The organism is Agromyces binzhouensis, assembly GCF_042672355.1.
In the GTDB taxonomy this organism is placed as follows: Bacteria; Actinomycetota; Actinomycetes; order Actinomycetales; family Microbacteriaceae; genus Agromyces; species Agromyces binzhouensis.
Window position 1 is genome coordinate 55,041 of the sequence record NZ_JBHXVJ010000005.1, and the last position, 227,950, is coordinate 282,990.

A 227,950-nucleotide genomic window follows, 5' to 3' on the forward strand; every position below is an offset into this window, starting at 1 on the left:
CCGGCTCCCAGGTGATCCCGGGCTTCGCCGAGGCGCTCATCGGCCAGCAGGTCGGCTCGCAGGTCGGCGTCGTGATCGCCCCGGAGGACGGCTACGGCGACGCCGAGCAGGCCGGCATCCCCGCCGGATCGACGCTGTTCTTCGTCATCGACATCCTCGGCGTGGTGTGAGGCCGGGCGGCCGCCGTGCCGCCGCGGGCGCTTCAGTATGATCGCTGACGTGGCGTCATCCAAGCCCGCGGGGGAGTCTCGGATACCGGTCGAGGACCGGCTGTTCAGCCTCGTCCTCGCGCTGCTCGCGACCGAGACCGGACTGCTGAAGTCCGAGATCCTGTCGACGGTGCGCGGCTACGCCGAGCGGTACGACCCGCGCGGCGGGAACGCGAACCTCGAGCGCCAGTTCGAGCGCGACAAGGACGACATCCGCGACCTCGGAATCCCGCTCGAGACGGTCGAGTCCCCGGATCGTCCCGGCGACAACCAGGCGCTGCGGTACCGCATCCCGAAGGGCGAGTACGACCTGCCCGTCGACGTGCGGTTCACCCCCGACGAACTCGCGCTCCTCGGCCTCGCGGCCGAGGTGTGGCGCGAGGCCTCGCTCTCGGCCGACTCGCAGCGCGCGCTCACGAAGCTCCGCTCGCTCGGCATCGAGCCGCGCGAACCCGTGATCGGCTACGCGCCGCGGCTGCGGGTGCGGGATGCCGCGTTCGAACCGCTCCGGCAGGCGCTCGACCGGCGGCAGCGCGTCCGCTTCCACTACCTCAAGCCGGGCGAGCAGGCGCCTCGCCTGCGCACCGTCGAGCCCTACGCGGTGGTCCTCCACGAGGGCCGCTGGCACCTCCACGGGCGCGACGTCGACGTGGCGGCGCCGCGGACGTTCCTCCTCTCGCGGATCGTCGGCGACGTGAAGGCGCTGACCGGCGCGCCGTTCGACGCGCCGCCCGCCGACGTGCAGGATCGCGTGCTCGCCGACCTCCAGGCGCTGCGGCTCGCCAACACCGCCGACCTCGTCGTGAGCGCCGGGTCCGATGCGGAGGTGCGGCTCGGCAAGCGCGCGGTGGAGGTCGACGACGACGCCGGGGTCATCCGCCTGCACTACACCGATGAGGTCGTCTTCGCCGACGAGCTGGCCTCCTACGGACCGGAGGTGCGCGTCATCGCGCCCGATACGCTGCGCGACGCCGTGCGGAGCCGACTCGCGACGGTCGCCGCCGCGCACCGCACGGGAGGCGCCGCATGAGCGCTCGCCCGCCGCGGCGGCCCGCGGGGCTCCGCGCGCCCGACAAGCTCGTCTTCCTGCTCTCGCTCGTGCCGTACCTGCTCGAGCAGCGTGTCGTGGACGTCGCCGACGCGGCCGCGCACTTCGGCGTCGGCGAGCAGGAGATCCGGGACGCGGTGATGCTCATCGCGACGTCCGGGCTGCCCGGTGCGACCGGGACCTACCAGCCGAACGACCTCTTCGACATCGACTGGGACGCGTTCGAGGACGACGACGTCATCGTCATCGTCCATCACGTCGCGATCGACGACGCCCCGAAGCTCTCCGCTCGCGAGGCCGCAGCGCTCATCGCCGGGCTCCGCTATCTCTCGGCGGCGCCCGAGAACGCCGACAGCGCATCGCTCGCCGCGCTCACCGAGAAGCTCCGAGCGGGCGCCTCGGGCGAGCCGAGTCGCATCGCGGTCGCCGAGGAGGCCGTCGACGAGACCCTCGCCGAGGTGCGGCGGGCCGTGGCATCCGGCCGCCGGCTCGAGTTCGACTACCTGAACGCGCGCGGGGAGCACCGTCGCCGTCGGGTCGACCCCCTTCGGATCGCCTCGCTCGGCGCCGACTGGTACCTCCAGGCCTACGACCAGCACCGCGAGGACGTCCGCAACTTCCGCATCGACAGGATGAGCGGGCTCAGCATCACCGACGAGCCGATCGGCGACCACACGGGTCGGGTCATCCCGGAGACGCTCTTCCAGGCGTCGCCGGACGATCTCGAGATCGTCGTGGACGTCGCGCCGGAGAGCCTGCCGCTGCTCGCCGACTACCTCGCCGACTCCACGTCGACCGAGGTCGACGGACGCCTGCGCGTGACCCTGCGGCTCGCGCACGTGCACGGCCTGAAGCGCCTCGTCACGGGGCTGCCCGGGCTCGTGACGGTCGTCGCCCCGAAGGAGGCGCGCGAGGTCGTCGCCGCATGGGCCGAGGCGGGGCTCGCGGCCTATCCGGACGACCTGTCCGATCGTGACCCGATCGAAGCAGAGGTGTGAGGGTCGCCCCTCTCGCGAGCAGGTAGACTGGCCGCACCATCCCGCCAGAATGGACGAGCATCTATGTTTGGAAACGCCTTCACCGGTTGGCACGCGCTGATCATCCTCTTGGTGATCCTGCTGCTGTTCGGTGCGCCGAAGCTTCCCGCGCTCGCGCGGAGCCTGGGCCAGTCGATGAAGATCCTCAAGAACGAGGTCCGCTCCGACGGTGACGAGACCGACGCCGACGCCAAGGACGGCGCTGCGGCGAGCACCGAGGCCCCGGCCTCGTCGACCACGTCGGCGCCCGCGTCGACGACGACGCCCGCACAGGTCGAGCAGCCGAAGCGCGCGGACTCCGGCCCGAGCGCCTGAGCCGTATGACCGCGGTGAAGGATCGCGGGGAGAAGAACCGCGAGAAGCGGATGTCGCTCGGCGCGCACCTCGTCGAGTTGCGCAAGCGCCTCTTCCGTTCGGCGATCGCCATCGTCATCGGCATGGTCGCGGGCTGGTGGCTGACGGACGCGTTCGTGTGGCAGGCGATCCAGGAGCCGGTCAACCTCGTCGTCGAAGCCCAGCAGGGCACGGACGCGGCGTCGACGGGCATCATCTTCCCGACGATCTCCAGTGCATTCGACCTGCGCCTGCAGATCGCGTTCACCCTCGGCATCGTGATCTCCGCACCGGTCTGGCTCTACCAGATCTTCGCGTTCCTGGTCCCGGGCCTGAACACGCGCGAGCGCAAGTACACCTTCGCGTTCTTCGCGACGGCGATCCCGCTCTTCTTCGCGGGCTGCGCAGCCGGCTGGTTCGTGCTTCCCAACATCGTGAAGCTCATGACCGGGTTCGTGCCCGAGGGCGCCGAGACGCTGCTGACGGCGAAGGAGTACATCGACTTCGTGCTGAAGCTCGTCGTCGCCATCGGCATCGCGTTCGTCGTGCCGGTGTTCATCGTGCTCCTGAACTTCGCCGGGATCCTGAGTGCGGCCGCGATCATCAAGTCGTGGCGCATCGCGATCCTCGTGATCGTGCTCTTCACGGCGTTCGCGACGCCGTCGGCCGACATCGTCTCGATGTTCATGCTCGCGATCCCGATGATCGGGTTGTACTTCGCGGCGTACGGGCTGGCATACCTGCACGACCGTCGCGTCGCCAAGCGCAATCAGTTGGAGTTCGGCGACGCTGTCTAGGCTGGAGGGGTGATGAGCCTCTCGCCGGCGGAACGCTACGCACTCTCCCGGCAGCAGCGCCGGCAGCCCAGGCTGCAGGAGTTCGCAGCGAACCTCTCGTTCGACCTCGACCCGTTCCAACGCGCCGCGTGCGCGTCGCTCGACGAGGGCCGGAGCGTCCTGGTCGCCGCGCCCACCGGCGCGGGCAAGACCGCGATCGCCGAGTTCGCGGTGCACCTCGCGATGCACGCGGACGACGAGAAGGTCTTCTACACGACGCCCATCAAGGCGCTGTCGAACCAGAAGTACCAGGAGTTCGTCGAGGCATGGGGCTCGAGGAACGTGGGCCTGCTCACGGGTGACACCAATATCAACGCCGGCGCCCGGATCGTGGTGATGACCACCGAGGTCCTCCGCAACATGCTCTACGCCTCCTCGCCACTGCTCGAGCGGCTCTCGTTCGTGGTCATGGACGAGGTGCACTACCTGGCCGACCGGTTCCGCGGCGCGGTGTGGGAGGAGGTCATCATCCACCTCCCCGAGCACGTGCGGCTCGTGTCGCTCAGCGCGACCGTGTCGAACGCGGAGGAGTTCGGCGACTGGCTGCAGGCGGTCCGCGGCGACACGGACGTCATCGTCTCGGAGCAGCGGCCCGTGCCGCTCGAGCAGCACGTCCTCGTGGGCTCGAAGCTCATCGACCTGTTCGATTCGTCCGGTCAGGCGGCCACGCATCGCGTGAACCCCGAGCTGCAGCGGCTGGCGCGCGCCGGCGGCCGATCGATCGGCGGCCGTTCGCAGCGCGGCCGTCGTGGCAGCGACCGCGGCCGCTACCACAAGCCGGCCCCCGGCGGAGGGCGCGCGGAGCGTTCAGCGGTCGTGGAGCTGCTGAGCGGCAAGCACCTGCTTCCGGCCATCTTCTTCATCTTCTCCCGGGCCGGGTGCGACCAGGCGGTGCGCCAGGTGCTGCGCAGCGGCATCCGTCTCACCGACACCGAGGAACGCGCGGAGATCCGCGCGATCGTCGAGGAACGGGCGCGGATGCTGCGCGACGACGACCTCGCCGTGCTCGGCTACTGGGAGTGGATCGAGGGGCTGCAGCGCGGCGTCGCCGCGCACCATGCCGGCATGCTCCCGACGTTCAAGGAGATCGTCGAGGACCTCTTCCAGCGCAAGCTCCTGAAGGCCGTGTTCGCGACCGAGACGCTCGCCCTCGGCGTGAACATGCCCGCCCGATCGGTGGTGCTCGAGAAGCTCGAGAAGTTCAACGGCGAGGCCCGTGTGCCGATCACCCCGGGGGAGTACACCCAGCTGACCGGGCGGGCGGGGCGCCGCGGGATCGACATCGAGGGGCACTCGGTGATCCAGTGGGTCGACGGCCTGGATCCCGAGGCGGTGGCCTCGCTCGCGTCCCGTCGGAGCTATCCGTTGAACTCGAGCTTCACGCCGACGTACAACATGGCCGTGAACCTCGTGGACCAGTTCGGTCGCGAGCGCACCCGGCAGATCCTCGAGCTCTCGTTCGCGCAGTTCCAGGCCGATCGCGCCGTGGTCGACCTCGCCCGCACCCTCCGCAAGCAGGAGGAGTCGATGGCCGGCTTCGAGGAGGCGATGCGCTGCCACCTCGGCGACTTCGCCGAGTACGCCGGGATCCGCCGCCGGATCGGCGACCTCGAGCGGCAGTCCTCGAAGGGCAATCCGACGCACGCGCAGCGCGAGCGGTTCCAACGGGAGCTCGGCGCCGAGCGCAAGCGACTGCGCGCACATCCGTGCCACGGGTGCGCGGAGCGCGAGCAGCACGCGCGGTGGGCCGAGCGATGGTGGCGCCTGAAGCGCGATCACGACGATCTCTCGCGCCAGATCCGCACCCGCACGGGCCAGGTCGCGAAGCGGTTCGACCGCGTCGCGGAGGTGCTGGAGGAGCTCGGCTACCTCGAGCGCGACGGCGCGGGCGGCCTGGCCTCGACGGCGGCCGGCCGGAGGCTCAAGCGCATCTACGGCGAGCGGGACCTGCTCGTCGCCGAAGCGCTCCGACGCGGGCTCTGGGACGGCCTCGACGTTCCGTCGGTCGCCGCGATGGCGGCCGCGCTCGTCTACGAACCGCGGCGCGACGACCGCGGGGTGCAGTACCGGATGCCGAAGGGCGGCTTCCGCGAGGCATTCGACCGGACGCTCGACGCGTGGAGCGAACTCGACGACGTCGAGCGCGACCATCGGCTGCCGGGAAGCGAACAGCCCTCGCCCGCCCTGGCGACGGCGATGCACGCCTGGGCGCGTGGAGCCGGACTCGCCCAGGTGCTCGCGGACACCGAGCTCGCCGCCGGCGACTTCGTGCGGCTGTCCAAGCAGGTCGTCGACCTGCTCGACCAGGTGTCGATCGTGGCCGACGCCGAGCTCGGCGCGACGGCGCGCGCGGCGATCGACGCCGTCCGTCGGGGAGTCGTCGCCTACGGGGCGGCGGCATGAGCGTCGACCCCGCCGCGACCGCGGCACGGGAGCGTTCGACCGAGGGCCGCGCGACGGTCGCGCCGGATGGAGTCCGCGGTGCGGACGCCGCAGCCGGCGCCGATCGCGGCCCGCTCCCGATCCTGCCCCTGTGGGCCGCCCTCATCGTGTCCGCGCTCGGCGGGTTCGTCTACGACCTCGGCTTCCCGGGCGCGAGCGTCTGGCCGCTCGCCTTCGTCGGGATCGCGATGGCGCTCGTCCCGCTCGTCGGGCGTTCGCTGCTCTCGTCGTTCCATGTCGGTCTCGCCTTCGGCCTCGCGTTCTACCTCTCGCACGTCTCCTGGACCTCGCTCTACCTCGGTCCGATCCCGTGGCTCGCGCTGTCGATCCTCGAATCGCTCTTCGTGGCCGGCGGGGCGGTGCTCATCACGCTCGCCTACCGCTGGGTGCCCCTCGCGGGCCGATCTCGCTGGCTTCGGCTCATCGCGCTCCCGGCGCTCGTGGCCGGCCTCTGGATCCTCCGCGAGACCGTGACCGGCACATTCCCGTACAGCGGCTTCCCATGGGGCCGGGCCGCGCTCAGCCAGTCCGAGAGTCCTTTCGCACCGGTCGTCTCGTGGATCGGATCCTCCGGCCTGGGATTCGTGATGGTCGCGCTGACGGCCGGCGTCATCGAGTGGGTGCGCGCGCGCGGATGGCGCGACCTCCGCACCGCCGTCCCCGTGGTGGTGGTGCTCGCCATCGCCGTCGCGGTCCCGGCGTTCCCGACGACACCGACCGGCGACCTCCGCGTCGCGAGCGTACAGGGCAACGGACCGGCGGGCTACTTCGACCCGCGCGAGCAGGGCGACGTGCTCCGCTCGCAGCTCGACGCGACCGAGGCGGTGCTCGGCGACGACGTCGACGTGCTGCTCTGGCCGGAGGGCGGATCCGACATCGACCCGACGCGCAGCCCGTCCGTCGCGCGCATCTTCGATGGGCTCTCCAAGGAGCTCGACGCTCCCGTCATCCTGAACACGGTGACCGTCGAGGGCGAGGAGGGCGACGAGCGCTTCTACAACACCTCGCTGCTCTGGGAAGCGGGGGAGGGTCCCGTCGACCGGTTCGCCAAGCGCAACCCGGTGCCCTTCGGCGAGTACATTCCCGACCGGTGGTTCTACGACGCGCTGGTCCCCGAGCTCACCGGCCTCATCCAGCGCGGGTACTCACCGGGAACCGAACCGCCGGTCTTCGACCTCGGCGACACCGTCACCGGACTGGCCATCTGCTTCGACGTCATCTACGACGAGCTGATCTGGGAGGGTGCGCGTGACGGCGCGGAGCTCTACATGCTCCAGACGAACAACGCCGACTTCCGCGGGACCGACGAGAACCAGCAGCAGCTCGCGATCGCGCGCCTGCGGGCGATCGAGACCGGCCGCTCGGTCGTGAACATCTCCACGGTGGGCACCAGCCAGGTGATCGACCCGGCCGGACGCACCATCGACGCCCTGCCCGCATACGAGGCCGGCGCGATGGTGACCGACGTCGAACTCCGGACGGGGCTCACGCCGTCGGTCGTGCTCGGCGGGGTCGTCCCGCTCCTGCTCGCACTCGGCTCGCTCGCGGGCCTCGCGTGGGCCGGGGTCGCGGCGCAGCGGAACGCCCGGCGCCGGACGAGGTCCGATGCCGGGCGTGCGGGTGCGCTGGACGCCTAGGCGCCGATCTTCTGCTGGCCGCGACGGGCCCGCAGGTACTGCAGTCGCTCCTCGAGGATCTCCTCGAGCTCGGCACGCGTGCGGCGCTCGAGCAGCATGTCCCAGTGCGTGCGGGCGACCTTCTCGCCCGATCGGTCGATCTCGACGGGCTTGGAGTCGACGAGGAGCACGGCGGAGTTGCCGCAGTGACGGCACTCCCACTCCTCGGGAAGCTCGGCCTCGGTCGAGAAGGTCATCACGGTGTCACGACCGCACGTCTCGCAGCGGTACGTGTAGTCGGCTCGGTCGGCGAAGATCACGCCGTCCTCGCTCTGCAGGCTCTGGGCGCCGATACGCATGCCTCGAAGGCTCCGGTCCGCCATGGCGTACTCCTCTCGATCGTCAATCAGGTATAGACGATCAAGCTGGGCATCTTCTTCCCGCAGGCTGAGGTTTTGCCGGGGAACGCTCAGATTCCCGCGATGACGCGCAGCGCGAGGTCGGCTCGATCGGTCACGAGCCCGTCGACCCCGAGGTCGAGCAGGCGTCGCATGTCGCCCTCGTCGTTCACCGTCCACACGTGCACCTCGAGGCCGGCGGCGTGCGCCGTCTCGATGAGCGCGGGGGAGAGGATCCGGAGCCGCCCGACGCGCTCGGGGATCTGCAGGGCGCGAGCACCCGCGACGCCGCGGCGCATCGCGCCCGAACTGCGCGTGCGGGATGCCGCGACCGCGCGGAGCACGGACGTGCGACCGGCCGACGTGACCGACCCGGGAACCGCGGCGGCGAGCCGACGCCGCCGCGCGTCGGAGAATGCGGTGAGCAGGACCCGACCTTCGGCCCCGGCACGACGGACCGCATCGACGGTCGGCGCGACCGCGGCATCCGTCTTCACGTCGACGTTGAGGCGCGCCTCGGGGAACGCGTGCAGCAGCTCGTCGAGCGTGGCGAATCCGTGCCCGCCGCCGAGGTCGACCCCTCGGAGTGCGTCGAGCGAGAGGTCGGACACCGACTCGCGGCGACCGGCGACACGTCGCAGCGTGGGATCGTGCGCCAGCACGGCCGCACCCTCGGCGCTCGGGTGGATGTCGGTCTCGAGGTACTGCGCGCCGGCCCGCACCGCGGCCTCGAACGCGGCGAGGGTGTTCTCGGGGGCCTCGAGCGCGAGCCCGCGGTGCGCCAGGACGCGCGGTGCGGGCGGCTCGAACCAGCCGCCGGTCACGCGGGTCAGCCGGGGAAGCTCGGGCCCGACGTCCCACGGGGCGCATCGGGACCCGCGCTGCCGCTCGCATCGGCGGCGCCGTTCGGCGTGAACGCGTGCCCGATGCCCTTCAGCGCCTCGGTGAGCTCGCTCGGGATGATCCAGAGCTTGTTCGACGCGCCCTCCGCGAGCTGCGGCAGCATCTGGAGGTACTGGTAGCCGAGCAGCTTGGGGTCGGGATCGCCCTTGTGGATGGCGTCGAACACCGTGAGGATCGCCTCCGCCTCGCCCTGCGCTCGGAGCACCGCGGCCTTCGCGTCACCCTCGGCCTTGAGGATGGCGGCCTGCCGGGAACCCTCGGCCTCGAGGATCGCGGACTGCTTGGTGCCCTCGGCGGTGAGGATCGCGGCGCGACGATCGCGCTCGGCGCGCATCTGCTTCTCCATCGAGTCCTGGATCGAGAGGGGCGGGTCGATCGCCTTCAGCTCGACGCGGGACACGCGGATGCCCCACTTGCCCGTCGCCTCGTCGAGCACGATGCGGAGCTGGCCGTTGATGTTGTCGCGGCTCGTGAGCGCCTCTTCGAGGTTCAGCCCGCCGACGACGTTTCGCAGGGTGGTCGTCGTCAGCTGCTCGACGGCGCCGAGGTAGTTGTTGATCTCGTAGGTCGCGGCGCGCGCATCGGTCACCTGGAAGTAGACGACGGTGTCGATCGAGACGACGAGGTTGTCCTCGGTGATCACCGGCTGCGGCGGGAAGGAGACGACCTGCTCGCGCATGTCGACGAGCGGAAGCAGTCGGTCGATGAACGGGATGAGGATGTTGAGGCCGGGCGTGAGCGTCTTGTGGTACCTGCCGAGCCGCTCGACGACTCCCGCGTACGCCTGCGGGATGATGCGGATCGACTTCGCGATCACCACGATCGCGAAGATCGCGATCGCGACGACGACGATCAGGGCGATGATGGGTCCGACGTCGTTCACGCCTGGGTGCTCCTCTCCATGGGGACGACGACCGCCGTCGCCCCGTCGATGCCCGTGACGAGCACGTGCTCGCCCACGGCGACATCCGCCTGCTCGGTCACCGGTGAGAGCCGGGCCGTCCAGACGTCCCCGTTCTCGAGGCGGACCTGGCCGCCCGCGGGCCCGACCGTGCGCACCACGGTGCCGGAGGCGCCGATCAGCGCGTCGACGTTGCTCCTCGCCGGGTCGGCGCCTCGGCGGAGCATCCGCAGCAGTGGTGGCCGGAGCGTCAGGATGAGTGCGACGGCGACGACCGCCGCCACGATGAACTGCGCCCACCAGGGGATGCCGGTGAGCCCCGAGAGCAGGCCGGCGACGCTTCCGAGGGCGAGCATCAGGAAGGTCATCTCGAGGGTGAAGACCTCGATCGTGGCGAACACGAGGATCAGGACCAGCCAGGCGATCCACGCGTACTGAGTCAGAACATCCAAGTCGGTCTCCTTAGGCCCCCGTCTGTCAACCTAGCAGCGCATGAGGGGGCGATGGGGGAGTTGGTAGTCTCGGTGCGGCGCGCAGCGCGCCCGCGACATCCGCACCACTCGAGGAGCCCCAACGTGACCAACCCGCTCGCCCCCGGATCGCTCGACGGCCGCGTCGCCCTCGTCACGGGCTCGTCCCGCGGCATCGGCGCGGACACCGCACGCTACCTCGCCGAGGCCGGCGCGGCGGTCGTCATCAACTACCGCAGCAAGGCTCCGCGCGCCGAGAAGATCGTGAACGAGATCACGGCGGCAGGCGGCCGTGCGATCGCCGTCGGCGCCGACCTGACGGATGCGGCGTCGGTGCAGGCCATGTTCGAGCGCGCCGTCGCCGAGCTCGGCCCCGTCGACCTGCTCGTCCTCAACGCCTCGGGCGGCATGGAGAGCGGCATGGGCGAGGACTACGCGATGCGGCTGAACCGCGACGCGCAGGTGAACGTCGTCGACAACGCGCTCCCGCACCTCGCGGAGGGCGCCCGGATCGTGTTCGTGACGAGCCACCAGGCGCACTTCATCCGCACGACGCCGACGATGCCGGAGTACGAGCCCGTCGCCCTCTCCAAGCGCGCCGGCGAGGACGCCCTGCGGGCGAAGCTCCCGGAGTTCGACGAGCAGGGCGTCGAGTTCGTGGTCGTCTCCGGCGACATGATCGAGGGCACGATCACCGCCACGCTGCTCGAGCGTGCGAACCCGGGCGCCATCGCCGCCCGCAAGGAGGACGCGGGCAAGCTGTACAACGTCGCCGAGTTCGCCGCCGAGGTCGCCTCGGCCGCCGTCGAGCCGATCCCGGCCGAGCACACCCGCTACGTGGGGGACGTCTCGGGGTTCGCGCCCGAGGGCTGATCCGGCGCACGCGGCGCAGGCACGCCGCATGACGAGGGCGGGACCGGTCTGGCCGGTCCCGCCCTCGCGGCGTCTGATCGGATCAGCCCGTCACGACGACAGCTGCATTCCGCGCCCGAACGTGAACGCGCGCACGATCTGCACGATGCCGAGGATGATGAGCGCGATGCCCGTCACGACGAACAGCACGACCACGCCCCAGAGCGGCGAGAAGAGCAGCACGATCCCCGCGACGATGCTCAGGAGGCCGAAGAAGATGCTCCACCCCTTCGATGACGAGCTGCCGGACTGTGCGAGCGCGACCACGCCCTCGATGATCCAGAGGATGCCGACGAGGATGCCGACGAAGATGCCGATGACGACGGCGCTCTCGGTCGGGTTGGCGAACATGACGATCGCGCCGAACAGGAACAGGACGCCGAGGATGATGTCCAGGGCCCTGGCGCCGCCCGAGATCGACCTCGAGAAGATGCCGATGCCGACGTATGCGAGCCCTGCGATCAGGAAGTAGATCGCGAGCATCACCGTCAGGACGACGGCCGAGTCCTTCGGCCAGAACGTGATGAAGACGCCCATGATCAGTGCGATGACCCCCGTCACGCCGAGGGCGATGCGGATCGAGTTCACCGCCGACTTCGTGAGTTCGGCCGAATCGAACGCGAACGCCGCGAACATGCTGTTGGACTGCGGGGAGGACATTGCGACTCCTTCCGGCGCGCCCCTACTGGCGCGCTCGCGTTCAGGCTATTCCCAGCGGCGTGCTCGGCGGTGGAGCCGTTGGTCCCGATCTCCGGCGTGTCGTGCCGAAGGCCCACGCGGCGTTCAGGACCGTCGCGCCTCGATCCACCCGTCGATGCGCTCCCACTGGTCCATGAGCCAGTCCGTCCGCGCATCGTGGTCGTCGGGGATGTCGGCGCGCGGGACGTTCCAGACCTGCATCGTGATCGTCTTGTCGGTCGGCAGTTCGCGCCAGACGTCGGCGACCGTCCTGATGCGGTCGAGGCCGGTGTGCGCGACGAGGAACACGTCGGCGTGCGGCGCCGCGTCGAGCGCGGCGAACAGCCCCGCCGGCCGCGGCGCCATGACGTTCATGAGTCGGGCGGCGCGCTCGGCCGTCGACGTGAGACCGGCCGCCCGCAATCGGTCGATGGCCCGCGCGCGGCGCTCCGGCGTGAAGTTGCCGCCTTCGGGGAAGATCACGAGCGCGTCGCGCTCCTCCATGTCGTTCGCGAGCTCGCCGATGCGGTCCGTCAGCGGGACGGCCGGCGTGGAGCGTCGTCCCGGCGGGCCTGCCCTGCCCACCTCGCCGGCGACGGGCGGCGGCGCGATGAAGCGGTTCGGCAGGCGGTTGAGGACCACGTCGACGGCCGGATCCCACTGCATGGTGTCCTTCAGCACGATGCGCGGGGACCGGTCGAACCAGTTGAGGACGGCGTGGATGAGGATGAACGAATCGCCGGGCCCCGCATGGCGGCTCGCGATGACCCGCGGCTGGTCGTCGTCGTGGAACCCCTCGGGCACGCGGACGTCGATGTCGAGGCGGAGCACCCAGTGCGCGTTCCAGAACAGCACGCCGAGCATACGCGCGACGAACCGGTAGTGCGCGTGCTGGAAGCCGTGCGAGTGGATGCGCCACCCGAACCCGGAGGCGATCCACAGCGCGAACAGCACGACGACCGCCGCGGCATCCCACAGCAGGTAGATCGCGACCATGAGGAGCAGTCGCGGGGTCCGCAGCCTCGGCTCCAGGAAGATCGACGCGATCAGCGCGATCGTCAGCCACGCCGGCAGCAGGGCGACCACGACGAGGGCCAGCACGATCACGAGCGGCGCGAGGATGCCGCGGCGCACCCACTTCGGCGGCAGGCGCATCAGTCCGCGGCCCGGTCCGCCGCGCCGCCGCCGCGCTCGGCCTCGCGGTCCAGGTACGCGGATGCCGCGCCGTGCGCGGTCGCCATCCGCCGGCGGAGTGCGGTGGGGGAGAGGTTGCGCGAGATGCGGTTCTCCTTCGCGGAGGAGGTGCCGGTCGGGAGCACGTGCAGTCGCGTCCCCTCGGCGAGGGCCGCGGTGTCGCGGGCGAAGCGATGCCTGCGGGAGATCTCGAACGCGACGCGGGCGTTGTCGAACTGGTTCCGTGGCGGGGTCAGCGCGTGTTCGATCCGGCCCACCTGCATCACGTAGATGTCCGTCGCCCCGGCGTCGGCGGCCTGGCCGACCGGGATCGAGTTCACGATGCCACCGTCGACGAAGTGCTCGTCGCCGATCCGCACCGCCGGGAACAGGCCGGGCAGCGCCGCGGAGGCCAGTACCGCCGGCACCAGGGGACCGGAGGCGAACCAGTGCTCGGCCGCGCGTTCGACGCTCGCGGCGCAGCAGCGGAACTCCACGTCGAGGTCCTCGAACTCGGTGGCGCCGGCGAGCCCGTGCGTGAGCATCCGGCGGAGCGGCTCGGACGACATCACGTGCGCCCGCCCGAACCGCAGGCCGACGCCGGTCGTGATCGCACGAGCCTCCCTCGACGTCCAGGCGTGCTCGAGCCGTTCGAGGCTCCGGTCGACGTCGGCGGCGATGATCGCCCCGTTGATCGCGCCGATCGACGTGCCGACGACGAGGTCGGGGCGGATGCCGCGTTCGAGCACCGCACGGAGCATGCCGACCTGCACGGCGCCGAGCACCCCGCCGCCCCCGAGGACGAACGCGACCTTGCCGGAGTCCATGGCGCCATTCTGGCACCAGCCGTGCACGGCTGGACTTCGCACCCGCGAGGTGGCAGCATCGCGCTCGTGAGCGCTCGACCCACCGGCCCGGACGTGCTGCGAGACCTCGCGGTGCTGCGCCGCGTTCGCGACCGCATCGATCGCGAGTACGCGAAGCCGCTGGACGTGGAGGCGCTGGCGCGCGGGGCGAACATGTCCTCGGGTCACCTGAGCCGTCGGTTCAGGGCGGCGTTCGGCGAGACGCCCTACTCCTACGTGATGACGCGTCGCATCGAACGGGCGATGGCCCTGCTCCGTCGCGGCGACCTCTCCGTGACGGAGGTGTGCTTCGAGGTGGGCTGCTCGTCGCTCGGCACCTTCAGCACGCGGTTCACCGAGCTCGTCGGCGTGCCGCCGAGCGTCTATCGGGAGCGGCACGCGGGAGCGACCCTCGGCATGATCCCGTGCGTGGCGAAGCAGGTGACGAAGCCGGTCAGGAATCGAGAAGCCGCCGTCGGCGGCCGTCGATAGCGTGACCTCCATGAGCATCACCATCCACTCCAGCTTCCTCCCGCACATCGACCCGGAGGCCTCGCTCGCCTTCTACCGCGACGTGCTCGGCTTCGAGGTGCGCAACGACGTCGGCTACGAGGGCATGCGATGGATCACCGTCGGCCCCGCCGGCCAGCCCGACACCGCGATCGTGCTCCACCCGCCGGGTGTCGGGCCGGGCATGACCGACGACGACCGGAACGCGTTGCTCGAGATCATCGCGAAGGGCAGCTACTTCGGCGTGAATCTCGCGTCGACCGACCTCGACGCGACGTTCGCCGCGCTGGAGGCCGCCGGCGCCGAGGTCGTGCAGGAACCCGTCGACCAGCCGTACGGGCTGCGCGACTGCGCCTTCCGCGACCCGGCGGGCAACATGATCCGGATCCAGCAGGTCGGCTGACACGCCGCCGCACCCCGACGCGTCCGGCGTCGGGGACCCCGCGGTGCTTGGATCGGAACGACCGTCATGGAGGAACGATGACCACGACCCCGAACGTCGCCCGCGCGGCATCCGCCCTGCCCGCCGCGGACGCCCACGACCGGATCCGGGTGCAGGGCGCCCGCGAGAACAACCTGAAGGATGTCTCGGTCGAGCTGCCGAAGCGCCGACTGACGGTGTTCACGGGCGTCTCCGGCTCGGGCAAGAGCTCGCTCGTGTTCGACACGATCGCCGCCGAGTCGCGTCGGCTCATCGACGAGACGTACAGCGCGTTCGTGCAGGGCTTCATGCCGTCGGTCCCGCGCCCCGACGTCGACGTGCTCGAGGGCCTGACGACCGCGATCATCGTGGACCAGGAGCGGCTCGGCGCCAACCCGCGCTCGACGGTGGGCACCGTCACGGATGCGAACGCGATGCTGCGGATCCTGTTCAGCCGTCTCGGCGAACCGCACATCGGCGGGCCGACCGCGTTCTCGTTCAACATCCCGACGCAGAAGGCCAGCGGGGTCATGACCTCGGCGACGGGCGACAAGACCATCGTGCGCGACGTCGTGTACCTCGGCGGCATGTGCCCGCGCTGCGAGGGGCGCGGCTCCGTCTCCGACCTCGACCTCTCGCAGGTGATCGATGAGAGTCGGTCGCTGAACGAGGGTGCGATCACGGTGCCGGGCTACACCGCCGACGGCTGGATGGTCCGCGGGTTCGCGGAATCGGGGTTCTACGACCCCGACACGCCGATCTCCGAGTTCACGGAGGAGGAACGGCATGCGCTGCTCTACAGCGAGCCGAGGAAGGTGCGGATCCAGAACATCAACATGACCTACGAGGGGCTGATCCCCAAGATCACGAAGTCGATGCTCTCGAAGGACCTCGACGCCCTCCAGCCCCACATCCGTGCGTTCGTCGAGCGCGTGGCGACCTTCGCCGCCTGCCCGGAGTGCGACGGCACGCGCCTGACCGAGGCCGCGCGATCGTCGCGGATCGACGGCGTGAGCATCGCCGATGCGTGCCGCATGCAGGTGACCGACCTCGCGGCATGGGTCCGCGGACTCGACCGACCCGATGCCGGTCCGCTGCTCGACGCCCTCGGGGCGAACCTCGACGCCTTCGTCACGCTGGGGCTCGGCTACCTGAGCCTCGAACGGCCCTCGGGCACGCTCTCGGGCGGCGAGGCCCAGCGCATCAAGATGCTGCGGCACCTCGGGTCGTCGCTGACGGATGTCACCTACGTCTTCGACGAGCCCACGATCGGCCTGCACCCGCACGACATCCAGCGCATGAACACCCTGCTCCTGCAGTTGCGCGACAAGGGCAACACCGTGCTCGTCGTCGAGCACAAGCCCGAGACCATCGCCATCGCCGACCACGTCGTCGACCTGGGCCCGGGGGCAGGGGTCGACGGCGGCGAGATCGGCTTCGAGGGCACGGTCGAGGGCCTGAAGGCGAGCGGGACCGTCACGGGCCGGCACCTGGACGATCGCGCGCGGATCAAGCCCGACGTTCGCACGCCGACGGGCGCCATCGAGGTGCGCGGCGCCGACGAGAACAACCTCGAGAGCGTGGATGTCGACATCCCGACAGGGGTGCTCACGGTCGTGACCGGGGTCGCCGGCTCGGGCAAGAGCTCGCTCATCCACGGGTCCGTCTCCCCGCGCGACGGAATCGTCTCGATCGACCAGGGCGCCATCAAGGGGTCGCGTCGCAGCAGCCCGGCGACGTACACCGGCCTGCTCGAGCCGATCCGCAAGGCGTTCGCGAAGGCCAACGGAGTGAAGCCGGCGTTCTTCAGCGCGAACTCCGAAGGCGCGTGCCCGACGTGCAAGGGGGCCGGCGTCATCATCACCGAACTCGGGTTCATGGACACGATCGAGACGCCGTGCGAGGACTGCGGCGGCAAGCGCTTCCAAGCGGGCGTGCTGCAGTACACGCTCGGCGGCCTGGACATCACCGAGGTGCTCGACCTTCCGGTCGCGAGGGCGCGCGAGTTCTTCTCGTCGGGGGAGGCGAGGATCCCGGCCGCTGCGGCGATCCTGGGTCGCCTCGAGGACGTCGGACTCGGCTACCTCAGCCTCGGACAGCCGCTGTCGACGCTGTCCGGCGGCGAGCGGCAGCGCGTGAAGCTCGCGATCGCGATGGGGGAGACGGGCGACGTGTACGTCCTCGACGAGCCGACGACCGGCCTCCACCTGGCGGACGTCGACAACCTGCTGCGATTGCTCGACGGCCTGGTCGACTCCGGCAAGACCGTCATCGTCATCGAGCACCACCAGGCGGTCATGGCGCACGCGGACTGGATCATCGACCTCGGCCCGGGCGCCGGTCACGACGGCGGCCGCGTGGTCTTCGAAGGCACCCCTGCCGAACTCGTCGCGCGTCGCGCGACGCTCACGGGGGAGCACCTTGCCGACTATGTCGGCGCCTGATACCCCACGGGGTATTCGAAGGGAACGGGGGACAGGGATGTGCCTGCATTCGGCCTACGAGTCCGGGGGAGCGATCTACTCGCGCGATCTCGCACCTGTGCCTGCGCGGACGCCGACGAGCGTCCGCACGCGGGATTCCATCGCGATTCCGGCGGTCGGAGTCGCATCGAACGACACGAAGGGAGCCGATGATGGCTGAGGCGAAGCGCACGCCCGCACGCGACGAGGATCCGGGCGGGTTCACCGACGAGGAGCGCGCCGCGATGAAGGAGCGCGCCAAGGAGGTGCGCCGCGGCAAGAAGAAGGACGGCGCCGCCGACCTGCTCGAGAAGATCGCCGAGTTGGAGGGCTCCGACCGTGCGATGGCGGAACGGCTGCACGAGCTCATCACCGAGCATGCTCCCGAGCTCGCACCGCGCACCTACTACGGAATGCCCGCCTGGGCGAAGGACGGCAAGGTCCTGTGCTTCTTCCAGCCGGCCCTGAAGTTCAAGACGCGCTACGCGACGTTCGGCTTCAACGACAACGCGCTGCTCGACGACGGCGAGCTGTGGCCGACGTCGTATGCGCTGGCGGAGCTGACGGCTGCGGGTGAACGGCGCATCGTGGAGCTGGTGACGAAGGCGATCGCCTGAGCCGTTCGGGCCGAGGAACACGGCCAAGCCGAGCGATTCGTAGAGTCTGGGCGATGCGCCGATAATGCACATTATGTCGGAATTGCAGATCCGATCCACCCCGTGGCGCCCGACCTCGACTCCCCTGGCGCTGTCGTGCGTTCGATCCGTCCGGGCTGATCGCGTGCACGTCACATGCGCGTAAGCGACGAAGCTGAGTGGTCACGCTCCGGATGAATCGTGATCACCCGCGAGCTGGGTGCGCTGTTCGAACCACCCGGGTGCCCGCGGGACGGACGTATCGTGAACTGACTTCACGATGCGTCCGATTCATCGTGTCGTTGCGCGCGGCCAGTCGAGCCACGCAGAACGAGCGGTCGCTGGGCGGCGACCGCTCCCCCAGGGACTGGGCCGAACGATCAGGTGCGCTCGTTGCGCCTGAGCTTCTCGACCCGTTCGTCGCTCGCCGGCATGCCGAATTCGTTGAGCGGTCCGCTCATCGCCGGCTCCGGCAGTCGGACATCGGTCGGGCATTCGAGCAGGACATTCGACGTCGACTCGTCGATGTGGTGTTCGAACATCGGGTGTCCGCAGAGCGGACACGGCTTCTCCCCCGACTGACTGCGGTCGTCGGGCTCTTCCGGGGCCATCCGCGGCGATTCGAACGCTGGGGTCATGACCCGATCCACCCGGTCGAAGAACCGGGTGAACGCGTTCCCATCGCCGTGGCCCGCTTCTTCGCGTGCCATGGCGCCGATGGTACTCCCGCACTCGCGCTCGGTGCGAGGGGAATATGGAGAGCGCGACTATCCGATGGATGCCGTGGCACCCTCCGGTGGGGTCGCAGGCGGTTCCGGGCACATGGAGGCGGCCCAGGATCAGCCGGAGTTCAGTGCTCGCCGAATCCGCTCGACGCGAGTTCGGCGAGTGCGTCCACGGCTCCAGCGCCGGCGGGGTCATCGGTCGCGATCTCGACCTCGTCGCCCTTCACGAGCCCCAGGGCCATGATCGCGAGCAGGCTCTTGGCGTCGATCCCGTTCACGGTGACGCGCTGCGGGAACATGCTGGCGAGCTTCACGAGTTCGGCAGCAGGGCGCGCATGCAGCCCGTCCGAGTTCGTGAGGGTGATCCGCCTGCTGATGCGCTCGCGTGACCCCGTGTCGGTAGGGACCGCGTCCGATTCCGGCTTGGCCGCCTCCCGGACGGTCGCAGCCCCTCCGCCGGCCGATTCCGCCGCCTGCACGACCGCCTCCAGCCGGTCGCCCGACTCCGCGGCGACGGATGCCGCGACCGTTCCCTCCACGAGCGGCGCGTCCGCGATGCGGACCCGCTCCCGCACGTCGTCGTCGAGGAAGTCCATCGCGGTCTCGGCCGTCAGGATCGCCGACCCGAGGTCGCAGAGGACGACGACGCCGGCGCCGGCATCCGCCGCGCCGATCGCCGTCGTCACGCGATCGAAGCTCGTCCCGATCCGGCCGTCGTCGGTTCCTCCGGCCGGTTCGATGCGGACGTTCGGGGCCATCTGGTGTGCGAGTTCGACCACCCCCGCGGCCAGCTGCTCGGAGTGCGAGACGACGACGATCCCGATGCGTTCCCCATCCGCCATCTCAGGCACTGGTCCCGTTCGACGCGGCTGCGGCCGCCGCCTCGAGGAGGTACGCCGTCGATTGTGCGCCGGGGTCGCGATGACCGGCCGAGCGTTCGCCCAGGTAGCTGGCCCGACCCTTGCGCGCGACCAGCGGTTCGGTCGCGACGGCGCCCGACGCCGCGGCATCCGCCGCAGCCCGGAGCGTCGCGGCGGCGCTCGCGCCGCCGTCGGCCGCACTCCGTGCCGCGTCGACCGCAGGCGTCCAGGCGTCGACCATGGTCTTGTCGCCGGACTCGGCCTTCCCGCGCGCCACGATGCCGTCGCGGGACGCCTCGAGGAACGACACGACGCCGGACGCGTCGATCGACGACTCCCCCGCGATCGCGACGGATCCCTTCAGGTACGCCGTCCCGTAGAGCGGTCCCGCCGCGCCGCCGACCGTCGAGATCAGTGTCGTCGCGACCATCTTCAGCACGTCCGCCGGCGTCGATCCGGCGGGCAGGTCGTCGAGCTTGGGGAGCACGGCCTGGAAGCCGCGATCCATGTTCTCCCCGTGGTCGCCGTCTCCGATCTCACGGTCGAGCGTGATCAGCTCGATCCGGTGTTCGGCCATCGAGTCCGCGCTGCGCCTGACCCAGTCCACCGCCCAGGTGATGTCCAATCCCACCGCGGCCGCCCCTATCGGCCCCACCGGAGCGCCGCCGTGTGCACGGGGGCGTCCCAGAGCCCGATCATCTCGTCGTCGAGCTTGAGGATCGTGATCGAGAACCCCTGCATCTCGAGCGAGGTGATGTAGTTGCCCACCAGTGAGCGCTCGATCGAGATGCCCTTCTCGGCGAGCACCTCGGCTGCCCGCCGGTACGCGATGTACAGCTCGATCTGCGGGGTCCCGCCCATTCCGTTCACGAACAGGAGCACGCGGTCCCCCGACGCGTACGGGAGGTCCTCGATGATCGGCGTGATCAGTCGATCGACGATCGCGTCGGCCGGTTCGAGCTTGATGCGCTCGCGTCCCGGCTCGCCGTGGATTCCGATGCCGATCTCGACCTCGTCCTCGGCGAGCGTGAAGCTCGGCTCGCCGGCGTGCGGGACGATGCAGGGCGTGAGCGCCATGCCCATCGAACGCACGTTGGCGTTGACGCGCTCCGCGATCTCCGCGACCTGCTCCAGGCTGTCGCCGCGATCGGCGGAGGCGCCCGCGATCTTCTCGACGAGCACGGTGCCGCCGACGCCGCGGCGGCCCGCCGTGTAGAGGGAGTCCTTGACCGCGACGTCGTCGTTCGTCACGACGGCCCGGACCTCGATGCCGTCCGCGGCCGCGAGATCGGCTGCGGTCTCGAAGTTCAGCACGTCGCCCGTGTAGTTCTTCACGATGTGGAGCACGCCCTTGCCGCCGTCGACGGCCTTCGTCGCCGCGAGGATCGGATCGGGCGTGGGCGAGGTGAACACCGCGCCGGGCACCGCCGCGTCGAGCATGCCCGGGCCGACGAACCCCGCGTGCAGTGGCTCGTGTCCGCTCCCCCCGCCGGACACGAGGCCGACCTTGCCCGCGACCGGCGCGTCGGCGCGCACGACGTGGATGGGATCCGTCTCGACCCTCACGAGGTCGGCGTGCGCGAGGCCGAAGCCTGCGACTGACTCGTCGACAACGTGCTTGGGATCGTTGATGATCTTCTTCACGAAAACGTCCCTTCCCCTCGGCCGCACTCGCCCGGCCCGTCGCCTGTCGACGTTGACGCGGCACTCCCCCGCAAAACTACTCCGGCGGGCCCCGCCGATGAAAGGGCTATCCGAGGATTGCCGCGCGCCCTTCCGCGCGTCTCGACCACACGAGTAGGGTGGGCGCTGATCCGCCCTGGGGCGCGGCCCTCGGGCACGGCGAAAGGATGGAAGGTCAACGTGGACAATCTCGGAGTGCTGTTCCTCTCCGAACTCGTCGGCACGGCGATGCTCGTGCTGCTCGGTTGCGGAGTCGTGGCGAACGTCGCCCTCGTCAAGACGAAGGGCTACAACGGCGGGTTCCTGTTGGTGAACATCGGCTGGGGCCTCGCGGTCTTCTCCGGTGTCGTCGTGGCCTACGCCTCGGGCGCGCACATCAACCCCGCCGTCACCCTCGGCCTGGTCGCCAACGGCGCGACCGAGTTCGGAAACCCCGCATTCGGCTCGACGGTCCCGGTGGACGCGTTGTCGGTGCTCACCTACATCGGAGCGCAGCTGATCGGCGCCATCCTCGGTGCGATCATCGTGTGGCTGGCCTACAAGCAGCACTTCGACGAGGAGCCCCAGGCAGCGAACAAGCTCGGGGTGTTCTCGACGGGTCCGGCGATCCGGTCGTACGGCTGGAACCTGGTGACCGAGATCATCGGCACCTTCGTGCTCGTGTTCGTCGTCATCGGCTTCGGCCGCAACGGCGACGCCTCCGGCCTGGCCGCGCTCGGCGCGCTGCCCGTGGCCCTGCTGGTCATCGGTATCGGCGCCTCCCTCGGTGGCCCGACCGGCTACGCGATCAACCCGGCCCGTGACCTCGGGCCGCGCATCGCGCACGCCATCCTCCCGATCGCCGGCAAGGGCAGCAGCGACTGGTCGTACTCCTGGGTCCCGGTCGTCGGCCCCATCATCGGCGGCGTACTCGCCGGATGGGCCGCGCTCGTCGCCCTCCCCATCCTGGGCTGATCACCGAGGGGCCGGTCGAACGACCGGCCCCTCGTCCGTCCGCACCACGTGACCCCGCCCGTGGCCGCGCGTGACGGACGCATCCACCACTGCGACAGAGAGGACGCATGGACATGGCTGACTACATCCTGGCGATCGACCAGGGCACGACGAGTTCGCGAGCGATCATCTTCGACAAGAAGGGTTCGATCGTCTCGAGCGGGCAGCTCGAGCACGAGCAGATCTTCCCGAAGGCGGGCTGGGTCGAGCACGACCCGATGGAGATCTGGAGGAACACGCGGGAGGTGATCGGCCAGGCGCTCGGCAAGGCCGACCTGACCCGCCACGACATCGCCGCGGTGGGCATCACGAACCAGCGCGAGACCGCGGTGGTCTGGGACCGCAACACCGGTGAGCCGGTCTACAACGCGATCGTCTGGCAGGACACGCGCACGCAGCCCATCGTCGACCGCCTCGCGGCCGACGGCGGCGTCGAGCGTTTCAAGCAGGACGTCGGCCTGCCGCTGGCGACCTACTTCTCGGGCACGAAGATCGTGTGGATCCTCGAGAACGTCGAGGGTGCCCGCGAGAAGGCCGAGGCCGGCGACCTGATGTTCGGCACCACGGACTGCTGGGTCCTCTGGAACCTGACCGGCGGCGTCGACGGCGGCGTGCACGCGACGGATGTCACCAACGCGAGCCGCACGATGTTCATGGACCTCGAGTCGCTGTCCTGGCGCGACGACATCCTCGAGGCGTTCGGCGTGCCCGGCTCGATGATGCCGGAGATCCGCTCCTCCTCGGAGGTGTACGGCACGGTCGAGTCCTCCAGCCTGCTCCGCGAGGTCCCGGTCGCGGGCATCCTCGGCGACCAGCAGGCGGCGACCTTCGGCCAGGCGGCGTTCGATGCCGGCGAGTCGAAGAACACCTACGGCACCGGCAACTTCCTGATCTTCAACACCGACACCGAGATCGTCCACTCGAAGAACGGGCTGCTGACCACCCTCGGGTACAAGCTCGGCGACCAGCCGGCGCACTACGCGCTCGAGGGTGCCATCGCGGTCACCGGGTCGCTGGTGCAGTGGCTGCGCGACAACCTCGGGATGATCTCGAGCGCCCCCGAGATCGAGGAACTGGCCAAGTCGGTCGAGGACAACGGCGGCGCCTACTTCGTGCCGGCGTTCTCGGGGCTCTTCGCCCCGTACTGGCGTCCCGACGCCCGCGGCGCGCTCGTGGGCCTGACCCGCTACGTGAACAAGGGGCACATCGCGCGGGCCGCCCTCGAGGCCACCGCGTTCCAGACACGCGAGGTGCTCGACGCGGTCAACGCGGACTCGGGCGTGGACCTGACCGAGCTCAAGGTCGACGGCGGCATGATCGCGAACAACACGCTCATGCAGTTCCAGGCCGACATCCTCGGCGTCCCCGTCGTCCGCCCCGTCGTCGCCGAGACGACCGCACTCGGCGCCGCCTACGCCGCCGGACTCGCGGTCGGCTTCTGGTCCGACCTCGACGAGCTCCGCGCGAACTGGCAGGAGGACCACCGCTGGGAGCCGAAGATGGACCCCGACGAGCGGGCGCGCCAGCTGCGGCTCTGGAAGAAGGCCGTCACCAAGACCTTCGACTGGGTCGACGACGACGTCAACTGACGGCCATGTGATCGACCGACGGGGTCTCGCTTCGGCGAGGCCCCGTCGCTCGCGTCTAGCGTCGGGTGGCGGCGACCCACTCCTCGAGCTTCCGCGCGGCCGCCCCGCTGTCGATCGCGCCCTCGGCGACGGCCATCTTCTCGTGGAACCGCTCCAGGATGGTCCGCTGGACCTGGCTCGGATCGTTCGCGAGCTCGTAGGCGACGAGCCCCGCCGCCGCGTTGAGCACGACGATGTCCCGGATCGGGCCTCGCGCACCGCCGAGGACCTCGTGCACGATCGCGGCATTGTGCTGCGCGTCTCCGCCCTGCAGCTGGTCGATGCTCGCCCGCGGGATGCCGAGCTCGCGCGGGTCCAGGTCGTGCTCCTTCACGGTTCCGCGGGACACCTCCCAGATGTGGCTGTGCCCCGTCGTCGTGAGCTCGTCGAGCCCGTCGTCGCCGCGGAACACGAGCGCCGTCGCCCCGCGGGTCTGGAAGACGCCCACGATGAGCGGCACGCGGTCGAGGTGGGCGACGCCGACGGCGGATGCCTCCGGCCGAGCCGGATTGCAGAGCGGCCCGAGGAAGTTGAACACCGTGGGCACGCCGAGCTGGGCGCGGACCGGGCCGGCGTGCTTGAAGCCGGGGTGGAACGCCGCGGCGAACGCGAACGTGATCCCCGTCTCGTCGAGCACCTCGGCGACGCGGTGCGCGGGCAGCGTGAGGTCGATGCCGAGCGCGCCCAGGACGTCGGAGGACCCGGACGCCGAGCTCGCAGCCCGGTTGCCGTGCTTGACGACGGGGACCCCGGCCGCGGCCGACACGACCGACGCCATCGTCGAGACGTTGACGGTGCCGAAGCGGTCTCCGCCGGTGCCGACGATGTCGAGCGCCATGGAGTCGACCGGGAGCTGCACGGCGTGCTCGAGGATCGCGTCGCGGAAGCCGACGATCTCGTCGACGGTCTCCCCCTTCACGCGGAGCGCGATGAGGAACGCGGCGAGCTGCGCGTCGGTCGCGACGCCCGTCATGACCTGCTCCATGCACCATGCGGCATCCGACACGCTGAGGTCCTCGCCGGCGAGCAGCGAGTTCAGGACGTCCGGCCAGGTCTGCATGGAGGGCATGGAGTCGATCCTATCGGCGCGATTCGAGGCGTTTTCACGGCATTCGGCCAGCGGAATCCGCGGCTCGCAGGCGAGGATGTCCGACATCCGGACCCGCCCCGTCCGAAAACACGTCCGAGGATCAGCCATAATGGTGAACGTGACGAGCACCTCAATGACGTTTCAGACGAGTGCGCCTGCGATCAAGCGGCCGAACACCGTCGCGGTCGGTACCATCGTGTGGCTTGGCAGCGAGGTCATGTTCTTCGCAGGCCTCTTCGCGATCTACTTCACGCTGCGTTCGACGTCCCCTGAACTGTGGGACTTCGAAGCCGGCCGGCTGAACGTCCCGTTCGCACTCGTCAACACGCTCATCCTCGTGGCGTCCTCGTTCACGTGCCAGTTCGGCGTCTTCGCCGCCGAGCGCATGCAGCCGTACCGCACGAGCTGGAAGCTGCGCGACTGGGGCATGGTCGAGTGGTTCTTCGTCACCTACGTGATGGGTGCCATCTTCGTCGCCGGGCAGTCGCTCGAGTACGCCCAGCTCGTCGCAGAGGGCATCGCCCTCGACTCGAACGCGTACGGCTCGGCGTTCTACCTCACGACCGGTTTCCACGCGCTGCACGTCACGGGCGGCCTCATCGCCTTCCTCCTCGTGATCGGCCGGGTCTTCGCGGTCAAGAACTTCGGCCACAAGGAGGCCACCAGCGCGATCGTCGTGTCGTACTACTGGCACTTCGTCGACGTGGTCTGGATCGGCCTCTTCCTCGTCATCTACGTCCTCAAGTAGCCCGACCCAGGAGCGCCGACCCCGCAATGCCCGTGAACAGGAAGAGATCAATGAACCGCTCGAAGCGACGCACCGGCCGCCGGCATCCGCTCGCCACCGCCGCGCTGCTCGCGCTCGGCCTCGTGTTCACCGGAGGCGCGTACGCCGCCTTCAGCACCACGACCGCACAGGCTGAGCCCTCCCCCACGTCGCAGGAGACGATCGAGGAGGGTGGCAAGCTCTTCCAGGCCAACTGCGCCACCTGCCACGGCCTCGAAGCCCAGGGTACGAACGAGGGACCGAGCCTCATCGGCGTCGGCGCCGCGGCGGTCGACTTCCAGGTCGGCACCGGCCGCATGCCGATGCAGATGCAGGGCCCGCAGGCCGAGCAGAAGCCCGTGCAGTTCACCGACGAGCAGGTCAAGCAGCTCTCCTACTTCGTCGCGTCGCTCGGCCCCGGCCCCGACATCCCCGCCGACAGCCTCGTCAACGGCGGCGGCGATGCGGCGAACGGCGCCGAGCTGTTCCGCATCAACTGCGCGATGTGCCACAACGTGGCCGGCGCCGGCGGCGCGCTCACCGAGGGCAAGTTCGCTCCCCCGCTGACGGATGTCTCGGGCGTGCACATCTACGAGGCCATGGTCACCGGCCCGCAGAACATGCCGGTGTTCAACGACCTGAACATCTCGCCCGAGGACAAGCGCGACATCATCACCTACCTGCAGTACGTGCAGGACAACCGTTCGCCCGGCGGCTTCGAGCTCGGCTCGCTCGGTCCGGTCGCGGAGGGTCTGTTCATCTGGATCTTCGGTCTCGGCGCCATCGTCGCGATCACCGTGTGGATCACGGCGAAGTCCAACTAGGGCCCGCACCGAAGAAGCGAAGAAGGAGAACCATGGCACAGGACGACCACAGCGGCACCGAACTCGCCGCTGCCGACTCGTCGCACGCCGAGACCGTCCCCGCCGTGAAGACGGGCACCGCCCTCATCCAGTCCGACGCGTTCGAGAACCCCGGCTTCCCGCCGCACCGTCCGCGCGTCACGGATGAGGACCCGAAGAAGGAGAAGCGTGCGCAGCGCACGGTGTACACGCTCTTCTACCTGTCGATCCTCGGCAGCATCTGGGCGATCGCGGCGTACATGCTCTTCCCGATGGAGGGCAACGACGTCGGCGACGTCCGCCTGAACAACATGTTCATCGGCCTCGGTGCGGCCCTCGCACTGCTCGGCATCGGCTTCGGTGCCGTGCACTGGGCAAAGGCCGTCATGACCGACGTCGAGCTCGCCGACGAGCGCCACAAGGTCGGCGGCAACGTGGTCGCCCGCGAGGGTGCGGTGAAGGTGTTCCAGGACGCGGACCGCGAGTCCGGCTTCACGCGCCGCGCGGCCATCAGGAACAGCCTCATCGGTGCCCTCCTGGTCTTCCCGCTGCCCGCTGTCGTCCTCTTCCGCGGTCTCGCGCCTCAGGACGAGAACCCGGTCGAACTCCTCAGCCACACGATGTGGAAGGCCGGCACCCGGCTCACGCTCGACCCGTCGGGCGTTCCGATCAGGGCCGCCGACGTGACCATCGGCAGCGCCTTCCACGTGATCCCCGAGGGGCTCAGCGAGATGCACCACGGCAGGCTCGAGGAGAAGGCCAAGGCCGCCGTGCTGCTCATGCGCCTCAACCCCGACGAGCTCAACGAGCTCCCGGACCGTGCCTCGTGGTCGTATGACGGAATCGTCGCGTACTCGAAGATCTGCACGCACGTCGGCTGTCCCGTCGCCCTCTACGAGCAGCACACGCACCACCTGCTCTGCCCGTGCCACCAGTCGCAGTTCGACGTGGCCAACCACTGCGAGGTCATCTTCGGCCCGGCCGCACGGCCGTTGCCGCAGCTGCCGATCATGGTCGACGACGAGGGCTACCTCGTCGCGCAGAGCGATTTCACCGAACCCGTGGGCCCGAGCTTCTGGGAGCGTCATTGAGCACCGCAACCACACGCGCGCCGCAGCGTCGTACCTTCACGGCGGCCGCCTCGAACTACATCGATGAGCGCACGAGCGTCTCGACGTTCGTCAAGGAGCTCGGCCGAAAGGCCTTCCCCGACCACTGGTCGTTCCTGCTCGGCGAGGTCGCGCTCTTCAGCTTCCTCGTCATCCTGATCACCGGCACGTTCCTGACGTTCTTCTTCCAGGCCTCGATGGCCGAGGTCGAGTACGAGGGCTCGTACGTGCCGCTGAAGGGCGTCGAGATGTCGGTGGCGATGGCCTCCACGCTCGACATCTCGTTCGACATCCGCGGCGGACTCTTCGTCCGGCAGATGCACCACTGGGCCGCGCTGATGTTCGTGGCAGCCATCGGCCTGCACATGCTGCGCATCTTCTTCACGGGTGCGTTCCGCAAGCCGCGCGAGCTCAACTGGGTCATCGGCTTCGTGATGTTCATCCTCGCCATGGGTGAGGGCTTCACAGGGTACTCCCTCCCCGACGACCTGCTCTCGGGCAACGGCCTCCGGATCATCGACGGCATGATCAAGGGCATCCCGCTCATCGGCACCTGGACCTCGTTCCTGCTCTTCGGCGGCGAGTTCCCGGGCACCGACATCGTCGGGCGTCTCTACTCACTGCACATCCTGCTGCTGCCGGTCATCCTGCTCGCGCTCATCGCGCTGCACCTGATGTTCGTCGTCGTGCACAAGCACACGCAGTACGCGGCCCCGGGTCGCACGCAGCAGAACGCGGTCGGCCCGCCCATCCTCCCGATCTACGCCGCGAAGGCCGGCGGGTTCTTCTTCCTGGTGTTCGGCGTGCTCGCGCTCATCGCATCGCTGTTCACGATCAACCCGATCTGGAACTACGGTCCGTACGACCCGTCGCCCGTCTCCGCCGGTACCCAGCCCGACTGGTACATCGGCTTCGCGGACGGCGCGCTGCGCCTCATCCCGCCGGGCTGGGAGTTCGTGCTCTTCGACCGCACCTGGTCGTTCAACATCCTCGTCCCCCTGGTCGGACTGGGTCTGTTCATCGCGACGGTGCTGATCTACCCGTTCATCGAGGCGTGGGTCACGGGCGACAAGCGCGAGCACCACATCGTCGACCGTCCCCGCAACGCTCCGACCCGCACCGCGATCGGCGCGGCCGGCGTGACGTTCTACGCCGTGCTCTGGGCGGCCGCGAGCTCCGACATCATCGCCACCCACTTCATGCTGACGATGGAGGGCGTGATCCACTCCCTCCAGGCGCTCCTCATCGTCGGCCCGTTCATCGCGTACTTCGTCGCGAAGCGCGTCTGCATCGCACTGCAGAAGAAGGACCGCGAGATCGTGCTGCACGGGTACGAGTCCGGGCGCATCGTGAAGCTCCCCGGCGGCGAGTTCATCGAGGTCCACCAGCCTCTGGACGAGTACGACCGCTGGAAGCTCGTGAGCTACGAGTCGTACGAACCGCTGATGATCCGCCCCAACGCGCGAGGCAAGATCACCGTCGGCCAGCGACTGCGTGCCGGAATGTCACGCTGGTTCTTCGAGGACCGCATCGCGCCGGTCACCAAGGGCGAGCTCGAGGCCGCGCACCACGAGCACCACTGATCACCGCATCACCTGAGTTCGGGCACCGGACCATGTCGATCGATTCGACCTGGCTCCGGTGCCCGAACTGCTTCTCCGCGCTCGACGAGGTCGCCGACCGCGTCTACGGGTGCGAGAACGGCCACCGCTTCGACCGTTCGAAGTACGGGTACCTGACGCTGCTGCCCCCCAGGGCGCCCCGAACGGTGGGCGACGACCGCGCGATGCTCGACGCACGTGCCGCGCTGCTGGGCAGCGGGGCCTACACGCCGATCACTGAAGCCGTCGTGGCGACCCTCACCGGGGATCAGGAGACGGGCGGACCGTCCCCATCGCTGCGTGTCGCCGATCTCGGCTGCGGGACGGGCTACTACTCCGAGCAGCTCAGCCGAGCTGTACCCGAGGCGGCATTCCTGGTCGCCGACCGATCGCCGGACGCCGTCAGGATGGCACTCCGGGCCGTTCCCGCCGCCACCGGCGTGGTCCTCGACGTCTGGCGCCCGCTCCCGATCCGCGATGCGGCGGTCGACGTCATCCTCGACGTGTTCGCGCCACGGAATCCGTCGGAGTTCGCGAGGATCCTCCGCCCGGGAGGACGACTGATCGTGGTCGTGCCGACGACTCGGCACCTGCGCGAGCTCCGCGCGGACGGCCTGCTGCTCGACATCCCGCCGGAGAAGGATGCCGCGGTCGCGGCGCAGTTGGGCACGGCCGGGTTCGACCTCGCGGCGAGTGACCGGGTCCAGCATCTCGTCGAGGCGGGCCCGGACGTCCGAGCGCTCCTCGCCGGCATGGGGCCGTCAGCACATCACACCGCGGCGCTCGCATCCGCGGACGACGCGCCGGCCGCGCGATCCGTGACGGTTTCCGTCGACGTCCTCGTGTTCGAACGAATCGACCCCTGACACCGCCAGCTCGACTGCCGGTCCAGGTGCATACTGGGCGCATGGACGACTGCTGCGGCCGCGGACAGGCACGGTACGGTGACGTCTTCGATGAGCGATTCGCCGGCGATCTCGAGCGTCGGTACCGGCGCCGAGGCCTCACGCGCGCGGAGCGCCGCGTCGCGGACCAGGTCGAAGGCTCCGGTGTCGCCGGAACGTCGGTCCTCGAAGTCGGCGGCGGAATCGGCGCGATCCAGCTCGAGCTGCTCGGGCACGGCGCAACGCGGTCGACCAACCTCGAGCTGTCGGCCGCATACGAGGACCGCGCTCGAGCGCTGCTCGATGAAGCAGGGCGTGCGGCCGACGTGCGTCGCATCGTCGGGATCGACCTCGCGATCGACGGCGCAGACGTTCCCGTCGCAGATCATGTCGTCCTGCACCGGGTCGTGTGCTGCTACCCCGACGCCGTACGACTGCTCGCCGCCTCGGCCGCGCACGCGCGACGTACGGTCGTGTTCAGTCACCCGCCGCGCACGTGGGTGACGCGGGCGTTCGTCGGCATGGCGAATCTCATGATGCGCATGCGGGGCGAGGAGTACCGCGGCTACGTGCACTCCCCCGTCGCGATGTACGACGCGCTGCGGCGAGCTGGGTTCACGATCGACTCGGTCGCACGGGCCGGCTGGTGGCGCATCGCGAGCGCACATCGCGCCTGAACGACGACGTCCCCGGTGCTTCGGCACCGGGGACGTCGTGGAGACCGTGCGCGGTCAGCGGGCGAAGTTCCCGCGGTAGTACTCGTAGACCCAGCCGACCAGGCTGACCAGCGCGGGGCCGATCGCGAGGAAGGAGATCCACACGCCGACGGCGAGCCCGAGGAACGCGAGCGCGGCGGAGCCGGCGAGCAGGATCGGCCACCAGCTCCACGGGCTGAAGAAGCCGAGCTCGGCATCGCCGTCGTCGATGTTCGCGTCGAGGCGGTCCTCGGGGAGTTCGCCGCCCTGCTCCTTGTGGACGCGACCCAGGTAGAACGCGATGAACGCGCTGAGCACGCCGCTGAGCGAGATCGCCACGAGGCCCACCCACTCGACGCCCGGCTCACGTTCGTCGATCGCCGTCCAGAAGATGTAGACCGCAGCCGAGAGGGCGAAGAAGCCGGTCAGAACCCAGAACAGGATGACATTGGCGCGCATCTACTTGACTTCCTTGGTCTCTGCGTCGATGACGGGGGCGTGCGGCGCATCCTTCGCCGGTCCGATGCCGACCGGGATGCCCGCCTCGGGGTGGTTCAGGTCGAACGCGGGACGCTCGGAGCGGATCCGCGGGATCGACGTGAAGTTGTGGCGCGGCGGCGGGCAGCTCGTCGCCCACTCGAGCGATCCGCCGTACCCCCACGGGTCGTTCACGGTCACCTTGGGGGCGCGGCGCGCCGTGATGTAGACGTTCAGGAAGAAGGGGATGAGGGAGATCGCGAGGATGAACGCGCCGATGGTCGACAGCTGGTTCATCCAGGTGATGTTGTCCTCCGGCAGGTACGAGTAGTACCGACGCGGCATCGCCACGACGCCCAGCCAGTGCTGGATCAGGAAGGTCGTGTGGAAGCCGATGAACAGCAGCCAGAAGTGCCACTTGCCGAGCGTCTCGTTCAGCATCTTGCCGGTCCACTTCGGCCACCAGAAGTAGAAGCCGGCGAACATCGCGAAGACGACGGTGCCGAAGACCACGTAGTGGAAGTGGGCGACGACGAAGTACGTGTCGGACACGTGGAAGTCGAGCGGCGGCGACGCCAGGATGACGCCGGTGAGCCCACCGAAGACGAACGTGATGAGGAAGCCGAGCGACCAGATCAGCGGCGTCTCGAAGGTGATCGATCCGCGCCACATCGTTCCGATCCAGTTGAAGATCTTCACGCCGGTCGGCACGGCGATCAGCATCGTCATGAGTGCGAACCACGGCAGGAGCACCGATCCGGTGACGTACATGTGGTGCGCCCACACCGTGACCGAGAGCGCCGCGATCGCGATGGTCGCGTAGATCAGTGTCTTGTAGCCGAAGATCGGCTTCCGGCTGAACACCGGGAAGATCTCGGAGACGATGCCGAAGAACGGCAGGGCGATGATGTAGACCTCTGGATGGCCGAAGAACCAGAACAGGTGCTGCCACAGGATCACTCCCCCGTTCTCGGGGTCGTAGATGTGGGCGTTGAACACGCGGTCCGCGGCGGCCGCGAGGATCGCAGCGGCGAGGACGGGGAAGGCCATCAGCACGAGGATCGAGGTCACGAGCGTGTTCCACGTGAAGATCGGCATTCGGAACATCGTCATGCCGGGCGCACGCATGGTGACGATCGTCGTGATGAAGTTCACCGCGCCGAGGATCGTGCCGAAGCCCGAGAGGCCGAGGCCCAGCATCCAGAGATTGCCGCCGACGCCTGGCGAGAACGTCGTCGACGCGAGTGGTTGATAGGCGAACCATCCGAACGACGCGGCGCCCTGGGGCGTGAAGAATCCGGCGACGGCCATCAGCGAGCCGAAGTTGAACGCCCAGTAGGCGAACGCGTTCAGCCGCGGGAACGCGACGTCGGGGGCGCCGATCTGGAGCGGCATCAGGACGTTCGCGAAGCCCGCGAACAGCGGGGTCGCGAACATCAGCAGCATGATCGTGCCGTGCATCGTGAACAGCTGGTTGTACTGCTCACGGGTCTGGATGACCTCGAGGCCGGGCTCGAAGAGCTGCGCGCGGATGATGAGTGCCATCACGCCGCCGATGCAGAAGTAGATGAACGAGGTGATCAGGTAGAGGTACCCGATGACCTTGTGGTCGGTGGACGTGATCCACTTGACGAGGACGTTCCCCTTGCGCTCGACCTTGGCGGCGCCGAACGGCTGCGACGACGCCGCAGGGCGAGCCGGTGCAGTGGTGGTGCTCATTCGCCTTCGTGCTCCTCAATCAGTTCGGGCGCGCCCGTGCCGGGCAGGTTCTGGTTCCGGTCGTACTCGGTCGAGAGCTGGCCCTCGTAGCCGGAGTCGCGGAGTTCCTCGATGTAGTCGTCGTACTCGGCCTGTGAGACCACCTCGACGTTGAACAGCATGAGCGAGTGGTACTCGCCGCACAGCTCGGCGCACTTGCCGGCGTAGGTGCCCTCGCGCTCGGGGACGAAGGACATGTAGTTGGTCTTGCCGGGGAACATGTCCTTCTTGTACAGGAAGTCGACGACCCAGAAGGAGTGGATCACGTCGCGCGACTCGAGCGCGATCTCCACGTTGGCCCCGACGGGGAGCACCAGCGTGGGCAGCTCGTCCTGCTTGACCGATCCGGCGGGCCCCTCATCGTCGAGCTGGGCCTGGATGCCCGGGGTGTAGACGTCCTCGTTGACGTAGTTGAAGTCCCACGCCCACTGCTTCGCGATCGCCTCGATCTTGACGTCGACGTCGTCTTCGGCGAAGCGGGCCTCGATCACCTGCTGGTCACGGGCGGTGAAGGCGAAGAAGCCGAGCACCAGGATCAGCGGGACGACGGTGTAGAACACCTCGATCGGCATGTTGTAGCGCAGCTGGACCGGGAGGCCGGTCTGACCCTTGCGACGGCGGTAGGCCACCACGGCCCAGATCGTCAGTCCCCACGTCACGACACCGACCACGAGCAGCACGATCCACGACGTCACCCACAGGCCCGAGACGCGCTCGGTGTGGTTCGTCGCGGGCGCCTCGCCCTCGATGAAGCCGGGGAGGAATCCGTTCAGCTGAGCCTGCGTGCATCCGGCGAGGACGAGGCTGAGCGTCGCTGCGATCGGAACAGCAGCCCATCGGAGACGGCGATTGTGGCGCACCGGTGACCTTTCGGGAGATTCGAAGGCGCCTCTCAGCGAGGCGCATTGATCAGCAATAGCCTACTCCGAGTCGGCGGCTCGCTCGTGCACCCTCAGCGCGCGTTCAGCCGGATGTGCATCGGAATCCCGGTCCGACGGGCGGAAACGCGATGAGGGAGACCGCCGTGGCGGTCTCCCTCATCGCGTGGTTCGGTGCGGCTCAGTGGAACGAGTCGCCGCAGGCGCAGCTGTCCTGCGCGTTCGGGTTGTCGATCGTGAAGCCCTGCTTCTGGATCGTGTCCTCGAAGTCGATCGTCGATCCGTCGAGGTACGGGACGCTCATCTTGTCGACGACGACCTCGACGCCCTCGAAGTCCACGACCGCGTCGCCGTCGAGCAGGCGCTCGTCGAAGTACAGCTGGTAGATCAGGCCGGAGCATCCGCCGGGCTGGACGGCCACCCGCAGACGCAGGTCGTCGCGACCCTCCTGCGACAGGAGGCTGCGCACCTTGTCGGCAGCCGGATCGCTCAGCTTCACGCCGTGGACGGCGTCGGTGATCGTGTCGCTCATATCGCTCCTCGATGAAGTACGGTCACGGCGATTGTACCCGCGCAGGATGCGGGTTCGCCCGGAGACGGCAGGAGGACGGGGTCGTCACTCCCCGTCCCGCGCCTGGAGCCGGGCCAGCAGCGCGGCCTCGGCGAGCACCGCGCGGCGGAAGACGCCGAGGTGCAGCGACTCGTTCGGGCTGTGTGCGCGGGAGTCGGGATCCTCCACGCCGGTGACCAGGATCTGCGCCCGCGGGAACTCCTCGACGAGTTCTGCGATGAAGGGGATGGAGCCGCCCACGCCGATGTCGACGGGGTCGACGCCCCATGCCTCGGCCATCGCCGACTTGGCCTCGGCGACGGCCCAGCCCGTCGTGTCGACGAGGAACGGCTGGCCCGTGTCGACGTCGTCGATCTCGACGCGGGCGCCGAACGGCGCGTTCGCGAGCAGGTGGGCGCGGAGGGCGTCGAGCGCCGCTCCCGCGTCCTGTCCGGGCGCGATGCGCGCGCTCACGCGGACCGCCACGCGAGGGATGAGGGTGTTGGACGCGTTGGCCACGGTCGGCGCGTCGATGCCCGTGACGGTGATCGAGGGCTGCGCCCAGATGCGGGAGAGGATCGTGCCCCGCCCGATCGGCGTCACTCCGTCGAGGAGTCCGGTCTCCGCGCGGAGCTGCGCCTCGTCGTACGGGGGCGTGTCGAGCTCGGTGGACGTGAGGCCGGCGACCGCGACCGCGCCGTCCTCGTCGTGCAGCGTCGCGAGGAGTCGGATGGCGGCGAGCATCGCGTCGGGCACCGCACCGCCGAACATCCCCGAATGCGAGGCGTGCGCGAGCGTCGAGACCGTCAGCCGGAAGGTCACGTTGCCGCGGAGCGCGACCGTGAGCGCGGGAGTGTCGACATCCCAGTTGTTCGAGTCGGCGACGACGATCGCGTCGGCCTCGAGCAGCTCCCGGTTCTCGCGGAGGAAGGCGGAGAAGGATCGGGAGCCGAATTCCTCCTCGCCCTCGATGAAGAGCGCGATGCCGAGGTCGAGATCGTCGCCGAGGACGTCCACGAGGGCGCGGATCGCGGCGACGTGGGCCATGACGCCGGCCTTGTCGTCGGCCGCGCCGCGGCCGTAGAGGCGGTCGCCGCGGAGCGTCGGCTCGAACGGCGTCGAGTCCCAGTCCTCGTCGCGTCCGGGCGGCTGGACGTCGTGGTGCGCGTAGAGGAGCACGGTCGGGCGGCCGTTCCGGGCGGCCCGACGCGCGATGACCGCGGGCTGGCCGAGTTCGTCGCCGTCGCCGATCGGCGCGCGCCGGATGTCCACGACCTCGAAGATCCCGAGGCCGCGGACGAGTTCCGCCACCGCGTCCGCGCTCCGCGCCACGTGCTCGGGGTCGAAGGCCGCCCACGACACCGAGGGGATCCGCACGAGGTCCGTGAGATCGGCGACGGTCGACGGGAAGCCCGCCTCGACCGCGGCACGGAGGCGTTCCACCACCGAGGCGACGTCGGCGTCGGGGTGCGGGCCGGAAGAAGGAACGGGTCGGGTCTGGCTCATGCGGCTAATCTTAAGAGGAACCGATTCGACGAGGACTCCCCCGTGGCCAAGCACCCCAAGACCGAGACGCCCGCCTCCGCACCCGACGACGCCGCACCCGCGACGCCGAAGGTCGGGAAGGGCGCACCCACTCCGACGCGTGCCGAGCGCGAGGCCGCGAACCGGCGCCCGCTCGTGCCGAACGACCGCAAGGAGGCCGCCCGACAGGCGCGTGCCAAGGCCGCCGAGGCTCGCGAACGCGCCCGACTCGGCATGGCAGCCGGCGACGAGCGGTACCTGCCGGCGCGCGACCGCGGCCCGCAGAAGCGCTACGTGCGCGACTACGTCGACGCGCGATTCAGCATCGGCGAGATCCTCATCCCCGTCATGTTCGCCGTGATCGTGCTGACGTTCGTCCCGAGCTACGAGGTCCAGACCATCGGGATCTTCGCCCTCTGGGGCTTCTTCCTGGTCTCCGTGGTCGACGTGATCATCCTCGGGTACACGCTGCAGCGGAAGCTCGCCGCGAAGTTCGGGGCGTCGAAGGTCGAGCGCTTCCGGTGGTACGCGGCGATGCGCGCCCTGCAGCTGCGCCCGCTCCGCCTGCCGAAGCCGCAGGTCAAGCGCGGCCAGTACCCGTCCTGAACCCCGCGACGACGGATGGCGCGGCCTCGCACCGGGCCATCCGTCGGGTTCAGTCCCGGCGGTACGAGCCGAGGCGGATGAGCGGGATCCGCGTCTCCTCGTCGGTCAGCGAGCCGTGCTGGCCGACCATCTCCTCGCCCCGGCGGTCGGCCTCGCGCCGGTCGTAGTAGGCGATGCCCGAACGTGCCGCGACGAGCACGTCGGCGATGCGGTCGAGGTTGCGCTGGTCGACGTCGCCGTAGAGTCCCGCGGCGATCGCCTCGTCGCGCGAGACGACCCAGGCGCGCTCCCCCTCGGCGTCCCGCCACCGGTCGACGACTGCCGCGCGGGCGGCCTCGTCGAGGTCGGGCTCGAGCACGAGGCCGAGGCATCGCGGCTCACCGGCGACCTGGCGGACGCCCTCGACGAGCCCGGGCGTCGCGTCGATGAACACGTGCCGGTGCGGGGGCACGTCGAGCACGCCGTGGTCGGCGGTGACCAGCAGGCCCGTGCCGCGGGGCATCCGTCGTTCGAACTCGGCGACCTCTGCGTCGAGCGCCTCGAGCGCTGAGAGCCAGCGATCGGACTCCCACCCGTGGGCGTGTGCGATCTGGTCGAGCTCCGAGACGTAGACGTAGACGAGTGCCGGACCCTCGCGGAGCACGCGGAGCGCCTCGGCGAACCGGTCGGGGATCTTCGCGCCGGCGTGGTACTCCGCCCCGCGCAGCACCGCGCGCGTGAAGCCCGACGTCGCGTAGCGGGTGCCGCCGACCGCGACCGCGCGCACGCCGCGCTCCGCGGCGCGATCGAACACGGTCGCGTGCGGCTGCCACGTCTCGGGGACCATCAGGTCGTCCCATCCGCTCAGCTGGTTGACGACGCGGTCGTGCGCGCGATCCGGGACCCGGTAGCCCATCAGCCCGTGCGCGCCGGGCATGAGTCCGGTCGCGAAGCTCGCGATGGCGGCCGCGGTGGTCGACGGGAAGACCGTGCGGATCACGTCGCGCTTGGCCATCGCGCCGGAGAGGAAGCGGGCGTGGCCCGCGCGAGCGCGGAGGTTGCCGGCTCCGAGCCCGTCGACGAGGACGACCACGGCCGAGTCGACGGCCGGGAGGTCGAACGGGCCGGCGCCCCCGCCGATCGAGGCGAGGGCGGCGGGCAGCACCCCGGTGAGCCGCGGGGCTCCGTCGGCGGGCACCGGTAGCATTGCTGGCATCGCGCCCAGTCTGGCACAGGCCGGGCGCGGCCCCGTTCCCCGCGCGTGCCCGTGCACGCCCTGCGCAGAGACGACGAATGACCCCAGCCAAGAGCGAACCCGCCTCATCACCGATCGCCGAGCGGATCGACGAGATCGACGTCGCAGAAGAGATGCAGGGGTCCTTCCTCGAGTACGCCTACTCCGTCATCTACTCGCGCGCGCTCCCCGACGCGCGCGACGGCCTGAAGCCCGTGCAGCGCCGCATCCTCTACATGATGAGCGACATGGGGCTGCGCCCCGATCGGGGGCACGTCAAGTCGGCGCGCGTCGTCGGCGAGGTCATGGGCAAGCTCCACCCGCACGGCGACAGCGCGATCTACGACGCGCTCGTGCGCCTGGCCCAGGCGTTCACGCTCCGCGTTCCGCTCGTCGACGGTCACGGCAACTTCGGCTCGCTCGACGACGGCCCCGCCGCCGCGCGCTACACCGAGGCGCGCATGGCGCCCGCCGCCGTGTCGATGACCGAGCACCTCGACGAGGACGTCGTCGACTTCGTCCCCAACTACGACAACTCGCACCAGCAGCCCGAGGTGCTGCCCGCCGCGATCCCCAACCTGCTCGTCAACGGCGCGAGCGGCATCGCGGTCGGCATGGCGACGAACATGGCGCCGCACAACCTCGTCGAGGTCGTCGCCGCCGCCCGCCATCTCCTGCTGAGCCCGGAGGCGACGCTCGACGAGCTCATGGAGTTCGTCCCGGGGCCGGACTTCCCGTCCGGCGGGACGATCGTCGGTCTCTCGGGAGTGCGCGACGCCTACGCGACCGGCCGCGGATCGTTCAAGACCCGTGCGAAGGTGTCCGTCGAGCAGCTCACGCCGCGCAAGGCCGGCCTCGTCGTCACCGAGCTGCCCTACCTCGTCGGCCCGGAGAAGGTCATCGAGAAGATCAAGGACGGCGTCAACGCGAAGAAGATCACCGGCATCTCGGACGTCGCCGACCTCACCGACCGCACGAAGGGGCTGCGCCTCGTCATCGGCGTGAAGACCGGCTTCAACCCCCAGGCCGTGCTCGAGCAGCTCTACCGGATGACGCCGCTCGAGGACTCCTTCAACATCAACAACGTCGCGCTCGTCGACGGGCAGCCGCAGACGCTCGGCCTCCGCGAACTGCTCGACGTCTACCTCGCCCACCGGATCCGGGTGATCACCCGGCGCTCGGAGTACCGCCTCGCACGTCGCCGCGAGCGGCTCCACCTCGTCGAGGGACTGCTCATCGCGATCCTCGACATCGACGAGGTGATCCAGGTCATCCGGTCGAGCGACGACGCCGAGGCCGCCCGGTCGCGTCTCGAGGAGGTGTTCGACCTCAGCCGGCTCCAGGCCGAGTACATCCTCGAGCTCCGCCTGCGTCGCCTCACGAAGTTCTCGCGCATCGAGCTCGAGGCCGAGCGCGACCAGCTGCTCGCCGAGATCGTCGCGCTCGAGGAGCTGCTCGCGAGCGACGCGCGCATCCGTGCGCAGGTCGCCGAGGAGCTCGACCGCGCCGCCGAGCTGTTCGGCACGCCGCGCCGCACGATGCTCACCGAGGCGCGCGTGCAACCGAAGACGCGCAAGGCTGTGGACCCCGCGACGCTCGAGCACGCCGACGTGCCCTGCCGGGTCATCCTCGGCTCGACCGGCCGGATCGCACGGGTCGACGCGCCCGAGGGCGAGGCATCCGTGACCCTCACTCCCCCGAGCCGTCGCTCCAAGCACGACGCCGTGCGCTCCGAGGTCGCGACCACCAGCCGCACCGAGATCGGCGCCGTCACGTCCAAGGGCCGTCTGATCCGCTTCTCGCCGATGGACCTGCCCGCACTGCCGCCGAACTCGGTGCAACTGGGTGCGGGCGTGCGCGTCGCCGACTACCTCGCCCTCCCCGACCGCACCGAGCAGGTGCTCGCCGTCGTCTCGCTCGACTCGCAGCAGCCGATCGTGCTGGGCACCGAGCAGGGCATCGTGAAGCGCGTCTCACCCGGCAACTACCCGAACCGACCCGACTTCGAGGTGATCGCGCTGAAGCCCGGCGACCGGGTCGTCGGCGCATCGCAGGGCGGCGACGACGACGAACTGGTGTTCGTCACCAGCGACGCGCAACTGCTCCACTTCCCCGCGTCGGCCGTCCGCCCGCAGGGCTGCCCGGCCGGCGGCATGGCCGGCGTGAAGCTCGACGCCGCGGCACGCGTGATCTCCTTCACGGTGCTCCCGAACGCCGACGTCGAATCCGCCGTCGTCGTGACGGTGGCGGCGTCCGCCGACACGCTGCTCGGCGCCGACCCCGGTGCCGCGAAGGTCTCGGACTTCGCCGAGTTCCCCGGCAAGGGTCGCGCGACCGGCGGCGTTCGCGCGCACCGCTTCCTCAAGGGGCAGGACGCGCTCTCGGTCGCTTGGGTCGGCCCGGGCCCCGCGCGGGCCCTCGGCACGGACGGCTCGCTGCGCGTGCTTCCGGAAGGCGGCGCGAAGCGCGACGGCTCGGGCCAGACGCTCGATGCCGTCGTCCAGGTGATCGGGCGCGCGATCCGCTGACCTTCCGCCGATCGGCACCGAAACCGGCGGCCCGTCGCACGAGTGTGCGACGGGCCGTCGGCGTCAGCCGGTCGTGGCGGGCGCGATCGCCCACCGAGTCAGCTCAGGCGTCGATGCGATCGCGCGTGAGCGCGGCCGCGCTGTCGACGATGAACTCCTTGCGCGGCGCGACCTCGTTGCCCATGAGGAGTTCGAACACGCGGCCGGCGTTCTCGGCATCGGCCACGCCGACACGTCGGAGGGTGCGGTGCCGGCGATCCATGGTCGTCGACGCGAGCTGGTCGGCATCCATCTCGCCGAGGCCCTTGTACCGCTGGATCGGGTCCTGGTAGCGCTTGCCCTGCTTGCGGAGCGTCGCGAGCACGCCCGCGAGCTCCTTCTCGGAGTAGGTGTAGATCACGTCGTTCGGCTTCGACCCGGGGTTCATCACCACGACGCGGTGGAGCGGCGGCACCGCGGCGAACACGCGGCCGTCCTCGATCATCGGCCGCATGTAGCGGAAGAAGAGCGTGAGCAGCAGCGTGCGGATGTGCGCGCCGTCGACGTCGGCGTCGCTCATGATGATGACCTTGCCGTATCGGGCGGCGGAGAGGTCGAAGGTGCGCCCGGAGCCGGCCCCGATGACCTGGATGATCGACGCGCACTCGGCGTTGCCGAGCATGTCGGCGATGCTCGCCTTCTGCACGTTCAGGATCTTGCCCCGGATGGGCAGCAGCGCCTGGTGCTCGCTGTCGCGGGCGAGCTTGGCCGTCCCGAGGGCCGAGTCGCCCTCGACGATGAACAGCTCGCTCTGCGCGACATCCGTCGACCGGCAGTCGACCAGCTTCGCGGGCAGCGACGAGGTCTCGAGCGCGTTCTTCCTCCGCTGGGTCTCCTTGTGCGTTCGCGCCGAGATGCGCGCCTTCATCTCGGAGACGACCTTCTCGAGCACCAACGCGGTCTGCGCCTTGTCGTCGCGCTTGGTCGACGCGAAGCGCTCGCCGAGCGCCTTCTGCACGACGGATGCCACGATCGAGCGCACCGCGGGCGTGCCGAGCACCTCCTTGGTCTGGCCCTCGAACTGCGGCTCCGGGAGGCGAACCGTGAGCACTGCGGTGAGGCCCGCGAGCACGTCGTCCTTGTCGAGCTTGTCGTTGCCGACCTTCAGCCGGCGGGCGTTCTGCTCGACCTGCTGGCGGATGAACTTCAGCAGCCCCTGCTCGAAGCCCGCCTGGTGCGTGCCGCCCTTGGGCGTCGCGATGATGTTGACGAAGCTGCGCATGACGGTGTCGTAGCCCGTGCCCCACCGGAGGGCGATGTCGACGTGGCAGTGGCGCTCGACGTCGGTCGGGATCATCGCGCCGTGGTCGCTCAGCACGGGCACCGTCTCGGTGAACCGCCCGTCGCCCGTCAGCCGCCAGATGTCGGTCACCGGCCCGTCGACGGCGAGGTGCTCGGCGAACTCCGAGATGCCGCCATCGAAGTGGAACCGGTGGGTCTCGGGCTCCTCGCCGCGTTCGTCGGACACGGTGATCGCCAGGCCGGGCACGAGGAAGGCGGTCTGCCGGGCGCGGTTCAGGAGGTCCTCGAGTTGGAAGCTCGCACCGCGCGTGAAGATCTGCGGGTCGGCCCAGTACCGCACCCGCGTGCCCGTCACCGCCTTCGCGACACGCCCGACCTTCCGCAGCTCGCTCGACTGCTCGAACGGATGGAAGGGCGCGGTCGGGGACCGCGTGCCGTTGTCGTCGAAGGTGCCGGGCTCGCCGCGGTGGAAGGACATCGCCCAGGTCGCGCCCCCGCGGTCGACCTCGACGTCGAGCCGTTCCGACAACGCGTTCACGACCGACGCGCCGACGCCGTGCAGGCCGCCCGATGCGGAGTACGAGCCTGAGCCGAACTTGCCGCCCGCGTGCAGCTTGGTGAACACGACCTCGACGCCGGTGAGCCCGGTCTTCGGCTCGACGTCGACCGGGATCCCGCGGGCGCGGTCGCGCACCTCGACGCTGTCGTCGGGGTGGAGCACCACCTCGATCTCGGTACCGTGGCCGCCGAGCGCCTCGTCGACCGAGTTGTCGATGATCTCCCAGAGGCAGTGCATGAGGCCGCGCGAATCGGTCGAACCGATGTACATGCCCGGTCGCTTGCGGACCGCCTCGAGGCCCTCGAGGACGGAGAGATGACGGGCGGAATAGTCGGAGCTCACGTCGCACAAGCCTAGTGAGGGCCACCCCCGTTCCCGGCTCAGGCGCTTCGCGCTGAGCGAAATGCGGGGTCCTGCGGGACCGTCGCGCCCGGAGTCGTGTTTTCATTGAGGGACGGAAACGGCTCGTGAACTACGGAGGAGGCGCCATGAACCAGTACACCGACACCGCCGGTGCGGTCGACGAAGTCGACGCCCCGCACGAGCTGACTGCGCTCGACCGCTGCGACGCCTGCGGCGCGCAGGCCTACATCCGCGTGGTCGTCGCCAGCGGCGAACTCCTGTTCTGCGCCCACCACGGCCGCAAGCACGAGGAGAAGCTCTCGCAGATCGCCCACAGCTGGCACGACGAGTCGAGCCGGCTCCTCTCCGACACGCGCAACTGACGCGGTCCCACGACGAAGTCGAACGCCCCCGGAGGAATCCGGGGGCGTTCGTCGTCGTGGCGTTCGGGGCGTGTCAGGCGTCGGCGGATGCCGCGACTCCCGCTGCGCGCAGCTGGAGCTTCCGGGCGGCCTCCGCGAACCGGTCGACCTCGACCGACCGCTCCCCCGGCACGTACTGCGTCCCGGCGCGCGCGCACGCGCGTTCGAGCATCGCGTCGGCCAGCCGGGGGTTCTTCGCCAGGACGGGCCCGTGCAGGTGCGTGCCGATCACGTCGCCCATCCGCACGCCCTCCTGGCCGGAGCCACGGCCGTTGCCCGACCCGGCCTGGACTCGCCCGATGGGCGAGGCCTCGGCGCCGATGTAGTCGCGTGCGTGGTTCTCGAAGCCCACGAGGAGCCCCAGCCCGCCCGAGGCCTTCACCACGAGGTCGCCGGCCACGCGGCCGTCGCGCGGCACCGCACGCCCGGCGAGGATGCCGAGACCTTCGATGCTGCGGCCGTCGGCGAGCTCGACCCCCCAGCTCAGCAGCTCCCAGCCGGTGCCGACCGCGAGGATCGGCACCCCCTCGGTGCCCCAGCGACGGAGCTGGTCGTGGAGCCCGAGCAGGACGTCCCGGCTGCGCTCGAGTGACGCGTCGCTGCCCGAACCGAGGACCACGGCGTCGACTCGCTCGGGGAGGTCCGCGGGATCCTCGACCGCGACGACGCGTGCGTCGAGGCCGGCCCACCGCGCGCGTGCGGCGAGCACGGCGGCGTTCTCGGCGTCGCCGTTGGTGTTCTGCAGCGAGGGCAGCAGCGAGACGATCGTGAGGGTCATTCCGCTCCCGTGAGTCCGAGGTGGGCGCGCGTGCGCCGCATGGCGTCGGCAGAGAAGACGATCGTCTTCACTCCGCTCGTCGGCGCCGGGCCGGCGAGGAAGTCGTCGAGCGCGCGCCCGAGGTCGTGCTCGACCCGGTCGATCTCGACGCCGTCGTACGCCAGCATCAGGGCGGCCTCGTCGGCCTTGGACCCGCTGACGATCGAGACGCGGCCCAAGGAGGAGGCGTCCGTCGGCCAGAAGTACGACGGATCCCGCACGTCGGATCCGATCGCGAAGAGGATCCGGTCGGTGCCCGGGGCGATGCTGTCGACGTTCAACTGGTAGCTCGCGGGGTTCTGGACGAGGACGAAGTCGACCTCCTGCCCGCGGACCGTGACCCGCTCGCCGCGCCCGAAGACGGCGGGGATGGCGCTGAGGGCGCGCGCCGCGACCTCGGGATCGAACTGCTCGCCGAGGACGGCACGTGCGGTCGCGTACGCCGCGGCGGCGTCGATGGCATAGTGCGTGCCACGGGCGGGCAGGCCGATCGCGACGTCGCGACCGGCGTCCGCGAGCACGGCGGATGCTCCGTCGACGGAGGCCACGACGACGCCGTCGGCCGGGTCGAGCCGCTCGGAGCTGGTCTCGGTGTGGCCGAGTCCGCGCGGTGCGGCGGCGAGGACTGTCGGCGAGACGCCGAATCGGCGGACCGCGACGCCGTCGCGGAGCCCGCCGGCGATCCGCTCGAGGTAGGCGTCGTCGGCGTTCACGACGACGCAGCCGTCGGCGCGGGCCGCGATCTTCGCCAGCATGCCGGCGACCATCTCCGAGTCGTGGAACCGGTCGATCTGGTCGACCATCACGTTCGTCAGCGTCACGACCTGAGCGTCGACGCCCTCCATCACCCGGGCCCCGTGGCCCTCGTCCATCTCGAGCACGGCGACGTCGCCGGGCACGTGCCCGCGCCAGTCCGCCTGCTCCAGGAGGGCGGAGGTGAGGCCCTGGCTGATGTTCGCCGTCGAGGGATTCGTGAAGACCGCCTCGCCGTGCGCGCGCAGGATCGCCACGAGCATCTTGGTCGTGGTCGACTTGCCGCTCGACCCGGTGACGACGACGAGGCCGCGCGGGAATCCGGAGAGCGTGGTGCCCAGGTAGCGGGGCGCGATCGTGTTGACGACGAGGCCGGGCACCGCCGAACCGCCGCCCGGCTTGCGCAGCCGGGCGGCGATCCTGGTGAGCCGGCCGACGAGGATCGCCGGCGCGTACTTCACTGGCGGCCTACTCGAGGTAGTCGCGCAGCGACTGGGACCGGGACGGGTGACGCAGCTTCGCCATCGTCTTCGACTCGATCTGGCGGATGCGCTCACGCGTCACGCCGAAGGTGTCGCCGATCTGGTCGAGCGTCTTCGGCATGCCGTCGCCGAGGCCGAAGCGCATGCGGATGACGCCGGCCTCGCGCTCGCTCAGGGAGTCGAGCAGCGACTCCAGCTGCTTCTGCAGCATGGTGAAGCCGACCGCATCGGCCGGGACGACCGCCTCGGTGTCCTCGATCAGGTCGCCGAACTCGCTGTCGCCGTCCTCGCCGAGCGGGGTGTGCAGCGAGATCGGCTCGCGGCCGTACTTCTGGACCTCGATGACCTTCTCCGGGGTCATGTCGAGTTCCTTCGACAGCTCTTCCGGCGTGGGCTCGCGGCCGAGGTCCTGCAGCATCTGGCGCTGGACGCGAGCCAGCTTGTTGATGACCTCGACCATGTGCACCGGGATGCGGATGGTCCGGGCCTGGTCGGCCATGGCGCGCGTGATCGCCTGGCGGATCCACCACGTCGCGTAGGTCGAGAACTTGAAGCCCTTGGTGTAGTCGAACTTCTCGACCGCGCGGATGAGGCCGAGGTTGCCCTCCTGGATGAGGTCGAGGAACTGCATGCCGCGGCCGGTGTAGCGCTTGGCGAGCGAGACGACCAGTCGGAGGTTCGCGCCGAGCAGGTGGCTCTTCGCGCGCTGGCCGTCGCGGGCGACCCACTGCAGCTCGCGACCGAGCTGCGAGCGCTTCTCGGCGTCCGACATGTGCGAGAGCTTCTCCTCGGCGAAGAGCCCCGCCTCGATGCGCATGGCCAGCTCGACCTCTTCGGCCGCGTTCAGGAGCGCGACCTTGCCGATCTGCTTCAGGTAGTCCTTGACCGGGTCGGCCGTCGCGCCGGTGATCGTCGACGAGTAGACGGGGATCTCGTCCTCGTCGTCGGATGCCCGGAGCACGATCGCGCCCGTCGGGTGGGGCTCGACGGGTGCGGGCTTGGCCTCCTCGTCGTCGCCGGACTCCTCCGTCGACTCCTCGCCGGACGCGGCCTCGTCGGTCGCGTCCTCGACGGCGACCTCCGCTGCGTCCTCGTCGAGCTCGTCCTCGTCGGAGCCCTTCGCCGCGCCCTTGGCGCCCTTCGCCTTGCCGCCCTTGGCGGTCGACGTGCGAGGGCTCTTCGACGCGGTCGTGGCGCGCTTGCCGGTGGTCTCGCCCTCGGCCGCGGGGGTCTTGGACGCGGCGCCCTTGGACGCCGCGGTCTTGGTCGTCGGTGCCTTCGTCGACTTCGACGTCGACGTCCGCTTGGTCGTACCGGTGGCGCGGGGCGCCTCGGCCGACTCGTCGGTCGTCGCCGTGGTGGTCTTGGCTGCCATGTGTACTGAACCTCTTCCTCACCGTCGCGCGGCGCGTGGCCCCTGGGCGGGCCTGCCGGGATGTCTGACTGCGTCGCGACCCGGGTGATTTCGGACACGATGAGGACCCATGTCAAGTCCGCGGCTGATGCGACGGCAGTCGCACGGCGGACCAGAACGGGTCCTTCCCCCCATTATACAGGCCGAGACGCGTCGACCGACCGCGACCGCGCGGGGTTTCGGGGCGCACTCCGACCTGCACCATGTTCCAACGTCCGCACGGACGCCCGCATTCCCCGGTGGCCCCCTCCGGGCGGCCGCCGGCGGGCGGGACCTCAGCCCTCCTCGGCGTCGCGGTTGCGTCGCCGGGCGAGGAACTTCTCCAGCTCGGCGCCGATCTCGTCGGCCGACGGGAGCTCGCCGTCCTCGTCGGTGAGGGGCGACCGCAGGGTGGTGCCCTCCATGTAGTCGTCGTGGCGCTCCTCGAGCGTGTGCACGAGCTTCGCGAGCTCGCCGTTCTCGGCGACCTGCTCGTCGATCCGTGCCGTGAACTCGCGGCCCTGCTCGCGGAGCGAGTCCGTGGGGAAGATGCGGCCCGTCGAGGCGCTCACCGCCTCGAGTGCCGTGACCGCGGCCGACGGGAACTCCGCATCCGACAGGTAGTGCGGCACCAGCAAGACGAACCCCGTCGTCGGGTGGCCCAGCGTCTGCAGCCGGTACTCGACGAGGTGCAGCGCGTTGGCCGGCACCTGCGTCGTCGGCCGCCACACCGACATCGCCTCGATGAGATCGGTCCGGTTCCCGCTCACGGTGACGCCGATCGGCCTCGTGTGCGGCACCGGCATGGGGATCGAGTTGATCCACGTGGTCGACGCCACCTCGAACCGCTCGATCAGCTGGAGCACCGCGGCACCGAAGCGCTCCCACTGGAAGTCCGGCTCGAAGCCGGTGAGGAGCAGGAACGGCTGGCCGAGCTCGTCACGGGCCAGGTCGAGCGAGAGCCTCGGGGGCCGGTAGTCGGTGAGGTGGTCGCTCTCGAAGAGGATCACCGGCCTCCTGGCCCGGTAGTCCAGCAGCTCGTCGGCGTCGAACGTGGCCACGACCTCGCTGTCGAGGTTCGTGAGGAGGTACGCGGTCGTCTGCGCGACCGCCGATCCCGCGTCGGCGAACCCCGTGAGACCGGCGACGAGCGGGAGGCCGAGGGGCACCTCGACGTCGGCGTTGAGCTCGTAGAGGGAGCGGGGATCGCGCATACGACAAGGGTACCGACGGCCCGACCGCGTCCGGCCGTGCGCGCACCGCTGCGACCATGCCGAGAGCGAACACCGGATGCGGGAAGGATCGGGCGACGACCTACGATCGAAGCCATGTCCGTTCCCTCGATCGAGCTCATCGCATCCCCCGCCGCCACGACCGACGCCGATGCCGTCGTCCTGCCCGTCCGACGCACCGGCGACGGCCCGGTACCGGTCGTCGACGGCGGTTTCGAGTGGGTCGGCGCCGCCCTCGCACGGCTCGGCGCGAAGGGCGGACTCGACGAGGTGACGAAGCTGACGTCGCCCGACGGCGACGGCATCGTGGTGGCGACCGGCGTCGGCGAGACGACGGATGCCGCGTCGCTGCGTCACGCGGGAGGCGCCGCGCTCCGCGCCCTCGCCACCGCATCGTCCGTCTCCCTCGCCGGAGACGGGCTCGACGCCGCGCTCGCCGAGGCGTTCGCCGAAGGCGCCGCACTCGGCGCCTACACCTTCACCGAGTACCGCGAGGGCCCGACCGGTCCCGGCCGGTTGACGCTGCACACCGAGCACGACGCCGCGGCCGTCCGGCTCGACCGGGTCCGCAGCGTGGTCGCCGCGGTGGCGCGGACGAAGGACCTCGTGAACACCGCGCCGAACGACCTGCCGCCGACCGCGCTCGCCGACCTCGCGTCGCAGGCCGCGGAATCGGCCGGCGTCGAGGTCCGGGTCTACGACGAGGCCGCGCTCGCCGAGGGCGGCTTCAACGGCATCCTCGCGGTCGGCGGGGGCTCCTCGCGCCCGCCACGGCTCGTCCGCCTCGAGTACGCCCCGGCCGGGGCATCCGCTCATCTCGCCCTGGTCGGCAAGGGCATCACGTTCGACTCGGGCGGGCTGTCGCTGAAGCCCGGCGCCTCGATGGTCGGCATGAAGTCCGACATGGCCGGCGCCGCCGCCGTGCTCTCCGCGATCGTCGCGCTCGCCGAGCTCGAGGTGCCCGTGCGGGTCACCGGATGGCTCTGCCTCGCCGAGAACATGCCGTCGGGCACCGCGGCTCGACCGAACGACGTGATCCGGATGAAGGGCGGCACCACCGTCGAGGTGCTGAACACCGACGCGGAGGGGCGCCTCGTGATGGCCGACGCGCTCGCGGCCGCGAGCGAGGAGCAGCCGGACGCCATCGTCGACGTCGCGACGCTCACCGGCGCCCAGGTGGTGGCACTCGGCAACCGCATCACGGGACTGATGGGCGAGGACGAGCTCGTCGGAGACCTGCGCGCCGCGGCCGAGGCCGCAGGCGAGCCGATGTGGCCGATGCCGCTGCCGGAGGACCTGCTGCCGCTGCTGAAGTCGGACGTCGCGGACCTCGCCAACACGAAGCTCGGCACCGTCGTGCCCGGCATGCTCCTCGCCGGCGTCTTCCTGCAGCAGTTCGTCGGCCGACGCGACGGCGAGGACGCACCCCGGATCCCGTGGGCGCACCTCGACATCGCCGGGCCGTCGTACAACACCGCGGCGCCCTGGGGATTCACCGGCGCCGGAGGCACCGGAGCCGCCGTGCGCACGCTCATCGCGCTGGGCGAGCGGGCCGCCGCCAAGTAGTACAGTCGTCTGGGGCGATCCTCGCCCCAGACGTTCCCCGGCCACGAACCGGGTGACTCGCGCCGCAGATCCGATGCGCAAGGGAGATTCCGTTTGTCCGAGCAGAACTTTGACCTCGTCATCCTCGGAGGCGGCAGCGGAGGGTACGCAGCGGCGCTGCGCGCCGTCCAGCTCGGCCTCAGCGTGGCCCTCGTCGAGAAGGACAAGCTCGGCGGCACCTGCCTGCACCGGGGTTGCATCCCGACGAAGGCGCTCCTGCACGCCGCAGAGGTCGCCGACAACTCGCGCGAGTCGGAGAAGTTCGGCGTCCGGTCGAGCTTCGAGGGCATCGACATCCCGGCCGTGACGCGATACCGCGAGGGCATCGTGGCGAGCAAGTTCAAGGGTCTCCAGGGGCTGATCAAGGCACGCGGCATCACCGTGTTCGAGGGCGAGGGCCGACTCGAGGGTGCGAAGACCGTCGTCGTCGGCGATGACCGCCTCACCGGCGAGAACGTCGTCCTTGCCACGGGTTCGTACTCGCGCTCGCTGCCGGGCCTCGAGATCGCCGGCCGCGTGATCACGAGCGAGCAGGCGCTGGAGCTCGACTTCGTGCCCAAGAAGGTCGCGATCCTCGGCGGCGGCGTCATCGGCGTCGAGTTCGCGAGCGTCTGGCGCTCCTTCGGCTCCGAGGTCACGATCATCGAGGCGCTCCCCCACCTCGTCCCGAACGAGGAGGAGTCGATCTCCAAGCAGCTCGAGCGCGCCTTCCGCAAGCGCGGCATCGACTACAAGCTCGGCGTGCGCTTCCAGGGCGTCACCCAGCACGACGACGGCGTCGTCGTGACCCTCGAGAACGGCGACACGGTCGAGGCCGAGCTCCTGCTCGTCGCCGTCGGTCGTGGCCCGGTCACCCAGAACCTCGGGTATGAAGAGGCGGGTGTCACCGTCGACCGCGGCTTCGTCATCACGAACGAGCGCCTCGAGACGAGCGTCCCCGGCGTCTACGCCGTGGGCGACATCGTCCCCGGCCTCCAGCTCGCCCACCGCGGCTTCCAGCAGGGCATCTTCGTCGCCGAGGAGATCGCGGGCCTGAACCCGATCATCGTCGAGGACGTCAACATCCCGAAGGTGACCTACAGCGAGCCCGAGGTCGCCTCGGTCGGCTACACCGAGGCGCGCGCCGCCGACAAGTTCGGCGCCGACCAGGTGTCCTCGTACGAGTACAACCTGGCGGGCAACGGCAAGAGCCACATCCTCGAGACGAGCGGATCCATCAAGGTCGTCCGCGTGAACGACGGCCCCGTGGTCGGCGTGCACATGATCGGCGCCCGAGTCGGCGAGCTGATCGGCGAGGCCCAGCTCGCGGTGAACTGGGAGGCCTACCCCGAGGACATCGCTCCGCTGATCCACGCGCACCCGACCCAGAACGAGGCGCTCGGCGAGGCGTTCCTCAAGCTCGCGGGCAAGCCGCTCCACGCGCTCTGATCCCGTCGCGCGGAAACACGACTGCAATAAGCTAGAACGCGTCACACGCTGTGAAGGAGACAAGCGAATGAGCGAATCCGTCAGCCTCCCGGCACTCGGCGAGAGTGTCACCGAGGGCACGGTCACCCGCTGGCTGAAGAACGTGGGAGATCGAGTCGAGGTCGACGAGCCGCTGCTCGAGGTTTCGACCGACAAGGTCGACACCGAGATTCCATCGCCCGTCGCGGGCGTCATCGAGGCGATCCTCGTCCAGGAGGACGAGACGGTCGAGGTCGGCACCGCGCTCGTCACGATCGGCGACGGCTCCGGGGGCGGAGATGCTGCGCCGGCCGAGGAACCGCAGGCCGAGGCCGCGCCCGCCCCGGCAGAGGAGGCTCCGGCCGCCCCTGCTCCTGCTGAGCAGGCCCCGGCCGCGCAGGAGGCGCCCGCTCCGCAGGAGGCGCCCGCTCCGCAGGAGGCGCCCGCTCCGCAGCAGGCACAGACCGCTCCGGCACCGGCACAGGAGGCTCCGGCCGCCCCGGCTCAGGAGGCGCCTGCTCAGCCGCAGGCTCCGGCTCAGGAGGCTCCGGCCGCTCCGGCTCCGGCTCAGGAGGCGCCTGCTCAGCCGCAGGCTCCGGCTCAGGAGGCTCCGGCCGCTCCGGCACCCGCGCAGCAGGCTCCGGCCGCGCAGCAGGCTCCGGCTCAGGAGGCGCCCGCTCCGCAGCAGGGCGGATCGCACGCCGGCACGTCCGGCTACGTGACCCCGATCGTCCGCAAGCTCGCGAACGAGCAGGGCGTCGACCTCGCCTCCGTCACGGGCACGGGGGTCGGCGGTCGCATCCGCAAGCAGGACGTGCTCTCCGCGGGCTCCCCCGCCACGGCCACCGAGGCGCCGGCCGCCAAGGCCGAGCGCCAGCCGCTCGAGACCTCCCCGCTGCGCGGCACCACCCAGCCGATGACGCGTCTGCGCAAGGTCGTCGCCGAGCGCGCGGTCGTCTCGATGCAGTCGACCGCACAGCTCACCTCGGTCGTCGAGGTCGACGTCACGCGCGTGGCACGCCTTCGCGACCGCGTGAAGGGCACGTTCCAGGAGAAGACCGGCACCAAGCTGTCGTTCCTGCCGTTCTTCGCCCTCGCCGCGGTCGAGGCGCTCCGCGCCTACCCGATCATCAACTCGACGGTCGACGGTGACGCCATCGTCTACCCGGAGCGCGAGAACCTGAGCATCGCGGTCGACACCGAGCGCGGCCTGCTCACACCGGTCGTGCGCGACGCGGGCGAGCTCGACATCGCCGGACTCGCCGGGCAGATCGCCGACCTGGCCGAGCGCACCCGCAACAACCAGCTCAAGCCCGACGAGCTCGCCGGCGGCACGTTCACGCTGACCAACACCGGGTCGCGCGGCGCGCTGTTCGACACGCCGGTCGTGTTCCTCCCGCAGACCGCGATCCTCGGCACCGGCGTCGTCGTCAAGCGCCCGGTCGTGATCTCGGATGACGGCTCCGACGCGATCGCGATCCGCTCGATGGTCTACCTCGCGCTGTCGTACGACCACCGGATCATCGACGGTGCCGATGCGGCGCGCTTCCTCACGGCGGTCAAGGCCCGCCTGGAGGAGGGCGACTTCGAGGGCGACCTCGGGATCTAGTCGAACCACTCCCGCAGACGCCAACCGGCCTCGCTCCGCATCATCAGGAGCGAGGCCGGTTCGCGTTCGCCGAACGCGGGCACGCTGAGCACGACCGCGTCCCCGAGCTCGGCGGTGACCGAGATCGCGGACAGGTCCGCCGATCCCGGGACGATCGGCTCACCCGACGCCATCGCGGCCAGGTCGAGGGCCTCGATGGGCGCGCCGGGCTGTGCGTACGACGCCACGCACGCCAGGTCACGACCGGCGAGGCATCCCTGCCGGATCTCGAGCAGCACGGAGGCGGCCTCGACCGGGTCGGTCGCGTCGGATCCGGCTCCCCCGCCATCGCCCGCTCCTGCACTCTCCACGCCATCCGAGGCGCCGCCGGAAGCGCCGGCCGCCGCTCCCGCGGCCGGTGCGGGGGGCGGCGCCGTCGGCGCAGTGGATGCCACGGCCGACGCCGATCTCGCGGCAGCCGGATCGCCGTCGCCTCCGGCGGCGGGCGGTACTGCGGTGAGGAGGAGGACGAGCGCCCCCGTGCCGGCGAATCCCCCCGTCGCGAGCGCCGCCCGGCGGCGTCGGGCCCAGTCCCGGATCCGCCGGCGCGCGGCCCCGCCGACACCCCCGTCGAGCGTCTCCCCCAGCGCGTCGGCGATCCCCGGCAGCTGCGCCAGTTCGGCGAGGCGACGTGCCGCGCTGCGACTGGGCCCGTCGTCGGTCGGGTCCTCCGGTTCGCCGTGGTGCGACGACAGCGGTTCGGGCGGGATCCGATGCGGTGGTGGGATCGTCGGATCGATCGCGACCGGGTCCGCTCCGGCCACCACCCGCGGCACCCGTGACGGCAGCGTTCCGGCGACCGCTGGCCGCGCCGGGACGACGAGCGGTATCGGTTCGGCGACGGCGAACAGCGCCCGCTCGATCGCCTCGTGGTCGGGCGCGAACGGACGACCGAGCAGCATCGCCCGCGCGAGCTCGACCGGCGGCCCGAATCGTGGCGGCGCATTCGATGCGGCGGCGACCGTCTCCATCAGCGCCAGCAGCGCGGCGTGCGCGCGACGACCGCGCTCGACGCGTTCGGTGGCGGGCACGCGCGCGTCGGTCCGCTCGAGGGCGCCGAGGCCGATCAGGCGCGGGCGGCCCGCCTCGTCCACGAGCACGTCGGACGCTGCGAATCGGGTGTGCACGAGCCCGCGGCGTCCGAGGTCCCGCGCGGCGACGACGAGCGGCGCGAGCACGGTGACCGCCTGGCCGGGCAAGAGGTTCGCGCCGTCGAGCATCGATGCGAGCGATCGTCCCCCGATGCGTTCGACGACGAGGCACGCACGGCCGTCGGGAAACGCGGCGACGTCGAGGAGCCGCGGCACGGTGCCCGTCGGATCCTGCTCCATCGCCTGGATCTCGGTCGCGATCGCATCATCGTCTGCGGTGCGATCGTAGACGCGGACGACGACGAGCGCGGGTTCGGGGTCGGGTGCATCGGCGGAACCGCTCGGCGCCTGTCGGGCGACCGCGAGGTGCACGTCGGCGCGCTCGCCTGACGCGAGCCTGCGAAGGAGCCGGTATCCCCCGAGCACCGCGTCCGCGACGATCGGACGCTCGACGCTCGAGGGTTCGGGATGGGAACGTCGGGTGCGTCGGCCGGCGGAGCGGGCCTCGCGTCGCGAACGATGGACCATGACGACAGAGCATGCCGCGAAGCCCCTGCACGGAGCACGACGCGCGACCCCCTGTGCCCCGTACCCGAGACCACCGGCCGGTGGAGGACGAGATGCCGCCTAGACTGAAACCATGCTCGACTACGTCGACACGGGGCTAAGCGCCAACTCCGTGCCGTACAGCGAGGGCCTCTCCCTCCAGCGCGCCGTCCATCAGGCGGTGGTCTCCGGTCAGCGACCGGACACCGTCATCCTCCTCGAACACGAGCCGGTGTACACCGCCGGCAAGCGGACCTCGCCCGAGGAACGTCCGACCGACGGAACACCCGTGGTCGACGTCGATCGCGGCGGCAAGATCACCTGGCACGGCCCCGGCCAGCTGGTCGGATATCCGATCCTGCGCCTCATCGAGCCGATCGACGTCGTCGGATACGTCCGACGGCTGGAGGGCGTGCTGATCGACGTCCTCGCCGAGTTCGGCATCGACGGCACGCGCGTCGACGGTCGGTCGGGCGTGTGGATCGTGCGCGACGGCGTCGAGGAGAAGATCGCCGCGATCGGCATCCGCGTCGCCGAGGGCGTCACCATGCACGGCTTCGCCCTGAACTGCTCGAACTCGCTCGAGCCGTACCGGAAGATCATCGCGTGCGGCATCCGCGACGCCGGGGTCACCACCATGTCGCGCGTGCTCGACCGCACGGTCACGCCCGCCGACGTCGCCGACGTCGTGCGCGCACGGCTCGACGCCGAGTTCGCACGGGCGGTGGCCGCATGAGCGCCGACCCCGGCGGGCGGCGCATGCTGCGCCTGGAGGTCCGCAACGCCGAGACCCCGATCGAGCGCAAGCCCGAATGGATCAAGACCCGCGCCAAGATGGGCCCCGAGTACCGGCAGCTCCAGCAGCTCGTCAAGGGCGAGGACCTGCACACGGTCTGCCAGGAGGCGGGCTGCCCGAACATCTACGAGTGCTGGGAGGACCGCGAGGCGACCTTCCTCATCGGCGGTTCGCAGTGCACGCGACGCTGCGACTTCTGCCAGATCGACACGGGCAAGCCCGCGGACTACGACGTGGACGAGCCGCGTCGCGTCGCCGAGTCGGTGGTGCGGATGCAGCTGCGCTACTCGACGGTGACGGGCGTCGCGCGCGACGACCTGCCCGACGAGGGCGCATGGCTCTACGCCGAGACGATCCGCCAGATCCACGCCCAGTCCCCGGGCACCGGCGTGGAGATCCTCGTGCCCGACTTCTCCGGGAACCCGGAACTGCTCGGCGAGGTCTTCTCGGCGCGCCCCGAGGTGTTCGCGCACAACGTCGAGACGGTCCCGCGCATCTTCAAGCGCATCCGCCCGGCCTTCCGGTACGAACGATCCCTCGACGTGATCACGCAGGGGCGCGACGCGGGCCTCATCACGAAGTCGAACCTGATCCTCGGCATGGGCGAGGAGCGCGCCGAGGTCTCGCAGGCGCTCCGCGACCTGCACGACGCCGGCACCGACATCATCACGATCACGCAGTACCTCCGGCCGAGCCCACGGCACCTCCCGGTCGCGCGCTGGGTGCGTCCGGAGGAGTTCGTCGAGCTCAAGGCGGAGGCCGAGGAGATCGGCTTCCTGGGCGTGCTCGCCGGACCGCTCGTGCGCTCGTCCTATCGCGCCGGGCGCCTGTGGGCCCAGTCGATGCAGGCGAAGGGCCGCGAGCTGCCCAGGGAACTCGCGCATCTCGCCGACGCCTCGCTGGGGTTCGCGCAGGCGGTGGGCTGAACCACTCGGTTCGTTCCGCGACGAGGCGCCCCTCGGACCGCCGATCGCGGTGCGAGGGGCGCCTCGACCGCCGGTATCCTTGACGCATGGCACGCACCAAGGACGCCGGGTCCGCTCCCAAGCCCCAGAAGGAGCCCGGCCGCATGAAGCAGATGTGGCAGGTCTTCCAGATGACCCGCCGCTACGACTCCAGCGCCCAGTGGCTCATGCTCCTCGGCTTCCTGGCACCCGTCGCCGTCGGCCTCGGCCTCGCGCTGTGGCTGAGCGGCGGCAACGGCTTCACGATCGCGCTGTGGGTCATCGCGGGCGTGCTCGCCGGCCTGCTCATCGCGCTGGTGATCCTCGGCCGGCGTGCGGAGCGCGCCGCGTACTCGCAGATCGACGGACAGCCCGGTGCGGTCGGTGCGGTGCTCCGAAGCGGTCTCCGCGGCAACTGGGTCGGCAACGAGATGCCGGTGGCCGTGAACGGCAAGACCCAGGACGCCGTCTACCGTGCGGTCGGTCGTGGCGGTGTCGTGCTGATCAGCGAGGGACCGCGGTCGCGCACCGAGCGCATGCTCGCCGACGAGAAGCGCAAGGTGGAGCGCGTGCTGCCGAACGTTCCCGTGCGAACGCTCTCGGTGGGCCACGAGGAGGGTTCGGTCGAACTGCACCGGCTCGCCGCGACGCTCCGGAAGTCGAAGCGCACCCTGACCAAGCCCGAGGTCCTCGCGGTCACCAATCGGCTGAACTCGCTCCAGGCGTCGCTGCCGATCCCGAAGGGCGTCGACCCGATGCGCGTGCGCCCGCAGCGCGGTCGCATGCGCTGAGCTGCGACGACAGCATGCGGCATCCGTTCACCTGAGCGGATGCCGCAGCCGTCTGCGGCACGGGACCGGTCAGGCGCGGATCAGGACGGTGCCGGCGACCTTGTCGTGGAAACCGCGCTGGTCGGAGTCCCAGACGAGCGCGGGGACGACGACGACGAGCAGGAGCGTGCGCACGATCGGTCGCCACGGGCCGATCCACCCGCCGCGGACCGGCACGACGCGCATGCCGAGCAGGCGGTGTCCGACGCTGCCGCCGATCGTCGGGATGAAGAGCACCTGCATCAGCGCGAAGATGCCGAGCGTCGCCCACGATTGCGCCGTCGACGCGTACGGGCCGACCAGCAGCGCGATGACGTTCGCGATGAGCCAGTCGACCATGATGGCAGCGATCCGGCGGCCGATTCGCCCGACGGATCCGGTCCCCTCCTCCGGAAGCCCGAGCCGTTCGCCCGGATAGGTGCTGGGTGGGATGTCGCCTGTGGGGTTCACGGGGTCTGGCACCGGACGAGTCTACCGATCGCGCACCGTGTAACACGGTCGAAACATCGGCGTCACGGCAGGGAAACCCCACCCGGATAGCGTCGCAACCGGTCGAACGACTGCGTCCTCGCCATCTACTGCCCTTGGAGCACCGTCACATGTTCAGTGATTCTTCCGAAGTCCTCAAGTTCATCAAGGAGACGGACGTCAAGTTCCTCGACATCCGTTTCACCGATCTCCCGGGTGTGCAGCAGCACTTCAACATCCCGGCCTCCACCGTCGACGAGGACTTCTTCACCGTCGGCCAGCTCTTCGACGGCTCCTCGATCCGCGGCTTCGCGTCGATCCACGAGTCCGACATGCAGCTGATCCCCGACGTCTCGACGGCCTACGTCGACCCCTTCCGCGCCGAGCGGACGCTGATCATGGTCTTCGACATCTACAACCCGCGCAACGGCGAGATCTACGGCAAGGACCCGCGCCAGGTCGCCAAGAAGGCCGAGAAGTACCTCGCCTCCACCGGCATCGCCGACACCGCGTTCTTCGCCCCCGAAGCGGAGTTCTACATCTTCGACGACGTCCGCTACGAGGTGAAGCAGAACGCGAGCTTCTACTCGGTCGACTCCAGCGAGGGCGCCTGGAACTCCGGCCGCGCCGAGGAGGGCGGCAACCTCGCCAACAAGACGGCGTACAAGGGCGGATACTTCCCGGTCTCCCCGGTCGACCAGCACGCCGACCTCCGCGACGACATCGTCCTGAAGCTCATCGAGGCCGGCCTCGAGGTCGAGCGCTCGCACCACGAGGTCGGCACCGCCGGCCAGGGTGAGATCAACTACAAGTTCGACACGATGGTCCACGCTGCGGACGACATCCTGAAGTTCAAGTACATCGTCAAGAACACCGCGAACGAGTGGGGCAAGACGGCGACCTTCATGCCGAAGCCGCTCTTCGGCGACAACGGCTCGGGCATGCACACCCACCAGTCGCTGTGGAACGACGGAAAGCCGCTGTTCTACGACGAGGCCGGCTACGGCGGGCTCTCCGACGTGGCGCGCTGGTACATCGGCGGCATCCTCCGCCACGCCCCCGCGCTGCTCGCCTTCACGAACCCGACGGTGAACTCGTACCACCGCCTCGTGCCGGGCTTCGAGGCGCCGGTCAACCTCGTGTACTCGGCGGGCAACCGCTCGGCTGCGATCCGCATCCCGATCACGGGCACGAACCCCAAGGCCAAGCGCATCGAGTTCCGCGCGCCGGATGCCTCGGGCAACCCCTACCTCGCCTTCGCCGCGCAGCTCATGGCCGGCCTCGACGGCATCAAGAACCGCATCGAGCCGCACGAGCCCGTCGACAAGGACCTCTACGAGCTCCCGCCCGAGGAGGCCAAGGCGATCCCGCAGGTGCCGGGTTCGCTCGACGCCGTGCTCGACGCGCTCGAGGCAGACCACGACTTCCTCCTCGAGGGCGGCGTGTTCACCAAGGAGCTCATCGAGACCTGGATCGACTACAAGCGCGAAAAGGAACTCAAGCCGCTGGCCCAGCGCCCGCACCCGTTCGAGTTCGAGCTGTACTTCGGCGTCTAGACTCTCTCCCCCCATCCCCCCAGAGAGCCGAGGGCCCGTGTCGCGTTCTGCGACACGGGCCCTCGTGTGCTCGGCGGGCGAGGACGTCCCTGGTGCGGCGCGTCTCTCGCCGACACGAAGCGAGTGAGCGGGGTCGGCCCTCAGCCGACCGTGGGCTCCCGACGCTCCTGCGCGCCGTAGAACCCGCGCTCGAAGACCGCCCGTGCGCGACGGGTGACGGCGAGGTAGTCGTGCTCGAGTGCGGTGGCGGACCTCGGCGCGTAGCCCATGATGCGGGCGACGCCGTCGAGCTGGGTGCGCTCGACCGGCAGCACGTCGGTGGTCCTGTCCAGCCAGAGCGTGAGCGCGGACCTCGCACGTGACGCGAACATCCAGGCGACGCGCAGGATCTCCGCGTCGGACCGCTCGATGAATCGGGCCTCCACGGCGGATGCCAACGCGTCGAGCGTGGACGTGGTCCGGAGCGACGGGACCTCGGACGCGTGCTCCAGTTGGATCAACTGCACGAACCACTCGACGTCGCTCAACGAACCGCGCCCGAGCTTCAGGTGCCGCGTCGGGTCGGCGCCCTGCGGCAGGCGCTCGTTCTCGACGCGTGCCTTGATGCGCTTGACCTCGCGCACCTCCTGCTCGGCGATCGTCGTCGGGTAGCGGACGGTGTCCGCGAGCTCGGTGAACGCCTCGATGAGCGCCTGGTCTCCGGCGACGCCGCGCGCACGCAGCAGCGCCTGGGCCTCCCAGGTGAGCGACCAGCGGGCGTAGTACGCCCGGTACGCCTCGAGCGAGCGTGCCATCACCCCGTTCCGGCCCTCGGGCCGAAGGCCCGCGTCGAGTTCGAACGGCAGCCGCGCGTCCTCGCTCGTCCGGACGAGCTCCGAGACGATCTTCAGCGCACGGGTGTGCGCGGCATCCGGCTCGGCGGTCGTCGGGCGGTAGACGTAGAGGATGTCGGTGTCGGAGCCGATCCCGAGCTCGCGGCCCCCGAACCGACCCATGCCGACCACGGCGAACTCGATGCCGTCGTCGCCGCGTCGGATCGCGCGGAGCAGCGACTGCAGGTGGGCCTCGGCGACGTCGCTCAGGCCGTGGCCGAGCTCCTCGACCGTGCAGACGTCGAGGATGGCGGCGAGCGCGAGCCTCAGCACCTCGCGACGGCGCATCGCGCGGATCACCTTCGCCGCGGCCTCCAGTTCGCCGTGGCGGGCGAGGACGGCATCGCCTTCCTCCCGCAGCGCTGCGAGCGGACGCGGCCGGAGCTCTTCGAGGTCCTCGAGCCACGCCACCGCTTCGGGGATGTGCTCGAGCAGTTCGCCGGCGAAGCGCGATCCGGAGAGGACGCGGGTCAGTCGCAGCGCGGCATCCGACGAGTCGCGGAGCAGGCGGAGGTACCAGTGCGTGGTGCCGAGCGCGTCGCTGATCCGACGGAAGGCGAGCAGGCCGTAGTCGGGGTCGGCCCCGCCCGCGAACCACGAGATCAGCACGGGCATGAGGTGGCGCTGGATCGTCGCGCGCCGTGACACGCCCGCGGTGAGCGCGGCGATGTGCGCCAGTGCTCCGCGCGGGTCGGTGAAGCCGATGGCGGCGAGTCGCGCCTCGGCCTGCGCGCTCGTGAGCTCGAGCCCCTCGGCGGGCAGGGCGGCGACCGCCGACAGGAGGGGCCGGTAGAACAGGCGCTCGTGCAGTCCGCGGACGCGACGCCGCGTGGCCTGCCAGGTCTCGGTGATCTCGCCGGCCGTGCGTCCGAGCCCGGACGCGCGTGCGAGGGCCCGCCGCTCCGCGTCCTCGCGAGGCATCAGGTGCGTGCGGCGGAGCCGCGCGAGCTGGAGCCGGTGCTCGAGGACGCGCAGCACCCGGTAGTCGCGGGAGAACTCGGCGGCCTCCTCACGGCCGACGTACCCGTGCTCGGCGAGTGCCGCGAGAGCCGGCAGCGTCCCGGCCTGGCGGATGGCCTCGTCGGTCGCACCGTGGACCAGCTGCAGCAACTGCACGGTGAACTCGATGTCGCGGAGGCCACCGGGGCCGAGCTTCAGCTGGACGTCGACCTCGTCGGACGGGATGTGGTCGGTCACGCGCTCCCGCATGCGCTGGACCGACTCGACGAAGCCCTCACGCGACGAGCTCGACCAGACCTTCGGGGCGACGCCCGCGGCATATCTCGCTCCGAGGTCGGGATCGCCGGCGAGCGGGCGCGCCTTGAGCAGGGCCTGGAACTCCCAGCTCTTCGCCCATCGATCGTAGTACTGCAGGTGCGAGTCGAGGGTGCGCACGAGCGCGCCGTCCTTGCCCTCGGGGCGCAGGTTCGGGTCGACCTCCCAGAGCGGCGGCTCGATCCCGGGTTCGCCGATCGCGCGCATCGTCGCCATGGCGAGCCTCGTCGCGATCTCCAGCGCGCGCGGAGTCGTCGCGGCCTCCTCGTCGGCGGACTCGGCGACGAAGATGACGTCGACGTCGCTCACGTAGTTGAGCTCCCGGGCGCCGGCCTTGCCCATGCCGATGACGGCGAGGCGCGTCGCCTCGACCTGCGCCGCGGGGAAGCGTCCGGGCGCGGCCGGCTCCCCGTCGCCGCGAGCGGCGAGCCTCCGGGACAGGTGCAGTGCGGCCTCGATCGCACCCCCGGCCAGGTCCGCGAGGCCCGAGGCGACGACGTCCAGCGCGTCGACGGCGTCCGCACGCGTGAGGTCCCAGATCGCGACACCGGCGAGCATGCGCCGGTATCCGACGCGCAGCGCACGGGCTCCCGCATCGGCCAGGTGCGCCGGCGACGCGTCGACGGATGCCACGGCCTCGACCAGCTCGGCCGCGGCCTCGGCCTCCGACGGCGGCGCAACCGGTCGCTGGTGCAGCAGTGCCAGCTCGTCGATGTTCCGGAGGAAGAACTCGGCGAACCCGCGCGAGGCGCCGAGGAGGCGCGCGGCGCGGTCGAGCGCCGCGGCATCGCGGAGCACGGCGCGAACCGGCTCGGGAGCACGCTCGTGGAGCCGTCGGAGTTCCTCCAGCGCCTGGTCGGGGTCGGCGGCCGCGCCGAGCGCGTCGACGAGTTCCTCCGGCTCGACGCCGGCCGCCTCGGCGAGCTCGACGGACTCGGCCGCCGCGAGGTCGAGGTCGTCGAAGCCGGCGCGCGCCAGCGAACCGAGGGTCGGGGCGGTGCGCGTCATCCGGTGCCGACCGTCAGAGGATCTCGAGGTTGCGGACCAGCTCGAACGGCGTGACCTGGGTGCGGTAGTCGCGCCACTCGGCGCGCTTGTTCGCGAGCACGTAGTTGAAGACGTGCTCGCCGAGGGTGTCGGCGACGAGCTCGGAGGTCTCCATGTACTCGATGGCGTGGTCGAGGCTCGCCGGCAGCGGCCGGTACCCGAGCGCACGGCGCTCGCTGTCGGTCAGGGCCCATACGTCGTCCTCGGCCTCGGAGGGCAGCTCGTACCCCTCCTCGATGCCCTTGAGGCCCGCGGCGAGCAGCAGCGAGAACGCCAGGTACGGGTTCGCGGCCGAGTCGATCGCGCGGTACTCGACGCGCGCGCTCTGCCCCTTGTTCGGCTTGTAGAGCGGCACGCGCACGAGCGCCGAGCGGTTGTTGTGGCCCCAGCAGATGAAGCTCGGGGCCTCGTCGCCGCCCCAGAGCCGCTTGTAGGAGTTCACGAACTGGTTCGTGACCGCCGAGATCTCGTTCGCGTGGCGGAGGAGGCCCGCGATGAACTGTCGGCCGATCTTCGACAGCTGGTACTGCGCACCGGGCTCGTAGAACGCGTTCGCGTCGCCCTCGAAGAGCGACAGGTGCGTGTGCATGCCCGAACCGGGCTTGTCGGAGAACGGCTTCGGCATGAACGTCGCGTAGACGCCCTGCTCGATCGCCACCTCCTTCACGACCGTGCGGAACGTCATGATGTTGTCGGCCGTCGTGAGCGCGTCGGCGTAGCGGAGGTCGATCTCGTTCTGTCCCGGACCGGCCTCGTGGTGGCTGAACTCGACCGAGATGCCGAGGTCCTCCAGCATCCGGACGGATCGGCGTCGGAAGTCGTGCGCCGTGCCGCCGGGGACGTTGTCGAAGTACCCCGCCGAGTCGACGGGCTGCGGGCCCTCGGGGCCGTACTTCGACGACTTGAGGAGGTAGAACTCGATCTCGGGGTGCGTGTAGAAGGTGAACCCGGCGTCGGCGGCGCGAGCGAGCGTGCGCTTCAGGACGTTCCGCGGGTCGGCGACCGCCGGCTCGCCGTCGGGCGTGGTGATGTCGCAGAACATGCGCGCCGTGGGGTCGATGTCGCCCCGCCACGGCAGCGTCTGGAAGGTGGTCGGGTCGGGGTACGCGAGCAGGTCGGATTCGAAGGTCCGGCTGAGCCCCTCGATCGCCGAGCCGTCGAAGCCGATGCCCTCGGTGAACGCTCCCTCGACCTCGGCCGGCGCGATCGCGACCGACTTCAGCGTGCCGACGACGTCGGTGAACCAGAGCCTGACGAACTTGACTCCTCGTTCCTCGATGGTCCGGAGAACGAAGTCGCGCTGCTTGTCCATGCACACCCTTCCTCGATGCTCTCAGCGTAGTCGGTCGGGCCCTGGCCTCCCGCCCGGATGACGGCGGTGCTGTGCGAGACTGGCGCCATGTCCGACCACGCATCCGACGGCGCAGCGAACCCCTCCGAGGCCCCCGTGGCCGAGAACCCCTACGGCGGCGCCTCGAGCGCCACGGGCGGCCCGAAGCGAGTCCGCACGCGGCACTTCCAGAACGCCAAGCGCGACGGCATCAAGATCACCGGCCTCACCAGCTACGACCAGCTCACCGCACGCATCTTCGACGAGGCCGGCATCGACTTCCTGCTGGTCGGCGACTCGGCCGGGAACAACGTGCTCGGCTACGAGACGACCCTTCCCGTCACCGTCGACGAGCTCATCCCGCTCACGCGCGCCGTCGCCGGCGCGGTCGAGCGCTCGTTCGTCATCGCCGACATGCCCTTCGGCTCGTACGAGAACGGGCCCGACGAGGCGCTGCACACCGCCATCCGCTTCATGAAGGAGGCGGGCGCGCACGCGGTCAAGCTCGAGGGCGGCGAACGCAGCCAGAAGCAGATCCGCCGCATCGTCGGTGCGGGCATCCCCGTGATGGCGCACATCGGGTACACGCCGCAGAGCGAGCACGGCCTGGGCGGCCACATCATCCAGGGTCGCGGCGAGGGCGTGAAGCAGCTGCTCGCCGACGCCCGGGCCATCCAGGACGCCGGGGCGTTCGCCGTCGTCCTCGAGATGGTGCCGGCGGACGCGGCGCGGCAGGTCACCGAACTGCTCCACATCCCGACGATCTCGGTCGGCGGCGGCCCGCACTGCGACGGGCAGCTGCTCGTGTGGACCGACTGGGCCGGGCTGACCACGGGCCGGATCCCCCGGTTCGTCAAGCAGTACGCGAACCTCGCGGGCGTGCTCGGCGATGCCGCCCGGGAATGGCGCGCGGATGTCGCCTCAGGCGCCTACCCGACGGAGGAGCACTCGTACTGACGGCCCGACCGGCCGTGCGGGCCGCTCACTCCTCGGCGGCCTCCTCCTCGGCCCACTTCGCGCTGTTGGCGCGGAGGATCTCGAGGGCCTGCTCGGCCTCGGCGCGCGTCTCGAACGGGCCGACGCGCTCGACGGCCGGCGAGACCAACCCCTCCTCGACCTCACCCGTGTTGAGGTTGTACCAGAACTGATGCTCGACGTCCCTCGACATAGGCTGATCCTATGCCCAAGGACCAAGCCGGCCACCTGATCCCCGGCCGACTCTCACCGACGCGCCCCGTGCCGGCGGCGATCGCCCGGCCCGAGTACGTGGGCCGCACGGCGCCCTCGCCGAACACGGGCGGCGACCGGTACTCCCCCGACGAGGTCGAGCGGATCCGCGCAGCAGGGCGGCTCGCGGCCGGCGCGATCGAGGCCGCCGCCGCGGCCATCCGTCCCGGGGTGACGACCGACGAGCTCGACCGGATCGCGCACGAGTACGTCGTCTCCCGCGGCGCCTACCCGTCGACGCTCGGCTACCGCGGGTACCCGAAGTCCTCGTGCACGTCGGTGAACGAGGTGATCTGCCACGGCATCCCCGACGACACCGTGCTCGACGACGGCGACCTCGTCAACATCGACGTGACGGCCTACCTCGACGGCATGCACGGCGACACGAACGCCACCTTCGTGGTCGGCGAGGCCGACGAGGAGGTGCGACTGCTCGTCGACCGCACGCGCGAGGCGCTGGCCCGCGGCATCCGCGCCGTCGCCCCAGGCCGGCAGGTGAACGTCATCGGCCGGGCGATCGAGTCGTACGCGAAGCGGTTCGGCTACGGCGTGGTGCGCGACTACACGGGGCACGGCGTCGGGCGGGCGTTCCACACGGGGCTCGTGATCCCGCACTTCGACGACCCGGCCGCGACCGCCGTGCTGGAGGCCGGAATGGTGTTCACGATCGAGCCGATGCTGACGCTCGGGACGACCGAGTGGGACGTGTGGGCGGACGACTGGACCGTGGTCACGCGCGACCGGTCGCTGACCGCGCAGTTCGAGCACACGCTCGTCGTCACCGAGCGCGGGGCGGAGATCCTGACGCTCCCCTGACCCGGCGCCGGGCGATCGCGTCGTCACGGGCTCGCGCCGGCCGCGCGGTATCGTGTCGCCATGGCGACTGAGCGGGCGATCGGCATCGACATCGGAGGCACCGGCATCAAGGGCGCGGTGGTCGATCTCGGCACCGGCGAGCTCGTGACCGAGCGCATCAAGGTCAAGACCCCGGCCGGCGGTCGTCCGGCCGACATCCTGCAGGCGACGGGCGAGCTCCTCTCCCAGGTCGCCGACCTCGGGCACACGGCCCTCCCCCTCGGCGTGTGCTTCCCGGCCATCGTCAAGCACGGCCGCACGCTGTCGGCGGCGAACGTCTCCGACGAGTGGATCGGCCTCGAGGCGGAACGGATGTTCGAGCAGGAACTGCGCAGCGAGATCCACTTCATCAACGATGCGGATGCCGCCGGCTACGCCGAGGCGCGGTTCGGCGCCGCGAAGGACGAGGACGGCCTCGTCATCCTGACCACGCTGGGCACCGGGATCGGCTCGGCGCTCATCTTCGACGGCGTGGTGGTGCCGAACTCCGAACTCGGTCACCTCGAGGTCGACGGCCACGACGCCGAGTCGCGTGCGGCGTACTCCGCCATGGAGCGCGACCAGCTCTCCTGGCAGCAGTGGGCCGAGCGCCTCCAGCGGTACTACTCGCACGTGGAGTTCCTGTTCTCCCCCGACCTGTTCGTCGTCGGCGGAGGGGTGTCCAAGCACCATGAGGAGTTCCTGCCGCTGCTCGACCTGAAGACGCCCATCGTGCCGGCCGTGCACCGCAACAACGCCGGCATCCTCGGCGCCGCCGCGCTCGCGGCGAGGTTCTGAGGCGCGCGCGGGCCGGGGCGGGCTGAGGCGAGCGGGCCGGCTGATACGCCGGGTTCTGTTCACCGGGCGCTTGCGCGACACCGGCTGGACGGCCATCTCTCTCGGAGCTGCGTCACCGCAGCCCTCCAGCGGCCTACCCGGGGACGGGACGGGCAGCCCCATGGTCCCCTGTCTGACCTTGCTCCGGACGAGGTTTACCGAGCCGACCGCGTCACCGCGGCCGCTGGTGGGCTCTTACCCCACCGTTTCACCCTTACCGCGGGCCGAGGCCCGTGGCGGTCTGCTTTCTGTGGCACTGTCTCGCGGGTTGCCCCGGGTGGGCGTTACCCACCGTCCTGCCCTGCGGAGCCCGGACGTTCCTCGGCACCCGATCGCTCGGGCGACGCGGCCGTCTTGCCGACCCGCTCGCCCTCCAAGGCTACCGCTCCGAACCGGGTGCGCCGGTCAGAGCCCGGACTCGGCCGTGCGCACGAGGATCCGGTCGCACTCCGGGCACTGCACGACCTCGTCGTCGGCGGTGCGGCGGACCGCCTCGAGGTCGGACCCGGTGAGCGTGATCGTGCAGCCGCCGCACGTGCGCTGGCGGAGGAGGGCGGCGCCGATGCCGCCGCCTCGGACCCGGCGGTCCTCGTAGAAGCGGAGCAGGTCGTCGGGGATCGTCCCGGCGAGGGTCCCCCGGTCGCGTTCCGCCTGCTCCCGCTCGGTGCCGAGCCCTCCGGCGGCCTCGTCACGGGCGGCCTCGAGCGTCGCGGTCGCCTCGGCGAGCTCGGCCCGCTCGCGGTCGATCCCGGCGACGTGCGCCTCGGCCGCTTCGACCTTCTCCATCACGACGAGCTCGGCGTCCTCGAGGTCGCTGAGGCGCTTGCGGAGCGAGGCGAGCTCGGCCTCGAGCGCCTGGACATCCTTCATCGACGACGTGTGCGTCAACCGGTCGCCGTCGCGGGCGATGCGCTTCTCGACCACCTCGACGTCGGACTCGATGCGTCCGAGCTCGGTGCGGGCGTCCTCGAGGGTGCCGATCGCCTCGGCGCGCCGGCCGCGGACCGCCGTGTCGCGCTCCGCCAGGGACGCGAGCTCGGCGGTCTGCGGGAGCGAGCGCAGGCGATGCGCGAGCTGCTGCAGTCGGGTGTCGATGGCCTGGAGGCGGAGCAACTGCTCCTGGTCGGCGGGGCTGGCCTTCACGTGGTGCTCCTCGTGGGGTTCGGGACGGGACGGATCGAGGTCGGGGTGCTCGGCGCGGGTCGGGTCACTGGACGACCTGGAAGTCCCACGGGTCGGTGCGGAGGTCGCTCACCACGACCTCGAGTTCGGGGTGGGCATCGCGGAGTTCGCGGGCGGCCGCGTCGAGCCAGAGCCACTCGCTCGCCCAGTGCGAGACGTCGATGAGCGCCGGGCCGCCGCCGAGCATCGCCTGCTCGCGGGCCTCGGACGCGGGATGGTGTCGCAGGTCGGCCGTGACGTACGCGTCGGCCGCGCGGACGGCCGGGTGCCCGAGGAGCGAGTCGCCGGCCCCGCCGCAGACCGCGACGGTCGCGACGGGGTCGTCGAACCCGCCGGCGACGCGGACGCCGGTCGCCGTCGGCGGCAGGACCTCGGCCAGGCGACGTGCGAGCCGGCCGAGCGTCGTCGGCTCGGCGAGGCGCCCCACGCGGCCGAGGCCTCGCGTGGCATCCGTCGCGTTCGGCACGATCGGAGCGACCTCGACGAGGCCGAGCCGGTCGGCGAGGACCGCGGACGTGCCGGTCTCGACGATGTCGGCGTTCGTGTGCGCGCCGACGAGCGCGCAGTCGGCGCGGATGAGCTTCGCGAGCAGCGCGCCCTTGTAGCGGTCCTCGGCGATCGAGGTGACGCCGCGAAGCAGGAGGGGATGGTGCGCCACGATCAGGTCGGCGCCCTCGGCGACGGCTTCGTCGACGGTGGCCGAGACGGCGTCGACCGCGAGGAGCACGCGCGAGACCTCACGCGCCGGGTCTCCGGTCACGAGCCCCGGCGCGTCCCACGGTTCGGCGCCGGAGACGGGCCACAGGCGCTCCACGGTCGAGAGGACGTCGGCGAGGCGGACTGGCACCCGCCCAGCCTACGCCGAACCGCGCGGCGGGCCGGGCCCGCGGTTGCCGCCAGCAGCGGCCCCGTCCGCATCATCACCGACGCCGAGTGGGTGCGGTCTGACGTGCGGACGGCCGGGACGGGTGGGTGGGCCCTGCCGGGCTCGAACCGACGACATCCACGGTGTAAACGTGGCGCTCTACCAACTGAGCTAAAGGCCCCCACCGCGTGCGCGGCACTTCGATCGTAGCGAAGCGCGGCCGCGGCATCCGCCCGCACCGGTTCACCCGAGCGCCGTGAGCGCCTCCCGGTACGCGGCGAGCGGGCGCGCCTCGCCCGGCGCCGCCTCGAACGACGAGCGGATGACGCCGTCGGCGCCGATCACGAAGGCGGCGCGCCGTGCGAACCCGGCCCCCTCGTCGAACGCCCCGTACGCGCGCGCGACCGCGCCGTGCGGCCAGAAGTCGGACAGGAGGGTCAGCCGCACGCCCTGTTCCTCGGCCCAGGCCCGCAACGCGTGCTTGGAGTCGACGGAGGCCACGAAGAGCTCGGCGCCCGCCGCGTCGAACATCGGGGCCGCGCCATCCAGCTCGGCCAGCTCGAGCGTGCAGATGCGCGAGAACGCGAACGGCACGAACGCCAGCACGACCGCCCGGCTGCCGCTCAGCGCCGCGAGCCGGTGCGGCGCGCCGTGCTGGTCGGGCAGTGCGAACTCGGGCGCGGGCGCCCCGGGACCGAGGATCACGGACCCTCCCTCGGCTTCTGAGTGGACGCGCGCCAGCCTAGACCGTCATGGGCCGCCGTAGAATCACTAGGATGGCGTGGTGCCCCCCGACCGTGACCCGGTCTTCGTCGTGCGCAACGCACGGATCAGAGGCACGATCTGCTGAAGAGAGAGGTCGAGTGTGACTGTCAACGACCAGGACCCGTACTCGGTCGAGGCGATGGACTCCGATCCGGAGGAGACCAACGAGTGGGCCGAGTCCCTCGACGCCCTCGTCGCCGAGAAGGGCCACCAGCGCGGGCGTGAGATCATGCTCAGCCTGCTCAAGCGCTCCAAGGAGCTCCACCTCGGCGTCCCCATGGTGCCGACCACGGACTACCTGAACACCATCGCCCCCGAGAACGAGCCCGCGTTCCCCGGCGACGAGGACCTCGAGCGCCGCTACCGCGCCTGGATCCGATGGAACGCCGCGATGCTCGTGCACCGCGCGCAGCGCCCCGGCATCGGCGTCGGCGGCCACATCTCCACCTACGCCTCGTCCGCGGCGCTGTACGAGGTCGGCTTCAACCACTTCTTCCGCGGCCAGGACCACCCCGGCGGCGGCGACCAGATCTTCGTCCAGGGCCACGCATCGCCCGGCACGTACGCCCGGGCGTACCTCGAGGGCCGGCTCTCCACCGACCAGCTCGACGGCTTCCGCCAGGAGAAGTCGCACGCCCCCGCCGGCCTCTCGTCCTACCCGCACCCGCGCCTGATGCCGGAGTTCTGGCAGTTCCCGACCGTGTCGATGGGCCTCGGGCCGATCAACGCGATCTACCAGGCCCAGGCGAACAAGTACCTCACCAACCGCGGCATCAAGGACGCGTCCGACCAGCAGGTCTGGGCGTTCCTCGGCGACGGCGAGATGGACGAGGTCGAGAGCCGCGGCCAGCTCCAGGTCGCCGCGAACGAGGGCCTGGACAACCTGACCTTCGTCATCAACTGCAACCTGCAGCGCCTCGACGGCCCCGTCCGCGGCAACGGCAAGATCATCCAGGAGCTCGAGAGCTTCTTCCGCGGCGCCGGCTGGAACGTGATCAAGGTCGTCTGGGGCCGCGAGTGGGACGACCTGCTCGCCCGCGACCAGGACGGCGCGCTTCGCAACCTCATGAACGTCACGCCCGACGGCGACTACCAGACCTACAAGGCCGAGTCGGGCGCCTACGTGCGCGAGAACTTCTTCGGCCGCGACCCGCGTGCCCTCGAGCTCGTCAAGGACCTCTCCGACGAGCAGATCTGGAACCTCAAGCGCGGCGGCCACGACTACCGCAAGGTCTACGCGGCGTTCAAGGCGGCGACCGAGCACAAGGGCCAGCCCACGGTCATCCTCGCCAAGACCATCAAGGGCTACGGCCTCGGTCCGGCCTTCGAGGGGCGCAACGCGACGCACCAGATGAAGAAGATGACGCTGGACAACCTGAAGACGTTCCGCGACACCATGCGCATCCCCATCTCCGACGCGCAGCTCGAGGAGAACCCGTACCTGCCGCCGTACTACCACCCCGGCAACGACGACGAGGCCATCCAGTACCTGCACGAGCGTCGCCGCGAACTCGGCGGCTACCTCCCCGAGCGCCGATCGAACCACACCGCGATCTCGCTGCCCGACGACTCGGCGTACGCGATCGCCAAGAAGGGCTCGGGCACGCAGGAGGTCGCGACGACCATGGCGTTCGTCCGGCTCCTGAAGGACCTGATGCGGTCCAAGGACTTCGGGAACCGCATCGTCCCGATCATCCCCGACGAGGCCCGCACCTTCGGCATGGACGCGTTCTTCCCGAACGCGAAGATCTACAACCCGATGGGCCAGCACTACACGTCGGTCGACCGCGAGCTGCTCCTGGCCTACAAGGAGAGCCCGCAGGGGCAGATCGTGCACGTCGGCATCAACGAGGCGGGCGCGCTCGCCGCGTTCACCGCCGTCGGCACGTCGTACTCGACGCAGGGCGAGCCGCTGATCCCGATCTACGTGTTCTACTCGATGTTCGGATTCCAGCGCACGGGCGACGCCATGTGGGCGGCGGGCGACCAGATGGCGCGCGGCTTCATCATCGGCGCGACCGCGGGCCGCACGACGCTCACGGGCGAGGGCCTGCAGCACGCCGACGGGCACTCGCCGCTCCTCGCGGCGACCAACCCGGCGGTCGTCTCCTACGACCCGGCCTACGGCTACGAGATCGGGCACATCATGCGCTCGGGCCTGGATCGCATGTACGGCGGCACCCACGCCGACCCGAACGTCATGTACTACCTGACGGTCTACAACGAGCCGCTCGTGCAGCCCGCCGAGCCCGAGTCGGTCGACGTGGACGGCATCGTCCGCGGCATCCACCGCATCTCGGAGGGTGCGGGCGACGGCCCGAAGGCGCAGCTGCTCGCGTCGGGCGTGGCGGTGCCGTGGATCATCGAGGCGCAGAACCTGCTCGCGCAGGACTGGGGCATCTCGGCCGACGTGTGGTCGGTGACCAGCTGGACGGAGCTCGCGCGCGACGGACTCGCCGCCGACGAGCACAACTTCCTCCACCCGGACGCCGAGCGCCACGTGCCGTACCTCACGCAGAAGCTCGCCGGCGCCCGCGGCCCGTTCGTCGCCGTGTCCGACTTCATGCACGCCGTGCAGGAGCAGATCCGGCCCTACGTGCCGGGACAGTACGCGACGCTCGGCGCCGACGGCTTCGGCTTCTCGGACACCCGCCCGGCGGCGCGTCGCTTCTTCAAGATCGACGGCCCCTCGGTCGTGGTGCGGACCCTGGAGATGCTCGCCGAGCGCGGCGAGGTCGACCGGTCGCTGCCTGCGCAGGCCATCGAGCGGTACCGCCTCCACGACGTGAACGCGGGCACGACCGGCAACGCCGGCGGCGAGAGCTAGCAGGCGTCCCGACGGTGGCGACGAAGCCCAGGACCAAGGCGGAGACCCTCGCGTGGTTGCGAACCATCTCGGGTGAGCTCTCGACCCAGACGTTGAAGCGCCTGGAGGACACGCTGCCCTGGTACGGGGAGATGCCGCCGAGCCGTCGCTCGGCGGTGGGCCTCGTCGCCCAGGCGGGCATCTCGTCGTTCATCGCCTGGTTCGACGATCCGCGGTCGACGCCGTGGATCGCGGCCGACGTGTTCGGCGCGGCACCGCGCGAGCTGCTGCGCTCGGTGAGCCTGCAGCAGACGCTGCAGCTCATCCGGGTCACGGTCGAGGTCGTCGAGGAGCGCGTGAAGGACGGCGGCGAGCCGCTCCGCGAGGCGATCCTGCTCTACTCGCGCGAGATCGCGTTCGCCGCCGCCGACGTCTACGCACGTGCCGCCGAGGCGCGCGGCCTCTGGGACGCGCGCCTCGAGGCGCTCGTCGTCGACTCGATCCTCTCGGGCGAGTACGACGACGAGCTGCCGAGCCGCATCGCGGCGCTCGGCTGGCACGGCCACGGCGAGGTCGCGGTGCTGGTCGGCACGGCGCCGAAGCTGTTCGACGTGGACCAGGTGCGCCGGGCCGCACGGCACATGCACGCCGACGTCCTCATCGGCGTGCAGGGCAATCGCCTGGTCGTCGTGATCGGCCGGGCCGAGCCGCGCGGAGTCGAGTCCGAGGAGGCCGTCGGGACCGCGCCCGCACTCTCGTTCATCGAGATCGCCACCCAACTGGAGTCCAACTTCGGCCCCGGTCACCTGGTGCTCGGGCACGAGGTGCCGAACCTCGTCGATGCGTCGAAGAGCGCGAAGGCGGCGCTCGCTGGGTTCGCGGTCGCGCGGTCGTGGCGGCACGCGCCGCGGCCGGTGCACGCCGACGACCTGCTCCCGGAGCGCGCGCTCGCGGGCGATCCGCTGGCACGTGCGACGCTCGTGCATCGCATCTACCGCCCGTTGCAGGCGCACTCGACCGAGCTGCTCACGACGCTCTGGAGCTACCTCGACAACGGCCGATCCCTGGAAGCCACCGCTCGCGAGCTCTTCGTGCACCCGAACACGGTCCGCTACCGCCTGAAGCGCGTCTCCGACGTCATCGGGTGGGACGCCACGGGCGCGCGTGAGGCGCTGATCCTGCAGTCGGCGCTGATCATCGGGTCGATGAGCGATCACGAGTCGACGCCGCGCCGCCGTCCGTCGAGCTGACGGGCGGTATGTGGGTGCAGGACAAGGGTGCGGCGAATACCTTGTATCGAGTGCACACACATGCCCCGCGCTGGATTGGCAGACTGAGACGGTGATCGTCGTCGTCTGCCCTGGTCAGGGCTCCCAGACCCCCGGTTTCCTCGCCCCCTGGCTCGCCGAGCCGGCATTCGCCGAGCGCCTCGCCGCGCTGTCCGAGGCCGCCGGCGTCGACCTCGCGCTGCACGGGACCGAGAGCGACGCCGACACGATCCGCGACACCGCGATCGCCCAGCCGCTCATCGTCGCGGCGGGCATCCTGGCGTTCGACGCGCTCGCGGCCGACGGCCGCGCCGCCCGCATCGGCGGGGTCGCCGGCCACTCGGTGGGCGAGATCACCGCGGCCGCCGCGACCGGCGTCCTCGACGAGACCGATGCGATGCGGTTCGTCGCCGAGCGCGGTCGTGCGATGGCCGACGCCGCTGCCATCGTCGCGACCGGCATGAGCGCGGTCATCGGCGCCGACGAGGCCGAACTGCTCCCCCGGCTCGAGGCGCTCGGGCTCGAGCCCGCGAACTTCAACGGCGGCGGCCAGATCGTCGTCGCCGGCGCCCTCGACGCGCTCGAGCAGCTGAAGGCGGAGCCGCCGGCGGGCGCCCGGGTCATCCCCCTGCAGGTCGCCGGCGCATTCCACACGCGCTACATGCAGCCCGCCCGCGAACGCCTCGCGGCGGTGGCCTCCGCGTTCTCCCCGGCCGACCCCGCGCTCACGCTCTGGACGAACCGCGACGGCTCGACCGTGGCATCCGGAACCGCCTTCGTCGACCTGCTGGTCGGCCAGGTCGCCTCGCCGGTGCGCTGGGACCGTTGCATGTCGTCGTTCGCCGACGCGGGCGTGACGGGCATCATCGAGCTCGCACCGGCCGGCGCGCTCGTCGGCCTCGCCAAGCGCGCGCTGAAGGGCGTGCCGACGGTCGCCGTCAAGACCCCCGACGACCTGCCCGCCGCGATCGAGCTCCTCGATCAGCAGGCCGCCTGAACCCCCACCCCACGACACGAGAGAACGCATGACGCACCCCACGCTCAGCCAGTCGACCGGTCCCGCTTACACCCGCCTGTACTCGGTGGGCGCCGCACGCGGCGAGAACGCGGTGCCGAACGACGACCTCGTCGGCCCGATCGACTCGTCGGACGAGTGGATCCGACAGCGCACGGGCATCATCACCCGCGTGCGCGCCGGGGCCGACGTGCTCGCGGTCGACCTGGCGACGGATGCCGCGCGCGAGGCCATCGAGCGCTCGGGCGTGCCCGCCGACCGGATCGACCTGGTGATCGTCGCGACCATCTCGAACGTGCAGCAGACGCCGTCGATCGCGGCGGTCGTCGCCGACCGCGTCGGCGCGAACCCGGCCGCCGCGTACGACATGAACGCGGCCTGCGCGGGCTACGCCTACGCCGTGGCGCAGGCCGACGCGCTGATCCGCGCCGGCGCCGCGCACTACGCGCTCGTCATCGGCGCCGAGAAGCTCTCCGACGTCGTCGACCCGACCGACCGCACGATCTCGTTCCTGCTCGGCGACGGCGCAGGCGCCGTGGTCGTCGGTCCGAGCGACGAGCCGGCCATCGCGCCCACGGTGTGGGGCTCCGACGGATCCAAGGCGGACGCCGTGGGCATGAACCACACGCTCGTGGAGTACCGCGACGGCGCGGCGGAGTGGCCGACGCTCCGTCAGGAGGGCCAGACGGTCTTCCGCTGGGCCGTGTGGGACATGGCGAAGGTCGCCAAGCAGGCGCTGGACGCCGCCGGCGTCACCGCCGACGACCTCGCCGCGTTCATCCCCCATCAGGCGAACATGCGCATCATCGACGAGTTCGCCAAGCAGCTGAAGCTGCCCGACTCGGTCGTGATCGGCCGCGACATCGCGACGACCGGCAACACGTCGGCCGCGTCGATCCCGCTCGCGATGCACCGACTGCTCGAGGAGAACCCCGGGCTCTCAGGGGGCCTCGCCCTCCAGATCGGCTTCGGCGCCGGACTCGTCTTCGGCGCCCAAGTGGTGGTTCTGCCCTGAGCCGCCGTTCCCCGTCCATCTAGACTGTGTCTCGGTCATACGAGACATACCCCTGCAAGGAGAAGAACCATGGCATCGACCCGCGAAGAAGTGCTTGCCGGCCTGGCGGAGCTCATCAACGACGAGACCGGCATCGCGACCGACACGGTCGAGGCGGACAAGTCGTTCACCGACGACCTCGACATCGACTCCATCTCGATGATGACGATCGTCGTCAACGCCGAGGAGAAGTTCGACGTCAAGATCCCCGACGAAGAGGTCAAGAACCTCAAGACCGTCGGTGACGCCGTCGACTTCATCGTCAACGCGCAGGCCTAGTGACGTTCGGACGGGTCGGCGTGCGACGCCGGCCCGTCCGTTCCGTTCCACGCCGTTCCGTTCCCCTCGCCCTATCGGAGTGACCTCGTATGACCAAGAAGATCGTGATCACGGGCATCGGCGCGACCACGCCGATCGGCGGCACCGCCCGTGACAGTTGGAACGCCCTGCTCGCCGGCGAGTCCGGCGCGCGCACCCTCGAGCAGGAGTGGGTCGAGAAGTACGACCTGCCCGTGACGTTCGCCGCGTCGGCGAAGGTGCAACCGGCCGACGTGCTCGAGCGCCACGAGCTCAAGCGCCTCGACCCGTCCAGCCAGTTCGCCCTCATCGCCGGGCGCGAGGCGTGGGCGGATGCCGGTGCGCCCGAGGTCGCCCCGGAGCGGCTCGCCATCGACTGGGCGACCGGGATCGGAGGCGTGTGGACGCTGCTCGACGCATGGGACACCCTGCGCGACCGCGGCCCGCGTCGCGTGCTGCCCATGACCGTGCCCATGCTCATGCCGAACGGCCCGGGCGCGGCGGTCGGCATGGACCTGCACGCACGGGCGGGCATCCGCACCGTCGTGTCGGCCTGCGCCTCGAGCACCGAATCGCTCGTGAACGCGTGGGAGCACCTCCAGGACGGCGTCGCCGACGTCGTCATCGCGGGCGGCTCCGAGGCGGCGATCCACCCCGTCACCATCGCGTCCTTCTCGTCGATGCAGGCGCTGTCGCGCCGGAACGACGACCCGGCGATCGCGTCGCGGCCGTACGACCTGGGTCGCGACGGCTTCGTGATGGGCGAGGGCGCCGCCGCACTCGTGCTCGAGACCGAGGAGCACGCGAAGGCGCGCGGTGCGCGCATCTACGCGGAGCTGCTCGGCGGTGCGATCACGAGCGACGCGTACCACATCACGGCGCCCGACCCCGAGGGTTCGGCGGCCGCGCGTGCGATGAAGGCCGCGATCGCGGGCGCGGGCGCGAGCCTCTCCGACGTGCGCCACGTCAACGCGCACGCGACGAGCACGCCCGTCGGCGACATCGCCGAGTACAACGCGCTGCGCCGCGTGTTCGGCGACGGACTCGACGACATCGCCGTGACCGCGACGAAGGCCTCGACCGGACACCTGCTCGGCGGTGCCGGCGCCATCGAGTCGATCTTCACGGTGCTGGCGCTCCACGAGCGCACCGCTCCCCCGACGATCAACCTCGACGACCAGGACCCGGAGATCCCGCTCGACGTGGTGACCACGCCGCGTCCGCTCGGCGAAGGCGACCTCATCGCGATCAGCAACTCGTTCGGCTTCGGCGGGCACAACGCGGTCGCCGCGTTCCGCGCCGTCTGACCGACGACGGATGCCGCGGCATCCGTCGCATGCATCGGGCCCCGATCGCCTCACGGCGTCGGGGCCCGATGCAGTCCACCGCCTGCGGTTTCGCTCGTACGCCTCCAGGACCTCGGTCGACCGGACGACGCGTCACGCCACCGCGCGGTGCGCGTCAGCCCACGCGATGCAGCCAGATCACAGGGGCGAAGTCGCTCGCGTGCCGGAACGGCTCGAGCTCGTCGTCCCACGCCTGGCCGAGCGCGAGCCTCAGCTCGCGGTGCAGCTCGCCCGCGTCGAACGCGGCGACCTCCATCGCGTAGCGGATGCGGTCCTCGGGGATCACGACGTTGCCCGCCGTGTCGGTCTGCGCGTAGTACACGCCGAGCTCGGGCGTGTGCATCCACCGGGCGCCGTCGGAGTCCGCGCCCGGGTCCTCACTCACCTCGAAGCGGAGCTGCTCCCAACCGCGCAGGGCGGAGGCGATCCGGGCGCCGGATCCGGGCTCCCCGGTCCAGGAGAACTCGGTCCGGAGCGTGCCCGGCAGCACCGGCTGCTCGGTCCACTCGAAGTTCACGGGGGTGCCGAGTGCGCGACCGACCGCCCACTCGACGTGCGGGCCGACCGCCCGCGGGGACGAGTGCACGAACAGCATGCCTCGCGCGGCGCGCTGAGCCCGCGTGACCTGTTCCGCCATCTCCTGCTCCGTTCCTCGTGAGGTGCGTCTTCCCCTACGACCTCTGGAACGGTGCCTGGCGGCGGTGGCGTGTTCGGTTGTGACGAGCGAGTCGTCAGGTCGAGTATGCCCCGCTCGGCCGGGACTGACAAGGGAATTCCGCGGCGATCCGCACCTGAGGCGCTAAACTCCCTACTCGGTGAGTGATTCCACCCGGACCTGAGGAGGCGACGTGGCCGTCCGCGATGCGCTGCTCGTGCTGCTCGTGAACGGTCCCGCGTACGGGTTCCAGCTGCACGGGGACCTCGCCGCACGCACCGGCGGGCGCCGCGTCGTGAACGTGGGGCAGACCTACGCGACGCTCGACCGGCTGACGACGCAGGGCCTGGTCGAACCGGCCGGCTCGACCGACGACGGACTCCCCCTGCACCGGCTCACGCCCGCCGGGCGGCTCGCGGCCGATGCGTGGCTGGGCGGCGCGGACGGCGCAGGCGCCGATCCCTGGCACGAGAGCGTCGACCGCGTGCTCATCGCCGTATCGATGCCGTCCGTCGATGCCGCGCCGGTGATCGAGGCGGAGCGGGAACGCTGGCGGCGCCGACGCGATGGCGCGGAGGCGTCGCCGACGACGGGCGGGGACCCACGCGACGCCGACCCGCGCGCACGACTCGCAGCCGCCGCCACGAGCGCGGACGTCGCTCGCTCGGACGCGATGCTGGCGTGGCTCGGCGTGATCGCGGCATCCGACCTCGACGCGGCGGCGTTCGCGCCGAGCGCCGAGCGCCCGAGGCGCGGCCGCCGGCCCGCGCGACCAGCCCTCAGCGCCGTCGATCAGGCGTCGGCCGACGCGTAGCTCTCGGTCACGGCGAGGTCGAGTGGGAACTCCACGGGGGCCGCTCCGAACAGCAGGCGCCCCGCCTCGGCCGCGGATTCGCGCACCGCATCGGCCACGGCGTCGGCCGTCTCGGACGGCGCGTGCACGATGAGCTCGTCGTGCAGGAAGTAGACGAGGTGGGGCGCGCGTTCGAACACCGCGCCGGATGCCGCGGCGCGCGAGCGGCCCGTGCCGAGCTCGACGAGCCGCGTGCGCACGCCGGCGAGCCAGCAGAGCGCCCACTCCGCGGCGGTGCCCTGCACCACGAAGTTGCGGGTGAACCGACCCCAGTCGCGAGCCGCCGACCGGGCGCGGCGCTCGTCGGCCGCCGTCGCATCGGGCTGCGATGCGGCCGCCTGCGCCTCGTGCCACGACGGGGGCGGCACCGGCGAGGACCTGCCGAGGAGCGTGGTCACCTGCCTGCCGGCCTCGCCGTCGCGCGCAGCGCGGTCCACCAGCGCCATCGCGCGCGGGTAGGCGCGCGCGAGCTGCGGCACGAGCCGGCCGCTGTCGCCGGTCGTCGCCCCGTACATCGCACCGAGCAGCGCGACCTTGGCCTCGTCACGGGTCGCGACCACCCCGGCGTCGACGATCGAGCGGTACATGTCGCGGCCACGGCCCGCCGCGGCCATCGCGGGGTCGCGCGCGAGCGCGGCGAGGACGCGGGGCTCGAGCTGGGCGGCATCCGCCACGACCAGGCTCCACCCGGGGTCGGCGACCACCGCCGCCCGCACGGCCTTCGGCAGCTGCAGGGCTCCCCCGCCTGAGGTCGCCCACCGACCCGTCGCGGTGCCGCCCGCGACGTAGTCCGCGCGGAACCGCTCGTCGACCACCCACTCGTCGAGCCACGCCCAGCCGTTGGCCGAGAGCAGTCGCGCGAGCCGCTTGTACGCCAGGAGCGGGGCGACGGCGGGATGGTCGTGCTCGCGCAGCTCCCACTTCGCGGTCGAGTCGACGCCGATGCCCGCCGCGCGCAGGGCGCGCAGGAGGTCGACCTGGGAGTCGAGGCGGAGCGATGGAGCCTCGAGTTCGCGACGCACGCGCGCGGCGAGCTCGTCCATCCGAGCGGGCTTGCGCCCCAGCGGTGGACGTGGGCCGAGCGCCTCCTCGAGCACGCGCTCGTGCACAGAGCGTCGCCACGGAAGGCCGGCGCGGCGGAGCTCGGCGGCGATGAGGGCGCCCGCGGACTCGGCGGCGAGCAGCAGCCGCATCGCCGAGGGCCGGTCGGATGCCGCAGCGAGGGCCGCCTGGCGATCGTGTTCGACGACGAGGTCGGCGGCGGACGGCGACGCCGCCTGCTCCGGCCCGGATTCGGGTTCGACCTCGAACAGCGCCGGGCCGCGATCGACGGACACCACCGGCGCCGCGGCGCCGAGGGCCGCCTCGGCGGGTCCGACCGGCAACCAGCGGGGACGGTCGCGGACGACCGACCCGGCCCCGGCAGTCGCGGTCGACGACGCCAGGATCGCCCCGCACAGGCGCAGGTCGTGGCACCGGCCCACGCGCACGCCTGCGTCGAGGAGCGCGGGCGCCCACTCGCGCGTGTCGCGCCAGACCCACCGCGGCGCGGCCTCCGCCTCGAGCCGCGCGACTTCTCGCGGCACATCGGCCGCATCGCGCTCGAGGTGCAGGCCGCCGTCGGGGTCGAGGAACTCCACGCGCCCCGCGCTCGTCCTCGCGATTGCGATCCGCACACGTCGATTCTGCTCCGCACCGCCGACACCGGCCTGCCGACGCCCGCGCGCGGGGCGGTCGGTGGACCGCCGCCGGCCACGGCCCGCGCGGGTCGTGTCGGTGGCATCCGCGAGCATGTGGGCATGGGCGGACGGCGGGCGACATGGTCGCGGTGAGGTTCGGGTGCGGGCACGGCGCCGATGCCGACGATGCGGCCGCGGTCGCGCTGCGGCGCGCCTGCCCGGTCTGCATGCTCGTGCACGAGACGCAGCGCAGCCGCGGCGAGCTCCTCGGCCGGGTGGCTCCCGCACAGCGACGTCGCCTCGCCGCCGAGACGCGGATCGGCGCCGAGTACGACTGGAACTGCGCCCGCGGGCACGACCGCTACCGTGCGAGCGTGATGGAGGTGCTGACCGGCACCGGCTGCGCGAAGTGCCGTGCGAACGCCGCCGCGCCCGGTGCGGCTCGTGAGGCGGGCATGCCGTTCATGAAGCACGGCCTCCGGGTCGGCACGTCGATGACGGAGCAGCGGCTCAGGGTGCTGCTCGGCGAGCGGATCCGGCTCCACCATCGCGCCAACGCGGTGCGGACCGCGCGGATGTTCCACGGCCGCCAGGAGGTCTGGCCCGACATCCTCGTGGCCGAGCTGCGCGTCGCGATCGAGTACGACGATCCGGGGCGCTCGGGGCGCGCGCACCGGGGGCTGAAGGAGGGCTCCGACGTCGAGAAGGACGAGGCGCTTCGCGAGGTCGGGTGGGAGGTCATCCGCATCCGCGGCGGCGGCCTGGCGCCGCTCGGGCCGTACAGCATCCCCTGCCGTGGCATCACCGGGGCGGTCGCCGACGAGGTCGTGCGGCTCCTGCGCGCGATCCGCGGTGACGAGGCGGTCGACGCCCTGCTCGTCGGGCCCGCAGCCGCCTCGTGAGGCTGGCGCGCCGGCGATCCCCGCCGCTAGGGTGAGGACCGTCTCCGCTTGACCCGGGCGGAGACATCGTCGTGCAGAGAGGCCAATGGTGCTGCTCCCCTTCCTCATCGTCGGAGGCCTCGGCCTCGCCCTGCTCCTGGTCTCGCTCGTCATCGGCGACGTGCTCGACCACCTCGAGATCGGCGACGGCGCGATCTCGGGCACGGCGCTCGCCATCGGCATGACCGTGTTCGGCGCCGCGGGCGCGCTCACTGCGAGCAGCGGACTCGACCTCGTCTGGGCGTACGTCATCTCCGCAGCGCTCGCGATCGTCGCCTACGTCGTCGCCGTGCTCACGGTGCGCTCGCTCGCGAGGTCCTCCGACGGCGTCCCCGCCTCGGCGGTGGGCCTCACCGGCGTGGCGACGGCGTCGATCTCGCCCGCCGGCGGCGAGGTGAGCCTCGACGGCCCCGGCGAGGTCGAGCGGCGCCTCGCCTTCGCCGACAGCTCCATCGACGAGGGCGTCCGAGTCCGCGTCATCGCCCACGCGGGCAGCCGCGTCAAGGTCGTCGCCGACCAGTCCTGACCCTCGGGCGTCGCGCCGCGACATCCGTCACCCCCGCACCACCGACCCGAACCGGAAGCACCCATGACCCCTGAGATCATCCAGGTCGGCGCGATCCTCGCGATCGTCGTCGCGTTCCTCGGCCTGCTCGGCTTCATCGCCGGCCGCATCCGTCGCGTCCCGCCGAACGAGGCGCTCGTCATCGTCGGCCGGGCCGGCGGACGCAGCGCCGCGGAATCGGCCGGCCAGCGCGTCGTCATCGGCGGGCGCACCTTCGTCTGGCCGATCCTCCAGCAGGGCTTCCCGATCTCGCTCGAGCAGCGCCAGATCGGCATCACCGTCGAGGGCGTCGACCGAAACCGCATCAAGATCGCGATCAAGGCGTCGATCAACTTCAAGGTCAGCGGCACGGAGGAGGGCGTGCGCCGCGCCGCGCAGCGGTTCCTCTCGCAGCAGGACCTGTTGACCGAGATCATCTCCGAGTCGCTCGAGGGCTCGCTCCGGTCGATCGTCGGCGACATGACCATCGAGCAGATCATCTCCGACCGCAAGTCGCTCTCCGACCGGGTCGTCGCAGAGACGAAGACCGACCTCGCCGAGCAGGGCCTCCAGGTCGACCTGCTGAACATCAGCGACATCTCCACGCCGGGCAGCGACTACCTCGCGAACCTCGGCCGTGCCGAAGCGGCTCGCGCCCGACAGGTCGCCGAGGTGAGCGAGGCCGAAGCCGCGCGGGCGAGCGAGTTCGCCCGCATCGAGGCCGCCGAGCAGATCGCCGAGCGCCAGAAGGCGCTCAGCCTCAAGCAGGCCACGATCAAGGCCGAGACCGATCGCGCCAACGCCGAGGCGGAGGCGGCCGGTCAGCTCGCGAAGGCCGAGCAGGACAAGCTGGTCGCCGTCGAGGAGCGCGACGCACTCTCCGAGCAGGCCCTCGTCACGCAGGAGCGACTCGACATCGAGATCCGCAAGCCGGCCGAGGCCGAGGCCTACGCCGAGGTGCAGCGGGCCACCGCGAAGCGCGACGCCGCCAACGCCAGCACCGAGGCCGAAGCGTACAAGCGCACGAAGATCGCCGAGGCGAACAAGGTCGCCGCCGTCCAGGACGCCGAGGCGGCCGCGACGGCGGTCCGATTCGCGGGTGAGGCCGATCGCGACCGCCAGGTGGCGCAGGCCGAGGGCATCCGCGCCGAGGGTGAGGCGCGCGCCGCCGCCATCCAGGCCGAGGGCATCGCCGAGGCGGCCGCCACCGATGCCAAGGCCGAGGCGCTGAAGAAGTACGGCGAGGCGGCGCTCGCCCAGGAGATCATCTCGCGCCTCCCCGAGATCGTGCGTGCGGCCGCCGAGCCGATCGCCAGCATCGACACGCTCACCGTGGTCTCGACGGACGGCGCGAGCGCCATGACGAAGACCGTCGGCCAGGTGCTCGGCGAGGGCACCGAGGTCGTCAAGTCGCTCACCGGCCTCGACGTGGGCTCAATCCTGGCCGGCCTCGCCGGAGGATCCATCGCGGGGCGCGACGCCGCGCGCCACACCGCGGGCGACTGACCCTCGGAGCGCCACCGAACGGGCCGGGACCGCATCGGCGGGCCCGGCCCGTTGCCGTGCAGGTGCCGCTTCCGGAGGCAGCCGGTCGCGGCGGCTCGATCGCGCTTGACATGGGTAATGATGCTAGTACCATTAGCACCAAAGCACAGGTGTCCTGATGACCACCACGACCCCGCTCCCGTCACCGCCATCGACTTCGTCCGAGCCGAACGATTCCGAAGTGCGCGCGCCGACGGCTCGCGCCGCCGTCGACGAGTCCGCGCCGCGCGCACCGGTCGAGGTGCTGATCGAGGAGGCGAGGCATCGCGCACGACGCCGCCGGCAGGTCATCGGCACGGTCGCGATCGTGGCCGTCGCCGCCGCGGCGATCGCCCTCACCGCAGCGCTCGACGGCGCCGGCACGCCCGACGATCGAAGCACCGCACTCGGCGGCCCAGTCAGCGAGACGACGCTCGGGATCTTCGAGCCGATGCGCGGTCGCATCGTCTGGGCCGCAGACCATGAGCTGCGCGCCGTCGACCCCGCCGATCCGACGGACATCGAACGGGTGGCGCTCCCCGACGAGGTGGACTCCTTGGCGATGGTGTCGGGTTGGTCGGCCGACGGAACCCGACTCGCCCTCACCTCCGAGGACGCCGGGAAACTGTACGTCCTCGACACCCGAGGCGCGGTCGCCTTGGCCGGCGAGACCGGATGCTGCCTCTTCGTGAGCGATCCCTGGCTTGCGCCCGATGGCTCCACCGTCGCCGAGTTCGTCGCGCCGGGTCGCCTCCAGCTCCGCGATGTCGGCGGTCTCACGGAACCGCGTCAGGTCGATGTCGATCCGGCGTTCGGACGCGAGGACGGCCCGCCCGTCATCGCGGAGGCGTGGTCGCCCGACGGAACCCGGATCGCGCTGCGCGTGTACGAGGACGAAGTGACGTGGACCCGGCCGTCGATCTTCGTCGTCGACCTCGTCACGGGCACCACTCGAGAACTGCGCATCCCCGAGATCGACTTCATCAGGCACATGACCTGGTCCCCGGACGGGACGCGACTCCTCGTCGTCGCGGGCACGTACCTCCAGCTGAACGGGGTGAACCTGATCGCCCCCCCGGTCGGCCCGCAGGAGACGAGCCTCTACGTCATCGATACCGAGGTCGACGCATCCGGTCCGGCCCAGTCGCCCGAGCCCATCGCCTCGAGCCACTTCATCGCGGCGACCTGGGCACCCGACGGCGAGCAGATCGCGGCCATCGACTACGGCGCACCGGCCGGACCGGGCGGGCACGGCATCGTCATCATGAACCAGGACGGGTCCGGCGCGGATCTGATCGTGCCGACCACGGGCACGAGGCGTTGGACCGGGCTCGCGTGGCATCCGATTCAGAGCACGCCGCGATAGCCGCGGCGATGGCGGCCCTCGAGCCCCCCGGGTTGGCGGACGATCACCAGAGTTCGGTGATGAGCTCGGTCACTTCGTCGACGCGGTACCCGTGCCGCCGGGCGGACTCGATCAGTTCCCGCGCCTGCTCGACCACGACGCCGCGAGCCGGCTCCGCGGCGACCGAGATGCCCCGTCCGCGGCGGAATTCGAGCAGGCCTTCGTCGCGCAGCAGTCGGAGGGCACGGAGCACCGTGTTCGTGTTCACCCCGATCACCGCCGCCAGGTCACGTGCCGGAGGCAGCCGGTCGCCGGGTGCGGCCTCGCCCGCCGCGATCGCTCGCCGGATCTCCGCCGCGACCTGCTCGTACAGATCGGTCCCGGCGGCTCGATCGAGCTTGACAGGAGTAATGATGCTAGTAACATTAGCACCAAAGCACAGGTGTCCTGATGACCACCACGACCCCGCTCTCCTCACCGCCGTCGACTTCGTCCGAGCCGCATGATTCCGAAGTGCGCGCACCGGCTACGGGCGCCACGGTCGACCTTTCAGCGCCGCGCGCAGCGGTCGAGGTGCTGATCGAGGAGGCGAGGCATCGCGCACGACGCCGCCGGCAGGTCATCGGCACGGTCGCGATCGTGGCCGTCTCCGCCGCGGCGATCGCCCTCACCGCAGCGCTCGACGGCGCCGGCACGCCCGACGATCGAAGCACCGCACTCGGCGGCCCCCTCAGCGAGACGACGCTCGGGATCTTCGAGCCGATGCGCGGTCGCATCGTCTGGGCTGCAGACCATGAGCTGCGCGCCGTCGACCCCGCCGATCCGACGGACATCGAACGGGTGGCGCTCCCCGACGAGGTGGACCCCAAGGCGATGGTGTCGGGTTGGTCGGCCGACGGAACCCGACTCGCCCTCACCTCCGAGAACGCCGGGGAGCTCTACGTCCTCGACGCCCGAGGCACGCTGACCGCAGCCGGATCGACGCAGGGATGCTGCAGGTTCGTCTCCGCCGCCTGGCTCTCCCCGGACGGCAGGTCCGCCTTCGAGTTCGTCGCGCCGGGACGCCTCCAGATCCGCGATGTCGGCGGTCTCACGGAACCGCACGTGATCGCCGTCGATCCGGCGCTCGGGGCCGCGGAGGGTCCGTCAGCGCCGACACACGCGTGGTCGCCCGACGGGTCCAGCATCGCGATCGTCGTGGCCGACGACGTCGACGCGGAACCTCAGCCATCGTCCGTCCACGTCGTCGATCTCGTGACGGGCGTGAACCGAGCAGTGCTCGGCCCGGAACTCGGCCTCATCCGGCACCTGACGTGGTCGCCGAGCGGCGGTCAGCTCCTCGTCGTCGCCGGACCGTGGTTCGAGGTGACGGGCGCAGCGATGGTGAATCCGCACCTCGGTCCGTTGGAGATGGGCCTCTACCTCGTCGACACCGAACCCGGCCAGGTCGGGCCTGCGCCGGACCCCGAGCCCATCGCCTCCGGCCACTTCATCGCGGCCGCGTGGTCCCCCGACGGCGAACGCATCGCCGCCATCGACCACGCCACGCCGGGCGTCCACAGCCTCGTCACCATGAACCGGGACGGCTCGAGCGCACGGCGGATCGTCCCGGACCTCGACACCCGCGACTGGACCGGACTGGCCTGGCACCCGACGCCGAGCGAGCCGCGGTAGCTCCGTCGCACCCTCGTTCAGCCGGCTTCCGATGCGCGTGCGATGCCCTGCGACCGCGCGATCGCCGCGGCCTCGGTGCGGCTCGCGGCGCCGAGCTTCCGCAGGATCGCCGACACGTGCACCGACACGGTCTTCGTGCTGATGAACAGCCGCTCGCCGATCTGCCGGTTGGAGAGGCCGTCAGCGACGAGCTCGAGCACCTGTCGCTCGCGGGCGGTCAGCTCGTCGCCGCCGCCCGATCGTTCCCCGCCGAGCCGCCCGCGTGCGGCGACCTCGTGGGCCATCCTGGTGACGAGGTGCGCGCCGATGCCGGCCGCCGACGCGCGCGCCGCGTCGAGGCTCCGCTCGGCCGCCGTGCGGTCCCCGGCCTCGAGCTCGGCGATCGCGCGCTGGACGAGGGCGTATCCGGCGAGATGGCGCCATCCGGAGCCCGACTCGAACAGTTGGGCGGCACGACCGAACCGCGCGATGCGCTCCTCGAGGTCGACGGCGATCTCGGCCCCGCACAGCTCGCTCCACACCGCACCGGGCTCCCACGCCTCGAACTCCGCGATCGCCGACCGGATCTCCTCCTCCGTCCGCGAGGGTTCGTGTCCTCGGCGCGACATGGCACGATGCGCACGCGCCGCGAAAGCGAGCAGGCGCATGCGGTCGGTCGGCCGCTCGGTGCGGCCGTCCCACAGCAGCGGCTCCACGGCGGCCCACGCGCGCTCGGGCTCGTCGAGCGCGAGGTGCAGCTCGCACTGGTCCCTCACCCAGCCGAACTCGATCTGGCGGTCGACCCGGGCGAGGTCCTCGTGCCGCTCCCGGATCTGGTCGACGAAGTCGCGCGCGTCATCGATCGCGTCGGACCAGATCAAGGGCACGAGCTTCAGGTCCTCGAGGCCGAGGCGGAACACGAGCGGCGTCTCGTATCGCAGGGCCCGATCGACCAGGGTCCGCGCGCGATCCCAGTCGCCGAGCGCGATGAGCGGCTCGATCGCGTTGGTCGCGAGGATGGCTCCGACGTTCCCCTCCTCGCCGCGACGACGTGCCTCGTCGAGCGCCTCCTGTGCGACCTCGAGCGCGTCGCGGTACCGGCCCAGCTTGATCAAGGTGTCCGATCGGTTGATGGCGAGGCGGACTCGGGCGTCCCAGTCGTCTCCGGCGTACTCGCGCGCCCGTTCGAACAGTTCGAGCGAGCGTTCGACGTCCTCCGGCCCGGCGTCGTCGAGGTCGGCCATGGTCGTCGCCGCGATGTTGGCGGCGATCGAGGCGGCGCGCCGTCCGCCCTCGCCGGCCGCGAGCCCGTCCGCGACGGCGAGCATGCCCTGGTCGACGGCCTCCCGAAGGTCACCCGCGAGCATGCGGCGTGCGGCCAACTCCGAACGCAGGCGCGCCCTGACCGCGAGGGCGCGGGGGTCCGTCCGCTCGGCGACCAGCTCGAGGCCCTCGAGGAGCACGTCGGCCGCACCCGGCATCCCCATCAGGCCCATGCCGAGGGCCTTCTCGAACAGGAGGTCCGCGAGCTCGACGGGGTCGTCCGGGTGCGCCAGCGAGATCTGGAGGTCGGCCAGCGCAACCGAGCGCTCCATGTCGCCCGCGCGACGATGCGCTCGCGCGGTCCGGCCCGCCATCCCGGCGCGGTCGACGCCCGCGCGGTCCTCGGGTCGGTCGACGAGTTCCCACAGGTCGAGGCACCGCTCCCCCATGGCGGCCGCCGTCGTGAGCGCGTAGCTCGCCGACGCCTCCTCCATCGCCGCGACCGCCGCATCGAACGCCTCCGGGAAGCGGCGCGCGGCGAGCCAGTGCGTCGACACCTCGACCGAGAGTCCGGGCCGAGCGGGGCCGTCCGAGAGCACGCGGGCGTAGGTGGCGTGATGCCTGGCCCGCTCGCCGGGCAGCAGCTCCGCCTCGACCACCTCGCGCACCAGTGCGTGGCGGAACGCGTAGCCGGACTCGTCGGCGACGACGAGGCCCACCTCGACGGCCTCGCGCATGGCGGCGTCCAGGTCGATCGGGTCACCGCCGTACACCTCCTCGAGCAGGTCGTGCTCGGCACGTGCACCGCCGACCGCCATGAGTCGCAGGACGGCGCGCGTGGGGCCGGAGGCGCGCTCGTAGCGCGCGGCGAGCAGGTCGCTCAGCCGTCGCGGGAGCGCACCGTCCGTGCCCGCCCCGAGCAGTTCCTCGACGAAGAACGGCACGCCGCCGCTGCGTTCGAAGAGCTCCTCGGAATCCGATGCGGCCGCCGACGTCGCGACCATCCGCGACACCTCGTCGCGGGACAGTCGCGGCAGCTCGAGCTCCGAGACCGAGCGGAGCCGCTCGAGCTCGGCGAGGTCCTCCCTGAGTCGATGGCGTCGTGGCAGTTCCGCCGTTCGTGCGGTCATGACGAGCATCACCCTGCCGTCGTGGAGCATGCGCGCGAAGTACCGCAGCAACTGCATGGTCGGTGCATCCGCCCAGTGCACGTCCTCGACGACGACCACGACGGGTTCGAGGTCCGAGACGCGCTCGACCATCCGGGTGAACTCGTCGTGCAGCCGCCCGACGCGCAGGTCCGCCTCCGGCGCACCCCCGCCGATCTCCGAGGGGAGCAGCGGCGCGAGCGTGTCGAGCGCTGCGCCGGCGGCGGTGCGCACGGCGTCCGCTCCGGCGAGGTCGACGATCGAGCGCATCACCGCGCGGATCGGGATGAACGGCGCCCCGTCGTCACCGAGCTCGACGCACTGACCGCGCGCCACCAGCGCGTCGCCGTCGACGACGCGGAGGAACTCCTCGACCAGTCGCGTCTTGCCGATGCCTGCCTCGCCGCCGATCACGACGACGGATGGATCGCCGTCGCGGGAGCGCACGTACGCCGCTCGGAGCGCGTGCATCTCGGGCTCGCGTCCGATCATGGCTGCCGTGGGGACGCCACTCATCGGAGTCATTGTCCCACCGGGCGCCGCGATCCGTCCGTGCCCCGCGCGGGGGTGATCGGTCGGCCGGCCGCGGTCGGCGGCCTAGTGTGGGACGCATGTCCCACTCCCCCGCGGTCCGCCCCGGCGCCCCCGAGCGACTTGCGCGCATGATCAGGCTCGAGACGGTCTCCGCCGAACTCGACCAGCGCGGCATCGCCGACTTCGATCGCTTCCGCGACCTGCTGGCCGAGCTGTACCCGCTCGTCCACGAGCACCTCTCGTTCGAGCGCGTGACCGACCTCGGCCTGCTCTACCGATGGCGCGGTCGGGGCGACGGCGACTCCGTCGTGCTGATGGCGCACTTCGATGTCGTCCCGGCGGACGCGGACGACGGATGGACGTTCCCACCCTTCGACGGGCGCATCCACGACGGGTCGGTGTGGGGTCGGGGCAGCCTCGACGACAAGGGCCCGCTGCTGGTCGTGCTCGAGGCCGTCGAGAACCTGCTCGCGGAGGGCTTCGTCCCGGCTCGCGACGTGTACCTCTCGTTCGGCGGCAACGAGGAATCGTACGGCGACGCCGCGGTCGCCGCAGCCGCACTGCTCGAGCGGCGCGGCGTCATCCCCTGGCTCGTGCTCGACGAGGGCGGTGCCGTCGTCGATGCGCCGCTGCCATTCCTGAAGGTGCCGGCGGCGATGGTCGGCGTCGGCGAGAAGGGCGTGATGACCGTCCGGCTCCGCGCACGCGGGGAGGGCGGCCATGCCTCGGCGCCGCCGCGGCTCACGGCGGCTGCGCGCGTCGCCCGCGCGGTCGCGAGGCTCGACCCCAACCCGTTCCCCAAGCGGATGCCGCCGTCGATGCGCGCCATGCTCGCGAGCTTCACGCCCCACGCGCGCGGCGGTGCGCGGCTGCTGCTCCGCGTGCTCACCGCACTCCCCTGGCTCACGGCCCGTGTCTTCGGGCGTCTCGGCGGCGAACCCGCCGCGCTCGTCCACACGACGGTCGCCCCGACCATGCTCGACGGCGGCAGCGCGGCGAACGTGCTGCCGGCGCGCGCCTCGGCCACCGTCAACCTGCGCGTCGCCATCGGCGAGGACGTCGACTCGGTCGTGCGGCGACTGCGGCGCGCCATCCGCGACCGCGACGTGGAGATCGAGGTCGTCGAGGGCTACGCCCCGTCGCCCGAGTCGCCGACCGGTGGACCGCAGTTCGCCGCGATCGCCGACGCGGTCGCCGCCTCCTACCCCGAGGCGATCACCGCGCCCTACCTGATGATGGCCGCGACGGATTCGCGCCACTTCCATCGCTACGCGCCCGCGGTCTACCGGTTCGCGCCGCTCGCCATGAGCGCGGCGCAGCGCGCGTCCGTCCACGGCGTCGACGAGCACGTCAGCATCGACAGCCTCGAACGCGGCGAGCGGTTCCACCGGGCGCTCATCCGTTCGTTGCCGGAATGAGACATCCGACCCACTAGGGTGAATCCACCCCGGGACCACCACCCTGCACCCGCACGACCCGAAGGACCCGCCATGACGCGCGCTGCGAAGCTCGGACCCGTCGCCGCGATCGTCGGCTTCCTCGCCTTCGTGGAGTTCACGAGCGGCATCATCCAGGGCTACTACACGCCCCTGCTCACCGACATCGCCCGGCACCTCGGGGTCCACGACGCCGACGTGAACTGGCTCGAGGGGTCGCAGCTCATGCTCTCGGCCCTCGTCGTGCCCGCGTTCGCCAAGCTCGGCGACATGGTCGGCCACAAGCGGATGCTGGTGTGGTCGACGGCGATCACGGCGGTCGCCTCCACGGCGCTCGCCTTCACCGACCAGTTCTGGGTGTTCCTCGTCGCGTGGGCGCTGCAGGGGTTCTACGTGGTCTGGCTCCCGCTGGAGATCGCGCTCGTCTGGTCGCGAAGCCGCTCGGCCGATCGTCCGGCGGCCATGACGCGTCGGGCGGCCGGACTCCTCGTCGCCGCCCTCGAGCTCGGCGCCATCGCCGGGGCGCTCTCGGCGGGCGCGCTCGCCGAAGCCCTCCCGATGCGGGTGCTCCTGCTCGTGCCCGCCGTCGCCGTGATCGCATGCTTCTTCGTGATCCTGTTCGGCGTGAAGGAGTCGCCCGACCTCACGGGCGGCACGCTCGACACCGGCGGGCTCGTGCTCATCTCGCTCGCGCTCATCGCGCTCACGGGCGGTCTCAGCTTCATGCGCCTGAACGGCCCGGGCGACCTGCTCTCGTGGTCGCTCGTCGCGCTCGGCCTGCTCCTCGTCGTGCCATTCGTGCGCTTCGAGCTGCGGCATCCCGACCCGCTCATCGACGTGCGCATGTTCCGCTCGCCGGCCCTCTGGCCGGTCTTCCTCACCGCAGGCCTGTTCGGCGTCAGCGTGCTCGGCGCGCAGGCGCCCCTCTCGACGTTCGCGAGGACGGATGCCGCGACGTACGGGTACGGCCTCGGCGCGACGAGCTTCCAGACCTCGCTGCTGATCGGCTCGTACGTGCTCTCGCTCGTGGTCGGCGCCATGCTGTTCCCGTTCGTCACCCGCTGGGTGTCGCCTCGCGTGGCGCTCATCGGGGCGAGCTCGCTCGTGTCCCTCGGCTACCTGCTCTTCCTGCCGTTCCATGACGCCTACTGGCAGGCGCTGACGAACATGATCATCGCCGGCATCGGCTCGGGAGCGCTCGTCGCAGCGTTGCCGGCCGCCGCCGCGGCCGCGGCTCCCACGCAGCAGACCGGCGTCGCCACTGGGCTCACCAACTCGGTGAAGACCGTCGGCGGGGCGATCGCCTCCTGCGTGTTCGGCATCGCGCTCCTCGGCGCGGCCGGCGAGGCGGCGACCGGCACCGCCGGCAGCTTCGCCGGGTACGTGACCGTCTGGCTCGTGTGCGGCCTCACCGCGGCGGCGGCAGCGGTGGTGCTCGCCTTCGTGCCGAAGCTCGCGTTCTCGGACGCGCCGGAGGTGGAGGCGGCCGCGGTCCGCTGAGGCAGCTCCGCGGCATCCTTCGACCGCAGGTGGATCTCACTGTTACTTACACATAGCGAGTTATATGTAGGTAAACTTCACCCATGGCTTCAGATGAGGGTGAGATGCCGGATGTCGCGAGCCTCCGGATCGCGATCCCCCCGACCGCCGCCGAGCCGCGCGAGTGGCGGCCCCGGAATCCGGCGGGCTTCTCCAACGCCGAGGTCCGCCGCCAGACGGGTCCGTACCTCTCCGCGCGGACGGCGAGCATCGCCGGGTGGTCGCCTCGACTCTCGGGCATCGACACGGCCGACATCGAGGAGGCTGCCCTGGCGCTCGCAGACTTCGACCGGTACGCCCTCATCCGCCTCGGAGCGGAGCATCCCGCACTCGGACCGATGTCGGCGATCCTGCTCCGCACCGAGAGCGCCTCGAGCAGCCAGATCGAGCAGCTGACCGCCTCGGCCCGCCAGCTCGCTCTCGCCGAGATCGAGGAGGGCGATCGCGCGAACGCCGCCACCGTGATCGGCAACGTTCGCGCGATGGAGGCGGCGATCGCGCTGTCCGAGCATCTCGACGCCGACAGCATCCTGGCGATGCATCGCGAGCTCCTCCGCCGTCAGGTCGGGCTCGAAGACCAGGCCGGCACATTCCGGACCGAACTCGTCTGGATCGGTGGTCGCGACAACGCCGGACCGCGCGGTGCGGACTACATCGCGCCGCAACCGGACCGGATCCCGGAAGCGATCGACGACCTGGTGGCCTTCGCCAGCCGCGTCGACCTGCCCGCGCTCCTGCAGATCGCCGTCGCGCACGCTCAGTTCGAGTCCATCCACCCGTTCGTCGACGGCAACGGCCGCACCGGCCGCGCGCTCGCCCAGGCGATGCTCCGCAACAAGGGACTCGCCACCCATACCACCGTGCCGCTCTCAGCAGGCCTGCTCGTCGACGTGGGCCGGTACTTCGACGCGCTGCGGGCGTTCCGCGACGGCGACGCCGGTCCGATCGCGCACAGCTTCGCCGACGCCTCCCGCTATGCGGCGACCTCCGGCCGCGCCCTGGTCGACGCCCTCGCCGACCAGCTCGAGGCCTCCCGGCAGAAGCTCGCCGGCGTCAGGTCGGTCTCGAAGGCGTGGGCGCTCCTCCCTCGCCTGATCGCCCAGCCGATCGTCAACAGCCGGTACCTCACGCGTGAGCTCGGCTTCAACGACGTCACCGCCAAGCGCACGATCGAGACCCTCGTCGAACGCGGCATCCTCGTCGAGCGTTCCGGACGGGCGCGCAATCGGGTCTGGCAGCACACCGGCATCCTCGACGTACTCGACGACTACGCCGCGGAGATCCGCCGCTCGACGCGGCATCGCTGAGCGGCATGGCGCGGCCGCGCCGTCTCGCGGTCGCGGCGACGTTCGCTCCGCGTCGGCCGAGACCTGGGTGCCCTCGCACGCGAAGGCCGTTCGGCCCTGAACGCGACGCGGGCGTCCGGGATGCTGGGGGGCATGACTGCGGACCCGCCCGAGACCCGGCGCCGGACGCCACGACGGCGTGAGCCGCTCAGCCCCGCCGCGCGGCGGTTCGGCTACGCGGTCGCGGCGTTCGTCAACCTGCTGCTGCTCTTCCTGGGCAACGTCTGGCCGGGATGGCAGGTCCTGCCCTTCCTCACCGCCGAGACCCTGGACGTGCTGCCGTGGATCAACGCGTCGCTCGCGGCCGGGGTCGTCGTCAACGTCGTCAACCTCGTCTTCGATCGGGCCTGGCTCAAGGCACTCGGCGACCTCGTGACGACCAGCGTCGGCCTCGTCGCGACGATCCAGCTCTGGGCGGTGTTCCCGTTCGACTTCGGCACCTCGACCTTCCCGTGGGAGATCGTCGTGCGCACGCTGCTCATCCTGGCCATCGTGGGTTCCGCGATCGGCATCATCGCGGCGGTCGTCGCGTTCGTGCGCGCCCTGATCCGAGGGGCGGATGCCGCGGCTCGCCCGTCCTGAACGCAGTCGACCCTGCGCGGGATCTCCCGTCCCGACCATACGACCGGCGCCGACGGGTCAGTCAGCCTGGCTCAGTCCTCCTGGATCTCACGCAGCGCGCGCGAGCGCTCCTCGGCGAGCGAGCCGACCACGCCGTTGCGCTTGGCTTCGGTGATCCACTTCCCCGCCGTCTGCGCGTCGGAACCGTCGCGTTCGTGCGCGCGGTCATACCCGGGCAGGACGCCCCAGCTCGGCCCCGCAGGACTGGATCCTCCGTGTCGCCCACTGAAGGGATCCCGCGGAAACGGGGCCTCCGGTGTCCGCGGTGCGTGCGACGATCCGCGTGACGGGCGATCGGCGGGAGGTCGGGATGCGGGGCGAGGCGACCGTGCTGCACGCCGACCTCGACGCGTTCTACGCGTCCGTCGAACAGCGTGACGCGCCCGAGCTGCGCGGGCGACCCGTCATCGTCGGCGGCGGGGTCGTGCTGGCGGCGAGCTACGAGGCGAAGGCCTACGGCGTGCGGACCGCGATGGGCGGCCGCCAGGCGCGCGACCTGTGCCCCGGTGCTGTCGTGGTCCCACCGCGGATGGAGGCCTACTCGACGGCCAGTCGTGCCGTGTTCGCGATCTTCCGCGATACGACCCCGTTCGTCGAGGGGCTCTCGATCGACGAGGCGTTCCTGGAGGTCGGAGGGCTCCGGCGCATCGCGGGCACGCCCGAGCAGATCGCGGTGCGACTGCGTGAGCGGGTCCGTGCCGAAGTCGGTCTGGCGATCTCCGTCGGGATCGCACGGACGAAGTTCCTCGCCAAGGTCGCCAGTGCCGTCAGCAAGCCCGACGGGCTGCTCGTGGTCGAGCCCGACCGGGAGCAGGCGTTCCTGCTCCCACTGCCGGTGGAGCGGCTGTGGGGCGTCGGCGCGGTCACCGCCGAGAAGCTGCACCGGCTCGGCATCCGCACCGTGGGACAACTGGCTGAACTCGAGGCCGTGGCCGCAGAGCAGCTGCTGGGGAAGGCGGTCGGCGCGCACCTGCACGCGTTGGCCAGGCTCCGCGACCCACGTCCCGTCGACACCACTCGCCGCCGCGCTTCGATCGGCTCGCAACGGGCGCTCGGCAGTCGCCCGCGCCCGGCCGAGGAACTGGAGCTCATCCTCACCCAGATCGTCGATCGACTCGCGCGACGCCTGCGCGACGGCGATCGGGTGTGCAGGACGGTCGTGCTGCGGCTTCGCTTCGGCGACTTCACCAGGGCCACGCGATCGCACTCCATCCACCCCGCGACCGACCGCACCGCCGTGCTGCTGGCCGTCGCACGCGACCTCCTCGGCGGGGCGAAGGCCGAGATCGCCGAACGCGGCATCACCCTGATCGGCGTCTCGCTGTCGCAGTTGGCACGCGCCGACAGCCTCCAACCCGAGCTCCCGATCGACTGGGAGGACGGGGCCCGCCTCGACACGGTGCTCGACGCGGTCCGCGATCGCTTCGGCGCGGCATCCGTCGCCCGCGCCGCTCACCTCGGTCGCGATCCGGGCTGGTCACCGCCGATGCTCCCCGAACACGAGTGAGTCGTGTCGACTCGTCGGGATGCCTCGATCCGTCACCGCCTCAGACGCTGAACCCCCACTCGCCGGAGGCGATGATCGGCTCCTCGCTGCCGTCGTCGAGCACGCCGAAGACGCTCAGTTCGGGGGAACCGAGCACGAAGTCGACGTGCACCGAGCTGCGGTTGAGGCCGACCCCGAGCCGCTCGTCGGGGCTCAGGGCGTCTGCGCCGTCGTAGCAGGACGCGTACGACTGTCCGAGGGCGATGTGGCACGCGTCGTTCTCGTCGTAGAGGATGTTCTTCCACACCAGGCGCTCGGCGGCCACCGCGCCCGACTGCGGCACCATCGCGGCCTCGCCGAAGCGCACGGCTCCCTCGTCGCTGCCGAGGATCGCCCGCAGCGTCGCCTCGCCGACGCCGGCATGCGAACCGACGACCTTCCCCTCCGAGAGTTCGAACGAGAAGTCCTCGATGAGGTCGCCGAAGTAGCTCAGCGGCTTCGTCGCGCGGACCGTGCCCTCCGCCCTCATCCGATGCGGGGAGGTGAACACCTCCTCGGTCGGCAGGTTGGGTGCGAAACGCTTCCCGGCGGGGGTCGTCATGCCGCCGCCGCCCCAGCGGGCGCGATCCGTCATGCCGAGCACGAGGTCGGTCCCGGGGCCCTCGTAGCGCAGCCGGCGGTAGTCGCGTGAGTCGAGGTGCGCGGCCCTCGCCTCCAGGTCCGCGATGTGCGCGCGCCAGCCGGCGACCGGATCCGGCGTGTCGATGCGGGTGGCGCGGAGGATCGCCTGCCACAGGCGCTCCTCCGCCTCCTCGGCGTCATCGTCGGGGAACACGCTCGACACCCACGCGGGGATGGGCACCCCGACGACCGTCCAGGGCACGTGCCCGATGCCCATCGCCTCCATCTGGGGTCGGATGTACTCCATCTCGCGTCGGTTCTGCTGCTGTACGAGAGCCTGGTCGACCCCGGCGAACTTGGCCGGGTCGGCCGCGTGGATGCGCAGGAACGAGGCGCCGGCCTCGAAGTCGGCGAGGCGGAACAGGGCGCTCCCCGGCAGCGCGCCGGCGGCCTCGGCCGAGCCGTGGGTGAACCGCGACCGGTCGACCGCATCGTCGAACCAGAGCACGTCGGCTGAGATCGCCCCTGCGTCGTAGGCCGCGTCGACCACCATCCGCGCGAACTCGGGTCGCACGACGGGCGCCGCGATGAGCACCCGCTCGCCGGGTTCCACCCCCAGCCCCACCTCGATCGCAACGCGCGCGTAGTCCCTCAGCTGCTCTTGGCTCGGCATCGTGGCCTCCCGGTCAGTGCCTCCACCGTGGCACACGGGGCGAGATCGCACGACCCCCGGTCGCCGCGCGCTGAGCGCGCGGCGACGCCGCTCCGGCCTCAGACGACGGGTCAGATCGCCATCGCCGCCCGCACCGAGCCCATCGCGGCCGCGCCGCCGGTCCCCTCCTGCGCCACCCGTCCCGACGCCAGCACGACGTAGTGCTCCGCCGCCTCCAGCGCGAAGCCGATGTGCTGCTCGACCAGCAGCACGCTGAGTCCGCCCTCGGCGAGCCCGATGATCGTCTGCTCGATCTCGGCCACGATGGTCGGCTGGATGCCCTCGGTCGGTTCGTCCAGGATGAGGAGCTTCGGCTCGGTGATCAGCGCCCGGGCGATCGCCAGCTGCTGTCGCTGGCCGCCCGACAGCAACCCGGCCTTCCGCGTGGCGAACTGCGCGAGTGCCGGGAACCGCTCGAGCATCTCGGCGATCTTCGACCTGCCGTTGCGCCTGCCGTCGGCGACGAGCTGGAGGTTCTCCAGCGTGGTCAGCTGCTCGAACGACTGCTGCCCCTGCGCCACGTAGGCCATGCCGCGTTGCACACGGCGGTTGGGTGCGAGGTGCGTGACGTCCTCGCCGTCGAAGCGCACGGTGCCGCGGGTGGGTCGGATGAGACCGATCGTGGCGCGCAGCAACGTGGTCTTGCCTGCGCCGTTGTGGCCGAGCACGGCGACGATGTTCGCGGAGCCGGGGATGGAGACCCCGTGCAACACCTTCGTTCCGCCGTAGCCGGCGTCGATGTCGACGATCTCGAGCATCAGTCCACCTCCTCTGCTCCGGGTGCCAGTGCACCGCTGAGTGCCCCCGCGGTGCCGAGGTACACCTCCTGCACGCGGGGATCGGCCTGGATCTCCGCGACCGATCCCTCGCTCAGCACGCGTCCCTGGTGCAGCACGGTCACCCTGGTCGCGAAGCTCCGCATGAAGTCCATGTCGTGCTCGACGACGACCACGACGCGATTCGCGGCGACCCGCCCGAGCAGTTCCCCGGTGGCGGTGCGCTCGTCCTGGCTCATCCCCGCGACGGGCTCGTCGAGCAGCAGCACCTTCGCGTCCTGTACCAGCAGCATCCCGATCTCCAGCCACTGCTTCTGGCCGTGCGAGAGCATGCCCGCCGGCAGGTCGCGCACGGTGCCCAGTCCGGTCTCCTCCAGGGCCCGCTCCACGGAGGCGTCGACGCCGCGCCGTGCACGCAGCAGCGTCAGCGGGGAACGCCGCAGGCCGGCCGCGATGTCGAGGTTCTGCAGCACCGAGAGCTGCGCGAACACGCTGGCGGTCTGGAACGTGCGACCGACGCCGAGCCGCACGATCTTCTGGGCGGGCGAGCCGAGCAGTTCCTTGTCGCCGAACCTCGCCGTTCCGGTGCCCTTCGAGAGCCCGGTGATGGCGTCGATGCACGTCGTCTTCCCTGCGCCGTTCGGGCCGATGAGGAACCGGACCTCGCCGGGATGCGCATCGAACGAGACGTCGTGGACCGCCACGAACGCGCCGAACTGCACGTGCAGGTCGCTCACGACGAGCGAGGCGCCGGGAACGCTCACTTCACCACCTCCTGGAGTTCGGGTGTCGCGGGACCGGGCTCGTCGCTCGAGCGCCGGATCAGGCCCTTCGCGCGGTCGAACAACGAGGACAACCCCATGGGAAGGAAGAGGATGACGAAGATGAAGATCAGGCCGAGGATGTAGATCCACCCCTCGGGCCAGCTGGAGCCGAGGCTCGACTGACCCCATCCGATCGCCATGGCCCCCAGTGCCGGGCCGAAGAGCGAGGCTCGTCCGCCCAGCGCCACACCCGCGATCATGAGGATCGAGGCGGAGGCGCCGATCTCCTGCGGCGTGATGATGCCGACGATCGGCACGAACATCGCGCCGCCGATGCTGGCCATCACGGCGGCGACCACGAAGGCGAAGAGCTTGATGTTGGCCGGGTCGTACCCGAGGAACCTGACGCGCTCCTCGGCGTCCCGCGTTGCGACCAGCAACTCGCCGAACCGGCTGCGGTTGAACTGCCAGACTGCGAGGAGGCAGACGACGAGCAGCGCCGCGGCGATCAGGTAGACCATGAGCTTGTTCGCCTCGTCGTTCAGCACGTAGCCGAAGAAGTACTTGAAGTTGCTGAGTCCGGTGTCGCCCCCGGTCTCGCGGATCGTCGAGCTGATCAGGACGGCGAGCGCCACGGCGAGGGCCTGCGTCAGGATCGCGAAGTACGCTCCCTTCACCCGGCGCTTGAAGAGCGCGTACCCGAGGATCGCCGAGACGATCACGGGGAGCAGCACGATGGCCACCAGCGTGAAGACCTCGCTCCGGAAGGGCTCCCAGAACGCCGGGAGCGGAGCGAGCGGGTCGTACAGGATCATGAACCCGGGAAGCGCGCCGGGTCCCGCGGTCTCCAGCGTGAGGTGCATGGCCATCGCATAGGCGCCGAGTCCGAAGAACACCCCCTGGCCCATGACCAGCATCCCGCCTCGACCCCACGCCAGGCCGATCCCGACGGCCGCGATCGCGAGGCAGCAGTACTTCCCGAGGTTGCTGATCCAGTGCTCGGAGAGCACGGCGGGAGCGACGACCAGCAGCAGCACGGCGAACACGCCGATGCCGATGAGCGGGAGCCTCGTCGTGAACTTCGTCATGCCAACCCCCTGGTGCGGACGGTGAACAGGCCTTGCGGGCGGATCTGCAGGAAGATCACCACGAGGACGAATGCGAGCACCTGCGCCAGGCTCCCGCTCGTCCAGTAGGCGAAGAACGTCATCGCGATGCCGACCGCGAGCGCGGCGATGACCGTGCCCGCGATCTGGCCGATGCCGCCGGCGACGACGACGAGGAATGCCGGGATGATGTACTGCACGCCCATCTGGGAGTTCGTGCCCCCGATCAGCGATGCGGCCACGCCGGCGACCCCGGCCAGGCCGGAGCCGACGAAGAAGGTGATCCGGTCCACGGAGCGGGTGGCGACGCCGCTGGTCTCCGCGAGGTCCCGGTTCTGGACGGTCGCGCGGATCCGTCGACCGAAGGACGAGTACTTGAGCCAGGCGGCCAACGCGGCCACGCAGGCCGCGGCGAGGACGATGGTGAAGACCTGGCGGAGCGGCCACTCGTAGCCGAGGACGTCGATCTGCCCGTCCAGCCACGACGGCTTCTCCACGGGGACGCCCTGTGCGGGGAAGATCTGCAGCGCGGCCTGCTGGAGGATCAGGGCCACGCCGACCGTGGCCAGGAGCGTGTCGAGGGGCCTGCGATACATCCACTGGATGATGGTGACCTCGAGCAGGAGCCCGAGGAACCCCGCGACGACGAACGCGAGCGGCAGTGCCAGCGGGATCGAGAGGTCGCTGGAGGGGATGACCTGCTGCGTCACGTAGGCGACGAAGGCGCCGGCCATGATGAACTCGCCGTGCGCCATGTTGATCACCCCCATCTGGCCGAAGGTGAGGGTGAGGCCGAGCGCTGCCAGCAGCAGCAATGCGCCGAGAGCCGTCCCGTTGAGCAGTGGCGGGAGGAGTTCGTCCACGTACGGCAACTTCCTGTGTGGGGTGAGCGACGGAGATGCTGATCGGAGTGCGCGGGGTTCCGTGCCGTTCGCGGCACGGAACCCCGCGGGGAGTCGGGACGATCAGCCCGCGGAAGCCACCAGCGCGTCGCGGACGTCGGCGGGGAACCAGTCGTAGCCGTCGAGGAACGGGTCGGGCTCGATGAACCCGTCCGACTCCCAGACGATGTCGAACTGGTTGTCCGCGTTGATCCTGCCGATGTGACCCGGCTTCGAGATGTGGTGGTTGTCGCCGTTCAGGGTCACGGTCCCCTCCGGCGCGTCGAAGGTGATGCCGCCCTCCGCAGCGGCGGCGTTGACCGCGTCGACCTCGAACGAGCCGGCCTTCTCCACGAGGGCCTTGTAGAGGTACAGCGAGATGTATGCGGCTTCCATCGGGTCGGACGTCACGCCGCTGCTGCCGGGGTAGGCCTTCCAGTCCTCGATGAACTTCGGGTTGTCGGGGGTGTCGAGCGACTGGAAGTAGTTCCACGAGGCGTAGTTGCCCGTGACCTCGTGCCCCATGGCCGGCGCCTCCTCCTCGGCGATCGAGACCGAGATGATCGGAGTGGTCTCTGGGGTGAGACCCGCGTCGTAGTAGGCCTTGATGAAGCCGACGTTCGACGAGCCGTTGATCGTGTTGAAGACGAAGTCCGGCTTCGCCGCGGCGATCTTCGCCACCTGGGTGGTCCAGTCGTCCTTGTCGAGGGGCACGTACTCCTCTCCGACGATCTCGATCCCGAGCTCGGCCGCGTAGAGCTTGATGATCGCGTTCGCGGTCCGGGGGAACACGTAATCGGACCCGGCCAGGAAGAGCGTCTTCACCCCCTCGGCGGCGAGGAAGTCCATCGCCGGGATGATCTGCTGGTTGGTCGTGGCGCCCGTGTAGTAGATGTTCGGGGATGCCTCGAGTCCCTCGTACTGCACCGGATAGAAGAAGAGCCCGTTGAGCTCCTCGACGACCGGCTTCACGGCCTTGCGGGACGACGAGGTCCAGCCGCCGAAGATCGCGGCGACGCAGTCCTGGGTGAGCAGCTTCTCGGTCTTCTCGGCGAAGGTCGGCCAGTCGGTCGCCCCGTCCTCCTGGATGTACTCGATCTGCTTGCCGAGGATGCCGCCGTCGGCGTTGATCTCATCCGCGGCCATGTGCAGCACGTTGGAGACGGTCTTCTCGGAGATCGCCATGCCGCCGGTGAGCGAGTTGAGGAAGCCGAGCTTGATGGTGTCGCCCGAGGTGTCGATGCAGCTGCTCCCTGCAGCTGCCGCGGTCGCATCGTCGGCGCGGCTCCCGCAACCGGAGAGCACGAGTGCCGCGGTCGCGGCGATCGCGCCGGTGGCCAGGAGCGTTTTCACGCGCCGTCTGCTGGTGTTGAGCATGGAGGGCTCCATTCGATGACTGTGGGTGCGAGGGAACCGACGGGGCACGCACGACGCCGAACATCGACGAGTGGACGACCGCCATCGGGTGCTACTCATGGTGCTGTCACGCTGCGTTCATGGTGCTACCCGAGCAGACGCCGGCGTCCCGGACGATCGACCCAGATCTTCATGGCGACGGATCACCGTCGCGCGCTGGAGATGGTCTCACCATGGAGGCGCGGCGTTCCATCGCGATTTCCCGAACATGACGTCGTTGTAAACAGTCCTTCCGCACGGACCGGCCCGTCCCCCTGCGAAGTCCAAGGAACGACGGGCGTTCGGCCGCGCCCGCGACCCCTCCGGACCGAGACCCACGGTGCTGGAACCGGCGGGGCTGGTCTACGTTATGGACAACCCGCACGCGCGCCCGGTCGCCGCGAGGGCGCCGACGACAGGGCACGACGAGCGAGGAACGAAGGGATGTCATGCATTTCACACCCGCTGAGACCGAGAAGCTCATGCTCGCCGTGGCGGGGATGATCGCGCGTGATCGCCTCGACCGCGGCATCGCGCTGAACCATCCCGAGACGGTCGCCCTCCTCTCCTGCTGGGTGATCGAGGGAGCGCGGGAGGGCCGGAGCGTCGCCGAACTGATGGACGCCGGCCGACGGGTGCTCACTCGTGAGCAGGTCATGGCGGGCGTCCCCGAGATGATCACCGACGTCCAGGTCGAGGCGACGTTCCCCGACGGGCGCAAGCTCGTCACCCTCCACCACCCCATCGACTGAAGGAGTCCCGTGGCCTCCACCGCGAACGCCGGTCCCGGCGCGTACCGAATCCGGCCGGGCGAGATCGAGCTCAACGCCGACCGGAGTCCGGACGAGCGCATCAGGCTCGTCATCGTCAACACCGGCGACCGGCCGGTGCAGATCGGCTCCCACCTGCATCTTCCCGACGCCAACGCCGCGCTCGAGTTCGACCGCGCGCTCGCCCGCGGCTTCCGGCTCGACATCCCGTCAGGCACGTCGCAGCGGTTCGAGCCCGGCGCCTCCCGCGAACTCGATGCCGTCGCGTTCCGCGGTCGGCGCCGGATCCCGGGGATCCAGATCAAGACCGATGCCGAGGGGGCACTCGATGGTGAGGATTAGTCGCGAGCGCTACGCCGCGATCTACGGGCCGACGGCGGGCGACCAGGTGCGGCTCGGCGACACGGACCTGTACATCGAGATCGAGCAGGATCTCACCGTCGGCGGCGAGGAGGCGATCTTCGGCGGCGGCAAGTCGATCCGCGAGTCCATGGCGCAGGGAGTGACCACGCGGGCCGAGGGCGCCCTCGACACCGTGATCACGAACGCGATCATCCTCGACTGGTGGGGCATCGTGCGAGGTGACATCGGCATCCGCGACGGACGCATCGTCGGCATCGGCCATGCGGGCAATCCGGATGTCAGCGACGGCATCTCGGAGGGCATGGCGATCGGTCCGTCGACCGACGTCATCTCCGGCGAGGGCCGCATCGTCACGGCCGGCGCGATCGACTCCCACGTCCACCTCCTGTCGCCCTCGCAGCTGCACGAGGCCCTCGCCACCGGCATCACCACCATCGTCGGCGGCGGCACCGGTCCGTCGGAGGGGTCGAAGGCGACGACGGTCACGCCGGGCGCCTGGCACCTCGGGCAGATGCACCGGGCGTTGGACGCCGTCCCGATGAACCTGCTCCTGCTCGGCAAGGGCAACACGGTCTCCGCCGAGGCGCTGCGCGAGCAGGCGATAGGGGGCGCAGCGGGGTACAAGGTCCACGAGGACTGGGGCTCGACCCCCGCCGCCATCGATGCGGCGCTCCGCGGTGCCGACGAGTGGGGGCTGCAGGTGGCGCTGCACTCCGACTCGCTGAACGAGGCGGGCTTCGTCGAGTCGACGATCGCCGCGATCGCCGGCCGGTCGATCCACGCCTTCCACGTCGAGGGTGCGGGCGGCGGTCACGCGCCCGACATCCTCACGCTGGCGAGTCACCCCAACGTCATCCCGGGCTCGACGAACCCCACGCTCCCCCACACGGTGAACACGGTCGCCGAGCATCTCGACATGCTCATGGTCTGCCACCACCTCAATCCGGCCGTGCCCGAGGACCTCGCGTTCGCGGAGTCCCGGATCCGCGCCACCACGATCGCCGCGGAGGACATCCTGCACGACCTCGGCGCGCTCTCGATCACGTCGTCGGACGCGCAGGCGATGGGTCGCATCGGCGAGGTGATCACGCGGACCTGGCAGGTCGCGCACGTGATGAAGCATCGTCGCGGTCCGCTCGGCGGCGGGATGCCGGCCGACAACGAGCGTGCCAAGCGCTACGTGGCGAAGTACACGATCAACCCGGCGGTCGCGCATGGGATCGCCTACGACGTCGGCTCGATCGAGGTCGGCCGCATGGCGGACCTGGCGATCTGGGAGCCGAAGTTCTTCGGCGTCCGGCCCGCCGTCGTGGTCAAGGGCGGCACCATCGCCTGGGCGAGCCTGGGCGATCCGAACGCGTCCATCCCCACGCCGCAGCCGGTGCTCCAACGGCCGGCGTTCGGCGAGGCGATCGGCGCCGACCTCTCGGTGAGCTACGTCTCGCCCGCTGCCCTCGACGCCGGCCTCGCCGACGAGCTGGGGCTGCGCCGACGCCTCGCGGCGGTCGAGCCCACGCGCGGGATCGGCAAGGCGCAGATGCGGAACAACGACGCGCTGCCCGCGATCCGCATCCGTCCCGACACGTTCGAGATCTCGATCGACGGCGACGACGTCGGGCCCGATCCCGCCGCGTCGCTCCCCCTGGCCCAGCTGTACAACCTCTTCTGATGCAGCCAGCACCGCAGACGATCACGCTCCTCCTCGCGGATGCGCGCCTCCCCAGCGGCGGGCATGCGCAGTCGTCCGGGGTGGAGCCGGCGCTCCTGGCGGGGATGCCGGTCGCGGACGTGCCGGCGTTCCTGCGCGCCAGGGCGAGGACGACGGGCCTGGTGGATGCCGGCACCGCGGTGGTCGCGCGGCACTCGGCCCTCGACTGCCTGCCGGTCGCGCCGATCGAGCGGGCCTGGGCCGCACGCACGCCGAGCCGTGCGATCCGGGATGCCTCCGAGGACCTCGGTCGCGGCCTGCTCCGCCTCGCCGGGCGGATCTGGCCCGACGTGCGCTCCTCGCTCGCCGGTCTCGACCACTCCCCGCCGAGGCCGCTCGTGCTCGGTGCGATCGCCGCCCACGCGGGGATGGACGCCGAGAGCCTGGTCCGCCTGACCGTCTACGACGACTTGGCCTGCGCGGTGGCGGCCCTGCTCAAGCTCGAACCCGGCGATCCCGCGGACGGGGTCGCGATGGTGCTCGAGGCCTGCTCGTCGATCGAGCCGCACGTGGCCGCGGTCTCGACGATCACCGCCACCCACCAGATCCCCGCGGCGAGTGCGCCGTACGCCGAGGCGTGGGCGGAAGCCCATGCCGTGACCACCAGGAGGCTCTTCCGTGCCTGACATCACCCCCGCCGACCGCGCCCTTCGACTCGGCGTCGCCGGCCCCGTGGGGACCGGCAAGTCCTCGCTCATCGCGACCGTGTGCCGCTCCCTGGCCGACGACCTCCGACTGGGCGTCATCACCAATGACATCTACACCGACGAGGATGCACGATTCCTCCGCTCGGCAGGAGTGCTCGAGCCGGAGCGCATCCGCGCGGTCGAGACCGGCGCATGCCCGCACACCGCGATCCGCGACGACATCACCGCGAACCTGCTCGCCGCCGAGGACCTCGAGCGCGACTTCGCTCCCCTCGACGTCGTGCTCATCGAGTCCGGAGGCGACAACCTGACGGCCACGTTCTCGCCGGCACTCGTCGATGCGCAGATCTTCGTGCTCGACGTCGCCGGCGGCGGCGACGTCGCCCGCAAGGGCGGCCCGGGCATCGGCCGAGCCGACCTGCTGGTGGTGAACAAGACCGACCTGGCACCCTACGTCGGCGTCGACGTGCCGCAGATGGTGGCCGACGCCTCGGAGGCGCGCGACGGTCGCGCGGTGCTCGCGCTGTCGCGCACGGATGCCGCGTCCGTCGCCGCGCTTCGAACCTGGGTGCTCGGCGTCCTCGAGAGCCACCGACGCGGTACGCACGTGCCGCAGGACCCGGGTCCCATGGCACCGCACTTCCACGCCGATGAGGAGCACCCAGGGGGCGGCTTCGTGCACACCCACGGCGCGGCGAGCGAGCACGAGCACGAGTCGAGTTCGGCGGACGAGGTCCACGTCCACTCGCCCGCTCGGAAATGACGACCACCCGGATCGCGGTACGGGCCGGTGATCCCCGGGCGCACGTCGACCTGGTCGTCGGCTCGCTGGCGCCGCGACTCGTCAGCCGGACCTCGAACTCGGCCCATGTCGCCGTCTCCGCCGCCGGCATGCTTCTCCTGGGCGGCGACGTCGTGCACGTCGAAGTGGACGTCGGGCCCGACAGCACGCTCGAACTCGAGGACGTCGGCGGCACGGTCGCCTACCCCGCCACGGGCGCGGCATCCCGGTGGACGCTGGATGCGGGGGTCGGGTCTGGCGGAACGCTCCTCTGGCGCGCCCTCCCGCTGGTCGTCGCCGAGGGCGCGCGCGTCGAGCGCCGCACGGAACTCGGGCTCGACACGGGCGCGAGGGCCGTCATCCGCGAGACCATCGTGCTGGGACGACAGGGTGAGACGGGTGGGACCCTCACCTCGCAGGTCTCGATCACGGATGCCGACGGCCCGGTGCTCTTCGAGACACTCGAGGTCGACGGATCGGCGCCGGAGCCGGGCGTGCTCGGCCCGGCACGCGTCCTCGATGCGGTCGTCGCGGTCGGATTCCGGCCCGGGGCGGAGCCCGGCGCGATGCAGCTCGACCAGCCCGGAGCGGTGGCGCGGCATCTCGGCGACCAGACCCACGAGTCCCGCCTCGACGACGTCTGGGCGAGGTGGTCTACGGGAGCCAGGTCGATCGGCGGCGTCGCCGCGACCGCGGTCGCGCCTGCACCCGCGAGCGGGGGGTCTCCGCCCCGTGAGGTCGATCCGGCGAGGTCGATCGAATGACGCGTCTCACCACGGAACCGATCGCGCGCCCTCGGATCCCGCCGGGTCGGGACCGTGACGCCGTCGCGTCGAGGCATCCGCTTCGCCACCGGACCGGTCTCGCGCTCGCGGGGATGCTCGTGACGATCCTCGCCCTGCACCTCGCGGGGTTCGGCCTGCTCTTCGCCGGTGGCGAGGGAGGGACGGTCGCCGGCACGACGCTCGGCGTCGGAATGGGGGTCACCGCCTACGTGCTCGGCCTCCGGCACGCGTTCGACGCCGACCACATCGCGGCGATCGACAACACCACCCGGAAGCTGCTCGACGACGGCCGGAAGCCCGTGTCGGTGGGCTTCTGGTTCTCGTTGGGCCACTCGACGGTCGTGCTGGCGCTCGTGGTGCTCCTCGCGCTCGGGGTCGATGCGCTCGCCGGCTCGCTGCGCGACGACGACTCCGCGCTGCACAGGGTCACCGGCATCGTGGGAGCCACCGTGTCGGGCCTGTTCCTCTACGTCATCGCGGCGATCAACGTCGTCCTGCTGGCATCGACGTGGCGTACGCACCGGCAGGCGCGCTCCGGCGAGACGACGAGGCGGATGCCGACCGAGGGCGCGACCCGCGGTCCCCTGACCCGGCTCCTCTCACCCGTGATCACGGCGATCCGGGCGCCTTGGCAGATGTACCCAGTCGGCGTGCTCTTCGGCTTCGGATTCGACACCGCGACAGAGGTGGGCCTGCTCGTCCTGGCCGCGACCAGCACCGCATCCCATCTCGCGTGGTACTCGCTACTGGCCCTGCCGCTGCTCTTCGCCGCAGGCATGTCGCTCCTCGACACCGCCGATGGGGTGCTGATGCGATACGCGTACGGGTGGGCGCTCGCGGACGGTGCACGCAAGGTCCGCTACAACCTGGCCATCACCGCGATCTCCGTGGTCGTCGCCGTCGCCGTAGGAACCATCCAGATCGTCGCGTTGTTCGGCGACGAACTCGGCCTCGGCGGAGACCTGTGGCGGTCGGCCGCGGGCGTGGAGCTGAACGCGGTCGGATTCTGGATCGTCGGCGCCCTGGTCCTCATGTGGCTCGGCGCACTGCTCGTCTCGAGGCGCCGGCAGCGGATCTCGGGCTCCGCGCGGGGTGCCGCACGGCGGCCCCGCTGAGGCACGCGCACGGTCGACCAGCCGCGCCGGGGACGGGCCCGTTGGCGCGCATCTCGAGAAGGGCCACCTGCGCTTCGGGATCACGAAGTCGGCACTCGCAGCCCCGGTCGAATCCGTGAGCTGAACGTCGGGGTGATCGCGGCCGCGAGCGCTGGAGCCACGACCCGTCGGTCGGTCGGTGCGGCGGGTCCGTCTCGATCCGACGCGCTGACGGCACGGCCGACGGCGTTCGAGGGGGGCCTAGCCGAGCGCAAATCGTAGGGCGGACGGGACTTGAACCCGTGACCGATGGATTATGAGTCCACTGCTCTAACCGGCTGAGCTACCGCCCCGCGAGCCACCTCATTCCGGCACGATGACCGGGATCGACTCGGTGACCGGATCGGTCACGCGCTCACCACGATACAGACTCTCGAACGTGTCGAGGGTTCGCGTGATGTCGTGCGCCTTGATGAGCTTCAGCGACTGCGACTTCATGGCGTTGTAGTCGTCGCGCGATGCCTCGAGCACGGTGCGGAGCTTCGCGGCGAGGTCCTCGGCGCTGCCCGGTTCGAACAGGAATCCGTTCTCGCCGTCGTGCACCAGATGCGGCAGCGCCATCGCGTTCGCGGCGACGACGGGCAGCGCGGAGGCCATCGCCTCCATCGTCACGATGCTCTGCAGTTCGGCGATCGACGGCATCGCGAGCACCGACGCCCGGTGGTAGGCATCGCGCAACTCCTCGTCGGTGACGTAGCCGGTGAAGGTCACCCGGTCGGCGATGCCGAGTTCTACGGCCATGTGCTCGAGGTTGCGCTTCTGGTCGCCGCCGCCGACGATGTCGACCTTGACGTCGAGCTCGGCGGGAAGGAGCGTGACGGCGCGGAGGAGCACGTCGATCTGCTTCTCACCGGTCACGCGGCCGACGAAGACGATGCGGTTCTCGGTGCGCGGCTCCCAGTTCGGCGAGTACTTGTGCGCATCGATGCCGCACGAGATGGCGTGCACCCCGTGGAGCCCCGTGTACTTCTCGAGGAAGTCGGCCGCGCGTCGCGTCGGCGTCGTGACCGACTCGGCGCGGCCGAACGTGCGTCGGGCGGCCTTCCAGGCGAGCCCGACGGCCCAGTCCTGCCACGCCTTCGGGATGAGCGTGAACTCGAGCATGTTCTCGGGCATGAAGTGGTTGGTGCCGACGATGCGGATGCCGCGCTTCGCGGCCTCGATCGAGAGGCCGCGGCCGACCACGATGTGCGACTGGAAGTGCACGACGTCGGGCTTCACCTCGTCGAGGATCCGCGCGCTGTTCTGCTTGATCCGCCACGGCAGTGCGAAGCGGAGCCAGTCGTGCGGGTACCAGCGCCAGCTCAGCAGTCGGTGCGCCGTCAGCTCCTGTCCCTCGTGGACCTCCTTCCACGTGCCGTGCTTGCGGCTCGCGGCGGGGGCGACGACGTGCACGTCGTGGCCGCGCTCGACGAGTCCGGCGGCGAGCCGCTCGGCGAAGCGGGCGGCTCCGTTGACGTCGGGCGCGAAGGTGTCGGCGCCGATCAGGATCCGGAGCGGGCGCTTCGAGCCGGGGTCGGCGGACACGCTCGATGAGTCGGACACGTGGTGCTCTACCTCGCTGTTCGTGGAACGGGGTGGGTGGCCGGGGCCGGGCCTGTCGGGAGATCGGGACGGGCAGCGTGGGCTGGGTTCATCCGACCCTAGTCTACGAGAGCACCGGTCGCAGCGCCGATCCCACGCGCCAGCCCCTGCTCGCATGAGCGTGACGGGCGCATCGGCGCCTCGCATCCGATCGTCGTCAGAGCCGCGTCTGCGGATGGTTCTTCGCCAGCAGGAACACGCCCCAGATCGCCACCGCACCCGTCACCACGAACACGCCGATCGCCCACGGGGGCGCCTGCGACGCCTCGTCGAGCACCACGATGCCGATGAGCACCGCGACCATCGGGTCGACCACCGTGAGGCCGGCGATCACGAGGTCGGGCGGGCCGCTCGCATACGCATTCTGCACGAAGTAGGCGCCGAGGCCCGTGGCCGCGAGCAGGGCGAGCACGCAGAGCAACGTCAGCCAGTCGAACTCGCCCTGGTCGACGCGCGAGAGCACGACCTTGGCGAGCGTCGCCACGAAGCCGTAGAGCACGCCCGCCATGAGCACGTAGAAGATCGCGCGGATGCGCTGACGGAACAGCGCGAACGTGACTGCCGCGGCGGCGAGCACCACCATGAGGACGATGAGGATCGTGATGAGCTGTCGCGCCTGGACCGGCTTGTCGACGGCCGTGAACGCGGCGACGCCGACGAACAGGAACACCCCGCCGACGCACATCACGATCGCCGTGATCGACTTGCGGTTGAGGCTCACCTTGTTGATGCGCGAGTTCATGATCGACGTGATCACGAGCGCGAGCGCGCCGAGCGGCTGCACCACGATCAGCGGCGCGAAGTAGAGGCTCGAGAGCTGGAAGACGATCGCGAGTCCGAGCATGAGGGTGCCGAGCACCCACGACGGCCGTGCGAGCAGGAGCGCGAGCTGCCTGCCGTTCAGCCCCTTGCCGAGGGTGTCGGCCGTGTTCGCCTCGACCTTGACCACGCCGCGGTGCTGGAACTGGGCCCCGAGGGACAGGAAGACCGCTCCGACGAGCGCGAGCGGGATGCCGATGAACTGCGTCGGATCGAGCGGGATCAGCTCGCCGAGCTCGCTGAGGTCCGGATCCACCCCTCGACCCTACCGGCTCGCCCGCGGATATCCTTGGCGAATGGCCGTGCTCCCGATCCGAATCACGGGCGACCCCGTGCTCCATGCGCCGGCCTCGCCGGTCGAGGCGATCGACGACGAGATCCGCACCCTCGTACGCGACATGTTCGAGACGATGGATGCCGCGCCCGGCGTCGGTCTCGCCGGTCCGCAGGTCGGCGTCCCGCTGCGATTGTTCACGTTCGGGTGGACCGACGAGGACGACCGCGAGTGGCGCGGCGTGGCCATCAACCCCGAGCTGTGGATCTCGCCGCCGGTCCCGGGCATGCCCGACGAGGACGACGAGTCCGAGGGGTGCCTCTCCTTCCCCGGCGAGCGGTTCGGGCTGCGACGGGCGGAACGCGCCATCCTGCGTGCGACCGACCTCGAGGGCGAGCCCTTCGAGATCGTCGCCGACGGATGGCTCGCGCGCATCTTCCAGCACGAGTACGACCACCTCGACGGCGTGCTCTACATGGACCGGCTCGACGACCACGACCAGCGCATCGTGCAGAAGATCACGCGCAAGCGCGGCTGGGGCCGGCCGGGCTCGAGCTGGACGCCGGGCGTCGACGAACTCGACGCGTGAGCCGCGTCAGCCGCTCACCCACCGCTCGCCACCGACCGCGCTACGCGAAGAACCGGATGCCGGCCGCCACGGCCGCGGCCACTGCGACCACGACGATGAAGGGCGTCCGCACCGCATAGAGCGCGGCGGCGACGACGAGCGCCGGAACCCGGGCGTCGATGACGAGCACCTGCCCGACCGCGAGGGTCTGGACCGCGATGAGCGCCGCGAGCAGCGCGACGGTGAGCAGGTCGGCGATCCTCGCCGGTCGCTCGCGCTCGAGGAACGACGCGGGAACGAGGTGACCGGCGAGCTTCAACGCCAGGGTCGCCGCGGTCGCGATCAGGATCACGTGCCACACGGTCATCCCGCGGCCTCCCGTCGACGGAAGAGGTCGAACCAGCCGACCACGACGGCGACGACCGCCGCGACGAGGACCGGCAGCCCGGGTGCGAGCACCGGCGTGGCCACCGTGGCCACGACGGCCGCGAGCACGGCCGTCGCGCCCGCCTGCACCCGCTTGAGCCTCGGCCAGAGCAGGCCCAGGAACGCGGCCGCGGCGGCGGCGTCGAGCCCGTACGCGCGGGTGTCGCCCAGCGCATCGCCGATGAGGGCGCCGAGGAGCGTGGTGAGGTTCCACCCGACGAAGATCGCGAGGCCCGTGACCCAGAAGCCGACGCGCGCCGCGCGCTCGTCGTCCTGCGCGAGCGCGACGGCCGTCGACTCGTCGATCGTCAACCAGGCCGCGGCGACGCGGTGCGCGAGGCCGTGCTCGCCGACCACCGGCCGCATGCGCATGCCGTAGACGACGTTCCGCACGCCGAGCAGCGCAGCGGCCGCGATGGCGGATCCCCCGGCGGCGGCTCCGCCCGCACCGATCACGCCGACGAGCGCGAACTGCGACCCGCCCGTGAACATCACGAGGCTGAGGAAGCACGTCTGCCAGACGTCGAGTCCCGATGCGACCGACAGTGCGCCGAACGAGATGCCGTAGGCGGCGGTCGCGAGCCCGACGGCGATGCCGTCGCGTCGCGCACCGCGGATCGAGGCGTCGACGTCGGGTCCGGGCACGGATCCCAGTTGACCCGCAGGTGGCGGGTCCGCGCAAATCGAGCGCCTCCGCGCGGGCGGACACGGCCCGGAGACGACGACGGCCCGGACGATGTGGTCCGGGCCGGGGGAGCTCCCCCACTTGGACTCGAACCAAGAACCTATCGGTTAACAGCCGATTGCTCTGCCAATTGAGCTATGGAGGATCACGCTGGGCGCAGAGATACTGTAGCAAAGCGAGCGCCGGAGTCCCAATCCGAGCCGGGCTCAGCTGACGTCAGTATCCGGCCTCGAGATCGATGCGTCCGTCGAAGGTCGTGCCGCCCACGAAGGCGGCGACGTTCGCCGCGATCCGGTGCGCGAACAACGGCACGGTCATGGCCTCCGTGTCGGCGACGTGGGGCGTGACGAGGCAGTTCGGGGCGGTCCAGAGCGGATGCTCCGCAGGCAGCGGTTCCGGCTCGGTGACGTCGAGCCCGGCCCCGCCGAGCCGTCCCGACTCGAGCGCGGCGACGAGCGCGTCGGAGTCGACCAGTCCCCCGCGCGCCACGTTGACCAGCACGGCACCCGCCGGCAGCGCCGCGAGCTCGTCCGCCCCGATCAGCCCGCGCGTCGCCGGGGTGAGGGCGGCGACGACGAACACCACCTCGGCCGTTGCGAGCACCTCGGCGAGGCGATCGGTCGACACGGTCCGTGCCGCGCCGGGGACCGCGGCATCCGCTCGTCGCACCACGGTCGCCCGCACCCGGAACGGTGCGAGAAGGGCCAGGAGTTCGACCGCGATGCCGCCCGCGCCGACGATCACGACCTCGGCGCCATACAGCGTGCGGCCGCGCTCGTCCGCCTCCCAGGCGGTGGCACGCGCGCGGCGCGGGAGCTCGCGCAGCACCGCGAGTGCGAGTGCGAGCGCATGCTCGGCGACGGGTTGCGCATACGCGCCCTTGGCGCTCGTCCAGACGCGTCCGTCGCCGCGGTGACGACGGAGCAGGTCGGCGAAGGCGTCGACCCCGGCCCACGGGAGCTGCACCCACGAGATCGCCGGGTGCTCGGCGAGAACCGATTCGAGCAGGTCGCCGCCGCCCGAGCTCGTCCACACGAGGCCACGTGTCGCGCCCGAGAGCGGCTCGACGCGCCCTCCTGCAGCGGATGCCGCCTCGACGAACGCCGGATCGGCCTCGGGCAGGATCGCGATCGGACCGACCTGCGGCGGCGACCCGCCCGTCACCGCCGCGCCGGGCGCGCCCGCCACCGGCCGATGCCGCCGACCGTCGGCCCCGGTCAGGTTCACCGATGCCCGTCGGGTGCGATGTCGTCGGTCGCGGCGTGGCCGTCGTCGATGGCGCCGGCGAGCGCCTTGACGTACGGGTGCAGCGGATCGTCGAGGACCTCCTCCATCGTGCCGTCCGCCACGATCTCGCCCCGGTCCAGCACCGCCAGCCGATCGGCGACGCGGCGCAGGACCGGCAGGTCGTGCGAGATCACGACCGCCGAGAAGGCCTGGCCCGCGCGCAGCTCGGTCAGCAGGCCGGCGACCGCATCGCGAACGGTGACGTCGATCCCCGCCGTCGGCTGGTCTGCGATGAGCAGCTTCGGGCCCAGCACGAGCGCGCGTGCGAGCGCCACGCGCTGGCGCTGCCCGCCGCTCAGCTCGAACGGGAACTTCTCGAGCATGCCGAGCGGCAGGCGCACCGAGTCGAGCATCGTGGCGACCCGCGTCGCGAGCGCCGCTCGGTTGTACCGGTGGTCGCGCTCCAGGATCGGTTCGCCGATGATCTCCGCGACCGTGCGATCGGCGGGCAGGCGCATCGCCGCGTCCTGCGCGAGGTAGCCGACGTGGAACCGGAGTGCGTTCAGCCGTCGCCGCGAGACCCCGCGGAGCGGAGTGCCGAGGACCATGGCGTCACCGCCCGTGATCACCGGACGGACCTCCCCGCCGGCGAGCACCGGCTCGAACGCGGCACCCGACAGCACTCGCGCGAGCGTCGACGCGCCGCTGCCGGCTGAGCCGATGAGGCCCACGACCTCGCCGGGCGCGACGCGCAGGTTGACGCCGCGCAGGGCGACGTGGGCCGCGCTCGGACCGCGCGCGGGGTACTCGACCGACAGGTCGCTGACGACCACCGGGTAGCCGTGCGCCGCATCCAGGCTCATCGTCCGCCCTCCTCGCGCAGCCGCCGGAGCTGCTCGCGTCGATCGGCCTGCGCCACCGGATCGGGCACGGGAAGCGATGCGAGCAGGCGCTGGGTGTACGGATCAGCCGGCGAGCCGAGGACCTCGGCCGGGGTCCCCTCCTCGACGAGCTTCCCGCGGTAGAGCACGGCGATGCGGTCGGCCAGCAGGTCGACCACGGCGAGGTCGTGGCTGATGAACAGCGACGCGAACCCGAACTCCCGCTGCAGCTCGGCGAACAGCTCGAGCACGCGCGCCTGCACCGACACGTCGAGCGCCGAGGTCGGCTCGTCGGCGATCAGCAGCTCCGGTTCGAGCGCGATCGCACGAGCCAGGCTCGCCCGCTGCCGCTGGCCGCCCGACAGCTCGTGCGGGTATCGATCGCCGTAGGAGGCGGGCAGCTGCACGGCCTCGAGCAGCTCGTCGACGCGCGGGCGCGCGTCGCGCGCGTCGACGGCACGATCGTGGATCACGAGCGGCTCGGCGACGCACTCGGCGATCGTGAGGAGCGGGTTGAAGCTCGACGCGGGGTCCTGGAAGACGAAGCCGATCCGGCTGCGCGCCGGACGGAACCGACGTTCGCGGATGCCGAGCATCTCGTGGCCGAGCACCTGCAGCGAACCGCCGGTGACCTTCGTGAGGCCCGCGATCGCGCGACCGATGGTGGTCTTGCCCGACCCCGACTCCCCGACGAGTCCGAGGACCTCACCGGGCCGGATCACGAGGTCGACGCCGTCGACGGCGCGGAAGCCCGGGCGGCCGAACCGTCCCGGGTACTCGATCTCGAGGCCCCGCGCCTCCACGACCGGCGTCTGCTCCGCCCACCCGGCAGGACGCGCCGCGGCACGCTCCGCCGCGCGCACGACGCCGTGGCCGACGTACGGCACGGCCGCGAGCAGCGCCTTCGTGTAGTCGGCCTGCGGGTCGGCGAAGAGGTCGCGCGCCGGCGCCTCCTCGACCACCCTGCCCTGGTACATGACCGCGACGCGGTCGGCGAGATCGGCGACGACGCCCATGTTGTGCGTGATGAGCACGATCGCCGTGCCGAACTCGTCGCGCACGCGGCGCAGCAGGTCGAGGATCTCGGCCTGCACCGTGACGTCGAGCGCGGTCGTCGGCTCGTCGGCGACGATCAGTCCCGGCTCGAGCACGAGCGCCATGGCGATGACGATGCGCTGCTTCTGACCACCCGAGAACTGGTGCGGGTAGTGGTCGACACGGTGCTCCGGGTCGGGGATGCCGACACGGCCGAGGATCTCGATCGCCCGCTTCCGGGCGTCGGCCTTCGACACCGCGCCGTGCGCGCGCAGGCCCTCCATGATCTGCCAGCCCACCGTGTAGACCGGGTTCAGCGCCGTCGACGGCTCCTGGAAGACCATCGCGACGTCGGTCCCGCGCACGGCTCGGAGCTCCGCTCCGGTGAGCGACACGATGTCCTGCTCGCCCGTGCCCGCGCGGTTCGAGAGCACGACCGCGCCGCTCGTCGTCGCGGTCTCCGGGAGCAGCCCGAGGATCGTCTTCGCCGTCACCGTCTTGCCGGAGCCCGACTCGCCGACGATGGCGAGCACCTCGCCGCGCTCCACCGAGAGGCTCACGTCGTCGACGGCCTTGACCGCCCCGGCATCCGTGGAGAACGAGACGCCGAGGTTCCTGATGTCGACCACCGTGCTCATCGCTTGACCTCGATCCCGTGCTCGTCGAACGTCTCCCCGTCCTCGAGGCCCGCGAGCCCTCCGGGACCCGCGTCGAGGGTGCCGCCCGGCACGACCGAGGTCTCGGCGACCTCGCCCGCCGACTGCGCGACCCGGCGTCGCCCGCGCAGGCGCGGGTCGGCGAGGTCGTTGAGGCTCTCGCCGACGAGCGTGATGGCGAGGACCGTGAACACGATGGCGAGACCGGGGAAGAGCGCGGTCCACCAGATGCCGCTCGTGACATCGGACTGCGCCTTGTTCAGGTCGTAGCCCCACTCGGCGGCCGCGGTCGGTTCGATGCCGAAGCCGAGGAAGCCGAGCGCGGCGAGCGTCAGGATCGCCTCGGACGAGTTCAGCGTGATGATGAGCGGGAGCGTGCGCGTGGCGTTCCGGAACACGTGCCGGAACACGATGCGACGGTTCGGCGCCCCGAGCACCTTCGCCGACTCGACGTAGGCCTCCGCCTTGATCCGGACGGTCTCCGCGCGGATCACGCGGAAGTACTGCGGGATGAACACCACGGTGATCGACCCGGCGGCGGCCAGGACGCCGCCCCAGAGGTTCGACTGCCCTCCCGAGATCACGATCGAGAGCACGATGGCGAGCAGGAGGGACGGGAACGCGTAGATCGCGTCGAACACGACGACGAGGATGCGGTCGAGCCATCCGCCGAAGTACCCGGCGTAGAGGCCGAGCGCGACGCCGATGAAGATCGCGAGGAGCACGGCGACGATGATCACGAGGATCGCCGTCTGGGTGCCCCAGATGACGCGCGACAGCACGTCGTAGCCGCCGACCGTGGTTCCGAAGGGATGCGCCGCGGAGGGCGGCTGCTGCGTGCCGAATCCGCCGTCGGCGTCGGCGCGCTGCGCGAAGCCGTACGGGGCCAGCAGCGGCGCGAAGATCGCGCAGAGCACGAAGACGAGCAGCATGAGCAGGCCCGCGACGAGCATGCCGCGCTGCAGCCCGACGCTCTGCCGGACCTGGCGGACGACGGGGATGCGATCGCGCCAGCGGTGCCCCGGGCGCGGGGTTGCGGTGACGGCCATGTCAGTACCTCACCCTCGGGTCGATGAACGCCGCGATGACGTCGACGACGAAGTTCGTGAGCGCGACGATCACGGCGAGGAGCACGACGATGCCCTGCACGGCGACGAAGTCGCGCGACTCGAGGAACTCGGCGAGGATGAAGCCCAGCCCCTTCCACTCGAACGTGGTCTCGGTGAGGACCGCGCCGGCGAGCAGCAACGCGATCTGCAGGCCCATCACGGTGATGATCGGGATCAACGCGGGGCGGTACGCGTGCTTGCGGAGCAGCCGGGATTCGGCGACGCCGCGGGATCGCGCCGCGTCGACGTAGTCCGTCGCGAGCGTGCCGATGACGTTCGTCCGCACGAGGCGCAGGAAGATGCCCGCCGTGAGCAGCCCCAGCGCGACGGCCGGGAGCACGGCGTGCGAGAGCACGTCGAGGAGGACCTCGGGGTCGCCGGTCTGGATGGCGTCGATCGTGTAGAACCCGGTCCGGTTCGGCAGCGTCTGCATCTGCAGCTCGGCGCTGACGCTCGCGCGACCCGCGACGGGGAGCCACTTGAGCCAGACCGCGAAGATGAGCTTGAGCAGGAGGCCCGCGAAGAAGATCGGGACGGCGTACCAGATGATCGCCAGGACGCGGGCGATCGCGTCCTGCGCCTTGTCACGGTGGTAGGCCGCGTACAGGCCGAGCGGCACGCCGACCGCGAACGCGACGATGAGCGAGTAGAAGACCAGCTCGAAGGTGGCGGGGCCGTAGGTGGTCAGGATCTCGACGACCGGCCGGTTCGTGGTCATCGTGCGGCCGAAGTCGCCCGTCGCGAGCTGTGCGAGGTACTCGAGGTACTGGACGATCAGCGGTCGGTCGTAGCCGGCGGCGGCTCGCAGCTCCGCGAGCTGCTCGGGCCCGAGGCGGCCGCCCTGCGCCGCGGTGATCGGATCGCCGGTCGTCCGCGCCAGGAAGAAGACGACGGTGACGAGGATGAAGATGGTCGGGAAGATCAGGAGGAAGCGCACGAGCAGGTAGCGCCCGAATCCTCCTCCTGTGGCCTTGGGCCTGGGTCTGGCCGCGGCCGGCGCCTCGGATGAGGGCGCGGTGTCAACAGTGCTCATGGGTTCCTCACGAATGCAGGGAGACGGGGGCGACCCGCGGTAGCAGATCGCCCCCGTCGTCGTGCTGCGACGACTCTAGTCGGGACTCAGCCCTTCGAGAGCGCCGCGTAGCGGAACTTGAACGACGCGTCGAGGGTGTCCTCGGCGCCCTCCACGTCGGCGCCCACGACCGCGATCTGCGCACCCTGCATGTACGGGAGGGTCGACAGGTCGGCGGCCACCGCGTCCTGGATCTCGCCGATGAGCGCAGCGCGCTCGTCGGCGTCGCCGGTCACCGACTGCTCGAGGATGAGGTCGTTGACCTCGGGGTTCTCGTAGTGGTTGGCGAGGAAGTTCTCCGTGAGGAAGAACGGCGACAGGTAGTTGTCGGCGTCGGAGTAGTCCGGGAACCAGCCGAGCTGGTAGGCCGGGTAGAGGTCGGCGACGCGGTCGTCGGAGTACTGGACCCACTCGGTCGACTGCAGGTTCACGGTGAACAGGCCGCTCGACTCGAGGTTGTCCTTGATGATCGCGTACTCGTCGGACGACGACGGGCCGTAGCGCTCGGCGACGTACTGGATCGAGATGTCGACCGGCGTCTCGATGCCGGCGTCCTCGAGGCGCTGCGCGGCCTTGTCGGCGTCGGGCTGGCCCGCACCGTCGCCGTACTGCTCCTTCAGGGCCTCGTTGGCACCGGTGAGCCCTTCCGGAACGTAGGAGTACAGCGGCGTGAAGGTGCCCTTGTACACGTCCTCCGAGATGGCCTCGCGGTCGATGAGGTCGGCGACCGCCTGGCGCACCGCGAGGGCCTTCGCCGGGTCGGCCTCGGCCGTGGTCGCGCCGAACGGCATCGTGTTGAAGTTGAAGACGAGGTAGCGGATCTCGCCACCGGGGCCGTCGACGACCTTGACGTTGTCGTTGCCGCGGAGGTCCTCGATGTCGGTCGCGCTCAGCGTGCGGTTCGCGACGTCGATGTTGCCCTCCTGGACGTCGAGCTTCAGGTTCGACGCGTCGGTGTAGTACTTGACGTTCACCGTCTCGGTCTTCGCCTCGCCGAGGATGCCCTCGTAGTCGGGGTTGGCCTTGTAGGCCACGAGGTTGTTGAAGTCGTAGCTCGTGATCGTGTACTGGCCGGCGAACGGCTCGCCCGCGACGATGTCGTCGTCCGACGTCAGCGCGTCGGCGGCGAACACCTCCTCGTCCACGATCGGACCGACCGGGCTCGAGAGGATGAGCGGGAAGATCTGGTCGTTCGGCGACTTCAGCGTGAAGACGACGGTCAGGTCGTCCGGCGTCTCGACGCTCTCGAGGTTGTAGAGCAGCGACGACGGGCCGTTCGGGTCGGCGATCGCGAGTTGGCGGTCGAACGTGAACTTCACGTCGGACGAGGTGAGCTCGTTGCCGTTGGCGAAGGTCAGGCCCTCCTTGAGGGTCACCGTGTACTCGTTCTCTGACGTGAACTCCGCCGACTCCGCGATGTCGGGCTCGACATCGGGGCTGCCGTACGGCGTGTTCATCAGGAACGGGTACACCTGGTTCATGACGGCGAAGGAGCCGTTGTCGTACGAGCCGGCCGGGTCGAGCGCGGTGATCTGCTCGGTGGTGCCGATGGTGAGCGTGCCGCCACCGGACGAGTCCTCGTCGCCGCCGCCGGCTGAGCAGCCCGCGAGGGCGAGGGCTGCAGCGGAGAAGCCCGCGGCGAGCGCGAGGCCGCGCCGGCGGTTCGTGGATGCGGATGCCATATCCGTCTACCTCTTCCTGTCGGTGAGCGCGCGCGGGTTCGCCGCGTCGCGATCGTGTATCTCTCAGAGCTAGCACACGGCGCTGGTGGTGGCGCCCGGCATGGGGGCCGGCGAGGGCCGAATGTGACCGATCTGCAACCTTCGCGGCCGACGGAGCTGCACAGGATGAGCAGTCCTCGAATCCGGTGCCTGTCGATCCGCCCTCGGGCCGTCGTCAGTCGCCGCGAAGGGACCGTCGCTCGCCCTCGATGTCGACGAGCGCGCGCTGGATCATCGCGTACGTCGTCGTGTCGGCCGGGTCGGTGCGCTGCAGTCGGCCGAGCAGCTCCTGCTTCTGGCGCAGCAGTTCGCGGTCGACGAGCGCTCCGACGACGCCGCGCACGTATGCGGTGAGTTCGGCGTCGCCCCGCTGCGGGACCGGGAGGACGGCCAGCTGCTGCACGATGGACGCGAACGGCGGCGGCACCTCGGCGACGACGCGGTCGACGGTGACGGGGCGGGTCGCGACCGCAGGCGACGTCACGGCCTCCGGCGTCGCGGTCGAGCCGATGGATGCCGCGGCGAGCACCGACGCGATCCCGTCGCGCACGACGGCGAGCGTGCCGTTGCCGAACCTGCAGTCCACGCCGTGGCGCAGCAGGTCATGGCCGACGAGATCGGGGTACTGCAGCATGACCTGCAGCGCGTCGCGTTCGAGGCGCGTCGCCGGGTCGTTCGGCAGCATGGTGATCGAGAAGGGCCGGTCGGATGCCGCGACCGCGCCGCCCTCGGACGTCCCCGCCGCGCCACGGGAGCCGGGCCCGTCGGGCCGGGTCTCCCCCGGACGCCCGGGTGTCCCGGCGCCACCGCCCGCTGCGCCGGTTCGGCCGGCGTGGTCGGGCCGTCGATCGCCCTGCGGCCGTTCGCCGCGACGCTCGCGCTCGCCGTCGCGGCCGCGATCCCGCTCGCCGTCGCGAGCGCGCGCACCCGTCGCGCGGACCGCCCGCCCGACCTCCTCGAGCTCCATGCCGAGCATGCGGGCGAGTTCGCGCGTGTACCCGGGGCGCAGCGCAGGGTCGCGGATGTCGGCGACGATCGGCGCGGCCGCCCGCAGTGCCGCCACGCGCCCCTCGACGGTCTCGAGGTCGAAGCGGGCGAGCGTCGTGCGGATCACGAACTCGAACATCGGGGTCTTCGACTCGACGAGGGACCGCACCGCGGCGTCGCCGCGCGCGAGTCGCAGGTCGCACGGGTCGAGCCCGTCGGGAGCGACGGCGACGAAGGTCTGCGCCGCGAACCGCCGTTCCTCGGCGAACGCGCGCATCGCGGCCTTCTGCCCCGCGGCGTCGCCGTCGAACGTGAACACGACCTCGCCGAGGCCCGAGTCGTCGCCGAGCACGCGACGGAGCACCTTGATGTGGTCGACGCCGAACGCCGTGCCGCACGTGGCGATCGCGGTCGTGACCCCGGCGAGGTGGCACGCCATCACGTCGGTGTAGCCCTCGACGACGACCACGCGGTGGGTCTTGGAGATCTCGCGCTTGGCGAGGTCGAGCCCGTAGAGCACCTGCGCCTTGTGGTACACGGCCGTCTCGGGGGTGTTCAGGTACTTCGGGCCCGGGTCGTCCTCGAGCAGCTTCCGGGCGCCGAACCCGACCGTCTGCCCCGTCACGTCGCGGATCGGCCAGATGAGCCGCCCGCGGAACCGGTCGTAGACGCCCCGGTCGCCCTGGGACACGAGCCCTGACGCGGCGAGCTCCTCCGTCGTGAACCCCTTGCCCCTGAGGTGCTTGGTGAGCGTCTCCCAGCTCTTCGGCGCGAATCCGACTCCGAAGTGGCGGGCGGCGTCGGCATCGAAGCCGCGCTCGCCGAGGAACCGCCGGCCGACCTCGGCCTCAGGGGTGCCGAGCTGCTCGAGGAAGAACTCCTCGGCGGCTCGGTTCGCGGCGAGCAGCCGAGCACGGTTGCCCGCACCCTCGGCGGGTCCGCCGTCCTCGTAGTGCAGTTCGTAGCCGATGCGGCCCGCGAGCCGCTCCACGGCCTCGGTGAACGTCACGTGGTCCATCCGCTGCAGGAACGTGTAGGCGTCGCCGGATTCGCCGCAGCCGAAGCAGTGGTAGTAGCCGAGCTGCGGGCGCACGTGGAAGCTCGGGCTGCGTTCGTCGTGGAAGGGGCAGAGGCCCTTCATCGATCCGACGCCGGCCGACTTCAGCGAGACGTGCTCGCCGACGATGTCGGCGATGTTGGTACGGGCCTTGACCTCTTCGACGTCGCTCTGTCGAATGCGGCCCGCCATGCCTCAATCCTATTCCGCGGATGCCGCCTCGCGGCCCCGCACGCCCGTCATCGCTGCACGAGGCGTTCGTACCAGGAGAGCGCGGACTGGTCGGTGAGGCTCGCGACCTGGTCGACGACGACGCGCCGCCGCGCCGAGTCGTCCCGCGCCGCCCGCCAGTCCTCCGCGAAGCCGGCGTCGAGGTGGGTCTCGCCGGTCTCCCAGAGCGCGTCGGCGAGTGCCGCGAGCACCTGCCGCTGCTGCGAGTAGATCGGCTGTCGGGTGTTCTTCGACATCACGAACGCGGCGACGATGCCCTTGAGCACGGCGATCTCGGCCTGGATGGAGCGGGGCACGACGACGTCGGCGTCGAAGCGGATGAGGCTCGCGACGGGGTGGTGGGCCCGGGTCGCCTCGGTCGCGGCGTGCGCGAAGCGCCCGATGAGCTGACTCGTGAGGTTCTTCAGGGCGGCCTGCTCGCGGCGACTGCCCGACCACTCCGAGATCCAGACGTCGAGGGAATCGAGCCGGTCGAAGGCGGCGATGAGCTCGTCGTGCCCGAACGCGCCGCCGATCCACTCCACCATCGAGTCGACGAGCTCGTCGTGGTCCACCCGACGGCCGAGCGCGGCGACGTCGATGTAGCCGCCGACGATGGCGTCCTCGAAGTCGTGCACCGAGTAGGCGATGTCGTCGGAGAGGTCCATGACCTGGGCCTCGATGCAGAGTCGGCGTTCGGGGGCGCCGCGGCGCATCCACTCGAACACGTCGATGTCGTCGGCGTAGAAGCCGAATTTCGTCCGCCCGCTCGGGTCGCCGACGCCGGAGTCCTCCGGCCACGGGTACTTGCAGCTCGCATCGAGGCTCGCTCGCGTGAGGTTCAGCCCGTACGAGCGCCCGTCGGATGCGACGACCTTCGGCTCGAGGCGGGTGAGGATCCGCAGAGTCTGGGCATTGCCCTCGAAGCCGCCGATGTCGGCCGCCCACGCGTTCATCGCCTTCTCGCCGTTGTGGCCGAACGGCGGGTGGCCGAGATCGTGTGCGAGGCAGGCGGTGTCGACGAGGTCGGGATCGAGCCCGATGCTCGTCGCGAGCTCGCGGCCGACCTGCGCGACCTCGAGCGAGTGGGTGAGCCGGTTGCGCGCGAAGTCGAGGCCCGAGGTCGGGCTCAGGACCTGGGTCTTCGCGGCGAGCCGGCGGAGCGCGCTCGAGTGCAGCAGGCGGGCGCGGTCGCGCGCGAAGTCGCTGCGGCGACGGTTCTCGTGCTGTTCGGGCAGGAAGCGCTCGGCGTCGGCCTCGTCGTAGCCGCCGAAGAGTCGGTCGCGCACGCGATCAGCCGCCGCTCGTGTCGAGCTCTGCGTCGACGAGGGTCGCCCGGTCGTGGCCCGCGAGGTCCTGCGAGTCGAGCCAGCCGTCGGGCAGTGCGGGGTTCTTCGGCGTCCCGGCGCGGCCGCGCGGGCCCTCGGCGCCTTCGCCCGGATAGGGCGTCGACCAGTCGAGCGTGCCGAGCAGGTCGTCGAGCTGGGCGAGCGACTCGACCGTCGCGAGCCTGGCGCGGAGGTCCCCGCCGACCGGGTAGCCCTTGAAGTACCAGGCAACGTGCTTGCGGATGTCGCGACAGCCGCGTTCCTCGCTGTCGAAGAAGTCGGCGAGCAGCTCGGCGTGGCGCCGGAAGGTGCGCGCGACCTCGCCGAGCGTCGGCTCGGCCTTCGCCTGCTCCCCGCGGAAGGCCGCGGCGAGGTCGCCGAAGAGCCAGGGCCGGCCGAGGCATCCGCGCCCCACCACGACGCCGTCGCAGCCGGTCTCGTCGACCATGCGGAGCGCGTCGTCGGCCGACCAGATGTCGCCGTTGCCGAGCACGGGCACGCTCGTGACCGTCTCCTTCAGCTTCGCGATCGCCGGCCAGTCGGCCTGGCCGGAGTAGAACTCCGACGCGGTGCGCGCGTGCAGCGCGATCGACGCCACCCCGGCGCCCTCGGCGATGCGCCCGGCCTCGAGGTACGTGAGGTGGTCCGCGTCGATGCCCTTGCGCATCTTGACCGTGAGCGGGATGTCGCCGGCCGCCCTCACGGCGCCCTCGACGATGTCGCGGAACAGCCCGGACTTCCAGGGCAGCGCCGCTCCCCCGCCCTTGCGGGTGACCTTCGGCACCGGGCAGCCGAAGTTCAGGTCGATGTGGTCGGCGCGGTCCTCCGCGACGAGCATCGTGACCGCCTCGGAGACGGTCCTCGGGTCGACGCCGTACAGCTGGATGGAGCGCGGCGTCTCGGACTCGTGGTGCGTGATGAGCCGCATCGATTCGGGCGTGCGCTCGACGAGCGCCCGGCTCGTGATCATCTCGGAGACGTACAGGCCGGCGCCGAACTCGCGGCAGAGCCGGCGGAACGCGGTGTTCGTGATGCCCGCCATGGGCGCGAGCACGACCGGCACCTCGAGGTCGAGGCCGCCGATCGAGAGCGGGCGGGTGGGGGTCGTGGTCGTTGGCATCGCCTTCGATTCTCCCAGACCGTGAGCCCGATCCGCCCGAGCGCGCGGCACGGGCGCATAGGATGCGGGCAGGACGGGAGCGGGGAGGACGAGATGACGCGGTTCGCCGGGTTGGTCGGGGTCGAGCGGGTGCAGGCGGATGCCGCGGCACGGGGCCTCGACATCGAGGTGATCGAGCGCCCCGCGGCGCGCAGCCTCGAGGAGGCCGCCGGGCTGCTCGGCATCGAGCCCGCCGACATCGTGAAGTCGCTCGTGGTCAAGCGCAGCGACGACACCTACGTCTTCGCGCTCGTGCCGGGCGGCCGGAAGATCAGCTGGCCGAAGCTCCGCGCACTCCTCGCGGTCAACAAGCTCCAGCTGCCCGACGCCTCGCTCGCGCTCGCCGCGACCGGGTACGAGCGCGGCACCATCACGCCGCTCGGTTCGAGCATCGCCTGGCCGGTCGTCGCCGACGAGACCATCGTCGGACGGCGCGTCTCGATGGGCGCGGGCGAGCACGGGCGGAGCCTGTTCGTCGACGCCGACGCGCTCATCGCCGCGCTCAGTGCGACCGTGGCCGACATCAGCGACCCCGAGTAGCCGCCGCTCGGCCACCCGAGCCCGGGCGGCCCGCCCGCCGGTCCCCGAGATGACGCGAATCGATCCCCGCACGGGCCGATCGATCGATTCGCGTCACCTCACCCCGCGGAGTCGTTCGGGATCAGGCAGGCGTCGCCCTCGCACGCCATCGCCGACGGGTCGCCGATCATCGTGAACGGCGCGGGAGCGGCATCCGTCGCCTCGCGGCTCACGCGGCGGCTCCGTCGCGCTCGCCGTCGACCTGCTGGAGCACCTGCGCGAACACTTCGGAGGGCTGCGCGCCGGACACGCCGTACCTGCCGTCGAAGACGAAGAAGGGCACGCCCTGGATGCCGTAGGCGCGCGCCTGCGCGATGTCGGCCTGCACGTCGTCGGCGTACCGGCCGGACTCGAGCGCCTCGCGCGCTTCGCCGCCGTCGATGCCGAGCTCCTCGGCCCAGCCGACGAGCTCGTCGATGCGGTTCACGCGGCCGCCGTCGGTGAAGTACGCCTTCAGCAGGCGCTCCTTCATCTCGAGCTGCTTCCCGTGCGCCTTGGCGAGGTGCAGCAGCTCGTGGCCCTTCAGGGTCTTGACGTGCGCGACCGTCTCGAATTGGTAGTCGAGCCCCGCCTGCGCGGCGACGCCGGTCACGTGCTCGAGCATCTGCTCGACCCGCTCGAGCGGCAGGCCCTTGGCCTTGGAGAGGTACTCGGTGGTCGAACCCTCGAAGTCGAGCGGCGTGTCGGGCGACAGCTCGAACGAGTGGTACTCGACCTCCACCTCGGGGGCGTCCTCGCCGAGCGCGGCGATCCCGGCTTCGAGGTGGCGCTTGCCGATGTAGCACCACGGGCAGGCGATGTCGGACCAGATGTCGATCTTGATGGGGGACGTCACGATGAATGCGAACGGATGGATCGGCCCGTGTATTCCCCGATCGGCACGGATCGGTCCGGCACGTGCACGGCGAAGGAGATACCGGCGGGCGCGCCGGGTCGGTACGGCGTGTCGAGCGGATGCTCCTCCGCCCTGCGCTCCACCGGCTACAGGCCGTCCGGCGCCGGCGGCGCCGCGTCGGGCGTGTCGACCGCACCGCCGAAGCGGCGGTTGCGGTCGGCGTAGAGCTCGATGGCCTTCCAGAGCTCGACACGGGAGAAGTCGGGCCAGAGCGTGTCGAGGAACACCATCTCGGCGTACGCCGACTGCCAGAGCAGGAAGTTCGAGGTGCGCTGCTCCCCCGAACTGCGGACGAACAGGTCGACGTCGGGCATGTCGGGCACGTAGAGGCGCTTCTGGATCAGCTTCTCCGACACCGCCGACGGTCGGATCCGACCGGCGGCGACGTCGTCGGCGATCGAGCGCACGGCGTCGACGATCTCGTTGCGGCCCCCGTAGTTCACGCACATCGTGAACTGCAGGCCGGTGTTGCCGGCGGTGAGCCGCTCGGCGACCTGGAGCTCGTCGATGACCGACTTCCAGAGGCGCGGACGGCGGCCGGCCCACCTGATCCGCACGTCCCACTCGTTGAGCTGGTCGCGGCGGCGGTGCAGCACGTCGCGGTTGTAGCCCATGAGGAAGCGGACCTCGTCGGGCGACCGCTTCCAGTTCTCGGTGGAGAACGCGTACACGGAGAGGTGCTTCACACCCGCCTGGATGGCCCCGGCGACCACGTCGAGGAGCACCTCCTCGCCCGCCTTGTGGCCCTCGATGCGCGTGAGGCCCTGCCGGTTCGCCCAGCGGCCGTTGCCGTCCATGACGATCGCGACGTGCTCGGGCACCGCGCCCCTCGGGAAGTCGGGCGGGGTGAGGCCGGTCCAGTCGAGCGGGCGGTAGGGCACCGCGTCCTTGTGGGTGTAGGGCTTCGGGGTCACTCTGGGGCCGTTCCTCGGGAGACGTGGGAGAGGGAGCGCAGTCCGCGCTCGAGATGCCATTGGGCGTACGCCGCGACGATACCGCTCGCCTGCGCGCGGTCGCGCTGCGAGGAGGCCTCGGCGATCGCCCAGTCGCCCGCGAGGAGCGCACCGAGCAGGTGCACCGTGCTCGGGGCGATGCGCGGGCTGCCGGGCGGCGCGCAGGACTCGCACACGACTCCGCCGAGCTGCACGACCACGGCCGTGTGCGGGCCGGGCGCGCCGCAGCGCGAGCAGTCCTCGAAGCTCGGCGCCCAGCCCGCGATCGAGAGCGCCCGGAGCAGGTAGGAGTCGAGCGTGAGGTCGGGCCCGTGCTCGCGCCGCGACAGCGAACGGAGCGCGCCGACCAGCAGCAGGTACTGCTGCAGCGACCCCTCGGCCTCGGTCAGCCGGTCGGCCGCCTCGACCATCGCGTTCGCGGCCGTGTACGCCGCGTAGTCCTGGCTGATCTCGGCACCGTAGGCGCCGATCGACTCGGCCTGCGTGATGACGTCGAGAGTGCGGCCCTCGTAGAGCTGGAGGTCCGCGACCATGAACGGCTCGAGCCGCGACCCGAACTTGGACGCCGTGCGCCGGACGCCCCGCGCGACCGCCCGGATCTTGCCGTGGCGACGCGTCAGCAGCGTGACGATGCGGTCGGCCTCGCCCAGCTTGTGGGTGCGCAGCACGACGGCGTCATCTCGGTACACGGGCACCCGTCGATTCTCCCACCGACCGCCCTCCCCCGGTCCGCGACCGCGCCGCGAACCCGGCCGCGGCGACGACGGATGCCGCGGCCGGCGGTGCCACGCGACCCTCGCCGGGGAGGCAGAATGGTCGGGTGACCTCGCCGTCCGCACCCGTCCTCGTCACCGGAGGCACCGGCTCGCTCGGGCGCGCCGTGGTGCGGCAGCTCCGGGCTCGGGGCGACGAGGTCCGCGTGCTCAGCCGATCGGGCGCGCCCGACACGGTCCGGGGCGACCTCGAGACCGGCGAGGGCGTCGAGGCCGCGCTCGAGGGCGTCGGGGCGGTGATGCACCTCGCCACGACCAACCGCGACGACACCGAGATCACCCGCCGCCTCGTGCGGCTCGCCGAGCACTCGGGTCGGCCGCGGATGCTGTACTCCTCGATCGTCGGCATCGACCGCATCCCCCTCGCGTACTACGGCGGCAAGCGCGCCTCGGAGCGGATGATCGCCGAATCGCGCCTGCGGTGGACGACGCTCCGGTCCACGCAGTTCCACAACTTCGTCGAGACCCTCTTCAGCGTGCAGCGCTTCTCCCCCGTGGTCTTCGCCCCGGCGTTCTCGTTCCAGCCCGTCTCGGTCGACGACGTCGCCGCACGCCTCATCGAGCTGCTCGACGACGACGTGCTCGGCATCGCGCCCGACATCGGCGGGCCCGAGGTGCGCACCGCGCGCGACCTCGCCCGGGCCTGGCTCGCCGCGCGCGGCTCGCGGCGGCCGACCGTCGCGTTCCGCCTGCCGGGAACGCGGTTCGAGGCGTTCCGATCCGGCGCGAACCTCGTGCCGGGCGATCCGTACGGGTCCATCACGTTCGAGCAGTACCTCGGTCGCGCGCGCTGACCCGAGCCGCGGCATCCGTCGTGGTAGAACCGGTGCATGACCGTCGCGCCCTTCACGATCCCGCTCTGGGCCGACCTCGCGGCGGTCGGCATCGGCGCCCTCCAGGGCGCCATGTTCGCGTCGCGGATCAAGGAGCACCGCATCGACCTGCTGGGCGTCGCGCTCATCGGCATCATCGTCGGGCTCGGCGGCGGACTCCTCCGCGACCTGCTGCTGAACCAGCTGCCCGCGGCGATGCGCAGCAACTGGTACCTCGTGGTCGCGACCGCCGCGGCGCTCGTGGGAATGCTCCTCATCCGGATCTTCGACCGCCTGAACTCGCTGATCATCGCGCTCGACGCGATCACGATCGGCCTGTTCGCGGCCATCGGCACCACGAAGGCGCTCGCCTCGGGCCTGCCCGAGGTGCCCGCCGTCTTCGTCGGCGTGGTCTCCGCCGTCGGCGGATCGATCCTCCGCGACGTGACGTTGAACCTCCCCATCGCGCTCATGCACGTCGGCTCGCTCTACGCGGTGGCCGCGGGCGCGGGGACGACCCTGCTCGTCACCCTGGTGCTCGTCGGCGCGAACATCCTGGTCGCGGCGATCGCGTGCGTGATCGTGACGACCGTCATCCGGCTGCTGTCCGTGAGGTTCGGGTGGAGCCTCCCCGAGCAGCGTGCGATCGGCACCTGGCGCGTGTGGCGCCGCGCCTGACCTCAGCCGGATGACGAGCGCGCGTCGCGCGTCGCCGTCCACGGCGCCTCGTGATCGCGGGCGGGCGACGCCGGATGCCGCGCCCGCCCGACGAACGGACGGATCAGGCCAGCGCCGGCTCGGTCTCCTCCTCGCGCACGCGCACCGCGCGCAGCGCCCGGTTCACGGCCGAGACGACCGCCTTCAGCGATGCCGTCGAGATGTCGGGATCGATGCCGACGCCCCAGAGCGTGCGTCCCTCGACCTGGCACTCGACGTAGGCCGCGGCGATGGCGTCGCCTCCGGCGGACATGGCGTGCTCGCTGTAGTCGAGCACGCGCACGTCGACGCCCTCGGCCGCGAGCACCGACAGGAACGCCGCGACGGGTCCGTTCCCGGAGCCGTCGGCGTCGACGCGCTCGTCGCCGTCCCGGAGACCGACGCGCACGCGGACCTCGCCGGTCAGGTCGCTCTCGCTCCGCATCGAGAGCAGCTCGAACCGGCCCCACTTCTCGTCCGGTCGCTCCTGCGGCGCGGGGAGGTACTCGTCGTTGAAGATCGCCCAGATCTGCTCGCTCGTGACCTCGCCGCCCTCGGCGTCGGTCTTGGCCTGCACGACGCCCGAGAACTCGATCTGGAGTCGGCGGGGCAGGTCGAGCGCGTGGTCGGTCTTCAGCAGGTAGGCCACGCCGCCCTTGCCCGACTGGGAGTTCACGCGGATGACGGCCTCGTAGTTGCGCCCGATGTCCTTCGGGTCGACCGGCAGGTAGGGGACGGCCCAGGCGAGGTCGTCGACCGAGACGCCGCGGTCGGCGGCCTTGGCCTCCATGGCCTCGAAGCCCTTCTTGATCGCGTCCTGATGCGAGCCCGAGAACGCCGTGTAGACGAGGTCGCCCGCCCACGGGCTGCGCTCGGGCACGGGCAGCTGGTTGCAGTACTCGGCGGTGCGCTTGACCTCGTCCATGTCGGACAGGTCGACCTGCGGGTCGATCCCCTGCGTGAAGAGGTTCATCGCCAGGGCGACGAGGTCGACGTTGCCGGTGCGCTCGCCGTTGCCGAACAGGCAGCCCTCGATGCGGTCGGCACCTGCCATGTACCCCAGTTCGGCGGCGGCGATCGCGGTGCCGCGGTCGTTGTGGGGGTGCAGCGAGAGGAGGACGTTCTCGCGGTACGCGAGGTGGCGACTCATCCACTCGATCGAGTCGGCGTACACGTTGGGCGTGGCCATCTCGACGGTCGCGGGCAGGTTGACGATGACCTTGCGCTCGGGCGTGGGCTCGAGGATCTCCAGCACCTGGTTGCACACGTCGACGGCGAACTCGAGCTCGGTTCCGGTGTAGCTCTCGGGCGAGTACTCGTAGTAGACGGTCGTGCCGGGCACGGTCGCCTCCATCTCGCGGCACTTGCGCGCACCGTGCAGGGCGATGTCGATGATGCCCTGCTTGTCGGTGCGGAACACGACCTCGCGCTGCAGCACGCTCGTCGAGTTGTACAGGTGCACGATCGCCTGCCTGGCGCCGCGGATCGACTCGTAGGTGCGTTCGATCAGGTGGTCGCGCGCCTGCGTCAGCACCTGGATGGTGACGTCGTCGGGGATCGCGCCCTCGTCGATGAGGCTGCGGACGAAGTCGAAGTCGGTCTGGCTGGCGCTCGGGAAGCCGACCTCGATCTCCTTGTAGCCCATCCTGACGAGCAGGTCGAACATGATGCGCTTGCGCTCTGGGCTCATCGGGTCGATGAGCGCCTGGTTGCCGTCGCGCAGGTCCACCGCGCACCAGCGCGGCGCCTTCTCGATGCGCTTGGACGGCCACGTGCGATCGGGCAGTTCGACGCGGATCTGCTCGTGGAACGGGCGGTACCGATGGACGGGCATCGGCGACGGCTTCTGGTGGTTCTGCATGGGGTGCTCTTCTCGCTCTTCGGGGGTTTCAGCCGACGACGAACTCCGCAGCGAGGGAGGCCTGTGAACTAGGACTCGCTGCGGCAGCTAAGGAGAAGCAGGCCGTGAAGCACGGGACTAGGCTAACACCGCGCGCGCGGGCGAGCGCAACCATGACGACGACGGATGCCGCGGTCCGCCGCGGCACGCGGGGCGGGTGCCGCCCCCCAAATCGCCGGCACCCGCCCCGGGTCATCCGCCCCCGGTCACTCGATGGCGAGCGCCGCGACCGGCGAGACGGTCGTCGCACGCCGGGACGGAGCGAGCGACGCGACGAGTGTCAGGACGCCCGCCGCGACGACGAGCACGCCGATGACGCCCCACGGGATCGACGGTGCGACGACGAGCGGCTCCCCCTGCACGCTGCCGAGCATCGCCTGCGCGCCGGCCCAGCCGTAGAACGTGCCGAGCACGATGCCGGTCACCGTCGCGGCGGCCGTGAGCGCGGCGCTCTCTGCCAGCACCATCGCGCGGAGTTGCCGGCGCTCGAAGCCGAGCGCGCGCAGGAGGCCCAGCTCGCGGGTCCGCTGGAGGACGCTGAGCGAGAGCGTGTTGACGAGTCCGACCGCCGCGATGAGCGCGCTGAAGCCGATGAGGATCCCGAACACCGCGACCGTCGCGGAGACGGTCTGCTCGATGCCCGCGCGCAGGTCGGGGCGGTCCTCGGTCGCGGCGAGCAGCAGGTCGCGGTACGACTCCATCGCGACCGCGAACATCGTCACGAGCGTCACCCCGATGACGAGCCCGATCGTCATGCGCGAGCTCCGCTCCGGGTGGCGCACGGCGTTCTCCGCGGCGAGCCGCGCAGGCGGCGAGGTGCCCAGCGCCCGCCCGACCACGCGCAGGATCGGCGGCATCACGACGTGCGCGCCGAGCACGATCCCCGTGAACGACAGGACACCGCCGACGAGGCCGACGAGGACTCCGAGCGGCGTGACGAGGCCGAGCGCGACGCCGATGAGGAGGAGCAGCGTGCCGACCACCGCGAGCGTGGCTGCGGTCGCGGTCCGCCCGCGTCGCGCGGCGAGCTCCTCCTGGGAGCGTGCTGCGGCGTTGCCGAGCGCCTCCGACGGACGGACCGCGAGGACGCGACGCGAACCGGCCCATGCCGCGAGCCACGTCGTCAGCACGGCGACGATCACGGGCGGCAGCACCGCCGGGTCGGCCCACGCGTGGTCGACCCGCGGCAGCACGTCCGCGACGGCCGCCCACTCGGCGAGTCCGATCGCGACGAGCGTTCCGACGACGAGGCCGAGCGCTGCGCCGACCGCGCCGACGGCGAGTCCCTCCCGCGCGATCGCGCCGCGCTGCGCGCGGGCGGGCGAGCCGAGGAGGCGCAGCAACGCGATCTGCCGGGTACGGCCGGCGACGACCGTCGCGACCGTGTTCGCCGTCACCACGCCGCTGACGTAGACCGCGATGACGATGAACACCCACGCGACGATGGCGAGCATCAGCGCCGCGGTGGCGCTCGACCCCGTCACGTCGTCGGCGCGCATCGCCGAGCCGAGGTATCCGGTCACCTGCATCAGCGCGACGCCGAAGGCCGACGCGAGCGCCGCGACGAGGAGCGTCGGGGCGTGCTCCGTCCTGAGGCGGGCGATCACGCGGCACGCTCCATGGACAGCATGTACGTCGCGATCTCCTCGGCGCTCGTCCGCTGGGCGTCGCGGACGATGCGGCCGTCGGCGAGGAACAGGATGCGGTCGGCGTGGCTCGCGGCGATCGGGTCGTGCGTGACCATGGCGATCGACTGGCCGTGCGCGCGGCTCGCGTCGGCGAGGATCGCGAGCACGTCGCGGCCGGTCCGGGAGTCGAGGTTGCCGGTCGGCTCGTCCGCGAAGACGAGGTCGGGGCGCGTCGCGAGCGCCCTCGCGATCGCGACGCGCTGCTGCTGCCCGCCGGAGAGCTCGTGCGGTCGGTGGCGCAGCCGATCCTCGAGCCCGAGCCGCTCGACGAGTGCGTCGACGACGGCGCGCTCCTCGCCGCTCGGACGGCGCCCGTCGAGTTCGAACGGCAGCATCACGTTGCCCAGGACGTCGAGCGTCGGCACGAGGTTGAAGGCCTGGAACACGAAGCCGACCCGGCGACGGCGCAGCACGGTCAGTGCGCCGTCCGGCAGGCGGGTGATGTCGGTGTCGCCGAGCCACACCCGCCCGGTCGTCGGCGAGTCGAGCCCGGCCATGATGTGCATGAGCGTCGACTTGCCCGAGCCCGAGGGGCCCATGATCGCGGTGAACTCGCCGCGGCGCAGTCCGAGCGAGACGTTCTCGAGGGCGGTGACCGCGCCGGCACCTGTTCCGTACCGCTTGCCGAGTCCGGCGACGCGGGCGACGAGTCCGAGGTCTGAGGGTTGGATCTCCATGTCGCCGACGCTACGGACGGTCGTGCGCGGTCCGCGTCCGCCGATCGTCGCGCCCGTGTCATCCGCTGGGATGACCTCGACGTGCGGGGGGCCGCGCGCTCAGCCGGCGGGCAGGTCGTGCTCGTACGCGAAGACGACGAGCTGCACGCGATCCCGGAGGCCGAGCTTGCCGAGCACGCGGCTGAGGTGGGTCTTGACCGTGGCCTCGCTGACGAACTCGGCTGCCGAGATCTCCGCGTTCGAGAGCCCCTTCGCGGCCAGCGCGAAGATCTCGCGCTCGCGGGCGGTGAGGTCGGCCCAGGCTGCGGGTGCCGGTCGCCGGCCCGCGCCGCGGGACGCGTGCGCGATGAGCTCGCGCGTCGCGTTCGCCGCGATGACCGCGTTGCCGCGGTGCACGGTGCGGATGGCGGCCAGCAGGAACTCGGGATCCGCGTCCTTCAGCACGAACCCGCTCGCGCCCGCGCGGATGGCCCGGGCCGCGTTCTCATCGAGGTCGAACGTGGTCAGGACGAGGATGCGCGGCGGCTGCCGCCCCTCGAGGTCGGCATCGTCCACGATGCGCTCCGTCGCGGCGATCCCGTCGAGATGCGGCATCCGCACGTCCATCAGGATGACGTCGGGTCGGCTCCGCGCCGCGAGCGCGACCGCCGCACGGCCGTCATCGGCATCGCCGGCGAACACGAGGTCGTGCTGCGACTCGATGAGCATGCGGATGCCCGCGCGGAACAGGGCCTGGTCATCGACCAGTGCCACCCGGATGGCGCTCATGCCGCCGCCTGCGCCGGGATGCGTGCGGTCACGACGAAGCGCCCGTCGCCCGCTGCGGCCGCGAACGATCCGCCCGCGAGTTCGGCCCGCTCGCGCATGCCGGGGATGCCGTGCCTGGGGGCGGCGGACCGGCTCGGCGACTCGAGCTCCTCGGCGGCATCGCCGCGCAGTGCGTTCTCGACGCGCACGGCGACGCCCTCATGGTCCCAGTCGAGCTCGAGCAGCACGGGTGCACCCGGATCCCCGTGGCGGAGCGCGTTCGTGAGGCCCTCCTGCACGATGCGGTACACGGCGATCTGGTGGCCGGCGCCGAGCGCGACCCGGTCGCCGCGCTCGGTGCGCCGCACGTCGAGGCCCGCTCCGCGGACCTGCTCGACCAGGTCGTCGAGGTCGTCGAGCGCCGGCTGCGGCGAGGCGCCCTCCCGGTGCCGCAGTTCGCCGAGGAGCAGGCGGACGTCGCCGAGCGCATCGCGGGCGACGCCCGAGATGGTCTGCAGCGCCTCGGATGCCGCCTCCGGACGCGTGCGCGCGGCGAATCGGGCCCCGTCCGCCTGGGCGATCACGACCGCGAGCGAGTGCGCGACGACGTCGTGCATGTCGCGCGCGATGCGCGACCGCTCCTGCTCGACGACGTAGCGGTACTCGGCGTGCTCGCGCTCGCGTCGGTCGAACTCCGCGCGTCGCCGGTGCTCGCGCGCGTCGCGCACCGTGCGGACGAGGAGCCCGATCGTCCACGCGAGGACGAGGCCCGCGAGCGCAGCGCCGAAGAGCAGTCCCGTCCAGGCGATGAGCGCGAGCGCCTCCGGCGCCCCGGCGACCCCGACGCCGTGGACGAAGGGCGTCACGAGCGCGAGGTAGGCCGCAGCGAGGGCGGCACCCGCACCGGCCGAGCCGAGTCCCCACCAGCGCACGGCGCGCGAGCCGTGCGCCGAGGTCGAGTAGACGACGGCGAAGACCGCGACATCCGCCGGCTGCAGGTCGCGCAGCAGCAGCATCTGCACGCACGCCGCGACCCACGCGACCACGAGCGAGGCGCCGGGCGCGACGCGCCGGACCGCGAGCGCCGCCGCGAACAGCACCGTCACCACCACGTCCGGCCACCCGCCCACCAGGGCGAAGAGCGAGCAGGCCGCGAGGAAGACCCCCGCGAGGACGCCGTCGACGATGAGGATCGTCCGCTGGGTCGGTGTGCTCACCGGACCACGCTACGCCCTCGGAGTCGACCCGATCCGGGTGCCGCCGAGAAGTCATCCGATCGGCTGACGCCGCGGTCCGCGCTCCCCCGCGCGGCACCGACCGCGCGACTCAGAAGCCGAGTCGTCCGAGCTGCTTCGGGTCGCGCTGCCAGTCCTTGGCCACCTTCACGTGCAGCGCGAGGTAGACCCTGCGGCCCAGCAGCGCCTCGATCTCGCCGCGGGCGCGCTCGCCGACCTCGCGGAGGCGCGCACCGCCCTTGCCGATGATGATGCCCTTCTGGCTGTCGCGCTCGACGTACAGGTTCGCGTAGATCTCGAGCAGGTCCTTGTCGTCGCGCTCGATCATGTCGTCGACCGTGACGGCGATCGAGTGCGGCAGCTCGTCGGAGACGCCCTCGAGCGCGGCCTCGCGCACGAACTCCGCGATCCGCTCGGCCGTGTCCTCATCGGTCGTCGTCTCGGCCGGGTAGAGCGGATGCTCCGACTGAGGCATCAGCTGCAGCAACTCGTCGACCAGCACGTCGAGCTGTTCGCCCCTCGGGGCGGAGACGGGGATGATCGCGTCCCACTCGCGCAGCTGGGAGACCGCGAGCAGCTGCTCGGCGACCTTCGCCTTGCCCGTGGCATCCGTCTTGGTGACGATCGCGACCTTGCGGGCGCGCGGGTACTGGTCGAGCTGCTCGTTGATGAACCGGTCCCCCGGGCCGATCGCCTCGTTGGCCGGCACGCAGAGGCCGATGACGTCGACGTCGCCGAGCGTGGTCTGCACGAGCGAGTTCAGTCGCTCGCCGAGCAACGTGCGCGGGCGGTGGAGTCCCGGCGTGTCGACGACGATGAGCTGTCCGTACGAGCGGTGCACGATGCCCCGGATGGCACGCCGCGTCGTCTGCGGCTTCGAGCTCGTGATCGCGACCTTCTCGCCGACCAGCGCGTTGGTGAGCGTGGACTTGCCGACGTTCGGGCGCCCCACGAAGGAGACGAAGCCGGCGCGATAGTCGGTCATGGGCGGATCTCCTCGTGGGTGGCGGGCTCGCCGTCGGCGAATGCCGCGCGGACGTCGATGAGGGCCTGGTCGGCCTCGACGAGGATCGTCGCGATGCGCTTGCGCCGCCCCTCGGTGCGCTCGGCCTCGAGGAGGAGGCCGCTGACGCTCACGCGATCGCCCCTCCCCGGCAGTCGGCCGAGCTCCTTGGCGAGCAGCCCCCCGACGGAGTCGACATCCTCGTCCTCCAGGTCGAGCCCGAAGAGCTCGCCGAGCTCGTCGACGGGCAGTCGGGCGTTCACGCGGAACCGCCCCGCGCCGAGTTCCTCGACCTGCGCGGCTTCGCGGTCGTACTCGTCGGAGATGTCGCCGACGAGCTCCTCGATGAGGTCCTCGAGCGTCGCGAGGCCGGCGATGCCGCCGTACTCGTCGACCACCATCGCGAGGTGGTTGGACTCGAGCTGCATCTGGCGCATCAGCGCGTCGGCGCCCATCGACTCGGGGACGAACACCGCCGGACGCGCCAGGTCGGAGACCGTCAGCGTGGCCGCGTCGAGCGGGCGCTCGAAGCCGAGCCGCGCGAGGTCGCGCAGGTACAGGACGCCGGCGATGTCGTCGGCCTCGCGGTCGATGACCGGGATGCGCGAGTAGCCCTCCTTGAGGAACAGCGCCATCGCCTGGGGCAGGTGCGCGGAGGAGTCGATGGTCACCATGTCGGTGCGCGGCACCATGACCTCGCGCACGAGCGTGTCGCTGAACTCGAACACCGAGTGGATGAGCTCGCGGTCGGCCTGCTCGAGGACCTCGAGCTCGGTGGCCTCGTCGACGATGCTGAGCAGCTGCTCCTCGCTCGAGACGCCCGCGAACCGGATCCGTCCCGGCGTGACGCGATTGCCGAGCGACACGAGCGCGTTCGCGAGGGGTCCGAGCAGGAGTCGGACGCCGCGCACGAGCGGCGCCGAGAGGCGCAGGACGGCCGCGGCGTGCGCCCGACCGACACTCCGAGGGCTCGCGCCGACGAGGACGAACGAGACCGCGGTCATGATGAGCGCGGAGACCAGCAGCACGAGCCACACGTCGTCGAGGAAGAACGTGAACGCGAGTGTCACGAGCACGGCCGCCGTGGTCTCGGCGAGGATGCGCATGAAGTTCACGGCGTTGACGTGCGCTCCGGTGTCCTCGGCGATCGCGCGGAGCGACCGCTCGGCCCGCGCGCCGACGGAGAGTTCGACGAGGTCGGCTCGCGAGCTCACGCCGATCGCCGAATCGACCGCGGCCATGAGGCCGCCGAATGCGACGAGGACGAAGGCGGCCGCGAGGAAGAGCCAGGGCAGCATGGTCAGCGCCGACGCTCCTGCATCGAGAAGCCGACGAGGATGTCGCGCTGGATCCCGAACATCTCCTTCTCCTCGTCGCGATCGGCGTGGTCGAAGCCGAGCAGGTGGAGGATCCCGTGCGTGGTGAGCAGCAGCAGTTCGTCGAGCAGTGCGTGGCCCGCCGCCTTCGCCTGGGTCTCGGCGACCTGCGGGCAGAGCACGACGTCTCCGAGGAGGCCGGGCGGGGCCGGTTCCTCGGCGGTGCCGGGACGCAGCTCGTCCATGGGGAAGCTCAGCACGTCAGTCGGCCCGGGCTCGTCCATCCACTGCACGTGCAGCTGCTCCATGGCGCCCTCGTCGACGAGCACGATGGCGAGCTCGGCGTCGGCGTGCACGTGCATCATGTCGAGCGCGTAGACCGCGAGTCGCTGGAGCGCGGATTCGTCGACCTCGATCGACGACTCGTTGTTGATCTCGATGCTCACGGCTGCCTCTTCCTCGGGAGGTGGTCGCGCGGGCCCTGCGCGCCGCGCCGGTCGGCGCCGCGACGCTCGGCGCGGTTCGCGAACTCGCGCGCCTGCTCGCGCTCGTACCGCTGCGCCTGGGTGCGCTGGTCGTACTCGGTGTAGGCGTCGACGATGCGGCCGACGAGCGAGTGCCGGACGACGTCGTCGCTGGTCAGCCGGGCGAAGTGGATGTCGTCGACGCCGTCGAGGATGCGGGTGACGAGCCGCAGTCCGCTGGAGCCGCCCGGGAGGTCGACCTGCGTGATGTCGCCGGTGACGACCATCTTGGAGCCGAAGCCGAGCCGCGTGAGGAACATCTTCATCTGCTCGGGCGTCGTGTTCTGCGCCTCGTCGAGCACCACGAACGAGTCGTTCAGCGTGCGACCGCGCATGTACGCGAGCGGTGCGACCTCGACGGTGCCGGTCGCGAGCAGCTTCGGCACGAGCTCGGGGTCCATCATCTCGTTCAGCGCGTCGTAGAGCGGGCGCAGGTACGGGTCGATCTTCTCGGTCAGCGTGCCCGGGAGGAACCCGAGCCGCTCACCCGCCTCGACCGCCGGCCGGGTCAGGATGATCCGGTTGACCTCCTTGCGCTGCAGCGCCTGGACGGCCTTCGCCATCGCGAGGTAGGTCTTGCCGGTGCCCGCCGGGCCGATGCCGAACACGATGGTGTGCTCGTCGATCGCGTCCACGTAGGCGCGCTGGCCCTCGGTCTTCGGCCGGATCGACTTGCCCCGGCTGGAGATGATGACCTGTCCGAGCTGCTCGGACGGTCGGGCATTCGGGTCGGCGTCGAGCATGCGGGCCGAGCTCCTCACTTCGATGGGTGTCGGGTCACCGCCGCCGCGGACGAGCTCGAGGAGCTCCTCGACGAGGCGGCGCACGCGCATCCGGTCCTCGGCGTCGCCGCGGATGGCGATCTCGTTGCCGCGCACGTGCACGTCGACGCCGGGGTACTCCCGTTCGATCGTCGTGAGGAGGCGGTCCTGCGGCCCGAGGAGCCGGACCATGGCGATGCCGTCGATCTTCAGTCGCTCCTCGTCGGAGCGGACCTCGGATCCGGAGAGCGGGAGGTCCCCCGCGTCGTCAGCCGCCAAGCGATCCCTCCCTGAGGCCGCCCCCGAGGACGTGGGCGTGCACGTGGAACACGGTCTGGCCCGCGTCGGGGCCGGTGTTGAAGACGAGTCGGAACTGGCCGCCCGCCAGGTCGTCGGCGATGCCCTTGGCCACCGAGACGAGCTCGGCGAGCAGTTCGGGGTCGTCGGCGGCGAGCTCGACGACGTCGCGGTGCCGTCCGACGCGCGGGGTCACGATCACGTGGACCGGCGCCTGCGGTGCGATGTCGTGGAACGCGATGACGCGGTCGGTCTCGGCGACCATCTTCGCCGGGATCTCGCCGGCGGCGATGCGCTCGAAGACCGTGGGTTCAGCCGTTCCGCTCATCCCTCCATCGTAGCGACGGATGGGTCACCACCGCCCGAGCGCGACCGAGAGGACGGCGATGGCCGCTGGGCCCGCCGTCGAGGTGCGCAGCACCGAGTCCCCGAGGCGGACCGGCTCGGCGCCGGCCTCGACGAGGCGGTCGATCTCGGCGGGGTCCATGCCGCCCTCCGGGCCGACGACGAGCGCGAGGTCCCGGCCGTCCGGGCGGATGCCGCTGAGCGGCGTCTCCGCGCCGGGGACGAGCAGCAGCATCCGCGCGCCCTCGAGGCGCCCGGGCAGTTCGCGCGTCGACGCGACCGGCTCGACCGCCGGGATGCGGGCGCGGAGCGACTGCTTCACGGCTTCGCGCACGATGCTCGCCCAGCGGGCGCGTCCCTTCTCGGCCGCCTTCGGGCCCTCCCAACGGGAGACCGAGCGGGTCGCGGACCACGGCACGATGCGGTCGACGCCGAGCTCCGTCGCGGCCTGCACGGCGAGTTCGTCGCGGTCGCCCTTCGCGAGGGCCTGCACGAGCATCAGCCGGGGCGAGGCCGCCGGCTCGTCGGCCACCGTCTCCACCTCGATCGCGAGCCGGCGCGGCTCCGCGGAGGTCACCGGGCCGCGCACGACGCGGCCCCGCCCGTCGCCGATCGAGACCTGCTCGCCGACGCGCAGCCGGGACACCGTCACCGCGTGGCGCGCCTCGTCGCCGTGGAGTTCGACCGCATCGCCGGGCCGCACCGCGGCGAGGTCGAGCGACTCGTCGAGGTAGAGGTGGCTCATCGCGGCATCCGCCCCGCCGTCAGCCCAGGAACCGGTCGCGCAGGCGCGCGAAGAGCCCCTGCTGGAAGTGCCCGAGCTGGGGCGGCTGCGCCTTGCGCTGCTTCGCCAGCTGCTCGACGAGCTCGCGCTCCCTGTGGCTGAGCTTGGTCGGCGTGACGACGTGCACCGCGACCTTCAGGTCGCCGCGTCCGCTTCCGCGGAGGTGCGTGATCCCGCGGTCCTTGACGGTGAGGATCTCGCCCGACTGCACGCCGGGCTTCAGCTCGAGGTCGACGTCGCCGTCGAGCGCGGCGACCTTCGTCGAGGTTCCGAGCACGGCATCGGTCATCTGCACCTCGAGGGTGCAGAGCAGGTCGTCGCCGTTCCGGCTGAACACCTCGTGGTTCCTGACCTTGATCTCGAGGTAGAGGTCGCCGTTCGGGCCGCCGGCCGGGCCGGCCTCGCCGGAGCCCGGCATCTGCAGTCGCACGCCCGTGTCGACCCCGGCGGGCACGTCGACGGGGACCGTGCGGCGGGCGCGCACGCGGCCCTGGCCCTGGCAGGTGACGCACGGCGTGGCGATGATGGTGCCGTAGCCCCGGCACGAGCCGCACGGGCTCGAGGTCATCACGTTGCCGAGCAGCGACCGGACCGCCCGCTGGATGTGGCCGCTGCCGCCGCAGATGTCGCACGTCACGGGCGAGGTGCCCGGCTTGCAGCACGAGCCGTGACAGGTCTCGCAGACCACGGCCGTGTCGACCTCGAGGTCGCGGTGCGTGCCGAAGATCACGTCGTCGAGTCCCACCTCGAGGCGGATGAGCGCGTCCTGGCCGCGCTCGCGGCGCGACCGCGGCCCGCGGCTGGCCTGCCCCGCGCCGAAGAACGTCTCGAAGATGTCGCCGAAGCCGCCGAACCCGGCACCGCCGGCGCCGAACCCGCCCTGCCCGCCGAGGTCGTACTGCTGGCGCTGCTTCGGGTCGGAGAGCACGTCGTACGCGTGCGTGACCTCCTTGAACCGCTCGGACGCCTCGGCGCCCGGGTTCACGTCGGGGTGGAGCTCGCGCGCGAGCCGGCGGTACGCCTTCTTGATCTCGTCCGAGGAGGCGTCGCGTGCGACGCCGAGGACCTCGTAGTGGTCGGCCACGTGAGGCGGGTTCCTTTCGATTGCCGGTGACGGACGCCGCTGGGCGGCCCCGTGCGGTTCAGCTCTCGCCGAGCGTGCGGGAGAGGTAGCGGGCGACCGCGCGGACGGCGGCCATGCTCTGGGAGTAGTCCATGCGGGTGGGCCCGACGATGCCGAGCCGCGACACGTCGCGCCCGGGGACGGCGAACGAGGTCGACACCACGGAGGTGTCGCCGAGCCCGAACGCGGCGTTCTCGCGGCCGATGCGCACGGCGATGCCCTCGTCGGCGGCCATCTCGCCGAAGAGCCGGAGGATGACGACCTGTTCCTCGATCGCCTCCATGACACCGAGGATGTTCCCGGCGAAGTCCTGCTCGGTGCGCACGAGGTTCGCCGCGCCGGCGACCACGAGCCGGTCGGACCGGACGATCTTCGCCTGGTCGGCGAGCGTCGCCGCAAGCGTGTGGAGCACCTCGGCGTGGGCGCGGTCGGCGTGCTCGGTCTCCGCGGACAGGGCCGTCGCGGCATCCGCCATGGTGAGGCCGGCGGCCACCTCGTTGAGCCGGTCGCGCAGCCGGGCGAGCGTGGACTCGTCGGCGGGCTGGTCGAGCTCGGCGAGGCGCTGCTCCACCTGGCCGCTGTCGGAGATGAGGATGCAGAGCACGCGCGTCGGCGCGAGCGAGACGAGCTCGACGTGCCGCACGCGGGCGCGGGCGAAGCTCGGGTACTGCACGACGGCGAGCTGGCGGGTCAGTTGCGAGACGAGGCGGACCGTTCGACCGAGCAGTTCGTCGAGGTCGTTCGACTCGCCGAGGAAGGTCTCGATGGCATGCCGCTGCGTGGCCGACAGCGGGCGGATGTCGGTCAGCTGGTCGACGAACACCCGGTAGCCCTTGTCGGTGGGGATGCGCCCGGACGACGTGTGCGGGGCCGCGATGAGCTCCTCCTCCTCGAGGAGGGCCATGTCGTTGCGGATGGTCGCCGCGGACACGCCGAACTGGTGGCGCTCGACGATCGTCTTCGAGCCGACGGGCTCGCGCGACTCGACGTAGTCCTGCACGATCGCGCGGAGGACCGCGAGACTGCGTTCGGAGACCATGACCCTCGCTTCCCTCGACCGATCGGACCCGGACGACGCGTGCTTGGCACTCCGCCCACGTGACTGCTAATCATATCGCGAGATTCAGGGTGCACACCGTTGCCGGGCGGTCCGCCGCGCCGATAGCGTGTGCATCGTCCCGTACCCCGCGTGGCCCCCCGGCCGCGGCACGTGCGCTTCCCCACATCGAAAGGCTCCCGACATGACCGACTCCAACCTCCCGCCGCAGGATCCGAACGCCGCACCGCAGCCGACTCCCGCGGCCCCGCTCTCGCACGAGCAGGACGTCCAGTGGGGCTCGTTCGCCCACCTCGGCGGCATCCTCGGCATCCTGCCGTCCCTCATCATCTGGCTCGTCTTCAAGGACCGCGGCTCGTTCACGAACACCGAGGGCAAGGAGGCGCTGAACTTCCAGATCACGCTGGTGCTCGCCACCGTGGCGCTCTGGGTGCTGACGACGATCATCACCGTCGTCACGTTCGGGTTCGGCGCACTCTTCGGCTTCCTCACCTACATCCCGTGGATCCTCGGCGTGATCTTCTCGATCATCGCCTTCATGACCGCGAAGGACGGCAACCACTACCGCTACCCGTTCGCCATCCGCCTCATCAAGTAGGTCGCCGGGCGGGCCTTCGACGCGCCGGTCGGGCATCCCTCGACCGGCGCGTCGGCGTATGCCAGCATGAGGGAACGTCCCCTGTCCGGGCGCGACCACAGAGGAGCACGCATCATGTCCGACGCACCACCTCCCACCCCGCCGACGCCGCCCGCAGGCGGCCCGCCGCCGCCCCCGCCCGGCGGCCCGACGCCGCCCCCGCCTCCCGGCGGCGGCGCCTACCAGCAGAACCAGCCGCTCAGCCCGGCCGACGAGAAGCTCTGGGCCACGCTGATCCACATCGGCGGCATCCTGTTCGGGTTCCTGCCCGCCCTGATCGGCTACCTCGTCCTGAAGGACAAGGGTCCCTTCATCCGCGAGCACACCGCGACGGCGCTGAACTTCCAGATCACGCTGCTGATCGCCTACGTCGTGGGCTCGATCCTCACGTTCGTGATCATCGGCATCTTCCTGCTGCTCGCGGCCTGGATCGCCGCGATCGTGTTCGGCATCATCGCCGCGATCAAGGCCAACAACGGCGAGTACTACGTGTACCCCGTCGCGATCAAGTTCGTGAGCTAGTCCTCGAGCAGGCGCCGCACGACGGCGTCAGCCAGCAACCGCCCTCGTCGGGTCAGCGCGAGCCGCCCGGCGAGGGCGGTTCGCGCGTCCACGAGCCCGTCGGCGATGAGGCCGGCGACCGCGTGCCGGCCGCCCGCGTGCAGGCTCGACACCTCGACGCCCTCCCTGATGCGCGTCGCGAGCAGGATGCGCTCGGTCTCGCGTGTCGCGTGGTCGAGCGCCTCGCGGCCGACCGCCGGCGAGACGCCCGCAGCCAGGCGCTCGGCGTAGGCCGCTGGGTGCTTCGCGTTCCACCAACGCACGCCGCCCACGTGGCTGTGCGCGCCGGGCCCGACACCCCACCAGTCGTCGCCCCGCCAGTACCCGAGGTTGTGCCGCGACCGGTGCGCGGCATCCGCCGCCCAGTTCGAGACCTCGTACCACTCGTAGCCGGCCTCGCCGAGCAGTTCGTCGGCGAGCTCGTACATGTCGGCCGCGAGGTCGTCGTCGACGGCCGGCAGTTCGCCGCGGCGGATCCGCCGGGCGAGCTTGGTGCCGTCCTCGATGATGAGCGCGTACGCGCTCACGTGGTCGGGGCGCTCGGCGAGCACGGCCCCGAGGCTGGCGCGCCAGTCCGCGAGCGATTCCCCCGGCGTGCCGTAGATCAGGTCGAGGCTGACGTCCAGGCCCGCCTCGCGCGCCCACCCCACGACGAGCGGGATCCGCGCCGGATCGTGGGTCCGGTCGAGCGCGGCGAGCACGTGCGGCTGAACCGACTGCATGCCGAACGACACCCGGGTGAACCCGCCGTCCGCGAGCCGCCGAAGGTCGTCCGCGTCGACCGAGTCCGGGTTGGCCTCGGTCGTCACTTCGGCGCCGTCCGCGATGCCGAACGCACCGCGCACCGCGCCCAGCATCCGGACGAGGTCGGCGGCGGGCAGCAGCGTCGGGGTCCCGCCGCCGAAGAACACCGTCGCGGCCGGGCGGTCCGGCGCGCCGGACGCCGCGAGCACGTCGCGCGCGAACCCGAGCTCGGCGGCGGCCTGGTCGGCGAAATCCTCCTGGCGCGCACCGCGCAGCTCACCCGACGTGTACGTGTTGAAGTCGCAGTACCCGCACCGCACGCGGCAGAACGGCACGTGCAGGTACACGCCGAACGCGCGGGACGCGGCATCCGTCGTCGCACTCGCCGGGAGCAGGCCGTCGGCCGGAGCCGGGTCGGCGATCGGGAGCGGCCCCGCCATCAGACGGGGAACGCGGGATGCAGCGCACGGAGCTCGCGCTTCGTGAGCTCCCGCCGACGCCGGCGCACGAGCGGGCCGAAGACGCGCCGCAGGCCGCCGTTCGGCTCGAACGCCGACCGGATCGTCAGCCAGACCGAGTCGTCGTCGCGGTGCTCGAGGATGAACGACTCCTCGCCGTTCTCCGAGGCGTCGCCGGTCGTCCCGTGGGCGAAGCCGATCCGATTCGGCTCGTCGACGACGTAGACGACGAGGACCGGGGTCGCGTGCGAGCGGAGCCGGCCGTGCCGCCTCAGCGTGGCGGTCATCCCGGCGCTGACGTACGGCGTGCCGTCGGGGCCGAACCGCTGCTCGACGCGCGCTGCGGGTTGCTCGGGGAGCGGCGCGCCGGTCTCGTCGTACGCGATGCCCGTGTACTGCGCGCCCGTGCCGGGCGAGGCATCCACCACGGTGAAGCCGGCGCCCTGCTGGATGCCCCAGGTCATGAGCGACTCGGCCGCCGCCTCGAAGCGCTCCCGGCCGGAGCCCAGCCGCACCGAGTCCTCGGCCGGCGTGAACCCCGCGGGCGGGTAGCGCAGAAGGTCGGGGTCGAGCGTCGCGCCGATCGCGCCGTAGGTCACCGACTGATCGGTGAACGTGCTGCGTCGAGTCATCCGAACATCGTACTTCGACGGCCCGCCACGGCCGGAATCGGCGCGGATCAGGCCCTGCCCGGGACGCCGCCGACGCGGCGTCGGCGGCACGGTCACGAGTCCGGCGTAGGCCCCACGTGCCCCTCATCCTCGCCTCCTCCTTCCCGATATCCCCGATCACGGAGTCGCGGAGGGACGTGTTGCCGCACCCCACCGCCCGGAGTAGCCTTCGGCCTGAGTCGAGACCGCCCGTGTCGAGGAGGTCCGCGTATGAGAACGACATCGTTCCGCTGTCGGATCGGGATCCACAAGTGGGTGCTCCACCGTGAGCCCGACACCGAGCCGTACTACGAGTGCGCTCGTTGCGCGAAGGTGCGGGTCGTCGAACTGACGATGATCGGAATGGGCGACGGCGGGATGCTCGGCTAGAACGCCGATCCTCGCCGAACGGCGGCAGCCTCGGGCCCAATCACGTCCTGCGCCTCGGGGTCCGTCCGGGTCCTACTTCTTGGCGTCCTTCTTCTCGGTCTCCCCGCTCAGGGCGGCGATGAACGCCTCCTGGGGCACCTCGACACGGCCGACCATCTTCATGCGCTTCTTGCCCTCCTTCTGCTTCTCGAGGAGCTTGCGCTTGCGCGTGATGTCACCGCCGTAGCACTTCGCGAGGACGTCCTTGCGGATGGCCCGGATCGACTCGCGCGCGATGATGCGCGCCCCGATCGCCGCCTGGATGGGCACCTCGAACTGCTGCCTCGGGATGAGCTCGCGAAGGCGCCCCGTCATCAGCACGCCGTACGCGTAGGCCTTGTCGCGGTGCACGATCGCGCTGAAGGCGTCGACCTGCTCGCCCTGGAGCAGGATGTCGACCTTCACGAGGTCGGCGGCCTGGTCGCCCGCGGGCTCGTAGTCGAGCGAGGCGTAGCCGGCGGTCTTCGACTTCAGGTTGTCGAAGAAGTCGAACACGATCTCGCCGAGCGGCATGTGGTACCGGATCTCGACCCGGTCCTCGCCGAGGTACTCCATGCCGAGGAGCGTGCCGCGGCGCGACTGGCAGAGCTCCATGATCGTGCCGACGTAGTCCTTGGGCGCCAGGATCGCGGCCTTCACGATCGGCTCGCGAACCTCGGCGATCTTGCCGCCGGTCGGGAACTCGCTCGGGTTCGTGACCGTGACGGTCTTCTTGTCCTCGGTGGTCACCTCGTAGACCACGGACGGCGCGGTCGCGATGATGTCGAGGTCGAACTCGCGGCGGAGCCGCTCGGTGACGATCTCGAGGTGGAGCAGGCCCAGGAACCCGCAGCGGAAGCCGAACCCGAGCGCGACCGACGTCTCGGGCTCGTAGACGAGCGCGGCATCCGAGAGCTTCAGCTTGTCGAGCGCCTCGCGGAGCTCGGGGTAGTCGCTGCCGTCGATCGGGTAGAGGCCGGAGAAGACCATCGGCAGAGGTTCGGTGTACCCGGCGAGCGGCTCGGCCGCCGACTTGGCGGAGGTCGTCACGGTGTCGCCCACCTTCGACTGGCGGACGTCCTTCACCCCGGTGATGAGGTAGCCCACCTCGCCGACGCCGAGGCCCTTCGTCGGGGTCGGCTCGGGCGCGCTCACCCCGATCTCGAGGATCTCGTGCGTGGCGCGCGTCGACATCATCTGGATGCGCTCGCGCGGGTTCAGCTGGCCGTCGACCATCCGGACGTAGGTGACGACGCCGCGGTAGCTGTCGTACACGGAGTCGAAGATCATCGCCCGCGCCGGGGCGTCCGCATCGCCCGTCGGCGCCGGGATGCGCTCGACGACCCGGTCGAGCAGGTCCTCCACGCCCATGCCGGTCTTGCCGGAGACGCGCAGCACGTCGTCGGGCGAACCGCCGATCAGGTCGGCGAGCTCGCGCGCGTACTTCTCGGGCTCGGCCGCCGGGAGGTCGATCTTGTTGAGCACGGGGATGATCTCGAGGTCGTTCTCGAGCGCGAGGTAGAGGTTCGCGAGCGTCTGCGCCTCGATGCCCTGCGCGGCGTCGACCAGCAGGATCGCACCCTCGCACGCGGCGAGCGAGCGCGAGACCTCGTAGCTGAAGTCGACGTGGCCGGGCGTGTCGATCATGTTGAGGGCGTACGACGTGTCGCCGACCTGCCAGGGCATGCGCACGGCCTGGCTCTTGATCGTGATGCCGCGCTCGCGCTCGATGTCCATGCGGTCGAGGTACTGGGCGCGCATGTCGCGGTCGGCGACGACGCCCGTGATGCCGAGCATGCGGTCGGCGAGCGTCGACTTGCCGTGGTCGATGTGCGCGATGATGCAGAAGTTGCGGATCAGCGCGGGATCGGTGGCGGCGGGCACCGGTGGGGCAGCGGCTCTCGGAGACATCCCGTCGATTCTCCCATGCGGGCGATCCCACTTTCGACGGATGCCGCCCGAGGGCCCCCGGACTACGCTGAATCGCACCATGACCGTGCTCGATGCCCCACTCGTCGGACGGGTCCAGCCGTCCGCACTGCGCCCCGTGTTCGTCTCGTTGCGGGTCGGACTCCACGTCCTCGTGGTCGGCCTGACGTTGTTCGTCCTCGCGCGCGCGGTGCTCGCCGGCGGCGAGCAGCTCGTCGCGATCTCGATCCTCTCGATCGCCTTCATCGGCGCGTACCTCGTGGGCGTGGTCACGGCGCACCAGGTCGTGACGCCGTGGATGCGCGCGGCCTGGCTCATCATGCTGCTGGGACTCTGGCTGGGGCTCAGCGCGCTGACCCCGGACGCGGCCTTCCTGGCGTTCCCGCTGTTCTTCCTCGAGCTGCACGTGCTCCCCGCGCGATGGGCGGTGCCGCTCGTCGCCGTCACCTTCGTACTCAGCGTGTGGAGCTCCACCTCGCAGCTCGGGTTCGAGGTCGGCAGCGTGCTCGGACCGCTCATCTCGGCGGGCGTCGCGGTGATCATCGGGCTCGGCTACCGCGCGATGGCGGTCGAGACGCGCGAACGGCAGTCACTCATCCTCGACCTGCTCGCCACGCGCGAGGAGCTCGCGGCGGCCAGCCGCGAGGCCGGCACGCTCGCGGAGCGCGAGCGCATCGCCCGTGAGATCCACGACACCGTGGCCCAGGGGCTGTCGAGCATCCAGATGCTGCTCCACGCCGCCGAGCGCGACGTCGCCGACACGAGCACGCGCGACAAGCTCCGCCTTGCCCGTGAGACGGCGGCCGAGAACCTCCAGGAGACGCGCCGCTTCATCCGCGAGCTCACGCCGCCGGCGCTCGACGAGCAGACCCTGCCGGGCGCGCTCCGCCGCCTCGCGGATGCCACGAACGAGCAGGCGCGCCAGGCGGGCTCGCGCACGCGCATCGCCTTCTCCTTGAGCGGCGACCCGGTCCCGCTCCCCATGTCGATCGAGGCCACGCTCCTGCGGCTCGCGCAGGGCTCGCTCTCGAACGTCGTCAAGCACGCCGATGCGGCGCGCGCCGAACTCACCCTCAGCTACCTCGGCGACGAGGTCGCGCTCGACGTCGTCGACGACGGCGTCGGCTTCGACCCGTCGGCGCTCGGGGGCGACGACGAATCCGTGCCGTCGTTCGGGCTCCGCGCCATCCGCCGCCGCGCCGAGAGCCTCGGCGGCACGGTCGACGTCGAGTCGACGCCCGGGGGCGGCACGGCGCTCTCGGTGCGGATCCCGGTGGTCCGGGCATGATCGGACTCCTGCTCAGCGACGACCATCCCGTGGTCCGGGCCGGCATGCGCGCGCTCCTCGAGGCCGAGGACGACCTCCACGTCGTGGGCGAGGCCGCGAGCGCAGAGGAGGCGGTCCGGCTCGCGGAGACCCCGGGGATCGACCTGGTCCTCATGGACCTCCAGTTCCCCGGAGCCCTCCAGGGCGTCGACGCGACGCGTCGGATCCGCTCGATGCCGAACGCCCCGCGCGTGCTGGTCCTCACGAACTACGACACCGATGCCGACATCCTCGGCGCCATCGAGGCCGGCGCGAGCGGCTACCTCCTGAAGGACGCCCCGCCCGGCGAACTCGTCGCGGCGATCCGCGCGGCGGCGGCCGGCGAGTCCGCGCTCGCCCCGACGGTCGCGTCCCGGCTCGACGAGTCGCAGCGCGCCGGAGACCAGCGCCTCACGGTGCGCGAGGCCGAGGTGCTCGCGCTCGTCGCCGCGGGTCGCACCAACCGGGAGATCGGCCAGGCGCTCTTCCTCAGCGAGGCGACGGTCAAGTCGCACCTCGTCCACATCTTCACCAAGCTCGGCGTCGGTTCCCGCACCGCGGCGGTCGCGCGCGCCCGCGAGCTCGGGGCGATCCGGGCGGGCTGAGCGATGCCGCGCGCCCGCGTCGTCCTCGTCCACGGCATCCGGACGTCGGCCACGATGTGGCGCGGGCAGGTGCTGCGGCTCGAGCGGCACGACCTCGAGGTGGTGCCCGTCGACCTTCCGGGCCACGGCGCGAGGCTCGGCGAGCCGTTCACCCTCGCCGACGCGCTCGACACCATCGGTGATGCGCTCGGCGACCCGGTGCCCGGCGTGCCGCGACTGCTCGTCGGACTGAGCCTCGGCGGGTACCTGTCGATCGAGTTCGCGGCGCGACATCCGCGGGGCCTCGAGGGACTCGTCGCCGCCTCGTGCGGCACCCGCCCGCGCGGGCCGGGGCTGCACGGCTACCTGCGCCTCGCCGACGCGATCGGCCGGCTGCCCGATCAGGGCCGGGGCCTCAACGACCGGATGGCACGCCTGTTCCTCTCCCCCGCCGCCGTCGACGACATCATCGCGGGCGGGGTCGCGCTCGACGTCATGCGCCCGGCCATCGGCGCGGTCGGCGAGCTCGACCTCGAGGCCTCGATCGCGGCCATCGAGGTGCCCATCTGGTTCGTCAACGGTCGCTACGACCACTTCCGGTTCGAGGAGCGGCGGATGCTCCGGGCCGCCGCCGACGGCCGGCTCGTGCACATCGAGGGTGCCACCCACCTCGTCAGCCTGGCCCGCCCGGAGGAGTTCACCGCGGCCGTGCTCGGCGCGGTCGCCGAACTCGAGCTCCGGGAGGTGCGACGCCGGTCGGCGGCAGCGAACCGCTGACCCGACGATGCCGCCCCGGTTCGCTTTGGTGCCGCACCGGCGTTGCTGGTATCGTTGCCTGTTGGCTTGCGTGTGGGTCCCACCCCGCACGATGCGCCGCGACGGCCCCTCTACCGATTGCGGCAACTCCGGTACCCGCAGAACACACGAAAGACGAACCACGTGGCAAACATCAAGTCGCAGATCAAGCGCATCCGCACCAACCTGAAGGCGCAGGAGCGCAACAAGGCCGTGAAGAGCGAGCTCAAGACCGTCATCACCGCCACCCGCAAGGCCGTCGCCGAGGGTGACAAGGAGAAGGCCACCGCCGCCCTCCGCGTCGCGACTCGCAAGCTCGACAAGGCCGTGAGCAAGGGCGTGATCCACAAGAACCAGGCCGCGAACCGCAAGTCGGCCATCGCGAAGCAGGTCGCCGCGCTCTGATCCGAGTGTCGTTCGAAGGCCCCGCACCGAGAGGTGCGGGGCCTTCGTCGTTCCCCGGGAGGTGCCTGGCGAGTCTCAGGCGAGGGCGCGGCCGCGCGCGGCGATGACGCCCACGAGCCGCTCGAGCGCGAAGACGGGATCGCGCTCGGCGCCCTTCACCGCGGCATCGGCCGCAGCCAGCGCCTGGATGGCGACGCCGAGGCCCTCATCGCTCCACCCGGCGAGGTCGCGACGTGCGCGATCCACCTGCCAGGGCGCGAGGCCGAGCGACGAGGCCGTCGCACCGCGCGACCCCGCGACCTTGGCCATGGTGCGGATCTTCATGGCGAACGCCGCGACGATCGGCACCGGGTCGGCGCCCGAGTCGAGGGCGTGCCGCAGGGCGATGAGGGCATCTCCGTGGCGCCCGGCGATCGCCGCATCGGCGACCTCGAACGCATTGGTCTCGACGCGCCCGCCGTAGTACCTGCGCACGGTGGCTTCGTCGATGTCGCCCGTGGCGTCGGCGATGAGCTGACGGCACGCAGCGGCGAGTTCGCCGAGGTCGTCGCTGAATGCGCCGACGAGCGCGCGCAGCGCGGCCGGGGCGATGCGTCGCCCAGCGAGGCGGAACTCGGCCGCGGCGAAGTCCTGCTTGTCGGCGTCGCGCTTGAGCTCGGCGCAGACGACCTCGATGCCGCCGCCCTCGCCCGCGCGGAGCGCGTCGAGCAGCTTCTTGCCGCGATTGCCGCCACGGTGGCGAAGGACCACCGTGGTGCCCTCGGCCGGGGCTGCGAGGTACTCCAGCGCGTCGAGCAGGAACTCGTCGCTCGACTTCTCGACGCCGGTGACCCGGATCAGCCGGGGCTCGCCGAACAGCGACGGGCTCGCGAGCGTGAGCAGGGTTCCGCGCGTGTACCCGTCGGCCTCGAGGTCGCTGACCTCGAGCGCCGGATCATCTGCGCGGAGCGTCTCGCGGAGCATCGTGAGCGTGCGCTCGGCGAGCACGTCTTCGCCGCCGGAGACGAGCACGATCGGCGCCGGCCGAGCCTCGCTCCACCCCAGCTGCGGGATCGCGGTCTTCGACCTGCCTGTGCCCGGACGTGCCGCCACGGCGCTCCCTTCCCTCGTGCCGGTCCAGTCTACGGAGCACCAGCGACACCGACGGCCCGCTCGGTCCACAGTTCGAACCCGCCGGGCACGGCCCGCAGCACCGCGGCCCCCGACGCGTCGCTCCGCACCGGCACCGTCCGCGCATTCTCGAGCAGCTCGAGCAGCGATCCCGTCGGGTGGCCGTAGCCGTTCTCCGCACCGACGCCGATGAGACCGACGGACGCCCCGAGCTCGCCGTAGAGTTCGGCGCTCTGGTCGGCGCTGCCGTGGTGGGCGACCTTCACGAGATCGACGCGGCCGACCTCCGTGGCACGCCGCATCGCGTCCTGCGCCGCGCCGCCGAGGTCGCCGAGGAACACCGCACCGAAGTCGGGCGTCACGAAGTGGATCACGACGCTCGCGTCGTTCCCCGGTGCGGCGTCCGGTCGGGGCCAGAGGACCCGCCACGCGGCGGCGCCGAGGGTTCCGTGCGCCCCGGCGACGACCTCGGCGTGCGTTGCGCCGCCGGCCACGAGCGGCTCGAGCGCGCGCGCCGATCGGGCGCCGTCGAGCGGCCCGTGCAGCACGCCGCCGACCTTCCCCGCGAGCGCGGCGGTACCCGCCACGTGGTCGGCGTCCCAGTGCGTGAGCACGACGAGGTCGATGCGATCGACGCCGGCGTCTCCCAGGCAGGCACCGAGCGCCTCGGCGTCGGGTCCGGCGTCGACGAGCATCACGGCGTCCCCGCTGCGCACGAGGACGGCGTCGCCCTGCCCGACGTCGCACTGCCACACATCCCAGTCGGCCGGGCGCGACGTGCTCGCGAGCAGCGGCGGGCCGGCGGCCAGTCCGAGCGGGACGCCGACGCTCAGGCAGAGCACCGCGACGGATGCGCCTCGCAACGCCCGTCTTCGGCGCGTCGCCGGTCGACGGTCGTCCAACGCGAGGAGGAGGCCCGCGCCGATCGCGGCCGCCGCGAGCATCGCACCGCTGATATCGGCCGGCCAGGGCACGCCGGCGATCGGCATGCGCTCGACGCCGCGCGCGAGCAGCGCGATCCACGCCGCGGGCACCCAGGCGACCTGGAGCGCGGCGAGGCCCACGGACGGCAGCACGGGCAGCAGGAGGCAGCCCAGCAGGCCCGCCATGGTCGCGATCGGGGCGGCGGGCGCTGCGAGGAGGTTCGCCGGAACGCCGTAGACGGGGATGACCGGCTCGAGGAGCACGAGGACCGGTTGGCACGCGAGTTGGGCGGCGAGTGGAATCGCCACGACGGTGGCGAGCGGCAGCGGCATCCACCTCGCGAGCACGGTCGCGAGCGGGCCCGACAGCAGGACGAGTCCGGCCGTCGCGCAGACGGACAGGGCGAATCCGGCATCGGCGGCGTACCACGGGTCGAGCGCGAGCAGCGCGACGACCGCGAGGCCGAGGGCCGGCATGCCGCCGGCGGCACGCGCGGTCGCGCAGGCCGTGAGCACCACGAGCGCCATCGCGGACGCCCGCACGACGCTGGCCTCCGGAGTCACGAGCGCGACGAAGCCGGCGAGAGCGACGAGTGCCGCGACCACGCGACCGGCTCGCGGGAGGCCGGCGAGCCCGGCGACCCAGAAGGCCGCGGCCGTGATGATCGCGCAGTTCGCACCGGAGACCGCGGTCAGGTGCGTGAGCGAGGCGGTGGTCATGGCGGCCTGCAAGTCGTCGGAGACGCGCGACGTGTCGCCGATCGCGAGGCCCGGCACGAGCGCTCCGCCGTCGCCTCCGAGTCGGGCGGATGCCTCGGCCAGCCCGTCGCGCAGCGGATGCGTCCACGCGAGCCACGGCGGTGCCGGCCCGGTCTCCAGGATCCTCGACGCGGACAGCCGGCACGCTGCACGCGAGGACGGCGGCAGCTCCGCGAGCCGGCCCTCGACGACGACGGTCGAGCCGAAGCCCAGCTCGTCCCCGTCTCCGGGGAGCGACAGGTCGACTCGGATCGCGTCGACCTCGGTCCGGACGCCGTCGACGGTGAGTTCGACGAGCGTGCCGGCCGCGCGCCGTCTCGGCTCGTCCGACCAGGGCGTCGCGCTCGCCCGCCGAGGCGCCGCCTCCAACCGGACGCTCGCCACGACTTCCTCGCGCCCGGACGCCGCAGCCTCGACCTCGCCGGGCGTGCGCCGCTCCAGTGCCCCCCACGCCGAGGTCGCGACGAGGCCGGCGGCAGATGCCGCCAGCAGGAGCGCGGCCGCGGAACGGATGAGGACCGGTGCGGCCCGGTCGGTGCGGACGGCGCTCCGGCCCGCGCCCCTCCCGCTGCCGCGCGGGATCACCACGACACCGACGAGCGCGACTCCCGCGACGCCCCAGGCGACGACGGCGGTCGACCACGTCGGCACCCCGGCTCCGGGCGCGTTCGTCGCAATCCACGCAGCCGACCACGCCGTCACCGCCGGGGCGAGCAGTCGGAGGTCGTGCCCGGCACGCACTCAGAGGCTCACGAGGTCGACGAGCCCGGAGTAGACGGCATCGCCGATGCCCGCCACCTCCATCAGCTGCGAGACGTCGGTGAACGGCCCGTTCGACTCGCGCCAGTCGATGATCCGCTGCGCCAGCGCCGGCCCGATCCTCGGGAGCGTGTCGAGCGCGGCGGCGTCCGCCCCGTTGATGCTGACCCGGCCGCCGCTCCCGGCGAGGGTGCTCCCGTCGGCCGAGCCGGCGGCCGGCGGCGGCACCTCGCCCTCTCGCGGCACGACGAACTGCTCGCCGTCGACGAGCACGCGTGCGAGGTTCACGCCTCCCGGGTCGGCGTCGCCGACGAGGCCGCCCGCTGCGCCGATGGCGTCCACGACGCGAGCTCCGGCCCGGAGCTCGACGATGCCGGGCTCGGCGACCGCGCCGAGCACGTGCACCAGGATCGTCGGCATCGCGCCCGTCGCGCCGGTCGCGGGAGGATCCCCGTCCGCCCTCGCACCCGCACCGGGAGCGGCGCTGCCCGCACCGTCGGCCTCGACGCGCGCCACCTCGCCCTGCGAGCCCCCGCCGCCCGCGCCGAACGACAGCATCGCCGAGACCGCGACCGCGACGACGAACAGCACCACCGCCGCGCCGACGGCCACCCGCGACCGCGGGCGGGCGCGCGCGCCGTCCAGCCGGGCGAGCGGGTCGGGAGGTTCGACGGTCACGCCGCGACGCTACGACCCGGCGCGACCTCGGACTCCACGCGCGTCGGGCGCGCGAGGACCACCGTCGGACCGCCTCACTGTGGAGGACGGCTCGAACCGGCGGGACCTAGGGCGTGTCTCCGAATTCCTTTGACCAGAGTGTGTTGGCTCCAGGACGGCTCCGCCGCGGTAGGTGATCGCGAGTTTGTCGTATCGGCTGGCCAGGCCGCGCCATTGCTTGGTCGCGCTGAATCCGCGCTCGATCACGTTCCGGCCGCGGTAGTCGTCCGCGTCGAACCCGACCGGTCGTCCGCCTCGGCTGCCGCGCCGCTTCCTGTTGCGGGCCTGGTCGGCTGGTTCCCGGATCACTGCGACGATGCCCCGCTCGCTCAGGTGGCCGCGGATCGCGCGTGAGGAGTACGCCTTGTCGGCGCGGACCCGGTCCGGTCGGGATCTGGGCCGGCCGGGCCCGCGACGGGCGACCCTGAGCTGATCCATCAGGACCGGAAACATCGGCGCGTCGCCGGCCTGACCCGGCCCGACCATTACACCAACGGCAGCTCACGACCGTCGACGAGCTGGTGGATCTTCGTGCTCAACCCGCCGCGTGACCGGCCGATCCCGTGGTCAGCGGGTTCGCCGCGCAGATTCTTGTAGTTCGACAGGTCCCCCTGTGACGTGGCGCAGGTTCGTCGCATGCTGATGGGCGCGGTTGATCGTGGCGTCCACGCTGACCGCCCAAATGATCATCCCGGCGAAGTCGGCGTCGGCGAGCAGTTCCGCGTGGATGCGATCCCAGGTCCCGTCGCCGGAGTACCGTCGGTGCCGTTTCCACAACGTCTGCCACGGGCCGAACGAGGCCGGCACGTCCCGCCACGGTGAACCGACCCGGTACCGCCAGATGATGCCTTCGACGACTCGACGACTCGACGACTCGACGATCGTCGCGGAACGGGCGACCGCGTCGACCCGCTGAGGACGGCAGCAACGGCCGGATCCGGTCCCACTGGGCATCCGTCAGTCCAGAATCACGACGCACGGCGTCATTATTCCGGTTACTCCACTCGGACTCGCCTCGCTCGGCTCTCCTCGACTACCGCAACGGCGGCGCTCGTTGCGTGAATGTCATAGCGATCGAACTCGTCTTTGCATCGCTCTCGCGACCGGGCGCGGCAAGTGATCTGGTCGCATCTCAGTGCTGGCACTGAGATGCGACCGCGCCTCTGTCGTCATTGGAGTGGCGGCTGGCACGATGCGTTCTCGGCGGCCGGATGTCGCTGCGGATCGGTGACATGCCCGCCACGTTTGCTGAGGTGGCATTGTCATCGTGCCGCTGGATCGAACGGAACGAGGGAACGCCAATGCGTTCCAGGCTTACGGGTGTTTGCGCGGTAGCTGTCGCACTGACGATCGGAGTAGCACCTCCGGCCACGGCCGGGGAGAGCCCATCGGACATCGAGCACGTCATCGAGCAGGTTGCGCCCGAAGCACTAGAAGGCGTAGCGGTCGCCGCGACTCGAACAAGCGGCGAGGTCGCCGCGCACCTGACCGAGGCCCACTCCGAGGTGTCGGTGGTCGTTCCGATCGACCCCTCGGACGGGATTGTGGTCGAAGACGGCGACGGGGTCAGCTTGGCAGTCGGACTGCCGAACGCCGGCAACGCGGGCCACGCCGAAGCTGTGTCCCCCGGGATCGTGGCGTACGACAACGGGGACGCCTCGACCACGGTCCCCGTCATCAAGGAAGACGGTTCCGTTCAGATCATCACCGTCATTGACAGTGCTGATGCCCCGGCCGGTACGAGTACGAGGTGTCGGTACCGAAGGGCGGGGCGATGACGGTCCTCGACTCCGGCGCAGTCGTCATCGCCGATGCCAACGGCGACTTCATCGGAGGGTTTGCGCCAGCTTGGGCCCGAGACGCCACGGGGAACGCCGTCAGCACCCACTATGAGGTCGATGGGACATCGCTCATCCGGATCATCGAGCACAGCGCCGAGACCACATACCCCGTCGTCGCGGACCCATGGCTCGGGATCGCCCTCATCGACAAGGTCACCAAGACCTGGTACTCCGGGAAGGGTTATCGATACCACGTGTATCCCACGTGGTGGGGGCGTGGCGGTGCAGGCTGGGGTGCACGATGGGAGGCCTGGTCCGAGACCAAGAAGAAGGGTGTGCCGCAGACCAGCACCCTCGAGAACCAGTTCTACTGTCACTACGACTACCGCCCGGTGACGACGTTCAAGGACTCGTGGAACCTGGAGTCGTGGACCCCTGACAAGGGGTACGGGGGCTTCATGGCCAACCTCTGCAACTGATCGGGGGGTCAGGGATGTTCACAAGACGGGCGATCATCGGCTACTGGATTCTCGCCGCAGTCCTGGCGGCGACGACCATCGTGCTCGGCACCGCGGCGGGCTACCACGCGGATGACGTCGCCGGTGCCCCGGACGGCTCCGTTCCGACGAACGAAGTACTCCTCGGCTCGGTTTGGCCCTCGGCCGGCCTCACCGTGCTCGCCGTGCTCTGGGCCGTCACGGCGACGGTCCTCGGCGCTGTGAAGACCCGGCAGCGTGAACGGACTGATGGGAAGGGCTCGTAGAGCACAGTTCTCAGTTCATGCGCGGCACGGCGCCGCTCGTGTCAGGGTCGATCTCCCGACCCACTGCGGGAGATCGACCCTGCCCGTTTGGCCAGCAGGTACGACAGACTCGCGATCACCTACCGCGGTGGAGCCGTCCTGCGAGCCATCACCCTCTGAACCAACCGATTAGGAGATACGCCCTAGCCGCGCGTGGCGATGTTGACGAGCTTCGGCGCCCGCACGATCACGTTGACGATCTCGCGGTCGCCGACCGAGCGGGTCACCGCGGCCGAGGCGCGCGCGAGCGACTCGAGCTCGTCGGCGCCGATCTTCGGCGAGACCTCCAGGCGGTCGCGGACCTTGCCGTCGACCTGCACGATCGCCGTGACCGACTCCTCGACGAGGAGCGCGGGGTCGGCCTTGCGCCACGCCACGTTCGCGACCGTGGGCTCGTAGCCGAGCCGCTCCCACATGTCCTCCGCCGTGTAGGGCGCGAACAGGTCGAGGATCATCGCGGTGACCTCGGCGGCCTCGCGCACGGCCGCGTCACCGGCGCCGGGGCCGGAGTCGATCGCCTTGCGCGTCGCGTTCACGAGCTCCATGAGTCGCGCAACGATGACGTTGAACTTGAACGACTCGGCGAGGCCCGGGGCGTCGGCGAGCAGGCGGTGCGTGATGCGCCGGAGTGCCCGGTCGCCCGACTTCCACTCGACGTCGGGGCTCGAGGTGACCTCGCCCGAGATGCGCCAGGCGCGGGCCAGGAACTTCGCCGCTCCGACCGGCGAGACGTCGGCCCAATCGATGTCGTCCTCCGGCGGTCCGGCGAAGGCCATCGTGACGCGCAGCGCATCGGCGCCGTGCGCCGACAGTTCGGAGGCGAACTCGACCAGGTTGCCCTTCGACTTCGACATCTTGGTGCCGTCCATGATGACCATGCCCTGGTTGAGCAGCGACGTGAACGGCTCGGTGAACCCGAGGTAGCCGAGGTCGAAGAGCACCTTCGTCACGAAGCGCGAGTACAGCAGGTGCAGGATGGCGTGCTCGACGCCGCCGACGTACTGGTCGACCGGCATCCACTTCTCGGCCTCGGCCGGGTCGAAGGCGCGCGCGTCGTCGTTCGGGTTCAGGTAGCGCAGGTAGTACCAGGAGCTGTCGACGAACGTGTCCATCGTGTCCGAGTCGCGGCGCGCCTCGCGGCCGCACTGCGGGCAGGTCACGCGCGCCCACTCCTCGGCGGCGCCGAGCGGGCTCGCACCCTTCGGCGAGAGGTCGAGCCCCGCGGCATCCGGCAGCCGCACGGGCAGGTCGGCCTCGGGGACCGCGACCTCGCCGCAGTGCTCGCAGTGGATGATCGGGATCGGCGTGCCCCAGTAGCGCTGGCGGGAGATGAGCCAGTCGCGGAGGCGGTAGTTCTTCGCGGCACGGCCGACGCCGCGCTCCTCGAGGATCTCGATCGCGCGCCGGATCGCATTGGTCTTGCTCAGGCCGTTGAGCGGCCCGGAGTTCGTCAGGCGCCCCTCGCCGGCCAGCGCGACGCCCGTGCCCGCCGGGTCGAGCGTCGGCAGGTCGTCCATGGGCAGCGGCACGCCGTGCTCGTCGACCGGGATGACGGGGATGACGCCGGTCACCGGCGCGTTCGTGTCGACGACGACGCGGACCGGCAGCTCGAACGCGCGCGCGAAGTCGAGGTCGCGCTGGTCGTGCGCGGGCACGGCCATGATCGCGCCGTGGCCGTAGTCGGCGAGCACGTAGTCCGCCGCCCAGATCGGCAGGCGCTCGCCGTTGATCGGGTTGACCGCGTAGCGCTCCAGGAAGACGCCGGTCTTCGGGCGGTCGGTGGAGAGGCGGTCGATGTCGCTCTCGGCGCGCACCGACGCGAGGTACTCGTCGAAACGCGCTCGCACCTCCTCCGAGGCACCCGTCGCGAGTTCCTCGGCCAGCGCCGAGTCGGGCGCGACGACCATGAACGTCGCGCCGTAGAGCGTGTCGGGGCGCGTCGTGAACACCGTCACGGGCTGCTCGCGCCCCTCGATGGCGAAGTCGACGTCGGCGCCCGACGACCGGCCGATCCAGTTGCGCTGCATCGTGATGACCTTGGACGGCCACTTGCCCTCGAGCTGGTTGAGGTCGTCGAGCAGGCGGTCGGCGTAGTCGGTCACGCGGAAGTACCACTGCGTCAGCGCCTTCTTCGTGACGACGAAGCCGCAGCGCTCGCAGTGGCCGTCGACGACCTGCTCGTTCGCGAGCACGGTCTGGTCGTTGGGGCACCAGTTGACCTGGCCGTCCTTGCGGTACGCGATGCCCTTCTCGTACAGCTTGAGGAACAGCCACTGGTTCCACTTGTAGTACTCGGGGTCGCTGGTGTGGAGTTCACGCGTCCAGTCGAACGACGGCGCGTACTGCTTGAACGAGCGCTTCTGCTGCTCGATGTTCGCGTAGGTCCACGCCTTCGGGTCGGCGCCGCGCTTGATCGCCGCGTTCTCCGCGGGCAGGCCGAAGGAGTCCCAGCCGATCGGGTGCAGCACGTCGAAGCCCTGGTGACGCCAGTAGCGGGCGGCCGCGTCGCCGAAGCCGAACGCCTCGGCGTGGCCCATGTGCAGGTCGCCCGACGGGTACGGGAACATGTCGAGGATGTACTTGCGGGGGCGCGTGTCCCCCGGCTTCGCCGCGCGGAACGGCTCGAGCTCCTCCCACACCGGAAGCCACTTCGCCTGGATCGTCGCGAAGTCGTAGGTGCCTGCCTCGGTCTGGGGGGTGTCCTGCTCGTGTGCCACGTGACTCTCAATCGTGATGCGCGGGGGGCGGGCGAGTCGCCCGGGTGCGGGCGCGCGCGACGGGCGCCCGAGGATCAAGCCTACTCAATGCACGGAGTCGTGCGTCGGGCGTTCGCGGCCGGCGTCGTCGTCATCGCCTGCGTCCGGCGGGACCGCGGCGGGTCCGACCCATTCGCCCGGCGTCTCGCCGCCGAGCACGGCGATCAGGGCCCGCGCCTTCACCCGGGTCTCCTCGACCTCCTCGTCGGGGTCGGAAAGTGCGGTGATGCCGCCGCCGGTGCCGATCGACGCCCCGTCGGGCGTCAGCACGATCGAGCGGATCACCATGGCGAGGTCGGCCGTGCCGTCCACCCCGAGGCATCCGAACGCACCCGAGTACACGCCGCGCGGCCCGTGCTCGAGTCCGTGCAGGATCGTCATGGCCGACAGCTTCGGCGCTCCCGTCATCGATCCGGCGGGGAACGCCGAGCGGACGGCGTCGAGGGCGGTGAGCGGATGGCGCAGCCGCGCCGTGACCGTCGAGACGAGCTGGTGCACGTGGGCGTACTCCTCGACCACGAGCAGGTCCGGCACGCGGACCGAGCCGAGCTCGGCGATGCGGCCGAGGTCGTTGCGCATGAGGTCGACGATCATCAGGTTCTCGGCGCGCTCCTTCTCGCTGGCGTGGAGCTCGGCGCGGAGCGCGGCATCCGTCGTCGGATCGGCCGACCGAGGGCGCGTGCCCTTCATGGGCTTGGTGGCCACGGTGCCGTCCGGCGCGACCAGCAGGAACTGCTCGGGCGACGCGCTGAGGAGCGCCACCTCGTCGATGCGGACGAGACCGCCGTGGTGGCTGGGGCTCGAGGCGCGCAGCGCGAGGTAGGCGGCGACCGGATCGGGACGGACGTCGACGTCGACCCGGTTCGTGAGGCAGAGCTGGTAGGCGTCCCCGCGTGTGATCGCCGCCTGGCACTCCGCGATCAGGCGCCGGTACTCGCCCGGCTCGTGCCGCCAGCGGGTGCTCGCCGGCCGCGCATCCGGCGCCGGGCGCGAGTCGGGCCGGTCGACGGATGCCGCGGCGCCTTCGTTCGACGTTCCGATCCGCTCGATCGCCCGGGTCGTGCGCTCCACCCACTCGCTCGGCGCCGTGCTCCCGCGCGCATCGTCCTCCAGCCACTCCAACCGGACGGTCCGGCTGCCGTGGTCGAACACGATGACGCGATCAGCGAGGAAGAAGGCGACCTCGGGCGTCGAGGCGGCGGCCGCGGGCACGCCGAGCGTGCGCGCGCCGAACTCGTAGCCGAACCAGCCGTACCAGCCGACTGCGGCAGGGCCTCCGCCGGTGACCTGCGACGCGTCGACGTCGAGCTCGGCGGCGAGTGCCGAGTAGACCGCATCGGGATCGGCGTCGCCGTCGGCCAGCACGACCGGAGCGTCCTCCGCGGCGATGGCGATGACGCTCCGCCCGGTGGTCGCGTCGTCCCCGCCGTCCAGCCAGGCGACGCGCGACGCCGCGACCGCGAGGTCGAGGAACACGGCCTGCGGGTCGCGCCACCCGGGCAGCACCGTGCTGCGGATTCGTCGCGGCATCCCCTCAGCCTACGGCCGTGCCCCGCCCCGGGCGCACGCAGCGGGCGGGTGCCGTCGGCACCCGCCCGCCGTGTGATGCGCTCAGCGGATCAGGGCGTGTACTGGAGGATGTACAGCCCGCTGTCGCGGTCGGAGGCGAGCACGTACTGCTGGCCGTTCGGGTGGTCGTGCACCTCGACGCCCCAGAAGTTGTTGCCGCCGTCCTCGATGTAGTGGCCGAGCTCCTCGAACTGGCCGCCCTCGTAGCTCACGACGCGGAAGCCCGCGGCGTAGTACGAGATGTAGGCCAGGTCGTCATCGGGGTCGGTCGCGACCTCGTGGACCGAGAGGTCGCCGAAGCCCGACGCGTAGTCGGCGTCCTGGCTCTCGGGCACCCAGTACTGGTCGAGGTCCTCCATCGTCTCGGCGTCGTACAGGTGCACGTAGCCCCAGCCGTCGAAGACCGCCTGGATCGCGACGTCCTGCCCGAGGCCGCCGACCGGCGTCGGAACGGTCGTCCCCGCGCCGGAGGCGTCGCACGTGTAGTCGCCGGGCACGCCGCCCGTCAGGATCCGGAAGCCGTCGGTCCGCGAGACGAAGACCGCCGGGATCCCGGCATCGACGAGCATCGAGATGAGGGTGTCGCAGCCGTCGACGCCCGTGCGGTTGAAGACGACCGCACCCTCGTACCCCTTGGCCTCGGCGTTCTGCACCTTCACCGTGAAGTCGCACACGCCGCGCTCGATGACCGCGATCTCGCCGGGGCTCGCGGCCGGCACGCTCGCGGCATCGCAGGCGAGGCCCACGAAGCGGGTGTCGCCGGCGAGCGTCGTCTCGGTGTCGACCTGCGGCACGTCGGAGCCCTGGATCGCGGTGAACTCCGTGCCGTCCTCCATGGTCGCGATGACGCGGTACGGGTCGAAGTCCTCGTCCGTCGCGATGAAGAACTCGCGGTCGTTCGTGAACTCGGCCTGGTGGGCGTTGCCCTCGGGCGTCACGGTCTGGCCGAACAGGTCGCGCACCGGATCGGACGCCGCGAAGTCGGTGTCGCGGAGGAACACCGGGTTCGCCGGGTCGTCGACGTTCAGCAGCGCGTAGCCGCCGTCCCAGTACGAGACGAGCATGATCATCTCGCCGTCGATCTCCTCCACCACCATGTCGTGGAGGAAGACGGCGTCGCCGTGCACCTCGCCCGGGGCCTGCGCGGTCACCGAGTCGAGCGAGGTCTCGGAGACGAGCTTCGGCTTGGACGGGTTCGTGATGTCGAGGATGTCGATGTCGGTGTCCTCGAGGTCGTCGACCAGCACGGCGTACGCCTTGTCGCCGTCGGTCCACATGCGCACCGAGTGGGTCTCGTTGGCCTTCGTCTGCGCCTTGCCGGACACCTTCGTCGACGGGCCGGAGAAGGTGAAGTCGCCGGCGCCCTCGACGAGCATCTTCGGCTTCGTCGGGTCGGAGACGTCGACCAGGCTGATGCCGCCGATGCCGTGCGTGTCACCGGGACAGATCTCGTTCTGGTACGCGAGCACCTCGCCAGAGAAGTACTCCGTCTCCAGGTGGAGCACCTGCGAACCCTCGCCGCTGAACGTGCCGCGGTGGCTCGGGATCAGCGTGACCAGTTCGGGTGCCTCCGGGTCGGAGATGTCGACGATGTAGACGCCGCCGCGGTCGCACTCGGGCTCCCAGAACGCGGTGAGGTAGGCGTAGTTCCCGTAGGCGGACACGTCCGCGATGCGTCCGGGCTGCTCCTCGTCCCCGAAGAGGTCCAGGTTCGCGATCTTCGTGACATTCTCGCTCGAGGCGGGAAGGTGCCCCTCCTCCTCGCCGTGCTGCTGGTCGTGCGCGTGGTGCTGGTGGGTCTCCTTGCCGGAGTCCAGCACGCCGTCGTCGACCCAGGGGGTGTCGTCGTGGGCGAAGGCCGGTCCGGCACCGAGTGCGAGCGCCGCGATGGCGACGGCCGCGGTACCGGTGCGTAGTGCTCTCATGGGGGTGATGGCTCCTCTGCAATCGGGGTGGTGCGTCGATTGTTGGGAGTCAAGCATCGGACGGCCGGTACCACTAGGGGGTTCCCCGGACTGCGCAACGACCGTGCGCATCACGCACGAAATCGCCGCGGCGATCGGACCACGTCGTGTGCACCCGGCGGGGTGGGCCGCGCCTCGGGCGCTGCTCAGTCGGGCGCAGGAGGAGCGTCGGAGGGTCGCGTCATCCGAACCTCCCGATCGACGAGATCGTGCGGCGCGCCGATGTGCGACACGAGCACCACCGATCGATCACCGGCCGCGGCGAGCAGGTCGCGCAGGAGGGTGTCGGCCCGCTCCGGGTCGACGCTCGCCGTCGGTTCGTCGAGCACGAGCACGGGGAAGTCGGCGAGCATCGCCCGCGCGAGGGCGATGCGCTGCGCCTGGCCGCCCGAGACGAGCCCGCCGCGCTCCCCCACTCGCGCGTCGAGCCCGCCGCGCTCCTCGGCCCATGTCGCGAGGCCGACCCGATCGAGCACCGCCATCAGCTCGTCGTCGCCCGCCGTGTCGCGCGCGAACACCAGGTTCTGCCGGAGGTCCTCGTCGAACAGCCACGGTCGCTGTTCGACCAGGCCGACCACGCGTCGGACCTCCCGGGGGTCGAGGTCGCGCGCCTCGACGCCGTCGAGGCGATAGGACCCCCCGTACTCGAGGAAGCGGACGAGCACGTGCGCGAGCGTCGTCTTCCCGACCCCGGACGGTCCGGTCACGAGCACCCGCTCCCCCGGTGCGAGGTCGAAGTCGAACGGGTCGAGCGCGGACCGCGGGCGCGGCGGCGCGACGCCCGGTGCCGGGGCGTCCTCGTCCAGCGCAGGCCAGCGTGCGGTCACTGCACGGAGGGCGATGGCGGGCAGGTGGCGGCCGGAAGGCGATGGTCCTGCGGCGGCCTCGTGCGATTCGGCAGGCGCAACCGACGGGGCCGGCGCGTCCGGCGCGTCCGACCCGCCCGGGTCGCTCGGCGCAGCCGGCGGGGCGGGCAGCTCGGAGGGGATCGTGGCCGGCACGGCGTCCGCGACCCGTCGGGCGCTCGCGCGGACCACCCGGAGCGAGCCGACGGCGACGGGGATCGCCGCGGCGACCTCGGCGATCGCGAGCGGCACGAGGCAGAGCACCGCGAACGTGGGTCCGTCGATCCGCCCCCCGTCGAGGATCGGCTGGGCCGCGCCGAGGCTCGCCGCGGCCGCGAACGCGCCGACGGCGCTCATCGCCGCGGCGGCCAGCCCGACCGCGGACGCGCGGGCCCGCGTCGCGCGTTCGAGCCGCGCGCCGAGCCGCCGGATCCGCTCGCGCCCGGCGGCCGCCGCGTCGTAGGCGACCAGGACGTCGAGTGCCTGCACGTGCTCGACGATCGCACCCTGCAGCTCGCCGCGCAGCGGCGCGAGACGCTCGTCGGCACGAGCGGCGAGCAGCGACTGCGCGACGACGGCGGCGCCGACGCCCGACGCGATGACCGCGACGACGACGATCGCCGAGCTCGGCGCGAGCCAGACGAGCCCCGCGATCGCGGCGCCGAGCACGATCGTCGCACTCGCCAACGGCTGCACGATCCGGAGGCTCACGTTCTGCAGTTCGTCCACGTCGCCGACGAATCGGGAGAGCAGGTCTCCCCGACGGGACGCCACCAGGCCGTCGGGCGCGAGCGGGAGCATCCGCTCGAAGACGCCGACGCGGATCTCGGCGAGCTGGCGGAACGCCGCGTCGTGGCCGGCGAGCCGCTCGAGGTAGCGGAACACCGCACGCCCGATCGCGAACGCGCGGACCCCGACGACCCCGAGCGAGAGGAACAGGATGGGCGGCTGCTCCGCCGCCCTGGCGATGAGCCACGCGCTCGAGGCGAGCAGGGCGACGCTCGAGAGGCCCGCGAGCACGCCGAGGAGCACCGACGGCACGAGCCGTCGGACCGGCGGGACCGCCTGCCGCAGGACCGACCGGGAACGATCAGGCACGGATCGCCTCCCGGATCGCGATGACTCGGTCGGCGGCATCGGCGAGTGCGCCACGATGCGTTGCGACGACGACGATCCGACCGGAGCGCGCGAGATCCTCGAGCGCCGCCGCCATCGCCCGTTCGCGTCCGGCGTCGAGTGCCGACGTGGGCTCGTCGAGGAGGACGAGCGGCGCGTCGGTCGCGAGCGCTCGATGCACGGCGCGCGCGACCGCGACGCGCTGCGCCTGCCCGCCCGAGAGGCCGGCACCGGCCGGCCCGAGCTGCAGCCCCGGGTCGACGTCGACGCCCGCGACCGCGACCGCGCGGTCGAGCAGCGCCGGGTCGGCGTCCTCCGAGCCGAGGCGGATGTTCGCGGCGATCGTGCCCTCGACGAGCTGCGGCGCCTGCCCGGACCAGGCGACGAGCCGACGCGTCCCGGCCCCGAGTGGGAGTCCATCGAGCTCGAGCCGGCCGGTGCGGTCGGCGAACCCGAGCATCGCTGCGAGCAGCGACGACTTCCCGGAGCCGCTCGCGCCGGTCAGCGCGACGAGTTCGCCGCGCGCGGCGTCGAGGTCGAGCGGAGCGGTGACCGGCCGGCCGTCGCGCAGGACGACGAGGTCGCGGATGCGCAGGCCGTCCAGCGCTCCGGCCGTGGACGGATCGCGAGCGCCGGACGCCGAGGCGTCCGCCTGCCCGGCACGATCGTCGCGCACCGGCTCCTCGGTCTCGTCCGCGTCGAGCAGGTCGAGCGCATCGCGCGAGGCCTCGAGGCCGGCCGTGGCGGAGTGGAACGCGGCACCGACGTTCCGGATCGGGAGGAAGACGTCGGGCGCGAGGATCAGCACGAACAGTCCCGGAGCGAACGCCATGTCGCCCGCGACGAGCCGGAGCCCGATCGAGACGGCGACGAGCGCGACCGAGAGGCTCCCGGCCAACTCGAGCGTGAACCCCGAGAGGAACGTCACCCTGAGCACCTTCATGGTGCTCGAGCGGTACTCGTCGGTGACCGTGCGGATGCGACGGGACTGCCGTTCGGCGCGGCCGAAGACCATGAGCGTCGAGAGTCCGCCGAGCACTTCGAGGAACCCGCGGGAGAGGGCCTGCAGGCGGTCCCACTGTCGGCGCTGGACGACCTCGGTCGCCATGCCGATGAGCGCCATGAACACCGGGATGAGGGGCAGCACGATCACGAGGATCAGTCCGGAGACCCAGTCGGCGGTCCACGCCGCGACCACCAGCACCGGCGTCGCGATCGCCGTCAGCACGAGCTGCGGGAGGTAGCGCCCGAAGTACTCGTCGAGGGCGTCCAGGCCCGGCCCGAGGAGCGTCGCCGCCCGCGCGGTCGTGACCGACCGCCGGCCCGCCCGGTCCTCGAGCCGCCCGAGCAGCGCGTCGCGCAGTTCGGCCTTGACGCGCATGGCCCCGGCCGACCCGAGCCATTCCCACAGCCACCCCGTGAGCGCTCGAACGGATGCCGCGACCAGCATGACGACCGCGATCGTGCTCGCTCCGCCCGGCACTTCGCCCTCGATGAGGCCGACGACGAGCGTGGCGAGGGCCCATGCGAACGCGACCGTGGCACCCGCCTGGAGCAGCGCGAGCGCGCCGCCCGCGACCATGAAGCCACGGGCGGCGCGGGAACGCCGGAGCAGTCTGGGATCGAGCGGACGCACGTCAGTGCGCGGCGGCGTCGATCGTCTGACGGGTGACGCGCTTGCGGAAGACCCAGTAGGTCCAGCCCTGGTAGGCGAGGATCAGCGGCAGGAAGATCAGCGCCGTCCAGCTCATGACCGTCAGCGTGTAGGGCGTGCTCGACGCGTTCGCGATCGTCAGGCTGTTCGCCGGATCGTTGGATGCGGGCATGACGTCGGGGAACAGCGCGGCGAAGAGCGCGAACACGGCGGCGCCGATCGTCACCGCCATGAGCGTGAACGCGACCCGCTCCGCACCGCGCCCGTTCGCGAGCCACGAGCCGATGAGCGCGAGCGCGGCGACGGCCGCGAGCCCCCAGAACCAGGCCGTGCCGTGCGCGAATCCGGTCCAGGCCAGGAAGGTCGCGGCGACCACGACGGTGATGGCGCCGGCCCTCGCCGCGAGGCGCCGAGCGCGCTGCCGGATGTCCCCGTCCGTCTTCAGCGCGACGAATACCACGCCGTGCGTGAAGAACAGCATCAGCGTCGTGAGTCCGCCGAGCAGCGCGTACGGGTTCAGCAGGTCGAACAGCGTGCCCGTGTAGTTGTGGTCGGCGTCGAGCGCGACGCCCTGGACGATGTTCGCGAACGCGACGCCCCAGAGCAGCGCCGGCACGGCCGACCCGACGATGATCATCCAGTCGAAACGCCGCTTCCAGGCGGCCTCCGGCCGCTGGTGGCGGTACTCGAACGACACGCCGCGTGCGATCAGCGCCAGCAGGATGAGCAGCAGCGCGAGGTAGAACCCCGAGAAGAGCGTCGCGTACCACTCGGGGAACGCCGCGAACAGGGCGGCACCGGCGACGATGACCCACGTCTCGTTGAGGTCCCAGACCGGGCCGATGGTGTTGATGAGGACTCGGCGATCGGTGTCGTCCCTGCCGAGGAAGGGCAGCGACATCCCGACGCCGAAGTCGAACCCGTCGAGCACGAAGTAGCCGACGAAGAGGAAGGCGACGATCCAGAACCAGAGCACTGCGAGATCCATGTCCGTGTCCTCCTAGTAGACCGTTGCCGTGTGTTCGACCTTGCCCGTCTCGGGGTCGGGCGGGGCGATCTCGGGCGGCCCCTTCCGCACGGCCTGCACGATGAGCTTGACCTCGACCACGGCGAGGATGCCGTAGATGAGCGTGAACGCGACGAGCGAGATCAGCACGTCGAGGCCGGTGACGTTCGGCGAGACCGCCGACTCGGTGGGCAGGAGGCTGAAGACGATCCATGGCTGTCGACCCATCTCCGTGAACACCCAGCCGACGATCATGGCCGCGAGCGACAGCGGGAAGCTCCAGACCGCGACGGTCCAGATCCAGCGCTGCTTCGGCATGCGGCCCTTGCGGGTCAGCCAGAGCCCGACGACCGCGATCAGCACGTGCAGCATGCCGAGGCCGATCATCCAGCGGAACGCCCAGTAGGTGATCCAGATGATGGGCGCGTAGTCGCCGGGACCGTACAGCTCCGCGTACTGCGCCTGGAGGTCGTTGATGCCCTCGACGCACCCGTCGAACGAGTGCGTCGACAGCAGCGACAGCAGGTACGGCACGCGGATCGAGAACAGCTCGGTCGTGCCGTCGGGCGTACCGAGCGTGAACAGCGAGAACGAGGCGTCCGCCCCGCAGACGGTGTCGTAGGTCGCCTCGGCCGCCGCCATCTTCATGGGCTGCGTGGCGACCATCGCGAGGCTGAGCTGGTCTCCGAAGAAGGTGGTGAGCGCGCCGGAGATGAGCATGCCCCAGAGGCCGAACTTGAGGGCCGGTCGCATCGTGTCGAGGTGCTGGTTGCGCGCGAGGTGCCACGCGGCGGCGCTGATGATGAGGCCGGAGCTCACCATGAAGCAGGCCGCGATCGTGTGCGGGAACGCGGCCAGGGCGACCGGGTTCGTCAGCAGCGCCCAGATGTCGACGAGTTCGGCGCGACCGCGCTCGGCGTTCATCTCGTAGCCGACCGGGTTCTGCATGAACGCGTTGGCCGCGATGATGAAGTAGGCCGAGAGGATCGTGCCGATCGCCGTCGCCCAGATCGTGGCGAGGTGCAGCTTCTGGGGCAGCCGGTTCCAGCCGAAGATCCAGAGGCCGATGAACGTGGCCTCGAGGAAGAACGCGAGCAGGCCCTCGAGCGCGAGCGGGGCACCGAACACGTCGCCGACGAAGCGCGAGTACTCCGACCAGTTCATGCCGAACTGGAACTCCTGCACGATGCCCGTCACGACGCCCATGGCGAAGTTGATGAGGAAGATCGTTCCGAAGAACCGCGTGATCCGCAGGTACTCGACCTTGCCGGTGCGCACCCAGGCGGTCTGGAAGATCGCCGCCGAGGTCGCGAGCCCGATCGTGATCGGGACGAAGAGGAAGTGGTAGACCGTGGTGAGACCGAACTGCCACCTGGCGAGCAGGAGCGGATCGAGCAACTCGTTCACGCGGGGGCCCCTTTCATGGGAACGATCGTCGACGCGATTCTTCTACAGAGCGTAGAGCATGTTTTCTACACGACGTAGAACCTTTGGGCTCTTGCGCGGTATCCTCGACCTATGGCAGGTCTCGGCGAGCTGGAGCGCTCCGTGATGGAACAGCTCTGGATGGGCGATTCGGCGCTCACCGCGAACGAGGTCCGCGACCGGCTCGCCGCGGCATCCGCGCCCGGTCGCGCCCCGGCGACGACCACGGTGCTGACCGTCCTCTCGCGCCTCGAGCGCAAGGGGTTCGTGGGGCGCAGCCGCGACACGCGCCCGCACCGGTACTCGGCGCTCCTCTCGCGCGCCGAGCACACGGCCGAGCTCATGCACGAGGTGCTCTCCGCCTCGTCCGACCGCGACGCCGCGCTCGCGCGGTTCGTCGGAACCGTGAGCGCCGGAGAGGCGAACACGCTGCGTCGCCTGCTCGACGACCTGGTCCGCCACTGACGTGATCGCCGCCGCCGTGGCGCTCGGCGCCCTCGCCCTCGCCCTCGCGTGGCCGGTGCCCGTCGCCCTCTCCCGTGCGGATTGGCCCGCCCGCTCCCCCGCGACCGCGCTCGTGCTCTGGCAGGGCATCGCGCTCGGCGGCGGCCTGTCGATGATCGGCGCACTGTTGGCCTTCGGCGCGTCGCCGGCCGGCTCGCTCTCCGGCGCTGCGGACGCGCTGATCCCGGTGATCGCCGCCGGACCGATCCTCGAGGGCTTCGGCGTCGTGCACCTCGCCGCGCTCACGCTCGCCGTGGGCCTGGCCGTCCACCTCGCCCTCAACCTCGCCACGACGGCCGTGCGTGCCGAGCGCGCCCGGCGACGCCAGCACCGGCTCATCGACCTCCTCGCGAGCCCCGCCAGCGCGTCGACCGGTGCGCGGGTGCTCGCGCACCCGGTCCCGGCCGCCTACTGCGTACCCGGCCTGCGGACGGCCACCGTCATCACCGACGGCCTCGTCGACCTCCTCGACGACGACGAGCTCCGCGCCGTCGTCGGCCACGAGCGCGCGCACCTCGACCAGCTGCACCACCTCGTCCTGCTCGCCTTCCGGGCCTGGCACGCGGCGCTCCCCTGGTTCCCCATCGCGAACCGCGCCGAGCGGTCCGTCGCGATGCTCACCGAGATGCTCGCCGACGACGCGCCCCGACGACGGGTCGGCGTCGAGCCGCTGCGGACGGCCCTGCTCCGGGTCGGCAGCTCCGGCGCATCGGCGGCCTACTCGGACTCGCCGACCGCGTCGGCCGCCTCCGACGAACGCGTGCTCGAACGCCGGCTCGCGCGACTCGAGGCCGACCTCCATCCCCTCGACCCGCGAGCGAGGAGCGCGACGTGGCTGCTCGCGACGGCGATCGTCGCGGTCCCCGTGTGCGTCCTCGCCGCGATCGCCGCCTGACACCGATCGGCGCGAGCGCCTAGGCTCTGAATCGTGAACGAGCTGCTCGACGGCATCCTCGAGACGGTGCAGAGCGTCGACCCGATCGTCCGCACGCTGCTCGCCGGCATCGGCATCATGCTCGAGACCTCCGTGCTCATCGGCCTCATCGTCCCGGGCGACACGATCGTCATCGTCGCAGCGACCGGGGTCGAGGGTCCGGTCGAGTTCGTCGCGCTCGCGGTCGCGGTGATCGTCGGCGCCCTGATCGGCGAGAGCATCGGATTCGCGCTGGGCCGCTGGTTCGGGCCGCACATCCAGCACTCGCGCCTCGGCCGCCGCATCGGCGAGCACAACTGGCACCGCGCGCAGCGCTACCTGGCGCGGCGCGGCGGCCCCGCCGTCTTCATCTCCCGGTTCCTGCCGGTCCTGCACTCGCTCGTCCCGCTGACCGTCGGCATGAGCGACATGTCCTACCGGCGCTTCATGGCGTGGACCACGCCCGCGTGCATCATCTGGTCGTTCGCCTACGTCGGCGTCGGCTCGGCCGCCGCGGGCGGCTATCGCGAACTGAGCGACAACCTCCACTGGGCGGGGTACCTCTTCGTCGGCGTCATCGTCCTCTTCCTCGTGCTGGCCTGGCTCGGCAAGAAGATCCTGCTCCGCATCGAGGCGCGTCACATGACGGATGCCGCCGAGTCGGCCGTGCACCCCGCGATCCCGCCGCACATCGCGCCGACCGACGCGGCGAAGGGGCCGGCGGCCGAAGCCGCCGACCCCTCGCGCGAGGATTCCGCCTCCTAGAAGAGCGACTGCTCCGCGAGCCAGTCGCTCGCGATCTGCTCGGCGGACTGCTGCTCGTTGACGCTCAACGCGTTGAGCGCCACGAGGTCCTCGGCGGTCAGCGCAGCGCTCACCGTGTCGATGATCTCGGCGATCTCGTCGGTGACCTTGTCGCTCACGACGGGCACGACGTTCGAGGCCAGGAAGAGACCTTCCGGGTCCTCGAGCGTCACGAGGTCGTTCGCGGCGATGTTCGGGTCGGCGCTGTAGATGTTCACCATCTGCACCTGGTCGTCGACGAGCGCCTTGAGGGTGAGCGGCCCGCCGCTGTCCTCGATCGGAGTGAACGCCACCTCGACGCCGTACACCGACTGCAGCCCCTCGGGCCCGTACGGGCGCGTCTCGAGCTCGGAGTTCCCGCCGAGCGTGATCGGCGTCGAGACGTCCTTCAGGTCGGCGAGGCTCGTGACCCCGTTCTCGTCGGAGAACGTCCGGGTGACGTTGTACGAGTCCTGGTCGGTCGCAGGCGACTGCTCGAGCACGCGCAGCCCGTCGGGCAGCGACGTCGAGAGCTCCGCGTAGACGTCGTCACTCGTCGTCGCGGTGGTGTCGGGCACGTAGTACTGGAGGAGGTTGCCCGTGTACTCGGGGAAGACGTCGATCGCGCCGGACTCGATCTCCGGGATGTACACCTCGCGCTGGCCGATCCGGAACTGCCGGTCGACCGTGTAGCCGTTCTCCTCGAGCGCCTGGGCGTAGAGCTCGGCGATGATCTCGTTGGAGTAGTAGTCCTGCGAGCCGACGACGATGGTCTCGCTCGTCGCGTCGCCGCCATCCGATCCGCTGTCGAGCGGATCGCCCGATGCGCACCCTGCCAGGGCCACTGTCGCCCCGACCGCGACCGCTGCGAGCGCAACGAGCCGGCCTTTTCCTGCTGTGATCATTCCTGGTTCCCTTCGGTGTTGGGTCGCCCCACGATCGCTCGGGACCGGGTCGGTCCCGAGCGGAGCTCTGCAGTCCGCGTCGCGCGGACTCCTGCCGGGACGACGACGCGCTGCGTGAGCGCGAAGCATCCGTCGATGACGAGTGCGAGCAGGATCACGAGGATCGAGCCGCCCAGCATCTCGCCGTAGTCGCGGGTCTTCAGCCCCGAGAAGATGAAACGACCGAGGCCCTCGTCGGCGATGTAGGCCGCGAGGGTCGCGGTCGCGATGATCTGGAGGGTCGCGGACCGGATGCCGCCCACGACGATCGGCATCCCCAACGGAAGCTCGACCTTGCCGACCACCTGGAGTTCGCGCATCCCCATCGCCCGGGCCGCATCGATGGTGCGCCGGTCGACCGACTCGAAGCCGGCGTACGCGCCGGCGAGGAGCGGCGGGATGGCGAGGATGACGAGCGCGATCACCGGCGCGGCGAGACCGATCCCGATCCAGGTGCCGAAGAGCGTCAGCACGCCGAGCGTCGGCAGTGCGCGGAGACCGCCCGAGACCATGACCGCGGGCTCGCGCCCGCGACCGGTGTGGCCGACGAGGGCGCCGAGCGGCAGCGCGATGGCGGAGGCGATGACGAGCACGACCGCCGAGACCCACAGGTGCTCGGCGATCCGCTGCGGGATGCTCCCGGGCCCGGTCCAGTTCGCCGGGTCGGCGAGCCAGGCGAACGCGTCGAGGAAGAGGTTCACGCGGTCTCCTCCCGGACACGTCGCGCCGCAGCGGCCCGGCCGTTGCTCGACCTGCGGCGCGTCCACGGCATCAGGACGCGACCGAGCAGCACGCTGAGCGCGTCGAGCCCCAATGCCAGCACGATCGTCGCCACGATGCCGGTGATGATCTCGACCTGGATGCCGCGCTGGAATCCGTCGGTGAAGAGGCTCCCCAGGCTCGGCACGCCGATCACCGCACCGACCGTCGCCAGGCTCACGGTGCTCACGATCACGACGCGGAGGCCCGAGAGCAGCACGGGCCCCGCGAGGGGCAGCTCGACGCCCCAGAACCGCCCGGCCGCGGAGTAGCCCACCGCGGTCGCCGACTGCCGGATGTCGCGCTCGACCGAGTCGAAGGCGTCGGCCGACGTGCGCACGATCACCGCGACGCCGTAGAGCGTGAGCGCGATGACGAGGTTCACCGGGGATCGCAGACTGAGGCCGGTGAACGCCGGCAGGGCGATGAACAGCGCGAGCGACGGGATGGCGTAGAGGAGCCCGCAGATCGACAGGAGGACGCCCCGCGACCACCGGTACCGGTGCGCGAGCCACCCGATCGGCACGGAGACCACGAAGCTCAGTATGATCGCCGGCACCGACAACGCGAGGTGCACGAGCATGAGCTCTCCGACGAGGTCGAGGTTCGACCAGAGCCAGTTCACGAGGCCAGGACTCCCGCCGCCCTGCCGTCCGCATCCACGACCACACGGCGCCCCTCGACCTCGGTGACGTGCAGCGCGCGCTTGCCGCGATCGGCGCCCACGAAGTCGGCGACGAACGAGTCCGCCGGGTGCGCGAGGATCTCCGCCGGCGATGCGGCCTGGGAGATCAGCCCGCCCTGCTGCATGATCACGACCTGGTCACCGAGGAGGAAGGCCTCGTCGATGTCGTGCGTGACGAAGACCACGGTCTTGCCGAGCTCGCCCTGGAGCCTGAGGAGCTCCTGCTGCAGCTCGGAGCGCACGATCGGGTCGACCGCCCCGAACGGCTCGTCCATCAGGAGGATGTTCGGGTCGACGGCGAGCCCGCGGGCGACGCCGACGCGCTGCTGCTGTCCACCGGAGAGCTGCGCGGGGTACCTGTCGGCCAGGGACCGGTCGAGCCCGACCGTGTCGAGCAGCTCGAGGGCGTGCGCACGCGCGGATCGCCGCGACTCGCCGCGCAGCAGGGGCACCGTGGCGACGTTGTCGACGACCTTCCGGTGCGGCAGCAGCCCGGAGTTCTGCATCACGTAGCCGATGCCGCGCCGGAGCTTCACCGGGTCGACCGTGGCGACATCCGTCCCGTCGATCAGGACCTGTCCGCCAGTCGGGTCGACCATGCGGTTGATCATGCGCAGGAGGGTCGTCTTGCCGGAGCCCGATGATCCGACGAGCACGGTCGTCTTGTGCGGGGGGATCACGATGTCGACGTCGCGGACCGCGACCGTGCCGTCGGGGAACTGCTTGGTGACGCCGCGGAACTCGATCATGCTGCCCCTCACGTCGTGGCTGGCGCCGACCGGCGCCTCGTCACCAAGCCAAACACCTCGGAAGCGGCGGGGCAACGGGGGTCGATGCGGTTCGCCGCGGATCGTCAGGCTGCGGACGAGGCGGCGAGACGATCGGTCAAGTGCCGATCGAGGTAGCCGCGCACGACGTGGCGGGCCTCGTCGAGGTATCGCTGGTCGCCGGCGGCGTCGCGGACGAACGCCCGGTGGATGAGCGTGGCGCCGATCTCCAGCGCGACGCCGAGCCGCAACCGGACCTCGGAGTCGTCGATCACGCCGAAGTCGTGCTCGAGGAGCTTCGCGACGCGGTGGGCGATCTCGGGCTCGCCGTCGAGGTCGGAGGCCTCGCGCGGTGCGGAGTAGACGACGCTGAAGCCCGGCTCGTCGCGGTACAGGGCGATGCAGACGTCGAGCGCGACGTCGATCACGTCCCACCAGGCGTCGAGTTCCGCGCTCTCCATCGATTCGGCGAGTCGTTCGCGATAGCGGCGGACGCTGCGCTCCCGGAGTGCATGGAGGACGGCGACGCGATCGGGGAAGTACCGGTACACGGTGCCGATCGACGCGCCGGCGCGCTCGGCGACCATCTGCGTGGTCAGCCGCTCGAATCCGAGCTCGTCGACGATCTCGGCGGCGGCGTCCAGCAGCGCGTCGAGCCGCTGGGAGCTGCGTCGCTGCGTGGGCTCGGTTCGCACCGAGCGCCGCCGCCCGTGATCGCCCCCCAGGATCAGGTCGATGTTCGGCACGGGTCCTCCTTGTTCGCCGGACCACTCTACCCGGCTCCGAGCGGAAGTCCCGCCTTCGGGGCGCGGCGGGTTTCGCTCCAGCGTGCGGGTCCATGAAAGACTGATGGGATGCCGGTGAGTTCCCCCGACCCGGCCGGTCCCCGGCAACGGCCGGCCCGGCATGGTGCCGCGCGCGCCGAGGATTGGATCCACGAGGTGCGCGAACGGTGGGCGAGGAGCCGTGGCAACGTCCCGACGGTCGTGCCCTACACGGGTTACGGCTCGACCGAGTGGGTCCGCGTGTTCTGCCGCGTACTGCTCTCGAAGCCGATCCGGGCCGACGAGACCTCGAAGCGCCGTCGGCGCCGTCGCGAACAGGGCATCCGCGGGTGGCGGAGCTTCACGAGCGTGCCGGTCGGCGACGTGCCGGTCACGATCGAGGTCGGCGGCGAGCGCTTCGAGGTGCTCTCGGATCGCGGCGGCGTGGTCGACACGAAGATCCCGGTGCACCTCGAGCCGGGGTGGAACCACGTGGTGATCAGCACCCACGGCGCGGAATCGGTCGACGCCCCCATCCGCGTCGTCGGACCCGACGTCGACTTCGGCATCATCTCCGACGTCGACGACACCGTCATGGTGACGGCGCTCCCCCGGCCCTTCGTGGCGGCATGGAACACCTTCGTGCTCGACGAGCACGCCCGCAGCCCCACTCCGGGCATGGCGGTCCTCTACGAGCGCCTGGCGCGCCGCCATCCGGGGTCCCCCGTGATCTACCTGTCCACCGGCGCGTGGAACGTCGCACCCACCCTGACTCGGTTCCTGTCGCGCAACCTCTACCCGGCGGGTCCGATCCTGCTCACCGACTGGGGTCCGACGCACGACCGGTGGTTCCGGAGCGGGCGCGAGCACAAGATCGACAACCTGCGTCGCCTCGCCGAGGAGTTCCCCGATGTCCGCTGGCTCATGATCGGCGACGACGGCCAGCACGACGAGGAGCTCTACGCGGCGTTCGCCCGCCAGCATCCCGAGAACGTCGCGGCGATCGCCATCCGCGAGCTCTCGCCCGGCGAGGCCGTCCTCGCCGGCGGACGCTCGAAGTCGGAGCAGCACGGCGCCGACGTGCCGTGGGTGTCCGCGAGCGACGGCGCGACGCTCGCCGACCGGCTCTCCGGCATCGGCATGCTCTGAGGCGCCCTCGCACGGGCCCGCCCGATCACCACGCCTCGAGGCCACCGCGTTCGCGGTCCGCTCGGGTGGTCAGGCGACGGATGCCGCGGCCCGACGCTCGCGCCGGATCCGCTCGAGTCCCCGATTGACCTCGCGCGCCCACGCCGGTCCGCGGTAGGCGAACGCGGAGTAGCCCTGGACGAGCGTCGCGCCGGCGTCGAGCCGTTCCTGGACGTCCTCGGGGGTCTCGACGCCGCCCACCGACACCACGCAGAGCTCGGCGGGCACGTGCTCGCGGATGAGCTTCAGCACGGCGAGTGAGCGCGCCGCGAGCGGCGCCCCGGAGAGCCCGCCCGCGCCGATCGCCTCGACCTCCGCGGCGGGAGTGACGAGCCCTGCCCGCGAGATCGTGGTGTTCGTGGCGATGATGCCGTCGAGGCCGAGGCGGACCACGAGGTCGCAGATCCGCCCGACCTCGGCGTCGTCGAGGTCGGGCGCGATCTTCACTAGGAGCGGCGTCCGCCCCGCCGCCGCGCGGACGGCTTCGAGCAGCGGTGCGAGCGCATCGAGCTCCTGCAGTCCGCGGAGACCCGGCGTGTTCGGCGAGCTGACGTTCACGACGAGGTAGTCGGCGTGCGGTGCGAGCACCTTCGTGCTCCGCACGTAGTCCTCGGTGGCGCGCTCGACGGGCGTGACCCGGCTCTTGCCGATGTTCACGCCGAGCACGGGTCGGTGCCGGCGGCGCGACAGCCGCGAGATGCGGCCGGCCGCGGCATCCGCACCGCCGTTGTTGAATCCCATGCGGTTGACCAGGGCGCGGTCCGCGATCAGGCGGAACAGCCGGGGCCGCTCGTTGCCGGGCTGCGGCAGTGCCGTGATCGTGCCGACCTCGACGTGGCCGAATCCGAGGTTCCCGAGGCCCACGACGGCGAGGGCGTCCTTGTCGAACCCGGCGGCGACTCCGAACGGCGAGGGGAACCGCAGGCCGAGCGCCTCGACCGCGAGTTCGGGCGCGGGCCCGGTGACGCGCTCCACCAGGCGGCCGATGCCGAGCACGGGGAGGGCGCGGATCACGCCGAACGCGAGGTGGTGGGCGCGCTCGGGGTCCATGCGCGAGAAGCCGAGGGAGAAGAGGAGACGATACATGCCTGGATCAGGCTACCGGAGCGGCGTCGAACCGCCCGACGCGACCGTCACTCGGCAGGTCGGGCCGGCAGCCGTCCGTGCTCCTCGCGGAGCGCCTCGATCGCCGACTCGAAGTCGTCGAGCGATTCGAAGGCCTGGTACACGCTCGCGAAGCGCAGGTACGCGACCTCGTCCAGCTCGCGGAGCGGGGGGAGGATGGCCAGGCCGATGTCGTTCGCCTCGATCTGGGACGCGCCCGTCGACCGGATCGTCTCCTCGACCTTCTGGGCGAGCACCGCCAGGTCGGAGTCGGTGACCGGCCGGCCCTGGCAGGCCTTCTTCACGCCCAGCACGACCTTCTCGCGGCTGAACGGCTCGATCACGCCCGACCGCTTGATGACCGCGAGGCTCGCCGTCTCGGTCGTCGAGAACCGGCGGCCGCACTCCGGGCACTGGCGTCGACGTCGGATCGAGAGTCCGTCATCGCTCGTCCTCGAGTCGATCACGCGGGAATCGGGGTGGCGGCAGAAGGGGCAGTACATGGTGCTCCCAGCGTAGCGTCGGGATCAGCGGCGCTCGCCGAAGCGGGCGGTCACCGCTTCGCCGTGCGCGGGGAGGTCCTCCTCCTCGGACAGCGTCGCGATGACGGGCGCGACCTCGCGGAGCGCTTCCTCGTCGTACCGCACGACCTGCTGCGGCCGCAGGAAGGTCGCCGCGGACAGCCCGGCGGCGTGCCGCGACTGGCCGCCCGTCGGCAGCACGTGGTTCGAGCCCGCGGCGTAGTCGCCGAGGCTCACCGGCGAGTACGGGCCGATGAAGATGGCCCCGGCGTTCTCGATGCCCGCGAGGACCGCGTCAGCGTCCCGCACCTGGATCTCCAGGTGCTCGGCGCCGAACGCGTTCGCGAAGTCCGCCGCCTGCTCGAGGTCGTCGACCAGCACGACCGCCGACTGGGCGCCGTCGAGCGCGGCGCGGATCCGCTCCGAGTGGCGGGTCTCGGTCGCGCGCACGACGAGCCGCTCGAGCACGCGCTCGGCGAACTCGGCCGAGTCGGTCACGAGGACGGCCGCGGCGAGTTCGTCGTGCTCGGCCTGGCTCACGAGGTCGGATGCCACGAAGTCGGCGTCGGCCGCATCGTCGGCGATGACGAGGATGTCGGTGGGGCCCGCCTCGGCGTCGATGCCCGTGACGCCCTGCACGACGCGCTTGGCCGCTGCGACGAAGACGTTCCCGGGTCCGGTGACGCGCTGCACGGGCTCGAGCCCGAGGTCGGGAACGCCGTAGGCGAAGGCGCCGATGGCGCCGGCGCCGCCCATGGCGTAGACCTCGTCGATGCCGAGGAGCGCCGCGACGCCGGCGATCGTCGGGTGGATGCGGCCGTCGTGCGCCGCCTGGGCCGGTGAGGCGAGCGCGATCGATCGGACGCCCGCGACCTGGGCGGGCACCACGTTCATCACGACGCTCGAGGGGTAGACGGCCTTGCCGCCGGGCACGTAGAGCCCGACGCGGCCGACCGGCTGCCACCGCTGCTCGACGACGGCTCCGGTCGCGAGCACGGTCCGCTCGGGTGCCGGCACCTGCGCCGCGCTCGCGGCGCGCACCCGTTCGATCGTGGACTCGACGGCGCGACGCACGTCGGGACGCAGCGCGTCGCGCGCGGCGGCGAGCTCGTCGGCGCGCACGCGGACCGACCTGGGGCGCACGCGGTCGAACCGCTCGGCCTGGTCGAGCAGCGCGGCCTCGCCGCGGGCGCGCACGTCGTCGATCAGGGCGCGGGCGGGCTCGAGCGCGGCGGCGACGTCGGTCGCCGCACGCGGAACGAGGGCGAGCAGTTCTGACGGTGTCGGACGGGTGCCTCGGAGGTCGATCGTGCGTAGCATGGCCCGCTCAGCCTAGCGAGCCGTGCGGAAGGGCCGCTGGGAGCGACGTCACGCGAGGCAGTTCGGGCCCAGCAGGCTCTTCAGCTCGCCGTAGAAGTCGGCGCTCACCGCGACCGGGTACGGCAGTTCGAACACTCGGGCGGTGCGGCCCTTCGTCAGCTTCAGCCGGACCTCGGTCTCGCCGCGGTGGCGGATGAGCACGTCGCCGAGCGCGGTGATCGTGTCGGTCGTCGCCCGCACGTCGGGCAGCGAGATCACGACCGGCCCGGTGCCGTCGTCCTGTCCGACCTCGGGTTCGAACACGCTGTACGCGTGCAGGTTCATGCCGTCGTCGCGCATGCTGACCCGGCCCCGCACGACGACGATCGAGTCGCCCTTCAGAGCCGGCGCGAACTCCTGGTACGCCTTGCCCATGAACATCACGGTGATCTCGCCCGAGAAGTCCTCGACCTGGATCATGCCGTACTGGTTGCCGGACTGGCGGGCGACACGGTGCTGCACGCTCGTCACGAGCCCGGCGATCGTGGCGACGTCGCCGTCCTGCGTGCCGTCCGAGCTCATCAGGTCGGTGATCGTCGTCGAGGCGTGCTTCGCGAGCGTCGCCTCGAGGCCGGCGAGCGGGTGGTCGGACACGTAGAGCCCGAGCATCTCGCGCTCGAAGGCGAGCTTGTCGCGCTTGGCCCACTCGGGGCGGTCGGGCACCGGCGAGGGCGCGGCGTCCTTCTCGTGGTCCTCGAAGAGGCTGTCGAAGTCGAAGCCGACGTCGCCGTTCTCCTCGGCGCGCTTCTCCTTGACGGCCGCCTCGACGGCGCCCTCGTGGATCTCGACGAGCGCCCGACGTGTGTGCCCGAGCGAGTCGAACGCGCCCGCCTTCACGAGCGACTCGACCGTCCGCTTGTTCGCGACCTGCGTCGGCACCTTCTTCAGGAAGTCGTGGAAGGTCTCGAATCGGCCCTTCGCCTCGCGCGCCGCGCGGATCGCGTCGACGACGTTGAAGCCCACGTTGCGGACCGCGCCGAGGCCGAAGCGGATGTCGTCGCCGACGGCGGCGAAGTACCCGATGGACTCGTTGACGTCGGGCGGGAGCACCTTGATGCCCATCCGGCGGCATTCGTTCAGGTACAGCGCGAGCTTGTCGCGCGCGTCGCCGACGCTCGTGAGGAGGGCCGCCATGTACTCGGCCGGGTAGTGCGCCTTGAGGTACGCGGTCCAGTAGCTCAGCACGCCGTACGCGGCGGAGTGCGCCTTGTTGAAGGCGTAGTCGGAGAACGGCAGCAGGATGTCCCACAGCGTCTTCACCGCGGCGTCGGAGTAGCCGTTGGCCTTCATGCCGCCGGAGAAGCCCTCGAACTGCTTGTCGAGCTCGGACTTCTTCTTCTTGCCCATCGCCCGGCGCAGGATGTCGGCCTGGCCCAGGCTGAACCCCGCGACCTTCTGTGCGATCGCCATGACCTGCTCCTGGTAGATGATCAGGCCGTAGGTCGTGTCGAGGATGTCGCGGAGCGACTCCTCGAGCTCGGGATGGATCGGCGTGATGGGCTGGAGCCCGTTCTTGCGCAGCGCGTAGTTGATGTGCGAGTTCGCGCCCATCGGGCCGGGGCGGTACAACGCGATGACGGCCGAGATGTCCTCGAAGTTGTCGGGCTTCATCTGGCGCAGCAGCGAGCGCATCGGGCCGCCGTCGAGCTGGAAGACGCCGAGCGTGTCGCCGCGCGAGAGCAGCCGGTACGCCTCGGCGTCGTCGAGCTCGAGGTCCTCGAGCACGGGCCGGAAGCCGCGGTTCGCCTCGATGTTGTCGAGCGCGTCGTCGATGATCGTGAGGTTGCGCAGCCCGAGGAAGTCCATCTTGATCAGGCCGAGGGACTCGCACGCGGGATAGTCGAACTGCGTGACGATCTGCCCGTCCTGCTCCCGCTTCATGATCGGGATGATGTCGATGAGGGGCTCGCTCGACATGATCACGCCGGCCGCGTGCACGCCCCACTGCCGCTTGAGGTTCTCGAGCCCGACCGCCGTGTCGAAGACCGTCTTCGCCTCGGCGTCGGTCTCGATCAGGGCGCGGATGTCGCCGGCCTCCTTGTAGCGCGGGTGGTCCTTGTCGAAGATCCCCGACAGCGGGATGTCCTTGCCCATCACGGCGGGCGGCATCGCCTTCGTGAGCTTCTCCCCCATGCCGAAGGGGAAGCCGAGCACGCGGCTGGAGTCCTTGAGGGCCTGCTTCGCCTTGATCGTGCCGTACGTGACGATCTGCGCGACGCGCTCGTCGCCGTACTTGTCGGTCACGTACTTGATGACCTCGCCGCGACGACGCTCGTCGAAGTCCACGTCGAAGTCGGGCATCGAGACGCGGTCGGGGTTGAGGAACCGCTCGAAGATGAGCCCGTGCTGCAGCGGGTCGAGGTCGGTGATGCGCATGGCGTACGCCGCCATCGAGCCGGCCCCCGAGCCTCGGCCCGGACCGACGCGGATCCCGTTGTCCTTGGACCAGTTGATGAAGTCGGCGACCACGAGGAAGTAGCCCGGGAACCCCATCTGCGAGATGACGCCGACCTCGTAGTCGGCCTGCTTCCGCACGTCGTCGGGGATGCCCGCGGGGTAGCGCTCGTGCAGGCCCTTCTCGACCTCCTTCACGAACCAGCTCTGCTCGTCCTCCCCGGGCGGCACCGGGTAGCGCGGCATGTAGTTCGCACTCGTGTTGAACTGCACGTCGCACCGCTCGGCGATGAGGAGCGTGTTGTCGCACGCCTCCGGGTGGTCGCGGAAGAGGTGCCGCATCTCGGCGGCCGACTTCAGGTAGAACTCGTCGGCGTCGAACTTGAAGCGGTTGGGGTCGTCGAGGGTCGACCCGGACTGCACGCACAGCAGCGCGGCATGGCTCTTCGCGTCGTGCGCGTGCGTGTAGTGCAGGTCGTTCGTGGCGACGAGCGGCAGGTCGAGATCCTTCGCGAGCCGCAGCAGGTCGTGCATGATGCGCTTCTCGATGCCGAGTCCGTGGTCCATGATCTCGGCGAAGAAGTTCTCCTTGCCGAAGATGTCGCGGAACTCGGCGGCCGCCTGCACCGCCTCGTCGTACTGCCCGAGCCGCAGCCGCGTCTGCACCTCGCCCGACGGGCACCCGGTCGTGGCGATGAGCCCATTCGAGTAGGTCTGCAGGAGCTCGCGATCCATGCGCGGCTTGAAGTAGTAGCCCTCGATGGACGCACGGCTCGAGAGCCGGAACAGGTTGTGCATCCCCTCGGTGGTCTCCGAGAGCAGCGTCATGTGCGTGTAGGCGCCCGAGCCCGACACGTCGTCGCCACCGCCGCTGCCCCACCGGATGCGCGTCTTGTCGCTGCGATGCGTGCCGGGAGTCAGGTACGCCTCGGTGCCGATGATGGGCTTCACCCCGGCATCCGTCGCCTGCTTCCAGAAGTCGTACGCGCCGAACACGTTGCCGTGGTCGGTCACGGCGACGGCCGGCATGCCCTCGGCCGCGGCGGCCTTCATCAGCTCGCCCACCCGGGCCGCCCCGTCGAGCATCGAGTACTCGGAGTGGACGTGCAGGTGGACGAAGGAATCGGCGGCCACAGGGCTCCTCATCGAATGGTGCAGCGAGCGGTTCTGGGGGTGCTTGCAGTCTATTGGCCGCCACCGCCACCGAGGGGTCGGCTCGGCGGTGCGTCAGTCGCCGGAGAGCACGTCGAGCGCGTGCTGCAGGTCGTCCGGGTAGTCGGACTCGTAGGTCGCCCACTCCCCCGTGCCCGGATGCGTGAACGAGAGCTGCTTCGCGTGCAGCCACTGCCGGGTGAGCCCGAGCCGCGCGCTCAGCGTGGGATCGGCGCCGTACATCGTGTCGCCCGCGCACGGATGCCGCTGCGCCGACATGTGGACGCGGATCTGGTGCGTCCGGCCGGTCTCGAGGTGGATCTCGAGCAGCGAGGCGTACGGGAACGCCTCGATGGTCTCGTAGTGGGTCACGGCGTGCTTGCCGTCGACCGTGACGGCGAACTTCCACTCGGACCGCGGGTGCCGTCCGACCGGCGCGTCGATGGTGCCCGCGAGGGGGTCCGGGTGGCCCTGCACGACGGCGTGGTAGATCTTCTCGACCTCGCGATCGTGGAACGCGCGCTTGAGCATCGTGTAGGCGTACTCCGACTTCGCCACGACCATGAGGCCGCTCGTGCCGGCGTCGAGCCGGTGCACGACGCCCTGGCGCTCGGGCGCGCCCGAGGTCGAGATGCGGTAGCCGGATGCCGCGAGCGCCCCGACCACGGTCGGCCCCTCCCACCCGAGCGACGGATGGGCGGCGACGCCGGCGGGCTTGTCGACGACGACGATCTCGTCGTCGTCGTGCACGATCCCGAGGTCCGGCACCGGGATCGGCTCGACCTGGAGCGTCCGCGGGGGCGCCCAGCTCACCTCGAGCCAGGCGCCCGCGCGGAGCCTGTCGGACTTGTCGACGACGCGGCCGTCGAGGCGTGCGCCGCCGGCCGCGGCGATCTCGGCCGCCTGGGTGCGCGAGAAGCCGAGCAGCTTGGCCAGCCCGGCATCGACGCGGGTCCCGTCCAGCCCGTCGGGGACGGGCAGCGAACGGTGCTCCACGTCAGGACTCGCGGGCGAGCTCGGCCGGCGCGCCCCCGCGGGCATCGCGCCCCGCGGTGTCCGCCTCCGCCGAGCCGGTGCCGTCCTCGGCCGGCTTCACGGGCCGGGATCCGTCCAGGCCGATCCCCCGGATCGTCAGGATCATGAACAGGATCATGCTCGACACGATCGCGATGTCGGCGACGTTGTAGATCGCCGGGAGCATCCACGGCGTCGAGATGAAGTCGATCACGTGCCCGATGCCGAAGCCCGGCTCGCGGAGGAGACGGTCGGTGAGGTTGCCGAGCACGCCGCCGAGCAGCAGCCCGAAGACGAGCGCCCAGGCGACCGAGCGGATGCGACGGGCGAACCAGATGATGAACGTGATCACGCCTGCCGCGAGGATCGTGAACACCCACGTCATGCCGCTTGCGAACGAGAAGGCCGCGCCGGGGTTCCGGACGAACTGCCAGTGCAGCACGTCGCCGATCACCTGCACGGTCTCGCCCTCCGCGAGGGTCGTGACGACGAAGTACTTGCTGACCTGGTCGACGGCGTAGACCGTGATCGCGACGCCGACCAGGATCAGCAGTGCGGTGACGCCGAGCCTGGTCCGCCGCTCAGCCGCCAAAGCCCTGGAAGGTCGGTGCGGGCTGCTCACCGGAGACGGTCTGGCCGTAGCCGGCGCCGCCGACCTGCACCGGCTGCGCCGTGTCGAGGTCGCGCAGCTGACCCTCGATGTAGCTCTTCAGCTTGGCGCGGTAGTCGCGCTCGAAGACGCGGAGCTCGTCCACGCGCTTCTCGAGCGCGACGCGCTCCTGGTCGAGGATGCCCATCTGGGCACGCTGCTTCGCCTCGGCCTCCGCGACGATGCGCGCCGCCGTGGCGTGCCCCTCGGCGATGAGCGCATCGCGCTTCTCGACGCCCTCGCGGACGTGCTCCTCGTGGAGCCGACGTGCGAGCTGCAGCAGGTTCGTGGTGCTCGTCTGCTCGTCGATCTCGGACTGCGGAACGGCGGCCTGGGTGGGCACGGCGACCGTCGGGGCGGCGGCCGCGGGCTCGGCGTACGTCGGGGACGGAGCGGCGGCGGGGGCTCCGGCACCCTCGGCGGCCCGCGACTCGGCGGCGGAGAGGCGCTGGCGCAGCTCCTCGTTCTCCTGGTTCAGGCGGCGGAGCTCGACCACCACCTCGTCGAGGAAGTCGTCGACTTCATCCTGGTCGTAGCCCTCCCGGAACTTCGTCGCCTGGAAGCGCTTGTTGACCACATCTTCCGGAGTTAGCGCCATGGCTTCCCACCCTCAAATCTGTCGAACGGTTCGATCACGTTCTGCTAACGGTAGCAAGAGAACCTCGCCGATGCAGTGCGCCGGTCGGTCGGCGCGCCCTCATCGCTCCTCGGCTCACGCCGCAGCGGCGGCACCTGCTGCGAGCCACGACACGACGGTCATCGCGATGATGACCACGAGCATCGCGACGCTCCAGCCGAGGTCCAGGGCGACCTGCCCCAGGCGGATCGGCGGGATGAGGCGGCGGAAGAACCGCACGAGCGGGTCGGTGACGGTGTACACGGTCTCGACGATCACCAGCACGACGCCGCGCGGCCGCCAGGACCGGTTGAACGTCCGCACGAGGTCGAGGACGAACCGCGCCCACATCACGAAGAAGTAGATGAGGAGGAGCGAGTAGACGAGGTTCCAGACGACTGCGAGTGCGCTCACGTCCGGGAGTCTACGCGTGCGAGAAGAAGGAGGACTCCACGTCGCCCTCCGCTTCGCCCGCCTCGCCCGACACGACGACGTGCGCCGGGGAGAGCAGGAACACCTTGCTCGTCACGCGCTCGATCTTGCCGTAGAGGCCCTGCGAGAGGCCGCTCGCGAAGTCGATGAGGCGACGCGCGTCGGCGTCCGACATCTGCGACAGGTTGATGATGACCGGGACCCCCTCGCGGAAGGACTCGGCGATCACCTGGGCGTCTCGGTACTGGCGCGGGTGCACCGTGAGGATCTCGTTCATCTCCGCCTGCGGGGGTGTCGGTTGCACGTGGTGCTTTCGGAGGGGTGTGACGGCGGCGCCGCCCTTGGGGGCCGGCGTGGGCGCAGCGTGCACGACCGGCGCCGGCGACGCCGCGGCCGGGGGTGACTCCGGCTCGAGCTCCTCGTCGGCGAGTCCCAGGTAGACCATGGTCTTCTTGAGCGGGTTCGACATCGCTGCCTCCGTCAGTGGTTCCGTGCTTCGAGGCTAGCCTCAGGCCGGGCGCTTGCCCGTGATTGCCGTGCCGATGCGAAGGTGTGTCGCGCCCTCCAGAATCGCGTCGCGATAGTCGTGGGACATGCCCATGGACAACGAGGTCGCCGCGGGGGCGAGCGACCGGACGCGCTCGGCGAGCGCACGCGTGCGTGCGAAGGCCACCCGGGCGGACTCGTCGAGCGGCGCGACGGCCATCAGCCCGAGCAGGCGGATCCCGGGTGTGGCGAGGACGCGTTCGACCATCGGTTCGAGCTCGTCGGGTGCGACGCCGCCGCGGTTGGGGTCGGTGGTGAGGTTCACCTGGATGAAGCCGTCGACCTCCTCGTCCTCGGAGCGCAGCGCATCGACGAGCGATTCCCGGTCGATCGAGTGGATCACCGAGGCGTAGGCGCGCACCTGCCGCGCCTTCTTGCTCTGCAGCTGTCCGACGAAGTGCCATCGCAGGTCGAGGTCTGCGAGTGCACGGGCCTTCGCCTGCGCCTCCTGGTGCCGGTTCTCGCCGATGTCGCGGACGCCCAGGCTCGCGAGCTCCCGGATGAGGGACTCGGGATGGAACTTCGTCACGACGATCGTCGTGATCTCCCCGGGCTCGCGACCCGCGTCGCGAGCCGCGTCCGCGATGCCGCAGCGAACGGCCTCGAGGCGCTCCTCGAGCCCGCTCACGCGGCGCCGCCCGCGCTGGTCGGGCGGCGTCGCGGAGTCCGAGCGGTCACTTCAGGAAGTCGGGGATGTCGAGGTCGTCCGAGTCCTCGCCGAATGCGGGGTCCGACACGATCTGGTCGGCGGTCGTGCTCGCCTCACCCCAGTTCGCCGTCTCGACGAGTTCCTCGATGTCGATCTCCGTGATGCCCTCGACCGGGTCCCCGCCGAGCAGTCCGGCCCCGGCTCCGCCGGCGCCGCCCGCTCCGACGGCCGCCGGCACGGCGTTCGGCTGGCGGACCTCCGCGGGCCTCGGCGTCGGGTCCCCGCCGTCGAATCCGGCGGCGATGACCGTCACGCGGACCTCGTCGCCGAGCGTGTCGTCGATCACCGCGCCGAAGATGATGTTCGCCTCGGGGTGGACGGCCTCCTGGACGAGTCTCGCGGCGTCGTTGATCTCGAAGATGCCGAGGTTCGAGCCGCCCTGGATCGAGAGCAGCACGCCGTGGGCTCCGTCGATCGAGGCCTCGAGCAGCGGACTCGCGACCGCCAGCTCGGCGGCCTTGATCGCCCGGTCGGCTCCCCGGGAGGACCCGATGCCCATGAGTGCCGAGCCGGCCCCCTGCATGACCGACTTCACGTCGGCGAAGTCGAGGTTGATGAGGCCGGGCGTCGTGATCAGGTCGGTGATGCCCTGCACACCGGCGAGCAGCACCTGGTCGGCGGTGGCGAACGCCTCGAGCATCGAGATGCCGCGATCGCTGATCTCGAGCAGGCGATCGTTCGGCACCACGATGAGGGTGTCGACCTCCTCCTTCAGGCGCCCGACCCCCTGCTCGGCCTGGGTCTGGCGGCGCTTGCCCTCGAAGCTGAACGGCTTGGTGACGACACCGATCGTCAGCGCGCCGATCGACTTCGCGATCCGCGCCACGACGGGAGCACCGCCGGTGCCCGTACCTCCGCCCTCGCCCGCCGTGACGAAGACCATGTCGGCACCCGCGAGCGCCTCCTCGATCTCCTCGGCGTGGTCCTCGGCGGCCCGGCGGCCGACCTCGGGGTCGGCACCCGCCCCGAGTCCGCGGGTCAGGTCCCGGCCGACGTCGAGCTTGACGTCGGCGTCGGACATGAGCAATGCCTGGGCGTCGGTGTTGATCGCGATGAACTCGACGCCACGGAGGCCGAGTTCGATCATGCGGTTGACGGCGTTGACGCCGCCTCCGCCGATGCCGACGACCTTGATGACGGCGAGGTAGTTCTGGTTTGTCGACATGTCGGCCCTCTCTGCGAACTCTGAACCCTGAACCTCTACTCGAAGGTTAAAGTTTTGCCGAGTATGCAATTCCTGACTCGAACGTAGGGTGCGGCGACCGAGGGCCCGCACGCCATGTCCGGCGTGTCGTGATCCCGACCCGAACGGATCACCCCGTCACCGGGCTGAGCGGCGCGGAGACGTCGTATCTCGCCACCTGGTCGGACGGGACCGCCGCCATCAGGTCCTGGAGCACCGTGGTCTTCAGCGCGGTATCGTCCGCGCTGCCCCAGATCACGCTCGCCCCTCCGTCCAGTTCGAACCGCACGTCATCGGCTGACGCCGCCGTGACCGACGCGATCCCCGCGCGCAACTCGGCGGGAAGGCTCCGCAGCACGCGACCGGCCGCCCGGAACGACGGATCGTCGATGCCGCCCTCCACCTCGATCAGCGGAAGTCCGTCGGGCAGCGCGTCGACGCGCTCCACGACGACGCCCGCGGCATCCACCGCCATCAGGCCCGAGGAGGTGTCGAGCACTCCGACCGGCGTGCGCTCGACGACGCGGACGACCAGCGTTCCGGGGGGCACGGTCTCCGTCGAGTAGGTCTCGATGAGCGGGAACGCCGAGAGCGCGCGCTGGACCTCGTCGGGGGCGATGAGGGGCAGCGGGGTGCCGACGCGATCGTCGAATGCGGCCCGGACGTCTGCCGCGGCGATCCGGGACGTCCCCTCCACGCGCACCTCGCGGAGCGCCATGAGCGGCGAGTACGCGATCGCCACCGCGGCCACCCCGATGACCACGATCGACGCGGCCAGCGTGATCCACGTGGCCCGTCGGAGTCGGCTCCGCCGCGTGAAGCGCCGCACCTCCTGCCGCTCGTACCGGCGTCGGGCGCGCTCGGCCGCAGCGAGCGCACGCCGTGCGGCACGATCGTCCCGCCGGGACCCGCCCGCGGCATCCGCACCGCGGGCCTCATGCCGCCCGATCTCGTCGCCGGCCGTGCCCTCGCGGACCGCGACGCCGCCGACGGGCAGCGCGATGGGCTCCGTCGCGTTGCCGTCCTGGTCGGCCGGATTCCGCCTCGCCCTCGCCCCCGCGTCCCGGCCGGGGCGCCGGCCCCGGGTGCCGGTCGCGACCCCGCCCGACCCCGACCCTGCGGCCGCAGCGGATGTCGCCGACGTCGACGCCCCGCCGCGAGACGGTCGCGCCCCGTCGAATCCCTGCGGCCGTTTCACCGGACTCCGATCAGGCGTCCCGCTCGCGTTCGAGCGATCCGAGCAGTTGGGGCACGATCCGGTAGACGTCGCCGCAGCCGAGCGTGATCACGAAATCCCCCGGACGCGCGATGCGCGCGGTGTGGTCGGCGGCATCCTGCCAGTCGGCGATGAACGCCACCCGCTCGGGATGCTCGAAGCGCTCGCTGACCAGGGCGCCGGTGACCCCCGGCTCCGGGTCCTCGCGGGCACCGTAGACGTCGAGCACCACGGTCTCGTCCGCGTAGCGCTCCAGCACTTCGGCGAACTCCCTCGCGAACAGGCGCGTGCGACTGTAGAGGTGCGGCTGGTGCACGGCGATGATGCGACCGTCGCCGACCACGGTGCGGGCCGCCGAGAGCGCCGCGGCGACCTCGGTCGGGTGGTGGGCGTAGTCGTCGTACACGCTGACGCCGTCGACCACGCCGTGCAGCTCGAACCGCCGCCCTGTCCCGGCGAACCGCGCGATGCCCTCGAGCGACGCGGCCGGGTCGAAGCCGAGTCCCACGAGCACCGCGAACGCGCCGGCCGCGTTGATCGCATTGTGGCGGCCCGGGATCCGCAGCTGCGCGCGGTGGGTCTCGCCCTCGTGGTCGACCGCGAACGACACTGGTCCGTCCGTGGAGATCGAGTGCACGCGGACCGTCGCATCCGCCGCCTCGCCGAACGTGAGCACGCGCTCGTGCGAGAGCCGGTCGCGTACGCGCGTCGCGCCGGTGTCATCGGAGGAGATCACCACGAACTCGCTCGCACGGTCGGCGAAGTCGACGAACGCCTGCTCGAACGCCTCCAGCGAACCGTAGTGGTCGAGGTGGTCGGGGTCGACGTTCGTGATGAGCGCGACCGAGGTGTCGTAGAGCAGGAACGAGCCGTCGGACTCGTCGGCCTCGACGACGAACAACTCCCCCGAGCCGGATGCCGCGCTGACGCCCAGCTCCTCGATGACCCCGCCGTTGACGAAGCTCGGGTCCTGGCCGAGCGCGAGCAGCCCGGAGATGATCATGCCCGTCGAGGTGGTCTTGCCGTGCGCTCCTGCGACCGACACGAGCCGCTGGCCGGAGATCACCGAGGCGAGGGCCTGGGAGCGGTGCAGCACGGGCAGCCCGCGCTCGAGCGCCGACTGGTACTCCGGGTTGTCCTGCCAGAGCGCACCCGTCACCACGACCGTGTCGACGTCTGCGGGCAGGTTCTCGGCGGCGTGGCCGATCGCGATCGTCGCACCGAGCTCGCGCAGCGCCGCGATGTTGGCCGAGTCGCGGACGTCGGAGCCGGTCACGCGGTGGCCCGCGCCGAGCGCGAGCCGTGCGATGCCGCTCATGCCCGACCCGCCGATGCCGACGAAGTGCACGGCGCCGAGGTCGGCGGGGATCGCGATGGAGAGGTCGGGCTTGATCGTCACGGTGTCGCGGTGCTTCCTGGAGAGGGGTTCGGTCGGTTCAACGTTACGCGCCTGCGGCGCCGACGCCGCCGTCGGCGTGCAGCGCGCCGTCGACGAGCGCGATCATGCGGTCGGTCCCGTCGAGCGCTCCGACGGATGCCGCGGCCCGCGCCATCCGCTCGAGGCGGTCGCGGTCGGCGAGCATGGGCACCAGTTCACGCCTGACCCAGCCCGGCACGAAGTCGGCGTCGTCGACGAGGACGCCGCCGCCGGCGTCGACGACGCCCGCCGCGTTGAAGCGCTGCTCTCCGTTGCCGACCGGGTACGGCACGTAGACGGCCGGGACCCCGAGCGCGGAGAGCTCGCTCACCGTCGCGGCGCCGGCTCGGGAGACGGCGGCGTCGGCGATCGCGAGTGCGAGGTCCATGCGGTCGGCGTACTCGACCATCCGGTAGCCGTCGATGCCCGGGTCGTCGACCTCGGACTTCGCGCCCGTCACGTGGAGCACCTGCCAGCCGGCGGCCGTCAGCACCTCGGCGCTGTCGACCGTCGTCCGGTTGAGGCGACGAGCGCCGAGCGACCCGCCGGTCACGAGGAGCACCGGGCGTGCCGCGTCGAGCCCGAAGAACGCCGCGGCCTCCTCGCGCCGCGCCGCGCGGTCGAGCGACTCGATCTCGCGCCGCAGCGGCATCCCGACGAACTCCGCGTGCGGGAGCGGCGTTCCTGCGAACGCGACGCCCACCCGGGCGGCGAAGCGCGCGCCCAACCGGTTCGCGAGACCGGGGCGCGCGTTCGCCTCGTGGATCACCACGGGGATGCCGGCGCCCCGCGCGGCCAGGTACGCGGGCGTCGACACGTAGCCCCCGAAGCCGACGACCGCATCGACGCCTCGGGCGGCGATCATCTCGCGCACGTCGGCGATCGAGCGCCGGAAGCGAACCGGGAACCGGAGCGCGGCCCCGTTCGGCCGGCGCGGGAAGGGGACCTTCTCAATGGTGAGCAGTTCGTAGCCGCGGGCCGGAACGAGACGCGCCTCGAGCCCCTCCGCCGTGCCGAGCACGAGGACGATCGCCTCGGGATCGTGCTCGCGCAGGCGATCGGCGACGGCGAGCAGCGGGTTCACGTGGCCGGCGGTGCCGCCGCCGGCGAGGAGGTAGGTCGTCATCGCGTGCGGGTCGCCTTCGACGTGCCGCGGGTAGTCGCCCGGGCGCTGGCTCGCGCCGGGACGCCGGGGTCCCGGGCGACGGAGAGCACCACGCCGATCGCGAAGAGGGTCGTGAGCAGGGCGGTGCCACCGGCCGACACGAGCGGCAGCGGGACACCGAGGACGGGGAAGACGCCGAGCACGACACCGATATTGACACACGCCTGCCCGACGACCCACACGAGGACCGCCGCGGCGACCGTGCGTCCGAACGGGGTCGCCGCCGAGCGCATGACCCTGGCGAGCGCGATCGCGAGCACGACGAAGAGTCCGATCACGACGACCGCGCCGATGAGCCCGAGCTCCTCGCCGATGATCGCGAAGATGAAGTCGTTGTCGGCGGCGGGCAGCCACGACCACTTCGCCGCCGAGTTGCCGAGGCCGACCCCGAAGATGCCGCCGTTCGCCATCGCGAAGGTGCCGTGCTGGATCTGCCAGCAGTCGCCCAGGTTGTACCTGGCGCAGTCCTCCTCGAGGAACGCGGTGATCCGTCGCATTCGGCTCTCGCTCGACGCCGCGACGAGCGCGAAGGCCCCAGCGCCGAACAGCACGGGCACCGCGAGGAGTCGCAGGGGGACCCCGATGAGGAAGAGCGTGCCGAGCAGCATGACCGCCATGACCATGACCGTTCCGAGATCGCCGCCGAGCAGCACCAGGCCGATCGCCCCGCCCCCGACGAGCAGGATCGGCATGATGCCCTTCCCGAAGTCGCCGAGGTGGTCCTGCTTCTTGGTCACGATCAGGCCCAGCCAGAGCACGAGCGCGACCTTGATGAGTTCCGACGGCTGGAACTGGACCGGGCCGAGTCGCAGCCAGTTCGTGTTGCCGCCGACCTCGACGCCGAGCGGCGTGGCGACCACGAGCAGCTGGAGCACGCAGGCGACGCCGAGCACCAGCCAGGCGATCCGCATCCAGAAGCGCTCGGGCATCCTGCCGGCGAGCAGCATCACGGGCACCCCGATCAGCGCGTACGTCGCCTGCTGTGCCGCACGAGAGGTGAAGTCGCCGTCGTTGGCCAGCGCCGACTCGACCTGCGACGACGAGAGCACCATGACGAGGCCGAGCACGACGAGGAACAGCACGGTGCCGAGGAGCAGGAAGTAGTCCTTCGACTCCGGGCGGAAGGCGCCGAGCCGGATCCGGGCGGCGAGCCCGGTCTGCTCAGTCCGCTTGGCCGGCCGGGTCGTCCGAGGCGGGCTGGTCATGCCCCTCCCCTCCGAGCCGGTCGCGGACGGCCTCGTGGAAGCGCCGGCCGCGGTCGGCGTAGTCCGCGAACTGGTCCATCGATGCCGCCGCGGGCGCGAGGAGCACGGTGTCCCCCTCCTCTGCGACCGAGGCCGCGAGGGCGACCGCGTCGGGCATCACGCTCTCAGTGTCATCCGTCACGACCTCGAAGAGGGGCAGTCCGGGCGCGTGTCGGCGGAACGCCTCGACGAGCGCCACCCGATCGGCGCCGATGACGACGGCCGCGCGGAGGCGAGCGGCGTGCCGCGCCACGAGCTCGTCGGCGTCGACGCCCTTGAGCAGCCCGCCCACGATCCAGACGACCGGGCTGAACGCCTGCAGCGACGCCTGTGCGGCGTGCGGGTTCGTGGCCTTCGAGTCGTCGATCCAGCGGATGCCGCCCGCCGTCGCGACCGTCTGGATGCGGTGGGCGTCGAGGCGGAAGGCCGCGAGGGAATCGTGGATCGCCGCGACCGGGACGTCGATGGATCGAGCGAGCGCCGCGGCGGCGAGGATGTTGGCCACGACATGCGGGATGGCGAGACCCAGGGGCTCGAGCTCCTCGAGCGTCGTGAGCTCGAGCGCCGCGGTCCGGCGGTCCTCGAGGAACGCGCGATCGCAGAGGATGCCGTCGACCACGCCGAAGTCGCTCGGACCGGGCGTGTCCAGGCCGAACCCGATCGCCCGGGCGCCCTCCTCGACCTCGGCGTCCTCGACCATCGACCGCGTCGCCTCGTCGGCGCGGTTGTAGACGCAGGCCACCTTCGTGTTCGCGTACACCTTCGCCTTGGCGTCGCGGTAGGCCTCGGGCGAACCGTGCCAGTCGTAGTGGTCGTCCGCGAGGTTCAGGCACACGCTCGCGAGCGGATGCACGGCGCCCGGCCCGGTCGTCGGCAGGTGGTGCAGCTGGAAGCTCGAGAGTTCGACCACGAGCACGTCGTACCCGATCGGATCGCGCACCGCATCGAGCACGGGCACGCCGATGTTGCCGCACGGCGCCACGCGCGCCCCGCCCGCCGCGATCAGCGTCGCGGCCAGCTGCACGGTCGTCGTCTTGCCGTTCGTGCCCGTGACGAGCATCCACTCGGAGGCCTTCACCTTGTCGCGCACGCGCCACGCGAGCTCGATGTCGCCCCAGACGGGCACGCCCGCCTCGGCCGCCCACCGCAGCATCGGGTGGTCGGGCCGGAACCCGGGCGACACGACGACGAGGTCGGGGGCGGATGCCGCGAGCTCCTCGGGCACGCGATCGAGCGGGTGCACGACGAAGCCGACCTCGATCACCTCGAGGATCCGTGCGCGCTCGTCGTCGGGGCCGGCCGCGTACACCGTCACCTTCGAGCCGAGTTCGGCGAGGGTGTCGGCGACGGCGAATCCGGTCACGCCGAGCCCGAGCACGGCGACGCGCAGGTCACGCCATCCGCCGGAGTGCCAGCTGGTCAGCGCTTCGAGGCGTGCGGCCCCGGCCGCGGCATCCGTCACCGCTGCAGCCACTCGAAGTAGAAGGCGCCCACGCCTGCGGCGACGAACAGCCCGGCGATGATCCAGAACCGCACCACGATCGTGACCTCGGCCCACCCCTTCAACTCGAAGTGGTGGTGGATCGGGCTCATCAGGAAGATCCGCTTGCCGCCCGTCACCTTGAAGTACGCGCGCTGCACGATCACCGAACCCGTCTCGATCACGAACAGGCCGCCGATGAGCAGGAGCAGCAGCTCGGTCTGGCTCGTGACCGCAAGGGCTGCGAGGGCGCCGCCCAGGGCGAGCGAGCCCGTGTCGCCCATGTAGATGTGGGCGGGATTGGTGTTCCACCAGAGGAATCCGACGACGGCGCCGACGATCGCGGTGGCCACGATGGCCAGGTCGAGCGGATCGCGCACGTCGTAGCTGCGGTACAGGTCGCTCGGGTTGAGGTTCTCGCTGAATCGCGACTGGTTGAACTGCCAGAAGCCGATGATGATGAACGATCCGATGGCGAGGATCGAGGCGCCGGATGCGAGCCCGTCGAGTCCGTCGGTGACGTTCACGCCGTTCGAGGCCGCCGCGGTCAGGAGCACGATCCAGGCGACGTACGCGATGATGCCGACGACGGTGCCGAGCACCATGAAGTCGAGCGGCAGGTCGCGGATGAACGAGATCTTGGTCGAGGCGGGCGTGGCCCCCTCCGCGTTCGGGAACTGCAGCGCGAGCAGCGCGAACACGGCCGCGACGAGCGTCTGGCCTGCGATCTTCGCCCAGCCGCCGAGTCCGAGGCTCTGCTTCTTCCGCGTCTTCAGGAAGTCGTCGAGGAAGCCGACGAGGCCGAGCCCGACCATCATGAACAGCACGAGCAGGCCCGAGGCGGTCGGGCCGTCCCCCACGAGCGTCGTCGCGACGAAGTACCCGAACAGGGTGCCCAGGATGAAGATGATGCCGCCCATCGTGGGCGTCCCCCGCTTGACGTGGTGCGTCTTCGGACCGTCGTCGCGGATGAACTGGCCCCACCCGAGTCTCGTGAACAGCCGGATGAACAGCGGGGTCAGGAACAGGGTGAACGAGAGCGACAGGGCTCCGGCGGTCAGAAGTGCTCTCACGCGAACCATTCTCCCAGTCGGTCGCCGAGGTGGCGGAGGCCCGCCGAGTTCGACGATTTCACGAGCACGGTGTCCCCCGGCCGGGCCATCCCGGTCACGAGGTCGAACGCCTCGTCCGCGGACTCCACGTACGCCGACTCGCCGTCCCACGAGCCCTCGTTGATCGTCGTGATGTGCAGGCGCCGCGCGCCCTCCCCCACGACGACGAGCTGCGAGATGCCGAGCCGGACCGCGAGCAGGCCGATGCGGTCGTGCTCCTCGCCGGAGAACTCGCCGAGCTCGCTCATCTCGCCGAGCACCGCGATGGTGCGGGAACCGGGCCGCTTCACCTGTGCCAGCGTCTTCAGCGCCGCCGCCATGGAGTCGGGGCTCGCGTTGTACGCGTCGTTGATCACCGTGATGTCGTCTCGCCCGCCCATGACCTGCATGCGCCACTGCTCGGCGAGCGTGACTCGCTCGAGCCCCGTGACGATCGTGGCGAGCGGCACGCCGAGTTCGAGGGCGGCGGATGTCGCCGCGAGGGCGTTCATGACGTGATGCTCGCCGAGCACCGCGAAGCGCACCCGGGCGGACTCCCCGCCCGGCGCGGTGATCGTGAACTCCGTGCCCTGCGGATGCACGACGAGGTCGCTCGCGCGGACGTCCGCGCCCTCGCCGAGCCCGAACCACACGACCCGAGCGGCCGTCCGCTCGGCCATGGGGACCACTCGCGGATCGTCGGCGTTCAGCACGGCGACATCCGTCGGCAGGAGGTCGGTGACCATCTCGGACTTGGCCTGGACGGTCTTCTCGATGCCGCCGAACTCGCCGGCGTGGGCGAGGCCGACCTTCAGGACGATGCCCACGTCGGGTCGGGCCATGCGGATCAGTCGGGCGATCTCCCCGACGCCCGAGGCGCCCATCTCGGCGACCAGGAACTCCGTGTCCTCGGTCAGCTCGAGCATCGTGGTCGGCGCACCGACCTCGTTGTTGTAGCTCTTCCGCGCGGCCACCGTCGGGCCGACCTGCTCGAGCACCGTGCGCAGCAGGTTCTTGGTCGTCGTCTTGCCGTTCGACCCGGTCACGCCGACGATCTTCAGCCGGCCCTGCGCGCGCACGCGCCGCACCACCTCGGTGGCGAGCGCGCCGAGCGCGTCGACGGAGTCCTCCACGACGACCTGGGCGACGGGGAGCTCGAGGCGGCGCTCGACGATGACGAGCGCCGCGCCCTGATCGACCGCGGCGGGCGCGAAGCGGTGCCCGTCGTCGAACTCGCCGCGCTTCGCGACGAAGATCCCGCCCGGGCCGACCTCACGCGAGTCGGTCGTGACGGCGCCGTCGATGACGGTCTCGGTCGATGCGTCGGTGCCGGCCGGCTCGAATCGCCCGGATGTCGCGGCCGCGATCTCGGCCATGGTCATGGCGATCATTCGAGCCACCCCGCTTCCTGCAGTGCCAGCCGGGCGTCGTCCCGGGCCGAGTACGGGTGCTTCACTCCGGCGACCTCCTGGTAGTCCTCGTGACCGGGTCCTGCGTACAGGACGGCATCGCCCTCGCCGACGAGTCCGAGCGCGTGGCGGAACGCGGCGCGCTGGTCGGCGATCTCGTGGATCTCGCGATCCGGGACGGCCGCCCTGGCGCCGGCGATGAGCGCCGCGCGGATGGCTGCCGGGTCCTCCCACCGGGGGTGGAAGTCGGTGATCACCAGCACGTCGGCGCCGCGTGCCGCGATCGCGCCCATCTCGGCGCGCTTCGTCGTGTCGCGGTCGCCGTCGGCGCCGAACACCATCACGACGCGCCCCTCGGTCGTGCGCCGGATCGCCTCGAGCGCCTGCGCGAACGCGTCGGGCGTGTGGCCGTAGTCGATGTAGACGACGGGGCCGCGCTCACCGGAGACGCGCTCGGTCCGGCCGGGGATGTACGCGTCGATGCCATGCGCACCGACCGCTGCGCCGATCAGGTCGAGGTCGGTCCCCGCCTCGACGAGCATCACGATCGCGAGGGCCGCGTTCGCGGCGTTGTACCGCCCGATGAGCGGGATGCTGGTCTCGAGCGATCGGCCGCCGGGTCCGTCGAGTCGGAAGCTCGTCCTGGTCGGGGTCTCGTCCAGCACCTCGAGCCGCCAGTCGGCGTCGGCGCCGTGATCGACCGCGAGGGTCACGACCGGGATGCGCGACTCGGCGACCAGGCGCTCGCCCCACTCGGAATCCACCGTGACGACGCCGCGGCGCGCGCGCTCCGGCGTGAAGAGCTCGCGCTTGGCGTCGAAGTACTCGAGCATCGACGCGTAGTCGTCGAGATGGTCGTGCGAGAGGTTGGTGAAGCCGACGACGTCGAAGACGATCCCGTCGACGCGGTGGCGGCTGAGCGCCTGCGCGGAGACCTCGATGCCCACGGCCCGCACCTCGACCTCGCGCATGCGCGCGAGCAGGGCGTGCAGTTCGCTCGCCTCCGGGGTCGTGAGCGAGCTCGTCACGGCCTCGTCGCCGATCCGGCGCTCGGCGGTCGAGGTGAGGCCGGCGACGATGCCGAGCTGGCGGAGCACCGCGAACAGCAGGTAGACGACGCTCGTCTTGCCGTTCGTCCCGGTGACGCCGAACAGCGTCGCCGGATTGTCGGCCGTGCGGTGGATCCAGGCCGCGACCTCGCCGAGCGCGGCGCGCGCGTCGGGGGTCACGAGCACGGGGATGCCTGCGTCGATCGCGCGCTCGGCGCCTGCGGCATCCGTCAGCAGCGCGACGGCGCCGTTCGCCGCCGCCTGGGCGGCGTAGTCGGCTCCGTGCGCGTGACGGCCGGGCACGCCCACGTACAGGTCGCCGCCGTGGACCGCGCCGGAGGAGATCGCGACGCCGGTCACGTCGAGGTCGTCGATCCCGCCGCGCACCTCGAATCCGAACGCGTCCGCGAGGCCGCGGAGCGATCGAGGACTCGGGTGCTGCGGCCGGAGTGCCGTGGGAGGCGATCCGGTCACGAACCCAACTTTCTCACCAGGTGGCTGGCAACTCGGGCGCCTGAGCGCCGGACGGAACGGTCCGATACTTCTTCAGCACCTGGCTCATCACCTGCTGGAAGACGGGAGCCGATGCGGCGGACGAGTTCATCTTAACGGGGTTCATGATGCTGACCGAAACGACGAACTGCGGGTCGTCCGCCGGAGCGAAGCCGGACACCGACACCAGGTAGCCCGCCTGGTACCCGCCGTTGCCGTCCGGCACCTGGGCCGTGCCCGTCTTGGCCGCGACGCGATAGCCCGGGACCTGCCACCGGTCGGCCAGCCAGCCGTTCAGGTAGACCTGTTCGAGCATCCGGCTCGTCTGGTCCGCGGCCTTCTCGGACACCACGCGCCGTCCTTCGTCGGACGGCACCTCGGTGAGGGTCCCGTCGGCGTTGCGGCACCCGTCGACGAGCGTCACCGGCATGCGCACGCCGCCGTTGGCGAGCGTCTGGTAGGCGCTCGTGATCTGGATCGCCGTCGTCGTCAGGCCCTGGCCGAACATCGTCGCGTACTTCGTCTGGTTGTCCCAGCCCTCGGGTCCGCCGTGGAGGTCGCCCGGCTCCTCTCCCGCGAACTCCACCTCGGACACCGTGCCGAGCCCGAAGTCGAGCATGTCCTGGTAGCGGCGCTCGTCGCTCACCTTCTCGCCGAACATCGACATCGCCGTGTTCGAGGAGTCGATGAGCATGCCCGTCATCGTGTAGTTCGTCGGGCCGTGGTAGTGGCTGTCGTTGATGTTGGCGCCGTTCGGGGGAAGGTATCGGTAGTCGGCCGTGACCCCGCTCGTCGGCGATCCCTCGCCCGCATCGATGACCGAGGCCGAGGTCAGCGCCTTGAAGGTCGAGCCCGGCTCGAACGGCGACGAGAAGGCGCGCGACCCCCGGTCGGCGGCGTCGACCGAGCTCGGCGAGTTCGGGTCGACCGTCGGGACGTCGGCGACCGCGAGGAGCCTGCCCGTCCTGGCCTCCATCACGGTCACGGTCGCCCAGTCGGCACCGGTCTCGGCGACCCGCGCGGCGGCGATCCGCTGCACGAAGTACTGCAGGTCCGCGTCGATCGTGAGCTGCAGGTCCCCGCCGTCGTGCGCGGTCGAGTTCACGACCTCGGAACCCGGGATCGCGACCCAGTCCTTCAGGCTGTGCAGCCAGGTCATCTCGCCGTCCTCGCTCGCGAGGCACGCGTTCTCCGAGTACTCGAGCCCGGCGCCCGGTTCTCCCTCATCGGTGACGAAGCCGAGCAGGTTGCCGCCGACGGCCCCGTTCGGGTACCGACGGCTCGGCACCTCCTCGGAGTAGACGAACGGGATGCGCAGGGCCTTCACCTGCTCGTACACGTCGGTGTCGACCCGCTTGGCGACGTACGAGAAGTCGGCGCCGGGGTCATTCGCGAGCTCGCCCTCGATCTGCGTGCGCAACTCGCCCCCGGTTCGCCCGATCACCTCGCCGAGTTCGCCGAGGGCCTCGTCGAGCGCCACGTCGACGTCCTCGCCGTCCGACCCCGTCCGCTCGAACGATGCGGTCGCCATCGCCTGCTTCGGCGAGATCGTGATGTTGTACCGCATCGCGCTCTCCGCGAGCACGGTGCCGTTCGCGTCGAGGATGGCGCCCCGTTCGCCGTAGATCACCCGGGTCTCGGAGCGGACGTCCTTCGAGGCCTCGTTGAGCTCGGCTGCGCGAACCACCTGGATGTCGACGAGCCGCACCACGAACCAGCCGACGATCAGCACGAGCGCGAGCCCGGATGCGACGATGCGACGCATCGGGTGACGGCTCATTCGGTTCATCGGTTGGTTCGCTCCGTCCGGCGTCGGGGTGGTGGTGTGGGTCCCCGGCGGGTCAGTGGGTCGCCGGGGTGGGAAGTCCGCCCGTCAGCGCCGGCGGAGCGGCCGGCGTGCCGTCCGCGGGCGTCGCGGGCTTCCCCTCCCCGCCCTTCGCAGTCTCCCCCTCGCCGCGTTCGGTCACGAGCGGCACGCCGTCGATCAGCGCATTGGGGACGAGCGACGCGGACGAGGTCGCGGCGCCCGCAGCGGCGGTCGGGTCCCCGAGCACCGCGCCGTCGGAGAGCCGGAGGTAGACCGGGGCGGCGTTCGGGACCATGCCGAGGGCCTCGGCGTTGGCTGCGAGGAACTGCGGCGACTCGAGTCGGTCGAGGTCGTCGGAGAGCTTCTGCTGCTCTCGCTGCAGCTCCGCCTGGCGGAGGAGCTGTTCGTCCATCTCGTACGCACCCTGGGTCATCGCGATGGACAGGAGCAGCTGGACGACCGCGATCGCCCCGATCGAGGCGAGTGCGACCACGGCGTAGGCGAGCCTCGGGCGGGCACGTCGCGCGCCCGGCTCGGGAGCCGGGCGGAGCCGGGGTGCCGCGGTCGGCGCCCACCGCCTCGCGGGTCGGGTCTGGGCCGGCAGTGCGCTCACGACGGCCTCCTCACTCGTTCTGCGGCACGCAGGCGCACCGGCTTCGCACGCGGGTTCTCCGCCTGCTCGGACTCGTCGGCGAGTTCGGCACCCCGGACGAGGAGCTTGAACTGCGGGCGATGCTCCGGAAGCTCCATCGGCAGCCCGGCGGGCGCCGTGGAGCTGGATGACGCGGCGAGGACCCGCTTGACGAGGCGGTCTTCGAGCGACTGGTAGGAGAGCACGACGATCCGACCGCCCACGGCGACGAGTTCGAGCGCCGCGGGCAGTGCACGCTCGAGCACCGAGAGCTCCTCGTTGACCTCGATCCGAAGCGCCTGGAAGACGCGCTTGGCGGGGTGCCCCGCCCGCTGCACGGCAGCCGGCGTGGCGTCGTGGAGCACTTCGACGAGGCGGCCGGACCGCGTGATCGGCGCCTCGGCGCGAGCACGCACGATCGCCCGGGCGTACCGCGCCGCGAGCTTCTCCTCACCGTAGTCGCGGAAGATCCGTCGGAGCTCGTCCTCCGAGTACTCCGCGATGACGTCGGCGGCGGTCATGCCGCGCGTGGAGTCCATGCGCATGTCGAGGGGCGCGTCCTTCGCATACGCGAAGCCGCGCTCAGCGCGGTCGAGTTGCAGCGAGGAGACGCCCAGGTCGAAGAGGATCGCGTCGACCTCTGCGAAGCCCTCGCCGCGGACCGCCTCGGCGATGCCGTCGTAGACGGTGTGCACGAAGTGCGCTCGGTCGCCGAACTTCGCGAGCCGCTCCGTCGCGATCGCGATCGCATCGGTGTCCCGGTCCAGGCCGATGGCGATCGCCTTCGGGAACCGTTCGAGCACGGCCCGTGCGTGGCCTCCCATGCCGAGCGTCGCGTCGACGTACACGGCACCCTCGCGGTCGAGCGCCGGGGCCAGGAGCTCGAGCGTCCGCTCGAGCATCACCGGCGTGTGGATCCGTTCGATGTCCATGGAATCTCCCTCCTTCCGGCCCTCCGGGTCCCGATCCCCATCCGTTCGTCCTGCTGCGGGGAAGTGCAGCAGGCTCGCACGGCTGGGAGTCGGGGCCCGGGGACTCAGAAGAGCCCGGGGATCACCTCCTCCGCCGTCTCTGCGAAGGCCGCCTCCTGCTCGGCGAGGTACGTCTGCCACGCCGTCGCATCCCAGATCTCCACCCGGCTCCCCGCCCCGATGACCGTCAGGTCTCGGTCGAGCCCCGCATAGGCGCGGAGGTTCGCAGGGATGGTGACCCGATGCTGCTTGTCGGGGGTCTCCGCAGAGGCCCCGGAGAGGAAGACGCGCATGTAGTCGCGCGCCTGCTTGCTCGTGACGGGGGCTTGGCGGATCTTCTCGCTCATGTCCTCGAACTCCCGCGCGCTGAACACGTAGATGCAGCGCTCCTGACCTCGTGTGAGCACGAGGCCGTTCGACAACTCATCCCGGAACTTCGCCGGAAGAATGACGCGACCCTTCTCGTCGAGCTTCGGTTCGTAGCTTCCGAGGAACATCACGTCACCCCCATCCTCCGGCCAGGAACCAGGTGCAGTCCCCACTTTACTCCACTACCCTCCACTGAACAACGACATTCCTCCGTTTCGGCATGATTGTGCTCAGTGCAGGCCCGGATTCTCAGGCTTCTCGAAGGTGGAGGAAAGTGGATGTCCCGGGGCGGCCGGGGCGTGGAAGCACCGTGCGGCCGGCCGCGACGGGCGGTCTCCGCCTACGGCTTCCGGGCTTGGTCCCACGGCGCGGGGCCGCGTGCCCGCAGCGACGTGGTGGGAAGTGGAGGGGCTCGGCGCACCGTGGTGGAGCACCGGAAGTCGGCGCCTCGGGCGCTCCGCACGCACCGAGCGGGACGCACGAAAAACGGGCCGATCCGAGATCAGCCCGTCAGTCGGTTCCGGTCAGTCGATCACGACGATCAGTCGCGACCCTCCTGCCGACGGTCCCACCGCTCGTTGAGCCGGTCCATGAAGCCGGCCTGCGGCTTCGCCGGCTTCGCCGAGGTGCCGGCGCCGGGCAACGGCGCAGCGGCCGCGGCGCGCCGCTTCGAGGGGGTGATGGCGACCAGGACGCCGACGAACATCAGCGCGAAGCCGAGCACGCCCACGACCGTGATCTGCGAGGCGACGCCGCCGATGAGCGCGCCGGCTCCGGCGACCGCGAGCAGCACGCCGAGCACGATCGCTCGATAGTTCGGGCGCCCGCGCCCTGCTCCTCCGACGGTCGCGACGAAGTCGGCGTCGTTCTTGTAGAGGTTCCGCTCCATCTCCTCGAGAAGGCGTTGCTCCTGCTCCGAAAGCGGCATCTCATTCCCCTCAGTTCTCGGGACCGACGCTTCGTGAGGCCATTCTAGTCCTCCGCGGCCTCGCTAGGCTAGGCAGGTGGCCCCTGCTCCCCGACTCGTCGATGCGGTGAACGAACGCCTCGAGGAGTTCCTCGCCGACCGTGCATCCATTCTCCGCTCCATCAGTGACGACCTCGACCCGCTCGCCGCATTCTCGGAGCGGTTTCTCAGCGGAGGCAAGCGCTTCCGGGCGAGGTTCTGCAGCCTCGGGTTCGACGCCGTCCGCGGGAGCCGACGAGAGCACGACGCGTCCGCGACCGCGGAGCGGTACGCCGTCGTCTCGGCCTCCGCGGCGCTCGAGGTGTTCCATGCGGCGGCGCTCGTCCACGACGACCTGATCGACAACTCCGACACCCGTCGCGGCGCCCCGGCCGCCCACCGAGTGTTCGAGGCGCAGCACCGCGACGGACGCTGGGCCGGCGACGGCGAGGACTACGGGCGGGCGACCGCGATCCTGCTCGGCGACCTCCTGCTCGGGTGGAGCGACGAACTGCTCGACGAGGGGCTCGCCGCGCTTCGCGACCAGGCCGCCTCGCGCGAGACCCGGCTCGAGTTCAACCGCATGCGCACGGAGGTCACCGTCGGCCAGTACCTCGACATCCTGGAGGAACGCGCCTGGCTCACGCGACCCGAGGCCGAGCAGCGCACCCGCGCCGAGCGGGTCGTCGTCCACAAGTCGGCGAGGTACAGCATCGAGGCCCCACTCACGATCGGCGGCGCGATCGCCGGCGGTTCCGCGGGCCAGCTCGAGGCGCTTCGCGCGTTCGGTCTCCCGCTCGGCATCGCCTTCCAGCTCCGCGACGACCTCCTCGGCGTCTACGGCGACCCCGCGGTCACGGGAAAGCCGGCCGGCGACGACCTCCGCGAAGGCAAGCGCACGGTGCTCATCGCGATCGCGCGCGAGCGCCTCTCGACCGGACAGCGCAGGCTGCTCGACGAGCTCCTCGGTGATCCCGCGCTCGACGCGGAGCAGATCCGGATGCTGCAGGACACGATCCGCGACTGCGGCGCCGTCGACGAGATCGAGTCGGAGATCACGACGAACACCGATCGTGCTCTGGCAGCGCTCGGCTCGAGCGCCATGGACCGCGAGGCGGCCCGGGATCTCGCCGACCTCGCACGCGCTGTCACCCGGCGCGAGAGCTGACGCGGCGGAAGCTCAGGCGAGCGCCTGCGCGATCCGACGCACCTCGGACTTCCGCCCCGCCCGGAGCGCCGCGATCGGCGTGGTCCCGAGGCTCTCCTCCTCGGCGAGGAACCACTCGAGCGCCTCGTCGTCCGAGAATCCCGCATCGGCGAGGACGATCGCCGTTCCGTGCAGCTCCGGCAGCGGAGCATCGTCGCGGAGGAAGGACGCGGGCACCTTCAGGACACCGTCGATGCGCGCCCCGAGGAGGTGGCGGTCGTCGATGAGGCGCCGGATCCGGCCAGGGCTCTGGCCCAGCCGTTCGACCAGCTCGGGGATGGTCAGCCACTCGGTCTGTTCGACGTCGGTCACAGCACCAGCCTGCCACGACCCGGGCGTCCGTCGGAACTGCTCCGGCCCGCGCAGCGCGACTCGCGACGATGAGTTTGACTCGCCCCCGTCGCCGTGAGACCGTGACGGCATCCGCTTGCAGGCGGAGGGGGAACATGAGGCAGTACTCGGGCGACACGCCCACGGGGGGCGCAGCGGACGCCGGCGACCGGTCACCCGTGCGCCGGGGACCCGGCATCCGGCGCCTCCTCACCATCCCCGTCGCGGTCGTCGGCGCCGTCGCCGTGACCCTCGGGATCGCGCAGCCCGCCGACGCGGCGCCGCAGTCCGTGAAGCGACAGCCGAAGCCGAAGGAGACGCCTGCCACGCCGATGCTCCGTCAGGCGATGCCGGCCTCCGCCACGCTCCCGAAGGAAGTGGTCGTCTCCCAGGGCGACACGGTGAGCGCGATCGCCGAGCGCTACGGGCTCTCCACCGCCGAGGTGCTCGCCGAGAACGGCCTCAGTTGGTCGAGCCTGATCTTCCCCGGCCAGCGCCTCGCGCTGCCCGGCGGAACGCCGACCGCCGCCGCCGGGCCGGACGCGGGCATCGCGCGGCACATCGTCGCCCCGGGCGACACCGTGAGCGCGATCGCGGCCGAGTACGGACTCGACGTGGACGTGGTGCTGAGCGCCAACGGGCTCGGCAGGGCGAGCCTGATCTTCCCCGGTCAGGCCATCACGATCCCCGGGACGGGCCGTGCCGCGGCATCCCCTGACTCTTCGGACGAGCCGGCACCGACTCCGGCAGCCGGTGAGCACCACGTCGTCGTAGACGGCGACACGCTCATCGGCATCGGCGAGCGGTACGGCGTCGCACTCGATCGGCTCCTCGACCTCAACGGCCTGACCGCGGCGAGCATCATCGTCCCCGACCAGCGGATCGTCGTCCGGGCCGCCGTCGAGGCGACGAGCGTGGCAGCCCTCGACGTCCGACTCGACGACGAGATGCGGGCGAACGCGCAGGTCATCGTCGACGTCGGCCGATCGCTCGGGGTCCCCGACCGCGGCATCGTCGTGGCGCTCGCCGCGGCGGCGCAGGAATCGGGCCTCCGCAACGTCCGGCACGGCGATCGCGACTCGCTCGGGCTGTTCCAGCAGCGCCCAAGCCAGGGCTGGGGCACGCCCGAGCAGGTGCTCGACCCCGTTCGGTCCGCCACTGCCTTCTACGGCGGGCCGACGACTCCGAACGGCGGGCGGACGCCCGGGCTGCTCGACATCGCCGGCTGGGCCGACCTGTCGGTGACGGATGCCGCGCAGGCGGTGCAGCGCAGCGCCCATCCGCAGCACTACGCGAAGTGGGAGGCGTCGGCCCGCCGGTGGCTCGACGAACTGGGCTGAACGGAGGGCTCCGTCCGTTCGTCACGATGCCGTTTCGATCACGACGGTCCCGGCGTTTGTTCACGTGACGGCATATGCCGCTTCGTACACTCGTACGGTGACCACAGCACCGCCCGCGGACCCGATGATCGGTCGTCTCGTCGACGGCCGGTACCAGGTGCGCTCGCGCATCGCGCGCGGCGGCATGGCGACGGTCTACCTCGCGACCGACCTCCGCCTCGAGCGACGGGTGGCGATCAAGATCATGCACGGCCACCTGGCCGACGACAACACGTTCAAGACGCGCTTCGTGCAGGAGGCGCGTTCGGCCGCACGCCTCGCGCACCCGAACGTGGTCAACGTGTTCGACCAGGGCCAGGACGCCGACATGGCGTACCTCGTCATGGAGTACCTCCCGGGGATCACGCTGCGCGACCTCCTGAAGGACTACAAGCGGCTTACGCCCGAGCAGACGATCGACATCCTCGACGCCGTGCTGTCCGGTCTGGCCGCTGCGCACAAGGCCGGGATCGTCCACCGCGACCTCAAGCCCGAGAACGTGCTCCTCGCCGATGACGGCCGCATCAAGCTCGGGGACTTCGGGCTGGCCCGCGCCGCGAGCGCGAACACGGCGACCGGGCAGGCGCTGCTCGGGACCATCGCCTACCTCTCGCCCGAGCTGGTGACGCGCGGCGTCGCCGACGCCCGGAGCGACATCTACGCGCTCGGCATCATGGCGTACGAGATGCTGACCGGCGAACAGCCCTACGTCGGCGAGGCGCCCATGCAGATCGCATACCAGCATGCCAACGAGTCGGTGCCCGCGCCGAGCACCCGGACCCCGTCAGTTCCGCCCGAGCTCGACGCGCTCGTCCTGTGGGCCACCTCGCGCGACCCCGACCAGCGCCCGGCGGATGCCCGGATCATGCTCGACCGCCTGCGCGAGATCGAACCGGCGCTGCGTCCGGCACGACCGCACACCGCGATGCACGACACGCTCGTCATCGGCGGCGCCGGGGACGTGCCCACGGCCGAGACCAGGGTGCTCGCCCCCGGCGGAGCGGCGATCGCGACGGCGGTGGACGAGGGCGACGACGATGCGGCCGCACTCGAGCAGTCCGCGAACCGCCGCCGGAACCGGGGGTACTGGCTCCTCGCGCTCGTGCTGCTGCTGACCGGGCTCTCGGTCGGCACCGGGTGGTACTTCGGCGCCGGCCCGGGCGCGCTCGCGAGCATCCCGGACACCGCCGAGATGCTCCCCCAGAACGCGACGCAGGCGCTCGAGGAGGCCGGCTTCGCCGTCGAGCCCGCCGAGCGCAACGACCCCGTCGTGCCGGCCGGTCAGGTCATCGGCACCGACCCCCCGGCCGGCGACCTCGCGCGCCGCGGATCGACCGTGACGATGCTCGTCTCCACGGGCCCGGAGATCCTGCCCGTGCCCGACGTCGTCGGCCGGCCCGAGGACGATGCCCGCGCGCAGCTCGCCGACTTCACCGTCGCCGATGAGAGCGCGAAGCAGTTCTCGGCGGAGGTCGAGCAGGGGCTCGTCCTCGCGGTGCTCGACGCGGACGGCGCCCCCGTCGGCGCGGAGTACCCGGAGCGCGGCGCCCTGACGCTCGTCGTGTCGGTCGGTCCCGTTCCGCCCGTGGAAGGGCTCGCCGTCGGCGAGGCGCAGTCGCGGCTCGACGGCGCGGGCCTCACCGTGGAGTTCGCCGACCCGCAGTTCTCCGACGACGTCCCGGTCGACGTGGTCATCACCGCCGAATGGCTGGACGATCCCATGAACCCGGGCGACGTCGTCCGCCTCACGCTGTCGAAGGGCCCCGACCTCGTGGAGGTCCCGAACGTCGTCACGGGCCAGACCATCGCCGAGGCGCGCGCGCAGCTCGAGGAGGCAGGCTTCTCCGTGGCGTCGAACGTGCCCGGATTCCTCGAAGGCGCCGTGGTCGCGTCCGTGCAGGACCCCGCCGCCGGCGAGTCCGTCGCGCGCGGGTCCGAGGTCACCGTGAACTTCCAGCCGTAGTCGTCGATCCTGCGACGGGCTGGCCTCCGCATCGACCGGGCGCCCGAGCCCCGCTCGCATCCGACGTCCCGCACGCGGAACGGGCGGCCGCGGCATCCGTCATGCCACGAGCGCCCGTCGGCGTCGATGCGCGATCAGCGGACGGCGAGCTCCTCCGCGACGAGGAACGCGAGCTCCAGCGACTGCATGTGGTTCAGTCGCGGGTCGCAGAGCGACTCGTAGCGCGTGGCCAGCGTCTCCTCGTCGATGTGCTCCGAGCCGCCCAGGCACTCGGTCACGTCGTCGCCGGTGAGCTCGACGTGGATGCCGCCCGGGTGCGTGCCCGCGGCACGGTGCGCCTCGAAGAAGCCCGTGACCTCGTCGACGACGTCATCGAAACGGCGCGTCTTGTAGCCCGTGGGCGTCGTGATGCCGTTGCCGTGCATCGGGTCGGTGACCCACAGCGGGTTCGCGTCGGATGCCTTCATCGCCTCCAGCAGCGGGGGCAGGGCATCGCGGATCTTGCCGGCGCCCATGCGCGTGATGAACGTGAGGCGGCCGGGCTCGCGGTTCGGATCGAGCTTCTCGACGAGCTCGAGCATGACCTCCGGCGTCGTCGTGGGGCCGAGCTTCACGCCGATCGGGTTCCGCACGCGGGACAGGAAGTCGACGTGCGCACCGTCGAGTTCACGAGTGCGCTCGCCGATCCAGATGAAGTGCGCCGACGTGTTGTACGGCGTGCCGGTCCGCGAGTCGATGCGCGTCATCGGGCGCTCGTAGTCCATCAGCAGGCCCTCGTGGCCCGTGTAGAACTCGGTGCGTCGGAGCTCGTCGAAGTCGGCGCCGCAGGCGTCCATGAACTTGACCGCGCGATCGATCTCGCGGGCGAGCTTCTCGTACCGGGCGTTCGCCGGGTTCGCGGCGAAGCCCTGGTTCCACGCGTGCACCTGTCGCAGGTCGGCGAAGCCGCCCTGCGTGAACGCGCGGATCAGGTTCAGCGTCGAGGCCGCCATGTGGTAGCCCTGCAGCAGGCGCGACGGGTCGGCCGCGCGCGACTCGGGCGTGAAGTCGTAGCCGTTGACGATGTCGCCGCGGTACGCCGGCAGGGTGACGCCGCCGCGGGTCTCGGTGTCGCTCGAGCGCGGCTTGGCGAACTGGCCCGCCATCCGACCCATCTTCACGACGGGCATCGATGCGCCGTAGGTGAGTACGACGGCCATCTGCAGCACCGTCTTCACACGGTTGCGGATCTGGTCGGCGGTCGCGCCTGCGAACGTCTCGGCGCAGTCGCCGCCCTGGAGCAGGAACGCCTCGCCGCGCGACGCGGCCGCAAGGCGGTCGCGCAGCATGTCGACCTCACCGGCGAACACGAGCGGCGGCAGCGTCGCCAACTCGGCGGATGCCGCGTGGGCGGCCTCGTTGTCGGGCCAACTCGGCTGCTGCTTGATCGGGAGCGTCCGCCAATAGTCGAGGCCGGCAATCACGGAGGGATCTGCATTCACGACCGGCTCGACGAGCTGTACCACTGGACTGTCCTGAGGGGGTGCGGGCGCACGCGGCGCTGAAACGAACGGGCGCCGCACGTCGCGACGCCGTGGTCACAGCCTACCGTGGGGCGACGGCCCGTTACCTCGACGGCGTCTGTGCTGCTCGCTGCTCCCGGAGCGTGCTCGCGTAGACGTCGACGTACTCCTGGTCGCTCAGCGCGCGCAGGTCGTACACGAGCTCATCGGTGACCGAGCGGAGCACGAACCGATCGCCCTCCATGCCGTGGAACCGCGAGAAGTCGAGCGGTTCGCCGAACACGATGCCGACGCGGCGCACCTTCGGCAGCCGCGTGCCGATCGGCATGATCTCGGCGGTCCCGATCATCGCGACGGGCACCACGGGCACCCCGGCCTCGAGGACCATGCGGGCGACCCCGGTGCGCCCCCGGTAGAGCTTCCCGTCCGGGCTCCGGGTGCCCTCCGGGTAGATGCCGAGGATGCGCCCCTCGCCGAGCACCCGGAGCCCGGTGTTCAGCGAGGCCTCGGACGCCCTGCCGCCCGAGCGGTCGATGGGCAGCTGCCCCGCGGCCTGGAAGAACACGCGCGTGGCCCAGCCCTTCAGCCCCTTGCCGGTGAAGTACTCGCTCTTGGCGAGGAACACGACCGGCCTGTCGACGATGAGCGGGAGGAAGATCGAGTCGATGAAGGAGAGGTGGTTCGACGCGAGGATGACGGGGCCCTCCTTCGGCACCCGTTCGAGGCCGACGACCCACGGACGGAAGATCGAGAGGAGCAGCGGCCCCACCACGATGTGCTTCATGATCCAGTAGAACACCCTGGTCCTCCGTCTCGTCCCGCTGCCCGGCAAGCCTAGCGCCGCAGGCGTCAGGCGTGCTCCTCGACCCAGACCCGCGCGAGGTCGGCGGCGCCGACGACGCCGGCGTCGTTGACGAGCTCGGCGATCACGAAGTCGGGCTCGGGGTGGTATCCCCGCGCCGGGAGGTGCTCGAGGAACGACTCGCGGATCGGCGCCAGCAGCAGCTCCCCCGCGACGGCGACGCCGCCGCCGAACACGAAGCGCTGCGGGTCGAGGACCGCCGACAGGCTCGCCGACGCCTCGCCGAGCCAGCGGCCGAGCTGCCGCAGCGCGGCGACCGCGCCCGGGTCCTCGGCGGCGATCAGCCCGCCGACGATCGTCCCGTCGAGCGCGCCGTGCTCCTCCCGCGCCCGCGCGAGGCTCTGCCCGATCCCGCCCGCATCGGCGATCTCGTTCGCCATGCGCATGAGGGCACGACCGGACCCGTACTGCTCGAGGCATCCGTGCTGCCCGCAGCCGCAGGCCACGCCGTTCGGCACGAGCCGGATGTGGCCGAGCTCGGCGCCCGCGCCGAATCCGCCGCGGAAGAGGCGGTCGCCCGCGACGATGGCGCCGCCGACGCCGGTGCCGATCGTGAGCATGACCATGTCGCTGACCATGCGCCCCGCGCCGAACCGGAACTCCGCCCAGCCGGCGGCGTTCGCGTCGTTCTCGACCACGACGCTGCTGCCGACGCGCGCTTCGAGCTTCTCGCGGAACGGCTCGTTGCGCCAGTCGATGTTCGGCGCGTAGTACACGGTCGACTGTGCGGCATCGATGAATCCGGCCGCGGCGACGCCGACCGCGGCGACGGGCTCACCCGCTTCGAGCTCGCCGATCATCGCGACGACCGCGTCCTCCAGCGACGCGGTGTCGACGGGTGTCGGGACCCGTGCGGAGCGGACGATGCCGCCGAGCTCGTCGACCACTGCGCCGGCGATCTTCGTGCCGCCGATGTCGATGCCGATCGCGTGCACGTCGAACGCCTTTCGCCGGGGATGCGTGGGTGTGGAGCGGCCGGGCTGCTCCGCGCCGCACCGACTAGAGTGTAGTCAACCCACTGCCGTGGTCGTGCGACCCCGAACCCGTGCGACCCTCCCGGTGCCGAAGGAGCTACCGTGATCGAATTCACCACCGCGCCACTGGTCCCCGCCGACCCAGACGCGAACACCACAGACCTCTTGGTCGACCGGGTCAAGGCCACGCCCGACTCGGTGCTCTTCTCGCTGCCCACCGCCGATGGCGGTTGGAGCCCCGTGACGACGCGCGAGTTCCACGAGCAGGTCGTGCGCCTCGCGAAGGGCCTCGTCGCTGCAGGCATCCAGCCCGGCGACAAGATCGGGCTCATGAGCAAGACCCGGTACGAATGGACGCTCATCGACTTCGCCGCGTGGTTCGCGGGTGCGATCCTCGTCCCGGTCTACGAGACGAGCTCGCCTGCCCAGGTCCGCTGGAACCTGGGCGACTCCGGTGCCGTCGCGATGATCCTCGAGACCGCCGATCACTTCGCCCGGTTCGACGAGGTGCACCCCGACCTGCCGGCCATCCGCAGCGTCTGGCAGATCGACCTCGGCGACCTCGACAAGCTCGCCGCGTCGGGCTCCGACGTCCCCGACGACGAGATCGAGCGACGTCGCAACCTCGCCGTCGGATCCGACATCGCCACGCTCATCTACACGTCCGGCTCGACCGGCAAGCCGAAGGGCTGCGTGCTCACGCACGCGAACTTCGTGGAGCTGTGCCGCAACTCGGCGGTCGCGCTCGACGAGGTCGTGCTCGACCCGAACGGCGCATCGACGCTCCTGTTCATCACGACGGCGCACATCTTCGCGCGGTTCATCTCGGTGCTCTGCGTGCACGCTGGCGTGCGGGTCGGACACCAGCCCGACACCAAGCAGCTCCTGCCGTCGCTCGGCAGCTTCAAGCCGACCTTCCTCCTCGCGGTGCCGCGCGTGTTCGAGAAGGTCTACAACGTCTCGGAGCAGAAGGCCGAGGCCGGCGGCAAGGGCAAGATCTTCCACGCCGCGGCCGAGACCGCCGTCGCGTACTCCACGGCGCAGGAGGCCGGCGGGAAGATCCCGCTCGGCCTCAGGCTCAAGTTCGCGCTGTTCGATCGCCTCGTGTACTCCAAGCTCCGCGCGGCGATGGGCGGCAACGTCAAGTACGCCGTCTCGGGCTCCGCACCGCTCGGCCCTCGACTCGGCCACTTCTACCACGCGCTCGGCATCACGATCCTCGAGGGCTACGGCCTCACCGAGACGACCGCGCCGGCGACCGTGAACCTCGCCCACAGGTCCAAGATCGGCACCGTCGGCCCGGCGCTCCCGGGCGTCTCGGTGCGGCTCGAAGACGACGGCGAGATCCAGGTCAAGGGCATCAACGTCTTCAAGGAGTACTGGAAGAACCCCGAGGCCACGGCGGCGACCTTCGACGGCGAGTGGTTCAAGACCGGCGACATCGGCGCGTTCGACTCCGACGGCTTCCTCACGATCACCGGACGGAAGAAGGAGATCATCGTCACGGCCGGCGGCAAGAACGTCGCCCCAGCCGCGCTCGAGGACCCGATCCGTGCGAACCCGCTCGTCGGGCAGGTCGTCGTCGTCGGCGACCAGAAGCCGTTCATCTCGGCGCTCATCACGCTCGACCCCGAGATGCTTCCGGTGTGGCTGAACAACCACGGCGAGGACGCCGGGATGAGCGTCGACGAGGCGGCGAAGAGCCCCGTGGTCCTCGCCGAGGTGCAGCGTGCGATCGACGCCGCGAACGAGAACGTCTCGCGCGCCGAGTCCATCCGCAAGTTCGTCATCCTCCCGATCGAGTTCACGGAGGACAGCGGCCACCTCACGCCGAAGATGAGCATCAAGCGCAACGTCATCCTCGACGACTTCTCATCCGAGATCGAAGGCCTCTACTCGGGCGCACCGGCGACCGAGGGCCACTCGATCATCAGCTGAGACGTTCGACGGACGACGGATGCCCCGCGGCGCGCGCCTGCGGGGCATCCGTCGTCTGCGCGCCTCGCCGCCATGGCACGGCTCGCGCCGGAGAGCGCGAGCCGTCAGAACCAGTCTGATTCGCGCACGGCGCGCATCGCCGCACGCCGCTCGTCCTTCTCGAGGCGATCGAGGTAGAGCACGCCGTCGAGATGGTCGGTCTCGTGCTGCAGTGCCTGTGCCATGAGCCCCTCGCCGGCGAGCTCGATCTCGTTTCCGTCGAGGTCGATCCCGCGCACGCGGGCGAACGGATGCCGCGGTGTCTTGTGCCAGAGCCCCGGAACCGACAGGCACCCCTCATCGACGAGCTCGGGGTCCCCGGTGACCTCGATGAGCACCGGGTTGATGATGTAGCCCACCTCGCCGTCCACGTTGTAGCTGAACACGCGGAGGTTCACGCCGATCTGGGGCGCGGCGACACCTGCGCGCCCTGGCAGGCGCACGCTGTCGACGAGATCCTCGACGAGCGAACGGACGCGGTCGTCGACGAGGTCGACGGGGCTCGAGACGGTCTTCAGGACAGGGTCGCCGAACAGGCGAATGGGACGTTCCGGCAATGGTGCTCCGTGTTCAGTGCCCGCGTTCGACGGGCAGGCCTTCCACCACGAGGGCGGCGAGTTCGCGGGCCGAGTGCTGGGTCACCGGACGCAGGTCGCTCCAGTTCACCACCGACCCCGCTGCGAGCTGCGGATCGTACGGGATCCGCACGATCTCGCGCACGCGAGACTGGAAGTGGGCCTCGATCTCGTCGACCTTGACGAGGTGCGTGCCCTGGGTGGCCAGGTTGATCGCGACGACGGCGTTGCGGACCAGTTCGCCGTACCCGTTCGCCTCGAGCCAGGTGAGGGTCTCGCTCGCGAGTCGCGCCTCGTCGACGCTGCCGCCCGAGACGATCACGATCGAGTCCGCCCGCTGCAACGTCGCCCGCATCACGGAGTGGACGATCCCGGTGCCGCAGTCGGTCAGCACGAGCGAGTAGTAGCGCGCCGCGAGTCCGGCGACCACGTTGTAGTCGTTGTCGTCGAACGCCTCGGACAACGTCGGATCGGTGTCGGACGCGAGGATGTCCAGGCGCGTCTCGTCGCGCGAGACGAACCGCGAGAAGTCCGTGTACCCGCCGATCGACGACGCCTTCGCGACCACGTCGCGCACCGTCTCACGTGTCTGCCGGTCGACGCGTTCGGCGAGCGTGCCCCGATCGGGATTGGCATCGATCGCGATGATCCGGTCGTCGCGCGCGTCGGCCAGGGCCATGCCGAGCAGGGTCGTCACGGTCGTCTTGCCGACGCCGCCCTTGCGGGTCAGCACGGGAACGAAGCGGGCCCCGCCCTCGAACCGGCGACGGATGCGCTCGCTCATCTCGCGATGGGCCCGGACCTTGGCCGAGTCCCCGAGGTTGACCAAGTGGAAGGTCGCCTCGTAGAGGAAGCGGTTCATGCCGCCCTGCGGAGCCGGTCGCGTCGTGCGATTGACATCGATCAGGCGATCCGCGGTGAGCGACTCGGCGGTCTCGGGCACCTCGGCCGGCGCGACCGCCGTCTCGCCGTCCGCCACGATCGCGACGTGGGAACCGGTGTCGGTCGTCACGCGCTCGCGCCGCAGGCGGGCGCCGTCGGCGGCGAGGAGGGCGCCGTACGGCGACGGATCGTGTCGCGCGGCGGACCGGTACCCTGCACCGGCCAGCGCGGGCACCACGTCGACGGACGTCGTCCCCGTCGTCACGGCGGTCAGGTCGCCCGGGTCGACGGCCACATCGTCGATCGCCACGGCCACCTCGTCATCCGGCATGACCCGCGCGGGAGCCGGCGGGAGGTCGACGCGGACGTCGACGTCGTCGGCGGCGTGCGCACCGCCCGACCGCGCGCGGTCGGCGGTGGTGCGGGAAACCGGGCGGCGACCGCCGCGGTCCGGATCGTCCTCGTGCTCTGCCACCGATTTCCCCTCCTCATCAGTGCGGAACAGTCCCGAGTCTAACCCGGGCGTACGACGACGAGCAGATCACCCGCCTCCACCTGCTGGGTCTTCGGGATGGCGACCCGCTCGAGGACGCCGGCCACAGGCGACGTGATCGCGGCCTCCATCTTCATCGCCTCGATGGATGCCACGGCCTGGCCGACCTCGATCTCGGCGCCCGCTTCGACCTGCAGCGTCACCACGCCGGAGAAGGGCGCCGCGATGTGCCCGGGCTGCGAGGCATCCGCCTTCTCAGCGGCCCTGGACTCGACGGTGATGCTGCGGTCGCGGACGAAGACCGGCCGGAGCTGGCCGTTCAGGATCGTCATGACGGTGCGCATGCCCTTGTCGTCGGCCTCGCCGATCGCCTCGAGTCCCGCGTAGAGCCGGACGCCCCGGTCGATCTCGACGACGTGCTCGGACCCCGGGCGCAGTCCGTACAGGTAGTCCGCGGTGTCGACGACCGACAGGTCGCCGAACAGCTCGCGGATCTGCTCGAACTGGCGCGTCGGCGCCGGGAACAGCAACGAATTGAGGAGCGCCTGGCGCTCCACGCCGGGCTCGGCGAGCCCGCGGCGCTCGGCGTGCGTGAGCTCCGTGACTCCGACGCGCACGTCGCGACCCGCGAGCACCTTCGTGCGGAACGGCTCGGGCCATCCGCCCGGCAGGTCGCCGAGCTCGCCGGCCATGAAGCCGATGACCGAGTCGGGCACGTCGTACTTCTCGGGGTTGGCCTCGAAGTCCGCAGGATCGGCCTTGACCGCCGCGAGGTGCAGCGCCAGGTCGCCCACGACCTTGGAGGACGGCGTCACCTTCGGCACCCGCCCGAGGATCCGGTTCGCGGCAGCGTACATGTCCTCGATGAGCTCGAAGTCGTCCGCGAGACCCAGGGCGATCGCCTGCTGCCGCAGGTTCGACAGCTGGCCGCCGGGGATCTCGTGGTGGTAGACCCGGCCCGTCGGTCCGGGAAGGCCCGACTCGAACGGGCGGTAGATCCGCCGGACCGCCTCCCAGTACGGCTCGAGGTCGGAGACGGCCTCGAGCGGGATGCCCGTGTCGCGCTCGGTGTGCGCGAGGGCCGCGACCAGTGCGGAGGCCGACGGCTGGCTCGTGGTGCCCGCCATGGGCGCACTGGCGACGTCGACCGCGTCGACGCCGGCACGGCTGGCGGCGAGCAGCGTCGCGAGCTGGCCGCCCGCGGTGTCGTGCGTGTGCAGGTGCACGGGCAGGTCGAATCGCTCGCGGAGTGCCGCGACGAGCTTCTCGGCCGCGGTCGGGCGGAGCAGCCCCGCCATGTCCTTGATCGCGAGGACGTGGGCGCCGGCCGCGACGATGTCGTCGGCGAGTCGCAGGTAGTAGTCGAGCGTGTAGAGGTCCTCGTTCGGGTCGAGCAGGTCGCCGGTGTAGCAGAGCGCGACCTCAGCGATCGGCGTGCCGGCCGCGAGGACCGCCTCGATCGCCGGCCGCATCTGGGCGACGTCGTTCAGCGCGTCGAAGATGCGGAAGATGTCGACGCCGGTCGTCGCCGCCTCCTGGACGAACGCGTCCGTGACCTCCGTCGGATACGGCGTGTAGCCCACGGTGTTCCGCCCGCGCAGGAGCATCTGGATGTTGATGTTGGGCAGCGCCTCGCGGAGCGACGCGAGTCGCTCCCACGGGTCCTCGCCGAGGAAGCGCAGCGCGACGTCGTACGTGGCGCCGCCCCAGGCTTCGACCGAGAGCAGCTGCGGGGTCATGCGCGAGACGTACGGCGCGACTGCGACGAGGTCCTTCGTGCGCACGCGCGTCGCGAGGAGCGACTGGTGGGCGTCGCGGAACGTGGTCTCGGTGACCGCAAGCGGCGTCTGGGCCCGGAGCGCCGCCGCGAACCCGGTCGGCCCGAGCTCGAGCAGTCGCTGGCGCGACCCGGCGGGAGCGGGGGCGGTGAGGTCGATCTCGGGAAGCTTCTCCGCGGGTGCCACCGTCGTCGGCGCCGGACCGTTCGGCTGGTTCACGGTGACGTCGGCCAGCCAGTTCAGGATCTTCGTTCCGCGGTCCTTCGAGACGCGGCCGCGGACCAGCTGCGGCCGCTCGTCGATGAACGACGTGCTGAGGTCGCCGACCATGAACTGCGGGTCGTCCATGACCGCCTGGAGGAACGGGATGTTCGTGGACACTCCCCGGATGCGGAACTCGGCGAGGGCGCGCTTGGTGCGCGTGACCGCCTGCTGGTAGTCGCGTCCGCGGCAGATGAGCTTCGCCAGCATCGAATCGAAGTGGGGGCTGATCTGCGCGCCCGGGTTGACCGTGCCGCCGTCGAGCCGGATGCCCGCGCCGCCGGGCGAGCGGTAGGTGGTGATCTTCCCCGTGTCGGGGCGGAAGTTGGCGGTCGGGTCCTCGGTGGTGATGCGGCACTGCAGCGCCGCGCCGCGCAGGTGGATGCGGTCCTGCGTCAGGCCGAGGTCCTCCAGGGTCTCCCCCGCGGCGATCCGCATCTGCGCGACCACGAGGTCGACGTCCGTGACCTCCTCGGTCACGGTGTGCTCGACCTGGATGCGGGGGTTCATCTCGATGAAGACGTGCTCGCCGGCGCGCTCGCCCGCGGTGTCGAGGAGGAACTCGACCGTGCCGGCGTTGGCGTACCCGATGGACTTCGCGAACGCGACCGCGTCCCGGTAGAGCGCCTGGCGGATGTCGTCGGAGAGGTTCGGCGCCGGAGCGATCTCGACGACCTTCTGGTGGCGACGCTGGACCGAGCAGTCGCGCTCGAAGAGGTGCACGGTCTCGCCCGTGCCGTCCGCCAGCACCTGCACCTCGATGTGCCGCGGCCGCAGGACGGCCTGCTCGAGGAACATCGTCGGGTCGCCGAACGCGCTGTCGGCCTCGCGCATCGCCTCCTCGAGGGAGCGGCGCAGGTCCTCCCTGCGGTCGACGCGGCGCATGCCGCGGCCGCCGCCGCCCGCGACGGCCTTGGCGAAGATCGGGAATCCGATCTCGTCGGCCTGCGCGAGGAGCGCCTCGACGTCGGTCGAGGGCTCGGTCGACTTCAGCACGGGCACGCCTGCGGCGATCGCCTGCTGCTTCGCGGTGACCTTGTTGCCCGCCATCTCGAGCACCCGCGTCGGCGGGCCGATGAAGGTGATGCCGGCGTCGGCCGCGGCCTGGGCCAGCTCGGGGTTCTCGGAGAGGAAGCCGTAGCCCGGGTAGATCGCGTCCGCACCCGATTCCTTCGCGACGCGGATGATCTCCGACACGTCGAGGTACGCGCGCACCGGATGTCCCTGCTCGCCGATCTGGTACGCCTCGTCCGCCTTCAGCCGGTGGAGCGAGTTGCGGTCCTCGTAGGGGAAGACCGCGACGGTCTTCGCACCGAGCTCGACGGCGGCTCGGAACGCGCGAATGGCGATCTCACCGCGATTGGCGACCAGGATCTTCGAGAACATGCAGGCCTTTCCGATGGGGGTCTTCCGCACAGCGAACATTTAGGTATCGCTCTGCGAGTAACGGTAACGTATTCGCTCGTGCACGTTCTCTCGGTCAGTTCCCTGAAGGGCGGGGTCGGAAAGACCACCGTCACCCTCGGGCTGGCGTCGGCTGCCTTCGCGCGAGGCGTGCGAACTCTGGTGGTCGACCTGGACCCGCAGTCCGACGTCTCCACCGGCATGGACATCCAGGTGTCGGGCCATCTCAACGTCGCCGACGTCCTCGCATCGCCGAAGGAGAAGATCGTCCGATCGGCGATCGCTCCCAGTGGATGGACGAGGTCGAATCCCCAGTCGACCATCGACGTCATGATCGGGAGCCCGTCCGCCATCAACTACGACGGTCCGCACCCGTCGATCCGCGACATCTGGAAGCTCGAGGAGGCGCTCGCCAACGTCGAGTCCGACTACGAGCTGGTCCTCATCGACTGCGCTCCCTCGTTGAACGCTCTGACGCGCACCGCGTGGGCCGCGAGCGACCGGGTCGCGGTGGTGACCGAGCCCGGCCTGTTCTCCGTCGCGGCCGCCGACCGCGCGCTCCGAGCCATCGAGGAGATCCGACGAGGGCTCTCGCCGCGCCTGCAGCCGCTCGGCATCATCGTGAACCGTGCACGCGTGCAGTCGCTCGAGCACCAGTTCCGCATCAAGGAGCTGCGCGACATGTTCGGCCCACTCGTGCTCAGCCCGCAGCTTCCGGAGCGCACGTCCCTCCAGCAGGCGCAGGGCGCGGCGAAGCCGCTGCACATGTGGCCGGGCGAGAGCGCCGAGGAGATGTCGAACCACTTCGACCAGCTGCTCGAGCGCGTGCTGCGCGCCGCGCGGATCGGCGACTACGGCCAGGCGGGCGCCCCGCACATGGAACTCGACGCGCCGAAGCGCTGATCGACGCCGACGACGTCACACGGCGTCATCCGACGCCCGCACGCCGTTCTCGCGGCGCGCTCGCGTCGCTCATCGGTCGGGTACGACCCGGTGCGTGGTCAGGAGATCCTGCGTGACGCGCGGGCGCGCCGCGCGGCCAGCTCGTCGACGTGATCGACCGGTTGGGTGTCGAGCTCGACGAGCGTGGACTCGACCTCGCGGAGGACCTTGCCCACGGCGATGCCGAAGACGCCCTGCCCACGGTTCACGAGGTCGATGACCTCGTCGTCGGAGGTGCACAGGTACACGCTCGCACCGTCGCTCATGAGCGTCGTCTGGGCGAGGTCGTCGATCCCCGCCTCACGGAGCTGGGTCACGGCGACGCGGATCTGCTGGAGGGAGATGCCCGTGTCGAGCAGTCGCTTCACGAGCTTCAGGACGAGGATGTCGCGGAATCCGTACAGCCGCTGCGAGCCCGAGCCCGCAGCGCCGCGGACGGTGGGCTCCACGAGCTGGGTGCGGGCCCAGTAGTCGAGCTGACGGTAGCTGATGCCCGCGGCCCGAGCGGCGACCGCGCCGCGGTATCCGGTGCCGTCGTCGTGCTCCGGCAGGCCGTCGGTGAAGAGCAGTCCGAGGTCGTAGCGTGATCGTTCGCTCCGATCGAGCTCGCTCATCCGTCGCCCCTCTACTCTCGTCGTCGCCGCAGCGGCGCGCACCCAACGCTACCCACGCCGACCACCGGAGTCGAGGACATCGGGCCGAACGTCACGGCGTGTCGCCGAGTCAGTGCGTGCGACGGTCGAGGACGTCGCGGAGCACCGCGGCGTGCACGACCGCGAGCCGGTCGCCGAGTTCCCGGGCGCGTTCCGCGCTCCGCGCACGGCCGGCCGGGTCGGGGCGACGCTCCGGGGCGATCGCCTGCTCGACGAGCTCGGCCTGCCGCTCCGCGGCTGCGCGGAGCCCGCGCAGGTGACGCGGCTCGATCCCACTCGCGCGCAGTGCCGCCAACGCCGTGAGCAGGTCCCTCGCCTCCGGGCCGTACACCTCGGCGGGTCGGATGAGCGATGCGCTGACGGCCTCGTCGAGGAGAGCCGCGCCGGCGCCGGCCTCGCGAAGCAGTTCCTCCCGGGAGTACCGGCCCGCCGTCGCCCGGAACGCCGATGCGTCGACGACGCCCGGGAGCGCGGGAGTGCGACCGGCATCGATCTCGTCGAGGTGCGCGCGGATCACCTTCAGGGGAAGGTAGTGGTCCCGCTGCATCGCGAGCACGACGGTGATCCGCTCGATGTCCGCGGGTGAGAACTTACGGTACCCCGCCGCCGTCCTGGCGGGGGTGACGAGGCCCTGTTCCTCGAGGAAGCGCAACTTGGACGGGGTCAGTTCCGGGAACTCCGGCTGGAGCTTCGCCAGGACCTGGCCGATGCCGAGCAGCTGTGGGGCGTGAGCCGGACGCCGCGCCGCGGCGCCCTCGCTCACCCGGTGCCCGTCGGCGCGAGGTCGTGTCGCGAAGCGTAGAACGTGAGGCGGTACTTGCCGATCTGCACCTCGGCGCCGTCGCTGAGCAACGCCGTCTCGATCCGGATGCCGTCGAAGTAGGTGCCGTTGAGCGAATTCAGGTCGCGGACCTCGAAGGCCGTGCCGTGACGGACGAACTCGGCGTGCTTCCGCGAGACCGTGACGTCATCGAGGAAGATGTCGGCGTCCGGGTGCCGGCCGACCGAGGTGACCTCGGTGTCGAGGAGGAATCGGGCGCCGACGTTCGGCCCACGGCGGACGATGAGCAGCGCCGAGGCAGAGGGCAGCGCCGCGATGGCCTCCTGCTCGGCCGCGCTCACGTCGGCGTCGAGGGCGCTCAACTGCGCCGCAGCCTCGCGGCTGAACCCCATCGTGGTGTCGTTCGGCTGGCCGACGCTATGCGCCGATGTCTCAGCCGACGGCTCACGCTCCTCGCCGTTCGCGCCGGTCTGGGTCATGTCGGAATCCGCCACCGCTAACCTCCCGGCTCAAGCGTATCGGATGCCGGTGCCCCGGACACCCGCGTCTCGCGGACGACACGCGCGGTCTCGATCGCGTAGATGACGCCCGCCCACCAGTACAGGAACGCGCCCCAGATCGTGACCGCCCACCCGAACGGCTCGCTGACCGGCTGCAGGACGGGGAACGCGAGCCCGAGCATGATGATCGGAAGCCCGGTGAAGAGGGCGAACGTGGCCGCCTTGCCGAGCTGGTGGACGGGGAGCGGGCCGTAGCCGTGGTTCGCGAGCACGACCCCCAGGACCACGAGGAACAGGTCTCGCGCGACGATGACGACGACGATCCACCACGGCACGAGGTCGTTCGCCGCCAGGCCGATGAGCGCGGCGAAGATGTAGAGGCGGTCGGCGGCGGGATCGAGCAGCTGTCCCAGCCGCGTCACCTGGCCGAGCCGTCGCGCGAGGTACCCGTCGAGCAGGTCGGTGAAGCTCGCCACGATGAGCACCACGAGCGCCGGGACGTACTCGCCGAGCACGACGAGGACGAGGAAGACGGGCACGAGCAGCAGCCTGAGCATGCTCAGGATGTTGGGCAGCGTCCAGATCCGATCCGACACCCCCGTGCTCTTCTCGGCCACGTTCCGATCCTAGCGAGCGGTGGGGTCGCGAAGCCGGGCGCGCAACGCCGGCCAGGCCTCGGCGAACCGCGGATGCAGCGGCAGCGCGTCGACCGCGAGGATCGGCGTCCAGCGCAGGGCGATGCTCTCCGGGTCGGCCAGGCGCGGCTCGAACCGCCGGGCCGCGTCCGCCACGACCGTGGTGTAGGACCAGAAGCCGAGGTCGAGGACGCTCTCGAACCGCTCGGTGACGACGCCCGGCGGCATCCCGGTCTCCTCGGTCGCCTCGCGCACGGCGGCATCGAGCGCGGACTCACCGCGGTGGCGCGCACCGCCGGGTATCCCCCAGGTGCCGCCGAAATGGCTCCAGGCCGCCCGGTGCTGCAGCAGCACCGAGCCTCCCGGCTCGAGCAGCAGCAGGCCTGCGGCGCCGTATCGACCCCAGTACCGGGCGCCGCCGGGACCCTCCGCCCAGCCGTCCCCGCTCTCGCCCGTCACCTGTCCAGCATGACGCACGATGCCCCGCGCGCGACATCCGTCGACCGTGGGGATGACGCCGGTCCAACTTTCGGTTGTTCCGCAGGACTCGACCCCGCTGCTAGCTTCAGGGTCACGAACCCCTGGTTCGTCGCATCGCCCAACGGACGAGGAGGCCACCATGAACCACACGACCGAGACCGTCGAGGACGAGGTGGTCCTGCTCGACGAATCGGGCACGCCCATCGGCCGAGCTCCGAAGAGCGCCGCGCACGGCCCCGACACCGCCCTGCACCTCGCGTTCTCGTGCCACATCGTCAACCCGATCGGCGAGGTGCTCATCACCCGCCGCGCCGTGACGAAGCAGACCTGGGCGGGCGTCTGGACGAACTCGTTCTGCGGCCACCCGAAGCCGGCCGAGCCGCTGCTGCACGCCGTCCGTCGTCGCGCCGACTTCGAGCTCGGACTCGAGCTCGACACCGTCGAGCTCGCACTGCCGCTGTTCCGCTATCGCGCGACGGACGCGAACGGCATCGTCGAGAACGAGGTGTGCCCCGTCTACCTGGCGACCGCGGCCGGCGAGCCCGACCCGAACCCGCGCGAGGTCGCCGAGTACCGCTGGGTCGATCCGCGGGCGCTGGCCACCGCGGTGGGCGCGGCGCCGTGGGCGTTCAGCCCGTGGCTGGTGCTGCAGGCGAGGGAGCTGGAGCTCTTCCGTGCCTGAACTGCTCGATTCCGCCATCGATGAGGAACTGCGCCGGTTCTTCGCCGACGCGCGGGAGCGGGCGGGCGAGTTCGGCAGCCACTACACGGCGTTGTGGGAGTCGATCGAGCAGCAGAGCTCAGGCGGCAAGCGCGTCCGGCCACGCCTGGTCTGGGCCGCGTATCGCGGCTTCGGCGGGTCGGATCGCACGCTCGTCACCCACGTGGCCCTCGCGTTCGAACTGCTCCACACGGCGTTCCTGATCCACGACGACCTCATCGATCGCGACACCGTCCGACGGGGCGCGCCGAACGTCGCCGGACGGTTCGCGGCACGCGCCCGGGCCCACGGCGGCGATGCGCGGACGGGCGAGGTGTGGGCGGCGACCGCCTCCGTGCTCGCCGGCGACCTGGCGCTCAGCCGCGCGCACCGCGAACTCGCGATGCTGCCGGTCGATCGCGCGTGCCGCGAGTCGCTGCTCGACATCCTCGATCGCGCCGTGTTCGTCTCGGCCGCCGGGGAACTCGCCGACGTGGTGTCCTCGCTCGACGGATCGACCCCCGCCCTCGAGGGCGTGCTCGCGACGCTCGAGCAGAAGACCGCCGTGTACTCGTTCGAGGCGCCGCTCGCGGCGGGCGCCGTGCTCGCGGGCGCACCCGACTCGGCGGTGACCGCGCTCTGCCGGTTCGGCCGGCTGGCCGGTGTCGCATTCCAGATCGTCGACGACGTCCTCGGGGTCTTCGGCGATCCCGGGGTGACGGGCAAGTCGGCCTCGGCCGACCTCCGCGAGGGCAAGCGGACGGCGCTGATCGCCCATGCGGCGACCACGCCGTCGTGGCCGGGCATCCGGGACCGGTTGGGCGATCCGTCCCTCGACGACGAGTCGGCCGCGGGGCTCCGCGAGGAGCTCCGCGCCTGCGGCGCGCTCGACGCGGCCCTCGCACTCGCACACGAGCACGTCACGCTCGCCCGGTACGAACTCGACGCCGCAGACCTCCCCCAGGCGCTCCGCACCGAGCTCGGCGAGTTCGCGCAGCGCGCGACGGAGCGGGTGCGATGACCCGGCGGCACGACCCGACACTCCTCGAGCGCTACGCGGATGCCGCGGAGGCGAGCTCGGCGACGGTCATCGCCCGCTACTCGACCTCGTTCGGTGCGGCGGCGCGGCTCCTCGAGCCCGAGTCCCGCGGCCGGATCAGGTCGGTGTACGCGCTCGTCCGGGTCGCGGACGAGGTCGTCGACGGCGCGGCCGCCGAGGCGGGGCTCACCGTGGACGAGCAGCTGGAGGTCCTGGACGGCCTGGAGGCGGAGACGGAGCGGGCGATGGCGTCCGGGTACTCGGCGAACCTCGTGGTGCACGCGTTCGCGCGGGTGGCCCGCGAGACCGGGTTCGGCACCGAGCTCACGCGGCCCTTCTTCGCCTCGATGCGTCGCGACCTCGATCCGGCACCGTTCACGCAGGAGGAGATCGGTCCGTACATCCACGGCTCGGCCGAGGTCGTCGGGCTGATGTGCCTGGCGACGTTCCTCGCCGCCGACGCGCACGGCTCCGTCCAGGCCTCCGACCCGGAGCGACGAGCGCGGCTCGAGCGCGGGGCGGTCCACCTCGGCGCCGCGTTCCAGAAGATCAACTTCCTCAGGGACCTCGCCGTCGACTGGCGCACGCTCGGCAGGAACTACTTCCCCGGCGTGGATCCGGACGCCTTCACCGAGGCCGACAAGACGGCGATCCTCGACGACATCGACCGGGACCTCGAGATCGCCGGGGCCGCGCTCCCGGAACTGCCGAGACGCGCTCGGAGCGCGGTCGCGGCGGCGCACGGCCTCTTCGCGAGCCTGTCGGCGCGATGCCGAGCCACGCCTGCGGCAGAGATCATCGCGACGCGGATCCGCGTCCCGGACGGCGAGAAGCTCGCGATCGCCGTCCGTTCAGCACTCACCACCGGAGGGAATCGACGATGATCGGGGAGTCCGAGCGGATCGTGGTGATCGGCGGCGGGATCGCGGGCCTCGCGGCCTCCGCGCTGCTCGCCAGGGACGGTCACCGCGTCACGCTCCTGGAGGCGCGCGACGAACTCGGCGGGCGGGCCGGAAGCTGGTCCAAGAGCGGGTTCCGCTTCGACACCGGACCCTCCTGGTACCTGATGCCCGAGGTCTTCGACCACTTCTTCCGACTGTTCGGAACCAGCGCCGCCGCCGAGCTCGACCTCGTGCAGCTCGATCCCGGGTACCGCGTGTGGGCCGACGGCCATGCGGAGCCGCTCGACATCCAGTCGACCCGTGCCGAGAACGTCGCACTGTTCGAGTCGATCGAGCCCGGCGCCGGCGCCGCACTCGAGCGCTACCTCGACTCGGCGGAATCCGCGTACGACATCGCCCGGCGGCGATTCCTGTACACGAACTTCGACGATCCCCGCTCCCTGCTCTCCGGTGAGGTCCTCCGGCAGTCGGGACGGTTCGCGTCGCTCCTCACGACCACCCTCGAGCGGTTCACGGCGCGCGCCGTGCACGACCGCCGCCTGCGGCAGGTGCTCGGCTATCCGGCGGTGTTCCTCGGCTCGTCGCCCGACGCGACGCCGGCCATGTACCACCTGATGAGCCACATGGACCTCGAGCAGGGCGTGTTCTACCCGCGCGGCGGGTTCTCCGAGTTGATCGAGCGCATCGCCGCGATCGCCGTCGCGGCCGGCGTCGACATCGTCACCGGCGCTCGCGTCGAGGCGATCGAGCTCTCGTCGGGCGGGGCCCGACCGGCCGTCGCCGGCGCACGCTTCCGGTCCGCATCGGGTCGCAGCGTCGTCGCCCCGGCCCACCGGATCGTCTCGGCGGCGGACCTGCACCACACCGAGACCGAGCTGCTCCCCCGGCACGCGCAGACGTATCCGGAGGCCTGGTGGCGCCGCCGCAACCCCGGGCCCGGGGCGGTGCTCGCCATGCTCGGCATCCGCGGACAGGTGCCGGGCCTCGCCCACCACACGCTCTTCTTCACCGAGGACTGGCGCGCGAACTTCGGGTCCATCTTCGGATCCGACCCGCACGTGCCCGACCCCGCGTCGTTCTACGTGTGCAGCCCGAGTGCGACGGATGCCTCGGTGGCACCGTCGGGCGACACCAACCTGTTCGTGCTGGTGCCGGTGCCCGCCGACACCGCGATCGGGCGCGGCGGGGAGGACGGCACGGGCGACCGGCTGGTCGAGGAGACCGCCGACCGGGCCATCCGCCGCATCGCCGAGGTGTCGGGTCTCGACGACCTCGCGGAGCGCATCGTCGTGCGCCGCACGGTGGGGCCCGCGGACTTCGCGGCCGACCTGA

At 71.1% G+C, this 227,950-nt stretch carries 208 protein-coding genes, 3 tRNA genes, 1 other RNA gene and 1 pseudogene (2 of these 213 only partly in view); 84 read left to right on the top strand and 129 right to left on the bottom strand.

Translation table 11 applies throughout. From position 1 onward, the window contains the following. The 7 genes from ACFVHK_RS09810 to lnt form a co-directional block, all read left to right on the top strand. Nucleotides 1-170 carry the end of an FKBP-type peptidyl-prolyl cis-trans isomerase gene (locus ACFVHK_RS09810; RefSeq protein ID WP_376928658.1) on the top strand. The gene continues 775 nt to the left of window position 1, outside the view, so only the last 170 of its 945 coding nucleotides appear in the window; its start codon lies beyond the left edge, outside the window; the stop codon is at nucleotides 168-170. A gap of 49 nt (nucleotides 171-219) precedes the next feature. Next, nucleotides 220-1,239, top strand: a complete 1,020-nt coding sequence (locus ACFVHK_RS09815; protein ID WP_376928659.1) for a helix-turn-helix transcriptional regulator — start codon at nucleotides 220-222, stop codon at nucleotides 1,237-1,239. Next, nucleotides 1,236-2,255: a helix-turn-helix transcriptional regulator gene (locus ACFVHK_RS09820; protein WP_129235171.1), complete on the top strand. Its 1,020-nt coding sequence runs from the start codon at nucleotides 1,236-1,238 to the stop codon at nucleotides 2,253-2,255. The genes ACFVHK_RS09815 and ACFVHK_RS09820 overlap by 4 nt, the downstream gene beginning before the upstream one ends. Before the next feature lie 63 nt (nucleotides 2,256-2,318). Next, complete coding sequence (gene tatA / locus ACFVHK_RS09825) at nucleotides 2,319-2,609, top strand: twin-arginine translocase TatA/TatE family subunit (RefSeq protein ID WP_376928660.1); 291 nt, start codon at nucleotides 2,319-2,321, stop codon at nucleotides 2,607-2,609. A 50-nt stretch (nucleotides 2,610-2,659) separates the two neighbouring features. Next, on the top strand, nucleotides 2,660-3,424 hold the full coding sequence (tatC, locus tag ACFVHK_RS09830; protein ID WP_129235173.1) for a twin-arginine translocase subunit TatC: 765 nt from the start codon (nucleotides 2,660-2,662) through the stop codon (nucleotides 3,422-3,424). Between the two features lie 12 nt (nucleotides 3,425-3,436). Further along, on the top strand, nucleotides 3,437-5,866 hold the full coding sequence (locus ACFVHK_RS09835) for a DEAD/DEAH box helicase (RefSeq protein WP_376928661.1): 2,430 nt from the start codon (nucleotides 3,437-3,439) through the stop codon (nucleotides 5,864-5,866). Continuing rightward, nucleotides 5,863-7,542, top strand: a complete 1,680-nt coding sequence (gene lnt, locus ACFVHK_RS09840; protein WP_376928662.1) for an apolipoprotein N-acyltransferase — start codon at nucleotides 5,863-5,865, stop codon at nucleotides 7,540-7,542. Before ACFVHK_RS09835 ends, lnt begins: the two co-directional genes overlap by 4 nt. On the opposite strand, the gene ACFVHK_RS09845 is transcribed toward lnt, so the two are convergent. The 4 genes from ACFVHK_RS09845 to ACFVHK_RS09860 form a co-directional block, all read right to left on the bottom strand. Next, nucleotides 7,539-7,904: an RNA polymerase-binding protein RbpA gene (locus tag ACFVHK_RS09845; RefSeq protein WP_129234554.1), complete on the bottom strand. Its 366-nt coding sequence runs from the start codon at nucleotides 7,902-7,904 to the stop codon at nucleotides 7,539-7,541. The genes lnt and ACFVHK_RS09845 overlap by 4 nt on opposite strands. A gap of 86 nt (nucleotides 7,905-7,990) precedes the next feature. Then, entirely contained in the window at nucleotides 7,991-8,743 is a 753-nt protein-coding gene (locus ACFVHK_RS09850) for a glycerophosphodiester phosphodiesterase family protein (protein ID WP_376928663.1), read from the bottom strand. Nucleotides 8,744-8,748: 5 nt separating this feature from the next. After that, nucleotides 8,749-9,705, bottom strand: coding sequence for an SPFH domain-containing protein (locus ACFVHK_RS09855; protein WP_376928664.1), 957 nt, complete (start codon nucleotides 9,703-9,705; stop codon nucleotides 8,749-8,751). Next, complete coding sequence (locus ACFVHK_RS09860) at nucleotides 9,702-10,175, bottom strand: NfeD family protein (RefSeq protein WP_129234551.1); 474 nt, start codon at nucleotides 10,173-10,175, stop codon at nucleotides 9,702-9,704. Before ACFVHK_RS09860 ends, ACFVHK_RS09855 begins: the two co-directional genes overlap by 4 nt. A gap of 123 nt (nucleotides 10,176-10,298) precedes the next feature. On the opposite strand from ACFVHK_RS09860, the gene ACFVHK_RS09865 reads away from it, so the two are divergent. Continuing rightward, complete coding sequence (locus ACFVHK_RS09865) at nucleotides 10,299-11,066, top strand: SDR family oxidoreductase (protein ID WP_376928665.1); 768 nt, start codon at nucleotides 10,299-10,301, stop codon at nucleotides 11,064-11,066. Between the two features lie 90 nt (nucleotides 11,067-11,156). Here ACFVHK_RS09865 and ACFVHK_RS09870 read toward each other — a convergent pair whose 3' ends face one another. The 3 genes from ACFVHK_RS09870 to ACFVHK_RS09880 form a co-directional block, all read right to left on the bottom strand. Beyond that, nucleotides 11,157-11,765 (bottom strand): HdeD family acid-resistance protein, encoded by a 609-nt coding sequence (locus tag ACFVHK_RS09870; RefSeq protein ID WP_129234549.1) that lies wholly within the window; start codon nucleotides 11,763-11,765, stop codon nucleotides 11,157-11,159. Nucleotides 11,766-11,888: 123 nt separating this feature from the next. After that, nucleotides 11,889-12,938, bottom strand: a complete 1,050-nt coding sequence (locus tag ACFVHK_RS09875; RefSeq protein WP_376928666.1) for a 1-acyl-sn-glycerol-3-phosphate acyltransferase — start codon at nucleotides 12,936-12,938, stop codon at nucleotides 11,889-11,891. After that, a complete protein-coding gene (locus ACFVHK_RS09880; protein WP_376928667.1) occupies nucleotides 12,938-13,783 on the bottom strand; it encodes a patatin-like phospholipase family protein in 846 nt (281 codons plus the stop codon). Before ACFVHK_RS09880 ends, ACFVHK_RS09875 begins: the two co-directional genes overlap by 1 nt. A 66-nt stretch (nucleotides 13,784-13,849) precedes the next feature. On the opposite strand from ACFVHK_RS09880, the gene ACFVHK_RS09885 reads away from it, so the two are divergent. The 4 genes from ACFVHK_RS09885 (at nucleotide 13,850) to ACFVHK_RS09900 (ending at nucleotide 17,811) form a co-directional block, all read left to right on the top strand. Further along, nucleotides 13,850-14,293: a helix-turn-helix transcriptional regulator gene (locus ACFVHK_RS09885; protein WP_376928668.1), complete on the top strand. Its 444-nt coding sequence runs from the start codon at nucleotides 13,850-13,852 to the stop codon at nucleotides 14,291-14,293. A gap of 10 nt (nucleotides 14,294-14,303) precedes the next feature. After that, nucleotides 14,304-14,714: a VOC family protein gene (locus tag ACFVHK_RS09890; protein WP_376928669.1), complete on the top strand. Its 411-nt coding sequence runs from the start codon at nucleotides 14,304-14,306 to the stop codon at nucleotides 14,712-14,714. Nucleotides 14,715-14,791: 77 nt separating this feature from the next. Continuing rightward, nucleotides 14,792-17,176, top strand: coding sequence for an ATP-binding cassette domain-containing protein (locus ACFVHK_RS09895; RefSeq protein ID WP_376928670.1), 2,385 nt, complete (start codon nucleotides 14,792-14,794; stop codon nucleotides 17,174-17,176). Between the two features lie 191 nt (nucleotides 17,177-17,367). After that, a complete protein-coding gene (locus ACFVHK_RS09900; RefSeq protein WP_376928671.1) occupies nucleotides 17,368-17,811 on the top strand; it encodes an iron chaperone in 444 nt (147 codons plus the stop codon). 398 nt (nucleotides 17,812-18,209) lie between these two features. Here ACFVHK_RS09900 and ACFVHK_RS09905 read toward each other — a convergent pair whose 3' ends face one another. The 4 genes from ACFVHK_RS09905 to dhaK all read right to left on the bottom strand — a co-directional run bounded on the left by ACFVHK_RS09905 (nucleotide 18,210) and on the right by dhaK (nucleotide 21,058). After that, a complete protein-coding gene (locus ACFVHK_RS09905; RefSeq protein WP_376928672.1) occupies nucleotides 18,210-18,539 on the bottom strand; it encodes a hypothetical protein in 330 nt (109 codons plus the stop codon). 140 nt (nucleotides 18,540-18,679) lie between these two features. Then, nucleotides 18,680-19,396: a dihydroxyacetone kinase phosphoryl donor subunit DhaM gene (gene dhaM, locus ACFVHK_RS09910; protein ID WP_376928673.1), complete on the bottom strand. Its 717-nt coding sequence runs from the start codon at nucleotides 19,394-19,396 to the stop codon at nucleotides 18,680-18,682. A gap of 1 nt (nucleotide 19,397) precedes the next feature. After that, on the bottom strand, nucleotides 19,398-20,045 hold the full coding sequence (dhaL, locus tag ACFVHK_RS09915) for a dihydroxyacetone kinase subunit DhaL (protein ID WP_376928674.1): 648 nt from the start codon (nucleotides 20,043-20,045) through the stop codon (nucleotides 19,398-19,400). Nucleotides 20,046-20,056: 11 nt separating this feature from the next. Continuing rightward, the gene (gene dhaK, locus ACFVHK_RS09920; protein ID WP_376928675.1) at nucleotides 20,057-21,058 is read right to left on the bottom strand and encodes a dihydroxyacetone kinase subunit DhaK; all 1,002 of its coding nucleotides are present in this window, start codon (nucleotides 21,056-21,058) and stop codon (nucleotides 20,057-20,059) included. A gap of 219 nt (nucleotides 21,059-21,277) precedes the next feature. On the opposite strand from dhaK, the gene ACFVHK_RS09925 reads away from it, so the two are divergent. Next, the gene (locus ACFVHK_RS09925) at nucleotides 21,278-22,051 is read left to right on the top strand and encodes an MIP/aquaporin family protein (protein ID WP_376928676.1); all 774 of its coding nucleotides are present in this window, start codon (nucleotides 21,278-21,280) and stop codon (nucleotides 22,049-22,051) included. 113 nt (nucleotides 22,052-22,164) lie between these two features. Continuing rightward, entirely contained in the window at nucleotides 22,165-23,679 is a 1,515-nt protein-coding gene (glpK, locus tag ACFVHK_RS09930; RefSeq protein WP_376928677.1) for a glycerol kinase GlpK, read from the top strand. 55 nt (nucleotides 23,680-23,734) lie between these two features. On the opposite strand, the gene trpD is transcribed toward glpK, so the two are convergent. Next, the gene (trpD, locus tag ACFVHK_RS09935) at nucleotides 23,735-24,787 is read right to left on the bottom strand and encodes an anthranilate phosphoribosyltransferase (RefSeq protein ID WP_376928678.1); all 1,053 of its coding nucleotides are present in this window, start codon (nucleotides 24,785-24,787) and stop codon (nucleotides 23,735-23,737) included. Between the two features lie 130 nt (nucleotides 24,788-24,917). Here trpD and ctaE point away from each other — a divergent pair, with 130 nt between their 5' ends. The 6 genes from ctaE to ACFVHK_RS09965 are packed head-to-tail and all read left to right on the top strand — an operon-like array spanning nucleotide 24,918 to nucleotide 30,687. Continuing rightward, nucleotides 24,918-25,556 carry an aa3-type cytochrome oxidase subunit III gene (gene ctaE, locus ACFVHK_RS09940; protein ID WP_129233265.1) on the top strand — a complete coding sequence of 213 codons (639 nt, stop codon included), beginning with the start codon at nucleotides 24,918-24,920 and terminating at the stop codon, nucleotides 25,554-25,556. A 50-nt stretch (nucleotides 25,557-25,606) separates the two neighbouring features. Next, the gene (qcrC, locus tag ACFVHK_RS09945) at nucleotides 25,607-26,398 is read left to right on the top strand and encodes a cytochrome bc1 complex diheme cytochrome c subunit (protein ID WP_376928679.1); all 792 of its coding nucleotides are present in this window, start codon (nucleotides 25,607-25,609) and stop codon (nucleotides 26,396-26,398) included. Between the two features lie 32 nt (nucleotides 26,399-26,430). After that, nucleotides 26,431-27,507: a cytochrome bc1 complex Rieske iron-sulfur subunit gene (gene qcrA / locus ACFVHK_RS09950; RefSeq protein ID WP_376928680.1), complete on the top strand. Its 1,077-nt coding sequence runs from the start codon at nucleotides 26,431-26,433 to the stop codon at nucleotides 27,505-27,507. Further along, nucleotides 27,504-29,108 (top strand): cytochrome bc1 complex cytochrome b subunit, encoded by a 1,605-nt coding sequence (gene qcrB, locus ACFVHK_RS09955; RefSeq protein ID WP_376928681.1) that lies wholly within the window; start codon nucleotides 27,504-27,506, stop codon nucleotides 29,106-29,108. Before qcrA ends, qcrB begins: the two co-directional genes overlap by 4 nt. A 32-nt stretch (nucleotides 29,109-29,140) precedes the next feature. Continuing rightward, complete coding sequence (locus ACFVHK_RS09960; protein ID WP_376928682.1) at nucleotides 29,141-29,992, top strand: methyltransferase domain-containing protein; 852 nt, start codon at nucleotides 29,141-29,143, stop codon at nucleotides 29,990-29,992. A gap of 41 nt (nucleotides 29,993-30,033) precedes the next feature. Then, nucleotides 30,034-30,687 carry an SAM-dependent methyltransferase gene (locus ACFVHK_RS09965; protein ID WP_376928683.1) on the top strand — a complete coding sequence of 218 codons (654 nt, stop codon included), beginning with the start codon at nucleotides 30,034-30,036 and terminating at the stop codon, nucleotides 30,685-30,687. A 54-nt stretch (nucleotides 30,688-30,741) separates the two neighbouring features. Here ACFVHK_RS09965 and ACFVHK_RS09970 read toward each other — a convergent pair whose 3' ends face one another. The 5 genes from ACFVHK_RS09970 to ACFVHK_RS09990 all read right to left on the bottom strand — a co-directional run bounded on the left by ACFVHK_RS09970 (nucleotide 30,742) and on the right by ACFVHK_RS09990 (nucleotide 35,874). Then, entirely contained in the window at nucleotides 30,742-31,164 is a 423-nt protein-coding gene (locus ACFVHK_RS09970; protein ID WP_129233260.1) for a cytochrome c oxidase subunit 4, read from the bottom strand. Then, nucleotides 31,165-32,901: an aa3-type cytochrome oxidase subunit I gene (gene ctaD, locus ACFVHK_RS09975; protein WP_129233259.1), complete on the bottom strand. Its 1,737-nt coding sequence runs from the start codon at nucleotides 32,899-32,901 to the stop codon at nucleotides 31,165-31,167. It abuts the gene before it with no gap. Next, nucleotides 32,898-33,800 carry an aa3-type cytochrome oxidase subunit II gene (gene ctaC / locus ACFVHK_RS09980; RefSeq protein ID WP_129233258.1) on the bottom strand — a complete coding sequence of 301 codons (903 nt, stop codon included), beginning with the start codon at nucleotides 33,798-33,800 and terminating at the stop codon, nucleotides 32,898-32,900. The genes ctaD and ctaC overlap by 4 nt, the downstream gene beginning before the upstream one ends. A 199-nt stretch (nucleotides 33,801-33,999) precedes the next feature. Continuing rightward, nucleotides 34,000-34,350, bottom strand: a complete 351-nt coding sequence (erpA, locus tag ACFVHK_RS09985) for an iron-sulfur cluster insertion protein ErpA (protein ID WP_376928684.1) — start codon at nucleotides 34,348-34,350, stop codon at nucleotides 34,000-34,002. Nucleotides 34,351-34,434: 84 nt separating this feature from the next. Beyond that, nucleotides 34,435-35,874, bottom strand: coding sequence for a dipeptidase (locus tag ACFVHK_RS09990; protein ID WP_376928685.1), 1,440 nt, complete (start codon nucleotides 35,872-35,874; stop codon nucleotides 34,435-34,437). 42 nt (nucleotides 35,875-35,916) lie between these two features. On the opposite strand from ACFVHK_RS09990, the gene ACFVHK_RS09995 reads away from it, so the two are divergent. After that, on the top strand, nucleotides 35,917-36,498 hold the full coding sequence (locus ACFVHK_RS09995; protein WP_129233255.1) for a DUF3043 domain-containing protein: 582 nt from the start codon (nucleotides 35,917-35,919) through the stop codon (nucleotides 36,496-36,498). Nucleotides 36,499-36,547: 49 nt separating this feature from the next. Here ACFVHK_RS09995 and ACFVHK_RS10000 read toward each other — a convergent pair whose 3' ends face one another. Next, nucleotides 36,548-37,693, bottom strand: coding sequence for an alkaline phosphatase family protein (locus ACFVHK_RS10000; RefSeq protein WP_376928686.1), 1,146 nt, complete (start codon nucleotides 37,691-37,693; stop codon nucleotides 36,548-36,550). A gap of 77 nt (nucleotides 37,694-37,770) precedes the next feature. Here ACFVHK_RS10000 and ACFVHK_RS10005 point away from each other — a divergent pair, with 77 nt between their 5' ends. Continuing rightward, nucleotides 37,771-40,239: a DNA gyrase/topoisomerase IV subunit A gene (locus ACFVHK_RS10005; RefSeq protein WP_376928687.1), complete on the top strand. Its 2,469-nt coding sequence runs from the start codon at nucleotides 37,771-37,773 to the stop codon at nucleotides 40,237-40,239. Nucleotides 40,240-40,342: 103 nt separating this feature from the next. Here ACFVHK_RS10005 and ACFVHK_RS10010 read toward each other — a convergent pair whose 3' ends face one another. Beyond that, on the bottom strand, nucleotides 40,343-42,421 hold the full coding sequence (locus ACFVHK_RS10010) for a DNA gyrase/topoisomerase IV subunit B (RefSeq protein ID WP_376928688.1): 2,079 nt from the start codon (nucleotides 42,419-42,421) through the stop codon (nucleotides 40,343-40,345). A gap of 146 nt (nucleotides 42,422-42,567) precedes the next feature. Here ACFVHK_RS10010 and ACFVHK_RS10015 point away from each other — a divergent pair, with 146 nt between their 5' ends. Further along, entirely contained in the window at nucleotides 42,568-42,804 is a 237-nt protein-coding gene (locus tag ACFVHK_RS10015; protein WP_129235351.1) for a DUF7455 domain-containing protein, read from the top strand. 73 nt (nucleotides 42,805-42,877) lie between these two features. Here the strand turns inward: ACFVHK_RS10015 and ACFVHK_RS10020 are convergent, their stop codons facing one another. The 4 genes from ACFVHK_RS10020 to ACFVHK_RS10035 form a co-directional block, all read right to left on the bottom strand. Continuing rightward, nucleotides 42,878-43,621, bottom strand: a complete 744-nt coding sequence (locus ACFVHK_RS10020) for a type 1 glutamine amidotransferase (protein WP_376928689.1) — start codon at nucleotides 43,619-43,621, stop codon at nucleotides 42,878-42,880. After that, entirely contained in the window at nucleotides 43,618-44,874 is a 1,257-nt protein-coding gene (locus ACFVHK_RS10025) for a Mur ligase family protein (RefSeq protein ID WP_376928690.1), read from the bottom strand. Before ACFVHK_RS10025 ends, ACFVHK_RS10020 begins: the two co-directional genes overlap by 4 nt. A gap of 7 nt (nucleotides 44,875-44,881) precedes the next feature. Continuing rightward, a complete protein-coding gene (locus tag ACFVHK_RS10030) occupies nucleotides 44,882-46,270 on the bottom strand; it encodes an RNA polymerase sigma factor (RefSeq protein WP_376928691.1) in 1,389 nt (462 codons plus the stop codon). A 314-nt stretch (nucleotides 46,271-46,584) separates the two neighbouring features. Next, on the bottom strand, nucleotides 46,585-47,502 hold the full coding sequence (locus ACFVHK_RS10035; protein WP_129234321.1) for a proteasome assembly chaperone family protein: 918 nt from the start codon (nucleotides 47,500-47,502) through the stop codon (nucleotides 46,585-46,587). A 114-nt stretch (nucleotides 47,503-47,616) separates the two neighbouring features. Between ACFVHK_RS10035 and ACFVHK_RS10040 the strand changes: the two genes are divergently transcribed. From ACFVHK_RS10040 to sucB, 3 genes are all read left to right on the top strand, one after another. Then, nucleotides 47,617-49,086, top strand: a complete 1,470-nt coding sequence (locus tag ACFVHK_RS10040; RefSeq protein ID WP_376928692.1) for a leucyl aminopeptidase — start codon at nucleotides 47,617-47,619, stop codon at nucleotides 49,084-49,086. Nucleotides 49,087-49,179: 93 nt separating this feature from the next. Next, nucleotides 49,180-50,553 (top strand): dihydrolipoyl dehydrogenase, encoded by a 1,374-nt coding sequence (gene lpdA, locus ACFVHK_RS10045; protein WP_129234319.1) that lies wholly within the window; start codon nucleotides 49,180-49,182, stop codon nucleotides 50,551-50,553. Between the two features lie 67 nt (nucleotides 50,554-50,620). Then, on the top strand, nucleotides 50,621-52,180 hold the full coding sequence (gene sucB, locus ACFVHK_RS10050) for a 2-oxoglutarate dehydrogenase, E2 component, dihydrolipoamide succinyltransferase (RefSeq protein ID WP_376928693.1): 1,560 nt from the start codon (nucleotides 50,621-50,623) through the stop codon (nucleotides 52,178-52,180). On the opposite strand, the gene ACFVHK_RS10055 is transcribed toward sucB, so the two are convergent. Then, nucleotides 52,177-53,838 (bottom strand): hypothetical protein, encoded by a 1,662-nt coding sequence (locus ACFVHK_RS10055; RefSeq protein ID WP_376928694.1) that lies wholly within the window; start codon nucleotides 53,836-53,838, stop codon nucleotides 52,177-52,179. The genes sucB and ACFVHK_RS10055 overlap by 4 nt on opposite strands. Before the next feature lie 112 nt (nucleotides 53,839-53,950). Between ACFVHK_RS10055 and lipB the strand changes: the two genes are divergently transcribed. The 3 genes from lipB to ACFVHK_RS10070 all read left to right on the top strand — a co-directional run bounded on the left by lipB (nucleotide 53,951) and on the right by ACFVHK_RS10070 (nucleotide 56,387). Then, complete coding sequence (gene lipB, locus ACFVHK_RS10060; RefSeq protein WP_376928695.1) at nucleotides 53,951-54,592, top strand: lipoyl(octanoyl) transferase LipB; 642 nt, start codon at nucleotides 53,951-53,953, stop codon at nucleotides 54,590-54,592. Continuing rightward, nucleotides 54,589-55,578 (top strand): lipoyl synthase, encoded by a 990-nt coding sequence (gene lipA / locus ACFVHK_RS10065; RefSeq protein ID WP_376928696.1) that lies wholly within the window; start codon nucleotides 54,589-54,591, stop codon nucleotides 55,576-55,578. Before lipB ends, lipA begins: the two co-directional genes overlap by 4 nt. 86 nt (nucleotides 55,579-55,664) lie before the next feature. Further along, a complete protein-coding gene (locus ACFVHK_RS10070; protein ID WP_129233537.1) occupies nucleotides 55,665-56,387 on the top strand; it encodes a DUF4191 domain-containing protein in 723 nt (240 codons plus the stop codon). Nucleotides 56,388-56,456: 69 nt separating this feature from the next. On the opposite strand, the gene ACFVHK_RS10075 is transcribed toward ACFVHK_RS10070, so the two are convergent. Continuing rightward, nucleotides 56,457-56,888, bottom strand: a complete 432-nt coding sequence (locus tag ACFVHK_RS10075; protein ID WP_129233536.1) for an RDD family protein — start codon at nucleotides 56,886-56,888, stop codon at nucleotides 56,457-56,459. Nucleotides 56,889-57,025: 137 nt separating this feature from the next. Here ACFVHK_RS10075 and glnA point away from each other — a divergent pair, with 137 nt between their 5' ends. Then, nucleotides 57,026-58,450, top strand: coding sequence for a type I glutamate--ammonia ligase (gene glnA / locus ACFVHK_RS10080; protein ID WP_376928697.1), 1,425 nt, complete (start codon nucleotides 57,026-57,028; stop codon nucleotides 58,448-58,450). Nucleotides 58,451-58,590: 140 nt separating this feature from the next. On the opposite strand, the gene ACFVHK_RS10085 is transcribed toward glnA, so the two are convergent. Together ACFVHK_RS10085 and ACFVHK_RS10090 are read right to left on the bottom strand one after the other, a co-directional pair. After that, a complete protein-coding gene (locus tag ACFVHK_RS10085; protein ID WP_376928698.1) occupies nucleotides 58,591-61,605 on the bottom strand; it encodes a bifunctional [glutamine synthetase] adenylyltransferase/[glutamine synthetase]-adenylyl-L-tyrosine phosphorylase in 3,015 nt (1,004 codons plus the stop codon). A gap of 13 nt (nucleotides 61,606-61,618) precedes the next feature. Beyond that, nucleotides 61,619-62,956, bottom strand: coding sequence for a glutamine synthetase family protein (locus ACFVHK_RS10090; protein ID WP_129233533.1), 1,338 nt, complete (start codon nucleotides 62,954-62,956; stop codon nucleotides 61,619-61,621). 87 nt (nucleotides 62,957-63,043) lie between these two features. Between ACFVHK_RS10090 and panB the strand changes: the two genes are divergently transcribed. Beyond that, on the top strand, nucleotides 63,044-63,931 hold the full coding sequence (gene panB / locus ACFVHK_RS10095; protein ID WP_376928699.1) for a 3-methyl-2-oxobutanoate hydroxymethyltransferase: 888 nt from the start codon (nucleotides 63,044-63,046) through the stop codon (nucleotides 63,929-63,931). Nucleotides 63,932-63,956: 25 nt separating this feature from the next. On the opposite strand, the gene ACFVHK_RS10100 is transcribed toward panB, so the two are convergent. Further along, nucleotides 63,957-64,142, bottom strand: coding sequence for an SPOR domain-containing protein (locus ACFVHK_RS10100; RefSeq protein WP_129233531.1), 186 nt, complete (start codon nucleotides 64,140-64,142; stop codon nucleotides 63,957-63,959). 11 nt (nucleotides 64,143-64,153) lie between these two features. On the opposite strand from ACFVHK_RS10100, the gene map reads away from it, so the two are divergent. Both map and ppgK read left to right on the top strand, forming a co-directional pair. Then, nucleotides 64,154-65,017, top strand: a complete 864-nt coding sequence (gene map, locus ACFVHK_RS10105; RefSeq protein ID WP_376928700.1) for a type I methionyl aminopeptidase — start codon at nucleotides 64,154-64,156, stop codon at nucleotides 65,015-65,017. 60 nt (nucleotides 65,018-65,077) lie between these two features. Further along, entirely contained in the window at nucleotides 65,078-65,833 is a 756-nt protein-coding gene (gene ppgK / locus ACFVHK_RS10110; RefSeq protein ID WP_129233529.1) for a polyphosphate--glucose phosphotransferase, read from the top strand. A 28-nt stretch (nucleotides 65,834-65,861) separates the two neighbouring features. Here the strand turns inward: ppgK and rnpB are convergent. The 5 genes from rnpB to ACFVHK_RS10135 all read right to left on the bottom strand — a co-directional run bounded on the left by rnpB (nucleotide 65,862) and on the right by ACFVHK_RS10135 (nucleotide 68,624). Next, nucleotides 65,862-66,237: RNase P RNA component class A (gene rnpB / locus ACFVHK_RS10115), an RNA gene on the bottom strand. 40 nt (nucleotides 66,238-66,277) lie between these two features. Beyond that, nucleotides 66,278-67,015: a zinc ribbon domain-containing protein gene (locus ACFVHK_RS10120; RefSeq protein ID WP_376928701.1), complete on the bottom strand. Its 738-nt coding sequence runs from the start codon at nucleotides 67,013-67,015 to the stop codon at nucleotides 66,278-66,280. Nucleotides 67,016-67,079: 64 nt separating this feature from the next. Continuing rightward, the gene (locus tag ACFVHK_RS10125) at nucleotides 67,080-67,901 is read right to left on the bottom strand and encodes a Nif3-like dinuclear metal center hexameric protein (protein ID WP_376928702.1); all 822 of its coding nucleotides are present in this window, start codon (nucleotides 67,899-67,901) and stop codon (nucleotides 67,080-67,082) included. 126 nt (nucleotides 67,902-68,027) lie between these two features. Beyond that, nucleotides 68,028-68,100: transfer RNA gene (locus tag ACFVHK_RS10130), tRNA-Val, on the bottom strand. A 62-nt stretch (nucleotides 68,101-68,162) separates the two neighbouring features. After that, nucleotides 68,163-68,624: a peroxiredoxin gene (locus ACFVHK_RS10135; protein WP_376928703.1), complete on the bottom strand. Its 462-nt coding sequence runs from the start codon at nucleotides 68,622-68,624 to the stop codon at nucleotides 68,163-68,165. 160 nt (nucleotides 68,625-68,784) lie between these two features. Here ACFVHK_RS10135 and aceE point away from each other — a divergent pair, with 160 nt between their 5' ends. The 6 genes from aceE to ACFVHK_RS10165 all read left to right on the top strand — a co-directional run bounded on the left by aceE (nucleotide 68,785) and on the right by ACFVHK_RS10165 (nucleotide 76,431). Further along, nucleotides 68,785-71,511, top strand: coding sequence for a pyruvate dehydrogenase (acetyl-transferring), homodimeric type (aceE, locus tag ACFVHK_RS10140; protein WP_129234076.1), 2,727 nt, complete (start codon nucleotides 68,785-68,787; stop codon nucleotides 71,509-71,511). 14 nt (nucleotides 71,512-71,525) lie between these two features. Then, entirely contained in the window at nucleotides 71,526-72,740 is a 1,215-nt protein-coding gene (locus ACFVHK_RS10145) for a PucR family transcriptional regulator (protein WP_376928704.1), read from the top strand. Between the two features lie 91 nt (nucleotides 72,741-72,831). After that, nucleotides 72,832-73,755: an ACP S-malonyltransferase gene (locus ACFVHK_RS10150; RefSeq protein ID WP_376928705.1), complete on the top strand. Its 924-nt coding sequence runs from the start codon at nucleotides 72,832-72,834 to the stop codon at nucleotides 73,753-73,755. A gap of 28 nt (nucleotides 73,756-73,783) precedes the next feature. Continuing rightward, nucleotides 73,784-74,788, top strand: a complete 1,005-nt coding sequence (locus ACFVHK_RS10155) for a beta-ketoacyl-ACP synthase III (protein ID WP_376928706.1) — start codon at nucleotides 73,784-73,786, stop codon at nucleotides 74,786-74,788. Nucleotides 74,789-74,857: 69 nt separating this feature from the next. Further along, nucleotides 74,858-75,106 (top strand): acyl carrier protein, encoded by a 249-nt coding sequence (locus ACFVHK_RS10160; protein ID WP_129234072.1) that lies wholly within the window; start codon nucleotides 74,858-74,860, stop codon nucleotides 75,104-75,106. Nucleotides 75,107-75,195: 89 nt separating this feature from the next. After that, on the top strand, nucleotides 75,196-76,431 hold the full coding sequence (locus tag ACFVHK_RS10165) for a beta-ketoacyl-[acyl-carrier-protein] synthase family protein (protein ID WP_376928707.1): 1,236 nt from the start codon (nucleotides 75,196-75,198) through the stop codon (nucleotides 76,429-76,431). Between the two features lie 154 nt (nucleotides 76,432-76,585). On the opposite strand, the gene ACFVHK_RS10170 is transcribed toward ACFVHK_RS10165, so the two are convergent. Continuing rightward, the gene (locus ACFVHK_RS10170; RefSeq protein WP_229275908.1) at nucleotides 76,586-77,107 is read right to left on the bottom strand and encodes a DUF3145 domain-containing protein; all 522 of its coding nucleotides are present in this window, start codon (nucleotides 77,105-77,107) and stop codon (nucleotides 76,586-76,588) included. A gap of 211 nt (nucleotides 77,108-77,318) precedes the next feature. Between ACFVHK_RS10170 and ACFVHK_RS10175 the strand changes: the two genes are divergently transcribed. Further along, entirely contained in the window at nucleotides 77,319-77,939 is a 621-nt protein-coding gene (locus tag ACFVHK_RS10175; protein ID WP_376928708.1) for a PadR family transcriptional regulator, read from the top strand. Here ACFVHK_RS10175 and ACFVHK_RS10180 read toward each other — a convergent pair. Continuing rightward, nucleotides 77,918-79,654 carry a bifunctional 3'-5' exonuclease/DNA polymerase gene (locus tag ACFVHK_RS10180; protein ID WP_376928709.1) on the bottom strand — a complete coding sequence of 579 codons (1,737 nt, stop codon included), beginning with the start codon at nucleotides 79,652-79,654 and terminating at the stop codon, nucleotides 77,918-77,920. The genes ACFVHK_RS10175 and ACFVHK_RS10180 overlap by 22 nt on opposite strands. A 143-nt stretch (nucleotides 79,655-79,797) precedes the next feature. Here ACFVHK_RS10180 and ACFVHK_RS10185 point away from each other — a divergent pair, with 143 nt between their 5' ends. The 4 genes from ACFVHK_RS10185 to ACFVHK_RS10200 all read left to right on the top strand — a co-directional run bounded on the left by ACFVHK_RS10185 (nucleotide 79,798) and on the right by ACFVHK_RS10200 (nucleotide 84,032). Continuing rightward, nucleotides 79,798-80,559 (top strand): hypothetical protein, encoded by a 762-nt coding sequence (locus ACFVHK_RS10185; protein ID WP_376928710.1) that lies wholly within the window; start codon nucleotides 79,798-79,800, stop codon nucleotides 80,557-80,559. Between the two features lie 85 nt (nucleotides 80,560-80,644). Then, a complete protein-coding gene (locus tag ACFVHK_RS10190) occupies nucleotides 80,645-81,124 on the top strand; it encodes an NfeD family protein (protein WP_376928711.1) in 480 nt (159 codons plus the stop codon). A 63-nt stretch (nucleotides 81,125-81,187) separates the two neighbouring features. Next, a complete protein-coding gene (locus tag ACFVHK_RS10195) occupies nucleotides 81,188-82,648 on the top strand; it encodes a flotillin family protein (protein WP_376928712.1) in 1,461 nt (486 codons plus the stop codon). Between the two features lie 220 nt (nucleotides 82,649-82,868). After that, nucleotides 82,869-84,032 (top strand): hypothetical protein, encoded by a 1,164-nt coding sequence (locus tag ACFVHK_RS10200; protein WP_376928713.1) that lies wholly within the window; start codon nucleotides 82,869-82,871, stop codon nucleotides 84,030-84,032. A 43-nt stretch (nucleotides 84,033-84,075) separates the two neighbouring features. Here the strand turns inward: ACFVHK_RS10200 and ACFVHK_RS10205 are convergent, their stop codons facing one another. Further along, nucleotides 84,076-84,534: a GntR family transcriptional regulator gene (locus tag ACFVHK_RS10205; protein ID WP_376928714.1), complete on the bottom strand. Its 459-nt coding sequence runs from the start codon at nucleotides 84,532-84,534 to the stop codon at nucleotides 84,076-84,078. On the opposite strand from ACFVHK_RS10205, the gene ACFVHK_RS10210 reads away from it, so the two are divergent. Then, nucleotides 84,525-85,685 (top strand): TolB family protein, encoded by a 1,161-nt coding sequence (locus ACFVHK_RS10210; RefSeq protein ID WP_376928715.1) that lies wholly within the window; start codon nucleotides 84,525-84,527, stop codon nucleotides 85,683-85,685. The genes ACFVHK_RS10205 and ACFVHK_RS10210 overlap by 10 nt on opposite strands. Nucleotides 85,686-85,702: 17 nt before the next feature. On the opposite strand, the gene ACFVHK_RS10215 is transcribed toward ACFVHK_RS10210, so the two are convergent. Further along, nucleotides 85,703-88,591 carry a helix-turn-helix transcriptional regulator gene (locus ACFVHK_RS10215; RefSeq protein ID WP_376928716.1) on the bottom strand — a complete coding sequence of 963 codons (2,889 nt, stop codon included), beginning with the start codon at nucleotides 88,589-88,591 and terminating at the stop codon, nucleotides 85,703-85,705. Nucleotides 88,592-88,686: 95 nt separating this feature from the next. Here ACFVHK_RS10215 and ACFVHK_RS10220 point away from each other — a divergent pair, with 95 nt between their 5' ends. From ACFVHK_RS10220 to dinB, 5 genes are all read left to right on the top strand, one after another. Further along, nucleotides 88,687-90,027 (top strand): M20/M25/M40 family metallo-hydrolase, encoded by a 1,341-nt coding sequence (locus tag ACFVHK_RS10220; RefSeq protein ID WP_376928717.1) that lies wholly within the window; start codon nucleotides 88,687-88,689, stop codon nucleotides 90,025-90,027. A 72-nt stretch (nucleotides 90,028-90,099) separates the two neighbouring features. Next, nucleotides 90,100-91,545, top strand: coding sequence for an MFS transporter (locus ACFVHK_RS10225; RefSeq protein WP_376928718.1), 1,446 nt, complete (start codon nucleotides 90,100-90,102; stop codon nucleotides 91,543-91,545). 83 nt (nucleotides 91,546-91,628) lie between these two features. Then, complete coding sequence (locus tag ACFVHK_RS10230) at nucleotides 91,629-92,891, top strand: Fic family protein (protein WP_376928719.1); 1,263 nt, start codon at nucleotides 91,629-91,631, stop codon at nucleotides 92,889-92,891. 132 nt (nucleotides 92,892-93,023) lie between these two features. Continuing rightward, entirely contained in the window at nucleotides 93,024-93,512 is a 489-nt protein-coding gene (locus ACFVHK_RS10235; RefSeq protein ID WP_376928720.1) for a hypothetical protein, read from the top strand. A 349-nt stretch (nucleotides 93,513-93,861) separates the two neighbouring features. Then, the gene (gene dinB / locus ACFVHK_RS10240) at nucleotides 93,862-95,058 is read left to right on the top strand and encodes a DNA polymerase IV (RefSeq protein ID WP_376928881.1); all 1,197 of its coding nucleotides are present in this window, start codon (nucleotides 93,862-93,864) and stop codon (nucleotides 95,056-95,058) included. A gap of 40 nt (nucleotides 95,059-95,098) precedes the next feature. Here dinB and ACFVHK_RS10245 read toward each other — a convergent pair whose 3' ends face one another. The 6 genes from ACFVHK_RS10245 to urtA form a co-directional block, all read right to left on the bottom strand. Further along, the gene (locus ACFVHK_RS10245; RefSeq protein ID WP_376928721.1) at nucleotides 95,099-96,331 is read right to left on the bottom strand and encodes an aminopeptidase; all 1,233 of its coding nucleotides are present in this window, start codon (nucleotides 96,329-96,331) and stop codon (nucleotides 95,099-95,101) included. Nucleotides 96,332-96,441: 110 nt separating this feature from the next. Continuing rightward, nucleotides 96,442-97,128 (bottom strand): ATP-binding cassette domain-containing protein, encoded by a 687-nt coding sequence (locus tag ACFVHK_RS10250; protein WP_376928722.1) that lies wholly within the window; start codon nucleotides 97,126-97,128, stop codon nucleotides 96,442-96,444. Next, a complete protein-coding gene (urtD, locus tag ACFVHK_RS10255; RefSeq protein ID WP_376928723.1) occupies nucleotides 97,128-97,910 on the bottom strand; it encodes an urea ABC transporter ATP-binding protein UrtD in 783 nt (260 codons plus the stop codon). Before urtD ends, ACFVHK_RS10250 begins: the two co-directional genes overlap by 1 nt. Further along, complete coding sequence (urtC, locus tag ACFVHK_RS10260) at nucleotides 97,907-98,998, bottom strand: urea ABC transporter permease subunit UrtC (RefSeq protein WP_376928724.1); 1,092 nt, start codon at nucleotides 98,996-98,998, stop codon at nucleotides 97,907-97,909. Before urtC ends, urtD begins: the two co-directional genes overlap by 4 nt. Further along, on the bottom strand, nucleotides 98,995-99,879 hold the full coding sequence (urtB, locus tag ACFVHK_RS10265) for an urea ABC transporter permease subunit UrtB (RefSeq protein WP_324613024.1): 885 nt from the start codon (nucleotides 99,877-99,879) through the stop codon (nucleotides 98,995-98,997). The genes urtC and urtB overlap by 4 nt, the downstream gene beginning before the upstream one ends. A gap of 102 nt (nucleotides 99,880-99,981) precedes the next feature. Then, nucleotides 99,982-101,250, bottom strand: coding sequence for an urea ABC transporter substrate-binding protein (gene urtA / locus ACFVHK_RS10270; protein WP_324613023.1), 1,269 nt, complete (start codon nucleotides 101,248-101,250; stop codon nucleotides 99,982-99,984). Between the two features lie 491 nt (nucleotides 101,251-101,741). Between urtA and ACFVHK_RS10275 the strand changes: the two genes are divergently transcribed. The 7 genes from ACFVHK_RS10275 to ACFVHK_RS10305 all read left to right on the top strand — a co-directional run bounded on the left by ACFVHK_RS10275 (nucleotide 101,742) and on the right by ACFVHK_RS10305 (nucleotide 107,461). Beyond that, nucleotides 101,742-102,044, top strand: a complete 303-nt coding sequence (locus ACFVHK_RS10275; RefSeq protein ID WP_376928725.1) for an urease subunit gamma — start codon at nucleotides 101,742-101,744, stop codon at nucleotides 102,042-102,044. A 9-nt stretch (nucleotides 102,045-102,053) separates the two neighbouring features. Beyond that, nucleotides 102,054-102,404 carry an urease subunit beta gene (gene ureB / locus ACFVHK_RS10280; RefSeq protein ID WP_324613022.1) on the top strand — a complete coding sequence of 117 codons (351 nt, stop codon included), beginning with the start codon at nucleotides 102,054-102,056 and terminating at the stop codon, nucleotides 102,402-102,404. Then, the gene (locus tag ACFVHK_RS10285; protein WP_376928726.1) at nucleotides 102,391-104,094 is read left to right on the top strand and encodes an urease subunit alpha; all 1,704 of its coding nucleotides are present in this window, start codon (nucleotides 102,391-102,393) and stop codon (nucleotides 104,092-104,094) included. The genes ureB and ACFVHK_RS10285 overlap by 14 nt, the downstream gene beginning before the upstream one ends. Next, on the top strand, nucleotides 104,094-104,759 hold the full coding sequence (locus tag ACFVHK_RS10290; protein WP_376928727.1) for an urease accessory protein UreF: 666 nt from the start codon (nucleotides 104,094-104,096) through the stop codon (nucleotides 104,757-104,759). The genes ACFVHK_RS10285 and ACFVHK_RS10290 overlap by 1 nt, the downstream gene beginning before the upstream one ends. Then, entirely contained in the window at nucleotides 104,752-105,543 is a 792-nt protein-coding gene (gene ureG, locus ACFVHK_RS10295) for an urease accessory protein UreG (RefSeq protein WP_376928728.1), read from the top strand. The genes ACFVHK_RS10290 and ureG overlap by 8 nt, the downstream gene beginning before the upstream one ends. Then, nucleotides 105,540-106,325, top strand: a complete 786-nt coding sequence (locus tag ACFVHK_RS10300) for an urease accessory protein UreD (RefSeq protein WP_376928729.1) — start codon at nucleotides 105,540-105,542, stop codon at nucleotides 106,323-106,325. The genes ureG and ACFVHK_RS10300 overlap by 4 nt, the downstream gene beginning before the upstream one ends. 113 nt (nucleotides 106,326-106,438) lie before the next feature. Next, nucleotides 106,439-107,461: a HoxN/HupN/NixA family nickel/cobalt transporter gene (locus ACFVHK_RS10305; protein ID WP_376928882.1), complete on the top strand. Its 1,023-nt coding sequence runs from the start codon at nucleotides 106,439-106,441 to the stop codon at nucleotides 107,459-107,461. Nucleotides 107,462-107,719: 258 nt separating this feature from the next. On the opposite strand, the gene ACFVHK_RS10310 is transcribed toward ACFVHK_RS10305, so the two are convergent. From ACFVHK_RS10310 to ACFVHK_RS10320, 3 genes are all read right to left on the bottom strand, one after another. Next, nucleotides 107,720-107,793: transfer RNA gene (locus ACFVHK_RS10310), tRNA-Ile, on the bottom strand. A gap of 10 nt (nucleotides 107,794-107,803) precedes the next feature. Beyond that, complete coding sequence (locus tag ACFVHK_RS10315; protein WP_376928730.1) at nucleotides 107,804-109,045, bottom strand: glycosyltransferase; 1,242 nt, start codon at nucleotides 109,043-109,045, stop codon at nucleotides 107,804-107,806. Between the two features lie 196 nt (nucleotides 109,046-109,241). After that, complete coding sequence (locus ACFVHK_RS10320; protein WP_376928731.1) at nucleotides 109,242-110,159, bottom strand: DMT family transporter; 918 nt, start codon at nucleotides 110,157-110,159, stop codon at nucleotides 109,242-109,244. A gap of 40 nt (nucleotides 110,160-110,199) precedes the next feature. On the opposite strand from ACFVHK_RS10320, the gene def (ACFVHK_RS10325) reads away from it, so the two are divergent. Further along, the gene (gene def, locus ACFVHK_RS10325) at nucleotides 110,200-110,766 is read left to right on the top strand and encodes a peptide deformylase (RefSeq protein WP_376928732.1); all 567 of its coding nucleotides are present in this window, start codon (nucleotides 110,200-110,202) and stop codon (nucleotides 110,764-110,766) included. Between the two features lie 40 nt (nucleotides 110,767-110,806). On the opposite strand, the gene ACFVHK_RS10330 is transcribed toward def (ACFVHK_RS10325), so the two are convergent. From ACFVHK_RS10330 to dusB, 12 genes are all read right to left on the bottom strand, one after another. Continuing rightward, entirely contained in the window at nucleotides 110,807-111,112 is a 306-nt protein-coding gene (locus tag ACFVHK_RS10330; protein ID WP_376928733.1) for an AzlD domain-containing protein, read from the bottom strand. Further along, nucleotides 111,109-111,816: an AzlC family ABC transporter permease gene (locus tag ACFVHK_RS10335; protein ID WP_376928734.1), complete on the bottom strand. Its 708-nt coding sequence runs from the start codon at nucleotides 111,814-111,816 to the stop codon at nucleotides 111,109-111,111. The genes ACFVHK_RS10330 and ACFVHK_RS10335 overlap by 4 nt, the downstream gene beginning before the upstream one ends. 112 nt (nucleotides 111,817-111,928) lie before the next feature. After that, nucleotides 111,929-112,001, bottom strand: a tRNA-Asn gene (locus ACFVHK_RS10340). A gap of 71 nt (nucleotides 112,002-112,072) precedes the next feature. After that, nucleotides 112,073-113,083: an NAD(P)-dependent oxidoreductase gene (locus ACFVHK_RS10345; RefSeq protein WP_376928735.1), complete on the bottom strand. Its 1,011-nt coding sequence runs from the start codon at nucleotides 113,081-113,083 to the stop codon at nucleotides 112,073-112,075. Continuing rightward, a complete protein-coding gene (locus ACFVHK_RS10350; RefSeq protein ID WP_376928736.1) occupies nucleotides 113,080-113,946 on the bottom strand; it encodes an ATP-binding cassette domain-containing protein in 867 nt (288 codons plus the stop codon). Before ACFVHK_RS10350 ends, ACFVHK_RS10345 begins: the two co-directional genes overlap by 4 nt. Then, complete coding sequence (locus tag ACFVHK_RS10355; protein WP_376928737.1) at nucleotides 113,943-115,637, bottom strand: ABC transporter ATP-binding protein; 1,695 nt, start codon at nucleotides 115,635-115,637, stop codon at nucleotides 113,943-113,945. The genes ACFVHK_RS10350 and ACFVHK_RS10355 overlap by 4 nt, the downstream gene beginning before the upstream one ends. After that, nucleotides 115,634-116,704 (bottom strand): ABC transporter permease, encoded by a 1,071-nt coding sequence (locus tag ACFVHK_RS10360; protein ID WP_376928738.1) that lies wholly within the window; start codon nucleotides 116,702-116,704, stop codon nucleotides 115,634-115,636. The genes ACFVHK_RS10355 and ACFVHK_RS10360 overlap by 4 nt, the downstream gene beginning before the upstream one ends. 1 nt (nucleotide 116,705) lies before the next feature. Next, nucleotides 116,706-117,797, bottom strand: coding sequence for an ABC transporter permease (locus tag ACFVHK_RS10365; protein WP_376928739.1), 1,092 nt, complete (start codon nucleotides 117,795-117,797; stop codon nucleotides 116,706-116,708). Between the two features lie 86 nt (nucleotides 117,798-117,883). After that, the gene (locus ACFVHK_RS10370) at nucleotides 117,884-119,518 is read right to left on the bottom strand and encodes an ABC transporter substrate-binding protein (protein ID WP_376928740.1); all 1,635 of its coding nucleotides are present in this window, start codon (nucleotides 119,516-119,518) and stop codon (nucleotides 117,884-117,886) included. Between the two features lie 214 nt (nucleotides 119,519-119,732). Next, nucleotides 119,733-121,793: a DNA primase gene (gene dnaG, locus ACFVHK_RS10375; protein ID WP_376928741.1), complete on the bottom strand. Its 2,061-nt coding sequence runs from the start codon at nucleotides 121,791-121,793 to the stop codon at nucleotides 119,733-119,735. Nucleotides 121,794-121,840: 47 nt separating this feature from the next. Beyond that, nucleotides 121,841-123,100 carry a deoxyguanosinetriphosphate triphosphohydrolase gene (locus ACFVHK_RS10380; protein ID WP_376928742.1) on the bottom strand — a complete coding sequence of 420 codons (1,260 nt, stop codon included), beginning with the start codon at nucleotides 123,098-123,100 and terminating at the stop codon, nucleotides 121,841-121,843. Nucleotides 123,101-123,104: 4 nt separating this feature from the next. Then, complete coding sequence (gene dusB / locus ACFVHK_RS10385; RefSeq protein ID WP_376928743.1) at nucleotides 123,105-124,259, bottom strand: tRNA dihydrouridine synthase DusB; 1,155 nt, start codon at nucleotides 124,257-124,259, stop codon at nucleotides 123,105-123,107. A 93-nt stretch (nucleotides 124,260-124,352) separates the two neighbouring features. On the opposite strand from dusB, the gene ACFVHK_RS10390 reads away from it, so the two are divergent. Beyond that, a complete protein-coding gene (locus tag ACFVHK_RS10390) occupies nucleotides 124,353-124,838 on the top strand; it encodes an aminoacyl-tRNA deacylase (RefSeq protein ID WP_376928744.1) in 486 nt (161 codons plus the stop codon). Between the two features lie 208 nt (nucleotides 124,839-125,046). Here the strand turns inward: ACFVHK_RS10390 and ACFVHK_RS10395 are convergent, their stop codons facing one another. The 3 genes from ACFVHK_RS10395 to recO all read right to left on the bottom strand — a co-directional run bounded on the left by ACFVHK_RS10395 (nucleotide 125,047) and on the right by recO (nucleotide 127,420). Beyond that, nucleotides 125,047-125,712 carry a DsbA family oxidoreductase gene (locus tag ACFVHK_RS10395; protein WP_376928745.1) on the bottom strand — a complete coding sequence of 222 codons (666 nt, stop codon included), beginning with the start codon at nucleotides 125,710-125,712 and terminating at the stop codon, nucleotides 125,047-125,049. A 146-nt stretch (nucleotides 125,713-125,858) separates the two neighbouring features. Continuing rightward, complete coding sequence (locus tag ACFVHK_RS10400; protein ID WP_376928746.1) at nucleotides 125,859-126,686, bottom strand: isoprenyl transferase; 828 nt, start codon at nucleotides 126,684-126,686, stop codon at nucleotides 125,859-125,861. After that, nucleotides 126,683-127,420 carry a DNA repair protein RecO gene (gene recO, locus ACFVHK_RS10405; protein WP_376928747.1) on the bottom strand — a complete coding sequence of 246 codons (738 nt, stop codon included), beginning with the start codon at nucleotides 127,418-127,420 and terminating at the stop codon, nucleotides 126,683-126,685. The genes ACFVHK_RS10400 and recO overlap by 4 nt, the downstream gene beginning before the upstream one ends. Before the next feature lie 125 nt (nucleotides 127,421-127,545). Here recO and ACFVHK_RS10410 point away from each other — a divergent pair, with 125 nt between their 5' ends. Together ACFVHK_RS10410 and ACFVHK_RS10415 are read left to right on the top strand one after the other, a co-directional pair. Beyond that, on the top strand, nucleotides 127,546-128,292 hold the full coding sequence (locus ACFVHK_RS10410) for an SDR family oxidoreductase (protein WP_376928748.1): 747 nt from the start codon (nucleotides 127,546-127,548) through the stop codon (nucleotides 128,290-128,292). Between the two features lie 36 nt (nucleotides 128,293-128,328). Then, on the top strand, nucleotides 128,329-128,988 hold the full coding sequence (locus ACFVHK_RS10415; RefSeq protein WP_129235371.1) for a trimeric intracellular cation channel family protein: 660 nt from the start codon (nucleotides 128,329-128,331) through the stop codon (nucleotides 128,986-128,988). A 103-nt stretch (nucleotides 128,989-129,091) separates the two neighbouring features. Here ACFVHK_RS10415 and leuA read toward each other — a convergent pair whose 3' ends face one another. From leuA to hrcA, 13 genes are all read right to left on the bottom strand, one after another. Beyond that, complete coding sequence (leuA, locus tag ACFVHK_RS10420; RefSeq protein ID WP_376928749.1) at nucleotides 129,092-130,867, bottom strand: 2-isopropylmalate synthase; 1,776 nt, start codon at nucleotides 130,865-130,867, stop codon at nucleotides 129,092-129,094. Between the two features lie 245 nt (nucleotides 130,868-131,112). Next, a complete protein-coding gene (locus ACFVHK_RS10425; RefSeq protein ID WP_376928750.1) occupies nucleotides 131,113-132,513 on the bottom strand; it encodes an ABC transporter permease in 1,401 nt (466 codons plus the stop codon). Next, nucleotides 132,510-133,271 carry an ABC transporter ATP-binding protein gene (locus ACFVHK_RS10430; RefSeq protein WP_376928751.1) on the bottom strand — a complete coding sequence of 254 codons (762 nt, stop codon included), beginning with the start codon at nucleotides 133,269-133,271 and terminating at the stop codon, nucleotides 132,510-132,512. The genes ACFVHK_RS10425 and ACFVHK_RS10430 overlap by 4 nt, the downstream gene beginning before the upstream one ends. A 99-nt stretch (nucleotides 133,272-133,370) precedes the next feature. Then, complete coding sequence (locus ACFVHK_RS10435; protein WP_376928752.1) at nucleotides 133,371-134,039, bottom strand: response regulator; 669 nt, start codon at nucleotides 134,037-134,039, stop codon at nucleotides 133,371-133,373. After that, nucleotides 134,036-135,235, bottom strand: coding sequence for a sensor histidine kinase (locus ACFVHK_RS10440; protein WP_376928753.1), 1,200 nt, complete (start codon nucleotides 135,233-135,235; stop codon nucleotides 134,036-134,038). Before ACFVHK_RS10440 ends, ACFVHK_RS10435 begins: the two co-directional genes overlap by 4 nt. A 109-nt stretch (nucleotides 135,236-135,344) precedes the next feature. Then, a complete protein-coding gene (gene era, locus ACFVHK_RS10445; RefSeq protein WP_376928754.1) occupies nucleotides 135,345-136,238 on the bottom strand; it encodes a GTPase Era in 894 nt (297 codons plus the stop codon). Next, nucleotides 136,235-137,554, bottom strand: a complete 1,320-nt coding sequence (locus ACFVHK_RS10450) for a hemolysin family protein (protein ID WP_376928755.1) — start codon at nucleotides 137,552-137,554, stop codon at nucleotides 136,235-136,237. The genes era and ACFVHK_RS10450 overlap by 4 nt, the downstream gene beginning before the upstream one ends. A gap of 2 nt (nucleotides 137,555-137,556) precedes the next feature. Beyond that, a complete protein-coding gene (ybeY, locus tag ACFVHK_RS10455) occupies nucleotides 137,557-138,018 on the bottom strand; it encodes an rRNA maturation RNase YbeY (protein WP_129234403.1) in 462 nt (153 codons plus the stop codon). Next, nucleotides 138,015-139,049: a PhoH family protein gene (locus ACFVHK_RS10460; protein WP_129234406.1), complete on the bottom strand. Its 1,035-nt coding sequence runs from the start codon at nucleotides 139,047-139,049 to the stop codon at nucleotides 138,015-138,017. Before ACFVHK_RS10460 ends, ybeY begins: the two co-directional genes overlap by 4 nt. A gap of 76 nt (nucleotides 139,050-139,125) precedes the next feature. Beyond that, nucleotides 139,126-139,482, bottom strand: a complete 357-nt coding sequence (locus ACFVHK_RS10465; RefSeq protein WP_129234404.1) for a histidine triad nucleotide-binding protein — start codon at nucleotides 139,480-139,482, stop codon at nucleotides 139,126-139,128. 24 nt (nucleotides 139,483-139,506) lie between these two features. Then, nucleotides 139,507-140,244, bottom strand: coding sequence for a 16S rRNA (uracil(1498)-N(3))-methyltransferase (locus ACFVHK_RS10470; RefSeq protein ID WP_376928756.1), 738 nt, complete (start codon nucleotides 140,242-140,244; stop codon nucleotides 139,507-139,509). 19 nt (nucleotides 140,245-140,263) lie between these two features. Continuing rightward, nucleotides 140,264-141,367, bottom strand: coding sequence for a molecular chaperone DnaJ (gene dnaJ / locus ACFVHK_RS10475; RefSeq protein WP_129235503.1), 1,104 nt, complete (start codon nucleotides 141,365-141,367; stop codon nucleotides 140,264-140,266). A gap of 58 nt (nucleotides 141,368-141,425) precedes the next feature. Continuing rightward, nucleotides 141,426-142,445 carry a heat-inducible transcriptional repressor HrcA gene (gene hrcA, locus ACFVHK_RS10480; RefSeq protein ID WP_376928757.1) on the bottom strand — a complete coding sequence of 340 codons (1,020 nt, stop codon included), beginning with the start codon at nucleotides 142,443-142,445 and terminating at the stop codon, nucleotides 141,426-141,428. Between the two features lie 202 nt (nucleotides 142,446-142,647). On the opposite strand from hrcA, the gene ACFVHK_RS10485 reads away from it, so the two are divergent. Both ACFVHK_RS10485 and ACFVHK_RS10490 read left to right on the top strand, forming a co-directional pair. Further along, nucleotides 142,648-143,061, top strand: coding sequence for a DUF4870 domain-containing protein (locus tag ACFVHK_RS10485; RefSeq protein ID WP_129235505.1), 414 nt, complete (start codon nucleotides 142,648-142,650; stop codon nucleotides 143,059-143,061). A 114-nt stretch (nucleotides 143,062-143,175) separates the two neighbouring features. Continuing rightward, nucleotides 143,176-143,622: a DUF4870 domain-containing protein gene (locus ACFVHK_RS10490; protein WP_376928758.1), complete on the top strand. Its 447-nt coding sequence runs from the start codon at nucleotides 143,176-143,178 to the stop codon at nucleotides 143,620-143,622. On the opposite strand, the gene hemW is transcribed toward ACFVHK_RS10490, so the two are convergent. Further along, on the bottom strand, nucleotides 143,619-144,845 hold the full coding sequence (gene hemW / locus ACFVHK_RS10495) for a radical SAM family heme chaperone HemW (RefSeq protein WP_376928759.1): 1,227 nt from the start codon (nucleotides 144,843-144,845) through the stop codon (nucleotides 143,619-143,621). The two genes, ACFVHK_RS10490 and hemW, sit on opposite strands and share 4 nt — an antisense overlap. Beyond that, complete coding sequence (locus ACFVHK_RS10500; RefSeq protein ID WP_376928760.1) at nucleotides 144,845-145,495, bottom strand: DUF1990 family protein; 651 nt, start codon at nucleotides 145,493-145,495, stop codon at nucleotides 144,845-144,847. Before ACFVHK_RS10500 ends, hemW begins: the two co-directional genes overlap by 1 nt. A 249-nt stretch (nucleotides 145,496-145,744) precedes the next feature. Between ACFVHK_RS10500 and ACFVHK_RS10505 the strand changes: the two genes are divergently transcribed. Further along, entirely contained in the window at nucleotides 145,745-145,903 is a 159-nt protein-coding gene (locus ACFVHK_RS10505; protein ID WP_376928761.1) for a hypothetical protein, read from the top strand. Between the two features lie 72 nt (nucleotides 145,904-145,975). Here ACFVHK_RS10505 and lepA read toward each other — a convergent pair whose 3' ends face one another. Beyond that, nucleotides 145,976-147,832: a translation elongation factor 4 gene (lepA, locus tag ACFVHK_RS10510; protein ID WP_376928762.1), complete on the bottom strand. Its 1,857-nt coding sequence runs from the start codon at nucleotides 147,830-147,832 to the stop codon at nucleotides 145,976-145,978. Between the two features lie 79 nt (nucleotides 147,833-147,911). Between lepA and ACFVHK_RS10515 the strand changes: the two genes are divergently transcribed. The 4 genes from ACFVHK_RS10515 to rpsT all read left to right on the top strand — a co-directional run bounded on the left by ACFVHK_RS10515 (nucleotide 147,912) and on the right by rpsT (nucleotide 150,940). Continuing rightward, nucleotides 147,912-149,138 (top strand): sensor histidine kinase, encoded by a 1,227-nt coding sequence (locus ACFVHK_RS10515; RefSeq protein ID WP_376928763.1) that lies wholly within the window; start codon nucleotides 147,912-147,914, stop codon nucleotides 149,136-149,138. Next, a complete protein-coding gene (locus tag ACFVHK_RS10520; RefSeq protein WP_376928764.1) occupies nucleotides 149,135-149,761 on the top strand; it encodes a response regulator in 627 nt (208 codons plus the stop codon). Before ACFVHK_RS10515 ends, ACFVHK_RS10520 begins: the two co-directional genes overlap by 4 nt. A 3-nt stretch (nucleotides 149,762-149,764) precedes the next feature. Then, on the top strand, nucleotides 149,765-150,517 hold the full coding sequence (locus ACFVHK_RS10525; protein WP_376928765.1) for an alpha/beta fold hydrolase: 753 nt from the start codon (nucleotides 149,765-149,767) through the stop codon (nucleotides 150,515-150,517). Nucleotides 150,518-150,679: 162 nt separating this feature from the next. Beyond that, entirely contained in the window at nucleotides 150,680-150,940 is a 261-nt protein-coding gene (gene rpsT, locus ACFVHK_RS10530; protein WP_129235614.1) for a 30S ribosomal protein S20, read from the top strand. A 75-nt stretch (nucleotides 150,941-151,015) separates the two neighbouring features. On the opposite strand, the gene holA is transcribed toward rpsT, so the two are convergent. From holA to ACFVHK_RS10550, 4 genes and pseudogenes are all read right to left on the bottom strand, one after another. Continuing rightward, nucleotides 151,016-152,032, bottom strand: a complete 1,017-nt coding sequence (gene holA, locus ACFVHK_RS10535) for a DNA polymerase III subunit delta (protein WP_376928766.1) — start codon at nucleotides 152,030-152,032, stop codon at nucleotides 151,016-151,018. Between the two features lie 29 nt (nucleotides 152,033-152,061). Next, complete coding sequence (locus ACFVHK_RS10540; RefSeq protein WP_376928767.1) at nucleotides 152,062-154,383, bottom strand: ComEC/Rec2 family competence protein; 2,322 nt, start codon at nucleotides 154,381-154,383, stop codon at nucleotides 152,062-152,064. 90 nt (nucleotides 154,384-154,473) lie between these two features. Beyond that, entirely contained in the window at nucleotides 154,474-155,169 is a 696-nt protein-coding gene (locus ACFVHK_RS10545) for a helix-hairpin-helix domain-containing protein (protein ID WP_376928768.1), read from the bottom strand. 150 nt (nucleotides 155,170-155,319) lie between these two features. Then, nucleotides 155,320-156,187: pseudogene (locus tag ACFVHK_RS10550) on the bottom strand (IS5 family transposase); the annotation flags it as partial. 232 nt (nucleotides 156,188-156,419) lie between these two features. On the opposite strand from ACFVHK_RS10550, the gene ACFVHK_RS10555 reads away from it, so the two are divergent. Genes ACFVHK_RS10555 through ACFVHK_RS10565 form a run of 3 tightly spaced genes read left to right on the top strand, consistent with a single transcriptional unit; the run spans nucleotide 156,420 to nucleotide 157,752 of the window. Continuing rightward, nucleotides 156,420-156,986 (top strand): hypothetical protein, encoded by a 567-nt coding sequence (locus tag ACFVHK_RS10555; protein ID WP_376928769.1) that lies wholly within the window; start codon nucleotides 156,420-156,422, stop codon nucleotides 156,984-156,986. Further along, nucleotides 156,983-157,468: a DUF2599 domain-containing protein gene (locus ACFVHK_RS10560; RefSeq protein ID WP_376928770.1), complete on the top strand. Its 486-nt coding sequence runs from the start codon at nucleotides 156,983-156,985 to the stop codon at nucleotides 157,466-157,468. The genes ACFVHK_RS10555 and ACFVHK_RS10560 overlap by 4 nt, the downstream gene beginning before the upstream one ends. Before the next feature lie 14 nt (nucleotides 157,469-157,482). Then, nucleotides 157,483-157,752, top strand: coding sequence for a hypothetical protein (locus ACFVHK_RS10565; RefSeq protein ID WP_376928771.1), 270 nt, complete (start codon nucleotides 157,483-157,485; stop codon nucleotides 157,750-157,752). 182 nt (nucleotides 157,753-157,934) lie between these two features. Here the strand turns inward: ACFVHK_RS10565 and leuS are convergent, their stop codons facing one another. The 7 genes from leuS to ACFVHK_RS10600 form a co-directional block, all read right to left on the bottom strand. After that, nucleotides 157,935-160,508, bottom strand: coding sequence for a leucine--tRNA ligase (gene leuS, locus ACFVHK_RS10570; protein ID WP_376928772.1), 2,574 nt, complete (start codon nucleotides 160,506-160,508; stop codon nucleotides 157,935-157,937). Between the two features lie 84 nt (nucleotides 160,509-160,592). Next, nucleotides 160,593-162,077, bottom strand: a complete 1,485-nt coding sequence (gene pabB, locus ACFVHK_RS10575; RefSeq protein WP_376928773.1) for an aminodeoxychorismate synthase component I — start codon at nucleotides 162,075-162,077, stop codon at nucleotides 160,593-160,595. Nucleotides 162,078-162,166: 89 nt separating this feature from the next. Then, nucleotides 162,167-164,041 carry a PA domain-containing protein gene (locus ACFVHK_RS10580; protein WP_376928774.1) on the bottom strand — a complete coding sequence of 625 codons (1,875 nt, stop codon included), beginning with the start codon at nucleotides 164,039-164,041 and terminating at the stop codon, nucleotides 162,167-162,169. A gap of 185 nt (nucleotides 164,042-164,226) precedes the next feature. Beyond that, nucleotides 164,227-166,023: a thiol reductant ABC exporter subunit CydC gene (cydC, locus tag ACFVHK_RS10585; RefSeq protein WP_376928775.1), complete on the bottom strand. Its 1,797-nt coding sequence runs from the start codon at nucleotides 166,021-166,023 to the stop codon at nucleotides 164,227-164,229. Beyond that, entirely contained in the window at nucleotides 166,016-167,623 is a 1,608-nt protein-coding gene (gene cydD, locus ACFVHK_RS10590) for a thiol reductant ABC exporter subunit CydD (RefSeq protein WP_376928776.1), read from the bottom strand. Before cydD ends, cydC begins: the two co-directional genes overlap by 8 nt. A 55-nt stretch (nucleotides 167,624-167,678) precedes the next feature. Beyond that, nucleotides 167,679-168,683, bottom strand: a complete 1,005-nt coding sequence (gene cydB / locus ACFVHK_RS10595) for a cytochrome d ubiquinol oxidase subunit II (protein WP_129233554.1) — start codon at nucleotides 168,681-168,683, stop codon at nucleotides 167,679-167,681. 12 nt (nucleotides 168,684-168,695) lie between these two features. Continuing rightward, nucleotides 168,696-170,108, bottom strand: a complete 1,413-nt coding sequence (locus tag ACFVHK_RS10600) for a cytochrome ubiquinol oxidase subunit I (protein WP_129233555.1) — start codon at nucleotides 170,106-170,108, stop codon at nucleotides 168,696-168,698. Nucleotides 170,109-170,219: 111 nt separating this feature from the next. Here ACFVHK_RS10600 and ACFVHK_RS10605 point away from each other — a divergent pair, with 111 nt between their 5' ends. Genes ACFVHK_RS10605 through ACFVHK_RS10615 form a run of 3 tightly spaced genes read left to right on the top strand, consistent with a single transcriptional unit; the run spans nucleotide 170,220 to nucleotide 172,308 of the window. Then, nucleotides 170,220-170,591, top strand: a complete 372-nt coding sequence (locus ACFVHK_RS10605) for a BlaI/MecI/CopY family transcriptional regulator (RefSeq protein WP_129233556.1) — start codon at nucleotides 170,220-170,222, stop codon at nucleotides 170,589-170,591. Between the two features lies 1 nt (nucleotide 170,592). After that, on the top strand, nucleotides 170,593-171,525 hold the full coding sequence (locus ACFVHK_RS10610; protein ID WP_376928777.1) for a M56 family metallopeptidase: 933 nt from the start codon (nucleotides 170,593-170,595) through the stop codon (nucleotides 171,523-171,525). A gap of 33 nt (nucleotides 171,526-171,558) precedes the next feature. Next, nucleotides 171,559-172,308 carry a DedA family protein gene (locus ACFVHK_RS10615; RefSeq protein WP_376928778.1) on the top strand — a complete coding sequence of 250 codons (750 nt, stop codon included), beginning with the start codon at nucleotides 171,559-171,561 and terminating at the stop codon, nucleotides 172,306-172,308. Here the strand turns inward: ACFVHK_RS10615 and ACFVHK_RS10620 are convergent. The 5 genes from ACFVHK_RS10620 to ACFVHK_RS10640 form a co-directional block, all read right to left on the bottom strand. Then, nucleotides 172,305-173,231: an ABC transporter substrate-binding protein gene (locus ACFVHK_RS10620; RefSeq protein ID WP_129233559.1), complete on the bottom strand. Its 927-nt coding sequence runs from the start codon at nucleotides 173,229-173,231 to the stop codon at nucleotides 172,305-172,307. The two genes, ACFVHK_RS10615 and ACFVHK_RS10620, sit on opposite strands and share 4 nt — an antisense overlap. Further along, the gene (locus ACFVHK_RS10625; protein ID WP_376928779.1) at nucleotides 173,228-173,971 is read right to left on the bottom strand and encodes an ABC transporter permease; all 744 of its coding nucleotides are present in this window, start codon (nucleotides 173,969-173,971) and stop codon (nucleotides 173,228-173,230) included. The genes ACFVHK_RS10620 and ACFVHK_RS10625 overlap by 4 nt, the downstream gene beginning before the upstream one ends. Beyond that, nucleotides 173,968-174,654, bottom strand: coding sequence for an ABC transporter permease (locus ACFVHK_RS10630; RefSeq protein ID WP_376928780.1), 687 nt, complete (start codon nucleotides 174,652-174,654; stop codon nucleotides 173,968-173,970). Before ACFVHK_RS10630 ends, ACFVHK_RS10625 begins: the two co-directional genes overlap by 4 nt. Further along, nucleotides 174,651-175,463 carry an ABC transporter ATP-binding protein gene (locus ACFVHK_RS10635; protein WP_376928781.1) on the bottom strand — a complete coding sequence of 271 codons (813 nt, stop codon included), beginning with the start codon at nucleotides 175,461-175,463 and terminating at the stop codon, nucleotides 174,651-174,653. The genes ACFVHK_RS10630 and ACFVHK_RS10635 overlap by 4 nt, the downstream gene beginning before the upstream one ends. A 104-nt stretch (nucleotides 175,464-175,567) precedes the next feature. After that, entirely contained in the window at nucleotides 175,568-176,227 is a 660-nt protein-coding gene (locus ACFVHK_RS10640) for a TetR family transcriptional regulator (protein WP_376928782.1), read from the bottom strand. A gap of 108 nt (nucleotides 176,228-176,335) precedes the next feature. On the opposite strand from ACFVHK_RS10640, the gene ACFVHK_RS10645 reads away from it, so the two are divergent. Beyond that, complete coding sequence (locus tag ACFVHK_RS10645; RefSeq protein WP_376928783.1) at nucleotides 176,336-177,394, top strand: App1 family protein; 1,059 nt, start codon at nucleotides 176,336-176,338, stop codon at nucleotides 177,392-177,394. A 69-nt stretch (nucleotides 177,395-177,463) separates the two neighbouring features. On the opposite strand, the gene ACFVHK_RS10650 is transcribed toward ACFVHK_RS10645, so the two are convergent. The 24 genes from ACFVHK_RS10650 to ACFVHK_RS10765 all read right to left on the bottom strand — a co-directional run bounded on the left by ACFVHK_RS10650 (nucleotide 177,464) and on the right by ACFVHK_RS10765 (nucleotide 204,381). After that, complete coding sequence (locus ACFVHK_RS10650) at nucleotides 177,464-178,519, bottom strand: quinone-dependent dihydroorotate dehydrogenase (RefSeq protein ID WP_376928784.1); 1,056 nt, start codon at nucleotides 178,517-178,519, stop codon at nucleotides 177,464-177,466. A gap of 47 nt (nucleotides 178,520-178,566) precedes the next feature. Then, nucleotides 178,567-179,040 carry a transcriptional regulator NrdR gene (nrdR, locus tag ACFVHK_RS10655; RefSeq protein ID WP_129233566.1) on the bottom strand — a complete coding sequence of 158 codons (474 nt, stop codon included), beginning with the start codon at nucleotides 179,038-179,040 and terminating at the stop codon, nucleotides 178,567-178,569. A 24-nt stretch (nucleotides 179,041-179,064) separates the two neighbouring features. Next, nucleotides 179,065-180,378: a histidinol dehydrogenase gene (hisD, locus tag ACFVHK_RS10660; protein WP_376928785.1), complete on the bottom strand. Its 1,314-nt coding sequence runs from the start codon at nucleotides 180,376-180,378 to the stop codon at nucleotides 179,065-179,067. 48 nt (nucleotides 180,379-180,426) lie between these two features. Next, nucleotides 180,427-183,957, bottom strand: a complete 3,531-nt coding sequence (gene dnaE / locus ACFVHK_RS10665) for a DNA polymerase III subunit alpha (protein WP_376928786.1) — start codon at nucleotides 183,955-183,957, stop codon at nucleotides 180,427-180,429. A gap of 81 nt (nucleotides 183,958-184,038) precedes the next feature. Continuing rightward, nucleotides 184,039-184,959, bottom strand: a complete 921-nt coding sequence (locus tag ACFVHK_RS10670) for an RluA family pseudouridine synthase (protein WP_376928787.1) — start codon at nucleotides 184,957-184,959, stop codon at nucleotides 184,039-184,041. Nucleotide 184,960: 1 nt separating this feature from the next. After that, on the bottom strand, nucleotides 184,961-185,569 hold the full coding sequence (gene lspA / locus ACFVHK_RS10675; RefSeq protein WP_376928788.1) for a signal peptidase II: 609 nt from the start codon (nucleotides 185,567-185,569) through the stop codon (nucleotides 184,961-184,963). After that, nucleotides 185,559-186,224 (bottom strand): DivIVA domain-containing protein, encoded by a 666-nt coding sequence (locus ACFVHK_RS10680; protein WP_129234146.1) that lies wholly within the window; start codon nucleotides 186,222-186,224, stop codon nucleotides 185,559-185,561. Before ACFVHK_RS10680 ends, lspA begins: the two co-directional genes overlap by 11 nt. A 114-nt stretch (nucleotides 186,225-186,338) precedes the next feature. Further along, nucleotides 186,339-186,656, bottom strand: a complete 318-nt coding sequence (locus ACFVHK_RS10685; RefSeq protein ID WP_376928789.1) for a YggT family protein — start codon at nucleotides 186,654-186,656, stop codon at nucleotides 186,339-186,341. 10 nt (nucleotides 186,657-186,666) lie between these two features. Then, nucleotides 186,667-187,143, bottom strand: a complete 477-nt coding sequence (locus ACFVHK_RS10690; RefSeq protein ID WP_129234144.1) for a cell division protein SepF — start codon at nucleotides 187,141-187,143, stop codon at nucleotides 186,667-186,669. Nucleotides 187,144-187,182: 39 nt separating this feature from the next. Next, entirely contained in the window at nucleotides 187,183-187,848 is a 666-nt protein-coding gene (locus tag ACFVHK_RS10695; RefSeq protein WP_376928790.1) for a YggS family pyridoxal phosphate-dependent enzyme, read from the bottom strand. 46 nt (nucleotides 187,849-187,894) lie between these two features. Further along, complete coding sequence (gene ftsZ, locus ACFVHK_RS10700) at nucleotides 187,895-189,094, bottom strand: cell division protein FtsZ (RefSeq protein WP_376928791.1); 1,200 nt, start codon at nucleotides 189,092-189,094, stop codon at nucleotides 187,895-187,897. A 148-nt stretch (nucleotides 189,095-189,242) separates the two neighbouring features. Next, a complete protein-coding gene (locus tag ACFVHK_RS10705) occupies nucleotides 189,243-190,310 on the bottom strand; it encodes an FtsQ-type POTRA domain-containing protein (RefSeq protein WP_376928792.1) in 1,068 nt (355 codons plus the stop codon). Between the two features lie 10 nt (nucleotides 190,311-190,320). After that, a complete protein-coding gene (gene murC / locus ACFVHK_RS10710; RefSeq protein ID WP_376928793.1) occupies nucleotides 190,321-191,727 on the bottom strand; it encodes a UDP-N-acetylmuramate--L-alanine ligase in 1,407 nt (468 codons plus the stop codon). A 43-nt stretch (nucleotides 191,728-191,770) separates the two neighbouring features. Continuing rightward, nucleotides 191,771-192,871 (bottom strand): undecaprenyldiphospho-muramoylpentapeptide beta-N-acetylglucosaminyltransferase, encoded by a 1,101-nt coding sequence (gene murG, locus ACFVHK_RS10715; protein WP_376928794.1) that lies wholly within the window; start codon nucleotides 192,869-192,871, stop codon nucleotides 191,771-191,773. Next, on the bottom strand, nucleotides 192,868-194,115 hold the full coding sequence (ftsW, locus tag ACFVHK_RS10720; protein WP_376928795.1) for a putative lipid II flippase FtsW: 1,248 nt from the start codon (nucleotides 194,113-194,115) through the stop codon (nucleotides 192,868-192,870). Before ftsW ends, murG begins: the two co-directional genes overlap by 4 nt. Further along, the gene (murD, locus tag ACFVHK_RS10725; RefSeq protein ID WP_376928796.1) at nucleotides 194,072-195,628 is read right to left on the bottom strand and encodes a UDP-N-acetylmuramoyl-L-alanine--D-glutamate ligase; all 1,557 of its coding nucleotides are present in this window, start codon (nucleotides 195,626-195,628) and stop codon (nucleotides 194,072-194,074) included. The genes ftsW and murD overlap by 44 nt, the downstream gene beginning before the upstream one ends. Then, nucleotides 195,613-196,707 carry a phospho-N-acetylmuramoyl-pentapeptide-transferase gene (gene mraY / locus ACFVHK_RS10730; RefSeq protein WP_376928797.1) on the bottom strand — a complete coding sequence of 365 codons (1,095 nt, stop codon included), beginning with the start codon at nucleotides 196,705-196,707 and terminating at the stop codon, nucleotides 195,613-195,615. Before mraY ends, murD begins: the two co-directional genes overlap by 16 nt. Further along, entirely contained in the window at nucleotides 196,704-198,116 is a 1,413-nt protein-coding gene (locus tag ACFVHK_RS10735; RefSeq protein WP_376928883.1) for a UDP-N-acetylmuramoyl-tripeptide--D-alanyl-D-alanine ligase, read from the bottom strand. The genes mraY and ACFVHK_RS10735 overlap by 4 nt, the downstream gene beginning before the upstream one ends. Continuing rightward, a complete protein-coding gene (locus tag ACFVHK_RS10740; protein WP_376928798.1) occupies nucleotides 198,113-199,657 on the bottom strand; it encodes a Mur ligase family protein in 1,545 nt (514 codons plus the stop codon). The genes ACFVHK_RS10735 and ACFVHK_RS10740 overlap by 4 nt, the downstream gene beginning before the upstream one ends. Before the next feature lie 13 nt (nucleotides 199,658-199,670). After that, complete coding sequence (locus ACFVHK_RS10745) at nucleotides 199,671-201,440, bottom strand: peptidoglycan D,D-transpeptidase FtsI family protein (protein ID WP_376928799.1); 1,770 nt, start codon at nucleotides 201,438-201,440, stop codon at nucleotides 199,671-199,673. Nucleotides 201,441-201,516: 76 nt separating this feature from the next. Beyond that, nucleotides 201,517-202,095, bottom strand: coding sequence for a hypothetical protein (locus tag ACFVHK_RS10750; protein ID WP_376928800.1), 579 nt, complete (start codon nucleotides 202,093-202,095; stop codon nucleotides 201,517-201,519). Continuing rightward, complete coding sequence (rsmH, locus tag ACFVHK_RS10755; RefSeq protein ID WP_376928801.1) at nucleotides 202,092-203,045, bottom strand: 16S rRNA (cytosine(1402)-N(4))-methyltransferase RsmH; 954 nt, start codon at nucleotides 203,043-203,045, stop codon at nucleotides 202,092-202,094. Before rsmH ends, ACFVHK_RS10750 begins: the two co-directional genes overlap by 4 nt. Before the next feature lie 104 nt (nucleotides 203,046-203,149). Continuing rightward, nucleotides 203,150-203,581 (bottom strand): division/cell wall cluster transcriptional repressor MraZ, encoded by a 432-nt coding sequence (gene mraZ / locus ACFVHK_RS10760; RefSeq protein ID WP_154344783.1) that lies wholly within the window; start codon nucleotides 203,579-203,581, stop codon nucleotides 203,150-203,152. Nucleotides 203,582-203,994: 413 nt separating this feature from the next. Then, entirely contained in the window at nucleotides 203,995-204,381 is a 387-nt protein-coding gene (locus tag ACFVHK_RS10765) for a DUF3040 domain-containing protein (protein WP_376928802.1), read from the bottom strand. Between the two features lie 76 nt (nucleotides 204,382-204,457). On the opposite strand from ACFVHK_RS10765, the gene ACFVHK_RS10770 reads away from it, so the two are divergent. After that, nucleotides 204,458-205,567, top strand: coding sequence for a polyprenyl synthetase family protein (locus ACFVHK_RS10770; RefSeq protein WP_376928803.1), 1,110 nt, complete (start codon nucleotides 204,458-204,460; stop codon nucleotides 205,565-205,567). A 12-nt stretch (nucleotides 205,568-205,579) separates the two neighbouring features. Here ACFVHK_RS10770 and ACFVHK_RS10775 read toward each other — a convergent pair whose 3' ends face one another. Beyond that, a complete protein-coding gene (locus ACFVHK_RS10775) occupies nucleotides 205,580-205,918 on the bottom strand; it encodes an Rv2175c family DNA-binding protein (protein ID WP_129233156.1) in 339 nt (112 codons plus the stop codon). A gap of 134 nt (nucleotides 205,919-206,052) precedes the next feature. On the opposite strand from ACFVHK_RS10775, the gene ACFVHK_RS10780 reads away from it, so the two are divergent. Beyond that, nucleotides 206,053-207,276 (top strand): muramidase family protein, encoded by a 1,224-nt coding sequence (locus ACFVHK_RS10780; protein ID WP_376928804.1) that lies wholly within the window; start codon nucleotides 206,053-206,055, stop codon nucleotides 207,274-207,276. Between the two features lie 124 nt (nucleotides 207,277-207,400). Continuing rightward, the gene (gene pknB / locus ACFVHK_RS10785; protein ID WP_376928884.1) at nucleotides 207,401-209,278 is read left to right on the top strand and encodes a Stk1 family PASTA domain-containing Ser/Thr kinase; all 1,878 of its coding nucleotides are present in this window, start codon (nucleotides 207,401-207,403) and stop codon (nucleotides 209,276-209,278) included. Nucleotides 209,279-209,412: 134 nt separating this feature from the next. Here pknB and ACFVHK_RS10790 read toward each other — a convergent pair whose 3' ends face one another. The 3 genes from ACFVHK_RS10790 to ACFVHK_RS10800 form a co-directional block, all read right to left on the bottom strand. Further along, nucleotides 209,413-210,741, bottom strand: coding sequence for a class II 3-deoxy-7-phosphoheptulonate synthase (locus ACFVHK_RS10790; protein ID WP_376928805.1), 1,329 nt, complete (start codon nucleotides 210,739-210,741; stop codon nucleotides 209,413-209,415). A gap of 142 nt (nucleotides 210,742-210,883) precedes the next feature. Then, nucleotides 210,884-211,579, bottom strand: a complete 696-nt coding sequence (locus ACFVHK_RS10795; RefSeq protein WP_376928806.1) for a lysophospholipid acyltransferase family protein — start codon at nucleotides 211,577-211,579, stop codon at nucleotides 210,884-210,886. Nucleotides 211,580-211,629: 50 nt separating this feature from the next. Further along, nucleotides 211,630-212,577 carry an ROK family glucokinase gene (locus ACFVHK_RS10800; protein ID WP_376928807.1) on the bottom strand — a complete coding sequence of 316 codons (948 nt, stop codon included), beginning with the start codon at nucleotides 212,575-212,577 and terminating at the stop codon, nucleotides 211,630-211,632. A 141-nt stretch (nucleotides 212,578-212,718) separates the two neighbouring features. On the opposite strand from ACFVHK_RS10800, the gene ACFVHK_RS10805 reads away from it, so the two are divergent. After that, nucleotides 212,719-214,554 carry an AMP-dependent synthetase/ligase gene (locus ACFVHK_RS10805; RefSeq protein ID WP_376928808.1) on the top strand — a complete coding sequence of 612 codons (1,836 nt, stop codon included), beginning with the start codon at nucleotides 212,719-212,721 and terminating at the stop codon, nucleotides 214,552-214,554. 104 nt (nucleotides 214,555-214,658) lie between these two features. Here ACFVHK_RS10805 and def (ACFVHK_RS10810) read toward each other — a convergent pair whose 3' ends face one another. From def (ACFVHK_RS10810) to ACFVHK_RS10820, 3 genes are read right to left on the bottom strand one after another with little or no spacing between them, the layout of a single operon-like run. Next, the gene (gene def, locus ACFVHK_RS10810) at nucleotides 214,659-215,150 is read right to left on the bottom strand and encodes a peptide deformylase (RefSeq protein WP_129234127.1); all 492 of its coding nucleotides are present in this window, start codon (nucleotides 215,148-215,150) and stop codon (nucleotides 214,659-214,661) included. Between the two features lie 13 nt (nucleotides 215,151-215,163). Further along, nucleotides 215,164-216,525, bottom strand: coding sequence for a MinD/ParA family ATP-binding protein (locus ACFVHK_RS10815; RefSeq protein WP_376928809.1), 1,362 nt, complete (start codon nucleotides 216,523-216,525; stop codon nucleotides 215,164-215,166). A gap of 38 nt (nucleotides 216,526-216,563) precedes the next feature. After that, nucleotides 216,564-219,968, bottom strand: a complete 3,405-nt coding sequence (locus ACFVHK_RS10820; protein WP_376928810.1) for a pyruvate carboxylase — start codon at nucleotides 219,966-219,968, stop codon at nucleotides 216,564-216,566. A gap of 78 nt (nucleotides 219,969-220,046) precedes the next feature. On the opposite strand from ACFVHK_RS10820, the gene ACFVHK_RS10825 reads away from it, so the two are divergent. Then, on the top strand, nucleotides 220,047-220,889 hold the full coding sequence (locus tag ACFVHK_RS10825) for a ParA family protein (RefSeq protein ID WP_129234129.1): 843 nt from the start codon (nucleotides 220,047-220,049) through the stop codon (nucleotides 220,887-220,889). Between the two features lie 98 nt (nucleotides 220,890-220,987). On the opposite strand, the gene ACFVHK_RS10830 is transcribed toward ACFVHK_RS10825, so the two are convergent. The 5 genes from ACFVHK_RS10830 to ACFVHK_RS10850 form a co-directional block, all read right to left on the bottom strand. Then, nucleotides 220,988-221,542: a MerR family transcriptional regulator gene (locus tag ACFVHK_RS10830; protein WP_376928811.1), complete on the bottom strand. Its 555-nt coding sequence runs from the start codon at nucleotides 221,540-221,542 to the stop codon at nucleotides 220,988-220,990. Nucleotides 221,543-221,651: 109 nt separating this feature from the next. Continuing rightward, nucleotides 221,652-222,344: a transcriptional regulator FtsR gene (gene ftsR, locus ACFVHK_RS10835; protein WP_376928812.1), complete on the bottom strand. Its 693-nt coding sequence runs from the start codon at nucleotides 222,342-222,344 to the stop codon at nucleotides 221,652-221,654. Next, nucleotides 222,341-222,841, bottom strand: a complete 501-nt coding sequence (locus tag ACFVHK_RS10840) for an FHA domain-containing protein (protein WP_376928813.1) — start codon at nucleotides 222,839-222,841, stop codon at nucleotides 222,341-222,343. Before ACFVHK_RS10840 ends, ftsR begins: the two co-directional genes overlap by 4 nt. Nucleotides 222,842-222,858: 17 nt before the next feature. Further along, a complete protein-coding gene (locus ACFVHK_RS10845; RefSeq protein WP_129234342.1) occupies nucleotides 222,859-223,479 on the bottom strand; it encodes a CDP-alcohol phosphatidyltransferase family protein in 621 nt (206 codons plus the stop codon). Between the two features lie 9 nt (nucleotides 223,480-223,488). Continuing rightward, nucleotides 223,489-223,956 carry an NUDIX domain-containing protein gene (locus ACFVHK_RS10850; protein ID WP_376928814.1) on the bottom strand — a complete coding sequence of 156 codons (468 nt, stop codon included), beginning with the start codon at nucleotides 223,954-223,956 and terminating at the stop codon, nucleotides 223,489-223,491. A 160-nt stretch (nucleotides 223,957-224,116) separates the two neighbouring features. Between ACFVHK_RS10850 and idi the strand changes: the two genes are divergently transcribed. The 4 genes in view from idi to crtI are tightly spaced (each overlapping or abutting the next) and all read left to right on the top strand, a layout consistent with a single transcriptional unit that may run on beyond the window. After that, entirely contained in the window at nucleotides 224,117-224,659 is a 543-nt protein-coding gene (gene idi / locus ACFVHK_RS10855; protein WP_376928815.1) for an isopentenyl-diphosphate Delta-isomerase, read from the top strand. Next, complete coding sequence (locus ACFVHK_RS10860; protein ID WP_376928816.1) at nucleotides 224,652-225,698, top strand: polyprenyl synthetase family protein; 1,047 nt, start codon at nucleotides 224,652-224,654, stop codon at nucleotides 225,696-225,698. The genes idi and ACFVHK_RS10860 overlap by 8 nt, the downstream gene beginning before the upstream one ends. Then, nucleotides 225,695-226,600, top strand: coding sequence for a phytoene/squalene synthase family protein (locus tag ACFVHK_RS10865; RefSeq protein ID WP_376928817.1), 906 nt, complete (start codon nucleotides 225,695-225,697; stop codon nucleotides 226,598-226,600). Before ACFVHK_RS10860 ends, ACFVHK_RS10865 begins: the two co-directional genes overlap by 4 nt. Beyond that, nucleotides 226,597-227,950, top strand: partial view of a phytoene desaturase family protein gene (crtI, locus tag ACFVHK_RS10870; protein WP_376928818.1) — the 5' portion only. The gene runs 263 nt beyond the window's last position; the window shows 1,354 of its 1,617 coding nt (coding positions 1-1,354); its start codon is at nucleotides 226,597-226,599; its stop codon lies beyond the right edge, outside the window. Before ACFVHK_RS10865 ends, crtI begins: the two co-directional genes overlap by 4 nt.

Coding starts and splice junctions, on each gene's coding strand:
- ACFVHK_RS10005 (WP_376928687.1), top strand. CDS start 37,771: ATGACCCCAGCCAAGAGCGAACCCGCCTCATCACCGATCGCCGAGCGG.
- ACFVHK_RS10515 (WP_376928763.1), top strand. CDS start 147,912: ATGACCGTGCTCGATGCCCCACTCGTCGGACGGGTCCAGCCGTCCGCA.
- ACFVHK_RS10485 (WP_129235505.1), top strand. CDS start 142,648: ATGACCGACTCCAACCTCCCGCCGCAGGATCCGAACGCCGCACCGCAG.
- ACFVHK_RS10165 (WP_376928707.1), top strand. CDS start 75,196: ATGACCAAGAAGATCGTGATCACGGGCATCGGCGCGACCACGCCGATC.
- ACFVHK_RS10605 (WP_129233556.1), top strand. CDS start 170,220: ATGGCAGGTCTCGGCGAGCTGGAGCGCTCCGTGATGGAACAGCTCTGG.
- ACFVHK_RS10160 (WP_129234072.1), top strand. CDS start 74,858: ATGGCATCGACCCGCGAAGAAGTGCTTGCCGGCCTGGCGGAGCTCATC.
- ACFVHK_RS10820 (WP_376928810.1), bottom strand. CDS start 219,968: ATGTTCTCGAAGATCCTGGTCGCCAATCGCGGTGAGATCGCCATTCGC.
- ACFVHK_RS09875 (WP_376928666.1), bottom strand. CDS start 12,938: ATGCGCCTGCCGCCGAAGTGGGTGCGCCGCGGCATCCTCGCGCCGCTC.
- ACFVHK_RS10560 (WP_376928770.1), top strand. CDS start 156,983: ATGACGGTCCTCGACTCCGGCGCAGTCGTCATCGCCGATGCCAACGGC.
- nrdR (WP_129233566.1), bottom strand. CDS start 179,040: ATGTACTGCCCCTTCTGCCGCCACCCCGATTCCCGCGTGATCGACTCG.
- ACFVHK_RS10055 (WP_376928694.1), bottom strand. CDS start 53,838: ATGGTCCATCGTTCGCGACGCGAGGCCCGCTCCGCCGGCCGACGCACC.
- ACFVHK_RS10620 (WP_129233559.1), bottom strand. CDS start 173,231: ATGATCACAGCAGGAAAAGGCCGGCTCGTTGCGCTCGCAGCGGTCGCG.
- ACFVHK_RS10020 (WP_376928689.1), bottom strand. CDS start 43,621: ATGACCCTCACGATCGTCTCGCTGCTGCCCTCGCTGCAGAACACCAAC.
- dnaE (WP_376928786.1), bottom strand. CDS start 183,957: ATGAGGAGCCCTGTGGCCGCCGATTCCTTCGTCCACCTGCACGTCCAC.
- era (WP_376928754.1), bottom strand. CDS start 136,238: ATGACCGACTATCGCGCCGGCTTCGTCTCCTTCGTGGGGCGCCCGAAC.
- ACFVHK_RS09895 (WP_376928670.1), top strand. CDS start 14,792: ATGACCACGACCCCGAACGTCGCCCGCGCGGCATCCGCCCTGCCCGCC.
- ACFVHK_RS10215 (WP_376928716.1), bottom strand. CDS start 88,591: ATGAGTGGCGTCCCCACGGCAGCCATGATCGGACGCGAGCCCGAGATG.
- ACFVHK_RS10285 (WP_376928726.1), top strand. CDS start 102,391: ATGGTGAGGATTAGTCGCGAGCGCTACGCCGCGATCTACGGGCCGACG.
- ACFVHK_RS10155 (WP_376928706.1), top strand. CDS start 73,784: ATGACGCACCCCACGCTCAGCCAGTCGACCGGTCCCGCTTACACCCGC.
- tatC (WP_129235173.1), top strand. CDS start 2,660: ATGTCGCTCGGCGCGCACCTCGTCGAGTTGCGCAAGCGCCTCTTCCGT.
- hisD (WP_376928785.1), bottom strand. CDS start 180,378: ATGCTACGCACGATCGACCTCCGAGGCACCCGTCCGACACCGTCAGAA.
- ACFVHK_RS10235 (WP_376928720.1), top strand. CDS start 93,024: ATGACTGCGGACCCGCCCGAGACCCGGCGCCGGACGCCACGACGGCGT.
- lnt (WP_376928662.1), top strand. CDS start 5,863: ATGAGCGTCGACCCCGCCGCGACCGCGGCACGGGAGCGTTCGACCGAG.
- ACFVHK_RS09900 (WP_376928671.1), top strand. CDS start 17,368: ATGGCTGAGGCGAAGCGCACGCCCGCACGCGACGAGGATCCGGGCGGG.
- ctaD (WP_129233259.1), bottom strand. CDS start 32,901: ATGAGCACCACCACTGCACCGGCTCGCCCTGCGGCGTCGTCGCAGCCG.
- ACFVHK_RS10035 (WP_129234321.1), bottom strand. CDS start 47,502: ATGCGCGATCCCCGCTCCCTCTACGAGCTCAACGCCGACGTCGAGGTG.
- ACFVHK_RS09820 (WP_129235171.1), top strand. CDS start 1,236: ATGAGCGCTCGCCCGCCGCGGCGGCCCGCGGGGCTCCGCGCGCCCGAC.
- ACFVHK_RS10520 (WP_376928764.1), top strand. CDS start 149,135: ATGATCGGACTCCTGCTCAGCGACGACCATCCCGTGGTCCGGGCCGGC.
- ACFVHK_RS10460 (WP_129234406.1), bottom strand. CDS start 139,049: ATGGTCCGGCTCCTCGGGCCGCAGGACCGCCTCCTCACGACGATCGAA.
- ACFVHK_RS10350 (WP_376928736.1), bottom strand. CDS start 113,946: ATGAGCCTGGATGCGGCGCACGGCTACCCGGTGGTCGTCAGCGACCTG.
- ACFVHK_RS10040 (WP_376928692.1), top strand. CDS start 47,617: ATGTCCGTTCCCTCGATCGAGCTCATCGCATCCCCCGCCGCCACGACC.
- map (WP_376928700.1), top strand. CDS start 64,154: ATGCCCAAGGACCAAGCCGGCCACCTGATCCCCGGCCGACTCTCACCG.
- hrcA (WP_376928757.1), bottom strand. CDS start 142,445: ATGGTCTCCGAACGCAGTCTCGCGGTCCTCCGCGCGATCGTGCAGGAC.
- dinB (WP_376928881.1), top strand. CDS start 93,862: ATGCGGGGCGAGGCGACCGTGCTGCACGCCGACCTCGACGCGTTCTAC.
- ACFVHK_RS10865 (WP_376928817.1), top strand. CDS start 225,695: ATGACCCGGCGGCACGACCCGACACTCCTCGAGCGCTACGCGGATGCC.
- qcrA (WP_376928680.1), top strand. CDS start 26,431: ATGGCACAGGACGACCACAGCGGCACCGAACTCGCCGCTGCCGACTCG.
- pknB (WP_376928884.1), top strand. CDS start 207,401: ATGATCGGTCGTCTCGTCGACGGCCGGTACCAGGTGCGCTCGCGCATC.
- ACFVHK_RS10015 (WP_129235351.1), top strand. CDS start 42,568: ATGAACCAGTACACCGACACCGCCGGTGCGGTCGACGAAGTCGACGCC.
- ACFVHK_RS10370 (WP_376928740.1), bottom strand. CDS start 119,518: ATGGCATCCGCATCCACGAACCGCCGGCGCGGCCTCGCGCTCGCCGCG.
- trpD (WP_376928678.1), bottom strand. CDS start 24,787: ATGCCCTCCATGCAGACCTGGCCGGACGTCCTGAACTCGCTGCTCGCC.
- def (WP_376928732.1), top strand. CDS start 110,200: ATGGCCGTGCTCCCGATCCGAATCACGGGCGACCCCGTGCTCCATGCG.
- ACFVHK_RS10290 (WP_376928727.1), top strand. CDS start 104,094: ATGCAGCCAGCACCGCAGACGATCACGCTCCTCCTCGCGGATGCGCGC.
- qcrC (WP_376928679.1), top strand. CDS start 25,607: ATGAACCGCTCGAAGCGACGCACCGGCCGCCGGCATCCGCTCGCCACC.
- ACFVHK_RS10435 (WP_376928752.1), bottom strand. CDS start 134,039: ATGAGCGCCATCCGGGTGGCACTGGTCGATGACCAGGCCCTGTTCCGC.
- panB (WP_376928699.1), top strand. CDS start 63,044: ATGTCCGACCACGCATCCGACGGCGCAGCGAACCCCTCCGAGGCCCCC.
- glnA (WP_376928697.1), top strand. CDS start 57,026: ATGTTCAGTGATTCTTCCGAAGTCCTCAAGTTCATCAAGGAGACGGAC.
- ACFVHK_RS10245 (WP_376928721.1), bottom strand. CDS start 96,331: ATGCCGAGCCAAGAGCAGCTGAGGGACTACGCGCGCGTTGCGATCGAG.
- ACFVHK_RS10355 (WP_376928737.1), bottom strand. CDS start 115,637: ATGAGCACGGTGGTCGACATCAGGAACCTCGGCGTCTCGTTCTCCACG.
- ACFVHK_RS10565 (WP_376928771.1), top strand. CDS start 157,483: ATGTTCACAAGACGGGCGATCATCGGCTACTGGATTCTCGCCGCAGTC.
- ACFVHK_RS09965 (WP_376928683.1), top strand. CDS start 30,034: ATGGACGACTGCTGCGGCCGCGGACAGGCACGGTACGGTGACGTCTTC.
- ACFVHK_RS10085 (WP_376928698.1), bottom strand. CDS start 61,605: ATGACGCGCACCGCCCCGACCCTCGGTTCGCTGGCGCGCGCCGGCTTC.
- ACFVHK_RS10190 (WP_376928711.1), top strand. CDS start 80,645: ATGGTGCTGCTCCCCTTCCTCATCGTCGGAGGCCTCGGCCTCGCCCTG.
- urtC (WP_376928724.1), bottom strand. CDS start 98,998: ATGACGAAGTTCACGACGAGGCTCCCGCTCATCGGCATCGGCGTGTTC.
- ACFVHK_RS10780 (WP_376928804.1), top strand. CDS start 206,053: ATGAGGCAGTACTCGGGCGACACGCCCACGGGGGGCGCAGCGGACGCC.
- ACFVHK_RS10000 (WP_376928686.1), bottom strand. CDS start 37,693: ATGCCAGCAATGCTACCGGTGCCCGCCGACGGAGCCCCGCGGCTCACC.
- lepA (WP_376928762.1), bottom strand. CDS start 147,832: ATGTCTCCGAGAGCCGCTGCCCCACCGGTGCCCGCCGCCACCGATCCC.
- ACFVHK_RS10170 (WP_229275908.1), bottom strand. CDS start 77,107: ATGGCGGAACAGGTCACGCGGGCTCAGCGCGCCGCGCGAGGCATGCTG.
- ACFVHK_RS10555 (WP_376928769.1), top strand. CDS start 156,420: ATGTCGCTGCGGATCGGTGACATGCCCGCCACGTTTGCTGAGGTGGCA.
- cydD (WP_376928776.1), bottom strand. CDS start 167,623: ATGGTCGCGGGCGGCGCGCTCGCGCTGCTCCAGGCGGGTGCCACGGTC.
- ctaE (WP_129233265.1), top strand. CDS start 24,918: ATGGTGAACGTGACGAGCACCTCAATGACGTTTCAGACGAGTGCGCCT.
- ACFVHK_RS10225 (WP_376928718.1), top strand. CDS start 90,100: ATGACGCGCGCTGCGAAGCTCGGACCCGTCGCCGCGATCGTCGGCTTC.
- ACFVHK_RS10360 (WP_376928738.1), bottom strand. CDS start 116,704: ATGGCCGTCACCGCAACCCCGCGCCCGGGGCACCGCTGGCGCGATCGC.
- ACFVHK_RS09905 (WP_376928672.1), bottom strand. CDS start 18,539: ATGGCACGCGAAGAAGCGGGCCACGGCGATGGGAACGCGTTCACCCGG.
- ACFVHK_RS09845 (WP_129234554.1), bottom strand. CDS start 7,904: ATGGCGGACCGGAGCCTTCGAGGCATGCGTATCGGCGCCCAGAGCCTG.
- lipB (WP_376928695.1), top strand. CDS start 53,951: ATGCTCGACTACGTCGACACGGGGCTAAGCGCCAACTCCGTGCCGTAC.
- ACFVHK_RS10635 (WP_376928781.1), bottom strand. CDS start 175,463: ATGATCGAGTTCCGCGGCGTCACCAAGCAGTTCCCCGACGGCACGGTC.
- ACFVHK_RS10650 (WP_376928784.1), bottom strand. CDS start 178,519: ATGTATCGTCTCCTCTTCTCCCTCGGCTTCTCGCGCATGGACCCCGAG.
- ACFVHK_RS10765 (WP_376928802.1), bottom strand. CDS start 204,381: ATGCCGCTTTCGGAGCAGGAGCAACGCCTTCTCGAGGAGATGGAGCGG.
- sucB (WP_376928693.1), top strand. CDS start 50,621: ATGAGCGAATCCGTCAGCCTCCCGGCACTCGGCGAGAGTGTCACCGAG.
- ACFVHK_RS10415 (WP_129235371.1), top strand. CDS start 128,329: ATGACCGTCGCGCCCTTCACGATCCCGCTCTGGGCCGACCTCGCGGCG.
- ACFVHK_RS10645 (WP_376928783.1), top strand. CDS start 176,336: ATGCCGGTGAGTTCCCCCGACCCGGCCGGTCCCCGGCAACGGCCGGCC.
- glpK (WP_376928677.1), top strand. CDS start 22,165: ATGGCTGACTACATCCTGGCGATCGACCAGGGCACGACGAGTTCGCGA.
- leuA (WP_376928749.1), bottom strand. CDS start 130,867: ATGCAGAACCACCAGAAGCCGTCGCCGATGCCCGTCCATCGGTACCGC.
- ACFVHK_RS10090 (WP_129233533.1), bottom strand. CDS start 62,956: ATGGACAAGCAGCGCGACTTCGTTCTCCGGACCATCGAGGAACGAGGA.
- ACFVHK_RS10430 (WP_376928751.1), bottom strand. CDS start 133,271: ATGGAGATCCAACCCTCAGACCTCGGACTCGTCGCCCGCGTCGCCGGA.
- ftsW (WP_376928795.1), bottom strand. CDS start 194,115: ATGACCAGCCCGCCTCGGACGACCCGGCCGGCCAAGCGGACTGAGCAG.
- ppgK (WP_129233529.1), top strand. CDS start 65,078: ATGGCGACTGAGCGGGCGATCGGCATCGACATCGGAGGCACCGGCATC.
- ACFVHK_RS10465 (WP_129234404.1), bottom strand. CDS start 139,482: ATGAGCGGAACGGCTGAACCCACGGTCTTCGAGCGCATCGCCGCCGGC.
- ACFVHK_RS09835 (WP_376928661.1), top strand. CDS start 3,437: ATGAGCCTCTCGCCGGCGGAACGCTACGCACTCTCCCGGCAGCAGCGC.
- ACFVHK_RS09960 (WP_376928682.1), top strand. CDS start 29,141: ATGTCGATCGATTCGACCTGGCTCCGGTGCCCGAACTGCTTCTCCGCG.
- ACFVHK_RS10500 (WP_376928760.1), bottom strand. CDS start 145,495: ATGACTCGACGCAGCACGTTCACCGATCAGTCGGTGACCTACGGCGCG.
- ACFVHK_RS10100 (WP_129233531.1), bottom strand. CDS start 64,142: ATGTCGAGGGACGTCGAGCATCAGTTCTGGTACAACCTCAACACGGGT.
- erpA (WP_376928684.1), bottom strand. CDS start 34,350: ATGAGCGACACGATCACCGACGCCGTCCACGGCGTGAAGCTGAGCGAT.
- ACFVHK_RS10680 (WP_129234146.1), bottom strand. CDS start 186,224: ATGGCGCTAACTCCGGAAGATGTGGTCAACAAGCGCTTCCAGGCGACG.
- idi (WP_376928815.1), top strand. CDS start 224,117: ATGAACCACACGACCGAGACCGTCGAGGACGAGGTGGTCCTGCTCGAC.
- ACFVHK_RS10030 (WP_376928691.1), bottom strand. CDS start 46,270: ATGGCAGCCAAGACCACCACGGCGACGACCGACGAGTCGGCCGAGGCG.
- rsmH (WP_376928801.1), bottom strand. CDS start 203,045: ATGGACATCGAACGGATCCACACGCCGGTGATGCTCGAGCGGACGCTC.
- ACFVHK_RS10070 (WP_129233537.1), top strand. CDS start 55,665: ATGGCACGCACCAAGGACGCCGGGTCCGCTCCCAAGCCCCAGAAGGAG.
- ACFVHK_RS10450 (WP_376928755.1), bottom strand. CDS start 137,554: ATGCTGCCCTGGCTCTTCCTCGCGGCCGCCTTCGTCCTCGTCGCATTC.
- lipA (WP_376928696.1), top strand. CDS start 54,589: ATGAGCGCCGACCCCGGCGGGCGGCGCATGCTGCGCCTGGAGGTCCGC.
- ACFVHK_RS10305 (WP_376928882.1), top strand. CDS start 106,439: ATGCTCGTGACGATCCTCGCCCTGCACCTCGCGGGGTTCGGCCTGCTC.
- ACFVHK_RS10470 (WP_376928756.1), bottom strand. CDS start 140,244: ATGAGCCACCTCTACCTCGACGAGTCGCTCGACCTCGCCGCGGTGCGG.
- pabB (WP_376928773.1), bottom strand. CDS start 162,077: ATGCCGCGACGAATCCGCAGCACGGTGCTGCCCGGGTGGCGCGACCCG.
- cydB (WP_129233554.1), bottom strand. CDS start 168,683: ATGGATCTCGCAGTGCTCTGGTTCTGGATCGTCGCCTTCCTCTTCGTC.
- ACFVHK_RS09890 (WP_376928669.1), top strand. CDS start 14,304: ATGAGCATCACCATCCACTCCAGCTTCCTCCCGCACATCGACCCGGAG.
- dnaG (WP_376928741.1), bottom strand. CDS start 121,793: ATGGCGGGCCGCATTCGACAGAGCGACGTCGAAGAGGTCAAGGCCCGT.
- ACFVHK_RS09990 (WP_376928685.1), bottom strand. CDS start 35,874: ATGAGCCAGACCCGACCCGTTCCTTCTTCCGGCCCGCACCCCGACGCC.
- ACFVHK_RS10230 (WP_376928719.1), top strand. CDS start 91,629: ATGGCTTCAGATGAGGGTGAGATGCCGGATGTCGCGAGCCTCCGGATC.
- mraZ (WP_154344783.1), bottom strand. CDS start 203,581: ATGTTCCTCGGAAGCTACGAACCGAAGCTCGACGAGAAGGGTCGCGTC.
- ACFVHK_RS10745 (WP_376928799.1), bottom strand. CDS start 201,440: ATGCGTCGCATCGTCGCATCCGGGCTCGCGCTCGTGCTGATCGTCGGC.
- ftsZ (WP_376928791.1), bottom strand. CDS start 189,094: ATGTCGACAAACCAGAACTACCTCGCCGTCATCAAGGTCGTCGGCATC.
- ACFVHK_RS10220 (WP_376928717.1), top strand. CDS start 88,687: ATGTCCCACTCCCCCGCGGTCCGCCCCGGCGCCCCCGAGCGACTTGCG.
- ACFVHK_RS10840 (WP_376928813.1), bottom strand. CDS start 222,841: ATGACCCAGACCGGCGCGAACGGCGAGGAGCGTGAGCCGTCGGCTGAG.
- hemW (WP_376928759.1), bottom strand. CDS start 144,845: ATGGCGGGGCCGCTCCCGATCGCCGACCCGGCTCCGGCCGACGGCCTG.
- ACFVHK_RS10580 (WP_376928774.1), bottom strand. CDS start 164,041: ATGAGAGCACTACGCACCGGTACCGCGGCCGTCGCCATCGCGGCGCTC.
- ACFVHK_RS10735 (WP_376928883.1), bottom strand. CDS start 198,116: ATGATCGCCATGACCATGGCCGAGATCGCGGCCGCGACATCCGGGCGA.
- tatA (WP_376928660.1), top strand. CDS start 2,319: ATGTTTGGAAACGCCTTCACCGGTTGGCACGCGCTGATCATCCTCTTG.
- ACFVHK_RS10490 (WP_376928758.1), top strand. CDS start 143,176: ATGTCCGACGCACCACCTCCCACCCCGCCGACGCCGCCCGCAGGCGGC.
- ACFVHK_RS10250 (WP_376928722.1), bottom strand. CDS start 97,128: ATGCTCGAGATCGTCGACATCGACGCCGGCTACGGCGGAACGAAGGTG.
- ACFVHK_RS10275 (WP_376928725.1), top strand. CDS start 101,742: ATGCATTTCACACCCGCTGAGACCGAGAAGCTCATGCTCGCCGTGGCG.
- ACFVHK_RS10300 (WP_376928729.1), top strand. CDS start 105,540: ATGACGACCACCCGGATCGCGGTACGGGCCGGTGATCCCCGGGCGCAC.
- ACFVHK_RS10525 (WP_376928765.1), top strand. CDS start 149,765: ATGCCGCGCGCCCGCGTCGTCCTCGTCCACGGCATCCGGACGTCGGCC.
- ACFVHK_RS10185 (WP_376928710.1), top strand. CDS start 79,798: ATGGTCGCGGTGAGGTTCGGGTGCGGGCACGGCGCCGATGCCGACGAT.
- dusB (WP_376928743.1), bottom strand. CDS start 124,259: ATGCCAACGACCACGACCCCCACCCGCCCGCTCTCGATCGGCGGCCTC.
- dhaM (WP_376928673.1), bottom strand. CDS start 19,396: ATGGCGGATGGGGAACGCATCGGGATCGTCGTCGTCTCGCACTCCGAG.
- ACFVHK_RS10390 (WP_376928744.1), top strand. CDS start 124,353: ATGACGCGGTTCGCCGGGTTGGTCGGGGTCGAGCGGGTGCAGGCGGAT.
- murG (WP_376928794.1), bottom strand. CDS start 192,871: ATGACGACCTACCTCCTCGCCGGCGGCGGCACCGCCGGCCACGTGAAC.
- ACFVHK_RS09970 (WP_129233260.1), bottom strand. CDS start 31,164: ATGCGCGCCAATGTCATCCTGTTCTGGGTTCTGACCGGCTTCTTCGCC.
- ACFVHK_RS10690 (WP_129234144.1), bottom strand. CDS start 187,143: ATGTCGAACCCGCTCAAGAAGACCATGGTCTACCTGGGACTCGCCGAC.
- ACFVHK_RS10195 (WP_376928712.1), top strand. CDS start 81,188: ATGACCCCTGAGATCATCCAGGTCGGCGCGATCCTCGCGATCGTCGTC.
- ACFVHK_RS10505 (WP_376928761.1), top strand. CDS start 145,745: ATGAGAACGACATCGTTCCGCTGTCGGATCGGGATCCACAAGTGGGTG.
- ACFVHK_RS10830 (WP_376928811.1), bottom strand. CDS start 221,542: ATGAGCGAGCTCGATCGGAGCGAACGATCACGCTACGACCTCGGACTG.
- ACFVHK_RS09870 (WP_129234549.1), bottom strand. CDS start 11,765: ATGTCCTCCCCGCAGTCCAACAGCATGTTCGCGGCGTTCGCGTTCGAT.
- ACFVHK_RS10330 (WP_376928733.1), bottom strand. CDS start 111,112: ATGACCGTGTGGCACGTGATCCTGATCGCGACCGCGGCGACCCTGGCG.
- ACFVHK_RS10365 (WP_376928739.1), bottom strand. CDS start 117,797: ATGAGCACTGTTGACACCGCGCCCTCATCCGAGGCGCCGGCCGCGGCC.
- ACFVHK_RS09880 (WP_376928667.1), bottom strand. CDS start 13,783: ATGGACTCCGGCAAGGTCGCGTTCGTCCTCGGGGGCGGCGGGGTGCTC.